General features: G+C 60.4%; 198 protein-coding genes, 5 tRNA genes and 21 pseudogenes (1 of these 224 cut by a window edge). 137 read left to right on the forward strand and 87 right to left on the reverse strand.

Translation table 11 applies throughout. The features are described from left to right. The 3 genes from IHE30_RS05450 to truB all read left to right on the forward strand — a co-directional run. On the forward strand, positions 1 to 203 hold a 203-nt coding region (locus IHE30_RS05450; RefSeq protein ID WP_337689409.1), incomplete at its 5' end, for a hypothetical protein. A 65-nt stretch (positions 204 to 268) separates the two neighbouring features. Then, on the forward strand, positions 269 to 637 hold the full coding sequence (gene rbfA / locus IHE30_RS05455; RefSeq protein ID WP_337689410.1) for a 30S ribosome-binding factor RbfA: 369 nt from the start codon (positions 269 to 271) through the stop codon (positions 635 to 637). A gap of 21 nt (positions 638 to 658) precedes the next feature. Then, a complete protein-coding gene (gene truB / locus IHE30_RS05460) occupies positions 659 to 1,603 on the forward strand; it encodes a tRNA pseudouridine(55) synthase TruB (RefSeq protein ID WP_337689411.1) in 945 nt (314 codons plus the stop codon). Here the strand turns inward: truB and IHE30_RS05465 are convergent. The 6 genes from IHE30_RS05465 to IHE30_RS05490 form a co-directional block, all read right to left on the reverse strand. Then, positions 1,506 to 2,813 carry a hypothetical protein gene (locus IHE30_RS05465; RefSeq protein ID WP_337689412.1) on the reverse strand — a complete coding sequence of 436 codons (1,308 nt, stop codon included), beginning with the start codon at positions 2,811 to 2,813 and terminating at the stop codon, positions 1,506 to 1,508. The genes truB and IHE30_RS05465 overlap by 98 nt on opposite strands. A 434-nt stretch (positions 2,814 to 3,247) precedes the next feature. Then, the gene (locus IHE30_RS05470; RefSeq protein ID WP_337689413.1) at positions 3,248 to 4,294 is read right to left on the reverse strand and encodes a hypothetical protein; all 1,047 of its coding nucleotides are present in this window, start codon (positions 4,292 to 4,294) and stop codon (positions 3,248 to 3,250) included. An 852-nt stretch (positions 4,295 to 5,146) separates the two neighbouring features. Next, entirely contained in the window at positions 5,147 to 6,706 is a 1,560-nt protein-coding gene (locus tag IHE30_RS05475) for a DHA2 family efflux MFS transporter permease subunit (protein WP_337689414.1), read from the reverse strand. 11 nt (positions 6,707 to 6,717) lie between these two features. Further along, positions 6,718 to 7,956, reverse strand: a complete 1,239-nt coding sequence (locus IHE30_RS05480; RefSeq protein ID WP_337689415.1) for an HlyD family secretion protein — start codon at positions 7,954 to 7,956, stop codon at positions 6,718 to 6,720. 60 nt (positions 7,957 to 8,016) lie between these two features. Continuing rightward, positions 8,017 to 9,495: an efflux transporter outer membrane subunit gene (locus IHE30_RS05485; protein WP_337689416.1), complete on the reverse strand. Its 1,479-nt coding sequence runs from the start codon at positions 9,493 to 9,495 to the stop codon at positions 8,017 to 8,019. 169 nt (positions 9,496 to 9,664) lie between these two features. Continuing rightward, on the reverse strand, positions 9,665 to 10,141 hold the full coding sequence (locus tag IHE30_RS05490; RefSeq protein WP_337689611.1) for a MarR family winged helix-turn-helix transcriptional regulator: 477 nt from the start codon (positions 10,139 to 10,141) through the stop codon (positions 9,665 to 9,667). 280 nt (positions 10,142 to 10,421) lie between these two features. Here IHE30_RS05490 and typA point away from each other — a divergent pair, with 280 nt between their 5' ends. The 5 genes from typA (at position 10,422) to zapE (ending at position 19,450) form a co-directional block, all read left to right on the forward strand. Further along, the gene (gene typA, locus IHE30_RS05495; protein ID WP_337689417.1) at positions 10,422 to 12,248 is read left to right on the forward strand and encodes a translational GTPase TypA; all 1,827 of its coding nucleotides are present in this window, start codon (positions 10,422 to 10,424) and stop codon (positions 12,246 to 12,248) included. Positions 12,249 to 12,501: 253 nt separating this feature from the next. Continuing rightward, positions 12,502 to 15,357, forward strand: a complete 2,856-nt coding sequence (locus IHE30_RS05500; protein WP_337689418.1) for a 2-oxoglutarate dehydrogenase E1 component — start codon at positions 12,502 to 12,504, stop codon at positions 15,355 to 15,357. 117 nt (positions 15,358 to 15,474) lie between these two features. Continuing rightward, complete coding sequence (odhB, locus tag IHE30_RS05505; RefSeq protein WP_337689419.1) at positions 15,475 to 16,779, forward strand: 2-oxoglutarate dehydrogenase complex dihydrolipoyllysine-residue succinyltransferase; 1,305 nt, start codon at positions 15,475 to 15,477, stop codon at positions 16,777 to 16,779. 15 nt (positions 16,780 to 16,794) lie between these two features. Continuing rightward, positions 16,795 to 18,225: a dihydrolipoyl dehydrogenase gene (gene lpdA / locus IHE30_RS05510; RefSeq protein WP_337689420.1), complete on the forward strand. Its 1,431-nt coding sequence runs from the start codon at positions 16,795 to 16,797 to the stop codon at positions 18,223 to 18,225. Positions 18,226 to 18,352: 127 nt separating this feature from the next. Next, the gene (gene zapE, locus IHE30_RS05515) at positions 18,353 to 19,450 is read left to right on the forward strand and encodes a cell division protein ZapE (protein WP_337689421.1); all 1,098 of its coding nucleotides are present in this window, start codon (positions 18,353 to 18,355) and stop codon (positions 19,448 to 19,450) included. A 138-nt stretch (positions 19,451 to 19,588) separates the two neighbouring features. On the opposite strand, the pseudogene IHE30_RS05520 reads toward zapE, so the two are convergent. Together IHE30_RS05520 and IHE30_RS05525 are read right to left on the reverse strand one after the other, a co-directional pair. Beyond that, positions 19,589 to 20,011, reverse strand: a pseudogene (locus tag IHE30_RS05520) (DUF2147 domain-containing protein). Between the two features lie 651 nt (positions 20,012 to 20,662). Further along, a complete protein-coding gene (locus IHE30_RS05525) occupies positions 20,663 to 21,595 on the reverse strand; it encodes a YwqJ-related putative deaminase (RefSeq protein WP_337689422.1) in 933 nt (310 codons plus the stop codon). A 197-nt stretch (positions 21,596 to 21,792) separates the two neighbouring features. Here IHE30_RS05525 and IHE30_RS05530 point away from each other — a divergent pair. Both IHE30_RS05530 and IHE30_RS05535 read left to right on the forward strand, forming a co-directional pair. Next, positions 21,793 to 22,255 (forward strand): annotated as a pseudogene (locus tag IHE30_RS05530) (transposase); the annotation flags it as partial. Positions 22,256 to 22,473: 218 nt separating this feature from the next. Continuing rightward, complete coding sequence (locus IHE30_RS05535) at positions 22,474 to 23,193, forward strand: DUF2968 domain-containing protein (RefSeq protein ID WP_337689423.1); 720 nt, start codon at positions 22,474 to 22,476, stop codon at positions 23,191 to 23,193. Positions 23,194 to 23,202: 9 nt separating this feature from the next. Here IHE30_RS05535 and IHE30_RS05540 read toward each other — a convergent pair whose 3' ends face one another. Next, a complete protein-coding gene (locus IHE30_RS05540; protein WP_337689424.1) occupies positions 23,203 to 24,366 on the reverse strand; it encodes an AI-2E family transporter in 1,164 nt (387 codons plus the stop codon). Between the two features lie 457 nt (positions 24,367 to 24,823). Here IHE30_RS05540 and IHE30_RS05545 point away from each other — a divergent pair, with 457 nt between their 5' ends. Both IHE30_RS05545 and IHE30_RS05550 read left to right on the forward strand, forming a co-directional pair. Continuing rightward, entirely contained in the window at positions 24,824 to 25,147 is a 324-nt protein-coding gene (locus IHE30_RS05545; protein WP_337689425.1) for a chemotaxis protein, read from the forward strand. A gap of 224 nt (positions 25,148 to 25,371) precedes the next feature. Next, positions 25,372 to 25,905, forward strand: a complete 534-nt coding sequence (locus tag IHE30_RS05550) for a DUF4142 domain-containing protein (protein WP_337689426.1) — start codon at positions 25,372 to 25,374, stop codon at positions 25,903 to 25,905. A gap of 159 nt (positions 25,906 to 26,064) precedes the next feature. On the opposite strand, the gene IHE30_RS05555 is transcribed toward IHE30_RS05550, so the two are convergent. Next, a complete protein-coding gene (locus IHE30_RS05555; RefSeq protein ID WP_337689427.1) occupies positions 26,065 to 27,012 on the reverse strand; it encodes a MipA/OmpV family protein in 948 nt (315 codons plus the stop codon). Between the two features lie 373 nt (positions 27,013 to 27,385). On the opposite strand from IHE30_RS05555, the gene IHE30_RS05560 reads away from it, so the two are divergent. The 5 genes from IHE30_RS05560 (at position 27,386) to rlmB (ending at position 34,224) form a co-directional block, all read left to right on the forward strand. Further along, positions 27,386 to 27,895, forward strand: coding sequence for a ferritin-like domain-containing protein (locus tag IHE30_RS05560; protein WP_337689428.1), 510 nt, complete (start codon positions 27,386 to 27,388; stop codon positions 27,893 to 27,895). A 958-nt stretch (positions 27,896 to 28,853) separates the two neighbouring features. Continuing rightward, positions 28,854 to 30,266 (forward strand): hypothetical protein, encoded by a 1,413-nt coding sequence (locus IHE30_RS05565; protein ID WP_337689429.1) that lies wholly within the window; start codon positions 28,854 to 28,856, stop codon positions 30,264 to 30,266. A 335-nt stretch (positions 30,267 to 30,601) separates the two neighbouring features. After that, a tRNA-Leu gene (locus IHE30_RS05570) sits at positions 30,602 to 30,686 on the forward strand. A 302-nt stretch (positions 30,687 to 30,988) separates the two neighbouring features. Further along, positions 30,989 to 33,439 (forward strand): ribonuclease R, encoded by a 2,451-nt coding sequence (rnr, locus tag IHE30_RS05575; protein WP_337689430.1) that lies wholly within the window; start codon positions 30,989 to 30,991, stop codon positions 33,437 to 33,439. Positions 33,440 to 33,474: 35 nt separating this feature from the next. Beyond that, complete coding sequence (rlmB, locus tag IHE30_RS05580) at positions 33,475 to 34,224, forward strand: 23S rRNA (guanosine(2251)-2'-O)-methyltransferase RlmB (protein WP_337689431.1); 750 nt, start codon at positions 33,475 to 33,477, stop codon at positions 34,222 to 34,224. A gap of 215 nt (positions 34,225 to 34,439) precedes the next feature. Here the strand turns inward: rlmB and IHE30_RS05585 are convergent. Beyond that, positions 34,440 to 34,529 (reverse strand): annotated as a pseudogene (locus IHE30_RS05585) (tyrosine-type recombinase/integrase); the annotation flags it as partial. Between the two features lie 299 nt (positions 34,530 to 34,828). On the opposite strand from IHE30_RS05585, the pseudogene IHE30_RS05590 reads away from it, so the two are divergent. From IHE30_RS05590 to IHE30_RS05600, 3 genes and pseudogenes are all read left to right on the forward strand, one after another. Next, positions 34,829 to 34,966: pseudogene (locus IHE30_RS05590) on the forward strand (integrase core domain-containing protein); the annotation flags it as partial. Between the two features lie 592 nt (positions 34,967 to 35,558). Then, on the forward strand, positions 35,559 to 36,041 hold the full coding sequence (locus tag IHE30_RS05595) for a glycoside hydrolase family 108 protein (protein ID WP_337689432.1): 483 nt from the start codon (positions 35,559 to 35,561) through the stop codon (positions 36,039 to 36,041). Between the two features lie 80 nt (positions 36,042 to 36,121). Further along, entirely contained in the window at positions 36,122 to 36,694 is a 573-nt protein-coding gene (locus IHE30_RS05600) for a hypothetical protein (RefSeq protein ID WP_337689433.1), read from the forward strand. 1,116 nt (positions 36,695 to 37,810) lie between these two features. Here IHE30_RS05600 and IHE30_RS05605 read toward each other — a convergent pair. Continuing rightward, positions 37,811 to 38,773: an Rpn family recombination-promoting nuclease/putative transposase gene (locus tag IHE30_RS05605; protein ID WP_337689434.1), complete on the reverse strand. Its 963-nt coding sequence runs from the start codon at positions 38,771 to 38,773 to the stop codon at positions 37,811 to 37,813. A gap of 385 nt (positions 38,774 to 39,158) precedes the next feature. On the opposite strand from IHE30_RS05605, the gene rpiA reads away from it, so the two are divergent. Next, positions 39,159 to 39,857, forward strand: a complete 699-nt coding sequence (gene rpiA, locus IHE30_RS05610) for a ribose-5-phosphate isomerase RpiA (protein ID WP_337689435.1) — start codon at positions 39,159 to 39,161, stop codon at positions 39,855 to 39,857. A 12-nt stretch (positions 39,858 to 39,869) separates the two neighbouring features. On the opposite strand, the gene IHE30_RS05615 is transcribed toward rpiA, so the two are convergent. Continuing rightward, positions 39,870 to 41,858, reverse strand: coding sequence for an ATP-binding cassette domain-containing protein (locus tag IHE30_RS05615; RefSeq protein WP_337689436.1), 1,989 nt, complete (start codon positions 41,856 to 41,858; stop codon positions 39,870 to 39,872). Between the two features lie 142 nt (positions 41,859 to 42,000). Between IHE30_RS05615 and IHE30_RS05620 the strand changes: the two genes are divergently transcribed. Beyond that, positions 42,001 to 42,480 (forward strand): glutathione peroxidase, encoded by a 480-nt coding sequence (locus IHE30_RS05620; protein WP_337689437.1) that lies wholly within the window; start codon positions 42,001 to 42,003, stop codon positions 42,478 to 42,480. 255 nt (positions 42,481 to 42,735) lie between these two features. On the opposite strand, the gene IHE30_RS05625 is transcribed toward IHE30_RS05620, so the two are convergent. From IHE30_RS05625 to dapC, 7 genes are all read right to left on the reverse strand, one after another. Then, positions 42,736 to 43,947 carry a porin gene (locus IHE30_RS05625; RefSeq protein ID WP_337689438.1) on the reverse strand — a complete coding sequence of 404 codons (1,212 nt, stop codon included), beginning with the start codon at positions 43,945 to 43,947 and terminating at the stop codon, positions 42,736 to 42,738. A gap of 1,167 nt (positions 43,948 to 45,114) precedes the next feature. Then, a complete protein-coding gene (cls, locus tag IHE30_RS05630; RefSeq protein WP_443193605.1) occupies positions 45,115 to 46,674 on the reverse strand; it encodes a cardiolipin synthase in 1,560 nt (519 codons plus the stop codon). Between the two features lie 75 nt (positions 46,675 to 46,749). After that, a complete protein-coding gene (gene prmB, locus IHE30_RS05635; protein WP_337689440.1) occupies positions 46,750 to 47,643 on the reverse strand; it encodes a 50S ribosomal protein L3 N(5)-glutamine methyltransferase in 894 nt (297 codons plus the stop codon). 152 nt (positions 47,644 to 47,795) lie between these two features. Continuing rightward, a complete protein-coding gene (dapE, locus tag IHE30_RS05640) occupies positions 47,796 to 48,935 on the reverse strand; it encodes a succinyl-diaminopimelate desuccinylase (RefSeq protein WP_337689441.1) in 1,140 nt (379 codons plus the stop codon). A gap of 12 nt (positions 48,936 to 48,947) precedes the next feature. Next, complete coding sequence (locus IHE30_RS05645; RefSeq protein WP_337689442.1) at positions 48,948 to 49,322, reverse strand: ArsC family reductase; 375 nt, start codon at positions 49,320 to 49,322, stop codon at positions 48,948 to 48,950. After that, positions 49,323 to 50,150 carry a 2,3,4,5-tetrahydropyridine-2,6-dicarboxylate N-succinyltransferase gene (gene dapD, locus IHE30_RS05650; RefSeq protein ID WP_337689443.1) on the reverse strand — a complete coding sequence of 276 codons (828 nt, stop codon included), beginning with the start codon at positions 50,148 to 50,150 and terminating at the stop codon, positions 49,323 to 49,325. 68 nt (positions 50,151 to 50,218) lie between these two features. Further along, entirely contained in the window at positions 50,219 to 51,433 is a 1,215-nt protein-coding gene (dapC, locus tag IHE30_RS05655; RefSeq protein WP_337689444.1) for a succinyldiaminopimelate transaminase, read from the reverse strand. A 299-nt stretch (positions 51,434 to 51,732) separates the two neighbouring features. Here dapC and smc point away from each other — a divergent pair, with 299 nt between their 5' ends. From smc to def, 4 genes are all read left to right on the forward strand, one after another. Next, on the forward strand, positions 51,733 to 55,251 hold the full coding sequence (smc, locus tag IHE30_RS05660; protein WP_337689445.1) for a chromosome segregation protein SMC: 3,519 nt from the start codon (positions 51,733 to 51,735) through the stop codon (positions 55,249 to 55,251). 39 nt (positions 55,252 to 55,290) lie between these two features. Next, the gene (locus tag IHE30_RS05665) at positions 55,291 to 56,514 is read left to right on the forward strand and encodes a cell division protein ZipA C-terminal FtsZ-binding domain-containing protein (RefSeq protein WP_337689446.1); all 1,224 of its coding nucleotides are present in this window, start codon (positions 55,291 to 55,293) and stop codon (positions 56,512 to 56,514) included. 201 nt (positions 56,515 to 56,715) lie between these two features. Further along, complete coding sequence (gene ligA, locus IHE30_RS05670) at positions 56,716 to 58,752, forward strand: NAD-dependent DNA ligase LigA (RefSeq protein ID WP_337689447.1); 2,037 nt, start codon at positions 56,716 to 56,718, stop codon at positions 58,750 to 58,752. Then, entirely contained in the window at positions 58,749 to 59,282 is a 534-nt protein-coding gene (gene def / locus IHE30_RS05675; protein WP_337689448.1) for a peptide deformylase, read from the forward strand. Before ligA ends, def begins: the two co-directional genes overlap by 4 nt. Before the next feature lie 34 nt (positions 59,283 to 59,316). Here the strand turns inward: def and IHE30_RS05680 are convergent, their stop codons facing one another. From IHE30_RS05680 to IHE30_RS05695, 4 genes are all read right to left on the reverse strand, one after another. Continuing rightward, entirely contained in the window at positions 59,317 to 60,525 is a 1,209-nt protein-coding gene (locus tag IHE30_RS05680; protein ID WP_337689449.1) for a pseudouridine synthase, read from the reverse strand. A 368-nt stretch (positions 60,526 to 60,893) separates the two neighbouring features. Continuing rightward, complete coding sequence (locus IHE30_RS05685; RefSeq protein WP_443193614.1) at positions 60,894 to 63,452, reverse strand: [protein-PII] uridylyltransferase; 2,559 nt, start codon at positions 63,450 to 63,452, stop codon at positions 60,894 to 60,896. Positions 63,453 to 63,605: 153 nt separating this feature from the next. Then, positions 63,606 to 64,412, reverse strand: a complete 807-nt coding sequence (map, locus tag IHE30_RS05690) for a type I methionyl aminopeptidase (RefSeq protein ID WP_337689451.1) — start codon at positions 64,410 to 64,412, stop codon at positions 63,606 to 63,608. 287 nt (positions 64,413 to 64,699) lie between these two features. Then, on the reverse strand, positions 64,700 to 64,894 hold the full coding sequence (locus IHE30_RS05695; RefSeq protein ID WP_337689452.1) for a hypothetical protein: 195 nt from the start codon (positions 64,892 to 64,894) through the stop codon (positions 64,700 to 64,702). 188 nt (positions 64,895 to 65,082) lie between these two features. Here IHE30_RS05695 and IHE30_RS05700 point away from each other — a divergent pair, with 188 nt between their 5' ends. The 17 genes from IHE30_RS05700 (at position 65,083) to IHE30_RS05780 (ending at position 82,193) form a co-directional block, all read left to right on the forward strand. Then, positions 65,083 to 66,102: a hypothetical protein gene (locus IHE30_RS05700; protein WP_337689453.1), complete on the forward strand. Its 1,020-nt coding sequence runs from the start codon at positions 65,083 to 65,085 to the stop codon at positions 66,100 to 66,102. 236 nt (positions 66,103 to 66,338) lie between these two features. Beyond that, on the forward strand, positions 66,339 to 67,085 hold the full coding sequence (gene rpsB / locus IHE30_RS05705) for a 30S ribosomal protein S2 (protein WP_041753484.1): 747 nt from the start codon (positions 66,339 to 66,341) through the stop codon (positions 67,083 to 67,085). A 198-nt stretch (positions 67,086 to 67,283) separates the two neighbouring features. Then, positions 67,284 to 68,165: a translation elongation factor Ts gene (gene tsf, locus IHE30_RS05710; protein WP_337689454.1), complete on the forward strand. Its 882-nt coding sequence runs from the start codon at positions 67,284 to 67,286 to the stop codon at positions 68,163 to 68,165. Positions 68,166 to 68,408: 243 nt separating this feature from the next. Next, complete coding sequence (gene pyrH / locus IHE30_RS05715) at positions 68,409 to 69,122, forward strand: UMP kinase (protein ID WP_337689455.1); 714 nt, start codon at positions 68,409 to 68,411, stop codon at positions 69,120 to 69,122. An 82-nt stretch (positions 69,123 to 69,204) separates the two neighbouring features. Continuing rightward, on the forward strand, positions 69,205 to 69,765 hold the full coding sequence (gene frr / locus IHE30_RS05720; protein ID WP_013435254.1) for a ribosome recycling factor: 561 nt from the start codon (positions 69,205 to 69,207) through the stop codon (positions 69,763 to 69,765). Positions 69,766 to 69,835: 70 nt separating this feature from the next. Next, complete coding sequence (locus IHE30_RS05725) at positions 69,836 to 70,618, forward strand: isoprenyl transferase (protein ID WP_337689456.1); 783 nt, start codon at positions 69,836 to 69,838, stop codon at positions 70,616 to 70,618. After that, entirely contained in the window at positions 70,612 to 71,427 is an 816-nt protein-coding gene (locus IHE30_RS05730) for a phosphatidate cytidylyltransferase (protein WP_337689457.1), read from the forward strand. The genes IHE30_RS05725 and IHE30_RS05730 overlap by 7 nt, the downstream gene beginning before the upstream one ends. A gap of 11 nt (positions 71,428 to 71,438) precedes the next feature. Beyond that, the gene (locus IHE30_RS05735; protein ID WP_337689612.1) at positions 71,439 to 72,635 is read left to right on the forward strand and encodes a 1-deoxy-D-xylulose-5-phosphate reductoisomerase; all 1,197 of its coding nucleotides are present in this window, start codon (positions 71,439 to 71,441) and stop codon (positions 72,633 to 72,635) included. Further along, a complete protein-coding gene (rseP, locus tag IHE30_RS05740; RefSeq protein ID WP_337689458.1) occupies positions 72,632 to 73,996 on the forward strand; it encodes an RIP metalloprotease RseP in 1,365 nt (454 codons plus the stop codon). Before IHE30_RS05735 ends, rseP begins: the two co-directional genes overlap by 4 nt. Positions 73,997 to 74,062: 66 nt before the next feature. Continuing rightward, on the forward strand, positions 74,063 to 76,366 hold the full coding sequence (bamA, locus tag IHE30_RS05745) for an outer membrane protein assembly factor BamA (protein ID WP_337689459.1): 2,304 nt from the start codon (positions 74,063 to 74,065) through the stop codon (positions 76,364 to 76,366). Between the two features lie 22 nt (positions 76,367 to 76,388). Further along, the gene (locus tag IHE30_RS05750) at positions 76,389 to 76,922 is read left to right on the forward strand and encodes an OmpH family outer membrane protein (RefSeq protein WP_337689460.1); all 534 of its coding nucleotides are present in this window, start codon (positions 76,389 to 76,391) and stop codon (positions 76,920 to 76,922) included. A gap of 17 nt (positions 76,923 to 76,939) precedes the next feature. Then, positions 76,940 to 78,055: a UDP-3-O-(3-hydroxymyristoyl)glucosamine N-acyltransferase gene (gene lpxD, locus IHE30_RS05755; RefSeq protein WP_337689461.1), complete on the forward strand. Its 1,116-nt coding sequence runs from the start codon at positions 76,940 to 76,942 to the stop codon at positions 78,053 to 78,055. 41 nt (positions 78,056 to 78,096) lie between these two features. Beyond that, complete coding sequence (gene fabZ / locus IHE30_RS05760) at positions 78,097 to 78,561, forward strand: 3-hydroxyacyl-ACP dehydratase FabZ (protein ID WP_337689462.1); 465 nt, start codon at positions 78,097 to 78,099, stop codon at positions 78,559 to 78,561. A 43-nt stretch (positions 78,562 to 78,604) separates the two neighbouring features. Further along, a complete protein-coding gene (gene lpxA, locus IHE30_RS05765) occupies positions 78,605 to 79,393 on the forward strand; it encodes an acyl-ACP--UDP-N-acetylglucosamine O-acyltransferase (RefSeq protein WP_337689463.1) in 789 nt (262 codons plus the stop codon). Positions 79,394 to 79,403: 10 nt separating this feature from the next. Continuing rightward, positions 79,404 to 80,582 (forward strand): lipid-A-disaccharide synthase, encoded by a 1,179-nt coding sequence (lpxB, locus tag IHE30_RS05770; protein WP_337689464.1) that lies wholly within the window; start codon positions 79,404 to 79,406, stop codon positions 80,580 to 80,582. After that, positions 80,579 to 81,382: a ribonuclease HII gene (gene rnhB / locus IHE30_RS05775; RefSeq protein WP_337689465.1), complete on the forward strand. Its 804-nt coding sequence runs from the start codon at positions 80,579 to 80,581 to the stop codon at positions 81,380 to 81,382. Before lpxB ends, rnhB begins: the two co-directional genes overlap by 4 nt. A 31-nt stretch (positions 81,383 to 81,413) precedes the next feature. Continuing rightward, positions 81,414 to 82,193 (forward strand): TrmH family RNA methyltransferase, encoded by a 780-nt coding sequence (locus IHE30_RS05780; RefSeq protein WP_337689466.1) that lies wholly within the window; start codon positions 81,414 to 81,416, stop codon positions 82,191 to 82,193. Positions 82,194 to 82,203: 10 nt separating this feature from the next. Here IHE30_RS05780 and ppsR read toward each other — a convergent pair whose 3' ends face one another. Then, a complete protein-coding gene (ppsR, locus tag IHE30_RS05785; protein WP_337689467.1) occupies positions 82,204 to 83,022 on the reverse strand; it encodes a posphoenolpyruvate synthetase regulatory kinase/phosphorylase PpsR in 819 nt (272 codons plus the stop codon). Between the two features lie 267 nt (positions 83,023 to 83,289). Here ppsR and ppsA point away from each other — a divergent pair, with 267 nt between their 5' ends. From ppsA to IHE30_RS05800, 3 genes are all read left to right on the forward strand, one after another. Next, a complete protein-coding gene (ppsA, locus tag IHE30_RS05790) occupies positions 83,290 to 85,695 on the forward strand; it encodes a phosphoenolpyruvate synthase (protein WP_337689468.1) in 2,406 nt (801 codons plus the stop codon). Positions 85,696 to 85,840: 145 nt separating this feature from the next. Beyond that, positions 85,841 to 86,290 (forward strand): NfeD family protein, encoded by a 450-nt coding sequence (locus tag IHE30_RS05795; protein WP_337689469.1) that lies wholly within the window; start codon positions 85,841 to 85,843, stop codon positions 86,288 to 86,290. A 14-nt stretch (positions 86,291 to 86,304) separates the two neighbouring features. Next, positions 86,305 to 87,225: an SPFH domain-containing protein gene (locus tag IHE30_RS05800; RefSeq protein ID WP_337689470.1), complete on the forward strand. Its 921-nt coding sequence runs from the start codon at positions 86,305 to 86,307 to the stop codon at positions 87,223 to 87,225. A 116-nt stretch (positions 87,226 to 87,341) separates the two neighbouring features. Here the strand turns inward: IHE30_RS05800 and IHE30_RS05805 are convergent. Then, positions 87,342 to 87,473 (reverse strand): annotated as a pseudogene (locus IHE30_RS05805) (IS3-like element ISBcen23 family transposase); the annotation flags it as partial. Positions 87,474 to 87,681: 208 nt separating this feature from the next. On the opposite strand from IHE30_RS05805, the gene IHE30_RS05810 reads away from it, so the two are divergent. Together IHE30_RS05810 and IHE30_RS05815 are read left to right on the forward strand one after the other, a co-directional pair. Further along, entirely contained in the window at positions 87,682 to 87,867 is a 186-nt protein-coding gene (locus IHE30_RS05810; protein ID WP_337689471.1) for a hypothetical protein, read from the forward strand. A 168-nt stretch (positions 87,868 to 88,035) separates the two neighbouring features. Further along, on the forward strand, positions 88,036 to 88,413 hold the full coding sequence (locus IHE30_RS05815; RefSeq protein WP_337689472.1) for a transposase: 378 nt from the start codon (positions 88,036 to 88,038) through the stop codon (positions 88,411 to 88,413). Positions 88,414 to 89,888: 1,475 nt separating this feature from the next. Here the strand turns inward: IHE30_RS05815 and IHE30_RS05820 are convergent. Both IHE30_RS05820 and IHE30_RS05825 read right to left on the reverse strand, forming a co-directional pair. Continuing rightward, positions 89,889 to 90,539 (reverse strand): hypothetical protein, encoded by a 651-nt coding sequence (locus IHE30_RS05820; protein WP_337689473.1) that lies wholly within the window; start codon positions 90,537 to 90,539, stop codon positions 89,889 to 89,891. Positions 90,540 to 90,541: 2 nt separating this feature from the next. Beyond that, complete coding sequence (locus IHE30_RS05825) at positions 90,542 to 91,024, reverse strand: glycoside hydrolase family 108 protein (protein WP_337689474.1); 483 nt, start codon at positions 91,022 to 91,024, stop codon at positions 90,542 to 90,544. A 1,917-nt stretch (positions 91,025 to 92,941) separates the two neighbouring features. Here IHE30_RS05825 and IHE30_RS05830 point away from each other — a divergent pair. The 13 genes and pseudogenes from IHE30_RS05830 (at position 92,942) to IHE30_RS05890 (ending at position 105,782) form a co-directional block, all read left to right on the forward strand. Then, entirely contained in the window at positions 92,942 to 93,088 is a 147-nt protein-coding gene (locus IHE30_RS05830) for a glycosyl hydrolase 108 family protein (RefSeq protein WP_337689475.1), read from the forward strand. Between the two features lie 190 nt (positions 93,089 to 93,278). Continuing rightward, a complete protein-coding gene (locus tag IHE30_RS05835; RefSeq protein ID WP_337689476.1) occupies positions 93,279 to 95,180 on the forward strand; it encodes a hypothetical protein in 1,902 nt (633 codons plus the stop codon). Between the two features lie 34 nt (positions 95,181 to 95,214). Continuing rightward, the gene (locus tag IHE30_RS05840; RefSeq protein ID WP_337689477.1) at positions 95,215 to 96,297 is read left to right on the forward strand and encodes a ferritin-like domain-containing protein; all 1,083 of its coding nucleotides are present in this window, start codon (positions 95,215 to 95,217) and stop codon (positions 96,295 to 96,297) included. Between the two features lie 507 nt (positions 96,298 to 96,804). Then, positions 96,805 to 98,064 carry a 3-dehydroquinate synthase gene (locus IHE30_RS05845; RefSeq protein WP_337689478.1) on the forward strand — a complete coding sequence of 420 codons (1,260 nt, stop codon included), beginning with the start codon at positions 96,805 to 96,807 and terminating at the stop codon, positions 98,062 to 98,064. Continuing rightward, a complete protein-coding gene (locus IHE30_RS05850) occupies positions 98,051 to 99,094 on the forward strand; it encodes a hypothetical protein (RefSeq protein WP_337689479.1) in 1,044 nt (347 codons plus the stop codon). Before IHE30_RS05845 ends, IHE30_RS05850 begins: the two co-directional genes overlap by 14 nt. Before the next feature lie 65 nt (positions 99,095 to 99,159). Then, positions 99,160 to 100,467, forward strand: coding sequence for a metabolite traffic protein EboE (gene eboE, locus IHE30_RS05855; protein ID WP_337689480.1), 1,308 nt, complete (start codon positions 99,160 to 99,162; stop codon positions 100,465 to 100,467). Continuing rightward, entirely contained in the window at positions 100,464 to 101,321 is an 858-nt protein-coding gene (locus IHE30_RS05860; RefSeq protein WP_337689481.1) for a UbiA family prenyltransferase, read from the forward strand. The genes eboE and IHE30_RS05860 overlap by 4 nt, the downstream gene beginning before the upstream one ends. Positions 101,322 to 101,387: 66 nt before the next feature. After that, the gene (locus IHE30_RS05865) at positions 101,388 to 102,101 is read left to right on the forward strand and encodes an EboA domain-containing protein (protein ID WP_337689482.1); all 714 of its coding nucleotides are present in this window, start codon (positions 101,388 to 101,390) and stop codon (positions 102,099 to 102,101) included. Then, positions 102,088 to 102,978 carry a TatD family hydrolase gene (locus IHE30_RS05870; RefSeq protein ID WP_337689483.1) on the forward strand — a complete coding sequence of 297 codons (891 nt, stop codon included), beginning with the start codon at positions 102,088 to 102,090 and terminating at the stop codon, positions 102,976 to 102,978. Before IHE30_RS05865 ends, IHE30_RS05870 begins: the two co-directional genes overlap by 14 nt. A 93-nt stretch (positions 102,979 to 103,071) precedes the next feature. Further along, entirely contained in the window at positions 103,072 to 104,445 is a 1,374-nt protein-coding gene (locus IHE30_RS05875) for an alkaline phosphatase family protein (protein ID WP_337689484.1), read from the forward strand. Positions 104,446 to 104,543: 98 nt separating this feature from the next. Next, a pseudogene (locus IHE30_RS05880) lies at positions 104,544 to 105,113 on the forward strand (TMEM165/GDT1 family protein); the annotation flags it as partial. A 147-nt stretch (positions 105,114 to 105,260) separates the two neighbouring features. Beyond that, positions 105,261 to 105,551, forward strand: a complete 291-nt coding sequence (locus IHE30_RS05885) for a hypothetical protein (protein ID WP_337689485.1) — start codon at positions 105,261 to 105,263, stop codon at positions 105,549 to 105,551. 48 nt (positions 105,552 to 105,599) lie between these two features. Next, positions 105,600 to 105,782 carry a hypothetical protein gene (locus IHE30_RS05890; RefSeq protein WP_337689486.1) on the forward strand — a complete coding sequence of 61 codons (183 nt, stop codon included), beginning with the start codon at positions 105,600 to 105,602 and terminating at the stop codon, positions 105,780 to 105,782. Between the two features lie 118 nt (positions 105,783 to 105,900). Here the strand turns inward: IHE30_RS05890 and IHE30_RS05895 are convergent. Both IHE30_RS05895 and IHE30_RS05900 read right to left on the reverse strand, forming a co-directional pair. After that, positions 105,901 to 106,134 (reverse strand): annotated as a pseudogene (locus tag IHE30_RS05895) (transposase); the annotation flags it as partial. A 44-nt stretch (positions 106,135 to 106,178) separates the two neighbouring features. Beyond that, positions 106,179 to 108,650: a mechanosensitive ion channel family protein gene (locus IHE30_RS05900; protein WP_337689487.1), complete on the reverse strand. Its 2,472-nt coding sequence runs from the start codon at positions 108,648 to 108,650 to the stop codon at positions 106,179 to 106,181. A gap of 259 nt (positions 108,651 to 108,909) precedes the next feature. Here IHE30_RS05900 and mscL point away from each other — a divergent pair, with 259 nt between their 5' ends. From mscL to IHE30_RS05930, 6 genes and pseudogenes are all read left to right on the forward strand, one after another. Then, a complete protein-coding gene (gene mscL / locus IHE30_RS05905) occupies positions 108,910 to 109,374 on the forward strand; it encodes a large conductance mechanosensitive channel protein MscL (RefSeq protein WP_337689488.1) in 465 nt (154 codons plus the stop codon). Positions 109,375 to 109,439: 65 nt separating this feature from the next. Continuing rightward, positions 109,440 to 109,571, forward strand: a pseudogene (locus tag IHE30_RS05910) (IS110 family transposase); the annotation flags it as partial. A 353-nt stretch (positions 109,572 to 109,924) separates the two neighbouring features. Continuing rightward, on the forward strand, positions 109,925 to 110,350 hold the full coding sequence (locus IHE30_RS05915; RefSeq protein WP_337689489.1) for a type II toxin-antitoxin system VapC family toxin: 426 nt from the start codon (positions 109,925 to 109,927) through the stop codon (positions 110,348 to 110,350). 192 nt (positions 110,351 to 110,542) lie between these two features. Beyond that, positions 110,543 to 110,710: a hypothetical protein gene (locus IHE30_RS05920; protein WP_337689490.1), complete on the forward strand. Its 168-nt coding sequence runs from the start codon at positions 110,543 to 110,545 to the stop codon at positions 110,708 to 110,710. Between the two features lie 45 nt (positions 110,711 to 110,755). After that, positions 110,756 to 110,981, forward strand: a pseudogene (locus IHE30_RS05925) (prevent-host-death protein). Further along, positions 110,978 to 111,217, forward strand: a complete 240-nt coding sequence (locus tag IHE30_RS05930; RefSeq protein ID WP_337689491.1) for a type II toxin-antitoxin system RelE/ParE family toxin — start codon at positions 110,978 to 110,980, stop codon at positions 111,215 to 111,217. The pseudogene IHE30_RS05925 and the gene IHE30_RS05930 overlap by 4 nt, the downstream one beginning before the upstream one ends. Positions 111,218 to 111,347: 130 nt before the next feature. Here the strand turns inward: IHE30_RS05930 and IHE30_RS05935 are convergent. Both IHE30_RS05935 and smpB read right to left on the reverse strand, forming a co-directional pair. Next, a pseudogene (locus tag IHE30_RS05935) lies at positions 111,348 to 111,776 on the reverse strand (transposase). 219 nt (positions 111,777 to 111,995) lie between these two features. Continuing rightward, a complete protein-coding gene (smpB, locus tag IHE30_RS05940) occupies positions 111,996 to 112,445 on the reverse strand; it encodes an SsrA-binding protein SmpB (RefSeq protein ID WP_013435278.1) in 450 nt (149 codons plus the stop codon). Positions 112,446 to 112,579: 134 nt separating this feature from the next. On the opposite strand from smpB, the gene IHE30_RS05945 reads away from it, so the two are divergent. Further along, complete coding sequence (locus IHE30_RS05945) at positions 112,580 to 113,017, forward strand: type II toxin-antitoxin system RatA family toxin (RefSeq protein WP_337689492.1); 438 nt, start codon at positions 112,580 to 112,582, stop codon at positions 113,015 to 113,017. 28 nt (positions 113,018 to 113,045) lie between these two features. Then, positions 113,046 to 113,369, forward strand: coding sequence for an RnfH family protein (locus IHE30_RS05950; RefSeq protein ID WP_337689613.1), 324 nt, complete (start codon positions 113,046 to 113,048; stop codon positions 113,367 to 113,369). 43 nt (positions 113,370 to 113,412) lie between these two features. Here IHE30_RS05950 and IHE30_RS05955 read toward each other — a convergent pair whose 3' ends face one another. Continuing rightward, positions 113,413 to 114,402 (reverse strand): DMT family transporter, encoded by a 990-nt coding sequence (locus IHE30_RS05955; RefSeq protein ID WP_337689493.1) that lies wholly within the window; start codon positions 114,400 to 114,402, stop codon positions 113,413 to 113,415. A 305-nt stretch (positions 114,403 to 114,707) separates the two neighbouring features. On the opposite strand from IHE30_RS05955, the gene guaB reads away from it, so the two are divergent. From guaB to guaA, 3 genes are all read left to right on the forward strand, one after another. Beyond that, entirely contained in the window at positions 114,708 to 116,171 is a 1,464-nt protein-coding gene (gene guaB / locus IHE30_RS05960) for an IMP dehydrogenase (protein ID WP_337689494.1), read from the forward strand. A gap of 8 nt (positions 116,172 to 116,179) precedes the next feature. After that, the gene (locus IHE30_RS05965) at positions 116,180 to 116,848 is read left to right on the forward strand and encodes a hypothetical protein (RefSeq protein WP_337689495.1); all 669 of its coding nucleotides are present in this window, start codon (positions 116,180 to 116,182) and stop codon (positions 116,846 to 116,848) included. A 119-nt stretch (positions 116,849 to 116,967) separates the two neighbouring features. Continuing rightward, a complete protein-coding gene (gene guaA / locus IHE30_RS05970; RefSeq protein ID WP_337689496.1) occupies positions 116,968 to 118,551 on the forward strand; it encodes a glutamine-hydrolyzing GMP synthase in 1,584 nt (527 codons plus the stop codon). 254 nt (positions 118,552 to 118,805) lie between these two features. Here guaA and IHE30_RS05975 read toward each other — a convergent pair whose 3' ends face one another. Beyond that, positions 118,806 to 119,084 carry a transposase gene (locus tag IHE30_RS05975; RefSeq protein WP_443193606.1) on the reverse strand — a complete coding sequence of 93 codons (279 nt, stop codon included), beginning with the start codon at positions 119,082 to 119,084 and terminating at the stop codon, positions 118,806 to 118,808. A gap of 218 nt (positions 119,085 to 119,302) precedes the next feature. On the opposite strand from IHE30_RS05975, the gene IHE30_RS05980 reads away from it, so the two are divergent. Genes IHE30_RS05980 through IHE30_RS05990 form a run of 3 tightly spaced genes read left to right on the forward strand, consistent with a single transcriptional unit; the run spans position 119,303 to position 120,838 of the window. Next, a complete protein-coding gene (locus IHE30_RS05980) occupies positions 119,303 to 119,587 on the forward strand; it encodes a type II toxin-antitoxin system Phd/YefM family antitoxin (RefSeq protein WP_337689497.1) in 285 nt (94 codons plus the stop codon). Continuing rightward, positions 119,584 to 119,859, forward strand: coding sequence for a PIN domain-containing protein (locus tag IHE30_RS05985; protein ID WP_337689498.1), 276 nt, complete (start codon positions 119,584 to 119,586; stop codon positions 119,857 to 119,859). Before IHE30_RS05980 ends, IHE30_RS05985 begins: the two co-directional genes overlap by 4 nt. Continuing rightward, the gene (locus tag IHE30_RS05990; RefSeq protein ID WP_337689614.1) at positions 119,750 to 120,838 is read left to right on the forward strand and encodes an NAD(P)-dependent alcohol dehydrogenase; all 1,089 of its coding nucleotides are present in this window, start codon (positions 119,750 to 119,752) and stop codon (positions 120,836 to 120,838) included. The genes IHE30_RS05985 and IHE30_RS05990 overlap by 110 nt, the downstream gene beginning before the upstream one ends. Before the next feature lie 413 nt (positions 120,839 to 121,251). Here IHE30_RS05990 and IHE30_RS05995 read toward each other — a convergent pair. Together IHE30_RS05995 and IHE30_RS06000 are read right to left on the reverse strand one after the other, a co-directional pair. After that, positions 121,252 to 121,342 (reverse strand) — tRNA-Ser (locus IHE30_RS05995). Between the two features lie 218 nt (positions 121,343 to 121,560). Beyond that, the gene (locus IHE30_RS06000; RefSeq protein ID WP_337689499.1) at positions 121,561 to 123,918 is read right to left on the reverse strand and encodes a heavy metal translocating P-type ATPase; all 2,358 of its coding nucleotides are present in this window, start codon (positions 123,916 to 123,918) and stop codon (positions 121,561 to 121,563) included. A gap of 80 nt (positions 123,919 to 123,998) precedes the next feature. On the opposite strand from IHE30_RS06000, the gene cadR reads away from it, so the two are divergent. The 16 genes and pseudogenes from cadR to IHE30_RS06080 all read left to right on the forward strand — a co-directional run bounded on the left by cadR (position 123,999) and on the right by IHE30_RS06080 (position 135,359). After that, complete coding sequence (cadR, locus tag IHE30_RS06005) at positions 123,999 to 124,430, forward strand: Cd(II)/Pb(II)-responsive transcriptional regulator (protein WP_337689500.1); 432 nt, start codon at positions 123,999 to 124,001, stop codon at positions 124,428 to 124,430. A gap of 328 nt (positions 124,431 to 124,758) precedes the next feature. Next, the gene (locus tag IHE30_RS06010; RefSeq protein ID WP_443193607.1) at positions 124,759 to 125,754 is read left to right on the forward strand and encodes a PRC-barrel domain-containing protein; all 996 of its coding nucleotides are present in this window, start codon (positions 124,759 to 124,761) and stop codon (positions 125,752 to 125,754) included. After that, a complete protein-coding gene (locus IHE30_RS06015) occupies positions 125,751 to 127,022 on the forward strand; it encodes an MFS transporter (protein ID WP_337689502.1) in 1,272 nt (423 codons plus the stop codon). The genes IHE30_RS06010 and IHE30_RS06015 overlap by 4 nt, the downstream gene beginning before the upstream one ends. 140 nt (positions 127,023 to 127,162) lie before the next feature. Beyond that, on the forward strand, positions 127,163 to 128,269 hold the full coding sequence (locus IHE30_RS06020) for an OpgC domain-containing protein (RefSeq protein ID WP_337689503.1): 1,107 nt from the start codon (positions 127,163 to 127,165) through the stop codon (positions 128,267 to 128,269). A gap of 621 nt (positions 128,270 to 128,890) precedes the next feature. Beyond that, a complete protein-coding gene (locus IHE30_RS06025; protein WP_337689504.1) occupies positions 128,891 to 129,094 on the forward strand; it encodes a cold-shock protein in 204 nt (67 codons plus the stop codon). Between the two features lie 210 nt (positions 129,095 to 129,304). Beyond that, positions 129,305 to 129,556, forward strand: coding sequence for a hypothetical protein (locus IHE30_RS06030; RefSeq protein ID WP_337689505.1), 252 nt, complete (start codon positions 129,305 to 129,307; stop codon positions 129,554 to 129,556). 122 nt (positions 129,557 to 129,678) lie between these two features. Further along, positions 129,679 to 129,834 (forward strand): annotated as a pseudogene (locus IHE30_RS06035) (IS3 family transposase); the annotation flags it as partial. Between the two features lie 39 nt (positions 129,835 to 129,873). Next, positions 129,874 to 130,119 (forward strand): phage baseplate protein, encoded by a 246-nt coding sequence (locus tag IHE30_RS06040; RefSeq protein WP_337689506.1) that lies wholly within the window; start codon positions 129,874 to 129,876, stop codon positions 130,117 to 130,119. Next, positions 130,119 to 130,466, forward strand: coding sequence for a phage baseplate protein (locus IHE30_RS06045; RefSeq protein ID WP_337689507.1), 348 nt, complete (start codon positions 130,119 to 130,121; stop codon positions 130,464 to 130,466). The genes IHE30_RS06040 and IHE30_RS06045 overlap by 1 nt, the downstream gene beginning before the upstream one ends. A gap of 112 nt (positions 130,467 to 130,578) precedes the next feature. Further along, positions 130,579 to 130,809, forward strand: a complete 231-nt coding sequence (locus IHE30_RS06050; RefSeq protein WP_443193608.1) for a phage baseplate plug family protein — start codon at positions 130,579 to 130,581, stop codon at positions 130,807 to 130,809. Positions 130,810 to 131,019: 210 nt separating this feature from the next. Beyond that, on the forward strand, positions 131,020 to 132,222 hold the full coding sequence (locus IHE30_RS06055) for an acyltransferase family protein (RefSeq protein WP_337689508.1): 1,203 nt from the start codon (positions 131,020 to 131,022) through the stop codon (positions 132,220 to 132,222). Between the two features lie 347 nt (positions 132,223 to 132,569). Continuing rightward, a pseudogene (locus IHE30_RS06060) lies at positions 132,570 to 132,851 on the forward strand (hypothetical protein); the annotation flags it as partial. A 23-nt stretch (positions 132,852 to 132,874) separates the two neighbouring features. Next, entirely contained in the window at positions 132,875 to 133,072 is a 198-nt protein-coding gene (locus IHE30_RS15095; RefSeq protein WP_443193616.1) for a hypothetical protein, read from the forward strand. Between the two features lie 69 nt (positions 133,073 to 133,141). Continuing rightward, complete coding sequence (bla, locus tag IHE30_RS06070) at positions 133,142 to 134,083, forward strand: class A beta-lactamase (RefSeq protein WP_337689509.1); 942 nt, start codon at positions 133,142 to 133,144, stop codon at positions 134,081 to 134,083. A 34-nt stretch (positions 134,084 to 134,117) separates the two neighbouring features. Next, entirely contained in the window at positions 134,118 to 134,726 is a 609-nt protein-coding gene (locus tag IHE30_RS06075) for a helix-turn-helix transcriptional regulator (protein ID WP_337689510.1), read from the forward strand. A 60-nt stretch (positions 134,727 to 134,786) separates the two neighbouring features. Beyond that, on the forward strand, positions 134,787 to 135,359 hold the full coding sequence (locus IHE30_RS06080) for an HD domain-containing protein (RefSeq protein ID WP_337689511.1): 573 nt from the start codon (positions 134,787 to 134,789) through the stop codon (positions 135,357 to 135,359). A gap of 103 nt (positions 135,360 to 135,462) precedes the next feature. Here IHE30_RS06080 and IHE30_RS06085 read toward each other — a convergent pair whose 3' ends face one another. From IHE30_RS06085 to IHE30_RS06095, 3 genes are all read right to left on the reverse strand, one after another. Beyond that, positions 135,463 to 135,729, reverse strand: a complete 267-nt coding sequence (locus IHE30_RS06085) for a hypothetical protein (RefSeq protein WP_337689512.1) — start codon at positions 135,727 to 135,729, stop codon at positions 135,463 to 135,465. A gap of 164 nt (positions 135,730 to 135,893) precedes the next feature. Further along, on the reverse strand, positions 135,894 to 136,313 hold the full coding sequence (locus IHE30_RS06090; RefSeq protein ID WP_337689513.1) for an Hsp20/alpha crystallin family protein: 420 nt from the start codon (positions 136,311 to 136,313) through the stop codon (positions 135,894 to 135,896). Between the two features lie 37 nt (positions 136,314 to 136,350). Further along, the gene (locus IHE30_RS06095) at positions 136,351 to 136,791 is read right to left on the reverse strand and encodes an Hsp20/alpha crystallin family protein (RefSeq protein WP_337689514.1); all 441 of its coding nucleotides are present in this window, start codon (positions 136,789 to 136,791) and stop codon (positions 136,351 to 136,353) included. Positions 136,792 to 137,092: 301 nt separating this feature from the next. Here IHE30_RS06095 and IHE30_RS06100 point away from each other — a divergent pair, with 301 nt between their 5' ends. Further along, positions 137,093 to 139,750, forward strand: a complete 2,658-nt coding sequence (locus IHE30_RS06100; RefSeq protein WP_443193609.1) for a penicillin-binding protein 1A — start codon at positions 137,093 to 137,095, stop codon at positions 139,748 to 139,750. Continuing rightward, a complete protein-coding gene (locus IHE30_RS06105) occupies positions 139,747 to 140,841 on the forward strand; it encodes an NAD(P)H-dependent flavin oxidoreductase (protein ID WP_337689515.1) in 1,095 nt (364 codons plus the stop codon). Before IHE30_RS06100 ends, IHE30_RS06105 begins: the two co-directional genes overlap by 4 nt. Positions 140,842 to 140,897: 56 nt before the next feature. Here the strand turns inward: IHE30_RS06105 and IHE30_RS06110 are convergent, their stop codons facing one another. Both IHE30_RS06110 and IHE30_RS06115 read right to left on the reverse strand, forming a co-directional pair. Then, positions 140,898 to 141,047 carry a hypothetical protein gene (locus tag IHE30_RS06110; protein WP_337689516.1) on the reverse strand — a complete coding sequence of 50 codons (150 nt, stop codon included), beginning with the start codon at positions 141,045 to 141,047 and terminating at the stop codon, positions 140,898 to 140,900. A gap of 3 nt (positions 141,048 to 141,050) precedes the next feature. Further along, entirely contained in the window at positions 141,051 to 141,236 is a 186-nt protein-coding gene (locus IHE30_RS06115; protein ID WP_337689517.1) for a hypothetical protein, read from the reverse strand. A 564-nt stretch (positions 141,237 to 141,800) separates the two neighbouring features. Between IHE30_RS06115 and IHE30_RS06120 the strand changes: the two genes are divergently transcribed. Further along, positions 141,801 to 142,970: a chitinase gene (locus IHE30_RS06120; protein ID WP_337689616.1), complete on the forward strand. Its 1,170-nt coding sequence runs from the start codon at positions 141,801 to 141,803 to the stop codon at positions 142,968 to 142,970. Between the two features lie 232 nt (positions 142,971 to 143,202). Continuing rightward, on the forward strand, positions 143,203 to 144,375 hold the full coding sequence (gene dinB, locus IHE30_RS06125) for a DNA polymerase IV (protein ID WP_337689518.1): 1,173 nt from the start codon (positions 143,203 to 143,205) through the stop codon (positions 144,373 to 144,375). A 171-nt stretch (positions 144,376 to 144,546) separates the two neighbouring features. Here dinB and IHE30_RS06130 read toward each other — a convergent pair whose 3' ends face one another. Further along, positions 144,547 to 145,197 carry a GntR family transcriptional regulator gene (locus tag IHE30_RS06130; RefSeq protein WP_337689519.1) on the reverse strand — a complete coding sequence of 217 codons (651 nt, stop codon included), beginning with the start codon at positions 145,195 to 145,197 and terminating at the stop codon, positions 144,547 to 144,549. Between the two features lie 217 nt (positions 145,198 to 145,414). Between IHE30_RS06130 and bioB the strand changes: the two genes are divergently transcribed. From bioB to IHE30_RS06145, 3 genes are all read left to right on the forward strand, one after another. Next, entirely contained in the window at positions 145,415 to 146,476 is a 1,062-nt protein-coding gene (bioB, locus tag IHE30_RS06135) for a biotin synthase BioB (RefSeq protein ID WP_337689520.1), read from the forward strand. A gap of 17 nt (positions 146,477 to 146,493) precedes the next feature. After that, positions 146,494 to 147,675, forward strand: coding sequence for an 8-amino-7-oxononanoate synthase (gene bioF / locus IHE30_RS06140; protein ID WP_337689521.1), 1,182 nt, complete (start codon positions 146,494 to 146,496; stop codon positions 147,673 to 147,675). Positions 147,676 to 147,818: 143 nt separating this feature from the next. Continuing rightward, positions 147,819 to 148,265: a hypothetical protein gene (locus IHE30_RS06145; protein WP_337689522.1), complete on the forward strand. Its 447-nt coding sequence runs from the start codon at positions 147,819 to 147,821 to the stop codon at positions 148,263 to 148,265. An 83-nt stretch (positions 148,266 to 148,348) separates the two neighbouring features. On the opposite strand, the gene map (IHE30_RS06150) is transcribed toward IHE30_RS06145, so the two are convergent. Together map (IHE30_RS06150) and IHE30_RS06155 are read right to left on the reverse strand one after the other, a co-directional pair. Further along, the gene (map, locus tag IHE30_RS06150; RefSeq protein WP_337689617.1) at positions 148,349 to 149,179 is read right to left on the reverse strand and encodes a type I methionyl aminopeptidase; all 831 of its coding nucleotides are present in this window, start codon (positions 149,177 to 149,179) and stop codon (positions 148,349 to 148,351) included. After that, positions 149,179 to 149,412, reverse strand: a complete 234-nt coding sequence (locus IHE30_RS06155; RefSeq protein WP_337689523.1) for a ParD-like family protein — start codon at positions 149,410 to 149,412, stop codon at positions 149,179 to 149,181. Before IHE30_RS06155 ends, map (IHE30_RS06150) begins: the two co-directional genes overlap by 1 nt. Positions 149,413 to 149,790: 378 nt before the next feature. Here IHE30_RS06155 and IHE30_RS06160 point away from each other — a divergent pair, with 378 nt between their 5' ends. The 8 genes from IHE30_RS06160 (at position 149,791) to IHE30_RS06195 (ending at position 157,062) form a co-directional block, all read left to right on the forward strand. Then, a complete protein-coding gene (locus tag IHE30_RS06160; protein WP_337689524.1) occupies positions 149,791 to 149,973 on the forward strand; it encodes a hypothetical protein in 183 nt (60 codons plus the stop codon). A 253-nt stretch (positions 149,974 to 150,226) separates the two neighbouring features. After that, positions 150,227 to 151,225: a LysR substrate-binding domain-containing protein gene (locus IHE30_RS06165; protein ID WP_337689525.1), complete on the forward strand. Its 999-nt coding sequence runs from the start codon at positions 150,227 to 150,229 to the stop codon at positions 151,223 to 151,225. Between the two features lie 223 nt (positions 151,226 to 151,448). Continuing rightward, a complete protein-coding gene (locus tag IHE30_RS06170) occupies positions 151,449 to 152,654 on the forward strand; it encodes an ABC transporter substrate-binding protein (protein ID WP_443193610.1) in 1,206 nt (401 codons plus the stop codon). A 12-nt stretch (positions 152,655 to 152,666) separates the two neighbouring features. Further along, the gene (locus IHE30_RS06175; protein WP_337689526.1) at positions 152,667 to 153,584 is read left to right on the forward strand and encodes a branched-chain amino acid ABC transporter permease; all 918 of its coding nucleotides are present in this window, start codon (positions 152,667 to 152,669) and stop codon (positions 153,582 to 153,584) included. A 14-nt stretch (positions 153,585 to 153,598) separates the two neighbouring features. Then, on the forward strand, positions 153,599 to 154,633 hold the full coding sequence (locus tag IHE30_RS06180) for a branched-chain amino acid ABC transporter permease (RefSeq protein WP_337689527.1): 1,035 nt from the start codon (positions 153,599 to 153,601) through the stop codon (positions 154,631 to 154,633). Next, positions 154,630 to 155,400, forward strand: a complete 771-nt coding sequence (locus IHE30_RS06185; RefSeq protein ID WP_337689528.1) for an ABC transporter ATP-binding protein — start codon at positions 154,630 to 154,632, stop codon at positions 155,398 to 155,400. The genes IHE30_RS06180 and IHE30_RS06185 overlap by 4 nt, the downstream gene beginning before the upstream one ends. Continuing rightward, complete coding sequence (locus IHE30_RS06190; RefSeq protein ID WP_337689529.1) at positions 155,397 to 156,113, forward strand: ABC transporter ATP-binding protein; 717 nt, start codon at positions 155,397 to 155,399, stop codon at positions 156,111 to 156,113. The genes IHE30_RS06185 and IHE30_RS06190 overlap by 4 nt, the downstream gene beginning before the upstream one ends. A gap of 85 nt (positions 156,114 to 156,198) precedes the next feature. Continuing rightward, positions 156,199 to 157,062 (forward strand): alpha/beta hydrolase, encoded by an 864-nt coding sequence (locus IHE30_RS06195; RefSeq protein WP_337689530.1) that lies wholly within the window; start codon positions 156,199 to 156,201, stop codon positions 157,060 to 157,062. Positions 157,063 to 157,291: 229 nt separating this feature from the next. Here IHE30_RS06195 and IHE30_RS06200 read toward each other — a convergent pair whose 3' ends face one another. Next, a complete protein-coding gene (locus IHE30_RS06200) occupies positions 157,292 to 157,936 on the reverse strand; it encodes a MarC family NAAT transporter (protein ID WP_337689531.1) in 645 nt (214 codons plus the stop codon). Between the two features lie 705 nt (positions 157,937 to 158,641). Here IHE30_RS06200 and IHE30_RS06205 point away from each other — a divergent pair. Both IHE30_RS06205 and IHE30_RS06210 read left to right on the forward strand, forming a co-directional pair. Further along, on the forward strand, positions 158,642 to 158,923 hold the full coding sequence (locus tag IHE30_RS06205; protein ID WP_337689532.1) for a YlcI/YnfO family protein: 282 nt from the start codon (positions 158,642 to 158,644) through the stop codon (positions 158,921 to 158,923). Beyond that, positions 158,920 to 159,219 (forward strand): type II toxin-antitoxin system RelE/ParE family toxin, encoded by a 300-nt coding sequence (locus IHE30_RS06210; RefSeq protein WP_337689533.1) that lies wholly within the window; start codon positions 158,920 to 158,922, stop codon positions 159,217 to 159,219. The genes IHE30_RS06205 and IHE30_RS06210 overlap by 4 nt, the downstream gene beginning before the upstream one ends. A 16-nt stretch (positions 159,220 to 159,235) precedes the next feature. On the opposite strand, the pseudogene IHE30_RS06215 reads toward IHE30_RS06210, so the two are convergent. Next, a pseudogene (locus IHE30_RS06215) lies at positions 159,236 to 159,565 on the reverse strand (ISNCY family transposase); the annotation flags it as partial. Positions 159,566 to 159,654: 89 nt separating this feature from the next. Here IHE30_RS06215 and IHE30_RS06220 point away from each other — a divergent pair. The 6 genes and pseudogenes from IHE30_RS06220 (at position 159,655) to IHE30_RS06245 (ending at position 163,346) form a co-directional block, all read left to right on the forward strand. Continuing rightward, positions 159,655 to 159,909 carry a type II toxin-antitoxin system Phd/YefM family antitoxin gene (locus IHE30_RS06220; RefSeq protein ID WP_337689534.1) on the forward strand — a complete coding sequence of 85 codons (255 nt, stop codon included), beginning with the start codon at positions 159,655 to 159,657 and terminating at the stop codon, positions 159,907 to 159,909. Positions 159,910 to 159,916: 7 nt separating this feature from the next. Then, a complete protein-coding gene (locus tag IHE30_RS06225; protein WP_337689619.1) occupies positions 159,917 to 160,321 on the forward strand; it encodes a type II toxin-antitoxin system VapC family toxin in 405 nt (134 codons plus the stop codon). A 557-nt stretch (positions 160,322 to 160,878) separates the two neighbouring features. After that, a complete protein-coding gene (locus tag IHE30_RS06230) occupies positions 160,879 to 162,267 on the forward strand; it encodes an NTP/NDP exchange transporter (RefSeq protein WP_337689535.1) in 1,389 nt (462 codons plus the stop codon). A gap of 13 nt (positions 162,268 to 162,280) precedes the next feature. Continuing rightward, positions 162,281 to 162,409 (forward strand): annotated as a pseudogene (locus IHE30_RS06235) (IS3 family transposase); the annotation flags it as partial. Positions 162,410 to 162,624: 215 nt separating this feature from the next. Next, a complete protein-coding gene (locus tag IHE30_RS06240) occupies positions 162,625 to 162,933 on the forward strand; it encodes a type II toxin-antitoxin system Phd/YefM family antitoxin (RefSeq protein ID WP_337689536.1) in 309 nt (102 codons plus the stop codon). Then, complete coding sequence (locus IHE30_RS06245; protein WP_337689537.1) at positions 162,933 to 163,346, forward strand: putative toxin-antitoxin system toxin component, PIN family; 414 nt, start codon at positions 162,933 to 162,935, stop codon at positions 163,344 to 163,346. Before IHE30_RS06240 ends, IHE30_RS06245 begins: the two co-directional genes overlap by 1 nt. A 183-nt stretch (positions 163,347 to 163,529) precedes the next feature. Here IHE30_RS06245 and IHE30_RS06250 read toward each other — a convergent pair. Further along, a pseudogene (locus IHE30_RS06250) lies at positions 163,530 to 163,890 on the reverse strand (ISNCY family transposase); the annotation flags it as partial. 153 nt (positions 163,891 to 164,043) lie between these two features. On the opposite strand from IHE30_RS06250, the gene IHE30_RS06255 reads away from it, so the two are divergent. Beyond that, on the forward strand, positions 164,044 to 164,919 hold the full coding sequence (locus IHE30_RS06255; RefSeq protein ID WP_337689538.1) for a hypothetical protein: 876 nt from the start codon (positions 164,044 to 164,046) through the stop codon (positions 164,917 to 164,919). A 109-nt stretch (positions 164,920 to 165,028) separates the two neighbouring features. Here the strand turns inward: IHE30_RS06255 and IHE30_RS06260 are convergent, their stop codons facing one another. The 7 genes and pseudogenes from IHE30_RS06260 to IHE30_RS06290 form a co-directional block, all read right to left on the reverse strand. Then, positions 165,029 to 166,570, reverse strand: a complete 1,542-nt coding sequence (locus IHE30_RS06260; RefSeq protein WP_337689539.1) for a SpoVR family protein — start codon at positions 166,568 to 166,570, stop codon at positions 165,029 to 165,031. A 77-nt stretch (positions 166,571 to 166,647) separates the two neighbouring features. Next, positions 166,648 to 167,916: a YeaH/YhbH family protein gene (locus IHE30_RS06265; protein WP_337689620.1), complete on the reverse strand. Its 1,269-nt coding sequence runs from the start codon at positions 167,914 to 167,916 to the stop codon at positions 166,648 to 166,650. A 145-nt stretch (positions 167,917 to 168,061) separates the two neighbouring features. Further along, positions 168,062 to 169,984: a PrkA family serine protein kinase gene (locus tag IHE30_RS06270; RefSeq protein ID WP_337689540.1), complete on the reverse strand. Its 1,923-nt coding sequence runs from the start codon at positions 169,982 to 169,984 to the stop codon at positions 168,062 to 168,064. Between the two features lie 661 nt (positions 169,985 to 170,645). After that, positions 170,646 to 170,870: pseudogene (locus tag IHE30_RS06275) on the reverse strand (PfkB family carbohydrate kinase); the annotation flags it as partial. After that, a complete protein-coding gene (locus tag IHE30_RS06280; RefSeq protein ID WP_337689541.1) occupies positions 170,867 to 171,868 on the reverse strand; it encodes a LacI family DNA-binding transcriptional regulator in 1,002 nt (333 codons plus the stop codon). The pseudogene IHE30_RS06275 and the gene IHE30_RS06280, both read right to left, overlap by 4 nt. A gap of 130 nt (positions 171,869 to 171,998) precedes the next feature. Next, a pseudogene (locus tag IHE30_RS06285) lies at positions 171,999 to 172,146 on the reverse strand (ABC transporter permease); the annotation flags it as partial. 19 nt (positions 172,147 to 172,165) lie between these two features. Continuing rightward, positions 172,166 to 172,636 carry a response regulator gene (locus IHE30_RS06290; RefSeq protein ID WP_337689542.1) on the reverse strand — a complete coding sequence of 157 codons (471 nt, stop codon included), beginning with the start codon at positions 172,634 to 172,636 and terminating at the stop codon, positions 172,166 to 172,168. Between the two features lie 576 nt (positions 172,637 to 173,212). Between IHE30_RS06290 and IHE30_RS06295 the strand changes: the two genes are divergently transcribed. From IHE30_RS06295 to IHE30_RS06305, 3 genes are all read left to right on the forward strand, one after another. After that, on the forward strand, positions 173,213 to 173,764 hold the full coding sequence (locus IHE30_RS06295) for a hypothetical protein (protein WP_337689543.1): 552 nt from the start codon (positions 173,213 to 173,215) through the stop codon (positions 173,762 to 173,764). A 120-nt stretch (positions 173,765 to 173,884) separates the two neighbouring features. Continuing rightward, positions 173,885 to 174,475 carry a BPSL1445 family SYLF domain-containing lipoprotein gene (locus tag IHE30_RS06300; protein WP_337689621.1) on the forward strand — a complete coding sequence of 197 codons (591 nt, stop codon included), beginning with the start codon at positions 173,885 to 173,887 and terminating at the stop codon, positions 174,473 to 174,475. Positions 174,476 to 174,488: 13 nt separating this feature from the next. After that, on the forward strand, positions 174,489 to 174,626 hold the full coding sequence (locus IHE30_RS06305) for a DUF3096 domain-containing protein (RefSeq protein WP_337689544.1): 138 nt from the start codon (positions 174,489 to 174,491) through the stop codon (positions 174,624 to 174,626). A 17-nt stretch (positions 174,627 to 174,643) separates the two neighbouring features. On the opposite strand, the gene IHE30_RS06310 is transcribed toward IHE30_RS06305, so the two are convergent. The 14 genes and pseudogenes from IHE30_RS06310 to IHE30_RS06375 all read right to left on the reverse strand — a co-directional run bounded on the left by IHE30_RS06310 (position 174,644) and on the right by IHE30_RS06375 (position 187,316). Further along, positions 174,644 to 175,747, reverse strand: coding sequence for a glycosyltransferase family 4 protein (locus tag IHE30_RS06310; protein WP_337689545.1), 1,104 nt, complete (start codon positions 175,745 to 175,747; stop codon positions 174,644 to 174,646). A 40-nt stretch (positions 175,748 to 175,787) separates the two neighbouring features. Further along, entirely contained in the window at positions 175,788 to 176,012 is a 225-nt protein-coding gene (locus IHE30_RS06315) for a hypothetical protein (RefSeq protein WP_337689546.1), read from the reverse strand. A 15-nt stretch (positions 176,013 to 176,027) separates the two neighbouring features. Beyond that, positions 176,028 to 177,428, reverse strand: coding sequence for an alpha,alpha-trehalose-phosphate synthase (UDP-forming) (gene otsA / locus IHE30_RS06320; RefSeq protein ID WP_337689547.1), 1,401 nt, complete (start codon positions 177,426 to 177,428; stop codon positions 176,028 to 176,030). 80 nt (positions 177,429 to 177,508) lie between these two features. Further along, positions 177,509 to 178,690: a mechanosensitive ion channel family protein gene (locus tag IHE30_RS06325; protein ID WP_337689548.1), complete on the reverse strand. Its 1,182-nt coding sequence runs from the start codon at positions 178,688 to 178,690 to the stop codon at positions 177,509 to 177,511. Between the two features lie 10 nt (positions 178,691 to 178,700). Further along, positions 178,701 to 179,066 (reverse strand): Rap1a/Tai family immunity protein, encoded by a 366-nt coding sequence (locus tag IHE30_RS06330; protein WP_337689549.1) that lies wholly within the window; start codon positions 179,064 to 179,066, stop codon positions 178,701 to 178,703. Positions 179,067 to 179,126: 60 nt separating this feature from the next. After that, positions 179,127 to 179,828, reverse strand: a complete 702-nt coding sequence (locus IHE30_RS06335) for an ankyrin repeat domain-containing protein (protein ID WP_337689622.1) — start codon at positions 179,826 to 179,828, stop codon at positions 179,127 to 179,129. Between the two features lie 171 nt (positions 179,829 to 179,999). After that, positions 180,000 to 180,782 carry a TatD family hydrolase gene (locus IHE30_RS06340; RefSeq protein WP_337689550.1) on the reverse strand — a complete coding sequence of 261 codons (783 nt, stop codon included), beginning with the start codon at positions 180,780 to 180,782 and terminating at the stop codon, positions 180,000 to 180,002. Positions 180,783 to 180,828: 46 nt separating this feature from the next. Beyond that, positions 180,829 to 181,142: pseudogene (locus IHE30_RS06345) on the reverse strand (GNAT family N-acetyltransferase). Continuing rightward, on the reverse strand, positions 181,139 to 182,212 hold the full coding sequence (locus IHE30_RS06350) for a DNA polymerase III subunit delta' (RefSeq protein WP_337689551.1): 1,074 nt from the start codon (positions 182,210 to 182,212) through the stop codon (positions 181,139 to 181,141). Before IHE30_RS06350 ends, IHE30_RS06345 begins: the two are co-directional and overlap by 4 nt. A gap of 10 nt (positions 182,213 to 182,222) precedes the next feature. Continuing rightward, positions 182,223 to 182,879, reverse strand: a complete 657-nt coding sequence (gene tmk, locus IHE30_RS06355) for a dTMP kinase (RefSeq protein ID WP_337689552.1) — start codon at positions 182,877 to 182,879, stop codon at positions 182,223 to 182,225. Between the two features lies 1 nt (position 182,880). Then, positions 182,881 to 183,969, reverse strand: a complete 1,089-nt coding sequence (gene mltG / locus IHE30_RS06360; RefSeq protein ID WP_337689553.1) for an endolytic transglycosylase MltG — start codon at positions 183,967 to 183,969, stop codon at positions 182,881 to 182,883. Between the two features lie 809 nt (positions 183,970 to 184,778). After that, positions 184,779 to 185,900: pseudogene (locus IHE30_RS06365) on the reverse strand (IS3 family transposase). Between the two features lie 24 nt (positions 185,901 to 185,924). Continuing rightward, complete coding sequence (locus tag IHE30_RS06370; RefSeq protein WP_337689554.1) at positions 185,925 to 186,803, reverse strand: hypothetical protein; 879 nt, start codon at positions 186,801 to 186,803, stop codon at positions 185,925 to 185,927. 54 nt (positions 186,804 to 186,857) lie between these two features. Then, positions 186,858 to 187,316: an F-box protein gene (locus IHE30_RS06375; RefSeq protein ID WP_337689555.1), complete on the reverse strand. Its 459-nt coding sequence runs from the start codon at positions 187,314 to 187,316 to the stop codon at positions 186,858 to 186,860. Positions 187,317 to 187,562: 246 nt separating this feature from the next. Between IHE30_RS06375 and IHE30_RS06380 the strand changes: the two are divergent. The 3 genes and pseudogenes from IHE30_RS06380 to IHE30_RS06395 form a co-directional block, all read left to right on the forward strand. Next, a pseudogene (locus tag IHE30_RS06380) lies at positions 187,563 to 188,035 on the forward strand (IS110 family transposase); the annotation flags it as partial. Between the two features lie 1,222 nt (positions 188,036 to 189,257). Continuing rightward, positions 189,258 to 190,307 carry a CAF17-like 4Fe-4S cluster assembly/insertion protein YgfZ gene (gene ygfZ, locus IHE30_RS06390; RefSeq protein WP_337689556.1) on the forward strand — a complete coding sequence of 350 codons (1,050 nt, stop codon included), beginning with the start codon at positions 189,258 to 189,260 and terminating at the stop codon, positions 190,305 to 190,307. 54 nt (positions 190,308 to 190,361) lie between these two features. Further along, entirely contained in the window at positions 190,362 to 190,721 is a 360-nt protein-coding gene (locus IHE30_RS06395; protein ID WP_443193611.1) for an NRDE family protein, read from the forward strand. A 105-nt stretch (positions 190,722 to 190,826) separates the two neighbouring features. Here the strand turns inward: IHE30_RS06395 and IHE30_RS06400 are convergent, their stop codons facing one another. From IHE30_RS06400 to IHE30_RS06410, 3 genes are read right to left on the reverse strand one after another with little or no spacing between them, the layout of a single operon-like run. Next, positions 190,827 to 191,840: an NADP-dependent oxidoreductase gene (locus IHE30_RS06400; RefSeq protein WP_337689557.1), complete on the reverse strand. Its 1,014-nt coding sequence runs from the start codon at positions 191,838 to 191,840 to the stop codon at positions 190,827 to 190,829. Positions 191,841 to 191,864: 24 nt separating this feature from the next. Further along, complete coding sequence (locus IHE30_RS06405) at positions 191,865 to 192,371, reverse strand: PaaI family thioesterase (protein ID WP_337689558.1); 507 nt, start codon at positions 192,369 to 192,371, stop codon at positions 191,865 to 191,867. 1 nt (position 192,372) lies between these two features. Continuing rightward, positions 192,373 to 192,675: a Dabb family protein gene (locus IHE30_RS06410; protein ID WP_337689559.1), complete on the reverse strand. Its 303-nt coding sequence runs from the start codon at positions 192,673 to 192,675 to the stop codon at positions 192,373 to 192,375. Positions 192,676 to 192,999: 324 nt separating this feature from the next. Between IHE30_RS06410 and IHE30_RS06415 the strand changes: the two genes are divergently transcribed. The 5 genes from IHE30_RS06415 (at position 193,000) to IHE30_RS06435 (ending at position 196,821) form a co-directional block, all read left to right on the forward strand. Beyond that, on the forward strand, positions 193,000 to 194,550 hold the full coding sequence (locus IHE30_RS06415) for a protein adenylyltransferase SelO (protein ID WP_337689560.1): 1,551 nt from the start codon (positions 193,000 to 193,002) through the stop codon (positions 194,548 to 194,550). A 261-nt stretch (positions 194,551 to 194,811) separates the two neighbouring features. Beyond that, positions 194,812 to 195,153 (forward strand): peptide-methionine (R)-S-oxide reductase MsrB, encoded by a 342-nt coding sequence (gene msrB, locus IHE30_RS06420; RefSeq protein WP_337689623.1) that lies wholly within the window; start codon positions 194,812 to 194,814, stop codon positions 195,151 to 195,153. Positions 195,154 to 195,182: 29 nt separating this feature from the next. Further along, positions 195,183 to 195,713, forward strand: a complete 531-nt coding sequence (locus IHE30_RS06425) for a septation protein A (protein WP_337689561.1) — start codon at positions 195,183 to 195,185, stop codon at positions 195,711 to 195,713. Positions 195,714 to 195,717: 4 nt separating this feature from the next. Then, a complete protein-coding gene (locus IHE30_RS06430) occupies positions 195,718 to 196,029 on the forward strand; it encodes a BolA family protein (RefSeq protein ID WP_337689562.1) in 312 nt (103 codons plus the stop codon). A gap of 9 nt (positions 196,030 to 196,038) precedes the next feature. Next, positions 196,039 to 196,821: a peptidylprolyl isomerase gene (locus IHE30_RS06435; protein ID WP_337689563.1), complete on the forward strand. Its 783-nt coding sequence runs from the start codon at positions 196,039 to 196,041 to the stop codon at positions 196,819 to 196,821. 160 nt (positions 196,822 to 196,981) lie between these two features. Here the strand turns inward: IHE30_RS06435 and purL are convergent, their stop codons facing one another. Beyond that, positions 196,982 to 201,037, reverse strand: a complete 4,056-nt coding sequence (purL, locus tag IHE30_RS06440) for a phosphoribosylformylglycinamidine synthase (RefSeq protein ID WP_337689564.1) — start codon at positions 201,035 to 201,037, stop codon at positions 196,982 to 196,984. Positions 201,038 to 201,277: 240 nt separating this feature from the next. Between purL and IHE30_RS06445 the strand changes: the two genes are divergently transcribed. The 4 genes from IHE30_RS06445 to IHE30_RS06460 all read left to right on the forward strand — a co-directional run bounded on the left by IHE30_RS06445 (position 201,278) and on the right by IHE30_RS06460 (position 206,738). Then, complete coding sequence (locus tag IHE30_RS06445) at positions 201,278 to 202,570, forward strand: FAD-dependent oxidoreductase (protein WP_337689565.1); 1,293 nt, start codon at positions 201,278 to 201,280, stop codon at positions 202,568 to 202,570. Between the two features lie 68 nt (positions 202,571 to 202,638). Beyond that, positions 202,639 to 204,231: an NAD(P)H-hydrate dehydratase gene (locus IHE30_RS06450; protein WP_337689566.1), complete on the forward strand. Its 1,593-nt coding sequence runs from the start codon at positions 202,639 to 202,641 to the stop codon at positions 204,229 to 204,231. A 147-nt stretch (positions 204,232 to 204,378) separates the two neighbouring features. Beyond that, positions 204,379 to 206,004, forward strand: coding sequence for a glucose-6-phosphate isomerase (gene pgi, locus IHE30_RS06455; protein ID WP_337689567.1), 1,626 nt, complete (start codon positions 204,379 to 204,381; stop codon positions 206,002 to 206,004). Positions 206,005 to 206,405: 401 nt separating this feature from the next. Further along, positions 206,406 to 206,738 (forward strand): hypothetical protein, encoded by a 333-nt coding sequence (locus IHE30_RS06460; protein ID WP_337689568.1) that lies wholly within the window; start codon positions 206,406 to 206,408, stop codon positions 206,736 to 206,738. A gap of 57 nt (positions 206,739 to 206,795) precedes the next feature. On the opposite strand, the gene IHE30_RS06465 is transcribed toward IHE30_RS06460, so the two are convergent. Together IHE30_RS06465 and IHE30_RS06470 are read right to left on the reverse strand one after the other, a co-directional pair. Then, positions 206,796 to 208,712: a SurA N-terminal domain-containing protein gene (locus IHE30_RS06465; RefSeq protein WP_337689569.1), complete on the reverse strand. Its 1,917-nt coding sequence runs from the start codon at positions 208,710 to 208,712 to the stop codon at positions 206,796 to 206,798. A gap of 802 nt (positions 208,713 to 209,514) precedes the next feature. Beyond that, positions 209,515 to 209,591: transfer RNA gene (locus IHE30_RS06470), tRNA-Asp, on the reverse strand. A gap of 275 nt (positions 209,592 to 209,866) precedes the next feature. Here IHE30_RS06470 and IHE30_RS06475 point away from each other — a divergent pair. Next, the gene (locus tag IHE30_RS06475) at positions 209,867 to 210,073 is read left to right on the forward strand and encodes a hypothetical protein (protein ID WP_337689570.1); all 207 of its coding nucleotides are present in this window, start codon (positions 209,867 to 209,869) and stop codon (positions 210,071 to 210,073) included. A gap of 215 nt (positions 210,074 to 210,288) precedes the next feature. Here the strand turns inward: IHE30_RS06475 and IHE30_RS06480 are convergent, their stop codons facing one another. The 7 genes from IHE30_RS06480 to tig all read right to left on the reverse strand — a co-directional run bounded on the left by IHE30_RS06480 (position 210,289) and on the right by tig (position 218,703). Continuing rightward, the gene (locus IHE30_RS06480; protein ID WP_337689624.1) at positions 210,289 to 211,494 is read right to left on the reverse strand and encodes an MFS transporter; all 1,206 of its coding nucleotides are present in this window, start codon (positions 211,492 to 211,494) and stop codon (positions 210,289 to 210,291) included. A 345-nt stretch (positions 211,495 to 211,839) separates the two neighbouring features. After that, positions 211,840 to 211,915: transfer RNA gene (locus tag IHE30_RS06485), tRNA-Val, on the reverse strand. 27 nt (positions 211,916 to 211,942) lie between these two features. Next, positions 211,943 to 212,215 carry an HU family DNA-binding protein gene (locus tag IHE30_RS06490; RefSeq protein ID WP_337689571.1) on the reverse strand — a complete coding sequence of 91 codons (273 nt, stop codon included), beginning with the start codon at positions 212,213 to 212,215 and terminating at the stop codon, positions 211,943 to 211,945. 292 nt (positions 212,216 to 212,507) lie between these two features. Further along, entirely contained in the window at positions 212,508 to 214,925 is a 2,418-nt protein-coding gene (gene lon, locus IHE30_RS06495; RefSeq protein WP_337689572.1) for an endopeptidase La, read from the reverse strand. 197 nt (positions 214,926 to 215,122) lie between these two features. Further along, the gene (gene clpX / locus IHE30_RS06500; RefSeq protein ID WP_337689573.1) at positions 215,123 to 216,394 is read right to left on the reverse strand and encodes an ATP-dependent Clp protease ATP-binding subunit ClpX; all 1,272 of its coding nucleotides are present in this window, start codon (positions 216,392 to 216,394) and stop codon (positions 215,123 to 215,125) included. A gap of 160 nt (positions 216,395 to 216,554) precedes the next feature. Beyond that, entirely contained in the window at positions 216,555 to 217,208 is a 654-nt protein-coding gene (gene clpP, locus IHE30_RS06505; RefSeq protein WP_041753575.1) for an ATP-dependent Clp endopeptidase proteolytic subunit ClpP, read from the reverse strand. 139 nt (positions 217,209 to 217,347) lie between these two features. Further along, positions 217,348 to 218,703: a trigger factor gene (gene tig, locus IHE30_RS06510; RefSeq protein WP_337689574.1), complete on the reverse strand. Its 1,356-nt coding sequence runs from the start codon at positions 218,701 to 218,703 to the stop codon at positions 217,348 to 217,350. 561 nt (positions 218,704 to 219,264) lie between these two features. On the opposite strand from tig, the pseudogene IHE30_RS06515 reads away from it, so the two are divergent. Both IHE30_RS06515 and IHE30_RS06520 read left to right on the forward strand, forming a co-directional pair. Beyond that, positions 219,265 to 219,684 (forward strand): annotated as a pseudogene (locus tag IHE30_RS06515) (glycerate kinase); the annotation flags it as partial. 19 nt (positions 219,685 to 219,703) lie between these two features. Beyond that, complete coding sequence (locus tag IHE30_RS06520; protein WP_337689575.1) at positions 219,704 to 220,213, forward strand: MarR family winged helix-turn-helix transcriptional regulator; 510 nt, start codon at positions 219,704 to 219,706, stop codon at positions 220,211 to 220,213. Here IHE30_RS06520 and IHE30_RS06525 read toward each other — a convergent pair. Both IHE30_RS06525 and IHE30_RS06530 read right to left on the reverse strand, forming a co-directional pair. Beyond that, complete coding sequence (locus IHE30_RS06525) at positions 220,210 to 220,461, reverse strand: hypothetical protein (RefSeq protein ID WP_337689576.1); 252 nt, start codon at positions 220,459 to 220,461, stop codon at positions 220,210 to 220,212. The two genes, IHE30_RS06520 and IHE30_RS06525, sit on opposite strands and share 4 nt — an antisense overlap. 151 nt (positions 220,462 to 220,612) lie before the next feature. Beyond that, positions 220,613 to 220,699 (reverse strand) — tRNA-Leu (locus IHE30_RS06530). 198 nt (positions 220,700 to 220,897) lie between these two features. Between IHE30_RS06530 and IHE30_RS06535 the strand changes: the two genes are divergently transcribed. After that, positions 220,898 to 221,719: a squalene/phytoene synthase family protein gene (locus tag IHE30_RS06535; protein WP_337689577.1), complete on the forward strand. Its 822-nt coding sequence runs from the start codon at positions 220,898 to 220,900 to the stop codon at positions 221,717 to 221,719. Between the two features lie 58 nt (positions 221,720 to 221,777). On the opposite strand, the gene IHE30_RS06540 is transcribed toward IHE30_RS06535, so the two are convergent. Then, positions 221,778 to 222,956, reverse strand: a complete 1,179-nt coding sequence (locus IHE30_RS06540) for a DUF1501 domain-containing protein (RefSeq protein WP_337689578.1) — start codon at positions 222,954 to 222,956, stop codon at positions 221,778 to 221,780. Positions 222,957 to 223,040: 84 nt separating this feature from the next. Next, positions 223,041 to 223,355, reverse strand: a complete 315-nt coding sequence (locus IHE30_RS06545) for a hypothetical protein (RefSeq protein ID WP_337689579.1) — start codon at positions 223,353 to 223,355, stop codon at positions 223,041 to 223,043. A gap of 184 nt (positions 223,356 to 223,539) precedes the next feature. On the opposite strand from IHE30_RS06545, the gene ompR reads away from it, so the two are divergent. Together ompR and IHE30_RS06555 are read left to right on the forward strand one after the other, a co-directional pair. Continuing rightward, positions 223,540 to 224,265 (forward strand): osmolarity response regulator transcription factor OmpR, encoded by a 726-nt coding sequence (gene ompR / locus IHE30_RS06550; protein WP_337689580.1) that lies wholly within the window; start codon positions 223,540 to 223,542, stop codon positions 224,263 to 224,265. 60 nt (positions 224,266 to 224,325) lie between these two features. Beyond that, positions 224,326 to 225,690: an ATP-binding protein gene (locus IHE30_RS06555; protein ID WP_337689581.1), complete on the forward strand. Its 1,365-nt coding sequence runs from the start codon at positions 224,326 to 224,328 to the stop codon at positions 225,688 to 225,690. A gap of 119 nt (positions 225,691 to 225,809) precedes the next feature. Here IHE30_RS06555 and ispF read toward each other — a convergent pair whose 3' ends face one another. Both ispF and ispD read right to left on the reverse strand, forming a co-directional pair. Next, on the reverse strand, positions 225,810 to 226,289 hold the full coding sequence (ispF, locus tag IHE30_RS06560; protein WP_337689582.1) for a 2-C-methyl-D-erythritol 2,4-cyclodiphosphate synthase: 480 nt from the start codon (positions 226,287 to 226,289) through the stop codon (positions 225,810 to 225,812). 77 nt (positions 226,290 to 226,366) lie between these two features. Then, on the reverse strand, positions 226,367 to 227,104 hold the full coding sequence (gene ispD / locus IHE30_RS06565; protein WP_337689583.1) for a 2-C-methyl-D-erythritol 4-phosphate cytidylyltransferase: 738 nt from the start codon (positions 227,102 to 227,104) through the stop codon (positions 226,367 to 226,369). Positions 227,105 to 227,195: 91 nt separating this feature from the next. Between ispD and mfd the strand changes: the two genes are divergently transcribed. Next, a protein-coding gene (gene mfd / locus IHE30_RS06570; protein WP_443193612.1) for a transcription-repair coupling factor crosses the window boundary here: on the forward strand, positions 227,196 to 230,686 show its 5' portion. The gene runs 7 nt beyond the window's last position; only the first 3,491 of its 3,498 coding nucleotides appear in the window; it begins with the start codon at positions 227,196 to 227,198; its stop codon lies beyond the right edge, outside the window.

Consider the following 230,686-nt stretch of genomic DNA (forward strand, 5'->3'; position numbering starts at 1 on the left):
AGCGCAGCGCATCCGTACGGGTGCTGCGCGACAACGTGGTGATCCATACCGGCGAGCTTGATTCGCTTAAGCGCTTCAAGGACGACGTGAAGGAAGTGAAGCAGGGCTTTGAGTGCGGCATGTCGCTGAAGAACTTCAACGACATCCAGGAAGGTGATCAACTCGAGGTGTTCGAAGTCACTGAGGTGGCGCGCACGCTGTAATCTAATGCACCGGCGCTAGGGGCGGGGCCGTCGGGCTCCGCCTTTTTTGTTGGTAGGAATGGACTATGCGGAAAAAACGCAGCAGTGGCGATCGCAATGTGCGGATCGCCGATCAAATCCAGCGGGATTTGTCGGAGTTGATTGCGCGCGAAGTCAAGGATCCGCGGATTGGCCTGGTGACGATCCAGGCGGTCGAGCTGACCCCAGATTACGCGCACGCGAAGGTCTTTTTCACGACGCTGACCGCAAACCCCCGGCAGACGCAAGAAGCACTCAACCACGCGGCTGGCCACTTGCACAACTTGTTGTTCAAGCGTTTGCACATTCATACGGTGCCAACGTTGCACTTTATGTTTGACGAGTCGATCGAGAAGGCCGTACAGATGTCGCGGTTGATCGATGAGGCGAACGCGACGCGTGCTAAGGATGACTGAGCGCTGGAGCGTGACATCAATATGACGCAACGACTTGATCCGGCGCGACCCCGCATCGCCCGGCGTTCCGTGGATGGCGTGTTGCTGCTGGACAAGCCGGTCGGGCTGTCCAGCAACGATGCGCTGATGCGCGCCAAGCGCTTGTTCAACGCGAAGAAGGCAGGGCACACCGGAACGCTGGATCCGCTGGCGTCCGGTTTGTTGCCGCTGTGTTTCGGCGAGGCGACCAAGTTTTCGCAGGATCTGCTCGATGCAGACAAGACCTATGACGCGACACTGAAGCTTGGCGTGCGCACAACGACCGGCGACGCCGAGGGTGAGGTGCTGCAAACGCGGCCGGTTACGTGCGACCGGGCGGCGGTTGACTCGGCGCTCATCGCGTTCCGGGGCCCAATCATGCAGGTGCCGCCCATGTACTCGGCGCTTAAGCGCGACGGCAAGCCCCTCTATGCCTACGCGCGGGCAGGCCATACGCTCGAGCGTGAAGCGCGTGCGGTGACGATCCATGCGTTGGAGTGCATCACGTGCGCGTTGGACGTTGCGGCGTCTGTGACGATCCGGGTCACGTGCAGCAAGGGTACCTATATTCGCGTGCTGGCTGAGGACATTGGTGAGGCACTGGGTTGCGGCGCGCATTTGACGATGCTGCGCCGCACCGGTGTTGGGTCATTGACATTAAACGACGCTGTGACGTTGGACGATCTGTCCAATGCGCACGAGCCGCAACGTTTGGCCTGTCTGCAACCGGTCGACGCGTTATTATCGACGTTTGCGCCAGTTGAGTTGGATGCCGAGATGGCCCGGCGCTTCACGCACGGCCAGCGGTTACGGTTGATGAGTGAGCCGAACGTGGGTGACGACGTCCGGGTCAGGGTCTATGACGCTGATGGGCGTCGGCTGCTTGGGCTCGGCCGATGGCAGCATGGTGTGTTATCTCCAGAGCGCCTGATTGCCCCCCATAGTTAACGCCGGCTCGTTGTGCAATTTCGTTGAATTGACTCTCGAGCCACGCCGCAATCCTTTGTCGCTGTTCGGCAGGCAGCATTTCCGATATCGATTCGAGCCGCGAAAGCGCGTCATGGAACTGCTCGGTCGTCATGTCGCCCGAGTGCCACAGCGTGTGGCTGAGTGCTAACACCCGGTTCCATCGATTCTGCTGCTCTGCTGCCGACGGTGGCGCGTCGGCATCGGCAACGTGATGCACCGCCGCGGTGGCGGCAATCAGTGGCTCGACCGCGTCCGCGTCGCCATGCTCAGTTGCAATCCATATCAAGGTATCCAAACGGTCTTGCTGTTCGGTGCTTTCCAGCCATTGTAGGCATGGCACGAGATCCGCTATCGGAGTGGGTGGGACAGCTATCGCGGCATGCACCAATGTGTCGAAACTGGCTGCGCGCTCGTCATTGGGCAAACGCTCCAACAGCGATACCATGATCTCAATGGCGTCCGCTTTGTCCGATCCAGGTAACTTGCCGATCGCGTCGAGCCCTACATTGAATGCCGCTCGCTGCGCAGAGTGCTCCAGCATGATTGCATCGCGGGGGCTGTCAAAACTGTGACACACGTGATTAAAGATCCTGGGTAGCATGTCGATCAATGCGCGGTATGGGGCGGCATTAACATGTGCCGGTTGCTTCGCGAGTTCGGACAGCGTCCACTGAATGGCGTCCAGATGTCCGTCCTGCATCCACTCGATTTGTTCGATCACGTATGCTTGAAGCTTCGCCTTGCCCATGGGCAACTGGCGAGCGGCGTCGAAGAGGTCTTTGAACTCCTGCAGCGGTGCTTGCTGGTTATCGCTGCCCAGATCCATCGCACGCGCGTGAACCTGCGCTGCGGGTATTTGCCGCTGCGAGGCGTGCCACGTTTGGCGTGATGCGGTCGCGAATGACCACAGGTGACGATAAGCGGTTGTTTGATTGACGTTCGTTGTGGGCTCAGCGACTCGACAGGCGATGATCTCCAGCACTTCTAGCGGTAGCTTCGTCAGCGTCCGCGTGCGCACTGGCGGTTTAATCGCGCGATTGCGCGTTGGCGGGACCGCCGAGGCCGCGCTGTGCAGTAGTGACGCCGACAAGTCTAAACGATAGTCGCGAAACTTTGCCGGCATCTGACTGGGCTCAGCCAATGCAGTCTCGCTGTCCGGGGCTTCAGAGACGCCACATGCGCCTGTCATGCAAGGTAAATCAGCAAACCAGTTTCTTGACATCATGTATTTTCATTTTAAGCCGTTTAACCCAGGGGCTGGCGGACAGGCGCTGCGTTGATCATGCCGCTCAGCATCGATCATGCCGCCCAATGCGATGGAGCTGTACCGCATTGGCCAATATTCCACGATCATGGCTAGCTGCCACGCGTTGCACAGCATAGTCATTACGTCAGCGCTGGGACGGGTAAGGAAGATGTAATCGGCAGGAAAACGAAATTTACTAGTGCTCGACGTAGCCTACGATGTGCTGGTGCCTTTAGGTAGGGCCAGCGGATAGTGTGGTACGGATGGATCCGTGCGCTAGCAATCTTTCCTACTCCGTGATGCTATGCGAAGGGGAGTGCAATGCGTGTCAGACGCGACTGGGTGAGATCCGTGCACCGCTTGCTCCATTGGTCTATTCAAGGTTGTGAGGATGGCAAAAAATTGGCGGGTCGGCCTCGGAGGCGAAATGGGTCTGCAAGCGCAGTTTGTGCGTCGCAACTATTTTGTGGCATGGTGCAATCTAGCACACGGGTTAGCATGTCAAAAACTTCGCGCTTTTTCTCATCTGGCGAACGGTGTATTTCCGTCACGAGGCAGGAGAGCAGCTCAACACGCGAACTCAATGCCGACAGGTCCAAAACCTGTCCTTGTGTTGGAAACTGGCTGACTTGACGAAGCAGCCATTCGTACATCGGCTGCTGCTCTGCCTGCGGGAGGGCACTTAGCTTGCCAGCAACAGCGGCTAGTACTGCGTTTGCATTCCGATCCCTGGATGGATTCAGCGATTGGTCTGCAAGGCGGCGAACCGCTGCGCACGCCGCGCCCGCCTCTTCGCCGGGAAGGTGGACTGCGGCATCCAGCAACGGCTTGATCATGCCTGCGATGCGGTGTTGTGTTGCCACTTGCAGCAGTGCGTGCCAGCGCGTGGGCTTATCATGATTGGAAAGGACATAGAGTTGAGCGGCAAGCGTTGGCGCCCACGCACCGTCATGCTCTTGTACAATGGACAATAAGTGATCGAACTTCGCAGTACGCTCTGGTGCTGAAAAGAATAAAAGTCGTGGCGCAAGCGTTTCCACTAGTTTCGGATTGGTGGTGCGCGCTATGTTTACCATTGCATCAAAACGCGGCGTCAGGTCTTGCGCAGTTAGCATGGGCAGCACGGCCGCTAGCATAGCCTCAGTCGCTCTCTTCTTGACGATTCTCTCTTCAACACTATTTGAATGCGGCGGGAGCAGGGGCGCGGCGTCGACCAGTTGGAGCAGCAATGTGTGCAGGTTGGCACGCGTGTCTGAGGAAGACCGCCAGTCGCCGATGATATGCGGTGTCGCTTTAACGATTCGCAGTGTTTCTCTAAATAACGCAATATACTGTGCGTGGCACTCGCGGGGATCAGACTGCTTGAGTTCGGCGGCGACGCGTTGTGCCGCACGATACGCGTCATATATCGGTAGGCAATGCATCTGGCAATGACATAGGCTTCCACCTGAGGGCACCGAGGTTGCAATGCTATTGCGCGCGTAAAAATTTCCTTGAACTTGTCAACTCGCTCCGGTTCGTTGAGCCGCTTTAGGTCGCTGGCCTGCTGCGCGAGCTTTGTGCCCTCAAGTTCAGGCCTTAGCCATTCGGCCAAACCGGGTATGACCAACGAAAGCTGTTGCAGATTGTTGGTGTAGGATGTATATGGACTTGTCCAATTCGGTTCGATGTCGACCATCTTGGCGATGGTCATGTGAATTTCGTTGGGCAATCTCAGCAAGGGCGGTGGCGAGGTTGTGACGTCCGCTTTGGACGTACTCGCGCCCGTGGCGTCCATTTTGTGCGCACTGGCGCGAAAAGCGCGCGCCGCGTTGCCCTTGCGCCATGGCAGTCGCTGGAGTGCCTTGAACGTTGTCAATGCGTTGGCTCGATTCGATGTGGAACCGGCTGATCGTGACGGGTGCTGCAGTTCGCCATCCATGACATCGGGTTTGACGCAGCCCGCCAAGTAACGAGAATAGTTTTTAAACCATGCGTTTGGCACGTTGCCCCCGTAGATCAAGTTTGAACGCAGAGGTTAAATCGTTCCCGTTAATTTATTATGCAAATTGTCGAACTAGACATTTGAATTACGAACGGCTTATGTGCGGCCAATATTAGGCCGACATGAAAGTGATGGAAGCGGGCATTTGCCGCAGGCTGCCTACAACAAGCGCGTTGCCGGAACCGCGGCTTGGCATGATCAGCCGGTGAAGTTGCCGATCGGCTGGAGCGGGGGCGGTGGGGGCGCGGCGGGCGGCTTGCAGGCGGGCCGACCGTCGCGCCGAACTCGGCGTTCAATGTGCGGCCGATGCCGCGGCCCCTGCATCGCTGCCGCTGCTGCGCTCAGGCTTGGTGATCCAGATCAACGCAATCAGTGCGATAAAGATTGCAGCGGATAGGTAGAACAGGTCGTTGACTCCCAATTGCGCGGCCTGTTGCGTCATGAGGTTGTTGACCATCCCATATGATTGGGCTTCACTCATGCCGAGCGCGCGCATTTGAGCGACCGATTGCCCGAATGCCGGGCTGAATTGACCGGTTTGCTCCGCTAATTGTGCGTGATGCAGGATTGTTCGATGGTCCCATGCAGTCTGGAAGACTGACGTGCCAATGCCGCCGCACATGATCCGCACGAAGTTCGACAGGCCCGAGGCCGCGGCGATCCGATGCGGCGGCAAGCCGGATAGCGTGATTGACACCAGTGGGATAAAGAACCCGGCCATGCCGATGCCCTGAATAAACGTGGGTACCATTAGCGCGAACGTATCGACGCCGGTCGTGTACCGCGAGCGCAGGTAGAAACACAATGCGAACACGGTGAACGCTGCAGTCGCGATGTAGCGTGGATCGGTCTTGGGCATGTATTTGCCGGTTAGCGGCGACAACAGAATCGCGAAGATGCCGACCGGCGCCATGACCAATCCCGCCTGCGTGGCGGTATAGCCGATATGCGTCTGTAGCCACAAGGGCAGCAGCACCAGATTACCGAAGTACAGTCCGTAGCCGACCGATAGCGCCACCGTGCCGCCGGTGAAATTGCGCCGCTGAAACAACGACAGATCGACGACCGGGTGCTTGTCGGTCAGCTCCCATACGACAAAGAACGCGAAGGTGACGATGGCGATCAGTGCCAGCACGATGATCGTTGTCGAGTTGAACCAATCAAGGTCCTTGCCCTTGTCGAGCATGATCTGTAGCGAGCCGACCCACAGCACGAGTAGCATCAGCCCGACACCATCGATTGGCGCACGCTTGACCTCGGAGTCGCGCTTGCGGAAGATCGCCCACGTCGCGATTGCGGCGACGATCCCGACCGGAATATTCACGTAGAAGATCCACGGCCACGAATAGTTGTCAGAGATCCACCCGCCCAGGATCGGGCCGAGCACGGGCGCGACAAGCGTGGTCATGCCCCATAGCGCGAGCGCCATCGAGGATTTGGAGCGCGGGTAGCTCGCCAGCAGCAGCGTTTGCGACAGCGGGATCATTGGACCGGCCACCGCGCCCTGGAGCACGCGCGATGCCAGTAGGAATGGCAGCGATGGTGCTAGCCCGCACAACCACGACGAGATGACGAACAGCACGATCGATGTGAGAAACAACCGAACCTGGCCGATCCGCTCGGTCAGCCAGCCGGTCAGCGGCACGGAGATCGCGTTGGCGACGGCGAACGAGGTGATGACCCATGTGCCCTGATCCGACGATACGCCAAGGTCACCCGAGATAGTCGGGATCGCGACATTGGCAATCGACGTGTCCAACACGTTCATGAACACGGCGAGCGAGACCGCGATGGTCCCGACCACCAGTTGCATGCCCGACAGCGGTGGGTGAGGCGCTTGTGCCTGGCTCATGACGTGTGGCCCTATCGTGCAGCGTGCCGGGCTGTGGCCGGGGCCGGCCTGGCCGTGTCCGCCGCGGCGGCGGCAGTGCCGCCGCTACCGTCGTTCTGGCTGATGATGCGTTCGATTTCCGCGTCGGCTTGCTTGCCGTACTCGTCGAACACGTCGGTCTGGTACACCGTGGTCGGTGCGTTGCCGAGCTCGCCGCCTTGCTTGTCCTTGATCGACACGCTGGCGGTCATTGACAGGCCGATGCGCAGCGGGTGTTGCCTCAACGCCTCGGGATCGAGCTGCACGCGCACCGGCAGGCGCTGCACGACCTTGATCCAGTTGCCGGTGGCGTTTTGCGCGGGCAACAGCGAAAAGGCCGAGCCGGTACCGGCTGAAAAGCCCTGGATCTTGCCGTGGTACACGACCGATGAACCGTAGACGTCGGAGACGACCTCGACCGGTTGGCCGATGCGCATGTGCTTGAGCTGAACTTCCTTGAAGTTCGCGTCGACCCAGACCTCATTCAGCGGCACGATCGCCATTAGCGGCGTGCCGGGCGAGACGCGCTGACCCACTTGCACGCTGCGCTTGGCGACATAGCCGGTCACCGGTGCAGGTAGGGTGTTGCGCGCGTAGTTCAGGTAGGCATCCCTGACCTTGGCCGCGGCCGCCAGCACGTTCGGATGCTGTGCAATCGCGACGTTGGCGGTCAACGCGCGGTTGGATGCCAGCTGTTGCTGCGCGATGTCGAGCGCGGCCTGTGCAGCCTTGACCGCGTTACGCGCATGCGAGATTTCCTCCTGTGATACCGCGCCGGTCTGGGCGATCGTCAAACGGCGGCGCAAGTCATCTTGCGCGCGCGATAGATCGGATTGGCGCTGCGCGACCGCGGCCTGGTACTGGTTGTTGTTCACGTACAGCGTACGAACCTGGCGCACAGTCTGCGCCAAATCAGCTTCAGCCTGTTGCAGCGCGACGCGTGAATCAGCCGGATCAAGCAGGACCAGCGGCTGACCCTTCTGCACGACCTGAGTGTCGTCCGCCTTCACCGCAATCACGGTGCCGGTGACCTGCGGCGTGATCTGTACTACATTGCCGTTGACGTATGCGTCGTCGGTTTCCTCGTAAAACCGCGCGATCAGTAGGTAATACGCGCCGTAGGCGATCGCGGCAATGACGATCACCATGGTTATCAGCGCCATTAGGCGCCGGCGTTTGCCGTTGCCTGCGCTTGCGTCGGGTGTGGCGCCTTGTTGCTGGGGGCTGCTCATCAATCGCTCCGTGTCCTCAAGTTTGATTCATTGGCATGGCCGGGCGTGCGGATTAGCTCATCATGGGAGCGGCTCGGTGGCGCCGAGCACGGTGCCATTCGCGTCGAAACCGCCGCCTAGCGCCTTGATCAGGGCCAGTTGCAGGTCGCGTCGACGCATGGTCAAATTGACCATAGTCTGCTGCTGCGCCAACTGCAGGCTATCGGCGGAGAGCACCTGTAATTGCGGCGCCAGGCCGGCCTGATAGCGGATTACCGCCAACTCGTACGCGCGTTGGCTCGCGTCGTAGGCGACTTGCGCGTCGACGCGTTGCTGGTCAACCGAGCGGATCGCCGCCACCTGGGTCGCGACATCGTTCAGTGCGCCGATCAGCGTCTGGTTGTAGTTCGCCACTGCGCTGTCGTAGTCGGCAAGTTTGCCTTTCAGGTTCGCGCGCAGCGTGCCGCCGTCGAAGATCGGCAAGTGGAGCGCCGGTCCGGCCTGGATCTGGCGGCTGCCGGCTTGCAGGAATCGGCCCCAACCGAAAGCATCGAAACCGAAACCGGCGCTCAGGTTGATGTCCGGGAAAAACTCGGCCTTGGCCACCTTGATGTCGTGCGTGGCGGCTTCTACCTGCCAACGTGCGGCGACGATGTCCGGGCGGCGCGACAGCAGGTCCGCCGGCAGGTTCGCTGGCAGCGCGACGCTGCCATCTCCGCCCAGCCGCGGCGTCGCGATACGCAGCCCACGGTCCGGGCCCTTGCCGAGCAGTGCGCCGAGTTGGTATCGCGTGGTGGTGATTTGTCCGTCTAGGTCAGTCAGCGAAGTCTGGCTTGTCGCAATGTGGCCCTCAGCGGTGCGGCGCTCAACTTCGGTATCCAAGCCTGCGGCAAGGCGCCCTCGCGTGAGGGTGCCTACCTCGGTGCGGTTCGCGATCTCGCGCTGCGCGACCTCACGCAGCGCGTACAGTTGCGCGAGCTGGTTGTAGGCGCGTGCCACCGACGTCGCCAGTGTTAGCCGCGCCTGCTGTGCCTCGGCCGCGGCGACTTTCTCCTGGGAGATCGCCGAGCGCAGCGCTTCTCGATTTTTGCCCCACAGATCCAGTTCGTATGTCGCGCTTGCCAGCACATTGTTCTCGCTATACCACGCGCCGCCATACGGCGGTGGGAAAAGCGCATTGCCCGAGTAAAGTTCGCGCGTCCAGGTGTATTTCGCGTCCGCCTTGGGCAGCGTGCTGGCGTTGGCGCCCTGCACATACGACGCGGCCTTGGCCAGCCGCGCCTGCGCCTGGGCAATGGTCGGACTGTCGGCTAGCGCCTCGTCAATCAGTTGCGGCAATTGTGGATCGCCGAACTGAGCAGCCCAATCCAGCGCAGGCCAGGTACCCCCTTCAGTGGGCAGGCTTTGCGCGCTGTCGAAGCTGTCGGCCCGCGCCGGCTGCTTGTCGCTGCGCAGCCCGATATAGTTGGCGCAGCCGCCGAGCACCAGGGCGGCCGCCACCAGCGCGGCGGTGCACCGAGCCAGCCGCGCCGACGGGGCGGAGCATGAAACGACTTTCATCAATCGGTCCTTCAAATGAGCCATATATTGGACATTGCAACCAATTTCTTACTATTAACTAACAAAAACTCCACTAAAAAGCTTGCCGATACAACTGATTGCTGAGGGCATGACCGGATTCGTCGGCGCGATCTGCTGGCCGCCGACTCGGGCAGCAGGTCCCTGGCGCTTAGCTGGGTGTTTCGTCGCAGTTCACCAGGATGCGGCGCAGCATACTTTTGAGGAAGCCGACTTCTTCGGGGGTGAAGCCAGTCAGCAGCTTGTCCAGTACCCGGTTGTATATCGCTGGCATTCGCGCGGCCAGCGCGGTCCCTTCGTGCGTCAACCTGAGCCGCACGACGCGACGGTCTTCTTCGCTGCGCACCCGGCAAAGCAGGCCGCGTTTCTCGAGCCGGTCGATGAGCCGCGTCACCGCGCTCGCGTCGATGCCATATTCGCGTGCAAGCTCGGCGGCGGCAAGGCATCGACCACTGCCGAGCATGAATAGAATGCTCGCCTGGGTGCTGGTGATGCCCAATTCAGCCATCGTTTGCTGCGACACCATGTTCCAAATGTTCGAGCGGACCCGCGCAAGCAGATAGCCGACGCTTTCGCCGAATGGGTAATTTGCGATTTCGGGCGGCAATCCGGCGTTCGGATTCGACATAACAAGTGTATCTGCAATGGTTGACATGGCATGTATTATAGGAACCGCCTGGCGACCTCGCAACAGGGTTTTCTGCAAAACTGCTTGAAATCGTAGGATGGTGCGCTGTACGCACCGCGCACGCATGTCGCGTACGCCGCGGCGTGGTAGAATCTTAGGTTTCCAATTTGGCGCCCGTGCCTGCATCGCCCGCCGCTGTGGCGCGCCCTTCGGGCTGCGTGCGGCCGCTTTGCCTTGCGTCGGCCCGCTTTGCCACGCACCGCGTTAGAACGACTCCTCTATGACACGCCCGCTCCGCAATATCGCCATCATCGCGCACGTCGACCATGGCAAGACCACGCTCGTGGACCAGCTGCTCCGGCAGTCCGGCACGTTCCGCGAAAACCAGCAAGTCGTCGAGCGCGTGATGGACTCGAACGACATCGAGAAGGAGCGTGGCATCACGATCCTCGCGAAGAACTGTGCCGTCGAATACGAAGGTACGCACATCAACATCGTTGACACGCCGGGGCACGCCGACTTCGGCGGCGAAGTCGAGCGCGTGCTGTCAATGGTGGACTCGGTGCTGCTGCTGGTTGACGCGGTCGAAGGGCCGATGCCGCAGACGCGCTTTGTCACGAAGAAGGCGCTGGCGCTCGGGCTCAAGCCGATCGTGGTCGTCAACAAGATCGACCGTCCGGGCGCGCGACCGGACTGGGTGATTAACCAGACGTTCGACCTGTTTGACAAGCTCGGCGCAAACGACGAGCAACTCGATTTTCCGGTGGTTTATGCATCGGCGTTGAACGGCTATGCCAGCCTGGACGCGCAGGTGCGCGAAGGCGACATGCGCCCGTTGTTCGAAGCGGTACTGCAATACGTGCCGGTGCGCGCGGCCGATCCGGACGCGCCGCTGCAGTTGCAGATCACGTCGCTAGACTATTCGACCTATGTTGGCCGCATCGGCGTGGGCCGCATCACGCGCGGGCGCATCAAGGCCGGCCAGCCGGTCGTGATGCGTTTCGGCCCGCAGGGCGAGCCGTTGAACCGCAAGATTAATCAGGTGCAGGTCTTCAAGGGGCTGGAGCGCGTGCAGGTGGACAGCGCCGAGGCCGGCGACATCGTGCTGATTAACGGCATCGACGATGTCGGCATCGGCGCGACGATCTGTGCGCCGGATGTGCCAGACGCGCTACCGATGATCACCGTCGATGAGCCGACGCTGACAATGAACTTCTGCGTGAACACGTCGCCGTTGGCAGGCAAGGAAGGCAAGTTCATCACCAGCCGCCAGGTCCGCGAGCGGCTGAATCGGGAACTCAATCATAACGTGGCGTTGCGGGTCAAGGATACCGGCGACGAGACGGTGTTCGAGGTGTCCGGCCGGGGCGAGCTGCATTTGACGATCTTGATCGAGAACATGCGTCGCGAGGGCTACGAACTTGCGGTGTCGCGTCCGCGTGTAGTCGTGCGCGAAATCGAGGGTGTCAAACATGAGCCGTACGAGTTGCTGACCGTGGATCTCGAGGACGGTCATCAGGGCGCAGTAATGGAGGAATTGGGTCGCCGCAAGGGCGAGCTGCTTGACATGGCGTCTGACGGCCGCGGGCGTACGCGGCTGGAATACCGAATTCCGGCGCGTGGGCTGATCGGTTTCCAGAGCGAATTTCTCACGCTGACGCGCGGCACCGGCTTGATGAGCCACATCTTCGATGCGTACCAGCCGATGCGGGACGGCACGATCGGTGAGCGGCGCAACGGCGTGCTGATCTCGCAAGACGACGGCGCCGCAGTCGCGTACGCGCTGTGGAAGCTGCAGGATCGTGGTCGCATGTTCGTGTCGCCGGGCGACGCGCTATACGAAGGGATGATCATCGGCATCCACAGCCGTGACAATGACCTGGTGGTCAATCCGATCCGCGGCAAGCAGCTGACGAACGTGCGCGCATCAGGGACCGACGAGGCGGTGCGCCTCGTGCCGCCGATCCAGTTGACGCTCGAGTATGCAGTCGAGTTCATCGACGACGACGAGCTTGTTGAGGTCACGCCGCAGTCGATCCGGCTGCGCAAGCGGCACTTGAAGGAGCATGAGCGCCGGCGTGCGAGCCGCGAGGCCGCGGCCGACTGACGTACGGTTTTTTTCGTATCGGCGGGGTGCAAGCGACCCGTCCTTGGTCCGCTCCGTTCAGGCTCGGCATCGGCCCGCTTGCAAACGAGGCAAATAGCCGCAATATGCTAAACGTGATAAGCTTCGCCGGTGCATGTTTTAGGTCCTTCCCAGCAGACTTGATTCGCGCAATCCGCTACACGGTCAGGCCGTCGCGCGGAAGGTTTCGTAACCCGCTATTTCTCGAGAAACTCGAAGAAAGGTGAGCGTCAAAATGATGAAGCAATTCCAGCTGAACTCGTATTTGTTCGGCGGCAATGCTCCGTACGTGGAAGAATTGTACGAAGCATATCTCGATAATCCGGCGTCCGTGCCTGAGAACTGGCGCAGCTACTTCGATGCGTTGCAAAATGTACCTGCGTCGGACGGCTCGAATGCGAATGACGTGGCCCACGCGCCGATCGTCGAGTCCTTCGCCCAACGGGCTAAAGCAAATGCATTCATTCCACGTGGCGGCAACCATGACCTGTCCACTGCGCGAAAGCAAGTCTACGTTCAATCGCTGATCGGCGCCTATCGCTTCCTCGGCTCGCAATGGGCCAACATCGATCCCCTGAAGCGCCGCGAACGTCCGCATATTCCCGAACTCGAACCCGCGTTTTACGATTTCACCGAAGCCGACATGGACCAGACGTTCCATGCGACGAACCTATACTTCGGCTTCGAGCAAGCATCGTTGCGCGACATCGTGAAGGCGCTGCGCGACACGTACTGCGGCACGATCGGCGCAGAATTCATGTACATCAGCGACCCTGAGCAAAAGCGCTGGTGGAAGGAGCGGCTCGAGTCCACCCGCTCGACGCCGAATTTCTCCGCCGACAAAAAGAAGCACATTCTCAAGCGGTTAACCGCGGCCGAAGGCCTGGAGCGCTACCTGCACACGAAATACGTCGGCCAGAAGCGCTTCTCGCTCGAAGGCAGCGAAAGCTTCATCGCGGCGATGGATGAGGTCGTGCACCACGCGGGCAGCAAGGGCGTGCAGGAGATCGTAATCGGCATGGCCCACCGCGGGCGTCTGAACGTGCTCGTCAACACGCTCGGCAAGATGCCGGCGGACCTGTTCGCCGAATTCGAAGGCAAGCACGTCGATGACCTGCCGGCTGGCGACGTGAAATATCACAAGGGCTTTTCGTCCGATGTCTCGACGGCTGGCGGCCCAGTGCACCTGTCGCTCGCGTTCAACCCGTCGCACTTGGAAATCGTCAACCCGGTGGTCGAAGGCTCCGCGAAGGCGCGCATGGACCGTCGTGGTGACCTGAATGGTCAGCAGGTGCTGCCGGTGCAGATCCATGGCGATGCAGCCTTTGCCGGCCAGGGTGTCGTGATGGAGACGCTGAATCTGGCGCAAACGCGCGGCTACGGCACGCACGGTACGCTGCACATCGTGATCAACAATCAGATCGGCTTTACCACCTCTGATCCGCGCGATGCGCGCTCGACGCTATATTGCACCGACGTCGTCAAGATGATCGAGGCGCCGGTATTGCACGTGAACGGTGATGACCCGGAAGCGGTCGTGTTCGCTACGCAACTGGCGATCGATTTCCGGATGCAGTTCCATAAGGATGTCGTGATCGACATCGTCTGCTTCCGCAAGCTCGGCCACAACGAGCAGGATACGCCGGCGGTCACGCAGCCGTTGATGTACAAGAAGATTGCGCAGCATGCCGGCACGCGCGCGCTGTATGCGGAGAAGCTGGTGACGCAGGGCGTAATTGGTGCCGACGACGCCGATCAGTATGTGAAGGCGTACCGCAAGGCGATGGACGAAGGGCACCACACGGTCGACCCGGTGCTGTCGAACTACAAGAGCAAGTACGCGGTCGATTGGGTACCGTTCCTGAACCGCAAGTGGACCGATGCAGCGGATACCGCTGTGCCGCTGGCCGAGCTTAAGCGCCTGGCCGAGCGGATCACGACGATCCCGGAGAACTTCAAGCTGCACCCGCTGGTGGAGCGCGTGGTCAACGACCGTCGCAAGATGGGCGCCGGTGAACAACCGCTCGACTGGGGCATGGGCGAGCACCTCGCGTTTGCCTCGCTGGTCGCCTCCGGCTACGCGGTGCGCCTGACCGGGCAGGACTCGGGCCGTGGCACGTTCACGCATCGTCACGCGGTGCTGCACGATCAGAATCGCGAGCGCTGGGACGATGGCACGTATATTCCGCTGCAAAACGTCGCGGACGGGCAGGCGAACTTCACCGTCATCGATTCGGTGCTGTCCGAGGAAGCGGTGCTCGGCTTCGAGTATGGCTATTCGACGGCCGAACCCAATACGCTGGTGGCCTGGGAGGCTCAGTTCGGCGACTTCGCCAATGGCGCGCAAGTCGTCGTCGACCAGTTCATCTCGTCCGGCGAGGTCAAGTGGGGCCGCGTGTCCGGGCTGACGATGCTGCTGCCGCACGGCTACGAAGGGCAGGGCCCGGAACACTCGTCGGCGCGCATCGAGCGGTACCTGCAATTGTGCGCGGAGCACAACATGCAGGTCGTGCAGCCGACGACGCCGGCACAAATGTTCCACCTGCTGCGCCGCCAGATGATCCGGCTGTTCCGCAAGCCGCTGATTGTGTTGACGCCGAAGTCATTGTTGCGTCACAAGGAAGCGGTGTCGGACTTGTCCGAGTTGGCGAGCGGCGCATTCCATCCGGTGCTCAGCGAGACCGATGCGTCGATCGACCCGAAAAAGGTCAAGCGCGTGCTCGTTTGCTCGGGCCGTGTCTACTACGATCTGATCGCGCATCGCCGCGAGGCAAAAAATGCCGACGTCGCGATCTTGCGTATCGAGCAGCTTTATCCGTTCGCGCACAAGCAGTTCGAAGCCGAACTCAAAAAGTACGACAACGCGACCGAGGTCGTCTGGGTGCAGGATGAACCACAGAACCAAGGGCCCTGGTTCTACATCGAGCATCACCTCGCCGAAGGGATGCGGGACGGCATGAAGCTCGCGTATAGCGGGCGTCCGGCGTCCGCGTCGCCGGCGGTCGGCTACTACGCGAAGCACTACGAGCAGCAGAAGGCGCTGGTCGAGGCCGCGTTCGGCCGGCTCAAAGGCGCGACGCTGATCAAGTAATCACGCAAGGATGACGCCGGGGGGGGGGGGCGAACACTCGTTCCCCCGGAGCCGTGCGCCGCGTCTTCAGGCGCCTGGTCGCACGATACGGCACGATACGTATTCAGGATAATGACAATGGCTATTGTTGAAGTTAAAGTTCCGCAGCTTTCGGAGTCGGTGTCCGAAGCGACGATGCTCCAGTGGAAGAAGCAACCGGGAGAAGCGGTTGCGCAAGATGACATTCTGATCGAGATCGAGACCGATAAGGTCGTGCTCGAGGTGCCGGCGCCGGCTGCGGGCGTGCTCGCTCAAGTGATCAAGCACGATGGCGACACGGTCGTTGCCGATGAGGTAATCGCCAAGATCGATACCGAAGCGAAGGCCGGCACCGCGGCGGGCGCGACGGCGACAGAAACAGCCGCTGCCGCCGCCGGCGCCGAAGTGAAGCCGGCGCCGCAAGCCTCACCGGCTCCCGCGGCGCAACCGGCTGCGGCTGGCGGTGCTAGCGGCGCAATCGCGTCGCCGGCCGCCTCGAAGCTGCTCGCGGAGAAGAACCTGAGCGCCGGTCAACTGAGCGGCACGGGCCGCGACGGTCGGGTGACGAAGGGTGACGTGCTGGCAGCTGGCGCATCGTCGGCCGCTAAGCCGGCCGCGCCGGCCAGCGTCGCTGCGAAGGCGGCGCCGTCGCGTGCCGCGTTGCCGCAGGTCGCCGCGCCGGGTGCAGACACCTGGTTGGCAGACCGCCCGGAACAGCGTGTGCCGATGTCACGGCTGCGCGCGCGGATCGCTGAGCGCCTGCTCGAGTCGCAACAGACCAACGCGATCCTGACCACGTTCAACGAAGTGAACATGGCGCCGGTCATGGATCTGCGCAGCAAGTACAAGGATCGCTTCGAGAAGGAGCACGGCGTGAAGCTCGGCTTCATGTCGTTCTTTGTGAAGGCGGCCGTGCATGCGCTGAAGAAATTCCCGCTCGTGAATGCGTCGATCGATGGCAACGACATCGTCTACCACGGCTACTTCGACATCGGCATCGCGGTCGGCTCGCCGCGCGGCCTGGTCGTGCCGATCCTGCGCAATGCAGATCAGATGAGTCTTGCGGACATCGAGAAGAAGATTGCCGAGTTCGGTGCGAAAGCTCGGGACGGCAAGCTGTCGATCGAGGAAATGACCGGTGGCACGTTCTCGATTTCGAACGGCGGCGTGTTCGGCTCGATGCTGTCGACGCCGATTATTAACCCACCGCAATCGGCGATCCTTGGCGTGCATGCGACAAAGGAGCGGCCGGTCGTCGAGAACGGCCAGATCGTGATCCGTCCGATCAATTATCTTGCACTGTCGTACGATCACCGGATCATCGACGGTCGTGAGGCGGTGCTGTCGCTTGTCGCGATGAAAGAAGCACTGGAAGATCCGGCACGCTTGCTGCTCGACCTTTAAGCGAGGACTGTCTTCATGGCAAAAGAATTTGATGTCGTCGTGATCGGCGCGGGCCCCGGTGGCTACATTGCGGCAATCCGCGCCGCGCAGCTCGGCAAGCGCGTGGCTTGCGTCGAGAAGTGGAAGGACCCGGCCGGCGAGCTTAAGCTCGGTGGCACCTGCCTGAATGTCGGCTGCATCCCGTCGAAGGCGCTGCTGGCATCGTCCGAGGCGTTCGAGCAGGCCTCGCATCACCTTGACGATCACGGCATTTCGGTATCGGACGTGAAAATCGATATCGCGAAAATGCATGCGCGCAAGGACGCGATCGTCAGCAAGATGACTAAGGGCATCGAGTTCCTGTTCCGGAAGAACAAGATCACGTGGCTCAAGGGACACGGCAAGTTCACCGGCAAGACAGACACTGGCTATCAAATCGACGTGGCCGGCGAAGGCGGCACGGAGTCGGTGATCGCGCACAGCGTAATCATTGCAACCGGCTCGAAGGCGCGCCACTTGCCGTTTGCGAAGGTGGACAACCGGATCGTCGCGGACAACGAAGGGGCGCTGGCATTCGATTCAGTGCCCAAGAAGCTGGCGGTAATCGGCGCGGGCGTTATCGGGCTCGAGTTGGGTTCGGTGTGGCGGCGCCTCGGTGCCGAGGTGACAGTGCTCGAGGCGCTGCCGTCATTCCTTGGTGCCGCCGACCAGGGGTTGGCGAAGGAAGCCGCAAAGCAGTTCGCGAAGCAGGGGTTGAAAATTCACCTGGGCGTGCAGATCAGCGAGGTGAGTGCGACCGACAGCGGTGTGACGATCGCATACGCGGACAAGAACGGTCAGGCGCAGAAGCTCGAAGCCGATCGCCTGATCGTGTCTGTGGGCCGCGTACCGAATACCGACGACCTTGGTCTCGACGCGATCGGGCTGACGGTCAACGAGCGTGGATTCATCGATGTCGACGACCATTGCCGTACTAAGCTACCTGGCGTCTATGCGATCGGCGACGTGGTGCGCGGTCCGATGCTTGCGCACAAGGCCGAGGACGAGGGTGTACTGGTCGCCGAGGTGATCGATGGGCAAAAGCCGCACATCGATTACAACTGCATCCCGTGGGTCATCTACACGGAGCCGGAGATTGCGTGGGTCGGCAAGACCGAAGAGCAATTAAAGGCGGAAGGCCGGCAGATCAAGACCGGACAATTCCCGTTCATGGCCAACGGACGTGCGTTGGGCATTAATCGCGCCGATGGTTTCGTGAAGATGATTGCCGACGCGAATACCGATGAACTGCTCGGCGTGCATATCATCGCGGCGAACGCGTCCGACCTGATCGCCGAGGCGGTCGTCGCGATGGAGTTCAAGGCTGCATCGGAGGACATCGGGCGGATTTGCCATCCCCATCCGTCGCTTTCCGAAGTGATGCGGGAGGCGGCGCTCGCCGTCGACAAGCGCGCGTTGAACATGTAATGCGAAGCCGGGTCCGCCTCGCGCTGAGGCGGATGCCGGGGCCACGGCTGCCGGCCGGGCTGCGTGAGCCCGCCATGCAACAGGCGGCGAAATGGGGCGGGCCATACCCGCCCATTTTCTTGCACCGATGAACGTCACTGAATACTACGAGAAGGAACTGGCTGAGCGCGGCTATCAAGCCGATGCGGCGCAACAGCGCGCGATTAGCCGGCTGCAGCGCTGCTACGACGACTGGGTGGCCTACAAGGCGCGGCGTTCCAATGCGCTCAAGAGGTGGATCATTCGACCGGACCCGCCACGCGGGGTTTATATGTGGGGTGGCGTCGGGCGTGGCAAGAGCTTCCTGATGGACAGTTTCTATGCTGTCGTGCCGGTGCAACGCAAGACGCGGCTGCATTTTCACGAATTCATGCGCGAGGTACACCGTGAACTCGAGGAACTCAAGGGCCGCGCCGATCCGCTGGACGAACTGGCACGACTGGTCGCGAAGCGTTATCGATTGATTTGTTTCGACGAGTTCCATGTCTCGGACATCGCCGATGCGATGATCCTTTATCGGTTGTTGTTAAAGTTGCTCGGCAACGGCGTGCAGTTCGTGATGACGTCCAATTACGAACCCAGTACGCTATACCCGGACGGGCTACACCGCGACCGAGTGCTGCCCGCGATCGCCTTGATTAACGAAAGGCTCGACGTGTTGAACGTGGATGCTGGCACTGACTATCGGCAGCGCACGCTGGCGCAGGTGCAGGCCTACCATACGCCGTTGGGCGCCCATGCCGACAGGGCATTGCGTGACGCGTTCGCGCGGTTGGCCGCGGTACCAGACGAGAGCCCGGTGCTGCATATCGAAAAACGCGAGATCAAGGCGCTGCGCCGTGCCGATGGTGTCGTCTGGTTCGATTTTGCGACGCTATGCGGTGGGCCACGGTCGCAAAACGACTACCTGGAGTTGGCGACACGCTTTCACACGATCATCTTGTCGGACGTGCCGCAGATGATGCCGCGCATGGCGTCCGAAGCGCGCCGCTACACGTGGTTGATCGACGTACTGTACGATCATAAGGTCAAGCTGTTGATGTCGGCCGCCGTGCCGGCCGAGCAGCTGTATGTTGAAGGGCCGATGGCCAATGAATTCGCGCGGACCGTGTCGCGCATTGTCGAGATGCAATCGAAGGCGTATCTCGAAGCGCCGCGGCGCATCGTCGATACGTCATTGACGTGACGATACGTGGCCCTGTGGCCTAGCCGTGCGTGACGCGTTGTCGGCGTGCTGTGGTTCAATGGGCGCGTACAATGCCATGACTGCTGGTTGACGGGGACATACAACGCGTGACTGCTAATTGACGGGGCGTGCAACGCGTTACTGCTGGCGGTTCCATGTCTGTGAGCGGCCGCTCAACGACACGCCGATATAACCACGCACGACCAGCTTCTGGCCACCGTCCTCGACGTGCATCTTGCACTTGTAGATCTTGCCGTTCTCCGGACCAAGAATATGTCCGCCCTCTCAGCTGTCTGCGTCCTGTTTCATGCCGTTGATGATTGCCATGCCGAGCATCAACTGGTCCTTGCGCGTCGGTGCATGCGGTGCAGTGGCGATCAGGTTGGTCGTTTGCGGCCAGTCCCTTGACGATTTTGCCTGACAGCGTGCCGTCGGCTTCTTGCGCAATCTGGGCCAACGCCTTCGGTTGTCCGGTGTGGTCGTCGATCGTTTGCCAAACGCCAAACGCCAAACGCCAAGCGGCGATGCGTTATCGACGGCGAAGGCGCTGGCACCGCACATGGGCAATGTAATCGCGACTAGCACGCCGCGGACCACGCGGAGATTGAACAACGCTCGCATCATGTCTTCCTCCTGAAACGAGCCGTTATCTTTACGGGCTATGGGGGACCCGGTGCGAGGGCGGTGTGCCGCGTCGAATGATGCAGGGCCGCGAACCGACCTATACTGGCTGATTGATGGTGGCGCATGAGCGCCCCAGCTGATCGAAATGCCCAACCGCTGCGTCAGGCGTGCACCCGTGGAGCCACTAAGTGCCAAGCCCACATACCACAGCACCGTCTGTGCTCGGGCTGTGCGACGCTGCTGACGCGCGCCGAATTGCGCAAGGCGCGGGGCGAATGTTCGCCGGCGACACATTGTGTTATCGCAACGAAAGCGCCGCACATGTATTTCCAGTGTGACGCGATGGCTGCTACAAGGCAGGCTATCAACGCGTCGTCGGTATCATCCGTGTATCCGGGAGCTTGTCACTGCGCATGTTGGGAGCGGGCAACGGGCGTTGAGGGAAGGAAAACTCCATGCCGATTATCCGAGTGATGCAATACTGGCTTGATCATCATTGTCACTCGCAGGTTCACCCAAAGTGGGGAAGAGCCACTTTCCACTTAAGCGCATCAATGCCTTTGCGCGTAGAGGTATTGATTTTATCGCTTAAAATTTCATACCAAAAGGTATGGACATTCTGCGTTGAGGTGAAGAGTGATCCTTTCCTGCACTATCGACCACTCCAGTTACAACAGATAAAGGGGATTTTAATATCCCAGAGCAGTTATGACAAGCAGGGAAATCTTCGCCTTTTTTACCTACCAACCGCTTAGTAAACAAATGTGTGTGGATCAAGTTTTTGAAATAAGGGGCTTCAAGGTGAATTTCCTTGTTGACATTGTCAGGCTCGATGGAATTAAGCATGCTATTTAGCGCCTGTACTTCTGCATGCAACCCTGGAATTCCTGCTTTTTGAGGTAAAATAAAATTGTTGCTTTTCAAATGATCGCGTATCCTTTTTTCTACAACAGGATGCAACTGCAAATTGTTTTTTTGGTAAGTATTTTTAATTGCATCAATAAATTTTTCTTCGTCGGTTATTTTGTAACTACCTACTTCTTCGCGAAACTCTTTGTGCTCCGTTAGTGGAACATAATTCTCAAATCCTTGCTTTATTTTTCTTTCCAAAATGCTTACTCCAGGAAACAAGTCTTTTTTCTTCAGGCTTCCCGGATAGTTTAAAAACCCTTCTTTATAAAAATTACTAATGCTGTTGAAAATGGCAGCATGTGCCGCATATTCTTCGAGCTTTTTCTTTGTGTATAGCGAATTTTTGGCAAGGTCATCGGCTTTTTTCCCTTTCTTTTTATTCTTCAATTCTGCAATTTCTTTATCTGTTTCTGCAGCTTTGTTTATGATGCCTTGGGTTGATTCATTAATCATCAAATTTTTCTCTTTAATAAAACTATTTTTTAATAAAGCAGAAAAAATTTTCTCCTGATTCGGAATCTCTAAATTTAACCCATCCAGACTGCTGTATGGTTCATATTTATCAATTTTTTTAGTTGAATTGTTTTTCGCCGTCTGATGTGCCTTCATTTTGCTCTCTCCAGAGATCACTTTTATCCAGGAAAACGGCCATCCGCTCGCCGACAGATCACCTCATTGTTTAACTGCCCGTTCACGGCATATCCAAGCATGATGTCCAACTATCGTACGCCGCTTCTTCGAATAAGGTAACTGTGACTATAGAGCGCCCGCGTAACAGGCACAAGCTTGTCATCTTTGCTTAAACCGACAACCCGCCGTGGGAATGGGTCTACCAGCAAACGCAGCGTTGGCTAAATGCGGGTGGCTTCGAAGCAATGGTCAACGATTGCGCTCGGTGCTGCGCGTGGCGCAACAGCGCCAAGGTCGGCCCAGTGCAGTTATCCTGGATGGACGCACGTTGCAGTCTACGTGCGAAAGCGGTCCGCGTGCGGGCTACGACGGTCATCAGCGCAAGCGAGGCAGCAAGGTTCATATGGCTGTTAACACGCTGGGCCTGCTGCTGGCGGTGCACATTACGCCGGCCAACGCGCAGGCGCGCACACAGCTAGCCGAGCTTGCCTGTCAGATTCAGCATGTCACCGCTCAGACGGTGAAACTTGCATTGGCTGATTAGGGCTATACGAGCAACACGCCTGCGCAGGCTTGCATTTCGTCGTCTTCGCTATGCTTATGCTCGTTCATGCTGTACCCATTATGAGAAGTGCCTAACACGCTCTAAGCGCACGTGCGATCGCTGGCATTTGCCCACCGCGCCCACCCGTGCCAGCGCGATAGCGCGCCCGAAGTGCTGGCCGATCGCAGTCAGGGGGATAGGGCGGGATGCTCGTAGAGTATTGCAGCGTTGGACGTGATCTTCGATGAGGAACCCGAGACCCACGAATTTAAGTAATATTGACCCCACGAAAAAGCGCACACTCGGAAAACAAATGAATCAATTACCACGAGCAAGGGGTAGGGTGCTGACGGCGGTTGCCGCGGCCATCGTCAGTCAAGCAGCGGCCGCGGGGGCCAGTGCGCCGCCCCAGGCGACGGCCAGTAGCGTCGCTATCACGCAGGAGCCAGCTGCCAACGTCGCGTTGCCTGACGCAGTGGCGCCCAGCGCGCCGACGGCTGACGAAGCGCGCCATTCAACCGGCGGCAATGTCGCGGAATTGCAACGGCTGATTCACGCTTCGGCGTTGACCGAATTCCGCACGTCGTATAACGGCAGCTACGGTGCGAGCTTGCTGTTCTATGACAAGGAGATGACCTATTACGTTGCGTTGTTCCAGCAAAAAAACTTTTGGCGTGTGATCAAGACGCAGGACCCGGTCCGGGCTGAAGCCATCTATGCGGGTTTGGTGCGGCAGACAGTGCAACTGTCCGATATCGAAATTCGCCGTGCACGGCTGGAGGCACAGAAGGCATTCACCCACCGCATGATCGCACTATCGCGTGATCGGGCCGTGCGGCTGCAAGCAGATCTGAACGTGGCGCGCGCGCAGGAGGCGGAAGTCACGACTCGCCAGAAGCAGACCGCCGCGCAGGCGCAGGCACTGGACGAGCAGAAGGCTGCTGCACAAACGCAGCTGCGCGAGTTGCAGCGACATATCCGTGACTTGCAACGGCAGACCGAAGCCGGCCTGCCGCGCTCGAAGCCCCGCTGAGCGGCGTACTTACGCATCGCTGGACAAGCCCCCGTGCCGCGCCGCCCGCGGTGTCCGCCGCCGCCGCCGCGCGCCATTGCGCGGCGGCGTCAACGCGCCATCGACAGGGGGGGACGGAGGGGTCTCGTCGCGTGCGATGAGCACTGAAATGTCCCAGCACGCGATGAACAGCGCGGCAATCAAGGGACCGATGACAAAGCCGTTGATGCCGAACGTGGCCATGCCGCCGACCGTGGAGATCAGCACGACCCAGTCAGGCAGCTTGGTGTCTTTGCCCACTAGGATCGGACGCAGGATGTTGTCGACGCCGCCGATGACCAGCGAGCAGAATAGTCCCAGCACAATCGCTTTCCACAGCGGACCGGCCAGCAGGAAATAGATTGCCGCCGGTCCCCAGACCAGCGCTGAGCCGATCGCCGGCAGCAGTGACAGCAATGCCATCAGCGTGCCCCACAGCAGCGAGCCGCTGATGCCGAGGATGAAGAAGATTAGGCCGCCGAGCAGTCCCTGCACCGCGGCCACCGCGATATTGCCCTTGACCGTCGCGCGTACCACGGTGGTGAACTTGCCGAGCAGCTTTTGCTTGTGCGAATCTGCAAGCGGCACCGCTTCACGGATACGCCGTGAAATGGCGCTGCCGTCACGCAGCAGGAAGAACACCATGTAGAGCATGATGCCGAAGCCGACGGCGAACTGCAGCGTATTCTGGCCGATCTCGACCGCCTGTGCGGCCACGAATTGGCTGATGCGGGCCGCCCCTTCGGTCAGTTTGGCCTGCAGGCTTTGCATGTCGGCCAGGCCGACGTCGTTGAGCCAGTGCTGCGCGAACGCGGGTAATGCGCCGACTACCTTCTGAAAATACAGTGTGACGTTCCACTGGCCGGTTTTGATTTGCTCGTAGGCGAACGAGACTTCCTGCACGAGCGTACCGATCATTAGGCTGACGGGCAAAATCACGACCAGCACGCACAGACTCAACGTCGCCAGGGCGGCGAGGTTGGCACGGTTGCCCCATCGCGCGGTGAGCGTGCGCTGCAACGGCTGAAATAGGATCGCGAGAATCGTGCCCCAAAAAATTGCGCCGAAGAACGGTAGCAGGATCCAGATGAGTGCGAGTGATACTGCGTACAGCAGGACTTGAAAGCCTCTTTGATTCCGTGTGTTTTTGTCCATGACTCCGGTCGGCACCGTCATGCGGTCCGCGCGTAGAAGGTGGGGGCGTTTGCCAGCGCCCGGGTAAGGCAATCTTGACATGGCGCGCCGTGCACGTCACGTCATGGCGTGACCGGTACTGTCCGGAAACCGCGTGTGCAGGCCAACAGGCCAGCGCCAGCAACGCGCACGGGCTAGGTTGTCCAGCGGATACCCGTGTCGCAGATCACGATGGTATCGGGCTGGGTGATGTTCGCCGCCGCGCTCGCCAGCATCGTCTCGGCATCGTACCTGAACAGGCTTGCTGAGCGCGTTACACCGGACAGGACGTCGGGCTGCTGCTCGGTGGCTTTCCGGAGGCCACCTCGGCATGCGCGCCATGTTACATGTCGGCTTAATCGAGACGGCGCCCGTGCACGGTATGGGCCAAGGCACGGCGTCTGCTACTGACGTATGCACACTTTGCATGGAGAGCATCATGAATAGCACATTGGATCCCGACAATGATTTGTCGCAACCTCACGTGCCCGGTCACGATACCGAAGCGCTCGGCCCTGGTGATTCGTCAGACACCGGCAGTGACATGGTCGGCGCGAAGCGGCACGACTTCGATCGCGACACGGCGCTGGACAACCACGCGCTTGAAACGGGCATGGCGGAACAAGGCAGCGACACCGATCGTGCCGGCACGGGCGAGCGCGCCGCCGCCGATGGCGACGAGACGATCGAACTCGATGCAGACGTGATGCCGGATCGGATTGAGCACATGCCTGCCCAGGATCGGGCTGATAGGGACGATTGAATCCGCAGATGCTGGCATACGCGATCGTTGACCTGGTGGCGGGCATGCCGAGGTTGGTCTGCTGTCACGCTTGCACGATACCCCATGGCAGTTGCCGGGCAAGGCACGTACCGCTGTGGCTGCAATAAAACGCCATTGCGGCACGATGCTTGCTAAGGTTATTCATGAGTCACGGCGGGGCTACGGCCGTGCTCGATCATGCCACTTTAATTGGAGAACCCATAATGAAGTTAACTACAGTCGTTTGCCTTGGTGCGCTGCTGCTTACTCCGGCTGTTCATGCTCAAACGCAGGCTGCGTCAACGACGGCCGCGAACCCGCTATCAAGCGCGGATCGTGACTTTATCCAAGCGGCCACGATGTCGTCATCGACCGAGATTGATGCAGGCAAACTTGCGCACAAAAATACGAGTAACGCAGATGTCAGATCGTTTGCGCGTCATATGATCGCCGACCATATGAAGCTGACCATGCAGTTGAAAGCGGTGGCCCCTCATGGCGTGGAGGTGCCCAAGGATAATTCCGATATTGCACTGCTTGAGTCACTCAAGCCCTTGACTGGCGAAAACTTCGATCACGCGTATGTGCGTAAGGTGGGCCTGGAGGCGCACCGGCAAGCTATCGCCGCATTCGAGAAAGAAGCGAAGGATGGAGAGCACCCGTCGTTGAAGGAGGCGGCGCTAAAGGCTTTGCCTACGCTTAGAGAGCATTACCAGATGTCGCAGCAGCTTGCGCAAAAGTTGGGAATTAACGAGTAAGCCGCGATACAGGTTGGTCTGCACCCGTGTCATAACGGGTGCAGGCTTGGCGGCAGACTACGTGCTAGCGACGGTTGTCGTAGTGTTTCCGTCAGGCGCGAAAGGGTCGATGCGTGCTTGCCATGACGCGCATCGGTTGAATGGCATGAGACCGCGTTGTCAGAACTGGTAGTTAATCGACACGTCACAGACGCCGTTAAGCCGCGAGCGGGTAATTGGGCTGTCCGCGGCGCTTCCAAGCATGCGCTTGAAGGCGCCGTCGGCACTGACGAACCAATGCTTGTTCACGAAGTAGACCATTGTGATGCCAAAACCCGCAGATTTCAGTCCGGCACGCGCGTCGTATCGACGGTAGCCGGACTGCGCGGCTTGGTCCGGATTAACGCCAAACCAACTGTTCATGTACTTTGCGTCCGCGAAGGTTACTGACGGACCGGCGAACCAGTAGAACGCCTCTGAACTGCCGGGTAGCGGCATATAAGTGCCTAAATCGAACGTCCAGCCGTTCGAGCCGCCGAAGCTGCGCGTGGCTACGCTGCGTAGCACTAACGGAAATTCTTTTGATACCCCATACTCTGCAGCGATTTTCATTTCCGGCGCCGGGTTAATGTTGCCTAGCCCATTGAGTCGCGAGGGATCATCGTGGCCGCGCCGGCCCAAGTCGTACGCCGCGGCGACACTGATGCGCCAGTTCGGTCCGCGCAACACATTGACACCGATGCCTTCGCCGGTCGATAAGAACGCAAGATCGCGATAACGCATATCTACGCTCGGGCCGACCAATGTGTGATATCGATTTTCACCCTCATAGCGCGGCTTGAAAGTTGTGCCGATGCCAATCCTCGTTTCCCATTCTGGGATGGATGACACGTACAGTTTTTGTAGTGGAACACCGGCCGAGTACTGCCATTCGCCTAGCGGCGACGGAGTCTGTGCTTGCGTCGGTGCGGTGTAAAGCGTTAAGGCTAGTGCGGCTGCGGCAAGCGGGGCGAGATCCCTTCGTTGGGAGTCGCGAACGCGACGGGTGGGGCAGGATGGTTGCCCCGCCGTGCAGATGTCGAGCGCCATTGGGCCTCCGATTGTCAAACGGACGAGGGAGGGTAGCACACACTATGCCAATTGGACGCGCTGCCGCCCAAACCCTGTATTGCCCTGCCATAACGCTGCCGTATCGCTGTCATACCGCTTGCGCGGCCTGGCGCGAAGGTGGGACGCGGCAACGACAACGCAGTGTCGTGAAAAATTTGCCGTCGCGGGTCGCTGTCTTGTTCAGGCATCAGGCCACTTGTCTAGTCCTTTATGCCGGAGACGGTCGTTCGCGTGCCGTGGCGCTGCAAGAACGCGTCGAATGGGTTGCGTTATCGATATCGCGTGCCATGCTGGCTCGCCGCGTGTTGTCGGGTATGGCGGTTGCGCAAACCGTTGCGCCGCGCATGTCGCGCGGCGTGCTATACGGTGCGGTACCGGCGAGGAAAACATGATGACGAGCCCACGCGAACATATGATTGATTGGCTGAAGGACGCCTATGCGATGGAGCAGCATGCCGAGTCGATGCTCAAGGCGCAAGCTTCGAGATTGGAGCATTATCCCAAGCTCAAGCAGCGCATCGAGCAGCACATTGATGAAACGATATCCCAGCAAAAGCTGCTCGAGCAGTGCTTGGACCGATTGAACAGCAGCCCATCGACGATCAAGAACCTTGCTGCCCGGGCTGCCGCATTTGGGCAAGCGCTCGGCGGGATGGCCGTGACTGATGAGGTGGTCAAGGGTGGCATGGCTGGCTATGTATTCGAGCATATCGAGATTGCCGCGTACACGGCATTGATCGCGGCCGCCCGTGCGGCCGGCGACGTCGAGACACAACGTTGCTGCGAGCAGATCTTGCTTCAGGAGGTCGAGATGGCACGTTGGCTGCATGACAACTTGCCAGAAGTCGTGACTGCCTTCCTGGCTCGTTCCGCAGGCGAGCGCGACGACGCGAAGCGTTGACGCCCACACGCAAGAGGAAGCCGGTCATGAACTGGCTCGGCTCTCGCCGGGCCGGCGTGGCTACATAGGGGTGCTTGTCTATGGCATATCTGCCGCCGCTACCGCCGGCGCGCTGGTGATAGCGGCGGGCGCCCACACGTCCGGCTTAGCGCCGCAATAAGATGCTGCACAGCCGGTGCAGGGCAGGTTTGCACTCGGCGATATCCCGTCGCAGGTCTTTGGAGCCTGTGGTCGCAGAACAGGTACGGAGGCGACTTTGGCAGTCTGTTGCATGGCGGCAACACGCACGGTAGGTGCGCTGTAGCAGGGCCAGCCTGTAGCAGAGCCAGTCAGCCAGCCGGCGGCGCACGTTTCTATCTGGGCTGCTGCGCTGCGCGCCACCGGTGGTTATCAATCGGTGGTCATCACATCGATTGTTTGATGGTCGTATCCTTCCAAAAAAATCAGGTTGCACCCGGATAGCTTAGCGGTTGACGCGTCGCGCTGATCAGAATCAAGCCACGCCCGGACAGCGCGCGCCACACGTGCGGCGTGTGGTTTGATTTCAGTCAAGGGCCCGGGCGCGGATTGAAGCGATCATTGATGCGTGGAGCGAATACGTGGGTTCGTATCGTGTGCCCGGGGGGCTGGCTACTGCGACGCTCATTGATTTGCGTCATGGCGTACCGGTAGGCGATATGCGACGCTGCACTTATCGATGCTGGGATTGTGTACGACGGGCTTGCGGCGAGCCGGCCTGCCAGGGGGCAAACCAGTTGACGAGGCGTATGCCAGGGAGGCAAATGGGTTACCTGACGTGGATGATCGGTGTGGGTGCGGCGTTATGTGCGGGATTTGCCAGCGCGATCTGGGTCGAGAGGAATCGAGGCTCGGCGCGCGCCACTTGTCCTGTGCGCACTACGCCGAGGGAAGATTCGAAAAGGAGAACAGGATCTTGAAGGCGGGCACGAGTGACGCCATGCCCAGCGATGTGGACCCGCATGCGCTGCGCCGTTACGTGTCCTATCCCGAGCGTGGGTGGTTCGTCGACGCGTTCGACGAGGCGGCGTTGGCGGCCTGCTACGCCAGCGCGTCGCCGATCAGCGGCGCCGGTTGGGGCGACGGGGCGGGTACGGGTACGGATCCGGCGCATATCGCACTGTCGGTTGTCATACCGGCGCTCGCCCCGGGCAATGCCGCCTATCTAGCGTTTGCGCGCCGCATCGACGACGACATCGCGTTTCACCGGCAATGGGACCCGGCGCGATCCGACGTTGCGGAGTTGCACTGGAGCGGCGCGCTCGGCTTACTTGGGGCAAGCGGCAGCGCGCGGCTCGTCGCATTGTTGCGGCAGCGGTTCGCGTTCGCGCGCGATGCCCGCTGGTCGGTTTCGCTCGATTGGCGTGCCGCGCATGACGAGACATTGCTCCACACGCTGGCATTGAGCGGCTTCGCGCATCTCGAACTGTGCGGCGGTGCAACGACGACCGCGCAGCCCGGCGGCATCGCCGGGGGCACGCGGTTATCGGCAGAACCCTCCGACGTGGGCGAGCAGGGGCCGACGCACGCCAAGCGGCGGCGTTTAGCCGAACTCGTCGCGCAGGCCCGCACGCATGGTTTTGCATCCGTGGGGGCGGTGCTCGAGTACGGTGCTGAGTCGCATGGCTCAGCACTGGGCGCGCAATCGCCGGGCACGCTGCACGCGCTCGATGCATTGATCGCCGAGGGTGCCACGCGGATCCGTCTGCAAACGCGCTGCACGTGCGCCGACGTACTCGCCGAGCGGGTGGCACTGGTCGAGCGGTTGCATGCGTGTGGCTACGTGCAATTGGGTATTGACGACTACGCGCGTCGCGACGATCCGTTGGTATCGGCGCAGCGATTCGGTCGTCTCGTGTGCAAGCCGTTCGGCTTGTCCTCGCGTGCGACGTGCGCTGTCGTGCCGCTCGGGCCGGGGGCAATCGGCGCCACCGCTGACGCCTATTTTCAGCATTTGGAGGCTGTGCCGTCCGGACCCGCGCGTTCTATCGCGGGACGCAAGGTGCGCGCGCCCGGCTTGCGCGGATGGCGCTTGTCGGCCGACGACGCGATCCGTCGCACGGTCATCCAGTCGCTGGCCACCAATTTCTTCATTGACCGGCAGGCGATCGAGTTGGCGCACAACATCGAGTTTTCCGATTACTTCGCCAACGAGATCCACGTGCTGCGCCGCTGTGCGAATGCCGGCCTGCTGTCGCTGGAGGGCAACTTCATCGAGACGACCGATGCGGGGCGTGTGCGTTTGGGCAATCTGTGTGGCATCTTTGATCGCTATCGTCACGTGCGTCATACGTGGCTGCGTTCATTGGCCGGCACGGCCCATGCGCTCGAGCCATTGCTTGCCGTGTGTTGAGCGCAGCGCCTAGTGCTGTGCATGCTCGTGCCGCGCCGCCGTTAGCCTAAGTGTACGCGGCGCGGGCTGACGGGTCACGAGACGACGTCCTCGAGAGGTCGGCGTGCCTTCTCGCCATCGCAACTGCCTCCCTTGAGGCGTGCCCGCTTGCTCGCGGCATGAACATCGGGTCCACGCGAATGGATCGGGCGTTAGCAAAATAAGCGCAATAGGCCGGCTCACCGACAAGTGCAATACGTTGACTTGCCGTGCCGCATCATTTTTTTGACGCGACTGTTGACACAATGGTGGCAGATCAGCATAATAGCGTTCTTCGCTGATTACGCAGCAAAGCCGCCCAGGTGGCGGAATTGGTAGACGCACTAGTTTCAGGTACTAGCGGGTAACTCCGTGGAGGTTCGAGTCCTCTCCTGGGCACCAACGGTTGCGCTGTTGTGATGCGACGAAGTGGTACGATAAACCCTGTAAGATAAAGGTCTTACAGGGTTTTTTGTCTTTTCAGCCAGCCGGCGGGTAAGCCGGTGGTTCATCCGTGTCAACGTGCGTGCTGTCCGCAACGCCGACGCACCAAGCGCATCGACCCTGCATCGGCCAAACCCGGTGTTAGAATCATTCACCAGTGAGTTGGCCGGTGCCACCGTGCGTCGGCCGGGCAGTGACGATCCGTGACACGCCAACCTGCGCGTTGCGCATATTCACGACAACCATTCATCGACAAGGCCTTGAGCAAATACCCCTATTCGATTCCTAGCCGCGAAGCAATTCTCGGCGTACTGCGCACGACCGAACAGCCGCTTGCCGGCAATGACATTGCCGAAGCACTCGCGATCAAGCGCCAGGAGCGCGAAGGGTTTTTCAAGCGCCTCGGCGCGATGGAGCGCGATGGCCAGATCCGGCTCGACAAGCGTGGCTATTACCAGCTTACGCCTTCGTCGAACTTTGTCGCCGGTCGGGTTCAGGGCCATCGCGACGGCTACGGCTTCCTGATTCGCGACGATGCCGGTGTCGACTTGTTCTTGTCCAATGCAGAGATGCAGAAGGTCATGCACAACGACCGGGTACTCGCGCGCGTGACAGGCCATGACCGACGCGGCCGTCCGGAGGCCCACATTGTCGAGGTTACCGAGCGGGCGAACAAGCGGATCATCGGCCGGCTGCTGAACGAGAACGGTGCATGGATCGTTGCGCCGGAGGACAAGCGGATCGGCCACGACATCCTCGTGACGCAGACGGGCAAGGTCAAGCCCCAGTCCGGCCAAGTCGTCTCGATCGAGTTAACGGACTTCCCGAGCCGTCATTCGCAGCCGGTTGGCAAGATCGTCGAAGTGCTGGGCGACATCGACGATCCCGGCATGGAAATCGAGATCGCCGTGCGTAAGTATGGCGTGCCGCACCGGTTCTCAGACGCGGCGCTGGCCCAGGCGGCCAAGCTGCCCGACGAAGTGCGGGCGGCCGATCTGCGCCAGCGCGTGGACCTGCGCGATGTGCCGCTCGTGACGATCGATGGCGAGGACGCCCGTGATTTCGATGACGCCGTGTATTGCGAGCCGATTCGCGTCGGCAGGCAAAACGGCTTTCGGCTGCTCGTGGCGATCGCTGACGTGTCGCACTACGTGGCCGACGGTGACGCGCTTGATCATGACGCGCTCGAGCGCAGCACATCGGTGTATTTCCCGCGCCGCGTGATTCCGATGCTGCCCGAGAAGCTGTCCAATGGGCTGTGCTCGCTGAATCCGCAGGTGGATCGCTGCACGCTCGTCTGCGACATGGTGATCAATGCGAGTGGGGACATCAAGGCATACCAGTTCTATCCGGCAGTGATGCACTCGGCGGCGCGGCTCACGTACACCGAGGTGGCCGCGGCCTTGTCGAACACGAAGGGTCCCGAGGCGGCGCGGCGCGGCGCGTTGCTGCCGCATCTGCAAAACCTGCATGCGGTATTTAAGGCGTTGTTGCTGGCACGTGAAAAACGTGGCGCGATCGATTTTGACACGACCGAGACATACATCGCGTGCAATGCGCAAGGCAAGATCGAGCAGATCCTGCCGCGCCAGCGCAACGACGCACACAAGCTGATCGAGGAGTGTATGCTCGCGGCGAACGTGTGCGCGGCCGACTTCCTAAAACGCAACAAGCATCCCGCGTTGTATCGGGTGCATGCGGGACCGAGCGACGAGAAACTGGCGAATCTGCGTGCGTTCTTGCGTGGTTTCGGGCTGACGCTGGGCGGTGGCGACAAGCCGCACGCGAACGATTATGCGGCGCTGATGAAGCAGGTGCGAGACCGGCCCGACGCGATGATGCTGCAGACGATGCTGCTGCGATCAATGCAGCAAGCTGTCTACAGTCCCGACAATATCGGACACTTCGGTCTCGCGTACGACGCGTATGCGCACTTCACCAGTCCAATCCGACGCTATCCGGACTTGCTCACGCACCGCGCGATCCGCGCGATCCTGGCGGGCAAGCAGTATCAGCCTCATGCCGCCGGCGACGTCGAACTCAATACGTCGCTGGCGTCTCATGCGCGTGCATTGCAGCGTGATGACGAACGCGCGCGCTCGCGCGACGCGATCTGGGAGGCGCTGGGCCTGCATTGCTCGGCCAATGAACGCCGTGCCGACGAGGCATCGCGCGACGTTGAGGCATGGCTGAAGTGTTACTTCATGCGCGACAAGCTCGGCGAAGAATACGGCGGCATGGTCAGCAGCGTGACACCGTTCGGTATTTTCGTGCAGCTTGACTCACTGTTTATCGAGGGGTTGGTCCACGTTACCGAACTGGGCGCCGACTATTTCCAGTACGACGAGATCAAGAACGAGTTGCGCGGCGAGCGTACCGGAATACGGTATCGCCTGTCTGAGCGCGTGCGCGTGCAAGTCAGTCGTGTCGACCTGGATGCGCGCAAGATCGATTTTCGCCTGGTGCGCGAAGTGTCGGCTAAGTTGCCGTTGCGCGCAGCCCCGCGCAACGTGGCCGCTGACGAGGCGAGCGGCTGTGCCCCGCGGGTGCAGTCACTTGCTTCAGTGGACAGTGGCCCGCGCGGTGAGACGGCGGCGTCTGCGCCGAGCGCGCCTATCAACGACGCACGCGGCACGGCTAAGGCTGCCGCGAAGAAACGTCTGCCGGCCGGCGCTGGCGCAAATGGACGGGTGCGCGGCAAGAAACGGTAGATTGGTCGCGCCACACTTTTTTGAAAGCGGTTCCTATGGCACGTTTAAAAGTTCTTTATGGATTCCACGCGGTCACCGCGCGGCTACGTCACGACTCGTCCAGCATCGAGGAGGTGCTGTACGACGCGACGCGACGCGATCGCCGCATGCAGGATTTTCTCCAAGTGGCGCAAACCTCCGGGGTCCGGCTGATTGCCGCCGACGATGCGCGGCTGCACGGGCTGGCCGGCACGCACCGGCACCAGGGTGTCGTTGCACGCGCGACGGATTTGCCGCTTGCGCAAAATCTAGCCGAGCTGCTCGACGCGCTGCCTGGACCCGCGCTGCTATTGGTGCTGGACGGAGTCACCGATCCGCACAACCTTGGCGCGTGCTTGCGCGTGGCCGACGCGGCCGGCGCGCACGCGGTGATTGCGCCGCGCGATCGTGCGGTTGGCCTCAATTCGACTGCCGCGAAGGTAGCCAGTGGGGCGGCCGAGACCGTGCCCTACATCACGGTCACCAATCTTGCTCGTACGCTGCGTGAATTAAAGGACGCCGGCGTCTGGGTGATCGGCACGGCTGGCGACGCTCAGCGCAGCCTGTACGATATCGCGCTCGATGGTCCGGTCGCGCTGGTCATGGGCGCCGAAGGGGAGGGCATGCGCAGGTTGACGCGCGAGACCTGTGACGACTTGATGCACATCCCGATGATGGGCAGTGTGGGCAGCCTAAATGTGTCGGTTGCCAGCGGCATCTGCCTGTTTGAGGCGGTTAGGCAGCGTACGGGCATTAAAAATCAGTGATTTTGAATGCATGTTGCAGAACGCATGTTGCCGCTTCTATGCAGCATTGCTGCCCGTGCAGTATCCCGCGATTGCCTTCAAAAAGGCAGCAAGCACCGAACCGAAATTGGGTCAGATAATTCTTGGGTACTGCGCCGCTGCGGTCACGTCTAAATTCCTTTTAAGTAAGGCACGCTGCTGTCAACAGCACGTTGAAATGGCTTTTCTCTACACTGATCGAAGCTGCCGTCGGCTTGGTGCGATCCAGTTGTGTGCCTAAGCCAGTGCGCTGACGCATGCTCCAATTCATCGGCACGGTCGGCGAAAGCTGACCGGAGCGCCAGTTCTCGCATAAATCGCTCCGGATCCGTCGTGTCGCCCCACTGCAGCATGTCATGCATCAGCGACACCAATTGCTCGTGCGTCGTGTACCCGCGATCAACAGCCTTGCCCGTTGCCCCCGCAGGGTCGCCAAATCGCGTTGCTGTCAAGTACGAAGTTTAATTAGACAGCATAGAACAAGGATGTAAACAATGAGCTTGCCATAGCGTCGGGCATTTCGTGAGGCGGCTCGTAACAACCGAACAGGATACGCCCAGATGAGACGACACAAATGGTCCGCTCGCTATCGCTGTATCACTGGGAAAACCTCGACCACGTGCAGCAGTTCACGACAGACTGGATGTGGTCTTACAATCACGACCGCCCGAACATGGCCTTGGGCGGATGGACGCCAAAACAGCGGCCGGCCATGGCCGCATAGCTTCTACTTTTGGGCTCCGTTAAAAACGGGAGGATTACCCCACCACGTTTGTGCTGTCCACCAGCCAAACCGGTGATGCACCGACTGGGCAAGTTGTTCAAGCGCCTGTAGTCGTTGCATTGGGATGATGTAAGCGGCTATGCCAATAGCATACTGGCGTGGTGAGACGAATCTCTCAATAACAAAAAATGCTTGAGGTTCTGCTGAGTTTGTGCGAGATTTCTCTCCAAAATGGATGGGCGTGCAGCAAAGCGACGGGTGACGATTCGCTGAGAACAGGTGCAGTATCGGGGTATTCGATCCATGCAAACAATGTTGGGAGCGCAACAATGAAAGAAAATATTGGCTTGACTCAAAGACAGTATGCGGTTCCCGCCCAGTTCCTTTCCCCTACTGCCAGGTTCACGAGCATGACGACAACACGGCGTGATAGTTGCCCAACACATCTCCCTTTTTCTGTTCGTTGCTCAAGCACTTGCGCAGTGTAGCGGGCTCGCGCCGACGTGGGTTGGCGTGATGCGGCGCTTTAAGCTTGCTGATGCAGGAATCGCTTCGCATGAGGCGAGGGTGTCTTTTTTCCTGGTAGAAAAGTATGAGCGTTTTTGATGACGCATTTGACCGACTCATCGGCAATGAAGGCGGCTATTCGTATAACCCCCAGGATCCGGGGGGTGAAACGATGTGGGGGGTGACCCAGCGCGTCGCGCGCGCATGGGGCTATACCGGTTCGATGCGGGATTTACCCCGTGAGACAGCGAAACAGATCGCCAAAACCCTATACTGGGATCCATTGCACTGCGGTTGCTACGACGCGCGCGTCGCATTTCAAATCTTCGATGCCAATTACAACGGCGGCCACGTTGTTACTTGGATGCAGCAGGCCAGTGGCGCATTCGCTGACGGAAAATTCGGACCCAAGACGATCGCAGCGGTGCAATCAGCCGATCCTGAACTTTTCATCATGCGCTTTATTGCCGCACGCTTGGCCTATTTAACTGCACTGCAAACTTGGCCAGACTTTGGCCGCGGCTGGGCACGTCGCATCGCGGCTAACTTAAGAGTGGCAGGGGCCTAATCATGTTACCGATTGTTCTCGCACTTGCGCAGTTTGCGCCGCAAATCGCGCATTGGATTGGTGGTAGCCAAGCCGAGCAAGTGGCCAAAAAAATCGTCGATATTGCTCAAACTGTCACGGGTACGAACACACCGGAACAAGCATTGGCTGCGATCCAGGGTAATCCCGACCTGGCTTACCGGTTTCAAGAGTCGATCGTTGAGAGCCAAGTTGAATTGCAGCGCATTGCCGCGGATGTCGAAAAGACGCGCCTTACGGCCAGCGTGGAAACCGCAAAGACAAACGCGGCTGATCGTGCTAATGCCCGGCAGATGGCGTTGACTGAACACGATCATACGCCGCGTAACTTGGCCTATCTGTACACAGTGGGCTTGTTTTTGGTAATTGGCGCGCACTTTTGGCTGTTGTTCTCCCGCATACCCGTCAATCCGCTTGCATTTGGCGTACTCGGCAACATTGAAGGGGTGCTGATCGCGATGGTGCTGGGTGCAAAAGAATTCTTTTTCGGCTCGTCATCGACGGCATCCAAGCAGGCAGCGGTGATTACTAGCTTCGCAACTGATCCGGATACGCATGTGACGACCAGCACGCTGAATGGAGCGTTAACATCTGCTCAAATAACACCGCCCACTATAGCGGATGACAAACCATGAATGTTGATCAAATGAGGCGCGAGCAAGTAGGGCAGTTTAGAAAAGGTAAAGACACTAAGATGATTTGTCTTGATGAAAGTGATTTATACATTCAATGCCAATCGATGGGGTAGTTTGGGGGCAGACTTATCCTAGCGATTGGTTTTTGTTTCATAAAAGCGCTGCTTGGATTAAATAAGAATGACGAAGTGCCCAACCGCAATAAAATGGTACCGGTGCAACACTCCTGTTTTATTCTATCTATCTAGTTATGTGCCACTTATACATAGGTTGCGATGAGGCGCTTCGGAAGATGATGGACAGGGGGAGGGTTTTAATATTAAAGGGGTTGGAAATTATTTGACGATAAAGTCTATAAAAAAACTTTCAAATAAATATAATATACAATCAATCCAAACAGAGGCCATTAATGTTAGATCTGCTGCAATTGCTAAAAATTTTTAGGAGCATAAATATAAAGTTACTACAAGGTTTTGATTACCCAATTTGACTGGCATCCGTCACCACAAGGCTACGTACGAAATTGCCGTCGAACTTGGTGCGCCGCAATGCTCGACGAAATCGATCTTTAGATCACCGGGCAGCGGATCGTTCCAGTCAATAAAGGTCCGGATTGGTACAGTACGGTGGATCGCATTGCTTACAGCGCCTGCGCGTCTGCGTTGGCCACTGAAGGCCTATTCGTGCACATCCCGCAACAGCCGATTGATGGTAGCGGCGCTGATCTGCTTGAGCCGCTGGTGTACCTGCTTCGATAGCGACAGATGACCATGCCGTATCATCGAGCCGACCAGCGTCGGAATGAACGCCTTTAACCGCTTGCTGCAAATTCGGTCACTGGCCTCCTATTGAGGATAAGCGCGGCCCGCACCTCATCGTCATAGCGCCGATGCGGGCCTGGCTTCACCCTCGGCGGCTGCGGCTCTCGGGGCGCATGCTTGCAGTGATAGCCCGTCAGCCACACTGCGCGCATACTGGGCCACGCAGCGCGCACGCACGACTATGCCGGGTTGGCCTGCCGCAGCGGCTTGAGGCGCACCGCGCGAAGGTATGCGCTTGCGTTTTAATTACGTGGCGCATGGCCCTATGCTGCTCAGCACTGAATTGCCCTTATTGTTAGTGGCAGATCCGCTTCATGTCGGCTTCGGACAAGCCCGTCATACGCTTGACCGTCTCGCGCTCCAAGCCGTTTTCTAGCAACGTGCGCGCGATCTTCAGCGCAGCTTCCTTGTGTCCTTCCTCACGGCCTTTTTCACGACCTTCTTCACGGCCTTCTTCACGGCCTTCTTCGCGTCCCAGCATCCGGCCGCGCTCCAGGCCTTTTTGCTCGAGCTTCTGTGCAATTGTCATCAAAACCTCCTCGTGTTGCGGTGAGCGGATCGCCAACTCTCGCATAAATCGCTCCGGATCCGCCGTGTCGCCCCACTGCAGCATGTAATGCATCAGCGACACCAACTGCTCGTGCGTAGTGTACCCCGTGCTCAACAGGCTGGCCAGTTGCTCCACCAGGGTCGCCAAATCGCGTTGCCGGATATGCTTTTGCAATAACTCCAGCATCGCCATGCGCCGATGCGTGATGATTTCATCATCCGGAATCACCGTGACATCCACCAAGGGAAAGCCTCCTGCATACAGCTGCGACGCCCACTCAGGCACCTCGAAGCTGTCCAGCCACCGCATCGAGTACGGATACGGACTGACCTGCCCGTGATAAAAGAGCATCGGAATCACCAGCGGCAGCCGGTCATGTCCGGCCTCTAGATGGCGCTGCATGGCGGCTACCGCGTAGCGCATTAGCCGAAACGCCATATGACGCTCCGGCCGGCTTTGATGCTCAATCAGCGCATACACGTACCCATCACCTTGCCGAGTCTGCAGCGACCACAGCACGTCCGAATAGTAGGCGCGTAAATCTTCTTCGACAAAGCTTGCCGACTCCAGGCGCAATGTGCCCAAGTCGCACTGCGCTAACCACGGCGTGGGCAAATGCAGGCTTAAGAAATCCCGTGCGGTGTCCGGATGCGTGAGGAACTGCTTGAACAGCGCATCATGCGGCGTCATCGTCGATGAACGTTTCATGGCGAGCGTGGATCATGGGGGGCGCTTACTTTACCAGCGCTCGCGCGCAGCGCCCCCGGCGGCTCTCCGCCGCGATGACAGTGAGTGACACTGATTTTTCGAACCGATCTTTAGCATACATTTTCTCTGTCCTTGTGTGTGCCGGATGGATTTGCCTGCGCGAGATCGAGGCACCGCGCCGCTGGTGCCGCCGTTTGCCCGCTGGGTAAAAACGGCGCGGTGCTCAGTATGAGCCGACAAACAAAAATCAGCATGATGCTCAACGAGCATCGCGAGAGGTTCCCGGTACGGCACCACCAGACACCGGTAACGCTCTGCATTGAGTGATGTGGCAGCAGGTCAGGTAAACTATCCCTATCTCGCATTTTCCCGCAGTACTTTCCAGATGACTCAAGAAGACCTCAAGCAACTCGTTGGCCACGCGGCGGCCGATTATGTGAACACTCACGTACCGGAAGGTGCAGTAATCGGTGTCGGGACCGGCTCAACCGCGAATTGCTTTATCGATGCGCTTGCTAGCAGCCGGGACCGGTATCGCGGGGCCGTATCGAGTTCCGTCGCGACAACGAACCGGCTGCTGTCGCATGGGTTTCGCGTATTCGAGTTGGGCGATGTCGAATCCTTGCCCGTCTACGTGGACGGTGCGGACGAGATCGATCCGCATGGCGCGATGATTAAGGGCGGTGGCGGGGCATTGACGCGCGAAAAGATCGTCGCGTCGGCCGCCGACGTATTCGTGTGTATCGCAGATGCCAGCAAGCTAGTGCCAACGCTTGGCACATTCCCGTTACCGGTCGAAGTCGTGCCAATGGCACGCGTGGCGCTCGCGCGCCGTATCGCCCAGTTGACCGCTGGCACGGCAGTGTTGCGGCTCACGCCCAACGGTACACCATTCATGACCGACAATGGCAATGAGATCCTCGATGTCAAAGGACTGGCCATCGACGATCCCGTTGCGCTGGAGCGCGATATGAATCAATGGCCGGGCGTGGTAACCGTTGGGCTGTTCGCCGCGCGTGGCGCCGACTTGTGTCTGATCGGCACCGAGCACGGCGTGCAGCGCATCGATTACGCGCGGCGCTGATCCATTTCGCCTTCAGCCAATTTGCTCGAGTGCCTCGCTCAGTTCCAGCCACTCGGCCTCAAGCTCGGCGAGCTTATTGCAGACCTCGGCCTGACGCCTCAGTGCGTCAGTTAGGTTCGCCTTGTGCGCCGGCTCATGGCTCGACGGCGCCGCGATGAACGCTTCGAGTGAGGCTTTTTCGGTGCTCAATGCATCCATCTGCTGCTCGATCTTACCGATTTGGTTCTGCAAAGGCTTGCGCAGCTGCGCGGTCTTTTGCCGGGCCTGTGCGTCGGCTCGGCGTTGTGCCTTGCGGTTGATTGCCGTGTCGGCACCAGTTATGTCCGAGGAGCCGTCGCGGTTTGCCGTGCCGGCACTCGGTGTTTGCGCGTTGGCCTGCGAGCCGGCCCGTCTTGCCGCGTCGCGCTGCTCGGCTGCATGCTGCAGTAGCCAGTCGCGGTAGTCGTCCAGGTCGCCGTCGAATGGCGCAACCTGGTGCTTCGCGACCAGCATGAACTGATCGGTCGTCGCACGCAGTAAGTGTCGGTCGTGAGACACGAGAATCAACGTTCCTTCGAACTGGGCCAGTGCCATCGTCAACGCATGGCGCGTTTCGAGATCGAGGTGATTGGTCGGCTCGTCGAGCAACAACAAATTGGGGCGTTGCCAGACAATCAACGCAAGGGCGAGGCGGGCTTTTTCGCCGCCCGAGAACGGGCGAATCGGCGTGGTGGCCATTTCGCCGCTGAAGTTGAAGCTACCCAGGAAGTCGCGCAATTCCTGCTCGCGTGTGTCCGGGGCAAGCCGTGCCAGATGCTGCAGGGGCGTGTCGTCCTCTCGCAACGTCTCGAGCTGGTGCTGCGCGAAATACCCGATCGTCAATCCTTTTGCGTTGCGCACGACACCCCCGATCGGCGCCAGGGTGCCAGCCAGCGTCTTGATCAATGTCGACTTGCCTTGGCCGTTGGCACCGAGCAAACCAATGCGCTGGCCACTCTGAATCGATACGTTGACGTCGTCGACGATCACAGCCGGCGCGCCGCCGCTGTCCGACGGATAACCGCAGCGAACCTGCTCCATCACAAGCATCGGGTTCGGTGCACACGTGGGTTCGCGAAACTCGAAGGTGAGCGGTGACGACGCGTGCGCCGGCGCGATGCGCTCCATTTTTTCGAGTGCCTTCATCCGGCTTTGTGCTTGTCGCGCTTTCGTGGCCTTGGCCTTGAATCGGTCGATGAAGCTGTGCAGGTGCGCGATCGTGCGCTGCTGCTTTTCGTATGCGCTTTGTTGTAGCGCGAGCTGTTGTGCCCGCTGGACCTCGAATTGGCTATAGTTGCCGCCGTAACGCTTGATCTGGCGTTGTTCTAGGTGCAGTGTGACATGACATACTGAGTCGAGAAATTCCCGGTCGTGCGAAATGACGATCAGCGTGCCCGCGTAGCGATGCAGCCAGTCTTCGAGCCACACGATGGCGTCCAAATCTAGGTGGTTCGTGGGCTCGTCTAGCAGGAGCAGGTCGGAGCGCGACATCAGCGCCTGCGCGAGGTTCAGCCGCATGCGCCAGCCGCCGGAGAAACTGGCGACCGGCGCCAGCGTCTGCTCGAGCGTGAAGCCCAGGCCGAGCAACAGCGCTTGCGCGCGAGCTGGAGCTGAATAGCCGTCGACATCCGCCAGTGCCGCATGCGCGAGCGCTTGCTCGGCGCCGTCGTCGGCGGCGCACGCCGCGGCGATACGTGCTTCGATGTCGCGCAATTCCGTGTCACCGTCCAACGTGTAGTCGAGCGCGCTGCACTCGACCGCGGGCGTTTCCTGCGCCACATGCGCGATGCGCCATGACGGCGGCAGCGCGAGTTCGCCGGCATCCGGCTGCAGTTGCCCCCGTAAAAGGGCAAACAGCGTCGACTTGCCAGCGCCATTCGCGCCAATCAGGCCGGCTTTTTCGCCCGGGTTCAGCGTGAAGGTGACGCTTTCGAAAAGCGACTTCGTGCCGCGCGACAGACTGAGTTGGTTGAAGCGGATCACGGCAGGACCATTATGGGGATGCGTGGAAAACCAGTATTGTAGATCGGCCCCGCATCGGACAGTCGTGCGTCCGGCCGATGCCGGGCAGTCCAAAGTTGCTCTACACTGCACGTATGACCTCATGCTCGTACAAGGAGTCCGGATGAGCCAACTCTATTCATTCTCTGCGCGCTCACTGCAGGGCGACGACATTTCGCTGGAGCACTACCGCGGCAAGGTCCTGCTAATCGTCAACACCGCTAGCGAATGCGGGTTCACGCCGCAATATGCGGGATTGCAGGCCTTGTATGAACGATATGCGGCGCGCGGCCTGGAGATACTGGGCTTTCCGTGCAACCAGTTTGGTAAGCAGGAGCCGGGCGACGCACAGCAGATCGGCGCATTTTGCGAGAAAAACTACCAGGTCACGTTCCCGATGTTTGACAAGATCGATGTCAACGGTGCCCATGCGCACCCGCTGTATCGCTATTTGACCGGGGAAGCGCCCGGCGTGCTCGGGACCGAGGCGATCAAGTGGAACTTCACCAAGTTTTTGATCGATCGCGAAGGCAGGTCGGTCAAGCGCTATGCGCCTGTCACCCAACCCGACGCAATCGAGCCGGATATCGAAAAGTTGCTTTGAAGCGGCTGAGCTTGTCGGCATACGTGCCGGTGCGTCTTCTTGTATTGGTTGGCCGACGCACGTGATAAGAGCGTGTCCTCGACGGAGGGCCTTTGCCCATCGACTAGCGGATGGCGAGACCATCGGTGGACCATAAACGCAGCTTCTTGTGCAGCTTCCTGTGTGGCTGCGTGTCCACGCGGACACGCAGCCATGTGTGCGTCGCTGCTACCATGAACGAGCAGCTGTTAGCGCTTCGATCAAAACCGCGACAACTTAGAACCGGTGCACGATCCCTGCAGCGGCGGCAAATTGACTCTGCGATGACGAGGGCGCACCGTTCATCACATCGCCGATCGACGCGGTGGCCTTGACCACGCTCGTGGTGCCGTCCGGTGCCGTCGTAAACGTATTGCCGCTTGCGCGCTGGTAAGCCTGCACCATGTAGATGCCGGTACGCTTTGACAGGCTATAGTACTGCGACAGATTGAACTGGTTATACCGTGCTGCGTGCTCGATTCCGTTGGCCTTGCTTGCGCGCGCATGGTTGTAGCCGGCAGCGAGGTCCCACACTGGGCTCGGTTTCCAGTGCAGCACGACACCCGCCGCATTGAATACGGCCTGATTACGAAAGCGCGACAGCATGCCTGGCACGTACTGTGTGTTCGTATAAGAGAGCGAAACATCAAGTTCGGGCGTGATTGTCCACCCGCCTGTCACGCCGACGCGTTGTTGTGCCTGCGCGGTTTGGTACCCATAGTTGATCGCCGACACAGGGGGCTTGCCGTTGGAGGTGGTCGCCGATTGCACATCCCATTCGCCGCCGCCAACGGCGGCGTTATTGATGCGCTGAAATCCCGCAGCGATACCCAGCGGTCCGTTGATATATTGCACGCCCGCACTCCACGTCGAACCGCGGTACGCACTGCCGGGCACGCCCGCGAATGCATACGATCCTCCGAACTTCAATCCATTGAGGTTGGGGGACATATAGACAATCGAACTGTTCGTGCGGTACGCCATATTTAGGGCGCTGACGTCGCCTGGGTGCGAGCCGTACGCCGTGAGCCACGTTGTCGGGCTATATGGCGCGAGCAATGTGTAATAGGCAGTATATTGGCGGCCCGCCGTCACGGTCCCAAACTCAGGATGCGCCATACCCACGAAGGCCTGCCGGCCAAACTGAGCGTTTTTTTCGAATAGGGCTTCACCATTTGCGCCGTTGAAACCGGCTTCCAGCGTGAATAGGGCCTTCATCCCGCCGCCAAGATCTTCGTCGCCCTTGAAGCCGATGCGGTTGCCTAACCAGACGCCGTGAGCCATCTTGATGGCCGAGCGTCCGCCATTGACCGAGCCCGGCGTTGTCTGGCTGGTTTGATAGCCAATTCCGTTGTCCACGGCCCCATATAACGTGACGTTGCTCTGTGCCCAAGCGGCATTCGCGGCAAGGCCACTGAAGGCCACAATGGTCATCGCTCGCTTTTTCATTGGTTCTCCTTTCCTGTGCAGCTGACGCTGGTTGCGCGCTGCGTGTGGCGGTTCGGTTTGGACGGATCAAAGCCGTCAAAACGCAAGCTCGACGGTAGCCTCTCCCGGATTTAATCCCCAGCAGGGCTGCACGCTACTTTGTGTCCGGTCATTCGACGGACCGGACGGTCTCAATGGTAAGTGGCAAAAAGTACGGCGTTGTGCGCGGATGGCTTATTGGAAGCAGAATCTGGCGGTCAAAGTACAGTTATTAGGAAAAGTTTGCGGTTTGGCAAACACTTTGCGGCGTGACACTAAAATTATCTGGGACCACGCCGTCAAAGGACGGTAATGTCGGCATTTCGCAGATCGATCCGATGAGTCGATTTGTACCAACATTGCAATCAAATGCGCAGGCATTGTCATGAATTTTCGAGTAAAGACATGATGAAGCTAGCATTGCCATTGTCATTAGCCGCCACGTTTCTACTGTTGATGTTAGACAGTGCCGTGTAGGGAGTGCCTCGTTGAACCAATCGATCGATGCATATGGCATGGTGCTGGATCGCGATGGGGCCAATAAACAAAAAATTTCGAACACTCGTTTCCTATGCCATGTCAAGGACCTAGTGCCGGAAGGGAGGGGTGCGTTGCAGTGCAGCAATGTCCCCAGGCATTGGGTCGGCGCTGGTTCGTGTTTGAAGCAGCGGACAAGCCGGCGACGGGCAATGGGCGACGTTGCTGCGCCCTTTGCCGGACGGCGATGCGCGCGATGATCATACGGTTCCCGGCCGCGCATGCGATGATGGGGCGGGGACACTGTAAAGGCCTGGAGGCGTTCAAGCTAGCATACTATGGTTCCGCCGCGGGCGACCGTGTCGTGGGTGGCGCTGATTGCGTACCGGCCATCCTGCCGGCAAATGCGGCTCAGACTATTGCAGCATAAAGCGCTGCGGCTGCCAAACAGGCTAAGGCGCGTACCCGACGCGCTTCCATCGTAAGTATCGTGCTGACGTTGTTCGTCCCGGACGGCTGTAATTGAGTCGTTCGCCGGCATGCCGATTCATCGTCCTGCGCCATTGTTGACGGCCCGCGTGGCGGTGGGGTTCTAATTGACAGTCTCAGCTTTGAGACGGTACAGCTTTAAAGATGTAGGCGGCACTCGATCATCGCATCGAGCCCGCGCCGCTATAGAATCGGCGCGAACAGCCGCGCGACGTGCATCGCCATGCGCCGCCACGCCGGCGTGCGCGCGTATTCGCTGACTTGGACCGGATCAGACAGCGCGAAATCGGCCTCGAGCATGGCTGCGACCTCTGCGGCAAACGTGGAATCGACAGTCAATAGCATGATCTCGAAGTTCAGGCGAAATGACCGATTATCGAGGTTCGCACTGCCGATTGCGGCGGCGACACAATCAATTAGCATGACCTTCTGGTGAAGGAAGCCGGGCCGATAGCGGAAGACTTGGACGCCCGCCTGCACCATGTCATGGGCGTACAGTCGGGAGGCTTCAAAAACGACGATATGATCGCGGCGTGACGGAATCAGCACGCGCACGTCGACGCCGCGCATCGCGGCGAGCCTGAGGGCGGCGAATACGGCCTCATCGGGTATCAAGTAAGGGCTGGTGATCCAGATGCGCTCGCGTGCCGCATGAATCGCTGCGACAAAGAACAATGAGCCGGTTTCCTGGCGGTCGGCCGGACCGCTAGCGATGACTTGGCAATGCATGTTGCCACCCCACGGGCGGATGGGCGGCGTGGTACGGGGCAGCCGCTGCGTGGCCCAGAACCAATCCTCGACGAACACGAATTCGATTTGTTTTACCACAGGCCCGCGCACTTCAATATGCGTATCACGCCACGGCGATAACGGGGGTTTGCCCCCCAGGTATTCGATACCGACGTTGTGGCCGCCGATGAATGCGCGTTCGCCATCGACGACGACGATTTTGCGGTGATTGCGGAAATTGAGCTGAAAACGGTTGACGAAGCGGCGGTTGGTGGCGAACGCATGTACCTGCACGCCGCCGGCACGCAATGCGCTGACGTAGGCTGCTGGCAGGTCGATACTGCCGATGCTGTCATACAGCAAATGCACCTGCACCCCTTGTGCCGCCTTGGCCAGCAGGGCATCGCGCAGCATGTCGCCGACTGTGTCGGCCCGAATGATGAAGAACTGGACGAGCACGTAGTGACGTGCCGCGTCAATTGCGTCGAAGATCGCCGCAAACGTCGCCTCGCCGTTCACCAGCGTGCGCACGTGGTTGCCCGCCAAAAACGGCATGCGCGCGAGCGACGACAGTGCGGCGATCGTCTGTGCGCCCAACTGGTTGACCGGCGCGCTGTCCAGCGCGTCGGATTGCGTGCCGATGTTGCCGACTAGGTCTAAACGCCGCTCCCAGATTGCCTCGTACTCGACGCGTCGCGCATCGACATACCCCTCGAAACGGCTACGCCCCAGGAAAAGGTACGGAACCAGCGTTAGGTAGGGCATTGCGACGAGCGAAACCGCCCACGCAATTGCCCCTTGCGACGTACGCGTGTGCAGAATCGCATGGCAGGCGGCGATGACGCCGAGCCCATGCGCACAAGCGACTAATGTACCGAGATGGAGCCAATCCAGTTGCATGCGGGAAAGCGGGCCAATGACGGCTCGCGCGGTGCGGCATGTCTTGCATCTTACCTGTCGTGGCCGTTTTTCGGCAGCGCCGATGTGGCGTGCATGCCGCAATGGCGTATGCATCGGACAATGTGGTGCCGCAGCGTGCGGTTATGCCTTCTGTCCAGCGGTGCTATACGCCGACAGGGCTGTCTTGCATCATGATTTGCCGCGTGGCAGGTCCGACGCGTGCAGCAGAAATACGCTGTCGTCGCCGGCGTGGGTCGGCAGCCACGTCAATGGCAGGCCACCGAACGCGGCCTCGACGTGAGGCCGTTCATTGCCGATTTCAATGACGAGAACCCCGTCATCGGTCAGCCAGTCGCGCGCGGCACCGATGATCCGGCGCACGATGTCCATACCGTCACAGCCACCCGCCAGCGCCATGGCCGGTTCGTGGCGATACTCGGCCGGCAATGCCTGCATTGACGCCTCGTTGACGTAAGGTGGGTTGGCCAGAATCAAATCGTACTGGCGCTGCGGCAGCGGCTCGAACAGGTCGCCTTCGAACAGCGTGATCCGCTCATTCAAGTCGTAGTCGTCGATGTTGCGCTGCGCCACCTGCAGCGCGTGTGCCGAGAGGTCGACCGCGTCGATCTCGGCGCTTGGGAACGCGTCGGCCGCCATGATCGCAAGGCAGCCGGAGCCGGTACACAACTCGAGCACCGCGCCCAGTTCATCGGGCGCGTCGATCCACGGCGACAGCCGCTCGAGCAGCAACTCGCCAATGAGTGAGCGCGGCACGATCACGCGCTCGTCGATATGGAAGCGATAGCCGTGCAGCCAAGCTTCGTGAGTCAGGTAAGCGGCCGGCAACCGCTGCGTGACACGCCGCTCGATGATGTCGAGTACCGCGCCGATCTCGTCGTCCAGCAGACGCGCATCGAGGAAGGGGTCCAGCGTGTCGAGCGGCAGGTGCAGCGTATGGAGTACCAGATACGCGGCTTCGTCATAAGCGTTTGCGCTGCCGTGGCCGAATGCCAATTGGGCTTGGTTGAAGCGGGTGACCGCATAGCGCAGCAAGTCGCGGACGGTCGAAAACGAATGGTTCATGGTAAGCGACGGCATGAGCGCCGGGTTGAGCGTTGGCGGATAGGAAGGGGCACGGCGGTATGAGGTGCCAGCGACGTATTGAGTTCGACGTCGCCGGCGGTCGGGTCGGGCTGCGTTTGGCATCGCCACGGCGGCGCCAACCGTTCCGTACGTCACACGACGAGACGCTCCAGTACGCCCCGATAAACGTTTTTCAATGGCTCAATGTGGGCCAACTCGATATGTTCATCGACCTTGTGGATCGACGCGTTACACGGGCCAAATTCGATGACCTGCTTGCAGATCCGCGCAATAAAGCGGCCATCGGAGGTGCCGCCGGTGGTCGAGAGCACGGGGCGCATGCCGGTCTCGGCCTCGATCGCTTGCTCGAGCGCGTTGGATAGCTCGCCGCGCGGTGTCAGGAACGGCATGCCGCTCAGATTCCACGTCAATGTGTAGTCCAGCCCGTGGGCGTCGAGGATTGCGTGCACGCGTGCTTTTAACTCGTCGGGCGTTGTCGCGGTCGAGAAGCGGAAGTTGAAGTCGACGCTTGCACTGCCTGGGATGATATTGGTCGCGCCAGTGCCGGCATGCAGGTTCGATACCTGCCACGTGGTCGGCGGGAAATACTCGTTGCCCTGGTCCCATGCCACACGCACGAGGTCAGCCAGCGCGGGCGCGAGCAGGTGCACCGGATTCTTCGCCAGGTGCGGGTACGCGATATGACCTTGTATGCCACGCACGGTCAACGTGCCGGATAGCGAACCGCGTCGCCCGTTCTTCACCGTGTCGCCGAAGCGCTCGCTGGAGGTTGGCTCGCCGACCACGCAGTAGTCCAGGCGCTCGCCGCGCGCTTCAAGCCGCTCGATCACCTTAACCGTGCCATAGCGCGCCGGCCCTTCCTCATCGCTGGTGATCAGCAGGCCGATCGAGCCGCGGTGTCGCGGATGGGCGGCAACGCATTCCTCGGTCGCGACGACAAAGGCGGCCAGCGACGCCTTCATGTCAGCCGCGCCGCGTCCGTACAGTCGGCCGTCGCGTTGCACTGGAACAAATGGATCGCTGCTCCATTGCTCGAGCGGCCCGGTCGGCACCACATCGGTGTGGCCGGCGAACGCCAGCAGCTTGCCCGCCGGGCCGTCAGCGCCGCGCTTGAGCGCCCACAGGTTGGTAACACCGCCCTCGGTGAGGGTTTCGCAGGTGAAGCCGAGCGCCACAAGGCGCTCGGCTATCAATGCCTGGCAGCCTGCGTCCTCGGGCGTGACGGATGCTCGGCCGATCAGGGCCTCGGTCAGGGCAAGGGTGCGGCTCATGGGTAGGAAAGGTCAGAACAGCGTTTGATACTGGTCGGCCGAGAAGCCAACCGCCTTGATGCCGCCGTCGGCCACGAGCACGGGACGTTTGATCACCGACGGCTTGTCGATCATCAATGCGATGGCGCCGTCGGTTGTGCCGGCCGCCGCCTTTTGCTCGTCGCTGAGCGCGCGCCATGTGGTGCCGCGTCGGTTCACGAGTGTGTCCAGCGGCACCTGGGCGAGCCAGTCGCGCAGCAATGCGTCGTTGACGCCGGCCTTCTTGACGTCGTGGAACGCGTACGCGACACCGTGCGCGTCGAGCCAGTTGCGCGCCTTCTTCACGGTGTCGCAGTTCGGGATCCCATAGACGGTTAGCGCGTTGCCGCGCGACTGGCTGGCGGCCATTTAATCGCCCCGCAGCAGTTCGTTGATGCCGACCTTCGAACGGGTCTTGGCATCGACTTTCTTGACGATCACCGCGCAGTACAGGCTGTATTTGCCGTCGGCCGACGGCAGGTTGCCAGCCACGACGACGGAGCCCGGCGGTACGCGGCCGTACATGACTTCGCCGGTTTCGCGATCATAGATCTTCGTGCTCTGGCCGAGATAGACGCCCATCGAGATCACCGAATTCTCTCCGATGATCACGCCTTCGACGACTTCGGAGCGCGCGCCGATGAAGCAGTTGTCCTCGATGATCACCGGATTGGCCTGCAGCGGCTCGAGCACGCCGCCAATGCCGACCCCGCCGGACAGGTGAACGTTTTTGCCGATCTGCGCGCACGAGCCAACGGTGGCCCACGTGTCGACCATCGTGCCTTCGTCAACGTAGGCACCGATGTTGGTGTACGACGGCATCAGCACGACGTTCTTCGCGATATACGAGCCGCGGCGCGCGATCGCCGGCGGCACGACACGAAAGCCGCCCGCAGCAAAGTCCTCGGGCGTGTAGCGCGCGAACTTGGAAGGCACCTTGTCGTAGAACTGCGAGTAGCCGCCGGCGGCCATCGGCACGTTGTCCTCAAGCCGGAACGAGAGCAACACTGCCTTTTTCAGCCATTGGTTGACGACCCAGTCGCCGTCCTTCTTTTCGGCTACGCGAAGTGTGCCGCGGTCCAGTTCGCCGATCACGTGCGCGACAGCCTCGCGGATGTCGGCGGGGGCGGACTTCGGTGATAGCTCGGCGCGGTTTTCCCACGCGGTGTCGATGATCTGCTGCAAGGGTTGCGACATGGCTTGATGACTCGAGTGTGGTTGATATCGATGCAATGCGTGCGCGCCGCGCGGCAGGCGACAGCGCGCTACAGGCTTTGACAGAATTGGACGATGCGTCGCGCGCCTTCGACGCATTCGGCGGTGTCCGCGACCAGCGCGATGCGCACGTAGTTGCGTCCCGGGTTGGCGCCGTGCGCGGTGCGCGCGAGATAGGAGCCCGGCAGGACGGTGACATTATAGTCGGCGTACAAGCGCCGCGCGAATGCGCAATCGTCCAACCCGGTGCGCGACACCTGCGCCCATAGGTAGAACCCCGCGTCGGGCATCGCGACATCCAGCACGTCGGCCAGCATCGGGGTGACGATGCCGAATTTCTCGACGTACTGTCGGCGGTTGTCACGCACGTGCTGCTCGTCGCCCCACGCGGCGATGCTCGCGGCCTGGTAGACGGGGCTCAACGCCGAACCGTGATAAGTGCGGAACAATAGGAAGCGTTTCAGGATCGATGCGTCGCCTGCCACGAATCCAGAGCGCATTCCCGGCACGTTCGAGCGCTTGGACAGGCTGGAGAACATCACGATGCGCTCGAAGCCGCGACCTAGTGCGTGGGCGGCCTGTAGCGCGCCAAGCGGCGGGTTGCGTTCGTCGAAATAGATTTCAGAGTAGCACTCGTCGGACGCGATGGTGAAGCCGAAGCGCTCGGCCAGGGCGAAAATCTCCCGCCAGTCGTCCAGGCCCAACACGGCCCCGGTCGGATTGCCCGGGGAGCACACATACAGCAGCTGCGTGCGTGCCCAGACATCGTGTGGCACCGTGCCGTAATCGCATGCGTAATGGCGGGCCGGATCGCTGTTCACGTAGTACGGCTGCGCACCGGCGAGCAGCGCCGCCCCTTCGTAGATCTGATAGAACGGATTCGGGCACAGCACGACCGGCGGCTGACCCGCATCGCTTGTGCGACTGGGGTCGATGACCGTTTGCGCGAACGCGAACAGCGCCTCACGTGAGCCGGCCACCGGCAGCACGTTGGTGGCTGGGTCCACCGCCGGCAATCCATAGCGGCGCTGCAGCCACGCCGCGATCGCGTGCCGCAACGGCGACGTGCCGGCGGTCGCGGGGTACGACGCCAAGCCATCGAGCGACGCGCGAACGGCCTCGCGAACCAGCGCTGGCGTCGGATGCTTCGGCTCACCGATGCCAAAGCTGATCGGTGCATAGGCCGGCGAAGGGGTCACGCCGTCGAACAGTGCGCGCAGCTTTTCAAATGGATACGGTTGCAGCAGGTCGAGACGCGGATTCACTAGCAAGCCTTGGTGGCGGCGTCGGGCACGGCGTTGGGCTGCCAGGTCGGCAGCCGGGACAGACGCCGCCGCGTCAATGTACGCGGCCGCCGAGTTGAACGCGGGTTATGATTCACAAAAATATAATTATAGCGTGCCTGCGCGCGCGGGCGTGCCGCCGGCACGACACGCTGCGTAACGAGCGGTCCGAGCCGGTTTGGGCTGCCAATCGACGATGGTATGATTGGCCCCGAACGTCCGGGCGCCGCATGGGTGCCGCGCGGACTCCATGCAATCTCTCTAGAACAGCGAATATCGCCGTGCGTCTGACCTCGATCAAGCTCGCTGGCTTCAAGTCCTTCGTCGATCTGACTCATTTCCAGGTGCCCGGCCAGCTCGTTGGCGTCGTCGGCCCCAATGGTTGCGGCAAGTCGAACATCATCGACGCGGTGCGCTGGGTGCTCGGCGAATCACGCGCGTCCGAGTTGCGCGGCGAATCGATGCAGGACGTGATCTTCAACGGCTCGACCGCGCGCAAGCCGGCCAGTCGCGCCAGCGTCGAGTTGGTGTTCGACAACGGCGACGGGCGGGCGGCGGGCCAATGGAGCCAATACGCGGAAATCGCGGTCAAGCGCGTACTCACGCGTGACGGCACGTCCAGCTACTACATCAACAACCTGCCGGCGCGCCGGCGCGACATCCAGGACATCTTTCTGGGCACAGGCCTGGGCCCGCGCGCGTACGCGATCATCGGCCAAGGGATGATCGCGCGGATCATCGAGGCCAAGCCCGAGGAGTTGCGCGTCTTCCTGGAGGAGGCGGCCGGTGTGTCCAAATATAAGGAGCGGCGCCGGGAGACGGCGAACCGTCTGAATGACACGCGCGACAATCTGACTCGCGTCGAGGATATCGTGCGCGAACTCAGCACGAACCTGGACAAGCTCGAAGGGCAGGCCACGATCGCGCAGCAGTTCAAGGCGTTGCAGGCCGAGGGCGAGGAAAAGCAGCGCCTGCTGTGGCTGCTGCGCAAGAACGAGGCGCAGGCCGAGCAGGAGCGCCAGCAGCGGGCGATCGGCGCCGCGCAGGTCGAGCTTGAGGCGCAGATGGCGAGGCTGCGCGAAGTCGAAGCGCAACTGGAGACGATGCGCGTCGCGCATTACGCGGCCAGCGATGCGATGCAGGGCGCGCAAGGGACGCTGTACGAGGCCAATGCCGAGGTCAGCCGGCTGGAAGCGGAGATCAAATTCATCGTCGAGTCGCGCAATCGTGCACAGAACCAGATCGCGGCGCTCACCGCGCAGCGGGATCAGTGGCAGAGGCAGTCCGAGAAGGCACGCGACGAGTTGGCCGACGCGCACGCGTTGCTGGCCGAGGCCGAGGAGCGGGTGGCGCGCGCGCAGGACGACGCGGCGGCGCAAAACGATGCGCTGCCGGCGTTGGAAGTGCGGTGGCGCGAGGCGCAGGCCAAGCTCAATGACGAGCGGGGCGCGATCGCGCAAGCGGAACAAGCGTTAAAGCTGGAGGCGGCGCATCAGCGTAACGCCGACCAGCAGTTGCAGCAGTTGCAGGTGCGGCTGGAGCGCCTGAGGAGCGAGCGGCAGGGGCTGGACGCGCCGGACGAGGCGCAACTCGAGGAACTGCGCATGCAGTTGGCCGAGCACGAGCAGATTCTGGACGATGCGCAGCAACGGCTCGCCGACGCGCAACAGCAGGCGCCGCAGCTAGAGGAGGCGCGCCGCGCTGCGCAGGAGCGTGTGCAGCAAGAAAACGCACGGATTCACCAGCTCGAGGCACGCTTGGCCGCGCTCAAGCAGTTGCAGCAAAACGTGCAGACGCAGGGCAAGCTCCAGCCGTGGCTGGACAAGCATGAACTGGCTACGCTACCGCGCCTGTGGAAGAAGCTGCACATCGAGCCCGGCTGGGAAATAGCACTGGAATCGGTCCTGCGCGAGCGACTGGCCGCGCTCGAAATCTCGAATCTGGACTGGGTCAACGCGTTCGCCACCGATGCGCCGCCGGCCAAACTCGCGTTCTATGCGCCTCCACCGGCCGGCAAGCCGCTGCAGACGCCGGCCGGACTGCGGCCGTTGCTGACGCTACTGCGCATCGATGACCCGGGACTGCGCGCGGTGCTCGGCGACTGGCTTGCCCATGCGTTCGTGGCCGACGAACTCGGCCAGGCACTGGCCGCGCGTGCTCAGCTGCCAGATGGCGGATGCTTCGTCGTCCAGGCCGGCCATCTGGTCACCCGCGTCGGCGTGCAACTGTATGCAGCCGATTCCGAGCAGGCCGGCATGCTTGCGCGGCAACAGGAAATCGACAATCTCGGGCGTGAGGTCCGTGCTCAGGTGCTATTAGCGGATGAAGCGCGCGGCGCCGCGGTGCGCGCCGAGGCCGCACATACGCAGGCGACGCAGGCGCTGGCCGATGCGCGGGCACAAGTCGAACGCGCGACGCAGCAGGTGCATGCATTGCAACTGGACGTGCTCAAGCTGACGCAGGCGCATGAGCGCTACACGCAACGTAGCGTGCAGATTGGCGAGGAGCTCGATGAGATCGCCGCGCAGATCGACGAGCAGCGAGTTCTGCGCAGCGAGTCCGAGAGCAATTTTGAGCGTTTCGACACCGAGCTGGCCGAGCTGCAGGCGCGCTTTGAAGACGAGCAATTGGCGTTCGAGGCGCTCGACGAAACCCTGGCAGACGCCCGCCAGAAGGCGCGGGAACTGGAGCGCGTGGCTCAAGATGCGGTCTATGCGCAGCGCGATGTCGCGGCCCGCATCGAGACCCTCACGCGCAGTATCCAGGTCGCGCTGGAGCAGGATGAGCGCGTCGCCGGCGCGCTGCAAGAGGCGCGTGCGGAACTGGAAACGATCAACGGGCAAACGGCCCATACCGGGCTGCAGCAAGCGCTGGCATGGCGCAGCGAGCGTGAGCACGCGCTGCAGGCCGCGCGTGCAGAACTCGATGCGCTGACTGGCCAATTGCGGCAGGCCGACGAGCAGCGCCTGGCCGCGGAACGCTCGCTGCAGCCGCTGCGCGACAAGATTACCGAGTTGCAGCTCAAGGAGCAGGCGGCACGGCTCAATCGCGAGCAGTTCGTTGAGCAACTGGAGGCAGCCGGCGTCGACGAGACGGCGCTGCAAGCCAAGCTCGGCGCGGACATGAAGCCATCGTACCTGCAGGGTGAGGTGACGCGGATCAATCACGCCATCACCGCGCTGGGCCCGGTGAACATGGCGGCGTTGGACGAATTGAGTGCGGCTCGCCAACGCAAGCAGTTCCTGGATGCGCAGTCGGCCGACCTGCAGCACGCGATCGAGACGCTCGAGGACGCTATCCGCAAGATCGACGAGGAGACGCGGGCGCTGTTGCAGGGCACCTTCGACGAGGTCAACCGGCATTTCGGCGAACTGTTCCCACGGTTATTCGGCGGTGGACAGGCCAAGCTGATCATGACGGGCGCGGAGATCCTCGATGCCGGCGTACAGGTGATGGCGCAGCCGCCGGGCAAAAAGAATTCGACTATTCACCTGCTGTCCGGGGGCGAGAAGGCGCTGACCGCGACGGCATTGGTGTTTGCGATGTTCCAGCTCAATCCGGCGCCATTTTGCTTGCTGGATGAGGTCGATGCGCCGCTGGATGACGCCAACACCGAACGCTTCGCGAACCTGGTGCGGGCGATGTCGGACAAGACGCAGTTCCTGTTCATCTCGCACAATAAGATTGCGATGGAAATGGCCCAGCAGTTGATCGGTGTGACGATGCAGGAACAAGGCGTGTCGCGAATCGTCGCGGTCGATATGGAAACGGCCGCGGGCTTCGCGCAGAACGCTGGGTAATGGACAGCAACACGAATAAGCTTTGCTGATGGAGTCTGCATGGATGAATTGACGCTCGGATTGATAGGGGCGGGCGCAGTGGTGGTGACCGGCGTGGTCGCGTACAACGCGTGGCAGGCAGCCAAGGTACGGCGCAGAATGCCCCGTCCGATGCCGGACGAGGCGGCGGCGGAGTGGGCGCGCGCACCCAACGCGAACGAGGAGCGGCCGTTCATCGAGCCCGCGGCCCCGGGTTCACGCCATGAGCCCGGTTTGGGTACGGATCAGGCCGGGGCACGCCGTGAACCGAGTTTCGGGCCGTCGGCGGCGCCCGATACGCCGGTCGATCTGCAGGCGGAAGGCGCCGGCGATGGGATTGGCGCCGCACAGGCCGAGCCGCGCGCTGCGGATGACGGGCTGCAGGAACCGATCATGCCGGCTGCGACGACGATCAACGCCGCACCGCCGGCGCTCGTGGATCGGCGTATCGACTGCGTCGTGCCGATCCGCATCGCAGCGCCGGTCGCCGCCGAGAAGGTGCTGCCGCTCGCGCAACGGTTGCGGCGTGCCGGTGGCAAGCCGGCGTTCATCGAGGGCAAGGCCGAAGGCCGCGAGCATTGGGAGTGGTTGCAGCCGGGCGGTCGGTACCACGAGTTGCGTGCGGCGGTGCAACTGGCCAACCGCAACGGGCCGCTGAACGAGTTGGAATTTTCGGAGTTTGTGTCCGGCGTGCAGGCTTTCGCCGATGCGCTGGATGGCGCGCCCGAGTTTCCGGACATGATGGAAACGGTGTCGATGGCGCGTGAACTGGATGGGTTCGCCGCGCAATGCGATGCCCAATTGTCTGTTAACGTGTTGTCCGACGGCGCGCCATGGTCGGCCAATTATGTCCAGGCCGTTGCATCACAGGACGGATTGTTGCTCTCGCGCGACGGCACGCGGTTCGTCAAGCTCGACGCCAAGCAAAATCCGGTGTTCATGCTGCAGTTCGGCGACACCAATTTCTTGCGTGACGACCTGACATACAAGGGTGGCACGATGATCACGCTGCTATTGGACGTGCCGGTGGCCGACGAAGACATCTTGCCGTTCCGGCTGATGTGCGACTATGCGAAGTCGCTCGCGCAGCGCATTGGCGCGCGGGTCGTCGACGACCAACGCCGGCCGCTGCCCGAGACGGCGCTGGCGGCGATCGATACGCAACTGATGACGCTGTACGCGAAGCTGGAGCAGGCAGGTATTCCCGCCGGCTCGCCGGCGACCCGACGGCTGTTTAGCAATTGACCGACCCGGCGCGCCGGTGGCCGTTGGCCGTTGGCGTTCGCCAGTCAATGATGGGGTGCCTGGCGTGGCACCTGCGCGAGCCCGGTGTCTGGCGCCGGGCTTTTTTGTGCTGCCCGTCCTGTCATAGCGCTTCCGGCGGATGCCGCCGCGTGTGGCTTCCTGCGATAATTTCACCATGAACAACCGATTTTCATCTCACGCATGATGTTTCCGCCGTCCGCCGACCGCCCGGCCGAGCGTGCCGCCTGGCTGCGCACGGAGCTTGATCGCGCCAATCACGCGTATTACGTGCTCGACCGACCGGAGATCCCGGATGCCGAGTATGACAAGCTATTCAAGGAACTCGAGCAGATCGAGGCGGACCATCCGGATCTGATCACGCCCGACTCGCCCACGCAGCGTGTCGGTGGCGCGGTCGCCGAAGGTTTTGCGCCCATCGTTCACGATGTGCCGATGTTGTCGCTGAACAATGGTTTCGAGGACAGCAACGTCGACGCGTTCGACAAGCGCGTCAGTGATGTGCTGCAGCACGGTGACGTCGAATATGCATGCGAGCTAAAGTTCGATGGCCTGGCAATCTCGCTGCGGTATGAGAACGGCCGTTTCGTGCAGGCTTCCACGCGCGGCGACGGCACGACTGGCGAGGACGTGACCGCGAACGTGCGGACCATTCGGTCACTGCCACTGACACTCAACGGCAACGCGGTGCCGAAAGTCATCGATGTGCGCGGCGAAGTGCTGATGTACAAGCGCGATTTTGAGCGACTTAACGCGCGGCAGCGCGAGGCGGGCCAGCGTGAGTTCGCGAACCCGCGCAACGCGGCGGCCGGCAGTCTTCGGCAGCTTGATTCGAGAATCACCGCGAAGCGTCCATTGTCGTTTTTCGCGTACGGCATCGGCGTGCTCGACGGCGTGCCGATGCCGGATACGCATTCGGCGCTGCTTGACTGGTACGCCAGCATGGGCTTGCCGGTGAACAAGGAACGGGCGGTGGTCCGCGGCGCGGCGGGCCTGCTTGCGTTCTTCCGCGACGTGGGCGCGCGCCGCGCGTCGCTGCCGTATGACATCGACGGCGTCGTCTACAAAGTCAACCGGCGTGACGAGCAGGACCGGCTTGGTTTCGTGTCCCGTGCGCCGCGCTTTGCGCTGGCGCACAAGTTTCCGGCCGAGGAAGCGCTGACCCGGCTGCTGGCGATCGAGGTGCAGGTCGGCCGTACCGGCGCGATCACGCCCGTTGCGCGGCTCGAGCCGGTCTTCGTCGGTGGCGCCACGGTGACCAATGCGACGCTGCACAATGAGGACGAAGTACGTCGCAAGGATATCCTGATCGGGGACACCGTCATCGTGCGCCGCGCCGGCGACGTGATTCCGGAGGTGGTCGGTGCCATTCAGGAGCGTCGGCCGGCCGATGCGCGGCCTTTCACGATGCCGACCCACTGCCCGGTCTGTAGCTCCGCAATCGAACGGCTGCTGGACGAGGCGATCGCGCGATGCACGGGTGGATTGGTCTGCGCCGCGCAGCGCAAGCAGGCATTGTGGCATTTCGCGCAGCGGCGCGCACTCGACATCGATGGGCTCGGCGAGAAGATCATTGATCAATTGGTCGAGCAGAACCTGATCCGTACGCCCGCAGACCTGTTCAACCTTGGCTTTGCGACAGTGGCGCAACTGGACCGCTTCGCGGACAAGTCCGCGCAGAACCTGATCGACTCGTTGGAGCGCGCGCGCCATACGACGTTGCCGCGGTTTATCTATGCGCTGGGCATTCGACACGTGGGCGAGGCGACCGCAAGGGACCTGGCCCGGCATTTCGGCTCGCTCGATGCGTTGATGGATGCCAGCGAGGAGGCGCTGCTCGAGGTCAACGACGTCGGCCCCGTGGTCGCGGAGGCAATCCGCCATTTCTTCTCGGAGCCGCATAACCGGATGGTGATCGAGCAACTGCGTGCAGCCGGCGTGCAGTGGCCCGAGGGGCCGCCGGCACCCCGGAAACCGGCCGGGCCGCTTGCCGGCATGACGGTGGTGCTGACTGGCACGTTGCCGACCCTGTCCCGCGAGGCAGCGAAGGAGAGGCTGGAGGCTGCTGGCGCGAAGGTCGCGGGATCGGTGTCGAAGAAGACGAATTACGTGGTGGCCGGAGCCGATGCGGGCAGCAAGCTAACGAAGGCTGAGGAGTTGGGCATTCCGATCGTCGACGAAGAAGAGATGCGTAGGCTTTTAGAGGGTGAACAGCAATGATTCACGAAATTCTCAAAATGGGCGACCCGCGTCTGTTGCGCATGGCGAAACCGGTGGACAAGTTCAATACGCCGGAATTGCATCAACTGATCCAAGACATGTTCGAGACGATGCGCGCGGCCAACGGCGCGGGATTGGCCGCGCCGCAGATCGGTGTGGATCTGCAGGTCGTGATCTTTGGCTTCGGGCAGAACGCGCGCTATCCGGATGCGCCAGCTGTACCGGAGAGCGTGCTGATCAACCCGATGATCACCCCCGTTTCGCTGGATATGGAAGAGGGGTGGGAAGGCTGCTTGTCGGTGCCGGGGCTGCGGTGCATTGTCAGCCGTCTGTCGATGATCCGGTATGAAGGTCTTGACCAGTACGGCCAGCCGATCGACCGTATCGCCGAGGGGTTTCATGCGCGGGTCGTGCAGCATGAGTGCGACCATCTGATTGGTAAGCTGTATCCAATGCGGATTACCGACTTTTCGAACTTTGGTTTTACCGAAGTGCTGTTCCCGGGCCTGGATCCTGTGTCCGACGATTGACACAGGCCCGCGTCGCCGACGGCCATCGGCTGCGTCAGAAATGCTCGTCCGCGCGCAAGTATCGCCATTTACCGGACGGCAGCGCGCCAAGCACCAGTTGGCCTATTCTGACGCGTTTCAGGCCGACGACCTCCAGACCGACTAATTCGCACATGCGACGGATCTGGCGTTTGCGACCCTCGCGCAACACGAAGCGTAGCTGCTCGCCGTTCTGCCAATCGACCTGTGCCGGCTTGAGCCGCACGCCATCCAGTGACAATCCTTCGCGCAGTTGCGCTAACTTATCGGTAGGGAAATAGCGATCCACTTGCTGTGTGTACGTGCCGTAGCGTACGCGCACCAAATATTCCTTTTCCACTTCGGATTGTTCGCCAATCAACTGCTTGGCGATACGGCCGTCCTGCGTCAGCACGAGTAAGCCGGTCGAATCGATGTCAAGCCGGCCAGCAGGCGCTAGTGAGCGCAGATGGGTGGCGGAAAAGCGCGTGGGCGCGGGATCGTCGCTCCAGCGATTGGCCGGCGTGACGAGCGCGACGGCGGGAGGGTAGTCGTCTTCCGGCTGGCCGGAGACGTAGCCGACCGGCTTATGCAGCACGATCGTGACTTGCCGGGCCTGGGCCGCTCGGGCGTGGGGTAGCACGTCGATGTGCTGCGTGGCGGTGATCTTCGCGCCGAGCGTGTCAACAATCTGCCCGTCGACGCGGACCCAGCCCTTCTCAATCCATTCGTCGGCTTCTCGGCGCGAGCACAAGCCGAGTTCGGACATCCGCTTTGACAACCGCATCTGGCCGGGCACATCGGCCTCGATCCCGCGGCGGATGTCGCGACGCGGTACCCCCGCGTCGGCGCGCGGACGCGAGGGACGCGTCCTGTCCGTTGACGCGCGCTCGGCCTGCCGTGTGCCGCCGCCCCGCTCGCGGGTACCGCGTGCGGCGCCTTGTTCGGCAGTGCCCCTTGCGTCAATGCGCTCGGCCAGTGCCTGCGCCGGCGATTGGCGCGGCTTGCGACCGGCATGGCCGGGCTTATCGCGGCGTGCCGGCGCTTGCGCCCGCGTACGCTCGCCGGCACTTGCGCCGCGCGCGCGACCGCCGCGATCCGTATCCTGGGACGGCTCACTGGCGGCCACCTCGTCTTGCCGCTTGGCGCGACGCGCTTGCGTCGGTGCGGTGGCGAGACGGCGGGCCGACGCGTGTCGTCGATCCGGCGGGGGCGAGGTCGATGATGACGACGTGGGGGGCGGCATGGGCGTCGATGCAGCGCCCGACAGGCGAGGCGCGCGCCTAGCGTCGCGCGCGTCAGCTCGGCCGCCCGAGTCCGCGCGGGCAGGTGCCCCGGCCGTCGTTCGGCGCGGCGCGGTGGCGTTGCCTGGCTTGTCGGCGCGCACGCTCCCGTGCCGCTTGCCGGCTGTCGTGGTGTTACCGCCGACGGGCGGGACCGGTTGAGGGGTGGGGCGACGCCCAGCCGGCGCACGCTGGTCGGCGTCGCGGCTTTCCCGCGGGGCCTGCGCGGCGGCGCGCCGGGTTGCGTCGCGCTTCGCCCCGGGCCGTACCGGTTGTCGCGACGGTGAGTCTGGTCGAGGATGTTTTGCGGTAAGCTTGACGCGCATAAGATTTAAACTGCGATTGCGCGCAGTAGTTCGGTTTCAAGTTGGATCTGCTTGCGGCTGTCAGCTAAGCCGTTGCCATCAAGCAGGAAAATGTCCTCGACCCGCTCGCCGAGCGTGTTGATTCGGGCGGCCCGCACGCCGACGCGATGGTCGGCCAGCACGCGCGCGATCCCATACAGCAGCCCAAGCCGGTCGTTGGCGGAAATCGATAACAAATAGTACTGGCCCCGTTCGTCGGCGCGCAGATCGACGCGCGGCGTGATCGGGAAGGTACGCGACAGGCGTGACAGGCGGCCCTTGGCCGGCTCGGGCAACAGGTCGGGCGAAGTGAACCGTGCGGCGAGTTGTTGCTCGACGAGGTTGGCGATGTCGCGGTAGTGCACGCCTTCGTCAGTGCTGACCACCAGGAAGTTGTCCAGCGCGTAGCCATGCCGCGTAGTGCTCACCCGCGCATCAAGCACGGACAGACCGCTGTGCTCGAAATACGCGCAAATGCCGGCGAACAGGTCGGGCCGGTCCTGCAAGTAGACGAGCACCTGTAATCCGTCGCCGATCGGCGATGGCCGCGCCCGCACGATCGGGGCAGCACAGTGGACGTGTCGATAAAGCACGCGGGTCTGCCATGCGATGTCAGCCGCGTCATGGCGCAGAAAGTAGCCGACGTCGAGTTGGTCCCACAGCGCTTGATGCGCGCCGTCCGGCACCGTTTGCAGCCGTAGCAGCGCGAGCGCTTCGTCCTTGCGCGCGCGTAGTTCGGCGTGCTGGTCCGGCCGGGCGCCCCCCAGCACGTTTAGCGTGACCCGGTACAGGTCTTCGAGCAGCTTGCCTTTCCACGCGTTCCAGACCTTCGGGCTGGTACCGCGGATATCCGCCACGGTCAGCAAGTACAGTGCGGTGAGCCGGCGCTCGTCATGCACGAGGGTGGCGAAACGGCCGATCACGGCCGGGTCGGACGTGTCTTGCTTCTGGGCGACCTGGCTCATCGTCAGATGATGCTCGACGAGCCAGACGACCAGCGCGGCATCCTGCGGGCTCACGCCGTGCTCGCGGCAAAAGCGTCGGGCGTCGGTCATGCCCAGCTTCGAATGATCGCCGCCGCGGCCTTTCGCGATGTCGTGGAACAGCGCAGCGATATACAGCACCCACGGTCGCTCGAAATTGGCGAACAGCTGGCTACAGAACGGGTACTCGTGCGCATGCTCTGCGATCGCGAAGCGCCGGATATTGCGCAGCACCATCAGGATGTGCTGGTCGACCGTGTACACGTGATACAGATCATGCTGCATTTGGCCGACGATGCGGCGGAAATTGAGCAGATAGCACCCGAGCACGCTCGTCTGGTTCATCAGCCGCAGTGCGTGCGTGATACCTTCCGGCTGCTGCAGGATCTCCATGAACAAGCGGCGGTTGTGCGGGTCGCGACGCCAGTTTCGGTCCATGATCTCCCGCGCGTTGTACAGCGCGCGCAGTGTCCGGGCGGACAGACCTTTGACCCCTCGCGCCTGCTCGTACAGTAGAAATGCCTCTAGGATCGCGTTGGGGGTGCGCTGGAACACGTCGTCATCGACGATTTCCAGCATGCCCTGTTTCTCGACGAAGTGCTCGGACAAGTGACGTGTGACACCGCTAGTCCGCGGGAAGAGTTGTGCCTCGACGTTCTGAATCAGAATGGTGGCCAGTTGCGTGACCGCCTTGGCGGCCCAGTAGTAGCGCCGCATCAATTGCTCGCTGGCGCGCTTGTCGCGCGTGCACCGGTAGCCCAATGCCTCGGCCAGTGCGGTCTGCAGGTCGAACGTGAGAACGTCCTGGCGTCGTCCGGCGAGCACGTGCAGCCGGGCGCGCAGCGTTTTCAGAAATTGCTCGTTGCGCCGCAGCTCGCGGCTTTCGCGCACGGTAATCAGTCCGCGCGCCTCGAGCGCCTGCCAGCTGTGGCCGAAGCCGGCGGCGCGCGTGATCCATAGGATCAACTGCAAGTCACGCAAGCCCCCGGGACTTTCCTTGCAGTTGGGCTCGAGGCTATATGGCGAATCTTGGAATTTCGCGTGCCGCTGGCGCATCTCGAGCATTTTTGCAGTAAAGAATGCGCGCGGATCGAGCGTTTCGTAAAAGCGCGCGAGGAACGCCTGCTGCAGCGTGATGTTGCCAACGACCCTGCGCGCTTCGAGCAGCGACGTTTGCACGGTGACGTCCTGACGCGCCTCGTCGATGCACTGCTCGACGGTGCGCACGCTACTGCCTAGTTCAAGCCCCAGGTCCCACGCCAGCCTAATAAAGCGCTCAATACTGGCCCGCAGGTTTTCGTCGGGCTCGTCGTCGAGCAGTACTAGAATGTCGATGTCGGAATGCGGCGCGAGCGCGTCGCGCCCGTAGCCGCCCACAGCAAGCAGCGTCAATGCTGGCGGCATTGCGCACGCCTGCCATGCATCGACGAGCGCGCCATCGACCCGCCGCGCGAGCGAGCGCATCAGCGTGTCGACGTTGCCGGCATGCGCGAACCGTTTAAGCAATTGGGCCTTGGCTGCCGTAAATTCGTTTTTCAGCGACGAGGGGGGCACGGTGGACATAACGCAGGCACTCATGGGCAAGCCTGTGTCATCGAATCGGGCGCGGCAGGTGGCGCTGCGCGGAGTCGGGATGCCGACTCCGTATGATGACGCGAGGCAGGCGGCGTGTGACGGCGCATCGGCGTGGCGGCCAGTGTGGGGCGGTACGCCGACTCACGCGGTGCCAGCAATCGTCGGTTTGGCTGGCGTGCCGGCCGACACGGTTAGCACTTCGTAGCCGGTTTGTGTAACCAGCACCGTGTGTTCCCATTGCGCGGACAAGCTGCGATCGCGCGTCTTGACGGTCCACTTGTCCGGCATCGTGCGGATGTCGCGGCGCCCCGCATTAATCATCGGCTCGACCGTAAAGATCATGCTCGGCTGGAGCTGCACGCCCGCGCCAGGGCGACCGTAGTGCAGGATCTGCGGGTCCTCATGGAACACAGTGCCAATGCCGTGGCCGCAATATTCGCGCACAACACTGTAGCCGTGTGCTTCGGCGTGCCGCTGGATTGCGTGCCCAATGTCGCCCAGATGCGCGCCGGGCCGCACCTGCTCAATGCCGAGCCACATGCATTCATACGTGACCTGCACGAGCCGCTTGGCTAAGATCGATCCTTCGCCGACAATGAACATGCGGCTCGTGTCGCCAAAGTAACCGTCCTTAATCACCGTGATGTCGATGTTCAGCGTGTCGCCGTTCTTTAATTGTTTGTCGCCGGGGATACCGTGGCAAATCACATCGTTGACGGAGATGCAGGTGGCTTTCGGATACGGCGGATAGCCGGGCGGCTGGTAGTTCAGCGGCGCGGGCACGGTGTGCTGCTCCTTGACCATGTATTCGTGGCAGAGCCGGTCGAGCTCGCCGGTGGTGATGCCGGGCTGGATGAAAGGCGTGATGTAATCAAGCACTTCGCTCGCAAGGCGGCAGGCGACGCGCATCTTTGCGATGTCGTGTTCGGTTTTAATCGTGACGGTCATAAGGGACCACGTTGGGTAAATGGCATGAAGTTGTGCCACATTATCGCATCTTCGCTGCGCGCCCACAGGGGCTCGCACGCACGGCGGAGCGTCACCATCAGTAAAATGGGGCAGGATGTCGAGAAATGCTGCAGCACTAAGACCGGTCAAGGGATGTGCTAGCGTATGCGTGATGTTTTGGCGATGACTATGGCGTGGGCCTGAAGCGCCTCGATATCCCTTTCCATGCTCGTCCTCGATGCATAACCGAATGAGCTTGCCAATGGATTACGATCCAAACTCCACGATTAACAACATTCAAGCCGCTTTATATGCAACGGAAAGCCAGCAAGCTGGTTATCCTGCTGCAGCCGCACCGCCTTATCCTCCTGGCCTGACGGTACCTGAGAGCGCAGGCGGGCAGCCAAGCGCGACGACAGATGCAGCGGCAGCGGCTGGCTCGGCAAGCCGTCCGATGATGCATTGGGGGACGAACCGGACAAGCCGTCCGACGACGTACCACGACTTGCCGCCCGAGATCATTCAGCAGTTGGCCGCCCACATACCTTTCAACGATATGGGCCACTTGTCGACTGTGGACAGGCGGACATACCACGGATTGCACGAAAGGCGGCTGAGTTGGCTTTGCTGTCGGCGGGCCTACTCTGCCCGTGAAATGGATCTGGCGTCGATGCAGCAATTGCTTGCTGAAATCGAGCGTATTCACATCGAGCCGACGTTGCGCACCGAGCCGCTTGACGCACTGTGGCCGCGCTTATCGGACCTGCCGGAAGCGCAGCAGTTAGCGGCGTTCCAACGGTTTTTCGAGGCCGCCGGCCGTGTGCCGCGGCAAGGCTTGCAAATACAAAAAGACATGATCCGGTCCATACTCAATTTTTCTGACCGGCTACAACGCCCTTTATATGAATTTGCGTATGCAGACGCCGAACAACGCAGCCATGAACGAGGTAGCACCTGGGCCGCTGTGGCATCGCTGCTTAGATGCTGGTCGATCGGTGCGGCGCGGTACGAAAGCGAATATCAAGCTTTTTTGAATCGGCTTCCCGCGTTGGATGCGGCTAGCCAGGCCGATCTGCTCGTGGAGTTGGCGGAACTCCTGCCTGGCCTCCACAGCGACGCGCATGCGGAGACGAAAACCATCGAGTATTACCGGATATTGCAGCAATGGGTGCAACGCCTACCCGCGTCATACCGAGGTGCAGTGATCGGCATGCTAGCTAACATGATATGGGCGTTGCCCGCCGAGCACAGAGCCGTGCACTATGCGGATCTGCGACACTTGACGCTATCGCTGCCCGATCACCAATTGGGCGAGGCACTACACTACCTGCCGTCCGCGCTCGCGGTATTGCCGATAGAACAACATGCGCATGAGTTATTGCTACTGGAGCCGGCCATTCAACGCGCGCTGCCCGAGCATCGCATTTGGGTGGCACTCGGGCTGCTCGCGAGCACGACGAAGTTGAACGACGCGCTGTCAAGCCAGTTATGGCAGCGTGGACTGCGTTTGCTTGACGGCGGTGATGAAGCGGACGTGCTGCTTGTGCTCGAGGAAATGGACGACCGATTTATCCCGTTCTTGCCTGCGCAGCAATGGGAAAGCGCAAAAAACGCGATCTTGGCATTCGTTGAACGCAATCCGCTCAGCGAGGATGCGCGCGCCGAATTGCTGGATTACCTGGAAGAATAACATCGGCACGCGCAGCGGACTACGGCAAAGCGCGCGCATGAATCGATCCGACTGCGCTGATGATACCGTGCTCGTGCAACCGGCGTGCTTGAAGGACGTCTTATACGCATGCTATTATACTAGGCTAGTCGATTTGCAGTCGGCTAAATCACAAACCGGTGCGTCCAAGGGTGTTCGCGCGATAGAGGCGCGGATGCGGCAACCGGTTTCAGACTCAACCCTTCGTGGAGAATTTCATGGCAGTGACGATGCGTCAAATGTTGGAAGCGGGTGTACACTTCGGTCACCAGACCCGCTTCTGGAACCCGAAGATGGCGCCATTCATCTTCGGTCACCGCAACAAGATCCACATCATCAACCTCGAAAAGACGCTGCCGATGTACAACGACGCGCTGAAGTACGTGCGTCAGTTGGCGGCAAATCGGGGCACGATCTTGTTCGTCGGCACGAAGCGCCAGTCGCGTGACACGATTGCAGAGGAAGCGGCACGCGCTGGCATGCCGTACGTGAACAACCGCTGGCTCGGCGGGATGTTGACGAACTTCAAGACGCTGAAGACGTCGATCAAGAAGCTCAAGGACATGGAAGCGGCGATCGAGTCCGGCGAAGTCGAGAAGATGAGCAAGAAAGAAGCGCTGATGTTCGAGCGCGAGATGGCCAAGCTGCAAAAGTCGATTGGCGGCGTGAAGGACATGGGCGGCATTCCGGATGCGATCTTCGTGATCGACGTCGGTTACCACAAGATTGCCGTCACTGAGGCGAAAAAGCTCGGCGTGCCGGTTATTGCGGTCGTCGACACGAACCACTCGCCAGATGGCGTCGACTATGTAATTCCGGGTAACGACGACGCGAGCAAGGCGGTCGTATTGTACGCGCAGGGCGTCGCCGATGCGATTCTCGAAGGCCGCGCGAATGCGCTGAACGATGTCGTGCAGTCGACCCGTGGCGACGACGAGTTCGTCGAGGTCAACGAGCAGGCGTAACCCTGCCTCAGCGACCAGCCAGACAAGGGGGCTTCACTGAGCCCCTTTTTTTTAGCTAGCGCGGTTCCCGACCCAGGTGCCGCCGTGGCGCGCAGCTTGCGCGCCACGGCGTAGTGGAATAACGGATCGTGGCCGCGCGCGGTGTCCACGCGGCATGTGGACAACCGGAATAGTCCGACAGATTGACAGGAGCGAACAATGGCGGCAATTACCGCAAGCATGGTTGCAGAACTGCGCGCGAAGACCGATGCACCGATGATGGAATGCAAGAAGGCGTTGATCGAGGCCGACGGCGACATGGCTCGCGCCGAAGAGCTGCTGCGTGTGAAACTTGGCAATAAGGCGAGCAAGGCGGCGGCGCGCGTGACCGCGGAAGGCGTGATCGTGTCGTTCATTGGCGATGGCGCCGGCGCGTTGGTCGAATTGAACTGCGAGACGGACTTCGTCGCAAAGAACGAGGATTTTATCGCTTTCTCAAACAAGGTCGCGGAATTAGTCGCCACGCAGAATCCGGCCGACGTCGCGGCGCTGTCCGCGCTGTCGCTGGACGGCTCGACGGTCGATGCAGTGCGGGTTGCGCTGGTTGGCAAAATCGGCGAAAACATGACGATCCGCCGTTTTTCGCGCTTTGAGACCGCGCATAAGCTGGCATCTTACCTACATGGCACGCGCATCGGTGTGCTGGTCGAATACGACGGCGCCGATGAGCAGGTCGGCAAGGACGTTGCGATGCACATCGCCGCGATGAAGCCGGTGTCGCTGTCGTCGGCTGACGTGCCAGCTGAGCTGATCGCGAAAGAGCGCAGCATCGCTGAACAGAAGGCGGCCGAGTCGGGCAAGCCAGCCGAGATCGTCGCGAAGATGGTTGAAGGCAGCGTGCAAAAGTACCTGAAGGAGGTGTCGCTGCTGAATCAGCCATTCGTGAAGAACGATAAGCAGACCGTCGAGCAGATGCTCAAGGCCGCGAATACGACGGTGCAGCGCTTTGCGCTGTTCGTCGTCGGCGAAGGCATCGAAAAGCGTCAAGATGACTTTGCAGCCGAAGTGGCCGCGCAGGTCGCCGCTGCGCAGAAGCAGTAAGTCGTTGCGGCAGCGGTAGCACGCCCATCCAGGTGTGGCGCCGCGCTCGCAGCGAGGCCGTGTTGCCAGGGCCCCGCCCACGCGGGGTGTCCTTCGGCCGGCGAGACGATCCGCTGCCGTGCCGGCGCCTCGCATGCGACCGGGTGAGCGTCGGACGGCGCGATGCGCTTTGCAGTGCTTGATCCGTAACGCATTTCCCTCATACAGTTCTGAAGTCCTTTTCGGCGCGAACGGATACCTTCCATGTCAACTGTCTACAAACGCCTGCTGCTCAAACTCTCCGGCGAAGCCCTGATGGGCGATGATGCGTTCGGCATTAATCGCATGACGATCGAGCGAATCGTCGCGGATATCGTTGACGTGGTGAACCTGGGTGCCCAACTCGCAGTCGTGATCGGCGGCGGCAATATCTTTCGGGGCGTAGCGGGTGGCGCGGCAGGCATGGATCGCGCGACGGCGGACTACATGGGAATGCTCGCGACGATGATGAATGCATTAGCGCTGCAGGATGCGATGCGCCATGCAGGCATCGAGGCGCGTGTGCAGTCCGCGTTGCGGATGGACCAAGTGGTCGAGCCCTATATTCGGCCACGCGCGATTCGGCAGTTGGAGGAAGGGCGCGTCGTCATTTTTGCGGCCGGCACGGGCAATCCGTTTTTCACCACGGACACCGCCGCCGCGCTGCGCGGCGCGGAGGTCGGCGCGGAAGTGGTGCTCAAGGCCACCAAGGTCGATGGCGTCTACTCCGCCGACCCGAAGAAGGACCCGACGGCCACGCGTTATGCGATGATCAGCTTCGATGAGGCGATCAGCCGCAATCTGCAGGTGATGGATGCGACGGCGTTCGCGCTGTGCCGCGACCAGAAGCTGCCGATCCGAGTATTCTCGATCAATAAGCCCGGCGCCCTGAAGCGCATCGTGCAAGGCGATGACGAGGGCACGCTGGTGCACGTGTAAACTTGCAGGGTGGGACGAATGCCCGGCGTGGCCATTCGCACACGGCCGGCCGGCATCCGACCACATCGTTTCGGAGGTTTGAATGACTGTCGCAGACATCAAGAAGGGCGCGGAGCAGAAGATGCAGCGCTCGTTAGAGGCGTTTAAGAGCGATCTGGCGAAGATCCGCACGGGGCGCGCCCATACAGGCTTGCTCGACCATATCCAGGTCGACTACTACGGCTCAAATGTACCGATCTCGCAGGTCGCCAACCTGACACTGGTCGATGCCCGTACGATTGGCGTGCAGCCGTGGGAGAAGAAGATGGTCGCGGTCGTCGAGAAGGCGATCCGTGAGTCGGATCTCGGCCTGAACCCGGCGACGCAAGGCGACTTGATCCGTGTGCCGATGCCGGCGCTGACCGAAGAGCGTCGCCGCGAGCTGACCAAGGTCGTGAAGTCGGAAGGCGAAAGCGCGAAGGTGGCAGTGCGTAACCTGCGCCGCGACGCGAACGATCAGTTGAAAAAGCTGCTGAAGGACAAGGACATCTCCGAGGATGATGAACGCCGAGCGCAAGACGAAGTTCAGAAGCTGACCGACAAATTCGTCGCCGAGATTGAGAAGTTGGTTCAGACCAAAGAAACGGAAATCATGACGGTGTGACGCGACGGCGGTGCCTTGGGCGCCGCCGCTTACTTTGCATCGTCGCTGGCCGAGGCGCAATGACGAGACAATGACCTATACCAGTTCCACTGTGTGCACCCCGACTGTCACGGACGTGCCGCGGCACATCGCGATCATCATGGATGGCAATGGCCGTTGGGCGCAGCGCAGACGGCTGCCGCGCGTTGCGGGCCATACCAAGGGGCTCGATGCGGTGCGCACAATCGTCGAGGCGTGCGCGGCGCGTGGCGTCGAATTCCTGACGCTATTTGCGTTCAGTTCCGAGAACTGGCGGCGGCCGGTCGACGAGGTATCGTTCCTGATGCGCCTGTTCATCAGCGCGCTCGAGCGTGAAATTGCTCGCCTGCATACGAATGGCATCCGGCTGCGCGTAGTCGGCGACTTGTCGATGTTCGAGCCTCGGATTCAGGAACTCGTGCGCCGCGCGCAAGCCAAGACGGCAGCCAATACCGGTTTGACACTGACCATCGCAGCGAATTATGGCGGCCGGTGGGACATCTTGCAGGCCACGCGCAAGATTGCGCAGCAATGCGTGGATGCGGGCGCGATGCAGAAGGTGGACGAGGCGAGCTTCGCGCAACACTTGGCGATGGCGTATGCGCCGGAGCCGGACTTATTCATTCGCACCGGCGGGGAGCAGCGCGTCAGCAATTTTTTGCTGTGGCAGCTAGCTTATACCGAATTGTATTTCACTGACGTGTTCTGGCCGGACTTTAATGATGCGGAATTGGGTAAGGCGATTGCCTCGTACCGCGAGCGCGAACGGCGCTTCGGGCGCACCAGCGCCCAACTCACCCGGCAGTCGCAAAACGTCGATTCGCTTTCATGCTAAAAACCCGTGTCGTGACGGCGATCGTCCTGCTGGCCGTTTTACTGCCCGTTACGCTATTTGCGCCGTTGGGCGGTTTCGGTGCGCTGATCGGCTTTGTGCTGGTGTTTGCCGCATGGGAATGGGCCAGGCTGTTAAAGTTGCCGGGCGTCTGGCCGTTCGCCTATGCGGCGCTGGCTGGTGTGGTGCTGGTTGCCTACGTATTCGCGGGCGCGCCGCGCGGTGACGCGATATCGCGGGCGGCCGCGGTGTTCTGGGTGGCCGCTGCGCCGTTCGCGCTGCTGCGCAAGCCGGCGCTGGCCGGTGGCACGTGGCGTGGTTTCCTGCTAGCAGCCGGCCTGGTGCTATTCGTCGCGTGCTGGCATGCGTTGGTGGTCGCGCGCGCGACCGGCGCCGTATTCGTATTGTCACTGCTGCTGATCGTCTGGCTTGCCGATATCGGCGCGTACTTTGCGGGTAGGCGCTTTGGCCGGCATAAGCTGGCGCCGACGATCAGTCCGGGTAAGACATGGGAAGGGGCGATCGGCGGATGGCTATCGGTTGTCGTGGTCGCGGCGCTTGCGCTTGCCGCGCATCTAGGCGTGCCAACCGTGTCCAGCGCACTGGTCGGGCGCCTCGGCATGGTGGGCGCGGCGCTCGCGCTGAGCGTGCTGGTCGCTTCCAGCATCGTCGGCGACTTGTTCGAGTCGCTGTTGAAGCGCCAGGCCGGCGTGAAGGACTCGAGCCAGTTACTGCCCGGCCATGGCGGTGTGCTGGACCGGATCGATGCGCTGCTGCCCGTGCTGCCGTTGGCGATGCTGCTTTTGAGCTGAAATCATTGATGATGCAACATTGTGTGACCCTGCTGGGCTCGACGGGCTCGATCGGCGATAGCACACTGGACGTGATCGCCCGGCATCCGGATCGATTTTCGCTCCATGCGTTGACCGCGCACCGCAACTGGGAAAAACTCGCTGAGCAATGCGTGCGCTTCGCGCCACGCATTGCGGTGGTTGGTGATGCGCAAACGGCCGCACAGTTGCAGGCGCGGCTGCGCGAGGCGGGCTGTGCGACGCGCGTTGACTACGGCCGCGACGCACTGGCCGCCGCCGCGTCGGACACCGCCTGCAATACGGTGGTCGCCGCCATTGTGGGCGCGGCTGGGCTGGAGCCGACGCTGGCGGCGGCGCGTGCCGGTAAGCGGATCTTGCTCGCGAACAAGGAGGCGCTGGTGATGTCCGGCGCATTGTTCATGGACGCGGTTTATGCCAGTGGCGCCGCGCTGCTGCCCGTTGACAGTGAGCACAACGCCATTTTCCAGTGCTTTCCGCGCGAGCCTGGGCAGCGCGGCGCCGTGACCCGAATCCAGCTGACCGCGTCCGGCGGTCCATTCCGGCTGCGTGAACCGGCTACGCTGGTTGACGTGACGCCGGAGCAGGCGTGCAAGCATCCGAACTGGGTCATGGGGCGCAAAATCTCGGTCGATTCGGCCACGATGATGAACAAGGGCCTCGAGGTGATCGAGGCGCGTTGGCTGTTCGATTTGCGGCCCGAGCAGATCGACGTGTTGATTCATCCGCAAAGTGTGATCCATTCGCTGGTGTCGTATGCGGATGGCTCGACACTCGCGCAACTAGGCCATCCCGATATGCGCACGCCGATCGCTCATGCACTGGCGTTTCCGACGCGAATCGTGTCGGGCGTCGAGCAACTGGATCTGGCGCAGGTGGCGACGCTGACCTTCGAGCCGCCCGACTACGAGCGTTTTCCGTGTCTGGCGCTCGCGCTGCAGGCATTGCGCGACGGCGGTTCGGCGAGCACGGTATTGAACGCGGCGAACGAAGTTGCGGTCGAAGCGTTTCTTGCGCGACACATCGGATTTACCGCGATCGCGGCAGTCGTCGGCGATGTGCTCGAGCAAGTCCAGGCCGATGTTGCAACGACGCTGGATGCGGTGCTCGACGTTGATGCGCGGGCTCGCCGTGCGGCGCAAGAGGCGCTGGCCCGTCACATGCGGCATATTGCAACGAGGGTCGCATGAGTTTGCTCATTCAACTGGTTTCGTTCATTGTCGCGATCGGCATCCTAGTCGTCGTGCATGAATTCGGCCATTATCTGATCGCACGCGCCGCCGGCGTCAAGGTGTTGCGCTTTTCCGTCGGCTTTGGCCGCCCGCTGCTGCGCCGGACCAGCCCGATTACCGGCACCGAGTGGACGCTCTGTGCGCTGCCGCTCGGCGGCTACGTGAAGATGCTAGACGAGCGCGATACCGATAGGCGCATCGCTGTGCAGGATCGGCCGCACGCATTCAACCGCAAGCCCGTCGGCTGGCGCTTGGCCATCGTCGCCGGCGGACCGCTCGCCAATTTCCTGCTGGCGATCGTGCTGCTGGCGGGCGTCTACGCGGGTGGCGTCGAGGAGCCGGTGGCCACGCTGGCGGCACCTGCCATTGATTCGGTCGCGCAGCGCGCCGGCTTCGTCGGCGGCGAGACCGTGGTGGCGGTGCGGGCGCCGGACGGGACCACCGAGTCGGTGCGCTCCTGGAGCGATTTGCGCTGGAAGCTGCTCGATGCGCAGTTCGATCAGCGCAACATCGTGCTGCTGGCCAAGATGGGTAACGATACGCTCGATTACCCAGTCGATTTGTCGCGGGCAGCACGCGCGGAGCAGGACGAGGATGTTATCGAGCGCCTGGGCTTCGAGCCGGGCGGCAAATTGCGGGTGGCCAGTGTGGAGCCGGACAGCGCGGCGCAGCGCGCGGGGCTGGCTGCGGGCGATGTGGTCATTGCGCTCGACGGCAAGGCGGTGCAGGGTGCACAGGCGTTCATTGCGGCGATCCAGGCGCACGCGCTCAAGCATTTAACGATCACAATCGAGCGCGACGGTGCGCGTCGCGACATCGATGTCGTGCCCGACGAACGGCTTAATGCGGTCGACGGCCAGGCGGTCGGCCGCATCGGTGCGGCGATGGCCACCCAGGTGCAGACCGTGAAGGTGGAATACGGCTTAACGGAAAGCCTGCAGCTAGGGGCGCGGCGCACGTGGGATATCTCAACTTATTCAGTGCGCATGTTCTGGCGGATGCTCAGCGGCCAGGCTTCGCTGAAGAACCTGTCCGGACCGGTCACGATCGCCGACTACGCGGGCAAGAGCGCGCAACTGGGCGTTGCGTCGTTTGCGTCGTTTCTGGCGCTGGTTAGTATCAGTCTCGGCGTGCTGAATCTGTTGCCGATTCCGGTATTGGACGGGGGGCATCTGTTATATTATCTGGTTGAAGCCGCGACGGGCAAGGCTGTTTCGGAACGCTGGCAACTGATTTTACAAAGGGCAGGTCTCGTGTGCATCGTTGCATTGTCCGCGATCGCGTTGTTCAACGACTTGTCACGTCTGATTCATTTCTAAGTCGATGCCATGTGCGCGCGAGTGACGCGCCATGCATCGCAACAGCAAAAACATTGGGGAAGCAAGTTGTTCAAACATCACCGCTTTGTTCCTAAGACGGTTGCGGCTGCGATGCTCGCGGCACACGGGATAGTTGCGTATGCTACGGTGCCGTTTGTCGTTAAGGACATCCGCCTCGAAGGACTGCAGCGGGTGGAGCCGGGCACTGTGTTTGCCTACCTGCCGATCAAGCAAGGCGATACGTTCACCGACGACAAGGGATCGGAGGCCATCCGTGCACTGTATGCGACCGGCTTCTTCAGTGACGTCAAGATCCTGGCGCAAAGCGACGTCGTAGTAGTCAACGTGCAAGAGCGTGCGGCCATCGGCGCGATCGACTTCGCCGGCATCCACGAGTTCGACAAGGAAAACCTGACCAAGGCGCTGCGCGCGGTCGGCCTGTCCAATGGACGCTATTACGACAAGGCGCTGGTCGACAAGGCCGAGCAGGAACTGAAGCGGCAATATCTGACGCGCGGCTACTATGCAGCGGAGGTGAAGACGACGGTCACGCCGATCGACCGCAATCGTGTGTCGATCCTGTTCTCGGTCGTCGAGGGACCCAGTGCGAAAATCCGCCAGATCAATTTCATTGGCAACAAGACGTTCTCGACCAGTACATTGCGCGACGAGATGCAGTTGTCCACGCCGAACTGGTTCTCGTGGTACACGAAGGCCGACCTGTATTCGAAGGAAAAGCTGACCGGCGACCTGGAGAATATCCGCTCGTACTACTTGAACCGCGGCTATCTCGAGTTCAATATCGACTCGACGCAGGTGTCGATCTCGCCGGACAAAAAAGATATGTACTTGACGGTCACGCTGCATGAGGGCGAGCCGTACAAGATATCGCGCATCCAGCTTGCCGGCAACTTGCTCGAAAAGGAGGCCGAACTCGCGAAGCTCGTGCAGCTGAAGCCGGGCGACCGGTTCTCCGCAGAGAAGCTGCAGGCGTCGACCAAGGCGATCGTCGATAAGCTGGGTGAGTATGGCTACGCGTTTGCCAGTGTGAACGCGCAGCCGGACATCGATCAGGAACACCATACGGTCAACCTGATTCTGCAGGTCGATCCGAGCCAGCGCGTCTACGTGCGCCGCGTGAACATCACGGGCAACAACAAGACGCGCGACGAGGTGATCCGCCGCGAGATGCGGCAATTCGAAAGCTCATGGTTCGACAGCCGCCGGCTCACGCTGTCGAAGGATCGGGTTAACCGGCTGGGCTACTTCACTGACGTGGACGTGACGACGACGCCGGTGGAGGGCACGAACGACCAGGTCGATGTCGACGTGAAGGTGACCGAGAAGCCAACCGGCGCGATCACGCTTGGCGCAGGCTTTTCGTCGACCGACAAGGTCGTGCTGTCGGCCGGCGTGTCGCAAGACAACGTGTTCGGCTCCGGCACGAGCTTGTCGGTGAACGTGAACACCGCTCGTACGTACCGCACGCTGGCCGTCACGCAGGTGGATCCGTACTTCACGATCGACGGCATCAAGCGGATCACCGACGTCTACTATCGCACGTACCAGCCGCTGTATTACTCGACCAATTCGAGCTTCCGGATCATCACCGCGGGCGGCGATCTAAAATTCGGTATTCCGTTCTCGGAAGCCGACACCGTGTATTTCGGTGCCGGCGTCGAGCAGAATCGTCTGGACATCGACTCGGCGACGCCGCAAAGCTACATCGATTACGTGAACCAGTTCGGCCGTGTGTCAAACAACGTGCCGGTCACCGTCGGTTGGTCGCGCGACGCGCGCGACAGCGCGCTGGTGCCCAGCCGCGGCTACTACACGCAGGCGAACGCCGAATACGGCACGCCGATCGGCAAGGCGCAGTACTACAAAGCCGATCTGCAGGCGCAATACTACTATTCGTTTGCCCGCGGCTTCGTGCTGGGCTTGAACCTGCAAGGCGGCTATGGCAACGGGCTCGGTGGCAAGCCGTACCCAATCTTCAAGAACTACTTTGCCGGCGGTATCGGGTCGGTGCGTGGCTACGAGCCGAGTTCGTTGGGTCCGCGCGATAAGGCGACAAACGATCCGATCGGCGGCTCGAAGATGATCGTGGGCAACATCGAGTTGACGTTCCCGCTGCCCGGGACGGGCTATGATCGAACCTTGCGCGTGTTCACGTTCCTCGACGGCGGTAACGTATGGGGGACCGAGGGCAACAGTATCGGCGCGAACGGCTTGCGCTATGGCTACGGCTTGGGCTTGGCGTGGATCTCGCCGATTGGGCCGTTGAAGCTGAGCCTGGGCTTCCCGCTGGTCAAGCATAATGGCGATCAATACCAGAAATTCCAGTTCCAGATCGGTACGGCATTCTGACGAACATTTATCGGCTCGAGAGGTGACTTTGCTGACTAAAAGATTTTCCCGCTATATCGCAATGGGCGTGCTCGCGATGTCCGCGGGTGGCGCCGCAGTGGCCGCCTATGCGCAAGAGGCACGCATCGCGGCGGTTGATTCGGACCGCATCCTGCGCGAGTCGGCGCCGGCCAAGTCCGCGCAGTCTAAGCTCGAGCAGGAGTTCTCCAAGCGCGACCGCGACTTGCAGGGGATGGCCCAAAAGCTCAAGGCGATGTCCGACAACCTAGATAAGAATGGTGCGTCGATGTCCACGTCCGAGCGGCAGCAGCGGCAGCGCGATCTCGCCCAGCTCGATACGGACTTCCAACGCAAGCAGCGCGAGTTTCGCGAGGACCTGAACCAGCGTCGCAATGAGGAACTGGCTGGCGTGCTGGATCGGGCCAACAAGGCGATCCGGCAGATCGCCGAGCAGCAGCACTATGATCTGGTGGTGCAGGAGGCGGTCTACGTGAGCCCGCGCATCAACATCACAGACCAGGTGCTGAAGGCGCTCGCCAACGGCACGTCGAATTGACTGGGGTATCGCCGCGCATGTCGATGACGCTAGCCCAGTTGACGCAACGCTACGGTGGCACAGTCGTGGGCGACGCGGGCCGCACGATCGCGGGTCTCGCGCCGCTGGACAGCGCGGGCCCCGGCCAGCTTGCTTTTGTCGCCAATCCAAAGTATTTGTCGCAGGCCGGCTCGACGCGCGCGGCGGCGGTATTGATCAGCCAGCCGAATCTGGACAAGCTGCTCGCCGAGTACGAGATGACCGGCGCCGCACCTGGGCCGGCCTTCGTCGTGACGCCGAACCCGTATGCGTATTTTGCGCGCGTGGCACAACAGTTCGCGGCGCAGGCGCTGCCGGCCGCGCTGGCCGGCATTCATCCGGGTGCGGTGGTGGACCCCGCCGCGAAGGTGGCGGCCAGCGCGACGATCGGCCCCCACGTGACGATCGAGGCGGGCGCGATAATCGGCGAGCGCGTGCGCATCGACGCGCATGCTTTCGTCGGCTATGGTGCGGTGATCGGCGACGATTCGCGCCTGTACCCGAATGTGACCGTGTACCATGGCTGTCAGCTCGGCGAGCGCGTGGTCGTGCATTCAGGTGCGGTGATCGGCGCGGATGGCTTCGGCTTTGCGCCGGACTTCGTCGGCGAAGATGACGAGCAGACCGGTGAATGGGTGAAGATACCGCAGGTCGGCGCGGTGACGGTGGGCCCGGACGTGGAGATCGGCGCGAACACCACCATTGATCGCGGCGCGATGGCCGATACGGTCATCGAGCAGGGCGTGAAAATCGACAACCTGGTGCAGATCGGGCACAACTGCCGGATCGGTGCTTACACGGTGATCGCCGGTTGCGCAGGTATCGCTGGCAGCACGACGATCGGTCGCCATTGCATGATCGGCGGCGCGGTTGGCATTGCCGGCCACGTTACGCTCGCCGATCGTGTGATTGTGACCGCGAAGTCTGGGGTCTCCAAATCGCTACTCAAGCCGGGCATCTATACGAGCGCGTTTCCCGCCGTGCCCCACGGTGACTGGAACAGGAGCGCAGCGCTGCTGCGCAACATTGACAAGCTGCGCGAGCGTATTAAGACGCTCGAAGCCGCGCTTGACGCGGGCCATGCGCTGCGCGGCGACGCCGGCGAGCGGCCGTAACACACTGCACGCAATGCGCGACCCAGTCGCGCCGAAACACCATGAGCACTGAAACAATAAACCTGGACATCCACAAGATTTTCACGCTGTTGCCGCATCGCTATCCGATTCTGCTCGTTGACCGCGTGCTGGAGCTTGAACCGCACAAGCGCATCAAGGCACTGAAGAACGTGACGATCAACGAGCCGTATTTCATCGGCCATTTCCCGACGCGGCCGGTGATGCCTGGCGTGCTGATCCTGGAGGCGCTCGCGCAGACCGCTGGATTGCTCACATTCGCCGAGGAGCCGCACGATTCGGACACGACCCTATATTACTTCGTCGGCATCGATAACGCGCGTTTCAAGCGTGTCGTTGAACCAGGCGATCAGCTGATCCTGAATATTTCGTTCGAGCGCTACATGCGGGGCATCTGGAAATTTAAGGGGCGCGCGGAAGTCGAAGGGACGCTGGCGGTCGAAGCTGACTTGATGTGCACGGTCAAGCAGACGGACTCCGTTGCCTGAGTGCGGGCGTTTTCGCAACGCAAAACGAAGCAAGGGCAAAGGTATGACTCGTATCCATCCCACCGCGGTCATCGAAGCGGGCGCGAGCCTGGACGACACCGTCCAGATCGGCCCGTACGCGGTTATTGGTGCGCATGTGCGCATCGGCGCGCGCACGACGGTTGGTTCGCACACGGTCATTGAAGGCCATACGACGATCGGTGAGGATAACCAGATCGGCCATTTTGCGGCGCTCGGCGGTGCGCCGCAGGACATGAAGTACGCCGGCGAGCCGACGCGGCTCGAGATCGGCGATCGCAACACGATTCGCGAATTCACGACGATTCACACCGGTACCGCGCAGGACAACGGCGTCACCCATATCGGCGACGACAACTGGGTCATGGCGTATGTGCACATTGCTCACGATTGCCGGGTCGGCAACCATACGGTATTTTCGAGCAATGCGCAGATTGCCGGACACGTCAACGTCGGCGACTGGGCGATCCTTGGCGGCATGTCCGGTGTACACCAGTTCGTGCGCATTGGCGAACACGCGTTTCTCGGTGGCGCGTCGGCGTTAGTGCAGGACTTGCCGCCGTATGTGATGGCGGCCGGTGAAAAGGCTCAGCCGCACGGCATCAACATCGAGGGGCTGCGCCGTCGCGGCTTCGCCGCCGATGCGATTTCTGCGTTGCGGGCCGCGTACCGGATTGTCTATAAAAACGGTTTATCGCTAGACGAGGCGAAAGCGCAGTTGCGTGAGTTGGCGGCGCAGGGCGGTGATGGCGATGAGCCGGTCACAACGTTCCTGCGGTTCATCGAGACCGCCAAGCGCGGTATCATTCGCTGATGCATCGACGATGACGCTACATTTGAGTCCTGTCAAGCTCGCGATGGTGGCGGGTGAGCCGTCCGGCGACCTATTAGCGGCGTCGTTGCTCGACGGGCTCGCCGCGCGCCTTCCGGCAGGCACGCAGTACTATGGCATCGGCGGTCCGCGGATGGCCGCGCACGGGTTTGACGCGCACTGGCCGATGGACAAGTTGTCGGTGCGCGGGTATGTCGAGGCACTGCGTCATATTCCGGAAATCCTGCGCATTCGTGGTGAATTGAAACGGCAGTTGTTGGCCGAGCCGCCAAGCGCGTTCATCGGCGTCGATGCGCCGGATTTCAACTTCTCGCTTGAGGAGGCGCTGCGGCACGCGGGTATCCCGACGATCCACTTCGTTTGCCCGTCGATCTGGGCGTGGCGGGGCGGGCGCATCAAGAAGATCGTCAAGGCGGTAGACCACATGCTGTGCGTGTTTCCGTTTGAAACGGCGATCCTGGACAAGGCCGGCGTGGCATCGACGTATGTCGGACATCCGCTGGCTGACGCGATTGCGCTGCAGCCGGATTGCCTGAGCGCGCGGCGCGCGAGTGGCTTGCCGGACGACGGGTCCGTCGTCGCGGTGCTGCCGGGTAGCCGCCGTTCCGAGATCGAGTTGATCGGCCCGACGTTCTTTGCGACGATGGACCTGATGCATCAGCGCGAGCCATCGTTGCGCTTTATTGTACCCGCGCCGAACGCGGCCATCCGCGCGCTGCTGCAGCCGCTCGCGGACCGCTACCCGGCATTGCCGCTGACGCTGACCGAGGGCAATGCCCAGTTGGCAATGACGGCGGCCGACGCGGTGCTAGTCAAGAGCGGCACCGTGACGCTGGAAGCCGCGTTGCTGAAAAAGCCGATGGTGATTGCTTACAAGGTGCCCTGGTTGACCGGGCAGATCATGCAGCGGCAAGGCTATTTGCCGTACGTTGGTTTGCCGAACATCCTGGCCGGCCGATTTGTCGTGCCCGAGATCCTGCAGCACTTTGCGACGCCACAGGCGCTTGCCGATGCGATGCTGCTGCAACTGAACGATGAGGCGAACCGGCGCACGCTGGTCGAGCTGTTCACCGAGATGCATGAACGTTTGCGCTGCAACACCGCTGAGCGTGCCGCGGAAGTGATTGTCGATGTCATCGACTCGGGCCCGTCAGGCAGGAGGCTTCGATGACCGGGCGCCGTATGCGTACGCCCGGCTGCGCTGGCGCGCCTGCCGTTGCACAGCGCGGGCTGGACTTCGACGATCCGGCTGACCTCGTTTGCGGCGTTGATGAGGCGGGGCGCGGGCCGCTGGCGGGTCCGGTGGTGGCTGCCGCGGTGATTCTCAATCCCGCCGCACCGCGCATTCGCGGGCTCGATGACTCCAAGGCGCTGAGTCCGGCGACGCGTGAAAAGCTGTTCGACCGGATTGTTGAGCGCGCGCTGGCCTATTGCATCGCGTCGGCGAGCGTTGACGAAATTGATACGCTCAATATCCTGCACGCGACGATGCTGGCGATGCAGCGCGCGGTGCAGGGCCTCGCGGTCACGCCTGCGCTGGTCAAGGTCGATGGCAACCGCTGCCCGGTGCTGTCAGTGCGATCCGAGGCGGTGATTGGTGGTGATGCGCTGGTGCCGTCGATTTCCGCTGCGTCGATTCTGGCGAAGGTCACGCGGGACCGGATGATGCATGCGCTGCATGGTGAGTTTCCGCATTATGGATTTGACGCACATGTGGGCTATGGCACGCCGCGGCACCTGGCTGCGCTGCGTATCCATGGGCCGTGCGTGCACCATCGGCGCTCGTTTGCGCCGGTGCGCCAGGCCTATTTGAGCCTCGGGCTGGGTGCGACGCCTGTGAGCGTGGTGGACGCGTCACCGGCGCGTGCCAGTGCCAGCGACGCCGCGGTGGACACGAGCGCGCAGTCCGCAGCGTGGGACAACGGGCGGCGCGACGACAGTCGCTTGGCCGATGACGCGCCGCCATGCTGAGCCGCGCGACAACTGCCCACCGGCTGAGCCGATGAAAACCATCACATCGCGGGATAATCCGCTATTCAAGCACCTAAAGGCGCTGACAGTGTCTGCACAGCAGAGCAAGCGTGGCCAGGCACTGCTCGAGGGCCTGCACTTGGCCGAAGCCTATCTCGATTCGGTCGGCCAGCCGGTGCATTGCGTGCTGACCGAGGCGGCGCTGGCGCAGGCGCAGACCGCGCAGATCGTCGCGCGGCTCGATCCATCCCGCATCGTGCGGTTCAGCGACGCGCTGTTCTCGCAGTTGTCGACGCTTGTCAACGGGATTGGCGTTGCATTCGTGGTGGACGTGCAGCCACGGCCGCTACCCGAACGCGTCGAGGCCACTTGCGTGGTGCTCGACGGCGTGCAGGACGCCGGCAATGTCGGCTCGATCTTGCGCAGTGCCGCTGCGGCCGGAATCGGCGATGTGTTCTGCTCGCCTGGCACGGCGCACGCGTGGTCGCCTAAAGTATTGCGTGCCGGCATGGGCGCGCAATTTCTGCTGCGCGTGCACGAGCAGGTGGAGGCCGCCGACTTGCTGGCACGGCTCGCGGTGCCGGTGTGCGTCACCGATTCGCATGGCGCACAGGCGCTGTACGATGTGGACCTGAGCGGGCCGCTTGCGTGGGTGCTCGGCAACGAGGGCGCCGGCGTGTCGGCTGAGTGGCGCGCCGCGGTGAACCGGCGCGTGACCATTCCGCAGCCCGGCGGCATGGAGTCGTTGAACGTCGCTGCCGCTGCCGCCGTGTGCTTTTTTGAGCAATGCCGGCAACGGCGTGTCGCGTAGCGGCGCGCGCTCAGTATGATTGCCGCTCGAGCTTAATTTCTTGCAGAATCGTCGTCGCGATCTCCTCGATTGATTTGTGCGTCGATGACAGCCATTTGATGCCCTCGCGGCGCATCAGCGCCTCGGCCTCGTTGACCTCGTAGCGGCAATTCTCCAGCGCAGCGTATTTGCTGCCTGGACGGCGTTCGTTGCGGATCTCGGCGAGCCGCTGTGGATCGATTGACAGCCCGAAGATCTTGTTGAGATGGGCATACAATGGCGTGGGCAGCTTGCCGCGCTCGAAGTCTTCCGGGATCAGCGGGTAATTGGCCGCCTTCACACCGTACTGCATCGCTAGATAAAGGCTAGTGGGCGTTTTGCCGCTGCGCGACACGCCGACCAGGATCACATCCGCATCCTGCAGGTTGCGGTTGCTCTGACCATCGTCATGTGCGAGCGAGAAATTGATCGCCTCGATCCGGTTCTTGTACTCCTCGGTATCGGCAGCCTGGTGGCCACGGCCGATCGCGTGGGTCGATTGGGTTTGCAATTCCTGCTCTAGCGGCTCAATGAAGGTCTGGAACATGTCCATGACCAGCGCATTCGAGTGTTTGACGATCTCGTTTGAATGGCTATCGACGAGCGTCGTGAAGACGACCGGGCGGCGTCCGTCCAGCGTGGCCGCCTCGTTGATTTTCTGGACCGTGGCGTAAGCCTTCTCCGACGAGTTGATGAATGGCACGCGCACGAGGCGGAATTTTTGGTCGAATTGGGACAGGATCGAATGCGCGAATGTTTCCGCAGTGATGCCGGTGCCATCGGAGACGATGAATACAGTCGGTGCAGGCATGATGCTTGTCTAGTAGAGCGCCGCGCGGGCAGGCTCGGATTTCCGTCGGTTAAAGGGACTGAGCGGGGATTCTGGAGTTTTTTTGCAGCGTAGCACGGTAGAATAGCGGCAACCTGTTTGACAAGCAATTGCAGGTAAGGCAACCCTCGCGGCGCCTGCGATGGCTTGTCAAACAGGTTGCGCGAGGTGCGTTGCGGCTTCCAATGGAGCCGCGCGCACGGGCCCCACTCGCGTATGCCGAAAATTTTCTACCACTTAGGGGCTTTCATGTCTAACGCAGCACATAACGGAGCATACGTCCTACCGTTCGAAGCACTACGAATGACAGACGTCGACTCGGTCGGCGGAAAAAATGCATCGCTGGGCGAGATGATCAGCCAACTGGCTGCGGCAGGCGTTCGCGTGCCGACCGGTTTCGCGACGACTGCGCACGCGTTCCGCGAATTCCTCGCGCATAATGACTTGACCGGACGAATCGCCAAGCGCCTTGAGACGCTCGATGTCGATGACGTAAAGGCGCTGGCCGAGGCCGGCAAGGACATCCGTCAGTGGATCGTTGACGCGCCGCTGCAACCGCGCCTGGAGGCGGAGATCCGCGAGCAGTTCAACAAGCTGCAGGCCTCCTCGCCCCAGGAGTTGTCGTTTGCGGTGCGCTCGTCGGCCACGGCCGAAGACTTGCCTGATGCGTCGTTTGCCGGCCAGCAGGAGTCGTATCTGAACGTCGTGGGCATCGACGACGTGCTAGATCGTATCAAGCACGTGTTCGCGTCGCTGTACAACGATCGCGCGATTTCGTATCGCGTGCACAAGGGCTTCACGCACGCCGAAGTGGCGTTGTCCGCCGGCGTGCAGCGGATGGTGCGCTCGGATGTCGGTGCGGCTGGCGTAATGTTCACGCTGGATACCGAATCGGGCTTTCGCGATGCCGTGTTCATCACCTCCAGCTACGGACTGGGCGAGACCGTGGTGCAGGGCGCGGTGAACCCGGACGAATTCTACGTGTTCAAGACGACGCTCGCGCAGGGACGGTATCCGATCATCCGCCGCTCGATTGGCTCCAAGCTGATTAAGATGGAGTTCACGCAGCCGGGCGAGTCGGGCCGCGTGAAGACGGTTGACGTGTCGGCGGAGCAGCGCAATCGCTATTCGATTACCGATGAGGATGTGATCCAGCTTGCCAAGTACGCGGTGATCATCGAGAACCACTACCAGCGTCCGATGGACATCGAGTGGGGCAAGGACGGCCGCGATGGCACGTTGTTCATCCTGCAGGCGCGCCCCGAGACGGTGAAGAGCCAGGCGGCCGGCAAGATTGAGCAGCGCTTCAAGCTGAAGGGCCAGTCGCAGGTGCTTGCGACCGGTCGGGCAATCGGTCAGAAGATTGGTGCCGGTCCGGTGCGCGTGATCCACGATCCTTCCGAGATGGAGCGTGTGCAGCCGGGTGATGTGCTGGTGGCGGACATGACCGATCCGAACTGGGAGCCGGTGATGAAGCGCGCGTCGGCGATCGTCACGAACCGGGGCGGCCGTACCTGCCACGCGGCGATCATCGCGCGCGAGCTTGGCGTGCCGGCCGTGGTCGGCTGCGGTGACGCGACCGACGTGCTGAAGGACGGTGCGCTGGTGACAGTATCGTGCGCGGAGGGCGACGAGGGCAAGATCTACGACGGGCTGCTTGAGACCGAGGTGACCGAGGTGCAGCGCGGCGCGTTGCCCAAAATTCCGGTCAAGATCATGATGAACGTGGGTAATCCGCAACTCGCATTCGACTTCGCGCAATTGCCGAACGCCGGTGTCGGGCTGGCGCGGCTCGAGTTCATCATCAACAACAATATCGGCGTGCATCCGAAGGCGATTCTCGACTATCCAAATATCGATCAGGATTTGAAGAAAGCCGTAGAGAGCGTGGCGCGCGGTCACGCATCACCGCGTGCGTTCTACGTCGACAAGCTGACCGAGGGGGTTGCGACGATTGCCGCGGCGTTCTATCCGAAGCCGGTGATTTTGCGGTTGTCGGACTTCAAGTCGAACGAGTACAAGAAGCTGATCGGCGGTTCGCGCTACGAGCCGGACGAGGAAAACCCGATGCTCGGCTTCCGGGGGGCATCGCGCTACATCGCCGACGAGTTCGCCGCCGCGTTCGAAATGGAGTGCCGTGCGCTCAAGCGCGTGCGTGACGAGATGGGCCTAACCAACGTCGAGATCATGGTGCCATTCGTGCGTACGCTGGGTCAGGCCAAGCGGGTGGTCGAGCTGCTCGCCCAATTTGGGCTCAAGCGCGGCGATAACGGCTTGCGACTGATCATGATGTGCGAGGTGCCGTCCAACGCGATCCTGGCCGAGCAGTTCCTGGCGTATTTCGACGGCTTCTCGATCGGCTCGAACGATTTGACGCAACTGACGCTAGGCCTGGACCGGGACTCGGGCATGGAATGGCTCGCCCAGGACTTCGACGAGCGCGATCCGGCAGTGTGCTTCATGCTGTCGCGCGCGATCGAGACTTGCCTGCGGTTGGGCAAGTATGTCGGCATTTGCGGCCAGGGCCCGTCGGACCATCCGGATTTTGCTGCGTGGCTGACGAAGGAAGGTATTGCTTCGATCTCGCTGAATCCGGATACGGTGATCGAGACTTGGCAGGCGCTCGCGCAGGCGGACGGCGCGAAGGCGGCATGACACCGCGTCCGCTGGCGGGCCGGACGATGCGCTGGCCGCCAGAAACCGGGCGCTGACGCGCGGCCGGCTCGCGGCGCGAGCGGGCTTCGTGCTATAAGACACCTCGGTGACGGCACCGGGGTGTTTTTTTATTGAGGGGATCGCGATGGCAGGTTCGGGACTCATTTGGTGGATCGCGACCGGTGCGCTGTTGGTAGTCGAGCTGACGACCGGCACGTTCTACCTATTGATGATTGCGCTGGGCTGTGCGGCGGGCGGTGTTGCGCACGAAATCGGCATGCCGGTGGCCGCACAGCTTGCGCTGGCTGCACTGGTGGCGCTGGCCGCCGTGACAGTGCTGCGGCGTTCTCGCTACGGTCATCGGCAGCGCCGCGACGTGCGGGACGCCGATGTGCTACTGGACATTGGCCAGACGGTGTGCGTCGAACGTTGGGAGAACGGCCGGGCACGCGTCAACTATCGCGGTGCGCAATGGGATGTCGAGCTTCAACCCGGCGAGAGCGAGCATGCGCACTGGTATCTGATTCGCCAGGTGCGCGACAACCGGCTCATCGTCGCCGCCCGACCGGCCGCTCGCCCTTCTTCCACAGCCTGATGGGATACTACGTCATGGAACTTTCGATTGTCGCACTGGTTTTGTTCGTCGTCGTGGTGGTGATCGCGACGCAATGCGTGAAGATCACGCCTCAGCAGCATGCCTGGGTGCTCGAGCGGCTCGGCCGCTATCACGCGACGCTGACGCCGGGCCTGAACATCGTGCTGCCGTTCGTCGATCGCGTCGCGTACAAGCATTCGCTCAAGGAGATTCCGCTCGACGTGCCGTCGCAGGTCTGCATCACACGCGACAACACGCAACTGCAGGTCGATGGCGTACTGTACTTTCAGGTCACCGATCCGATGAAGGCCTCGTACGGCTCGGCGAACTACGTGATGGCGATCACGCAGCTTGCGCAGACGACGTTACGCTCGGTCATTGGCAAGATGGAGCTGGACAAGACGTTCGAGGAGCGCGACCTGATCAACCATAGCATCGTGTCGGCGCTCGATGATGCGGCAGCGAACTGGGGCGTGAAGGTGCTGCGCTATGAAATCAAGGATCTGACGCCGCCCAATGAAATCTTGCGTGCGATGCAGGCGCAGATTACAGCCGAGCGGGAGAAGCGGGCACTGATCGCTGCGTCCGAGGGCCGCAAGCAGGAGCAGATCAACCTGGCGTCCGGCGCGCGCGAGGCGGCGATCCAGCAATCCGAAGGGGAGAAGCAGGCCGCGATCAACCAGGCCCAGGGGCAGGCTGCCGCCATCCTCGCTGTGGCCGACGCGAATGCGCAAGCGATCCAGAAAATCGCCGATGCCATTCAGTCGCGTGGCGGCATGGATGCGGTGAATCTGAAGGTTGCCGAACAATATGTCAGTGCTTTTGGCAACCTGGCCAAGCAAGGCAATACACTGATTGTCCCGGCCAATTTGGCCGACATGAGCACGATGATCGCCTCCGCGCTGAGTATCGTGCACGCCAAGCGTGACGTGTAGCCGAAACAGCGTGTTGGCCAGGCCGCCAGGCGCACGCGTCGGTTCGTAGTGGTCAGCGACATGTGCCCCAGATTGTCGCGTACCGTTCATGACTTGCGGCGGAAACTTGTGACCAATCAGGCAGTGAGCCTCGCGTCCATACTATCGGAATCCAGCAGGGCTCGACGGACCATGGCTGGAGGTTGGTAGCGATGCGCGCTACGGGGCCGGCACTCATTGTAAAACTGACGCCAACGTTTGATGAGTACGTGAACAATCTTGGCGATGCCATTGAACGCACACTGAGCCGCTGCCAGCGGCCTATCCGCGAAGTTGCACGCTCACTCGATCACGAGGACGCTTCTCTCACATTGCCCGCGATCAAATCGAATTTGCCCGGTGTGGCAGCAAACATCGCGCGCAAAGGAGCAACAAGCGTAGCGGCGCGAAGCGCGGCTCGCACGCTATGGGACGATCATGCGCCACCATCAAAGTGGGATGGCAATACGCGCGATTGCGCGTATCACGGCATTGGATCGGCGTACGGTGCGGCATGAGATCAATGCCGGTGGGTTCCCTGGGTGGGCGCAACGGCTGCTAACCGCCAGCAAGTTGGATCCCTATCGGGCGTATCTTGCCCAGCGCTGGCGTGAAGGCTGCTAGAACGCGGCGAGGTTGTATGGGGAAATCGTGGGCCAAGGGTTCAACGGCGGTTGCGGCATCGTACGCCAAGCCCTTCAGCCTTGGCGACAAGGCTGTGCAATCACGCAGCAGCTGCGTACTGCTGTGTCACGAGCAGTGCCCTCCACTCGCCGCGTAGGCTGCTGGTTAATGGGTCGGGGCACGGCGTCGCTCACCGACGACAACAAGCGGCACATCGAGCACTTTGTTCAACGACTCGGCGAGCAAAATCCACAGATTGTGGCGATCCGGCGGCTGTCGCTCGAGTTCACCGACATAGTCAAGCGCCGCGCACATCAAGCGTTGGCAAGCTGGCTGCGCCAAGCGCAGGCCAGCGGTGTACCAGAAATGCAGCGGTTTGCAACAGGCATTGGCCACGACTACGATGCCGTACATGCTGCACTACTCACACCCTACAGCAACGGTATCGTCGAGGGCCATGTCAATCGGCTCAAGTTCCTCAAGCGCCAAATGTATGGCCGCGCCGGCTTCCAACTGCTTCGTATTCGCGTGCTGAATCGGTGCTGACTTGTGACGTGAAACTTCACACAAAGTGCGGAAGAGCCACTTCTAAGTTGCTGTTGACAGTATCAAATTTGGTAGAAATTAGGTTGCCCACTTTACACCCTCATGAACAGACGGGAGTGGGGCAACGCTTACGGCTGATCGACAAGCTATAAGCTGATGTATTTAGGCTACGAGCCCGGTGTGCGCGGGCCGGCCAGAACGGGCTTGGCTCACAATGGCCCCGGTAGGCATAGCGGAGATCAAGTTGAGCGCGTGAATGGCGGTAGGCTGCCTGCACAGCGTGATTGTATGCGGCAAGCGCATCGGGGTTGCCGGCCATACATTCTCGGATGGCGTGGGCCGCCGCGAGAGCTGAGCCAAAAGCCTGGTTCAGCCCTTGGCCGCACAATGGGTCGAAGGCCGTTGCCGCGTCGCCGACTGCCAGCCAGCTATCTGCCGCGCAGCAGTCCAGCCGCGCGCTAGACGCGTCCATGACAGATATTTTCGACGTGGCCGTGGAAGCCAGTCCAGGGTACAGATATTTGAGAAGCCGCCGCAAGGTACGCTCCAGCGCATCCGGCCGGCCTACACTATCAAGCGGGTCGGCCACCATCGCCACACGTGTGTCATCGGCTGGGCCGTCAGTACAATACCACCACCCATGAGGGGTCACAGTCATGCGCAGGTATGGGTCACGCTGGGGCGCATGACGTTTCAGGCCGTGCTGTGGCCGCAATGAGCTTGTCGTCGACGATGCGGTGGGCGACAGCACGTAGCTAGAGGTGTTGCGTGTCCCACTTGCCAGAACGGCTCCATCTAGCCAATGGCAGCCATTGATCAGCGCCAGGCGTTTGAGCGCTGCCACCAATCGCGGCGAATCTATTGCCCAGCCGCAGACATCGCGCAGGCCGTGGTCTGCGCGATCGAAACCCACCGAGGGCCAGTGCGCGATCACGCCGTCGCACTGCGCTGCAATCCCTGCTGATGTTGCAAATAGAGAGGTCAGATCAAGCGCATTCAGTACCTGGTTCGCTTCGGGTCCCATTACCTCGCCGGCCTTTCGGCTGTCATGACCGGCGATCACGGTGACGGCGAAGCCCCAGCCGGCTAGGATCCGCGCAACTGTGGCGCCCGCCGGCCCGCCGCCGGCGAGATGGCCACGTCACACGTTTGCGTGCTGTTGCCGCTCATATCTTGCCGCGGTGGTAACTTCGGCGGGGTGGCCGATTTTGCTCCGGTTGAGTCAGGCCTATTGCCTTGACGGCTGACGGAGTCGGCGAGGCAAGCCGCTCGATCGCGGCGCAAAATTTCCATTCTCCAGTGGATCGTTAAACTGCGGTTGACCAGCATGGTGATTTGATAAATTTCACGTGACTTTCAAAAAATTTTTTAAAAACAAACTTTTATTGAGGGCTTGTGAAAACAAGGGTGTTCAACGTAACTAAAACTACCTCTGAGTGATCCTATCGAAGACTTGTATTTATTAAGAATAATTTTTATGGTTTGTCCTTAGCTAATGACGGCAATGCACTCTCGGTACGATCCACCATAGGATTTAGCGCTTGAGTTGTCGCATAAGTGTCCGGATCGGTAGCGAAGCTAGTAATCACTGCGGCCTGCTTTTTCGCCGTGGAGGACGAACCGAGAAAGAACTCCTTGGCACCCAAGACCATTGCAATGAGCACGCCCTCGATATTGCCGAGCACGCCAAAAGCAAGCGGCTCAACCGGTATGCGGGAAAACAACAGCCAGAAGTGCGCGCCAATCACCAAAAACAAGGCGCCTGTATACAAATAAGCGAGGTTATACGGGGTGCGGTCTTGCGCAGTTAGTGCCATCTGTCGAGCATTGGCGCGGTCGGCTGCGTTTGCCTTTGCCGTTTCAATGTTGGCGGTGATGTGGGCCTTCTCCAACTCAACGGCGATACGCTGCAACTCGACTTGGCTCTCAACGATCGATTCCTGAAACCGGTAGGCAAGTTCAGGATTGGCTTGGATGGCAGCCAACGCCTGTTCTGGCGTGCTGGTGCCGGTGACTGTTTGAGCAATGGTGACCACTTTCTGCGCAACCTGTTCGGCTCGACTACCGCCGATCAACTGTGCGATTTGCGGCGCAAACTGCGCAAGAGCAAGAACAATTGGTAACATGATTAAGCTCCGGCTACCCTCAAATTAGTGGCGATTCGCCGTGCCCAGCCACGCCCAAAGCTGGGCCACGTTTGCAACGCGGTTAAATAGGCTAGACGCGCGGCCACAAAACGCAGAATAAATAGCTCCGGGTCAACCGTTTGCACTGCGGTGATCGTCTTGGGTCCGAGTTTGCCGTCGGCAAGCGCGCCGCTGGCTTGCTGCATCCAAATGACAACAGGGCCACCGTTGTAATTGGCATCTAAGATTTGAAACGCAACATGCGCGTTATAGCTGTCGCAGTGCAGCGGATCCCAGTAAAGCGCCTTGGCAATGTGCTTGGCTGTCTCACGCGGCAAATCTTGCATGGGGCCGGTATAGCCTCCCGCGAGTGCCACCCGTTGGATGATGCCCCACATGGTTTCACCGCCAGGATCTTGAGGGTGATTGGAATAACCCCCTTCATTGCCAATGAGCTGCTCAAAGGCGTCATCAAAAGTACTCATACTGGTCCACAAAAGTAACATTCATTCATCTGACACAAGAAGCGATTCAAACAGCATAATAAAATCACGTCCGTCAATTTTATAAATCTGTTTGCAACCTTGTGAACTTGCCTAGTTGTTCAGGTTTATGGCACTACACAACGCGCAATTTGTCCGAAATTGTGATGCTAAACATTAACTACTGAAATTATAATATGCAAATTTGATAAAGCAATGATACGTAATGGTGCTAGCGCGAAGTCTGTCTGCATCAGCTGATACCTTCCAAAAAATGAAGCCTTGACTTCAATCTATACCACTCGATTTGGATGTCAAGTGCTAATGTTAGTTTTGTGAAGTAAAGCTAGCTAGAAAATTATGATGTTGAAGAAATGAAAAATTTTCATAGCGCAATGTTTTGTGAAAATTATACCGAATAAGACGATCTTTATAAAGCGAGGAGCCATACTCCACTATAATTAGGATTTCATGCGCGAGCAATGCAGGTTGCCGAATCCGGCTCTAAATAGAATAATCCACTACTCGGCTATCTCGAGGTTGATTTTGTCAAGCATTGCGATGGCAGCAAGATCGACAGCGACTTCGTGCATAGCACGGCGAATCACATTGCTCACTGCGCCAGCGCGTCGGCGTTGACCCGCGAACACCTGTTCCCGCACGTCACGCAGCAGCTGGTCAATGGCAGCGCTGCTGATCTGGTTTAGTCGTCGGCAAACCTGCTTCGATAGCCTCAGGTGAACTTGCTGTATCATTGAATTGCTCGGCGTTGGAATGAGCCCCTTCAGTCGTTTGTCGCAGATCCGATCGGCAGACTCTCTCACAGCGTGATCCGCGCGGCTCGCACCTGATTGTGATAGCGTGCGCTGCGCATCGGTCTTCGTGCTTGAAGACACAGCACACGGATAGCGTGCTTACGCTGATAAGCTCTCTTCTGAACAAACTCCTCTAGTACTTCGCGCTTCTCGTATCGCTCAGATCAGCGGTACCGCTTACCGGCTGCCTCAATCAATTCCGGTCATGTTCGCCTCATCATAAGTCGTCCCTACCAGCATTCTGACGGGTAACAAATTACATGAGGCAACAGGCTCCGCTTGGTAGCAAAAATCTTGATTCAATGCGCCTTCTGCTTGTCAAGGGTGCATCATGCCGGATTTTTTTAATTTTGAATGGCTCAATTTTTTAGGATAGCCTCATTGCACAGTTTGCAATGCTATATATTTCATATATGAAATATTTAGTCGTTTTCCTGGATAAATTTGGCGGTTTAGAAGACGAAAAATTACTTGGACTACTGGAAATTTAGTTCTATATTGGTTTTACCTTATAGATAGACTGTGTATCTGACAATGGGAGTTGATCCCAAGTGGGTATGGACCAGAAAAAACGAGGTGATTCGTCGGCAGCGGTAGCCGCCGTTTCATGAAAGCGATGTCTGGAGTGAACGCAATGACGAAGTTCCTTGACTTAGATGCAAGCCGCGTTGCCCTGATGCAGTGTACCTGCTTTCCTGTGCTTCTTTGCCTAAAATTTGTTACCTGTTCCGCAGGCTGTGACGCAATTGTGTCTTAAGTGCGTTGTCTATTTAGGCAGTGGCATGCATGACCGTCGGTATTGGTAGATTGCTGTTATTGTAGTCGTTTGTTTGAAATAGTGCATTCCTCTGTTGATGGTTGGCACCTTATCGAGTTGAGATGACGCGATAAGGGGATAAGCAATAAGACGATTTTGCAACGGAATTGACGGTCAGTAAAACAGCTATTGTCAATGACAAGGTACTTCTGCTGTGTTTGATCGATGTCAGCCTTAATGAGAGTAGGACAATGAAGAAAAAAGGTAGATTTGCTTCAAACGAGATTTTTCAATACACAAGCCTCTGCCTTCTACAATGCGGCGCGTTGCTTATCCAGGTGAATCAGTATGAATACATTTGACCGGCTTATTGGTAACGAGGGTGGTTATTCAGATCGCCGTCAGGATCCCGGCGGTGAAACGAGGTGGGGCGTGACCCGGCGCGCCGCGCTCGCGTGGGGCTATGCCGGCCCAATGTGGAATGTACCGCCTTAGGCAGCAAAGCAAATTGCCAAGGTATTTACTAGGATCCGCTGCGCTGCGACAGTTCTATGACGCGTGTATCGCTATTCCAAATGTTAGCGTCGATGTTTGCGCATATGTGGAAGTTAACCTGGTTAGTTTGGTCAAGCCATTTTGAAAAACTTCGAGCAATGTTTCTTTATTTTCCTACGACAAAAATACCATGAGCTACCTCAACCCATTGCGATTGCACTTTGCTGGCCAGTTTCAAGCCAACGTATCCACCGTCAACAATGATGCTGGACACTTCAATAATGCAACGTTTCTGCCGAGTTATCAAGAAATGCAAAGTCAAACAGCAGCCAATGGGTGGTGGAATCCGTCCGGCGATGCTGCGTGGCGGCTGCTCGGATGCAAGGTTACATCGGCCTGGTTGCCATCCGGATCCGTTGATTCCGATGACCCGGTCCGGAAATACCTGATTGCGGACTCAAACAGCAGAGTCAGCGCGAGACTGGTGGATTTGGACCCCTATCAGCAGTTGGTCTCTGAGATCTGGGGCTTGCAAATGCGTATCACTGACGTGAACGGCAATACGCTAATGTGCGGGAATTTTTCTCCTGCACCGTTCCTCGATATTTGGGACAGAGCTACCAACGAATCGCAAGGCGACCAGATTGCCGGCGCCATGTACCAATCTGTGCTGACCAACCTGGAATGGGGCGACGTATCGAACTCGAACTTCCTGACGGCTCTGAAGAATGCGAGTTCCACTCAACTGTCGATCAAATTTAACGTTGACGGCTTTAACATGGATTTTAAGTCAGCCGAATTCGCGTGCGGGCGTATCGTCGGCACAATTGGACCTTCGGAAAAGTCCGAACCGAGGAGCATAGTGATAGGTCGACAGTTCATGGCAGATGAGTCTTCGGAGAAAAGCCAATTTTTTAAACCTAAAGGCGGCATCAATTTTTTTCCGGCTCAGATTGTTAAAAAGAGCAATGACGCCGGCGCTATCTTTCTCGATCTGGGCAACGCGCTGAGCACATCCAAACCGGGCGGTGGGATAAACGACCTGGGCGATTTGACGCTCAGTGTATTAAAACCAGATGGCAACCCAGAGGTACTAGGTAGTGTCCTTTCAAAAGGTTCCAAGGGCTATACTGATGAAAACTGGTACCCCCTCACCGCCGGTGTGGTCGAGCTTCCCCTAACGCAAGCACAGATGTTAGCGGTGTCAGCGGCACCGTTGACTCTGAGCAGCAAAGACAAAAAATTCTCCATTAGTGAATGGAAGAGTGGGGTGTTTGTGCGTGCCGACCGCTTCGTCTATCGCATCAGTCCGGGCGCTCGGACGCAAATTCCCGTCTACGCTATTCAATGGGGGCGACCGCTTGCTGGCGTTAAGCTGAGCTTCGCGCCGGATTCGAGTGAACTGCAGCCAGACAACTCTATTGATCCATCGGACATACCGCCCGTTGCAACGCCGCTGACCGCGCTGCAGTTCGTCGATAGCGAAACGGGTGAGACAACACCGTTGTCAAAAGACTTCGTGGGGAACATCGTCACTAACAGCGAGGGAGTAGCGATACTGACACTGGACGCGAGCGATCCCGGTATGCCGCGCTGTTTTAAATCGGGCTGTAGTATTGACGGCCAAGTGTATGGCATCCGGCCTGCATTTGCGGATACACAGTACAACGGCCCATCGAATCAGTGGAACTTCATCAGCATTCTGCTATGGAGCGACTTTAAGCCAGCTCAACCGGTGACCTGGACCGATCTCCAACCCATTTTCCAACAGTACGCTAACTTGTACCCGATCATGAGCCGCTTTCTGAACATGGCTAACTATGATGAAGTGGTCAAAAACGCTTCTTTGCTCAAACTGGTATTCGGTCTGGACCCAACCGATCCGAACTACATGCCGGTAACGCGGGATTTATCCCCAGCCAAACGCGCCGCAATTCTGACATGGCTGGATAATCCTACGTTCGGGAGTGTCGCGCCCGCGCTCCCTTCTGCACAGGTGCTGAGCGCTGGCACGCAACCCGCCAATCCAATACAAGCTGGCGCCGAAGGCGGCAAAGCCGCTGCCAGCGCCCGTCGTTTGTCCTTACGCTGATCCGCCCAGTCCTACCACATTGAGAGGCTACGCAATGATTCTCCTTGAACAGCGCTCTATCCTGAAAGACCTGCAAACCGCTCAACCTGTGTCAGCGATATGCTCCGTCTTGCAGCGAGCAATTGAACTGGAACATGCGACAATTCCCCCTTACCTCTATGCGCTGTATTCGCTGGACGCATCAAAGAACAAGGAGATTGCCGATATTCTGCTGTCAGTGGTCATGGAAGAAATGTTACATATGACGCTGGCGTCGAATGTTCTCAACGCACTAGGTGGTAACCCAGATATCGGGCACCCCAATTTTATTCCCAAGTATCCCGGGCCATTACCGGGCGGCGTGCAAGGGGGGCTGGAAGTCCATCTTGCGCCGTTTTCACTGAAGCAACTCGACACTTTTTTAACTATTGAAGAACCGGAAACCCCCCTCGATTATCCAAGTTTAATGGCGCTTTTTGCTAAGCTTGGCAAGCCGGAGTTTTTCGCTGAACCCAGTCAACCAATAACGATTGGTCAATTCTATGAAATTATTAAAATTTTTATTGAGTTAATGGGTGATAGCGTGTTCGTTAAGCCGCCGCGTAATCAGGTTGGGCCGGACCTGATGAAAGGGTCAATTGTCGTCACGAATGTCAAGACGGCGAAGCTGGCGATTGAAACCATTATTCAGCAGGGCGAGGGTACTCGTAATTCACCTGACGAGCCCGGGGAAAATGGTTACGCGCATTATTACCGATTTATGCAAATCAAGAAGGGCAGGCAACTACTAAAAAATTCGTCTCCTCCCCCCCCTTATTCCTACTCGGGTAATCTAATACAGTTCGATCCTCAGGGTGTCTATAATGTTCCGACTGACCCGAAAGCTGCTAATTATCCACCGGGTTCAGCGCAGCAACTGGCTTGCAATAACTTCAATTATGCTTATACCAATCTATTAACGGCCCTGAACAAACTGGTTAACGGTCATGCCACACCCGAGCAATTCAATATTGCGATCGGTTTAATGATGTCGCTGAAAGGCCAAGCTAAAAACATGATGGCCGGTATTCCCAACCCTGAAGTGGTGACCGGCCCGAGCTTCGAATATCAGTTGGTGGATCCCGGCAATGGGATCTAACCGATCACCTCGAAGTCAAGTGAGCGGGTGTGGTGGCAAGACGGTGTGATCATCATTGCTCAAAACGCCTGCCCTTTCTGTCCATTGCTTAATGGTAGGCAAGTGGGAATAATTCGTGTGGATGGAGGTGTGACCAAATTTTTTGTAAGGGGGGTGCACCGCTTCACGGTAAGGCGCGTTTCTTTTCCAGGTTACCAGTATGAGAACTTTCAAAGACATGTTTGAACAACTTATTGGTAATGAGGGTGGTTATTTGGAATGGCGACAGCCAGCCAGAGCAGGTAGTTCAGAAAGTAGTCAATATTGCTCGAACCGTCATGGGGGTGCTCACATGCTTGGCATTGAGCTGAAAAACTAAATGGCTTGAAACGGTAGTCAAGATTTCAAATTTATAGTGGCAAACGTAATTTGTCACTGCGGCCTGCTGAGTTGAGAAAAAACTGCTTTGGATTTTAGCGTTTTGTCCCTTGCCAAAGAGGAATCGCCATGCAATGTCTGTCGGAATCCATGAAAGAAGACGGACCAGTTGACGAGAATTCGTCTGTCCATGCCGTCGATACCGATAGCGTGATGCAACGTTTCAATGTACCGTTTGAATATCCCGTGTATTTCACCCGCGGTGTATTTAGTGACCCACACAATCTGACGTTGCAACGAGCAATCTGCCGGCTGGAACCGCACCGGCGCCACCGCTTCGTTGCCGTGGTCGATGCCGGCCTGGCTAATGCCAATCCCGCTATCGTCCAGGCTTTACAGGCATATGCGTTGCGTCATGCAGACACGCTTGAATTGGTTGACGCGCCGCGTGTGTTGGCTGGCGGGGAGCAACTCAAGCACGAGCCAGACGCGGTGCGCGCGTTACAACAATGGTTGCACGATCAGCACATCGACCGTCATGCTTGTGTGGTAACGGTCGGTGGCGGCGCGGTGCTGGACGCGGTCGGATACGCGGCAGCCACGACGCATCGCGGCGTGCGGCTGATCCGGTTGCCCACGACAGTTTTAGCTCAGAATGACGCGGGCATCGGTGTTAAAACGGCTATTAACGCTTTTGGAGTAAAAAACTTCTTGGGCACCTTCACCCCACCGTTTGCGGTAATCAATGACTTTGACTTTATCGCGACGCTGCCTGCACGGCATTGCATCGCGGGCATGGCCGAAGCGGTTAAAGTCGCTGCAATCCGTGATCGGACCTTCTTCGATTGGCTGACGGCCCATGCCAGTGCGCTTGCGAATTTCGAGCCGAACGCGATGCAATGGATGATTCGCCGTTGCGCCGAGCTACACTTGCAGCATATCAGTCAAGGCGGTGACCCATTCGAATCGGGCAGTGCACGCCCGCTTGATTTTGGGCACTGGGCAGCGCACAAATTGGAGACCCTAAGCGCCCATACGCTCGTGCACGGTGAAGCCGTCGCGATTGGCCTCGCACTCGATACCCGTTATGCAGTGGCCATAGGTTTGTTAGAAAAGCCTGTATTGGCTGCAATGTACACGTTGCTGGGCCATCTGGGGTTCCGTTTGTGGCACGACGCGCTCGATGCACGCGATCAATCTGGGCGGCGACAGGTGCTGGAAGGGCTCACTGAGTTCCGTGAACATTTGGGCGGCGAGTTGACCGTCACATTAATTAAAAAAATCGGGCAAAGCGTGGAAGTTCACACCATTGACGAGTGCGAAGCCAATGCAGCCATCGACTGGTTACAAGAGCAAGATAGACATCGTTTGCACATTGAGAGAAAGGAGGTTTATCATGAAATGGTATAAGCTTAAAACTCATAGCGCAAAACTACACGAGCTATGGTCTCAATCGGCTTTGGTGTTGCTGCTAACTTTAGCATGCATGGCCTCAGCGTCAGGTACAGGCAAACCTTATAATCAGGTCTTCCTCAATCCGACGGGTGACGTTTGCGAGAGTCGGAAAGATAAAGAAATCTGCGAACGGCATATTTATCCCACAAACGGAGTGCATAACGAAAAAGGTTGCAATACGCCCGGTTCAGAATGTGATTACAGTCATCAAACTGGGCGACCTCAACCAGAGCCGGAATTCCCTGAGTATTGGACTAGCGATTGGACCATGTATCGGGTGTTCAAAAACTATGACACATTTTCACCGCCATACGACGATCCTCCAAGAAATCTAAAGCCCATCGAAGACTATGAAATTTCAAGCGGCTGGACAGTCTACGATTCGACTTACATACCGACAGACAAGGATGGGCAAGGCGCGATGATGGAGCATTATGACAAGCGATGCTTGCCGATTTTTCCGCATGATAATAAATACACCTGTTCTTTTGTATCGCTAGGTAATAAAGCCTATTTTCTTACTTACGTTGAGGACCGACCTCAGGGCATGCTGGAAATTTGTCAGTTTTCGCTAGACAATCATCCGCCGAGGCGCGATTTTATTAAGCATTTGCCTTACGATCCTAAGCAAAGTCAGCATCTTGAAGGCAAGATTCAAGCTTACTCAATAATCGTGCCTAGCGATATTTTGTTTGGCTATGCTTTCTGGGGGGACAAATTCGTTACGGATTATAAAAAATATAAAGTGCCGCAATCTTTCTTTTTCTCGGGAGACCGGAGTGTCCCATACCCTAACGCCCCCATTGTCAGTCAAAACTTCAAAAATTTCAAAGTTGAAAAACCAGGAGAAGAAGTTTGGCAAAAAGTCAAAGCGAAGCTAAGAGATAATCCTCATCCGCCATGGTGCTGTCTTTTTGCAACCGACTGTACGGACGGCAAGAAAAGCGAACCGCAAATGCCGGCTAAGTCAGCGAAGACACGTTGAAAGACTGAACCAACCCACCCTGGCGCGGTTTCGTTAATCGCGAGACCGCGCAACCGGATGACCCTATGGATCGGACCGATATCGGAAAACCTCATGCGTTGTGTTTGGATGCCATGCCACCCTCCCAACGGGCCCATTTGACTTATTGCACCAATGTTCATCCTGCACAAAGCTGGTCTGAAGTGCGTGCCACATTGGGCCACTATCTGCCCCAGATCAAGGCGCGCGTCTCGCCCCACGCACCGTTTGGTGTTGGATTGTGGCTGTCCGAGCGGGCGGCTCGCGAACTGGACGACTCTATCGCGCTTGCACAATTTAAAGCTTTCTTGCAAACGCATGATTTATATGTGTTCACGCTCAACGGATTTCCCTTTGGTCATTTTCACCAGCAATCTGTTAAAGATGCGGTCTATCTGCCGGATTGGCGCGATCCGCGGCGGCTTGAATACAGCAATCGACTGGCTCGCCTGCTGGCTCAACTCTTACCCGCCGATCAAGATATCGAAGGCAGTATCAGCACCGTTGCCGGGGGATTCAAACCGCATCTCGCTGACGATCCTCAGTGCCGGTCCGTGATGGCTAAGCAACTGCTTGAGCATGCAGTGATGCTGCATCGGCTACATCAGGAAACAGGGCGATGTATCACGCTGGCGCTAGAGCCTGAGCCGTGTTGTCTGTTGGAAACCACAACCGAAACCATTACGTTTTTTGAGGAATATCTGCTCAGCGCCACCGCGACTGAGCACATTGCAGCCTCATGCGCACTAGACGACGCTGCGGCGCTCGCGTTGATCCGACGTCATCTAGGCGTGTGCATTGACACGTGCCACGCCGCTGTCGAGTTCGAAGATCCAAACGATATGATAAGCCGCTTCAGGCACGCGGGGATCCGCATCGCCAAGTTACAACTCAGTGCCGGGCTGCGCGTCCCTCGCCCGTGTGCATCGCATGCACGCGCGCTGCAGCCATTCGCCGAACAGGTGTATTTACATCAAGTGATTGAGCGCCGTACAGCCGAAACCAACACTGAGCTACAGCGCATGATTGATTTGCCTGATGCACTTAGTGTCCTCAATACTGTTTCCTCGGTTTATGAAAACACCGATATCGAATGCGAATGGCGCATTCATTTTCATGTGCCTGTATGGGCCGACACCGTAGGACCATTCGAGAGCACGCAACCCTTCTTAAAAACTATGCTGGCAATGCAACGTGACAAGCAAATTTCGACACACCTGGAAGTGGAAACTTATACGTGGCATGCGTTACCGGCTGTCTATCAGCCGCATCATACCGAACGTACTCAGTCGAATGGCAGCCTTATCGAAGCGATCTCGCATGAGTTGCAATGGGTCCAGGAGCAGCTGAAATGATCACATGGCATGTCGCTTTACGTCTGGGGCGCGTTTCCAACCTGCCCACTGTCTGGAGCAATGTCATTGCTGGTGCGGTACTTACTGGCCAGTCCATCCACCCTCTCACTTTGCTATGCTTGTTATTAGCGATGTCGCTGATTTACACCGCTGGTATGTTTCTCAATGACGTATGCGATCGAGCGATCGACGTGATTGAGCGACCAGAGCGACCGATTCCTGCGGGTCAAATCAGTGTTTCGACGGTATCGGTCAGTAGCTTGGCGATGCTCGGTGCGGGCGTACTATTGCTCGCCTCACAAGGAAATGGTGCTTTTGCCAGCGGTATCATTTTGGCGCATTTGGTTGTGCTTTATAACTTGTATCATAAAGCTAACCCATTGAGCCCGTTGATTATGGGCCTGTGCCGAATGCTGGTTTATATTACCAGTGCATTAGCTTTCACAAACGGCACCTTGTCCCAACCCGCATGGCAAAGCTCGGTTATTTTATTTGCTTACACAGCGGGCCTAACCTACGCTGCCAAGCAGCAGTTCACCAGCCCAATGATTCGTTTTGTGCCCGTGATTGGACTCGCGGCGCCGCTGGTGTATGCATTAATGAGTTTGCCGATCGATCGATGGGCATGGGGCTATCTAGGGGCGTTTGCGGTTTGGACAATATGGCATCTTCAGCGTGCGGCCTTTCGCGCTAAGACGTGCGATTTGCGCAGCGCGACAGGCGAACTGATCGCTGGCATGGCATTAATTGACGCATTACTGATTGCGATTCATGGCGCGCCAAGCTGGGCAGCGGCAAGCACGGTCGCTTTTTTGCTGACAGTTTTATGGCAGCGGCGTATTGCAGGCAACTAAGTTCCAATCAATCTATGCTCAGTTAGCCTTATCGCCAACCTAATATTAAATTTGGTTATGACAATCGTGAATACGCTTTATGCGGGTTTACTCCAAGTCACCGAAGCCTGCTCTGCGGAGGATAAGGCAGATCGTGCAAAAAATTGGCTGGCTCGCTGTCAACAGATCATCACAAGGCCTGCCTCATGCAGTGATGATCTCGAGCACAGTGTCGAGCATCATTTCGCAATAGCACAGCGCCGACTTGCGGGTCTGCCGTCGTTACCCGCTAAGACGCTTGATACATTGCGCGGAGCCGGCGTCATTGCGCCGCAGCAATGGAGTATAGGTGATTTTGGCCGAGCGCTGATCCTCTTACATACCTTGTCGTTGCGGCCCAGTGCTGAATATCCCAGATTTGTCACGCGTCTCTATCGACGTGGCGATAATACTGAACAGCAGGCAATACTGCGCAGTTTAATCTTATTGCCCGAACCGCAGCGATGGGTATCGATTGCCGCGGAGGGTTGCCGTAGCAATGTAGCGATTGTCTTTGAAGCGATCGCTTGCGACAATGCGTATCCCGAACGTTTCCTCTGCGATTTGAATTTTAATCAACTTGTCTTGAAGGCTCTCTTTACCGGCACGTCAATTCGCCGCATTGCTGGACTCAATAAAAGACTCACTCCCACACTAAAACGCATGGTTGCCGATTACGCCAGTGAACGGCGCGCAGCAAAACGTCAGATTTCTGACGACCTTAACTTTCTTCTGCGAGGTATTGAACATGAAAATGTTTGACCCCCATATCCATATGACCTCACGCACCACGGACGATTACCAGGCGATGAGCAACGCAGGAATTACGGTCGTGGTAGAGCCGGCTTTCTGGATGGGGCAGCCGCGCACGCATGTCGGCACGTTTGAAGACTATTTCTTATCTTTATTGGGCTGGGAACGTTTTCGGGCCGGCCAGTTTGGAATCCGCCACTTTTGCACGCTGGGTTTGAACCCTAAAGAAACCAATAATCCGGATATTGCCGATGGCGTAATCGCGTTGCTTGAGCGCTATCTTGATAAAGATGGCGTGGTGGCAGTGGGCGAAGTCGGATTCGACGATGAAACACCGGCCGAAGCCCATTATTTTGCTCGTCAAATTGAGTTGGCAATCGAACATGACCTGCCTGTGCTGGTGCATACGCCTCATCGAAATAAAAGAGCTGGCACCATTCGCACTCTCGCGCTCATTCGCGAAAGCGGCATTGCCCAAGAGCGGGTATTGATTGATCACAACACGGAAGAAACACTACCGCTGGTGCTCGACTCAGGTTGCTGGGCCGGACATTCAATTTACCCGCACACCAAGATGGATGAGGCGCGTATGGTCGCGCTGGTTAAGCAGTATGGCAGTGAGCGCATCATCATGAATAGCGCAGCGGACTGGGGCGTTAGCGATCCGTTGAAAGTGCCTAAAACTGCATCGGCCATGCGTGATGCGGGCATCGCCGAGCATGAAATCGAAACGATCGTTTGGCACAATCCGCTTGCTTTTTTCGCACAAAGCGCACGGCTTGATATCGCGGAGGCTGAAGCGCCGCTGCTGATCGATCAGCGCCACAACTGGGAGGGCAATTCAGTGCTACGCGGACAAACTCCGCACGTCACCACCATTGAGTAACCGATGTCGAGAATCGGTGCAGTCGGGCGATCTCGTGATCGTCGTCAGCAAGTCACCCAGCCATTGATACGCTAACTTAAGCAAGGTGCTGCTATGCAACGCGTGATCGTCCTGAATGTGGTGGGGCTAAGCAGCCAGCTACTAAACCATGCGCCTCACTTATCCGCTTTGGCCAAGCGCGGCGCAATGCGCCCTTTAATCACTGTGACACCGGCCTTGACCTGCCCGGTCCAAGCCACACTACTGACCGGACGCTTGCCGCAACAGCATGGCTGCGTCGCTAACGGTTGGTATTCACGGGAATTGGCCGAACCGCTGTTCTGGAAGCAAAACAATGGACTCATCGAAGGAGACAAGGTTTGGCACGAAGCCAAAGCGCGCAATCCAGACTTCAGTTGTGCGCAGCTATTTTGGTGGTTCAATATGTATGCGGATGTGGATTGGAGCGTCACGCCACGGCCGATTTATAAGGCAGATGGCCGCAAGATCCCCGACTTCTATACGCAACCGGCCGCCTTGCATTCGGAATTGCTATGGCAATTGGGCGAATTCCCGCTATTCCAATTTTGGGGGCCAGCGGCTGGCCTTGCGTCAAGCCGGTGGATCACGGACTGCGCGCTGTACGTGTGTGACACCCGGCAGCCCACATTGACGCTGGTGTACCTGCCACATTTGGACTACTGCTTGCAAAAGCTTGGGCCAACTCATCCGGCTATTGCTCGAGAAGTCGCTGCGGTGGATGCGCTGTGCGGTGAGCTCATCGCGTACGCGGACAACCACGGCATGCACGTCATCGCTTTGTCGGAATACGGAATCACGCCGGTATCGGGCGATATTCCAATTAATCGTGCATTGCGTCAGGCCGGCTGGCTGGCGGTACGTGATGAACAAGGGGAAGAGAAGCTCGATTGCGGCGCGTCTGCGGCGTTTGCGCTGGCTGATCATCAAGTCGCCCATGTCTATATCCGGCATAACGCGCTAATCGATGAAGTCAAGGCGCTGTTGCAGCGCTTGGACGGCGTCGGAACGGTATTGGACAGGGCAGGCCAGCATCGCATAGGACTGGATCATCCACGTGCTGGTGAACTGGTGGCCATCAGCCAGGCTGATCGTTGGTTCAGCTACTATTATTGGCTCGATGACGCGCGTGCGCCTGATTTTGCGCGCACAGTGGATATTCATCGCAAACCGGGCTATGACCCACTAGAGTTATTCATCGACCCCGAGCGGGTCCTTCCTCGCTTGCAAATTGGTTGGAAACTTTTTAAACGGCAATTGGGCATGCGTAGCCTGCTTGATGTGATTCCATTGAACCCGCTGCTGGTAAAGGGCTCTCACGGGCGCCCAACCGACGATATTGAACAAGGCCCAGTTCTCATCAGTTCACATGCCGATAAGTTGCCCGCCGAGCCCGTGAAGGCCGAATCAGTACGCAGTATTATTTTGCATCACATCTTCGACAAGTAGTCAAACGCATCAATTCCGTCACAATAACTAATTGGCTAACATACCGGGCAGCACGTGGCTCACCGCTCGCGCATCGACAATTTAGGATAACATTGTTCATGATCGAAGCTTTGCTCGTTTGCGCTAGCAGCGTTGCCCTTGCCGAAATCGGTGATAAAACGCAACTGCTGTCTTTCGCGCTCGCCGCACGCTATCGCCAACCTTGGCCAATTGTGTTTGGCATGCTGGCTGCCACCCTGGTGAACCATACTGGAGCGAGCGCGCTCGGCCAATGGCTGCTATCAGTGCTCACTCCGTCGGCAATGCGCTGGGCACTCGCACTGTCATTCATCGCGATGGGCGTATGGGTACTGGTTCCTGGCAAGCTGCGCACGCAACAGGTGCAGCCTACGCATACGAAGCTTGGAATCTTCGGCACTACATTGCTGACGTTTTTTTTCGCAGAAATGGGCGATAAGACTCAAATCGCAACTGTGGCATTGGCCGCCCGGTTCCACGATCTGCCTAGCGTCATTATCGGCACCACGCTAGGTATGATGTGTGCGAACATGCCAGTTATTTTTCTTGGTAAATGTCTTGCACATCGGCTGCCGGTAACCGCTGTGCGTACGACCGCCGCAGTCATGTTCATCGTGTTGGGGGGACTTGCGGCCTGTGGTGTCGGTGTCATTCAGACCTGCACGTTAACACCGATCATCGCTGCGGTAAGCCAGGGCCTGGATACGTCGATTGGCGAGCGAAGTAACAAATTGTCGGGTGGTGAACGACAACGTGTGAGGCTGGTTCGCGCCTTATTGCGCAATAGCCCCTGACTGTTGCTGGACGAACCGACTGCCGCACTCGATGCGCGCACCGAGGCCGATATCTTCAAGCATCTCTATGAGCGTTATCGCCACACCACACGGCTCGTGATTGCCCGCCGGCTCGCCGCGATTCAGCATGCGGACCTCATCTTGGTTATGCAGGGGGGGGCGGTCGTGGAAACTGGCACGCATCGTAGTTTGCTGCCGCAGCAGGGTGTTTATGCCAATCTTTGGTATAAACAAACCCATGTGTCCGCACACAGATCTGACTCTGTCAACTTGGCAGAAACCAGCGATCCGTAGAGGTGATAGAAAGGTTCGGGGAGCATGCAACAGCCAACTGATTTCCCGATGAACAAACACCTGATGTTGCTTAATGGCGGCAAGTTTGACATCGAGCGAAACTGTAACGGCGAAGCGGCCACCACCAACGGCTTTCTGCTTCGTCGGTGCCGGATCTATCCAACGACACCGGGCGGTTACATCGTCGCGCCGGGCTGCTGCAACAGAACTTGCTTCGGTGGCCATGGATAGGAGCCCGTTGCCCGGGACCTCGGGTCGCAGCATACTGATTATGCAGTTAATAATCATTTGCCTATCAATACACGCTCTTTGCCGGGTCCATATGCGGTAGCACCCAGCGGCGAACCTATTCGAGTAGCGCAGCGTCAGACCATGCTGACTTTGACACAAAGTGATGCAGCGATTGGTGTCGCGCACCGACGCGATCCGGCTCCGGGTGCGCCGCCAGCGGCTCGACGCTCTTGCGCCTGAGCGACGGCTCTAATCCCTTGCAATAGCCAGTCAGCCCAACGCGGCGATCACTGTGCCCCAGCGCGGTGCATAGATGCTCCAGGTGCTCGTCAAACAATGTTTCCCAAGCCATCGCTTTCTCATACAAAGGATGAAGGTGGTTCTATTTCGTAAAGGTTAATTTCCTAGCCCAGGTCGCGCTTGAGAAAGCGCGTGATGCGTGGCGCTGTGCGTAGGCTGCAGCGTGACATCGCACGTCGGAGCAGCGTACTGCGCGCCTTGCTGGCTATCACGCTCGCGTGTATCGCTTATGAAGCTGCGTTGCGGATTGGCCAACTCGATGCCGTGCTCGGTGAAGCGCTCGAGGATGCGTCGGTTGAACTCGCGCTGGACCGGCCAGCGGTGCGTATCGCGGCACGTGATCTGGCCGATCAGCGTGACGCTTGCGCCGTTGATCTGATCGACGCCCCAGAAGCTAAAGTCGGACAGGATGCCATCTTTGAACTTGTCGTCGCGGCGCAACTCGGCCCCAATGTCGATTAACGTCTGGATGGCATATTGCACGTCGGCGCCAGCAGCGATCACCGCCTTTATTGCCGCGTTACCGATGCCGCGGCTGCTGTTGTTGATTGTGGTGATAGAGCTGAATGGCACAGTGTACAACGACCCGTCGCTACCGCGCAGGCGCACCGTGCGTATCGACAGGTGCTCGACCGAGCCTGATACGCCAGCAACCGTGACCCAGTCGCCTACCTGCATCGCGTTTTCTGTTAGCTGCACAAAAATTCCGGTGATAAAGTCCTGCACGAGCTTTTGCGAGCCGAATCCAAGCGTGACGCCAAAAATGCTGGCACCGGCCAGTAGCGGACCAATGTCCACACCGAGTTGGCTAAGCGCGGTGAGCCCGACGATCATCAGGATTGCAGTGAATAACGTGGTGCGCAAGATTGGTAGCAGCGTACGCAATCGCGCGACGCGGACCTTGTCTCCCGCGGCGGTCCATTGTTTAAGCCAGCGTTCGACGCCGACCTTCGACGTCCCCCAGGTTAGCACCGCGACCAGCGCCGCGACTACGATCGTCGCCAATGCCGAGCCGAGTCGGTGTCCGATCGGGTGGTCAACGAAAAACGTGCCGAGGTGCACGCCCCAGATCGACAGCAGCGTGAACAACGTGGCGCCACCGATCACTAGTGATACCAGCTTGCACAACAGTGGATAATAGCGGTATGCGCGTTGATAGCCGATGCTGGCAGAGGCGTCGTTCAGGCCATTGTTGAACGCACGGCCGAGCGCGCCGAATAAGACGATCGCGACAATGCGTGCAACAAGCAGTACCCCGAGCGACAGCCCGCCCAAGTGCAGCACCATCTCATAGCCTTGGTACACGTCCATCGCCCAGATCAGCCATAGCGCCATGATCACAAATGCAGTGGAGCCGGCCCAGATGTCGGCCAGCCAATGACCGAAGTACATCAGCGTCGACCACTTCGTGAAATAGTCACGAATCGCGCGTGAGATCGGTACACGGCATTGCAGGACCGCGATCGCAGCCATTGAATGCGCGACCAGTGCCACTAGCTTGATTAGTGCCAAATGTGCGTCCTCGGTCATACCCAACTGCGCACATGCGCTCGCCAGGGCGCCTGCGCCGCCGGCAATGATTGCGATGCAGGCTATCCAGCGCTGCGCGAATAACACCCACCGGTCCCGCAGCGGCAGCAGCCGCAAGCGTGGCACATCGGGTGAGGAGAAGAACGCGCAAGCGAGCAACGTCACCCGAACGATCACGTAGGCATCGGCAATCACGCCGACTGCATGTGCCACGGGGGCCTCTGTATCTCCAAACGTTGACAGCAATGCGGACGCGCATAGCGCGAATGCCAGCAATGGCACCATGGCAAGCAGCGAATGGATCAGTGCGCAGGGCAGTGCCTGCAACCGACTCCAATGATGTGCGGCATGCAACGCCGACGTGCATGCAGCACTCCTACCGCTTGATCTGCCGTGAGGCGCCGCGTCACTGGCCAGCTCGGCTGACTGATCGCAGCGGACTGCCAGCGCGCCGCGAACCCGCCGCAGCGCTCGCCGCGTTAGCCATTCCACTAGAAGGGATGGCAACAATGAGACAACTAGCAGCTGTAGCAGCACGAGCAGCGAATGTCGGCCTTCCTGCGTCGACAGACGCCATGTCCACCACTGTCGCACAGACGGAAAGTCGAGCAGTGCTGATATCGAGTACCGTACGCGTTGCATAAAGGTGGCGGTGGAACGCGCGATATGCCGTGATAACTGTGTGGCCAGCCCGTTCGCTTCCAGCGCCCGAGTTTGCACGTCTAGCGGGCTGCTGGCCACCGCCGGCACGCTCGGGGGCGCGCCAGAAGGGGATGCAAGCGCGCCTGCTGCCGCAATCGCGCGCAGCGTGTCCTCGAACTGCGCACGGCGCCTCGGATCGTTCAGTGCCTGCAATGCAATACATGCCTGCTCCGGCGTGAGCGCGACCGCGCTGCTCGTCTCAACTGTTGCCGATGCACCGAATGCCGTCGTCGCCGCGGCGCAAGCGGCAACAGGCAATACCACAATCATTATGGTGGGCAGGAAGTTCAATGGACGGACAGGGCGGCTCAATGCCGCGTGGGTGAGTAGGCGCATGACACTGGATCAAGGTGACATGAATGGAATGCGACAGCGTTTGGGCGGTGAAGCTTACGGGTGGCTAAAACGCGGCACGCGGTTCAACGTACTGGTGCCTAATAATGAGCTGATGCGTCGCAAAGCGCAATAGGGCTACCGCCAACGTGCTTTATCCGCGGCTATGGCAAACCTCATCCATTTTACGTAGCGCAGAGCCCTGCTAGACGTCAGGCATGAGAATCGCTTAGGGTCTTCAAAAGTCACTTTGGAGCGCAAAATGACCCACATCATTCAAGAATTTAAACAGTTTGCGATTAGGGGCAATGTCATGGACTTGGCAGTCGGCGTGATCATCGGGAGTGCGTTTTCGAGGATCGTGAATTCGATAGTCAAGGATTTGATCATGCCCGTCATCGGTGTGGTGACGGACGGACTCGATTTTTCGAACAAATTTATCCGTATCGGACATATTCCGGCGACGTTCAAGGACAATCCCGATTCGTACAAGGATTTACAAGAGGCCGGCGTAGCAGTGTTCGGCTATGGAGCGTTCATTACGGTCGTGCTGAATTTTTTAATCCTGGCAGTGATCGTATTTCTGCTGGTGAAGATGGTGAATGAATTACGTCGGCTAGATACGCACATGGCCGATGAAACATCAACCCCGGCCCCGCCGCCGGAGAATATCCTGCTGCTTCGAGAAATCCGCGACGAACTGAGGCAGGGGAGGCAGCATCCTTAGCATGTCGATCGCCTATGCGCAAACAGCTGCGCGATATTGGTGACCCGATGGGTCAGCAATTGGACCAGGGCGCCGAAGCGAATCGCCGCGCGCGGCGCATTGCGCTTGTCGCGCTTGCCAGGCGGCTAGTGATTGCATTATGGCGCTACCTAGAAGATGGCGTGATTTTAGAAAGCGCTCGGTTGAAAGGGGCATAAGTGGACATGGTTCATCGCTGTAAGATCAACGTCTATTGGAGGGGCTGAACTGAGGTATGCCCGTAGAGCCGACGGGTTGTTGAACGTAACCGATCATTAGAGGGAGCCTATCCATCGGACCAGAATGTCCGATGTAGCGCGCATACAGGATGAGGCCAGAGGTAGGGCGGTCTCAAGAGTCAAGTGCAACGTTTAGCTAATCCGGCTTTTCCAGTCCTTTGGCCATGGCCTCCCCGGGAGCGTCCTAGTCAAGGGTTGACGGGCCTCGTCAGAATTTACAGGTTTCACGCCTCGGTATGCCTGCTTCTTGCAAATCACACAACACCGTTTGACGTTGAGTGGGATGCGGCCCGGTGATCGTCCTCGATACGCACGCGCTGGTCTGGTGGGTAAACGGTGACGACGCCCTGAGTAAGAAGGCCAAGGCGGCTATAGAGCGGGAGCGGGAGCTGGATGGCGGGCAGATCATTGTGTCTGCGATCTCCGCTTGGGAAATTGCGATGCTCGTTGAGCGCGAAAAGCTGGTGCTGTCGATGGACGTCGCCAGTTGGCTCACGACCGTCTCCGCGATCGACGCCGTTCGCTTTGTGCCTGTAGATGTTGAGAGTGGCTTGAAGTCGATAGATCTGCCGGGCGAGTTTCATAAGGACCCGGCCGATCGCATGATCGTAGCGACTGCGCGAAAGCTGGCTGTACCGTTGGTGACTCGGGATGAGAAGATGGTTGATGAATCTGTCCTGCGTCGGAACGCGCGCGGCGAGCGGTATGTAGTGGTCTAATGAACCCGGATACTGATTTAGGCGAGAATATTCGCCATGAAGCGGTGTCTGATGACCAAGCGACCTCGTTTGTTCTCCCCGCAGTTCACTCAGGCCCGCGCGCACAGCTACGATGCGGCGCTACTGAAAACACGTTTGATTGCGTCATGCAGGGCTGAGCGCGACAGGCAGCGGCGCGGGCCTCGGAAGGGCATGACCAGCGGCGTGGCTTTGGCTGGCGACCTCGGCAATGCGCAGGCTTTGCAGGTAGAAAAGCGTTGTCTGCCAGCGGCAGCGCGCGTAGTACGCTTGCTGCGCTGCCGTTTTCTAGGGCAGCTGCCCAACGAACTGTATGAAGGACCGAATTTGATCTATATTTAGTCTTGTCGCCAGTCAGTAAGCTACCTTAAACGCCACGCAGCCGACATCATTAAGAATATTTTTGAGTCCCGGGAGCCAATGCTGATCACTCAAAATGGGGAGGCCCGGGGAAGCCAAGCTTGTGGTCATGGACGTTCGCTCTTACGAGCAGCAGGAAGATACCCTTGCCCTTCTCAAAATTCTTGTCATGGGTAACCAGGAAATTTCTCAAGGCCGCTTCCGCGATGCGGATGACGTCTTTGCCGACCTAGACAAGGAAGACCGCGGGTGAAAGTTGTTTTTCTTGAAGGCGTCAAAGAGGACTTAAAGGAGCCTCGTCGCTACATCATTAAAAACTTTGGCCGATCAACTGGGCAAGAGACTGATCAACCAATCAAGTATTCTGTTCGAGACATTTTAATTTTCCCCCAAAGCGGCGTTATCCCTGAAGAGCTTGTTGACTGTAGTGACATTCGCCGCGACATGAGAACACTTCTTTCCCGCCGGCTGCTACGCGTGATCAAATAGTGGCGCCGTTAAGAATCAGGCGGCAATGCCAAAATCGGCTCCAGGGTAACTGCGCGCCCGTGTACCGGCTGCTCCACAGCGCGAGCTTCCATAAGGGACGACGGCGCACTGAACCTGCGCCTAGAGCGTGTTAGGCCCTTAATGGGACAGCATGAACGAGCATGAGCCTAGCGGAGACGACGAAATGCAGGCCGGCTAGGGTTTCGGGCAAGCGCTCGTAGTTACGAGCTAGTCGCCTGAACCGGTTGAGGTAGCCGAAGCTGCGCTCGAGCACCCAGCGGCGGGACAGCACTGAGCGCAAATCATGGATCATAGCTTTGAAGCAACCCGCTTTCAGCCAACGCTGCGTTTGCTGCTAGACCCGTTCCCAAGGCGGGAAGTGGGTTAGAAGCATACGCCACGAGGCACCCGTTCGCGCCATCCAGCGCAGCACGTTGAACATTTCGCGCAGCTCATATCGACGCTGCGGTGCAGCTTCATTCATTAAAGTCAGGTAGGGAGCGGCAAAGCTCCATGCCTCGTTCGATACATCCGTCGGGTAAGGCTTGCGTTCTGTCATCCCGACAGAGTAACAACGCAGGCCAAAAATGCCTAACATACTCTAGGCTTGACACGTCAGAAGGGCCAACGCTTACGAGCGAGATTGGGGCGGGCTAAAGGCTGTTCTGAATGTGTGACAGCCACCACTCCGACGGTCCGGCACTCCGCTACGTGCTCACGATCGTGACACTGCTGGCGAGACCAGAAGTAGAAGGGGGCGGCGTCGCGCCGCACGCCGCTAGCGCGTGGTGTTTTTCAGCAGCTGCGCCTTCTCGCGTTGCCAGTCGCGCTTCTTTTCGGTCTCGCGCTTATCGTGCAGCTTCTTGCCCCGGGCTAGGCCGATTTCGCACTTCACCCGTCCATTCTTGTAGTGGAAGTTCAGCGGCACCAACGTATAGCCGCGCTGCTCGACCTTGCCGATCAGCTTGCGGATCTCATCGGCGTTGAGCAGCAACTTGCGGGTGCGAACAGGATCCGCGTGCACGTGCGTCGAGGCGGTCTGCAATGGGCTGATGTGTGTGCCGATCAGGAACAGTTCGCCGTTGCGGATCACCACGTAGCCTTCCTTGATCTGGCCGCGCCCGGCGCGCAGTGCCTTGACCTCCCAGCCCTCAAGCACGAGCCCCGCCTCGTAGCGTTCCTCGATGAAGTAATCGAAGAATGCTTTCTTGTTGTCGATGATGCTCATGAATGGGTTTTGACCAACTCGGATAAAATTACGATTTTAGCAAAGCGACCCGGCGCCGAAGGCCGCGTCGCGTCCGCGCGTGCTCCGGCTCGCCGCGACGCGCGTGGCGCCAAGCGCCTCCTCGATGCCCTTTTATGGCAGACGTCCAAAAAACCGTCCTGATTCGCTATTCCGCCGAACGCATGTTCGACCTTGTGACTGATGTCGCCGACTACCCCAACTTTCTGCCTTGGTGCGGTGGCGTCGAGATCCGGCACCAGGACGAGACAAGCATGGAAGCACGGATCGACATCCGCTTCAAGGGGATTCATCAGCATTTCGCCACACATAACAAGCAACGGCGCCCGGAACGGATCGATATGGAGTTCACTGAAGGGCCTTTCAAGCGGTTCACCGGCTATTGGAACTTCATCCCGCTGCGGGACGATGCGTGCAAGGTCGAGTTTGCGTTGCACTATGAGTTTTCCAGCATCATTTTGGAGAAACTGATCGGACCGGTGTTCAATCACATCGCGAACACGTTCGTCGAATCGTTCGTCAAGCGGGCAGGGGAGCGCTATGGCAAGCGTTGATCCAGCGGCGCTGGGCGGCGCCAGGGCCATGATCGAGGTGCAAGTGTGCTATGCGCTGCCCGACACCCAAACGCTCGTTGACTTGCGACTGCCGAGCGGCGCGACGCTGCGTGAGGCCATCGAGGCCAGCGGGATCGTCGCGATGCATCCGCAAATCGACCTGGCGCAGCAGCGCGTCGGCGTGTTCGGACGCATCCGCGCGCTGGACTCGGTGCTCGAAAATGGTGACCGCGTCGAAATTTATCGTCCGTTGACCGTCGATCCGAAGCTCGCGCGCCAGCGCCGGGTCGACAAAGCTCGTAACAGCGGCTCGCTTGAAGGACGCAAATGGCGCGCGAAAGACGCCCGCTGAAGTGGACCGCGTATGATGCGCCCCTTCAGCGGCGGTCGGCACGTCAGTGCGTCGAGATGTGCGCGTCCTCTTCAATCGCGTGCCGCGACCGGCCCGGGCGCGACGGCTGGCTCGCGTGCTGGCGCACTGACCAGCTCACGCCCGCAACGAGCAGCACGATCGCGCCCCATTCGAGCGCGCGCGGCCAGCGCTGCGCGTAGATGAACCCGTACACGAGCGCGAACAGTGTCTCAAACACGATCAACTGGCCCGATAGCGTCAATGGCACGCGTTTCGCCGCAGCGTTCCACAACGCATTGCCCCACCACGAACAGCCGATGGCGATGGCTAAGTTGAGCGCCCAGAACAGTTGCCAGCGTCCGGCATCGAGCGCTGGCCACCCGACTGCGCTGCTCGGCATCAGCAGCAGCCCGGCCCATAGCAGCGCGCCGAGCACGCCGGTGACAATGCCCGATGCAATCGACCATTCGTTGCTGTCGAAATGTCCTGACTTGCGCAGATAGCGCGCATTGGCGACGGCGAACCCGGTCCACGCCGCCAGGGCACCCGCTGCGCACAGCACACCGGCGATTCGGCTTGCGATCGTGCCGTGCGTGGCGGCCGCTGCCGTGAAGACGTCGATGTTGATGCAGGCGATGCCGGCGGCAATCATCAGCAGTGCAAGCGCAAGCCGCCGCAGTGGAACCGCGTCATGATCGGCGCGTCCGGCCAGCGTGACGGTCAGCGGCAGCACGCCGACGATCAGCGACGAGGGCGCGACGCCGACCCACTGTACCGCTGCGGCGACCAGGATGTAATAGACGAGGTTGCCTGCGAGTGCGAGCCAGATGAGTACCACGAGATCCGCGCGCGTGAGCTTGGATAGCAGCCGGCGCGCGTTGGGCAGCGCGACGGTGACCGACACTAGGCCGTACAACAGATAGCGTCCGGCGGCCAGCAACAACGGCGAGAAGTCCGGCAGCAGGCGCGGGCCGAGAAAGACAAAGCCCCACACCGCACCCGCTAGCAGGCCGTACATCACCCCACGTCGCATTGCCGACTCCCTGTCATCATTGGCTGTGCTGCGCCCGGTTGCGCACGTTTGCCGCGCCGCAATCCGGCGGCACGTGCGAGGCGTCGGGCATGAGGCGATGGGCGCGAGGCGACGGACGCGGCGGCAATCCAAGGCGCGCAGCATAGCACGGGGTCGATTTGTCGTGCTTGTCGAATCCGGCAATCGGCGCAATGCTCACATCGGCCCGGACCATAAAACGGGGACATAGGTGTAACTGGCTGTTCAGACAGTGAAAATCCGGGAAACTATCGGTATAATCCGATTTTGCGCCTATAGGATTTGCCATGCGTCTGATCCAAAAAGCACTCACATTCGATGACGTGCTCCTCGTGCCGGCGTACTCGAACGTACTGCCGCGTGACACCAGTCTCAAAACCCGCCTGACTCGCCATATCTCGCTGAACATGCCGCTGATTTCGGCGGCGATGGACACGGTTACCGAAGGACGGCTTGCGATTGCGATGGCGCAGCAGGGTGGAATCGGCATCGTGCACAAGAACCTGACGCCGGCCGAACAGGCGCGTGAAGTCGCGAAGGTCAAGCGGTTCGAATCCGGTGTGTTGCGCGATCCGATTACCGTGCCGCCCGATATGAAGGTGCACGACGTGATTGCGCTGTCGCGCCAGCATGGCATTTCCGGCTTCCCGGTCGTCGATGGCGCAAAACTCATCGGCATCGTGACGAACCGCGACCTGCGCTTCGAGGAGCGGCTGGATGAGCCGGTGCGCGCGATCATGACGCCGCGTGAGCGGCTGGTCACGGTCAGCGAGGGGACGTCGCTCGCGCAAGCCAAGGCGCTAATGCACCGCCACCGCCTGGAGCGTGTGCTGGTCGTCAACGAGGCGTTCGAGCTGCGCGGATTGATGACGGTTAAGGACATCACGAAGGCGACCGAGCACCCAGATGCCTGCAAAGACGAGCACGGCAAGTTGCGGGTCGGTGCTGCCGTCGGCGTCGGTCCGGAGAACGTGGCGCGCGTCGAGGCGCTAGCGGCGGCGGGTGTCGACGTGATCGTCGTTGACACCGCGCACGGGCACAGCCAAGGCGTGCTGGAACGGGTGCGCTGGGTCAAGCAGCATTTTCCGCATATCGATGTGATTGGCGGCAATATTGCGACGGCCGAAGCGGCCAAGGCGCTGGTCGAGCATGGCGCTGACGGCGTGAAGGTTGGCATCGGCCCGGGTTCGATCTGCACCACGCGGATCGTCGCGGGTGTCGGCGTGCCGCAGATCACCGCGATCGCGAACGTGGCTGACGCGCTGCGGGGCAGCGGCGTGCCGGTGGTCGCCGACGGTGGTGTGCGCTACTCCGGGGATGTATCGAAGGCGTTGGCCGCGGGCGCCGACGCGGTGATGATGGGCAGCATGCTGGCCGGCACCGAGGAATCACCCGGCGACGTGTTTCTGTTCCAGGGACGCCAATATAAATCGTATCGCGGCATGGGTTCAGTTGGCGCTATGAAAGATGGCGCGGCGGACCGCTACTTTCAGGAAGACAATTCGGCCAACGTCGACAAGCTGGTGCCGGAAGGGATTGAAGGCCGCGTCGCGTATAAGGGTGGCGTCAACGCGATCCTGTTCCAATTGATCGGCGGGGTGCGCGCGAGCATGGGCTACTGTGGTTGCCGCACGATCGAGGAGTTGCACGAGAAAGCCGCATTTGTTGAAATCACGGCGGCCGGCGTCCGCGAGTCGCACGTGCATGACGTGCAGATCACGAAGGAAGCGCCGAACTACCACGTCGAGTGAGCGCACGCATGAAAGCCCTGTTGCGCGCAGTACTGATCGTCGATGCGCTGGTGACGGCGGCGTTCGGTCTGTTGATGATCGCAACCCCATGGCGGTCGCTGTACGACACGCTGCAGTTGGTACAAGTGTCGCCGGCGATGGTGGGACAGTTATTCGGCATCGTGCTGTTAGCACTGGCTGGATTGCAATTGCGCGCGGCGATTCATGGCGCGCTGACTGCGCCAGTTGCTGGCGCCAGTGGCCATGCGCTGTGGGCCTGCGGCGTGCTGATGCTCGTCTGGCTGGTCGCCGTGCGCTCGCCGTCGCTGGTCGGCCTTGGCCTTTGGATCGGACCGCTGGTGGGTGTCGCGTTGCTGCTGTATGGGCTGATCAACGTCCGGTTGGCCGCCGCGGTACGGCGGCGTGACCGGGCGGCTGCGCAAGGTGCGGCCTCCGCGGCGCGTGCGCGCGAACGTGCCACTGCGACGGCGACGATGACACTGGCTCAGGCCGTAGACATGCCGACCAGTCCGGCGCAATCAGCCGGCCAGGCACCGGCGGTGCCGGCAACGACGCGGCCCAGTGCATCGGCACCCAACACATCGCCATCCAACGCGTCGATACCCGAGGGCGGCCCTGGGGCTGACGAACGTCGCGAGCCGTTCGTGCGCGGCGACAATGACACGGATCGGGGTTGAACGGCGCCTCGATACCTGCCTGGAACACGCCTCCTGCCGTATTGCGCGCCGTGCTGTCGTCGGCTCCGCGCACAGCGCGGCTCGTCCCGTTTTCATTCTATTAAGATTGACTCATTGCCATGCATGACAAGATCCTGATTCTCGACTTTGGCTCCCAGGTCACGCAGTTGATCGCGCGCCGTGTGCGCGAGGCGCATGTCTACTCTGAGGTGCATCCATACGATGTCGATGACGCATTCGTGCGCGAATTCAAGCCGAAGGGCGTGATTTTGTCCGGCGGTCCAAACTCGGTCACCGACACGAATACGCCTCGCGTGCCGCAGGCCGTGTTTGATCTAGGCGTGCCGGTACTGGGCATTTGTTACGGCATGCAGGCGATGGCGCTGCAACTCGGCGGCAAGGTCGAACTCGGCCACGTGCGCGAGTTCGGCTACGCCGAGGTACGTGCGCGCAACCATACGAAGCTGCTGGAGGCGATCGAGGATTTCACGACGCCGGAAGGCCATGGCATGCTGAAGGTCTGGATGAGCCACGGTGACAAGGTGGTTGAGATGCCGCCCGGCTTCAAGCTCATGGCGTCGACCGAGTCATGCCCGATTGCGGCGATGGCCGATGAGGATCGCCGGTTCTACGGGTTGCAGTGGCATCCGGAGGTCACGCATACGATCAAGGGCCGTGACATGCTGAACCGGTTCGTGCTCGAGTTGTGCGGGGCGACGCCGGATTGGGAAATGGGGCACTATATCGCCGAGGCGGTAGAGCAGATCCGTGCGCAGGTCGGTAACGAGCGGGTGATCCTTGGATTGTCTGGCGGCGTTGATTCGTCGGTTGCGGCGGCACTGCTGCACCGTGCGATCGGTGATCAATTGACTTGCGTGTTTGTCGACCACGGCTTGCTGCGGCTCAACGAAGCGGAGCAGGTCATGGAGACGTTCGGACGGCATCTCGGAGTCAAGGTGATCCACGTCGACGCCAGCGACGCATTCATGAGCAAGCTGGCCGGCGTGACGGATCCGGAGCACAAGCGCAAGATCATCGGGGCGGAATTCGTCGAGGTGTTCCAGAACGAGGCCCGCAAGCTGACCGACGCGAAATGGCTCGCGCAAGGCACGATCTATCCGGATGTGATCGAGTCGGCTGGCAAAGGCAAGAAGGGTACGCATACGATCAAGAGTCACCACAACGTGGGCGGATTACCGGAAACGCTGAATTTGAAACTGCTCGAGCCGCTGCGCGAGTTGTTCAAGGATGAGGTGCGCGAGCTTGGCGTCAAGCTCGGCTTGCCGTCGTCGATGGTGTATCGACACCCATTCCCCGGGCCAGGGCTGGGTGTGCGGATCCTGGGCGAGGTCAAGCGCGAATTCGCCGATCTGCTGCGCAAAGCCGATGCGATCTTCATCGAAACGTTGCGCACGACGATTGATCCGGATAGCGGCAAGTCGTGGTATGAGTTGACCAGCCAAGCGTTTGCGGTCTTTCTGCCGGTGCGCAGCGTCGGTGTAATGGGCGATGGCCGCACGTATGACTATGTCGTCGCGTTACGCGCGGTGCAGACGCACGATTTCATGACCGCGCATTGGGCACATTTGCCGTATGAATTGCTTGGGCGCGTGTCGAATCGCATCATTAATGAGGTGCGGGGTATCAATCGCGTTGTGTACGATATTTCGGGCAAGCCGCCGGCGACGATTGAGTGGGAGTGACGTGTTGCCTCATGGGAGGATGTTACCCCCGGCTAATTGTCACCGACGAATCGTTTTGCGGTAAAGGCTGACCCTGCATAGCAAAGTCAGCCTTTACCGCGTCGGCGCCACCACGTATCCGGGTCATTATTCCAGATAACCGGGCCGCGGATCGTTCCAGTCAGTAAAGGTCTTGACCGGCACAGTACGGCGGATTGCTGCGCGCAAAGTAAAAATGGCTCTTCCCCACTTTGTGTGAAGTTTCACGTCACAAGTCAGCACCGATTCAACACGCGAGTACGAAGCAGCTGAAAGCCGGCGCGTCCATACATTTGGCGCTTGGGGAGCTTGAGCCGATTGATATGGCTTTCGACGATGCTGTTGCTGTAGGGCGTGAGTAGTGCAGCGTGTACGGCATCGTAATCGTGGCCAATGCCTGCTGCAAACCGCTGCATTTCTGGTACACCGCTGGCCTGCGCTTGACGCAGCCAGCTTGCCAACGCTTCATGTGCGCGGCGCTTTTGATCGTCATTGTCACCTGCAGATTCACCCAAAGTGGGGAAGCGCCATGTTTAACGTGCTGTTGACACCCAAGGCAAGTCCAACAAGGGTTTCCGGGCCACTGGCGTACGATATTTTGCGAATCCCGGAGGTACCCCCTCATCCACCTATTGCTACGGTCTTGTGGGTGCTTGTACGCAGGCTGCTATCTATTAAAATGTGTACACATTGATTCACATTTTGCGTTCGACGAGCGCGTAAGAGCATGACCATGGAAGCGATCACAGTCGGAATCCGCGAGTTTCGTGCCGACTTGGCGGAATACATCGCGGCGAATATGCCCGTTGCGGTGACACGGCACGGCCAGACGGTAGGGTACTTTATTCCGGCACATGGTCAAGCCGAAGCGCATCTTGCCGCTATGAAAAAGGCGAGTGAAATCTTGGATGATCTGCTGACTGGCCGTGGCGTGGATGTCGAAGAGGTGGTGTCTGAGTTTAAGGCAGTTCGCCGGGCATCGACCGGCAAGGGTAAGGGCGGTGCCAAATCCGCATGAGCACTAGGGCAATCGTACTCGACGCGAATATCTTGATTCGGGCAGTTCTCGGCACGCGCGTGCGCGAGTTGGTCATGGCGCATGCTCACGCAGTTCAGTTTTTCGCTCCCGACGTGGCATACCATGAATGCGTTGACAGGATTGCACGATATCACGGTGGCAGTGGCACGCGCTGCGCAACAGCCTTTCACCATCGAGCCGGCGCGTATTCGGGGACCACAGGGGGACGAAGTTCTGGTGCGCGTGGTCGCCACTGGCCTGTGCCACACTGACCTAATCGTGCGTGACCAGTACTATCCCGTACCGCTGCCGGCGGTACTCGGCCATGAAGGCGCGGGGGTCGTTGAGCAGATTGGCCCGAACGTCAAAGACTTGAAAGCCGGCGACCATGTGGTGCTGACCTACGGTGCCTGCGGTCATTGCCACCCTTGCGCCAGCGGCCATAAAGCCTACTGCAAGGATTTCTATCCGCTTAACTTCGGCGGCAGCGATGCCCACGGCCATACCGCGCTGCAGACACCCGAGGGCGAACCACTACACGATCATTTCTTCGCCCAGTCCTCTTTTGCCACCTATGCGCTCGCTCGCGAGCACAATGCCATCAAAGTGCCTACCGATGCTCCGCTGGAGTTGCTTGGTCCTCTGGGATGCGGCATCCAGACCGGCGCAGGCGCGGTGATCCATTCGATGAAGGTGCGCCCGGGCAGCAGCTTTGCCGCTTATGGCGCCGGTGCGGTGGGATTGAGTGCGGTGATGGCCGCGCGCGTGGCAGGTGCGACCACCATCATTGCCATTGATGTGGTGCCTTCGCGGCTAGCACTGGCGAAGAAACTGGGGGCCACGCACGCGGTGAACAGCCGAGAGGCCAATATCGTCGAGGCAGTACGCGAGATAACCGGCAGCGGCGCCGATTTCGCACTCGAATCCACTGGAAGGCCAGAAGTGCTCGAAGCCGGCATCGAGGCGCTGGGTAGCCTAGGTACCCTCGGTATCGTCGGCGCGCCAAAGCTTGGCACCCGGGCTAGCTTCGGCGTCAACAACCTGCTGCTGGGCGGGCGCAGCATCCGTGGTATCGTCGAGGGCGACAGCGTACCTCAGGTGTTTATTCCGCAGTTGATCAGGCTCTATCAGCAGGGTCGGTTCCCATTCGATCGTCTGGCCAAATTCTATCCTCTGGAACAGATCAATCAGGCCGCTGAAGACAGTACCAAGGGGGGCGTCGTGAAGCCCATCCTGCGCATGGCCGCTTAGCCGCACTCAAAATTTTTCTAGAAGCCCACCGGCCCTAATGAAGGAGCAGGTCAGGATGTATCGAAGACACAGCATCTGCGGCAACTCGCGCAAGAGAACCACCGGCTCAAGTCGTGCTCGTTAAATGACATCAGCTTAGCCGATGTGTCCGGTAGAGCAGGGGAAGGCCAATGATAGTTGCCTTACAAACTCAATGACTTCGGCACGCGCAACCACCGGATCCTTAGTGTTCAAGGACACGCGCCGCTCCTTGCGGCGACCGTGCTCGGTGTAGTAGTGCATGCGGAAGTCGTAGACGCGGTGCTGTGATCTTGCGACGTGAGCAGGCATGCTCATGGTGCGGATATCTCAACTGAGGGGCACCATGGCGAGAGCCGATTGAAAACGCCCTTAATCAATCGGTTATGTATCGGTGGCGGAGAGAGGGGGATTCGAACCCCCGATAGGCTATTAACCTATACACGCTTTCCAGGCGTGCGACTTAAACCACTCATCCATCTCTCCGAGAACAGAGGATTTTACCAGCATCGGAAATGCTAGACAAGGAGACGGTGTTGAATTGGTCAGCGTAACGTGAGAAGGTCCGGTTCGTGCCAAGTAAACTGTAGGCGCGGCTGATCGCCGTCAGTGGCCGGCCACACTATGCACCCGGTCAAGCAACGCGAGGGCGGCAGCGGGATTGCATCGCAGCCCCGCGTCAATAAAGTTGCATTGCAGTACGCCTAGCGACGCAACAACCTGAGCCCATTGCCCACGACCAACAGGCTTGCACCGACATCGGCGAATACGGCCATCCACATCGTACCGTAGCCGGCCAACGTGAGCGCCAGAAATGCGCCCTTAAGTCCCAACGCGACGACAATGTTTTGCGTCAGGATGCGACGCGTGGCCTTCGATAGCCGGACGAATACGGCAATCTTGCGCAGGTCATCGTCCATTAATGCGACGTCGGCGGTCTCGATCGCGGCGCCAGCGCCCAATGCACCCATGGCAAAGCCGATATCGGCGCGTGCGAGCGCTGGCGCGTCGTTGATACCATCACCCACCATGCCTACCGCATGCCGCGGTCCGGTCAGTGACTCGATCGCGCGACGCTTGTCGTCTGGCAACTGGTTGCCGCGAACTTCGTCGATGCCGGCCTGGGCCGCGATGGTCTGCGCGGTATGCGGATTATCGCCACTCAGAATGAGCGTGCGCACGCCAAGCCGATGTAATTGCGCCACGGCCTCGCGACTGGTGGACTTCAGGGTATCGGCGAGCGCGAACAAGGCGAGCACGTGGTGTTCGTCCATTAGCATCACGCTCGTTTTACCTTGCCGCTCCAGGCTGTCCAGCTTCGCATCAAGCTTTGCATCGCGGCATCCGAGCGTTTCAGCCAGGCGGCGGTTGCCGAGCCAGTAGCGCACCCCGTCGATCGTGCCGTGCACGCCACGCCCGGGTAACGCGCCGAAGTCCTCGACGACCAAGTGTTGCGAGCCGGCGGCACCGGCGGCGACAATCGCGGCGGAGACAGGATGGTCCGAGCGGGCGGCAAGGCTCGTCGCCAATTGATGACAGCGCGCGGCATCGACTGTCGCACACGGCTCAAAATCGGTTTGCTGCGGACGCCCCACGGTCAGGGTGCCAGTTTTATCCAGTGCAAGCCATGCCAGGCGGTGCCCTTGCTCCAGATAGCGGCCGCCTTTGACCAGGATGCCGTGGCGGGCGGCGACTGCCAGCGCGCTGACAATCGTGACAGGGGTGGAGATGACCAGCGCGCATGGGCAGGCGATCACCAGCAGCACCAGTGCCTTGTAGACCGACGCTGTCCACGCGGCTTGGCCAAGCAGCGGCGGCGCGGCCGCGACCAGCAGCGCCAATGCCAGCACGATTGGCGTGTACACGCGTGCAAAGCGGTCGACAAAACGCTGGGTCGGTGCCTTGGCTGCCTGCGCCTGCTCAACCGCTTGTACAATGCGGGCCAGCGTGCTTTGCGTGGCGGGGAAGGTGACGCGATAGTCAAAAGAACCCGATGCATTGAGGGTCCCAGCATACACCGCGTCGCCGACCTGCTTGTCCACGGGCAGGCTCTCGCCGGTGATCGACGCTTGATCGACCGCTGAGCGGCCGGACACGATACAGCCATCAAGCGCGATCCGCTCGCCTGGCTTCACGCGCACCCGCGCACCGGTTGGCACGGTGCGCGCGTCCACGACGCGCCAACTGCCATCGGCTTGCTGCACGGTCGCCTTGTCGGGTGCGAGCGCAACCAGACGCTCGATCGCGCGCCGCGCGCGCTCCAGCGAGCCAGCCTCGATGCGTTCGGCGATCGTAAACAGCACCATCACCATGGCGGCTTCCGGCCATTGGCCTAGCGCGAAGGCGCCGGTCACCGCGACGCTCATCAACGCGTTGATGTTCAAATTGCCGTGGCGGATCGCGATCCAGCCTTTGTGGTAGGTGCGCAGGCCGGCGCCGAGCACGGCGAGTGCTGCGAGCGCCGCCGTGATCCAGCCGGGTGCACCGAGCCAGGTTACCGCTTCGGCCGCCAGCGCGGCAGTGCCGGCCGCCACGAGCGGCCAGCGCCGTGCTGTATGCGTTGGCTCTGATGGCGGCACGGTGCGTGTGTCATCGTGAGGTTGTACCTCGGGGGTGAAGCCGAGTGAGGCGAGTGCGGCGACGATGTCGTCCAGCGCGTCGCACGGGTGCTCGACGGTCAATACACGTTGCAACAGGTTGAACTCGAGTCGTTCGGCGGGAACGATTTTGTGCAGCTTCGAGCGGATCAATGTTTCCTCGGTCGGGCAATCCATTTGTCGGATATGGATCCGCGTACGTACCGTGTCGGTAGCAGCCATCTCGCCGTCGTCGCGTGCATGCGCCGCCGAAGACGACGCTGCGCCTGGGCTGTATGCTGCCTGCACAAGGGCATCGGTATGGCGACTATCGGCGTGGGGCAGGTTGCCGCCGTGCGAGCCGGCACAGCATGTGTCGTGCTCCCGGGTGACGGCATGGACGTGGCACGGCGTTTGCGAACGGCGCTCTTGTTCGAGATCGACTGACGTCGCTGGTGTACCTCTAGCGGAATAGCGGTCGGCCATGCTGGTTTCCTCAGGTGATTTATGCTGTAGTACACACCTTAAAGCCACTTCAAGGTCAAGCTGACCAACACGGGACAACGATGAAAATTGGCGAATTGGCCAAGCGGGCCGGGTGCACGCCCGAAACGGTCCGCTTCTATGAGAAAGAAGGGTTGCTGCCGGTGCCGGCACGTACAGGCGCCAATTATCGCGCATATGGCGAAGCGCATTTGGATCGGTTGCGCTTCGTGCGCAACTGCCGGGCACTGGACATGACGCATGACGAGATTCGCGTGTTGTTGCAGGCCGCAGACGCCCCGGCACGCGATTGTGGTGCGATCGATGCGCTGGTCGATGCGCATTTGCAACACGTCAGCATGCGAATCGACGAACTGCAGCAGTTGCGCGCACAATTGAGCGCGCTGCGCGAGCGGTGTCGCGGCGCGCGGTCCGTCCAGGATTGCGGCATCATGCGCGGCTTGGCGGCCATGGACAGCCCCGCCCATGTAGCCAAGCAGACTCATCTAAGCTGAGCGCGCGCGAGGCGCGAGTGGCAACTCGGTGCGAGCGACCGCACATTGACTGCGCCTCGTGCGCACAAGTTTTCCACGAGCCGAATCAGTCCGTATTCTGCGGGGGGAGGCCGATGGAAAGAGGGTGGCGAGCATGTCCCTAATACTGTCGCCGACCGCGATCGACGTCTCGATGGGCACGCCCAGCCGTTTAGCCACGGCATGAACAATTCAGACACGGCAATAAACAAGTCGGGATCCGGCTTGGCATAGCGCACGTCGTCGCGCGTCCTGGGGCGCCCCTGGTGTTACACTTCGGCCATCTGCGAGCCAATCTGTCCCATCCCTGATGAGCGGTTTTCTCCGACGCGCTTGCCGCCCGAAACATCCCGTTCCGGTTCTACGTTGTCTGTGCCTGCTGTTCATGCTGATGGCGCTTGCCGCTTGCAGCACATTCGATCAACAGAGCCCGGCACCGGTGGTCGAAGGTACGGTGCAGGCGGTGCCCGTGCCTGAAACAGTGCCGGAACCGGTCGCGCCGCCGGCGCAACCCGAGCCCGAGCTGCATGAGACGAAGGCCGATAGTGACCGTGCGGCGCCCAAAAAGCCGCACCGACCGCCGCAGCGCGCCACGGCGACCGCGCCTTCGCTGCCGCCAGCGCAGCTGGCGCCGGCGCCGCTGATCGCATCGCGGCTGCTGTTTCCGGGCCAGGTTAAGGGCCTGCTCGATACCGAGGTACAACGGCCGGATGGCAAGGCCATCGGTCATGCCGTGGACTTGGTGATCGACGCCAACGGGAAGCCGCGCGAGATTGTTGTCAACCTGGCAGGGTTCATGGGGGTCGGCGATCGCAAGGTCGATTTTCCGCTTGACGCGCTGCGGGTCAAGCCGGTGGGGCCGCGTGTGACCGGGACATTGGAGCTTGTGCCATCGCGCACGCCGCCGATTGATCCGGCCAAGTCGGCGCAAGCTGGTAGCACGCCATCGGACACTGTGCCGCTGATGGATGCCACCGTGCAGCGCACCAACGGCTCGAAGGTGGGGCGTGTCGTTGACGTGCTGATCGATGCGGGGCTGCGGCCGCAGGCTGCGGTGCTCGAGTTGGGTAACTTGATGAGTCCGGACCGGCGGCGGATCGCTGCCGATTGGTCCGCGCTGCGCTTCGTGACCCGAGATAAGGCCATCCAGTTGCTGTTGGACCTATCGGATCTGCAGCTTGATGCATCGCCGTCGTATGCGGCCGACCAGCCGATCCGTGCAGTGTCGCCCGCACCCACCGCCGCGCGCGGCACGTCGGCCGCGGCGCGACAGCCGGCGGCTCCGGCAGGGCGGGCGTGCCGATGAGCAAGACTGTCATGCCGGATGCACGGAGCCTGCGTGCGCTAGATGGCCTGAACTTCTTCCTTGCAAACGTTCAGACTGGGTTCGGACCGTTCATCGCCGCGTACCTGGCTACGCACAAATGGACCCAGGGAGAAATCGGCATCGCGCTGTCAGTTGGCACGATCACGGCAATGGTCAGCCAGGTGCCGGCCGGTGCGTTAATCGACGCGACGCAGAACAAGCGTGCCGCGGCGATGGCTGCGATCGTTGCGATCGCGATCTGTGCGCTGCTGCTGGCTGGCAGCCCGACGACGATTCCCGTGCTCGCTGCGGAGGTATTCCACGGCTTTGCCAGTTGCATGTTGACGCCGGCCCTCGCGGCGTTGTCGCTTGCGCTGGTCGGCCGCCACGCGTTGGGCGACCGGCTGGGCCGTAACGCGCGGTTTGCCTCGATCGGCAGCGCGGTGGCGGCGGGGTTGATGGGATTATTCGGCGAATATGTGTCAGTGCGCTCGGTGTTTTGGTTGACGGCTGCATTGACGCTGCCAGCCATTGTCGCGTTATACATGATCGATCCGCTTCATCTGGATCCGGCGCGCGCCGCGCGCGACCTACCACGACAGCGGCCTCTGTCGGCGCAAGCGGCAACGGCGCCGCCGCGCGAGAGCATCGGCGAGCTGTTGCGGGATCGGCGCATGCTGACATTCGCCGCGTGCATCGTGTTGTTTCACTTGTCCAATGCGGCCATGTTGAATCTGGCGGCCGGCGAAGTCACCGCGCATATGGGCGACAACGTGCAACTGGTGATTGCCGCGTGCATTATCGTGCCGCAGATTATCGTGGCACTGCTCTCGCCGTGGGTCGGGCGCTCGGCGCAGCGATGGGGGCGCCGGCCGATCCTGTTGCTGGGCTTTACCGCGCTACCGGTGCGGGCGCTACTGTTCGCTGGTGTCACCACGCCGACCCTGCTGGTGCCGGTGCAAGTCTTCGACGGGCTGAGCGCCGCGGTGTTCGGCGTGATGCTACCGTTGATCGCGGCCGATGTGGCCGGTGGCAAGGGGCGCTACAACCTGTGCATCGGCGTATTCGGCCTAGCCGCTGGCATTGGCGCGACGCTGAGCACCGCGCTCGCCGGGTTGGTGGCGGACCATTTCGGTAACGGCGTGAGCTTCATCGGCTTGGCGGCAGTCGGCACGCTGGCCGTGCTGCTAGTCTGGCTGGCGATGCCCGAAACGCGCGAGGCCGACGCAACGGACGCCGACACGACGCCGCTCGCGCGTGACGTGTGAAAAGCATTGACGAGTAAAGAGGCGGGGTTCAATGGCATAATATGGGGCTGTACCGATTGCGCAGCGCTTTGTCTTAATGACGGGCGGTGCGCGGTGGGCTCCCGGCCTGCCTTGCCTTTTCATCCATCCCCTTCGTACTGATGCAGCCATCGACTGCTCGCTTGGCCGAGCTCGACTTTTTTCGTGGCCTCGTATTACTGATCATCGTCGTCGATCACATCGGCGGCAGCATGTTGTCACGCGTGACGCTGCACACCTACGCGCTGTGCGATGCAGCCGAAGTATTTGTGTTTCTAGGCGGCTACGCCACCGCCATCGGGTGGACCACGCTCGCCGCGCGCTGCGATGAGGCCGCTGCGCGCCGGCGTTTCATCCGCCGCGCATGGGAAATTTACCGTGCTTTCCTCGTCACCGCCGGCTTGATGTTACTCGTCAGCGCGATTTTGCGCGCGTTCAGCATCGACGCGCCAAACATGGCGTTGTCTGACCTGAACGGGCTGATTGAGTCGCCTGCGGTGGTGCTGCGCGACATCTTGTTGTTTCGACGGCAGCCCTATTTGGCGTCCGTGTTGCCGATGTATGCGTTTTTTGCGCTGGCGGTACCGGTGATCATCCCGCTCGCGCGCAGCCGGCCTTGGTTGCTGGTGGCGTGCTCGCTCGCGCTGTGGCGCCTGGCCGGCGACGCGTATTGGCTGCTACCGGCCGCACCGGAGAACCGGTGGAACTTCAATCCGTTCGCCTGGCAAGCAATGTTTACGCTCGGCGCGCTGGCGCGCTGCCAGCCGATCTACGCAGGCCTGCGTCGTTCGCGCGTAGGCTGGGCCGTCAGCGTCGTCGCGCTGTTCACGGTGCTCGTCTGTGCGTACTGGAAACTGACCGTCGATGGAGCATCGTACAGTGTGATGAAGCGCGACTTGCAATGGCCTCGCGTAGTCAATTTCATCGCGCTCGCCTGGCTGGTGGCGAACATGGTGCAATATGGCTGGATGCGTCGGCTGGCCGGATCGATGCCGTGGATCAGCGCCGTTGGACGCAAGGGCCTGCTGTGCTTCGTGGCGGGTACGGTGATTTCGCTCAGTATCGATTCGGTACTCTACTGGTGGACAGACGGGTGGCTCGATGTGCCGCTTGGGCTTGTCGCCGACGCGGTGGCGATCGCCTCGTTGCTACTCGTGGCTGGCTGCGCGGATCCGCTCACGCGGTGGTTCGGCGCAACCAGCGCACGCCGCACGGCCGGCGCGGCTTGAGCGCGTACGATCGCCAGTACCGTGCTAATTTCGCGTTGGTCACAGGTATGCGTGCACCGTTGATCAACTGTACGCAATTTCGCACGTTGAACAACGTACGCAATCGTCACATGTGATAGTCGCCGGCGTGATCCCTTCGCGTTGCAGTGTCGGCGCCAGGCCGATTGCGCCTTGTGCGTGCGTCCCAATGAACTTATGAATGGCATGCGATCAGCATGCCTGATGCGTTGGCTGCGCGATGGCACGCGGGGCAGATTCACACGCCACTGCGCGGCGCTCCACGGCGACGGCAGGCCGGTGGACGACGCGCCGTGGATCCGCGGGCCAAGATTCGCGCAGCACGAGATAGCTGAGTGAATCGAATCCCAATTACGCAAGCCTGCGCCCCGCGACTGAGGCCGTCAGGATTTTTATGGCTTTAAGCATGGCCACGCGCGAAAATGTTTGACTGTACGCATCATCTCGCGTATCATTGCTGACTGAAGTTTTCAAGATGTCCGATTGCTGTTCATCATCTGTCCGCGACCCACGCGGTACGCTCGTTGTCCTCTCCCTCTTGATCGCTTCCGTACTGCCGCACTAAGCGGAAAACATTTATTTTTTCTTTTGAGGGATTCGTCCATGGATACCGGTATCGTTAAGTGGTTCAACGACAGCAAGGGTTTTGGTTTCATCACGCCGGACGCGGGTGGTGAAGACCTGTTCGCGCATTTCTCCGAAATTACCGGAGAGGGGTTCAAGACGCTGGTGGAGAACCAGCGTGTCAGCTATCAAGTCAAGCGTGGCCCGAAGGGCCTGCAGGCCGCGAGCATCAAGCCGTTGTAAGCGCTATACGTCCGGATGTGTCCGGACGACAGACTGCCTCGCGTCCGTGGGGCAGTAGTATTGCCCGCCAGTCTCCCGCGCCGTGCCGTCTTCCGACCGCGCGGCCGCCGATCCAGCGCTTTGCGCTCCCATCTGAATACGCGTGCCCGTCCTGGGTGTCGCCCATTCGTGGCCACTGGCCGGCTATGTCACATCATAAAGATAAAGACAATGCATAATCAAATTATTCAAATGTACCGCGGTTATGCGGTGCAGCCTTCTGCACATCGGTTACCCGATGGCTGTTTTTCTTCTAACGTGACGCTGGAACGGGCAAATTCGCCGTTGTCGTCGCCGTTGACTGCAGCGGCGACCGCCGCGACGTTATATTCTTTTTATTCGCTCGATTATTTTAGTTCTGAACAAGAGGCGGTTCGCTATTCGAATCGCTGGGCCCAGCATTGGATCGATATGCGCGGCTGAGCACCGTCGCTCACGGCCGCCCCAATACGGCGCATCGGCTGAACGAGGAGCGGCGAGTTTCAAGCGTCCAGCAGAGCCATGATATGGCCGGCTTCCCGGTCCGATTCGAAAGGGCCCATGCTTACGTGGTTTTCATGCCAAAACCGGATGCGGCGACGGCCGTGCTCAATCTTGCCGTTGCGTTCGAGCATTACAACGAGAAGCATTCCCATAGCGCGCTGAAATATCGCTCACCACGCGAGTTTCGACGCACCGTGGATTCATCAACCGTAGTGTGAAGCCGTGTCCGGGACTACGCGGTCAACTTCAGTCACGTCATGATCGGCCCCGATATGGTGTTGCTGTCGAGCAAAAAACTGGGCGACATCTCCATCTCGGCGACGATCGAAGAGGTGTACAGCGATGAGCTTGTCATTACCGAGCATTCAGTTGAAAAGGATGCGCTGGTCAACGACCACCCGTACCAAAAGCCGCGTGAGGTAGTGATCCAGTGCGGCTGGTCCAACGCAGACGGTGCCGCATTGGTTGGGGCTGCGCAAGTTTCGTTCGACGACAGGGGCTGATGTCAATGGCGTCTAATACGTACATTGATGCGATTTACAGCCAGCTTTTGCAACTGCAAAACAAGCGAAAGCCGTTCGACATCGTCACGTCGCGCCGAAAGTACTCGAATATGCTGATTCAAAGCCTTTCGGTCGTGAATGACGTCAGAACGTGCGGCGCGTTAATGGTTACGGTGACCTGCAAACAGGTGATTATCGTCGAGACGACGGCGACGAAACTGCCGCCGCGCGAGGACCAGAAATATCCGTCTGGCACGGCCGAGACGCAGGAGATGGGCACTAAAGCAGCGGTGCCCGGTACGCCTGCGCCGGGTGGCGCTGTTGCGCTTGGCGTAGGGCAGCAATGAACGTTTACGAAATTCCTTTGTCTGCGCAGCCGCAGACTTTTGCCATCACGCTTGGCGGCATCGGCATCGGCATCGGCATCGGCATCGGCATCGGCATCGGCATCGGCTATCGGTGCAGTACCGTGAGGCGTCCGGCGCGGGCTGGATCCTGGACATCGCGGACGCGAGCGACAGTCCTCTCGTGAACGGCATCCCGCTTGTGATGGGTGTTGATCTGCTCGAACAACATCGTCACCTTGGCTTCACAGGCAGCTTGTGGGTGCAGGGCGCTGAACATCCAGACGACGTGCCGACATTCGAGGATCTCGGGCTGGGAACGCATGTGTTCTGGGTGACAGATTGACCTTCTAGAATTGTTTGATAGTAATCGGTCTTTTATAGTTGCGCCGATACCCAAATTTATGCACACTTGATCGAAGAAACGCAAATGGCCACAGCTACTGCCGCGGCGGATGCGCTCATTGGCCGAATGAGGACGGTGATTTGATCGGTCACTCATCTTTTCTGCGGAAGTTTTAGAGTCGCGCAGTTTGAGTAAAGGAGTGTAAGAATAATGAGAGACGGTCATCAGAGGGCACTGGACGGACTGCGCGGAGTTGCCGCTTTTATGGTCGTCATCTTCCACATGGACGCATTTTTCGGCTCGCTCTTTTCTCCGTCAGACAAATACATAATCCATTCGCCGATGTGGCAACTCTACCGCCGCTTCATCAATGGTAATTTCTTAGTCACAGTATTTTTTGCGCTTAGCGGTTACGTGCTACTGCTCGGTTTCGAGCGCAAGCGCAGCCCGTCGTATTTAGCGGCTGCGGCGGTCAAGCGATATTTCCGGTTGACGCCCGTCGTACTCGCGTCGACCATGCTGGCGTGGCTCGCGTCGGTTACAATTGGTTTGCACAACATATCGGCGGCCGATGCAATTGGCGGTCACGAAGGGCTGTTAGTTATCTACCGTAAGCCGCTGACCTTCCTCGGCTCAATCTGGAACGGCGTCGCTGGCGCATATCGGGGCGACGACAGCTACAACTTCCCGCTCTGGACCCTATCCCTTGAGCTGTTCGGCTCGCTAATGCTGTTCGGCATTGCTGCGTTATTCTACAGGTCGCAACGGTTCTGGCTCATCGCACTTGCGGTTACGGTCGGGTGGATTACCGTCTTCGGCACTCAAGGAGTCTATTATTCCCTGTTCCTCGCGGGCGCGCTGCTGTTACGCTATCCAGCGCTGCGACTGCGTTGGTATTTCTTCCTTCCTGCGGCTTATCTTGGTGCTGAAAACATCCGGCTTCCTGAAATAACATTCCTTCAGTCGATGATCCCGAAAGCCTGGAACTTTGACGTGACCGTGTTCGTACACGCGATCGGTGCGATGATGATGCTCGCGAGCGTACTTGGGTCAAAAAGGCTGAAAGCCGCGTTTGGATGCCGGCCGCTCGTATGGTTAGGCCGCGTGTCGTTCAGCCTCTACGTCTGCCATGCGATCGTGATTTCGAGCGTGGGATGCTGGATACTTGAAACGTTCGCGCAGCGTGGAGCACTGCATATTGGCGGTGTGTTGGCAATAGCGGCAACGATTGCTGTCTCGCTTACGCTTGCGCAGATCATGACAACACTTGTCGACAGCCCGGCGCAGCGACTGGCGAACTGGATTGCAAAAATCGTCCTGCAACCATCGAAATCTGTGATCAACGGTGAATCAGTTCGAGAACTCGAAGATCTCGACAATACCGTTTCAGTCCGGCGCACTGGAAACTGCTAATTGACTAGCGGTTGCTTTTGGGCCCCTCAGCGCAAGCTGGCTAGGTAGCCATTCGCCTTCGGTATCCCGAAGGCTTTTTGTTGTGATGCGCGAATGACTCAGCAATATTTAAGTAAAGTATCCTTGAACATTGGACACGATAAGGGGATGCAATTAATCTTTCGGACCTGCGGTACACGTTTCTCGTGAACCGTGGTGACTATCAAACGCCAAACTAGGCGAGAATCCGTGTGTACAACGTTGCCCCAGACACAGCGTAGAAGACCCAACTAAAGGCGTTCGCCGTGGTCAGCACGACGCTTGCGTCGGGCGCGACGCAAATAGACATCGTCGAGGCTTGCCTCAAGGCAATGGGCAGCAACGGCGGATCGATAGGTGAGATGCAGATGCCATTGCCGGATAATACGCTGCCGATGATGACCGGGCAGGGACCATTTGGTGCGCTCGAAATGGGCGGGATGTTCACCGTCGTCAAGGTTCGCGAGGGCCTGGGCCGCGACGACTACCGGGATCCGGGCTGGTACCGGCACCCCAAGGGAACAGTCGCGTACGAATACGCCCAGGAGCCGGCCGCCGTGCGCGGGACAGGCGTCGGATACGGTTTGGTCCCTTCGAACCGTAAAAGATGACGAGATGGACGAAGCTTTAAAAAATGGGCGGCCTACGTGAGGTCGAACGCCTGGGCCGCGCGCGTAAAGCTCAGATGGCGCGCGGCGCATTCAAACGCGTGCAAGGCATTCAATGGCAAGTGCATACGCATGGCATTTCTGTCCGCCGCCAGGCGTTAATTTTTCTTTATTTAGTATCCTTGCGATTATCATTGCCTGTCGTCCACGAGGAAAAGGACTAATAGTTCTCTCGATTGGACAATACTGTTGGGCAACAACATTTTCTGTATCAACTAACAAAAGGAAAGCCAATGCGTTACTGTCGCTCCCGTCGTGCGCTGCTGCGCGCCTGTGCAATGCTCCCGTGGATGCCGACGCTGGCAGCATGTGCGGCGCAAGGACCGAGTGCTTCGGCGTCAGGGTCATCCGCGTTGCGAGGGCCTGCCACATTGCAAGAGCCGGCCGCGTTACCACTCGAGGCGCTTGCGGCACTGGAGACGCGCATGCGCGGGCGCCTCGGAGTTTGCGCGATCGACACGGGTAGCGGCGTGCAGCTCGTGCACCGTGCAGCGGAGCGTTTCCCGCTTTGCAGTACGTTCAAGGCGGTGCTTGCAGCAGCCGTACTGGCCCGCAGCGGAGATACGCCCGATTGGTTGTCGCAGCGCGTTCGGTATGGTCCGGCTGACGTGGTCAGCTATTCGCCGATCAGCGGGCAACATGCCGGCGATGGCATGCGCATCGATGAAATGTGCGCAGCGACGCTGCAGTACAGTGATAATACGGCAGCGAACCAGTTGATGAAGGTGCTTGGCGGACCGGGTGCGGTGACGGCATTCGCCCGTTCGGTAGGCGATGCCATCTTCCGGCTTGATCGTTGGGAGCCGGATTTGAACACGGCGATACCTGGAGACGTGCGCGACACATCGACGCCGGCGGCGATAGCGGACACGCTACGTGCGGTGATGCTGGGCGATGGGTTGCGTCCGTGGCAGCGGCAGCAGTTGCAGCAATGGATGTTGGGCAATCGCACGGGCGACAAGCGAATCCGTGCCGGTGTGCCCGCGCAGTGGCGCGTTGCCGATAAGACGGGTACCGGAGAGTACGGGACCACTAACGACATCGGGGTCCTTTGGCCCCCCGGGCGGGCGCCGATTGTGCTGTCCGTCTATTTCACCCAGCCGCAGCAGGATGTGCCGGCGCGCGACGAAGCGATCGAGCAAGCCACGCGTATCGTGGTTGACGCGCTGAGTTGAATGCGTGCCCGGCGAGTCGCCATTCGGATCGGTCATGAACGAGCCTTTGTTGGATATGCCGTCAGGCGTCCAATTGGGTCGTCAACTCAGGCGTTGGCGGGCACTGCATCGCATTAAGCAGGCGCATGCAGCTGAGTTGTTCGGTGTCAGCCAGTCGACGATTTCCCGCTGGGAAGCGGGCTTACAACAAATGGAGTGGGCCGAGCAACGGCGTGTGGTGCATGCATTGTCGGCGCGGCTCGATTCGGCGGCCGATCATGCACTTGCGCGACTGGTCCGCGGCAACCCGTTGCCAGTACACTTGATTTGCGATTTGACGCACCGGCTGTTGGCGTGCTCCCCGGCGCGCGCCGCCCAGTTTTCCGTGCCCGTCAGTGAGTTGCTCGGGCGTTCGTTGTGGCGTTACTCAACGCAGCAGATCTCGCACCAGGAGGCCCAGCTGGACACGCTGGGCTGGCGCGATGCAGCGGCGCCGCCGTCGCTGGCGTTCGCCACGGGCGCCAATGATTCGGCAACGGTGCCGATTCGGCCCAGCGTGTGCCGCTGGACGCGGCTTACGCTGTCCGACGGCACCGCTGCGCGCCTGGTGGAGACGCTCGCCGCGGAGCCCGATCCGCGTCGACATGACGCTACGCATATTTAATGCGTGGACACCCGCGGGGCATCACGTTAGTCTTGGCGTGCCGTATCCGGAAGACTACCGATGGACCCGACGATCCTGCATTCGAGACTAGCATTTCTGCGCGACGCCGAGCGGCTCAAGAGCGTGCTGCGCAGCGGCCATACCTCATGCGGCCGTGCTGAGAGCACGGCCGAACACAGTTGGCGCTTGAGCCTGATGGCCATTGCGTTCGAGGATGAGCTGCGCGGACTTGATCTATTCAAGGTGCTTAAGCTGTGCGTGCTGCATGATCTAGGCGAGGCGATCCATGGCGATATTCCGGCGACTAAGCAGCATGCGCATCCGGACAAGGCGGCGCGTGAACGGCAAGATCTGTTGCAACTGACTGACACCCTTGATGCGCCACTGCGCGCTTCGATAGTCGGGTTGTGCGACGAATACGAGCGCGCGCAGTCGGCGGAGGCGTTGGCGGTGAAGGCGCTGGACAAGCTCGAGACGATCCTGCAGCACAACCAGGGACGCAATCCACCGGATTTCGACTATCGGTTCAATTTGGAGTATGGACGCCGGTACACGAGTACCCATCCGTTCTTCGCCGAGGTACGGCAAGTGCTGGATAGCGAGACGCTCGCACGGATCGCGCAACGGCAGTGAGCCGGCGTTGTGCGTCGGAGTTGGTCTGTGCATGACGCATCCTGACTCAGTCGGAGCGTGACGCCCGGCCGCCTTGTCGCGCAAGCTAGGGCAGGCTAGTAGCCTAGCAATTGACACCATGTGCCGGGCCAGTGGGGCCAAGGTGATCGCGTGCCGGCGCAATACCACGAGCGGCCTCCAGCCGGCTCGCTGCGGCTAGCAGCGACTGGCCGGTCGGCGTGAGCATCGGACGGCGATATCCTTCGGCGCGCTCTTCCAACTCGACAAGTTGCCGCTCGAGCAGCGTGTCTAGCTCGGCACGGTTCATGTCGATCTGCTCCGGTGCGCTGCGGATCAGCATCAACGTGGCGAATTCGTGTGGGCTCAGCATCTTCGTCTCCCAATCCTTCATAAAGCTGCGATCCTGTCGCCTGGGATCGCAAGATAAAGCGGCGAGATGACAGGCCGATAACAGCGGCCCCCCAGCGCTCCGACGCGATCGCGTCGGGCGTGAGCCGTCGAGCGGACGCCAGTCCGCTCGACCCCTAACGGCGTTCAGCCGATGCTGACGTCGATCCGGCGGGGCTTAGCCTCGTCGCGGCGTGGGATGGTCAGCTTCAGCACGCCGTCGCGCAACTGCGCGTCGATGCGTGACGCATCCAGATCCGCGCCCAGCGCGAACGTGCGGGCGAAATGCGGATCGCGCAATTCGGCGTGCTGGACCCGCAGCTCGGCGGGCGTCGGCACGACGGCCTCGGCCTCGATCGACAGCGTGCTATCTTGCACGCTCACGTGCAGCTTGTCGCGTGGCACGCCGGGTAGGTCAACCAGCAGCGTAACGCCGTTGCGATCTTCGCAGATGTCCACGGCGGGCGCTACTGTCGCGCGGCGCGGTTGCGGCGCCGTTGCGCCTTGTGCGGCGACGCTGGCGTCCTGCTGGGTGGGACGTTCGACCAGTTCAGTGGTGTTGCTCATGGTTTCCTCCTGGTTTGCGTCAATGCGGGTCAACAGGTCATTGCACCGTAATCGCTCGTGGCTTGGATGCCTCAAGCTTGCCGATGGTTACGCTCAGGCAGCCGTTCACATAGCGCGCCTGGACCTTGTCCGGATCGGCCTGGTGCGGCAATTCGATGATGCGGCGGAACGTGCCGCTAAAACGCTCCTGCAGATAGGTCCGCGTGTCGTCGGTGCGCGCCGGTTGCACGCGTTTGCGCTCGCCGCTGAGGATCAGCAAGCCGTTGTCGATCGACACATCGATCTGCGCCGGATCGAGTCCGGGGGCAAATGCGACGATCTCGATCGACTCGTCCGTGCTGCCAATGTTGACCGCGGGAAAGGTCCCGACGCGCGATGCGCGCAGGCTGGTCGGCATGTTGGCGAACAAGTCCGCAACCTGCCGTTGCAGACGGTCGATGTCGTTGAAGATGTCCGTGCTGAAAAATAAATCACTCATGGTTTGCTCCTTCGATCCTTTGTCGAAGGGACGAACCGGGCTACGCGCTCCAGTCCGCCCGTCAACGCTGGATCCGTCGACAAACAAATCGAAACACGCAGCGCGTCATACACGCGGCTGCCCAAGCGATTCATAACATAGTCCCGATGCGCGAAATTTCAAGGGGCGGTCGACGCAGGCGCGAGCCGGCGGTAATGGGTGATAGGCCGGCGGTAAGTTGGTGGTAGGCCGGCATCCGAGCCGACATAAGGACGACGCCGATTTTGGTACGATTCAGCCTTTCACCGAACGGTAGCCGACTGTGAGACGCACGGACATTGCCCCGCTGCGCGCGTGGTGCGCCGCCCTGCTGGCCCGCGTGGGGCCGCCCGTCGCGAGGCTCTGGTGGCGCGCGCGGCATCCAGGCCGGCGCGAGTTGGCCTGGGGAGCCGCGGCGGTGCCTGCCGCGATGGCGCTGTACGTCCTAATCCTCGTGCCGTTCACGCCCGGCATCGGCGATATCCGCAAGGCGAAGGTCGAGCAACCGGCGCAGGTGTTGTCCGCGGACGGCAAGTTGCTGGCCCAGTTCAAACCGTCCAATCGTGAATGGGTCGCTTTGTCCGACATCTCGCCGCACGTGCTCAATGCGTTGATCGCGACGGAGGACCATCGGTTCTATCAACATCACGGTCTGGACTGGCGACGCACGGCAGCGGCGGCCGCGCATACGTTTTCCGGCGACCGGCAAGGCGGCTCGACTATCACGCAGCAGCTGGCCCGCAACCTGTACCCGGATGAGATCGGACGGGCGCCTACGCTCACGCGCAAAATCAAGGAGGCCGTTACCGCCTTAAAAATCGAGGCCGTGTACACAAAAGCCGAGATCCTGGAAACCTATCTGAACACCGTCCCGTTCTTGTACAACGCGTATGGGATCGAGATGGCGGCCCGCACCTATTTCGACAAGCCAGCCAGTAAATTGGACATGTTGCAAAGTGCGACGCTGGTCGGCATGCTCAAGGGCAACAGCTACTACAACCCAGTCATCAACCCGGAGCGCGCGTTGCAGCGGCGCAACACGGTGCTCGCGCAGATGGTCAAGTACGGCAAGTTGACGCCGCAGGCGTATGCATTGCTTGCGCGCCGGCCGTTACGACTGGATTTCGAGCGGCAGGTCGAACCGCCTGGTCCCGCGCCCCATTTCGCGCAGCAATTGCGCAAATGGTTGATCGCGTGGGCGGATCGCCACGACTACAATATCTATTCCGACGGCTTGGTCGTGCGCACGACCATCGATGCGCGGCTGCAAGCGATGGCCACGCAATCCGTCGTGCTGCACGGCAATCAATTGCAGGCCATTGCCCATGCCGCTTGGTCGACCGCTTCGGCGTGCGTGGGCAGTCACGATTTCGTGCAGACCTTCGTGCGCGACACACCGGACTACCGGGCGGCGCTCGACGCGGGGTTGACGAGCCAGCAGGCGCTGAAGCAGCTGCTGGCCAATCGCGGTTTCATGCAGGCGCTGTGTGACGAGAAAACACGTGTACAGGCGGACTTCGTCGCCATTGATCCGCGCGATGGCGCAATTAAGGCGTGGGTGGGCAGCCGCGATTTCAACAAGGATCCATTCGACCACGTGCAGCAGGCGCGACGGCAACCCGGTTCAACGTTTAAGCCATTCGTCTATGCCGCCGCGTTCGAGCAGGGCGCCCATCCCGACGATACGATTATCGACCAGCCGGTGTCGATTGCCCTGCAGGGGGGAGAAATCTGGCGCCCCGCCGACGACGTCCCGCCCAGTGGGCAGCCCATGACGCTGCGTGACGCTCTGGCGCACTCGCGCAACCGCATCACCGCCCAATTGATGCAATCGGTCGGGCCCGCGAAGGTGGCCAAGCTTGCACAAGCGATGGGCGTGCGCGACAGCATGCTGAACCCCGTGCCCTCGCTGGCGCTCGGCACAAGCCCCGTCACGCTCAAGGAGATGGTGTCCGCATACAGTACCATCGCCGATGGCGGCCGCTATGTGCGGCCGATGATGGTCACACGTATCGAGGACCGGGACGGCAACGTATTGGCGCAATTCGCGCCGGATGCAGGCAAGCAGGTGCTGCGTGCTGACGTTGCATGGACGTTGCTCGACGTGATGCGGGGCGTGATCGATCGGGGCACCGGTGCCCCGATCCGCACTCGCTTCGGCATTCGCGCGGACGTAGCCGGCAAGACGGGCACGACGCAGGACAACGCGGATGGCTGGTTCATCTTGATGCATCCGCAACTGGTCGCCGGCGCATGGGTTGGCTTCAATGACAGCCGCGTGACGCTGCGCAGCGATTATTGGGGGCAGGGCGCGCACAGCGCGCTGCCGATCGTTGGTGACTTTTACCAGCGTGCGCTGCGCGCGCAGCTCGTCGATCCGCGCCTGCGGTTCGCGAGCGAGCCGCCGCCCGGTATCCTGCAGCGCGTGCGCGCGCAGGTTCGTGCCTGGCTCGCGCAAGTGTTTCCGGCGACGCGCCAAGCCGAGCGCCCAGCGCCGCCGCGCCGGGCGCCGCGACGGCTCGAGTCGTCCACGAGTGAGCTTGCCGCGCCACCGCCAGCGAGCGGCGTCGCCGTGGGCGGCGCGAGCATGGAGCTACCGACGGGCGCGTCGGTCGCACCTGCCGCGTCGGCGGCATCGGCCTCGTTAGCCTCGCCGGCTAGCGTGCCGCCGACATCAACGCCGGGTGCGATGCCCGGGATGCCCATCATGCCTGCTGCGTCGCCGGCGGCGGTATCTGGGGCGCCGGGTGCCGCGGTGCAGTTCGAGCCGGGCAATGAAGTCGGCAGGCCGGCCTCATCGCCTGGTCCGTCGTCGCCGGAACCGGCTGCCTCGCGCGCCATGCCCGCGCTCGGCAATGAGGTGCCGTGGGAGCCGACGCCGAGCCCTGACGTACCGATCCGGCCAAGCATTGGCATGATCCGCCACCAGGAGACACCATGAACCATTCGCATTCTTTACCGAACACCGGCGATGCTCGAAACCGTGCGGCTGCGTTTTGCAGCCAATTCGGGCTGTCGGCGCCGATCTTGCTGGCGCCGATGGCCGGCGCGTGCCCGCCAGCATTGTCGATTGCCGTGGCCAATGCAGGCGGCATGGGCGCCATGGGGGCCCTGCTGACGCCCCCGGAAGGTATCGTGCAATGGGCCGACGCGTTTCGCCGCGGTAGCACCGGGCGCTTCCAATTGAATCTATGGATACCTGATCCGCCGCCTGAACGCGACCGGGACAACGAGCAGCGCGTGCGTGCATTCCTGGCGCAGTGGGGGCCTGTCGTGCCCGAGTCGGCAGGCGATGCGGTCCCACCGGATTTCGTGGCGCAATGCGACGCCCTGATCGACGCGCGGCCGGATGTCGTCACCTCGATCATGGGGGTATTTCCGCCCGCGTACGTGAAACGCCTAAAGGACCACGACATTGCTTGGTTTGCGACAGTCACGACGCTGGACGAAGCCCGTGAGGCGCAGGCAGCGGGAGCCGATGCGATCATTGCGCAAGGCTTCGAGGCGGGCGGTCACCGTGGCGCGTTCGATGCGGCGCGGGCGGAGCGGCAGGCCATTGGTCTATTTGCGCTGCTGCCTCGCCTGGCCGACCACATTCATGTACCGTTGATCGCCGCCGGCGGTATTAGCGATGGTCGCACGCTGGCGGCTGCGCTGATCCTTGGCGCGAGCGCGGTGCAACTCGGTACCGCCTTTCTGCGTTGCCCGGAGGCGGCGCTGAACCCCGCATGGTCGGATGTGCTGGACGGATTGGAGCCAGAGGACACCGTACCAACGCGCGCGTTCACCGGCCGCCTCGGCCGTTCGGTGGCGACCGAGTACGTGCTTGCAGCAGCGGCGCCGGACGCCCCGCATCCGGCGCCGTATCCGGTACAGCGCGCGCTTACCGTATCGATGAAAGAAGCAGGCGCAGCGGCGCGCGACTATCACCGAATGCAGGTATGGGCCGGGCAGGCTGCCGCAATGGCGCGGGCGGTCCCCGCGGCCGATGTGGTGCGCGACGCGTGGGCCAGCGCACAGCGCTATTTGTAAAAAGTGCGTTCATCACCGGCGGCTCGGTAAGCGCCGGGCGGTAGTCGTCTGTAAGGCTAGTGCCGGGCGTTCAGGTCGATATGCTCGAAATGGATGCGCTGCACTTTGTTTAGCCACAGCAAGTTCTCTCGTATGCGGCGCACCGAGGCTTGACTCGAGCCGCGAATCTTCACCTTCTGGCTCGACTGCGAGCCGGTACGCACCACCTTCTATGCCTGTACGGAAGGCTCGAGTTCACGGATACACCGTAATACTTCACCCACGATGTCCAACTCGAGCGACGACATGATGTCGAGCACGTATTCCAACTGGCTACTGGGTAGCGGAAAGTCCCGGTTGACCGCTTCAGTTGCGGGTGACGGCGCGACAGCGCGGGTATCAGAGGCCTGCTGCATGAATGCGCCGGATAAGAGATCACGAATTGGTGCGAGTCATGCCGCTCTCGCTTCGTTGCCGCCCATCGCCTTGAGACAACCACCTTGCCCGGAAAAGATAGGTTGGCGTTTGTACCGTCCAGTATTAACGCTGGATACATGGCGAACGCTAGCAGAAACCGGGGCAGGGGGAAAGCAGCGTCCAAGCGTGCGCCTGGTCGGCGCAGTGTGTTCGTCCTCGTGCCTTCGCCAGGCGCGATGCCGGCTCGCGCCTGCGACGCACAAATGTCCGCTTTCGCTCATGATCCGGCAATGTTCGTGGACGGCACGACGCAACGGTTTGCTTCGGCTCGCCGCAGTGGCGCAATAACGTGTCGACTTCCGAACCCAATCTTCAGCTTTGCTCTAAACGCCACGAGAATCAACTCGGACGTTGTCCATAGCGACTATCACGAACAGATAGACCGGTATTGTCAAGTGTTAATAGAGCGATGCGGCCAGCGCGCCTGTGATGATCACCGTTCTCTTCATCGATCAGGAGAAGCAATGAAAAAGCATTTGTTGAAAGCGATAGCCCTGTCAGCCATGAGCGTCGGTCTTTGCGGGCATGCGTTCGGCGAAGGCGTGTATGCGCCTTATGTCGACATGACGGCATGGCCCACGCCATCGCTGGACGAGATCGGCGTGCAGCAAGGGATCCAACAGTTCACGATGGCGTTCGTGTTGTCTGGCGGCAACCAATGCGTACCGTCATGGGGTGGCGTGCAGCCGATCGGACGCGGCCAGACGTCGGATTTGCTAACTTCTATCGCCAAGTCGATCAACAATTATCGAGCCAAGGGCGGTGAGGTGTCGATTTCGTTCGGTGGCCAAGCTGGCATGCCGTTGATGCAGGCATGCAGCAGCGCGTCGGCGTTGGCCGCGGCGTATCAGACGGTGATCGATACGTATTCGTTGACCCATATCGATTTCGATATCGAAGGCGCGGCGCAAACGGACAGCGCGGCGTTGGCGCGCAATTTCCAGGCTGTACGGCAACTGCAGCACACGGCGCGCGCCAATGGCAAGCCACTGCATGTGACGTTGACCCTCCCGGTGATGCCATCGGGGCTTACCGCCGATGGCTTGCGCGTACTCCGCGCAGCGCTGGACAATGGTGTGACGCTGGACACGGTCAACATCATGGCGATGGATTATGGCAATGGCACAACTGACATGGGCGCGGCGGCGAAGCAGGCTGCCACGTCGGTCTACGCGCAGTTGGATGCAGCGTACAAGGCGGCGGGCAGCCCGAAGACCGACGCCCAGTTATGGCAAATGATCGGCGTGACGCCGATGATCGGTAAGAACGACGTGCAAGGTGAGACGTTCTCGCTGGCAGACGCGAAGGGGTTGCTCGACAAGGCTCGCTCGGATGGTATCGGGCTGCTCAGCCACTGGTCAATTGGTCGGGACAAGGCTTGCGCGAGCAGTGGTGGCAGCGCATCGCCCAGTTGTTCCGGCGTTTCGCAGCAACCGTATGCATTCACGCAGGTGTTCCGGCAACTGGGGGGCCATTGGGGCACTGGCGTGACGCGGGATCCGTCATATGGTGGCGGCTCGCACGGTGGCAAGCCGACGCCGGGCGCGCAATGGTCCAGCTCGCAGATCTATACAGCCGGGATGACCGTCAAGTATCACGGCGTGACGTATCGTGCAAAATGGTGGACGCAAGGCGACGTGCCGGGCCAGTCGGAGGTGTGGGCGAAGGTCTGAGCATACCGCTGTTACGGCTCGCGCCACCGAGCCATCGTACACGCTTGATCTCGGGGGGCACGGCGTGAGACAGCGATGGGCGGGTGCGCAACGCGGGGCCAGTGGGGCTAGTGGGCCCGTGATTACCGGTTTGACGAAACGTACGCGTTCCCGCTGCGATCCTGTACAAATATACAGGTATACTATCGCCGTTTAGCCTCCTTAGCCTCCTACAGTCGCCATTCCGATTGCCATGGTTCCGACGCGCCGGATCGCCCATCTCGACATGGATGCCTTTTACGCATCCGTTGAGTTGTTGCGCTATCCCGAGTTGCGCGGCAAGGCGGTAGTGATCGGCGGTGGCCGGAAGGCAGCCCCGCAAACGCTGCCGGACGGCACGCGCCGGTTCGCCCGCTTGCGCGATTATGCCGGACGCGGCGTGGTCACCACGTCCACGTATGAGGCGCGCACGCTCGGCGTATTTTCCGCGATGGGCATGATGAAGGCCGCGCAGCTCGCGCCCGACGCCATCTTGCTACCCACCGACTTCGACTCGTACCGCCACTATTCACGGCTGTTCAAGGCCGCGGTGGCGACATTCACTGATCAGATCCAAGACCGCGGGATTGATGAGATCTACATCGACTTGACCGCGTTGCCCGACGACACGCGAGCGCTGGCGATGCGCATCAAGCAGGCGGTGCGCGACGCGACCGGTCTTACGTGCTCGATCTGCGTTGCGCCGAACAAGCTGCTCGCAAAAATCGGCTCGGAGTTGGACAAGCCGGACGGCATGACGCTTCTATCCATCGCGGACCTGCCGACGCGGATCTGGCCACTGCCAGTGCGCAAGGTTAACGGTATCGGCCCGAAGGCGGGCGAAAAGCTTGTGTCACTGGGCATCGCCACGGTCGGCGATCTGGCCAAGGCCGACCGTGGACTGCTGCAGGAGCATTTCGGCCACAGTTATGCCGCGTGGCTGGCCGATGCCGCCCATGGCATCGATGAGCGGCCGGTGCAAGTCACGTCGGAGCCGAAATCGATGAGCCGCGAAACCACGTTCGAGCGTGATATGCACGTGCGCCACGACCGCGCCGCGCTCTCGGCGATCTTCACGGACTTGTGCGTGCGTGTAGCGCAAGATTTGACGCGCAAGGGCTATGTCGGACGCACGGTCGGGCTGAAGCTGCGCTATGCGGATTTCCGCACCGTCACGCGCGATGTCAGCTTGCCGGAGCCTACCGCGGATGCGGTGGTGATCCGGCGCGCCGCCACCGAATGTCTGAAGCGCGTGCCGCTGGACAAGCGGCTCAGGCTGCTCGGCGTGCGGGTCAGCGCGCTGCGACCGGCGCACGCACAGCGCTTGACGCGCGTGCCGGTGCAACACGAGCTGCCATTTGCCGAAGCAGGGACCCAGGTGCGGTGAACTGCGCACCCCGTGATGCGGCGGATGATGCCCGCGTATCCCCGTCAATGCATACCTGTTATACGGTCAGTCAGCGTCAGGGCCCGGCTTGATTTCGCGACTCCTGTGCGCGACGAAAACCGTCGATGATCAGCAGCAGCGCGGCTTGGTGGCACGACGGGTATCACCGCGCTAGCTGACCGGGAATCCGACGCGCTCCATGGTGCCGATGTGGCGTGACAGCAATTGAGCAGCGCGCTCGAGATCATGGCTTTTCAACGCGTCGATGATGAGTTGATGGTCGTGGTTCGAGCGCGATTGCCAGCCGCGCGCCCGGCCGACGGCGAGCACGAAACGCGAACTGGTCAATTGCAGTACGTCCAGCGTCGCCAGCAGGCGGGGCATCGCGCAATGACGCACCAGCGCGTGGTGGAACGCACGGTTGGCCGCATCCCACGACGCAAGCGAATTAGCGGCGTCGCACGCGGCGTGGGCGCTTTCGAGCGCCTCGAAATGTTCGGCGCGCAGGTGTGGCATGGCGTGGCGCAGCGCGAGCGGCTCGAGCACCGCCCGCATGTCAGCCGCTTCCTTGATGGCGGCACGGTCCAATACGGTGACGCGCACGCCGCGCCTGTGCAAGATTGTCACCAGTCCGATTGCCTGCAGACGCTGGAACGCTTCGCGCACGGGCACATGGCTCGCCCCAAATTCCTTGGCGACGTGGTCCTGCCGAAGGGCTGTACCGCCGGCCAACTCCCCGCTGACAATACGCTCGCGCAACCGGTCGACAATATGCTCAACCAAGCTTGGCGTGTGGATATCACTTAGGCGCACAGTGTCCATTTCATAGATTATCTATTTTTGGGAGGAGGTAAATTAACGCCAATTCCGTTATAACATCCAGAACGCAATCGGCGTGAGCGCTGGAATTAGATAGATTATCTATGAAATAGGCCGGGTGGTCGATACTACCTCGGTCACGGCGCGTGAGCGACGCGTGTCGCGCCTACTTGTGGCCACCGGGCCGCTTGGACCCCCACTCGCACAGGAGTATCTGCATATGTCAATTAGGACAACAGAATCATCTGCCCATTCCACCAATCTGTCCGGCGGCGACGCAACGCTGATTGGCGACGACGCAGCGCCAATCCGGCACGACTGGACGCACGAGCAAATTGCGGCTTTATTCGATTTGCCATTCGATGATCTGCTCTATCGCGCGCATACCGTGCAGCGACGCTATCATGCCGGCCGTGGCCTGCAAATTTCGCAATTGTTGTCCATCAAGACGGGCGGATGCCCGGAGGACTGTGGCTACTGCAGCCAATCGGTCCATGCCGAGACCGACCTGAAGGCGAGCGCATTAATGAGCGTGGACGCGGTGCTGCAGGCCGCTGCGCAGGCAAAGGCTGCCGGCGTGCAGCGCTTTTGCATGGGAGCCGCATGGCGCAGTCCGCGCGAGCGCGACCTGGAGCGAGTCTGCGCGATGGTTGAGGGCGTGAAGGCGCTGGGACTGGAGACCTGCGTGACACTCGGCATGCTGACCGACGCACAAGCGCAGCGCCTGGCCGAATCCGGCCTGGACTACTACAACCACAACATCGACACGAGCCCCGAATACTATCCGTCGGTGATCACCACGCGTACGTTGCAGGAGCGGCTTGACACACTCGAGCACGTGCGCAACGCGGGCCTGAAGGTTTGCTGTGGCGGCATCATTGGCATGGGGGAGTCGCGCGAGGATCGAGTCGGCATGTTGCAGACATTGGCCAATTTGCCGGCACACCCGGAGTCAGTGCCGGTCAACTCCCTAATGCGAATCGAAGGCACGCGGCTCGCGCACGAGCGCGACGTCGATGGGTTGGAGTTCGTGCGCACGATCGCGGTGGCCCGCATCGTGATGCCCACGTCCGTGATACGGCTCTCGGCTGGGCGTGAGCACATGAGCGACGAACTTCAAGCACTGTGCCTATTCGCTGGCGCCGGCTCGGTGTTCATCGGCGAGAAACTGTTGACTACGCCTAATCCGGCTCCCAGTCAGGACCGCGAGCTGATCAACCGGCTTGGCGCGACGAGCCAGGAGTCGGCTCCGATCCAATGGATCGCCAAATCACGGCAATGATCTCCGGGAAAACTCGCATGAAGTTGATCGAATCGCTCGGGCGCGGCTTGTCGGCGCTCGATGCAGAGCACTTGCGTCGGCATCGGCGCATTGCCGACAGCGCATGCAGCGTGCGGATGAGCGTGGACGGGCGACACATCGTGGGTTTTGCGAGTAACGACTACCTGGGACTTGCCGCGCATCCAGCGTTGATCCAAGCGCTGAGCGACGGCGCGCGACGCTATGGCGCCGGCAGCGGGGGATCCCACCTATTGGGCGGTCATTCGCGTGCGCATGCGCAGGCCGAGCAAGACCTGGCCGCGTTCTGTGGCGGCTTTGTCGACGATGCCCGTGCTTTATATTTTTGCACCGGCTACATGGCGAACCTGGCCGTACTGACCGCGCTGGCCGGTCGCGATGCAGCGGTCTTTTCCGATGCACTGAACCATGCTTCGCTGATCGACGGCACGCGGCTATCCCGCGCGTGCGTGCAGATCTATCCGCATTGCGATACCGTGACCCTGGACGCGATGTTGGGCGCAAGCGACGCGGCGACCAAAGTGATCGTCAGCGACGCGGTGTTCAGCATGGACGGCGATGTCGCACCGCTCGCGCAATTGGCTGCGCTGGCTGAGCGGCACAACGCGTGGCTGGTGCTGGACGATGCCCACGGTTTTGGCGTGCTAGGCCGCGACGGCCGGGGCTCACTCGACGCGAGCGGCGTGCACAGCGAGCATATCATCTACGTCGGCACGCTGGGCAAGGCGGCTGGGGTCGGCGGCGCGTTCGTGGTGGCCCATCCGGACGTGATCGAATGGTTCGTGCAGCGCGCGAGAACGTACATCTTCACGACGGCTGCGCCCCCAGCGATTGCGCATGCGGTGTCGGCCAGCGTGCAATTGATTGCCGGCGATGAAGGGGGCGCGCGCCGAGCGCAGCTATCGCGGCTTATATTGCGCACGCGCAGCCTACTTGCGGCGACGCCATACCGTTCGCTGGACTCGCATACCGCCGTTCAGCCACTGGTGATCGGCTCGAACGAGGCGACCTTGGCGCTCGCGGCGACGTTGGACGACGTAGGTCTTTGGGTGCCGGCCATCCGGCCGCCGACGGTTCCACCTGGCACATCCCGGCTGCGGATCTCGCTGTCGGCCGCGCACACGGATGACGATCTGGACCGGCTGGAGACTGTGCTGGCCGGTGTGGCGATGACATCTTGATTGATACTGGCGCCGACGAGCAAGCCACTCTGCCGTATCGGGAAGGCCACGCACAGATCCACCAGAAGGCTGGAGGACGCACGGACGGGCGCAGGCATCGGAAATGCTTAACACAACGTCGGATTGCGACAACGGAGGGCATCATGGGATATCAACGCTATTCGGATCGCGTGACACGCACCCGTCGGCATGCACAATGGACACAGCGGCAGGTATCCAGGGCTTCACGGCCGTTATGGCCACGCCTCGGCCTAGCCGCATTGGGGTTGGTTTGCTGCGTCGTCGCCGCTGTGCCGCGGGCGGCGCTCGCGGGTACGACGGATCGCCCGGTTGACCATCGCTCAACTGGCATGGGACCAGCCGGTACGACGGCACAAGCGAAGCTGGTGTCAGCGGCACCGGACCCAGTGGCGACGCAGGCGAAGCGGGTCACGCCGCCGATGCAACAGTCCGGCGGCACTGCCGACGGCGCGCGTCACCATGGCGGTGCGGGGAACCATCCGCCCAGTGATCGAAAGAACGGGCTGGGTTTCGACACCGACAAGAGCGGGCTCACTGAGCAGCCACAGCCTTCCAAGCTTAGGCGGTAGCGGCGCGCTTCGCATTGCGGTCGTCGGCGGGGCGCGGAATGTGCCGCTGGCGTAACGTTGACGCAGCCAGGGCAGGGCCAGCGTCAAGCGGGGCGGGGCGCGGCATCGAGCAGGCCGAACGGCTGTGGCATGGCGTCATGCCGCGCCTCAGGCCACGGCGTGAGGATCTGCGCGCCCGTTTCTGTCACCACGACCATATGCTCCCACTGCGCGGACCGTGAGCCATCCTGTGTCACGACTGTCCAGCCGTCCGCCAGTTGCCGCGTGCCAGCCGATCCGGCGTTGAGCATTGGCTCGATCGTAAAAATCATGCCCGGCTTCAATTCGAGGCCGGTTCCCGGGCATCCATAGTGGAGTACCTGCGGCTCATCGTGATACACGCGTCCGATCCCGTGGCCGCAATACTCGCGCACGATGCCGAAGCCTTCGCGTTGCCCGACGCGCTCGATCGCATGGCCGACATCGCCGAGCGTGGCGCCCGGACGCACGACGGCAATGCCCGCCATCATCGCTTCGTACGCAGTGCATACCAATCGCCGTGCCGCATCGTCCGGCTCGCCGACAAAGTACATACGGCTTGTATCGCCATACCAGCCGTCCTTGATCACAGCAACGTCAATATTCAGAATGTCGCCGTCCCGCAACGGGCGCGATGACGGAATGCCGTGGCACACCACGTGGTTCACCGACGCGCAGATCGTCTTTGGATAGCCACGATAGCCAACGTTGGCCGGTGTCGCACGTTGCACGTTGACGATATAGTCGTGGCACAGTCGGTCAAGCTCGTCGGTGCTCACGCCGGACTTCACGTAAGGGCCGATCATCTGCAGTACGTCCGCGGCCAGCATGCCAGCACGACGGGCCATCGCAATCTCGGCGCGCGAACGGAGCGGGACTCGGATAGCGCGCCGCATCATGCTACCTTGCTAACGTCGCTGTCCAAGCCGGCAGCATGCCAAGGCGCGCCCGCTACCTCGGCCTGCATCAACAACCGACAGAGTTCAGTGTAGTCGAGCGTCGGGTTCAATTCCGCAAGCATTCCGATGCGCAGCCAGTGTTCGGCCTGCGCGTTGATCGAGCGGCTCAGCGCGCCGCTTGCGTAGCGCAGCGACTCGTGCATCTGTTCGGAGATTTTGACGATACCCATTAGTAACCCATTAGTAACCCATTAGTAACCCATTAGTAACCCATTCTAATATATGTTTCGTATATAGTTAGTATAATGACATTACACGAGCGAAGCAAATTAAATCCACCCGTAGCGGTAGCGGCGAGGGCCCCGAATCGATCATAGGTGCGTTCGCACTAAGATTTGAGCTTAGCTGAGTCCTGGCCGTATCGAACGCACCCGTGAGATAGGCCTTGTCCCCTCTGACGGACGACAGGATGTCGCACGGCAAGGGCGGTCGACACGATCAGCGATCGGCTTCACAGACACCGCACGCCGCGTGCGCCAGCCTGCAGTCCCTGCCGGCTGGTCACCCAGTCTGCCGGCGTATTCAGGACGCCGTTGCCCAAATAGATCTTGACCGTCGACTGCCTGGCCCGCAAGGTTGTCGGTAGCTTGAGCATAGGCGGCAAACCGCTCCTCGGTGTCGAGCATCATTGCGGTGACCCGGTTAGCCGTCTCCAGATCTGTCGGTCCGACGATGCGTCGCAGGCACGCGATCGACTGATCAAGCTGCCCACCGGCACCCATGCAGACTGATGGATGTGTCGGAAAAGGCCTGCCCAATCTAGGGGCTGGTACACAAAAAATAATGAAAATTCCAGGCCGTTATAGCCCAAAAGGTAATATCAGCTGATGGATCGGATCAACGACAGGCACAGCGGGGAGGCTCACGCTGTACGCGGATGATTGGGACCGCGCATTTCTGCGTTACGCTATGGGATCCGGACAAGGGATCGTGCTGCCGCGCCCTCGCTTGGGCCGATATATGGAGGATCGACGAGACTTCACGATGAACGAAAACGTATGCCAACCCGCGCCACACACCCATAAGCTCACGCACGTTTCGCTGTCGCGCAAGCTCAAGTTGCAGCAACTGGTTCTCATCGCCAAGGTTATCGACAGTGGTTCACTGCTACGCGCTGCCAATGAGTTGAGCATGACGCAGCCGGCGTTGACCAAGTCCATCCACGAGTTGGAGGCGTTCTTCGGCGAGGCATTGTTCGAGCGCACGAACCGCGGCGTCGTGCCAACAGAACTGGGCCGGCTGCTGGGCCGTCGCGCTAAATCGATGATCACCGAACTGCGTTACCTGACCGACGAGGTCAATGCGCTGCAAAGCGGCACGGCCGGGCACGTGATCGTCGGCACCTTAATATCGGCGTCGGCCCGGCTGCTGCCAGTGGCGATCCGCAAATTGAAGGAGCAGGCGCCCGACATGCTGATCACGGTGCGTGAGGGGGGGACTGCGCAGTTGTTCCCGGCGCTGGCGACCGGCGACCTGGATATCGTGGTCGGCCGCCTGCCCGAACGCGAGTTGCCGCTTGCCAATGCGTTCCCACTGCAGCACGAGGTCCTATTCCAGGAATCGATGTGCGTGGTGGTCGGTGCCAGGCATGCGGCAGGCCTGCCCGCGCAACCAGGCCTTGCCGACTTGACGCACTTGCCGTGGATCGTGCCACTTGGCGATTCTCCAGTCCGCTTGCGGGCTGAACGGCTGTTTTATGACGCCGGCTTGCCGATGCCGGCCGATCGTGTCGAGTCGCTGTCCATGCTGACTAATCTCGGCTTGCTGCTCGAGCGACCCTGCGCGGCGCTGATGCCGCGCGCCGCCGCGCGTCAGTTCATCGATGCGGGTTTGTTAGCGGTTGTCGAGATCACCGGTGCGGCAGACTTTGGCACCGTGGGGTTTTCGGTCCGGGCCAACAAGAAAATCAGTCCTGCGTGCCTGCGCTTCATCGCCTGCCTTCGGGAAAGCGCGGCTCTGATTCACGGCGCGCTCGACGGCTGACAGATCGCTATAACAATAGGGAATAACGCATCCTGAAAAGGTTATTATTGTTTATGGTCAGCGCCGCTTAGACTGACTGCACTGATCTGATTCGTAGATCTGACGCGCGACTTGGGCAGGTCGCCGCGGCGATGCGGCGACATACTGGGGCCGGGCCGCCGGGCCGCCGGGCCGCCGGGCAGTCTGCTGAATCGATATAACAGCCTCGTCAGGAGACCCACGCATGACCAATCGAGTCGATCACTCCACACCTTGGTGCCGCGGCGCCCGCATGCTGATTGCGCTGACCGCTGCCGTGCTGTACCAAATGCCGGCGCAAGCCGCCGAGCCGGGGCCGCTGAAAATCGGCTTCCTGGGGACATTGTCAGGCCCAGGCGGCGCGCTCGGCCAGGACCAATATGATGCATTCATGCTGGCTGTCGAGCAAAAAGGCGGCAAGCTGGGCGGCGTACCGGTCCAGGTGCTGCGCAAGGACGACCAGCTCAAACCGGATGTCGCGCTCCAGGAAGCCCAGCAGCTGATCAATCGCGATGGGGTAAAAATTATCACCGGCGTGACGTTTTCCAACGTGATGATGGCGATCCACAAACCGGTGACCCGCGCCGGTGTGTTCCTGATCGGTTCCAATGCCGGCCCCACGCAACTTGCCGGATCGGGGTGTTCGCCGCTGTTTTTCTCGACCTCATGGAACAACGACGAACTGCATGAGGCAGGGGGCCAATTGGTGCAGGACTTGGGCTATAAGCACGTCTATGTGATGGCCCCGAACTACCAGGCGGGACGTGACGCGATCACGGGCTTTAAACGCGATTACCACGGCACAATCGTCAATGAGGTGTACACGCAGGTCAACCAGCCTGATTACTCGGCCGAATTGGCTCAGTTGCAGGCTATGCGCCCGGACGCCGTCTATGTGTTCTATCCCGGAGGTATGGGCGTGAACTTCGTCAAGCAGTATCGGCAGGCTGGTTTGCTGGGCAAAATTCCGTTGATTTCGGCCTCGACGATCGATGGCACGACATTGCCGGCGCTCAAAGAGCTGGCGGTCGGCGCGATTACCGTCGCACCCTATGCGCCTGATCTGAAAAACGCCCAGAACGTGCAATTCGCGTCGTCGTTCGAGTCCAAGTACGGGCGCAAGCCATCGATGTACGCGGCGCAGTCCTATGATGCGGCGAACCTGCTTGATGCAGCGCTGTCAGCCGTCAAGGGTAACGTGGCGGATCGCGATGCGCTACGTGCTGCGCTGCGCACCGCGCGTTTTCAATCGGTGCGGGGCGCCTTCAGCCTGGAATCCAACCAATTCCCCCGTGCCGGCTTCTATCGCGTCGACGTCGTGCGCACCACCGCCGGTGCTGCGTTTGAGAGCAAGAATCCAATCGTGCCGCAGTCCCGCACGCCGGTCTTGCAGCAGTGCAAAATGAACTGAGCGGATGCCACGATGAACCTGACGTTGGCGATCATGCAGTGCCTCAATGGCCTGCAGCTCGGCATCCTATTGTTCCTGATGGCAGCCGGCCTCACGCTTGTGTTCGGTATTGCAAACTTCGTCAACCTGGCGCACGGCTCACTTTACATGATGGGCGCTTTTGTCGGCGCGCTGGTGTACAACCTGACAAGCTCATTCATGTTGGCGACGCTGGCCGTCGTTCCCGCCATGATGGTAGTGGGCATCGCGCTGGAAGCGGGAATATTCCGCCGCCTTTACGCACGGAGCCACCTCGATCAGGTGCTGGCCACATTCGGGCTGATCTTGTTCTTCAACGAACTGGCTCGCACGTTGTGGGGTCCTTCTCCCTACTATATGGAAGTGCCACCCTCGCTGGCCGGCGCCATCGACGTATTCGGCATCCACTACCCTGCCTATCGGCTGCTCATCGTGGCCGCCGGTATTGGCATTGCCTTGATCTGCTACGTCGTCATTCATCGCACCCGCGTAGGCATGCTAATTCGCGCGGGCGCGACACATCGTGACATCGTCGCCGCACTGGGTGCCAACATGGGATTGCTCAATGCGTTGTTGTTTGGCATCGCCGCTGTGCTGGCGGGCGTTGCAGGGTTGCTTGCCGGTCCAATCTTGTCCGTGCAGCCTGGCATGGGCGAGCCCGTCCTGATCCTGACGATGGTAGTCATCGTCATCGGCGGAATCGGATCGATCCGCGGCGCCTTCTATGCGGCACTGATCGTCGGCGTGGTCGATACGCTCGGCCGTACGCTGCTGCCAGTGGCACTGCGCGAGCTGCTGGAGCGCAGCGCCGCCGACAGCGCCGGGCCCGCGCTCGCATCGATGCTGATCTATATCTTGATGGCAGCCGTGCTCGCATGGCGTCCGCAAGGGCTTTTTCCGGTCAAACACTGAACAGGCGCATGATCATGTCGATCCCTTTAGCCGCGCGCACGGCGCGCCCAACCTTGAGCAGCCACGAGCCAGGCGCGCGCGCGACGCTCGCCGGCAGAATGTCATGGCTGATCATGGCCGCGTTGATCGCGGTGCCGCTTTACGCACAGGCGACCCATCAGCCGTTCTTACTGACGCTGGTCACGCGCATCGCGATTTTCGCCATCGCCGCTATGTCGCTAGATCTGATATTGGGCGTCGGCGGTCTCGTGAGCTTTGGACATGCACTGTTCTTTGGGCTGGGCGCTTATGCCACCGGGATGCTCGCGCAACACGGCGTGACCAGCGGGTGGCTGCATTTGCTTTGCGCGGTCGCGGTCAGCGCGCTGGTGGCTGCGGTGACTGGAACCATTGCGCTGCGCACCCGCGGCATCGCATTCATCATGATTACGCTGGCGTTCGCGCAGATGTTTTACTTTTTTGCGGTCGGTCTTCGCGAGTATGGGGGCGACGATGGCTTCGCGCTGGCTGCCGGCAGCCAGTTCGGCGCCGTGCAGTTGACTGACCCACTCACGCTATACGTCGTATCCGCATGCCTGCTGATGGTACTGCTCGCGTTCGGTAGACGCTTTTTGCACACCGCAATGGGCCTGACGCTGGGCGGCATTCGGATCAATGAGCGCCGGATGCAGGCGCTTGGCATACCCACTATGCCATGCAAACGGGCCGTCTATGTCGTTGCCGCGGCGTTGTCGAGCATCGCAGGCATGCTGTTCGCGAACCTGACCCAATTCGTAGCTCCGTCGTATCTGTCCTGGACGGTGTCCGGCGACCTGATCGTGATGGTGGTGATCGGCGGCGCCGGCACGTTCATCGGCGCAGTGCTCGGCACGTTTGCGATCGTGTTGGCAGAGGAGGGGCTCAAGGCCATGACGGAGCACTGGATGCTCGTCATGGGGCCGTTGATCGTGGTGGCGGTGCTCGTCAATCGCCACGGGCTCGCCGGGCTGCTCGAGTCGTTCGGTGCACGCATGAGCCGCGGCCCCCGTGCGGCGGGAGAGCAGGCATGAGTTTGTTGCAGGTAACGGGATTGGTCAAGCGCTATGGCGGTTTTGTCGCGACCGATCATTTCAGCATGACGATTGAGCCGGGCGAGATCCATGCGGTCATTGGGCCGAACGGGGCAGGCAAGAGCACACTGATCGCGCAACTGGCCGGCGAGTTGCGCCCGGATGCAGGCACGATCCTGTTTGACGGCCGTGACGTCACATCGACAAGCATCAGTCAACGGGCGCAGCGCGGCTTGACACGCTCATACCAGATCACGTCTGTGCTCCCGGACTATACCGCACTGCAGAATGTCATGCTCGCGGTCAATGCGCTTGGGCCACGGCGCTTCGGCTGCTGGCGTGCACTCGCGCGCCAGAGCCACGTGCGCGAGTCCGCACTGGCGTTGCTCGAGCGTGTCGGGTTGGCGCAGCGCGCGCACGTGAGCGCGGCGCGGATGGCGCATGGCGAGCACCGTCAATTGGAACTGGCGATGGCGCTCGCCGGTCGGCCCAAACTGTTGTTGCTCGATGAGCCGATGGCAGGCATGAGCCAGGCCGAGTCAGAGCACATGACGGCACAGTTGCATGACCTCAAAGGCCGTCATGCGATGTTGCTGGTGGAGCACGATATGGACGCGGTCTTTGCACTGGCTGACAGGATCACTGTATTAGTCTACGGCAAGCCAATCGCGACAGGGCATGCCGACGAGATCCGCACGGATCCCCGCGTACGCGAAGCCTACCTCGGTGATGACACGGCACCGCATGGCAAGGGGGGACACGCATGACGGATCGATTGCTCGAAGTCGAATCGCTGGTAGCGTTTTATGGCCGCAGCCAAGCGTTGTTCGGTGTTGATCTGATGGTTGACGACGGCCAGTTCGTGACACTGCTGGGTCGTAACGGGATGGGCAAGTCCACGACAGTCAAGTCAATTACCGGCTTGCTGCACAGTTGCACCGGCGTCGTTCGGCTCGGTGGCAAGCCGGTGCATGCAAGCGCCTCCTATCAAATCGCGCGGGCCGGCATCGGCCTTGTGCCCGAGGGCCGACACGTCTTCCCGACCTTGACGGCGCGCGAGAACCTTGTCGCGACGGCGCGCGCCGGCCATCCGCGGCAAGGGGGGCCATGGACGCTGGAGCGCATCTACCAGCTGTTTCCAAGGCTCAAGGAACGCGAGCGTAATCTTGCTTCGAGCCTGTCCGGCGGGGAGCAGCAGATGCTTGCCATCGGCCGCGCGTTGCTGACCAATCCGCGTCTGCTGATCCTGGACGAAGCGACAGAAGGATTGGCGCCCTTGATTCGCGCAGAAATCTGGCGATGTCTTGCTGAACTGAAGCGGACCGGATTGGCGATCCTTTGCATCGACAAGAACCTCGCATCGCAACTAGCCATTGCGGATCATCACTACCTGATGTCCAAGGGGCGCGTGGTTTGGCACGGCGACTCGGCACAGCTACGGGCGCAGGCGGACAAGTTGAGCGCGCACCTAAGCATCTAGCAACGCGGCAGCTGGTACAGCGTATCATGCCGCCGCGACAGTTGCTGCGATGTATCATGCATTTCGACCTGACAGCGGAATCATCATGCCGTTTGACTTGACGTTTTCCGACCTCGCCGAGCGAGCGGTTCAGTACAACGCTCGCGCATTCGTGGCCGACTTCGATGAGCAAATGCGCCTATACGCGCAGCTAGCCGAGCGGTCTCGGCAAGCCTGCCCGGCGATACTCGATCAACGCTATGGCATGGGACAGGCCGAGCGTATCGATATCTTTCCGGCTGTCGCGGCCGGCCAGCCCGCGCCGCTCTTCGTCTACATCCACGGTGGGTACTGGCGTTCGCAGCGCAAGGAAGACGCGTGCTCGATGGCGCAAGCGCTGACGAGCCACGGCGTGGCAGTGGCGCTGGTTGAATACACGCTGTTGCCCGAGGCGACGCTTGCCGAAGTCGTTCGCGAGGTGCGCAGCGCGGTCGCATGGTTGTATCGCCATGGCGGAACATATGGCTTCGATGTCCAGCGGATCATTGTCTGCGGCAGTTCGGCGGGAGCGCATCTGGCCGGCATGCTGTATGGCGACGACTGGCAACGTGCGTTCGAGGTTCCGTTCGACGTCATCAAGGGGATCGTCGGCCTGAGCGGACTCTACGATATCCGGCCGTTATGCGACATCAACGTCAACGAATGGCTACGGCTCCATCCGGAGCAAGCGGCATTGCTCAGCCCGGCGTTGCGGCTGCCGCACGACGGACCGCCGGTAGTATTGGCGGTCGGGGGCCTGGAGACAGCCGGCTTCAAGCACCAGACCTATCATTTCCATGAACTGCTAGTCGCAAAAGGATTGCCGGTCCGACTGGTGCAGCAGCCAGATTGCCATCATTTCAATCTGGTCAACGAACTCGCCGATCCATCCAGCGAACTGCTGCGCGCCGCGCTGGCGCTGCTGCAGTAGAGCGGGGCAGTTGCGGCCAGTGATGCGTCATGCTGTGCTGGCAGGACGCGATATGGGGTGCTCTCTGACCACGCTCGCTATGGCATCATGACAGCAACGATTCAACACGCGAGTACGAAGCAGTTGGAAGCCGGCGCGGCTATACATTTCAATGCTGTAAGGCGCGCAAGCGCCGCTGCGCTTGTTGCTCTTTGCACGCGATGTGGTTGCCACGCCGGGCGCATTCGATTTAATCGCTGGCAATGAAGGCCCCGTGTAGCCCATTTAACCCAAACTGGACTCCCATGCAGACCAACATAAAACCCATTACTCGGGAAATGGCATCGGTGCCAGACCTTCCTAGCAAATGAAGTACCCGCGATGCGCTGCGCAAAGTCAACCACAGGATCAATGTAAGCGCAATATCGACGGTTAGCACGACGAGATGATCGATTAGACGATAGCCTCCCGTTCGGTGGATTGCTGAAGCATCGCTAACAATCATCGCGATCGCGCCTGGACCAACGGTCACGGGCAAGGTGAGTGGAATAAAAGCCACATTTGCTGGAGGCGTTGACGCTATTTTCTTCTGTGTTTCAGTCTCGTGATATTTTGGGAAGAGCATTCCAAAACCAATATAGGTGACAATCATTCCTCCTGCGACACGCATTCCCGGAACCGAAATACCGAACACGTTCATAATGGCACTGCCTGCGTAAAAACAGACCAATAACGCTATCAATACATAAAGGGCAGTCAAGTTGATCTGTTGCTTGCGCTGCGCGGGGCTCATATGAGCACTCAATCCAAAAAATACGCTAGCGCTAGTAATCGGATTGATGATTGGCAAGAGTGTTATCAGGCCAATCCCAACATAACTCAGATAGTCATTCATAATATTGTGCTCCTTTCCTGGGCATAGACCATGCCATTTGTTCCAGATTGTGGACCGCTTGTCAGTTTCTCTGCAGATTCCGCGCCTGCTCTCCTGAGCATCGGCTGTGCCAACTGCAGTACAACGATAGGCGGGACTATCCGGATGTTTCGTGCAGCTTGTATTTTCGCACATCTAGGCTGGAGCAAATTTTGTCCCTCCCCGGATGTGGCGGTGACGTGCGAGTTAATCCGCTGTCCAGTTTTAGGAGGGCTACTGCCTATTGATTTTTTATGCATGCGAGTCAGTATGACTTTCGTGGTGCAAAGGCTGGCCTGCCGTGGTGAATCAATATTGGCACTGCATTTCATGACACGTCCGCTCACCGCGTGTGCCTCGGACTGCTGTCGCTCTCGCGAACGTGCGCGGGCCTTACTATTACCACTGCCCGGAGGTCACGACTCTGAAGCTTGACGGCCTGGCTCGTGCGTTCGAGGATCAAGCGGCGTTGAGCGCCAACGTCAGCCTGTCGTTTGAAGAGCGCTTGGGCATGGCCGATCTTCAATTCCTCGAACAGGCGGGCAAGCAGGGTCTCGATCAGGCCGCCCGAAAATGAGTATGGCATCCGCTCCACGCTCATTACCAGCCAACTACAGCTAAACAAAACGTTGCCGGTCAAGCCAGATAGCGCTAAAATGTATTGCAATTGTAATACAGGAAGACGCCATGACGAAGACAGCGACACTCCCAGCACTGCGTGTCGAGCCCATGCTACGACACGCGGTGGAAGACGTGCTGAACGAAAACGAGACACTATCGGCGTTTATGGAGTCGGCGCTACGGGCCGGTGTCGCGCATCGACGGCTGCAGCGAGCCTTCATCGCACGTGGCCTTGCGGCCCGAGAGGAGGCACAGCGCACTGGCGAATATGTGCAGGCCGATGCAGTATTGACTGAGCTTGAGGGTATGCTCGACGCGGCGCGTTCCGCCCGCGGGACGCACGGTTGACTTACCGCGTTCGCTATACGCGTGCCGCGCGAGCGGATCTGGTGCGGCTGTACCGATTTCTGCTTGAGCAAGACTTGGATGCGGCTGCCCGCGCGCTCGACGCGATCCAACGGGGTGTCGACATACTGCGTACCTTTCCGTTTACGTGCCGCAAGGCTGTAGGGGAAAATCCGTTCCTGCGCGAATTGATTGTATCGTTTGGCTCATCGGGTTATGTAGTGCTGTTCGAGATTGAGGAAGAACGCACGGTCACAATCCTCGCGGTACGTTCGCAACGGGAAGAGGACTACTATTGATGTGTCAAAGCCATTTTTGAATGGCTTGTGCAACTTGCAGCACGTAACTGAGGCGCTTGTGCTCGACAACTGCGCCCTGACCGATTTCGGCCAGCCGGTCATACTGCCTGCTGGGCAACACATGGCCGTCGGCTCGAAGCTCAATGCAGCCATCTGGGTACTCCCACACGTCGATATAGCGCTCGATCTACTTCCGATTCTCTGGCGTGTTATCCAGCAGTTACATCACTCGGTCGTATTGCACCGTCAGCGCCTTGGTCACCTTGCGCGGCTCGCGCCAGGTGAGCGTCAATTCAAGGCTCTCGTCGTCTCGCAGCGGCCGGTGCGCGTCGAAGTTGCCGACCGGTGCGATCAGATCAGCGCCAATGATGAACCCTTGCATTGCGGTGATGGCACGTATAGACTAGTTATATGTCTAGTCATTATGGATGCGCCATGCATACTTGGCCTGTACAAGACGCGAAAGCCCGTTTCAGCGAGCTACTTGATGCCTGTGTCAGTGAGGGGCCACAGGTGGTGACTCGTCGCGGCGCAGAAACAGCCGTGCTGGTGCCTATCATGGAGTGGAAGCGGCTCAACGACGCCGCACGTCCCTCGCTGAAAGCCTTGCTGTTGGCCGATTTCAGTCGTGGTGACCTTGACTTACCACAACGTGGACGGGCGCAGCGTCGCACAACTCTTGCTTTATAAAACCACCGTGTTCCTTCTGGATACGAATATTGTTTCTGAGCTTCGCAAGCTTCGCCCGCATGGGGCAGTCGTGTCATGGCTCGAAAGCGTTGCCGACCACGAGCTTTACCTGTCCGCCGTGACACTCGGTGAAATTCAAGCAGGCATCGAAATCACGCGCGAGCAAGACGCCGACAAGGCATCGGCGATAGAAGCGTGGGTTGATCAAGTCAGCGCGACCTACAATGTCTTGCCCATGGATGCTGCGACCTTCCGGCTCTGGGCGAAGCTGATGCATCGCCAGTCGAACACAGTCTATGAAGACGCCATGATCGCGGCCAGCGCGCTGATGCACAAGCTTATCGTCGCCACGAGAAACGTTCGCGACTTTGAACGCTTTGACGTACCGGTGTTCAACCCATTCGGGAAATGAGTCTACCTACACCTTGATTTCGCGCAGAACGCATCGATGTTTTGACTCGTACATCGCGCGGCCAAACGGCGTTACACGACTGCCCGTTTTACCCAGCATCCGGACCAGTTGCTGGCGCATTTGATGTAGCGCCAACATCGCCTGTTAGTCCGCCGATTTGACGGCAATAAAGCGCATGGCTTGTCGCCGCAGGCCGAAGCGACGGCACTGGCCGCCGAGACGCCGCCATCGCGCAGAAGCTGCATCTGCCCAAGAGCACGCTGTACAGCTGCCTGCGGCATCAATCCTTGTCAAAGCCATTCTCAAATGTCCGAACTGCAGCTAAATAAAAGTGTCGTATGCATACGTTATCTAATATGATAAAGGTTTTAGTTACGCACGAATAGTGTCAACTATGCTGTTCAAACTGCCCATATCGCCGCACGCCAAATTGTTTATAGAAACGGCTGCTACGCGATGCAAATGGCGAACTAGCCACCATGATGAATGCTGTGCCGCAGCTACAAGGTGCTAAGTTAGCGTAGAGCAGTACATGCGTAGAGTTGACAAGGGCAGCAGTGCAACGTAATTATTTTAAATTACTGAGCATGATAAACGCCAGCCGTGAGCAATGGCGCATGCGGTTCAAGCTGCGTCCCGGTGAAGTCCGACCGTTGCTTTGGAGTGCGCTAGGTCTTTTCTGGTTATCGTTAACGTATTACCTAATCCGGCCTATCCGTGACACGATGGGTGCCGTGAGCGGCGTGCAAAAACTGACGTGGTTATTTAGCGCTACATTGTTGTGTATGTTGCTTATTTCATTTTTATTTTCAAAATTATTAAACCGAATTTCTTTGCAGCGTGCAGTTTCGATCAGTTATCGAGTTTGCATCGCGATCCTTATGATGTTTGCGATCCTAATGCGATCCAACGTGCCAGAACAAGCGTTTTGGATAGGAGATGTGTTTTTTGTTTGGGTTTCTGCCTATAGCGTTTTTGCGATGACCATGTATTGGATGATGACCATCGACAAGTTCAGCAAAGAGCAAGGCGAGCGACTTTTTGGGATGGTGTCAGCCGGTGCGAATTTGGGTGCGCTGGCAGGTTCAGGTGTGAGTACTGCCCTGTCAGGTCTGCTTGGTCCAGGGTGGACACTGGCAATTGCAGCAATTTTTCTTGAATTAGCGGCTCGCAGTACATTGCATCTTACATCAACGTCAACGGAACTAGATAAGGGGCGTGGGAGAATAGCTTATCAGGGTAAAAGGAAGCATGCCGGCAGCATGACGAGTGGAGCCCGACAGAAAGGTAATATAAATTTAAACAGCCTTGCAAAATTATTTCATATTGCTCCAGCTCTACGAGCTTCTCATGTCGCGAGCCTGTGCATCTATGTTGTTCTCTTGTCACTAACGTCAACAGCATTGTATTTTCATCAAGCTATACTGATACAAGGCCTAGATATTGACAATAAAGAGCGCATTAGACTATTTTCATCAATTGACCTTGTTGTCAACGCTGTCACAATCATAATCCAATTATTTTTAACTAGTCGCGTAATCCGTTCTCTTGGGGTTCCAATTGCTCTTGCGATGGCCCCAATAACAAGCGCCATAGGTTTTGGCATGCTCGCATGGAAGCAGACAGTCGCAATCCTCATTGCATTTAGAGTAATCTCTCGAATCGTCAATTTTTCAATTACCAAGCCCGTTCAGGAAACGCTATTTGCAGCCATAGACGAAAAAATAAGATATAAAATCAAGAGTTTTATCGATACAGTAGCTTATCGCTCAGGTGACCAATTGGGCGCTTGGACCTATGCCGGCATGGGGATGCTAGGCTTATCCATCAGCGCAATTTCTTTTGCGATGGTACCATTATCCATATTTTGGCTGCTTAATGGAGTCTGGTTAGGGCATCAATATACAAGAGTTACAACTCACGCGGAGTCGAAGAGCGGGTCCTGAATGGGCAGGGTGCAAGCAGGTTACCTACGCGAAGGCGCGGGGGTTATCGGAGCGACGCGCGTGCGCGCTGATGTCGGTGGCAAGATCGGCGCTGCATGATGAATCGAAGCTGGCCGGGCGGGATGCTCCGGTGCTTGCGGCATGAGCATCCTGTTCCTCGGGGCGACGCGCATTGCAACTCCGCATACTCGGGCAGCGAAGGGCTTTCTGGCTTCTCCATCAGGTGCACCGGCTCGGCAGACTGAGCGACATAATAGCCGCGCACGACTCCTTGCCGATCATGCCAGCCCGCTTCGATGCGCTCGGTCGGTGACACTAGACGTTCGGAGCTAGACACCATGCCTATTTCTAACCATAATGAACATTATGATCAATATGGCAATGGAGAATGCGATGATTACTGAAGTCAATGCCGTGAACTTCCGACAAAACCTGGGCGAAATGCTCAATCAGGTACAGTATCGCAACGACAGTATCGTTATTAATAAAGATGGCAAGCCGGTCGCAGCGCTCGTTGACGCCGAATTATTCGCCCGCATCCGGCGTATGCAGGACCGCTTCGATGCGCTTAGCAGCCGCATCGCCGAAGCCTATGCCGGCGTGCCGGTTAAGGAAGGTGAGGCGGAGATCGATGCCGCGGTGGCGGCTGAGCGGAAGCGGTGCTGATGGCTGGCTTACGTGTCGTGCTTGATACCAACGTGTTGATATCGGGCTTGGCTTACCCGAGCAGCGTGCCTGGGCGCGTCGTTGCGGCTTGGCGCCAAGGCGGGTTGGAGGTGGCACTGTCGCACTACATCTTAGACGAGATGGTCCGGGTTCTACCGCAGTTGCCTAGAGTAGGCATGACACCGGCGCAAATTCGCGATCTAGCCGACAGTTTTATGTTATTGGCCGATGTAGTCGAGCCAGAAGGGGCGCAGGACGCAAGTTTGCACGATTCCGCTGATCAGCCCGTATTACTTACGCTGCTGGCAGCGAAAGCGCAGTATCTCATTACGGGGGATAAAGATTTGTTGGCGCTGGCGGATCGATATCCCATCGTCACGCCGGCGGATTTTTGGAGGCGCCATGGGCCCTAGTTGAAATCGGCATGGTGATGCGAGTAACAGGTTACAAATCACGCAGTGTCGAAGAATGGGTCCTGAACGGGCAGGGCGCTCATGCCTGCTCCACTGTCCCTGGTAGACCGACGGACAGGTTTGCAAGGTTAAGAATGTGCCTTTGTGCATCGTGCTAAATCCACGACCGGTTGCGGCTCATTGCCGCGGCTGGTAAAGTTTGGGTGGACGCTGCCGTCGCGGCACCCACAAGCCGGCTTCTGTCATCAGCCGGCGAACCGTCTCCTTGGTCAGTCCAATGCCGTGGCATTTCCACAGCTTCTCGCAGGCCAGCGTCGGCCCAAAATCGGCATAGCGCTCGCGGATGATCGAGAGTGTGCGCTCGGCTGTTGCGGCATCCAGTCGGTTGTTGTAGTCGTTCGACCAGACGACGGATCTGTCGGCTCGTCAACTCGAGTCGTTGCGCCGCGCGCCACGGCTTGAGTTTGCCGTCCACCACATCCTGAATGACCCTAAATCGGTCTAGCTCGCGCATCGTCATGGTTATCCGCTCTGTCGTTGCCATCAAAGCCTCCGGCACTGGATTTCCAGCCGCCGGTTAGCTTACGATGAACCGAAAAGCGGACATTTGAACTTAGCCAAAAGCGGACATTACAACTTAGCCGCTACACGCTGTAAATGCGATAATTCACGTTATGTAAAATTAAAGACGTTTACGATGGCTCCTCTGTTTAGTATCATGAAGCGGCTGAGTCAGCAAAGCTATTCGGGAGCCTATCCCACACTTCGCTTTCAGGCACTCGATCATAAAAATTGTGCGTATTGTCAATGTCATACACGCCTGCTCTTGCGAGGGAAAATGCGTATCAATGACATGCTGAACCCGACAAGCGTCCCACCGCGCGCTCACGAGGAAAAACAGAAAGAAGCCCACGTGCAGCCTAGCAACGCACAGCTCAATGTCCGGTTAGACACCTTCAGAGATCACGACGGCCGTGCTACCAAAAGAAAGAAAAGTGCTGACTCCAACCGAGCCATCATTAAGCAGATGTCGGGCCAATTTGCGTTGAAATCGTCGAACGCGGGCGTCGACACGGATGCAAGAACCGTCACTACTGACCCAGCCGAACCAACCCCTAAACGGGCGGCCGATAAGAACCGCATCGAGAGTTCAACCACGTGGCTGGCCAAAAAAATTGCAGTTGCAAAAGCTGCTCCGGGTGACCCGGCTTTCTCGGTACTCAACTTCAAGCCGGAGCGGCCCCTTACAAGAGCTGAAGAATTAATTAATACATATCTTCAGCACAAACCTAGCCCTAGAGCAGCTGCGTATGTAACGCAGTTACGACATTTTAACGCATGGGCTTTGAATAACGGTCAAAGCCGAGAACCGCTTGATGATGTATTAAACTTGGAATTGACGCCAAAAGATCAGCCTGCTATCAACGCTTGGCGGAACACTACACCCAATCCTTACGCCCGTGAGGGTTATGCCGCATTTAACGACTTCCGGGCAGCGTACGGTAAAACGGTCGACCCACGCAAAAAGCCACCTTTACGCTACGACAAAATGGTGAACCTAGATGATGCTTAAAGAAAGGCCAGCCTTCCCGCCGGGGACTTGCGGGCCGTTGAAACTGCTGTAGCCGCGCGCTGGTTCGTGCGGCGAAGCGGCTCGACCTGAGTAGACTTGCACACGCCGCCTAGACCCGCACCGCTGGCGCGACGTAAGGACATTCGTAGCGTCGCCGCACGGTGCCGTTCTCATCGACGCTTTCCAAATACACATCGAATTGCCACAACCGGGCCATGTGCTTGAGTACCTCTTCTGTGTCGCTACCCAAATGCCGATTGTCGGTCATGAAGTGACGCAGGGTGAGGCTGCGGTCACCTCGCGTGTTCACTGACCATACTTGGATATTCGGCTCACGGTGATGGATATCATATTGGCGCGATAGCACCTGCCGGACGTATTGGTAACCATTTTCGTCATGGATCGCGGAGATTTCCAACGCCTCTTTTGCATCGTCGTCCAAGATCGAGAACAACCGCATGTCCCGAATCAATGACGGCGACAAATATTGGGCAATGAAGCTCTCATCCTTAAAGTTGCGCATCGCATAGTCGAGCGCCTCAAGCCATGGGTGGCCCGCCAAGTCGGGAAACCAGCGCCGATCCTCGTCGGTCGGCTGTTCACAGATGCGGCGAATGTCCATCATCATCGAAAACCCCAGCGCATACGGGTTGATCCCGCTGTAATACGGTTTGGTCACCGGTGGCTGGAAGATGACATTGCTGTGCGAATGCAGGAACTCGAGCATGAAGCCGTCAGCCAGCTTGCCTTCGTTGTACAGCGTATTGAGCAGTGTGTAGTGCCAGAAGCAGGCCCAGCCCTCATTCATCACCTGGGTTTGCCGCTGCGGATAGAAGTACTGTCCGATTTTGCGCACGATTCGTATGACTTCACGCTCCCACGGCTCCAATAGCGGCGCATTCTTTTCAGCAAAATATAATAAGTTTTCCTGCGGCTCGGGAGGGTAGCGGGTGTCATCCGCGTCGTCCACGGTTTCGGGCTTTGAGCGCACTGGCAGTGTACGCCATAATTCGTTGACCTGCGTTTGCAAATATGCCTCGCGCTCGCGTTGCCGTTCTAGTTCCCGCTGTAAGGACAGCTTTTGGGGACGCTTATAGCGGTCTACGCCGTAGTGCATCAGCGCATGGCATGAATCGAGCAGCTCCTCGACGCGGTCCAGGCCGTAGCGCTCCTCGCATTCGGCAATATAGTGCTTGGCATAGACTAAGTAATCGATGATCGCGTGAGCGTCGGTCCACAATCGGAATAGATAATTGCCCTTAAAGAAGGAATTGTGGCCGTAGGCCGCATGCGCGATCACAAGTGCCTGCATCGTCATCGTGTTTTCTTCCATCAGATAGGCGATGCAGGGATTCGAATTGATGACGATTTCGTATGCCAGCCCCATCTGGCCGCGCCGATAGCTTTTCTCGGTCGCAAGAAAGTGTTTGCCGAAAGACCAGTGCCGATAATTGACCGGCATGCCGACCGACGCATACGCGTCCATCATCTGCTCGGCGCTGATCAATTCCAACTGGATCGGATAGGTGTCGAGCTTGTAGTGCTCTGCCACGCGCGCAATTTCAGCGTCATAGCGCTCAATTAGCTCAAAAGTCCAATCCGACGGGTGCGGCAATGGACGGTGACGCTTGCCATGGTCGCTCGGTCGCATGCAGGCACTCCTGTTAGGATCGTCCCCGACCCTCGCGACACGTTCCTCGCCCGGCTCGCAAGATTTTGAATGGGAGTTCATGCGGCCACCTGTTTTTCAAACAATTCACGGAATACTGGATAGATGCCCGCCGCGTCATCGACCTTTTTCATCGTGAAATGAGGCGCTATGGCGGGCAACTGGCCGTATTCGACCCACAAATTTTGCTCTTCCGGGGCCACCTGAATATACGCAAAGTACCGCGCTTTCGGCAGGATGTCGTTTTCCAGCAGCTTGCGGCACTTTGGCGAATCGTCCGTCCAATTATCGCCATCGGATGCCTGTGCGCCATAAATATTCCATTCCTGCGGTGAGTAGCGCTCATTGATGATCTTTTTCATCAACTCCAACGCGCTGGAGACCACCGTGCCACCGCTTTCAGTCGAGTGAAAAAAAGTCTCCTCGTCGACCTCTTCCGCACGCGTGTGGTGCCGAATGAACACCACCTCGATCTTTTCATAGTTACGCGTCAGAAACAGATAGAGCAGAATAAAGAAGCGCTTGGCCAGGTCCTTGCGCTGCTCGTCCATCGAACCGGAAACGTCCATCAAGCAAAACATGACCGCCTGGCTGGACGGAGTGGGTTGCTTGACGCGATTCACGTAGCGCAGGTCGAATGGATCAATGAACGGAATCCGCCAGATGCGCCCCTTCAGGTGATGAATTTCGTCCTCGAGCCGTTTGATCTCGGCCCGGCGATCACTCGGGTCGTCTTTCAACGCGTCCAGTTGCGCCTCAAGTTCGCGCAATTGGTTGACCAACGGCGCGCCGAGCGCGATGCGCCGACTCAGCGCACTGCGCAATGAGCGCACAACGTCGATGTTGTTCGGCGTGCCTTCGGTCGCCCAGCCGGCACGCTGGTTCTTCCAACTTGGCACCGCCATCAGGTGCGTCTTAACCAATCGCGGCAGTTCCAGGTCGTCGAAGAAATACTGCATGAATTCCTCGCGAGACAACTCGAACACGAAGTCATCCTGCCCCTCGCCTTCATTGCTCGCCTGCCCCCCGCCCCCACTTCCCCCGCCGCCGGGCGGGCGCGGAATCTTATCGCCTTTCACGTAGTCCGCATTGCCCGGATGGACGATTTCGCGTCGCCCGCCCGGTGCGTGGCGGAACATCGGCTCACCGATATCCTTCTTCGGAATCGTAATGCGCTTCGTACTCTGGATGTCCTTGATGCTGCGGTCGCGCACGGCCTCGGACACCGCTTCGCGGATATAGTGCTTGACCCGCCGCAAGAAGCGTTCGCGATTCGCAATGCTCTTATTCTTGCCGGCGAGTCTGCGGTCGATGATCTGATGAAGCACGTTGCCGTCCCCCGCTCTCTTGAAAGGCGCCGCCCGCGCACGTGGCACGGCAAGACGCGCGGTGATATTCACCGCTGCGCCGTCACCACCCCAGTACGCAAGACGCCGCGTTGCTCATGGCGCCCGTACGCTACGCACGCTGCCGTCAGGAAGCCTTGCGCACGCGCAAATACCAGTCGCATAGCAGGCGGACCTGCTTGGGCGTGTAACCCTTGGCGACCATCCGGTTGACGAAGTCCTCATGCTTGCGTTGCTCTTCGGCGGAGCCCTTCGCGTTAAACGAGATAACCGGCAGAAGTTCCTCCGTGTTGGAGAACATTTTCTTCTCGATCACGACTCGCAACTTTTCGTAGCTGATCCACGCCGGATTCTTGCCACCATTGGCCGCGCGTGCGCGCAGGACGAAGTTGACGATCTCGTTGCGGAAATCCTTTGGATTGCTGATTCCCGCTGGCTTTTCGATTTTTTCCAATTCCGCGTTCAACGCCGCACGATCGAAGCTCTCGCCGGTATCGTGATCCCGGAACTCCTGATCCTGAATCCAAAAGTCCGCATAGGTCACATAGCGGTCGAAAATATTTTGCCCGTATTCGGAATACGATTCCAGGTAAGCAGTCTGAATCTCCTTGCCAATGAACTCTGCGTAGCGCGATGCCAGAAGTTCCTTGACGAACGATAGGTACTTTTGTTCGACTTCCGGTGGAAATTGCTCGCGTTCAATCTGCTGCTCGAGCACGTACATCAGGTGCACCGGGTTGGCGGCAACCTCGGTCGTGTCGAAGTTGAACACCCGTGACAGGATCTTGAATGCAAAGCGTGTTGAAATGCCTGTCATGCCTTCGTCAACGCCAGCGTAGTCGCGATACTCTTGATACGACTTTGCCTTCGGGTCGGTGTCCTTCAGGTTTTCGCCGTCATAGACCAGCATCTTCGAAAACAGGCTGGAGTTCTCCGGCTCGTGCAAGCGCGTCAGCACGGCAAACTGCGCCATCATCTTCAGCGTACCCGGTGCGCAGACGGCGGAAGCGAGCGACGAGTTCCGGACCAGCTTGTCATAAATCTTGATCTCTTCCGAGTAGCGCAGGCAGTATGGCACCTTGATCACGAAGATCCGGTCAAGCAGCGCCTCGTTATTCTTGTTGTTCCGGAATGCTTTCCATTCCGATTCATTCGAGTGTGCAAGGATAATGCCGTCGAACGGAATTGCGCCGAAGCCCTCCGTGCCCTTGAAATTGCCTTCCTGCGTGGCGGTCAACAACGGGTGCAGCACCTTGATCGGCGCCTTGAACATTTCGACGAACTCGAGCAGGCCCTGATTCGCCAGGCACAATCCCCCCGAGTAGCTGTACGCGTCGGCATCGTCCTGCGCATACTGCTCCAACTTGCGGATGTCGACCTTGCCCACCAGCGACGAGATATCTTGATTATTCTCGTCACCTGGCTCGGTCTTGGCAATCCCAATCTGACGTAGCACCGATGGGTAGCGCTTGACCACGCGGAACCGGCGGATGTCGCCGTTGTACTCGTGCAGGCGCTTGACAGCCCACGGGGACAGGATGCTCTTCAAATAGCGGCGAGGTATTCCATACTGCTCTTCAAGGATTGGGCCATCTTCGTCGTAGTCAAACAGGCCGAGCGGTGATTCGTTGACCGGCGAGCCTTTGATCGAGTAGAACGGCACCCGCTCCATCAATTGCTTCAGACGCTCCGCGATCGACGATTTGCCGCCGCCGACCGGCCCGAGCAGGTATAAGATCTGTTTCTTTTCCTCGAGCCCCTGTGCAGAATGGCGGAAATAGGCGACGACCTGCTCGATTACCTCTTCCATGCCATAGAACTCGCGAAATGCCGGATAGATCTTGATGACCTTGTTGGCAAAAATACGCGACAGCCTCGGATCATTGCGGGTGTCGACGTGCTCCGGGTCCCCGATCGCCATCAACATGCGTTCGCCAGCCGTGGCGTACGCGGCAGGATTGTTCTTGCACAGTTCGAGATACTCTTCCAACGAGAACTCTTCCTCTCTCGTCTTTTCGAAGCGGGTCGCGAAACTGTTGTAAATATCCATACCACCTCCTCGCCGATATTCAACGAGCGCTGCCGGTCAGCCGCCACGGTGCACGCATCGTGTTACGCGCTTGGGCGAGTCGATCGGCATGCCCTTAGACTCATGCTAATCCTATTTCGGGAGAATTTCACTAACCGTACGTAGAGGCTTATTAAAACAATTTAACCTCTGGCGCGCCCTACATCGAAACCCTACAATATTGGTCCCGCACCGTCCGCTGTGCCACGTCGTCATGACAGGGTGTTGGCTGGCTTTTAGCCCCGGCTTGCGCCTCTTTTCCGGTGGCTTACGCCTCCTTCTGCTGTAGCGAACATGCCCCGGGCTCGTTGGCGCGCCCCGCTGTGCCCCATCCGTGCGCCCGGTCCGAACATGCGGGTCAATGCAGTTTCCTGTGTGACCGTGGTGGTGCAATTAGCGGTCCCGCCCCATAACGCCGATGCGCCATCGGTCGTCCAGCGTGCTGCGCTCAAAACGTTTCCCGGCCATCAGATGGCGGATGGCGGCATGCAAAGGATCGCCAAGTCGGCTCGACTCTGGACGCGGCCGACACGGGCGCCTGTGATGCAGGCGCCGCCGGTCGCGTCGCGCCCCCTCATCAGTCCCAGTACGGCGATGACCACCTCGACTAGTACGGCGATGACCATCTCGAGCAGATCCAGTCCAGCGTCCGACCGTTGGGACCATCGCCGACGCGGCCAATCATCGACACCTGCGCTCCAGGCCGAGCGGCGGCGGCAGCCCGGTTAGCGCCCTTGCCACCCGAAATCCAGGCGAAATTGTGCCCGGTCAACGTCTCGCCAGGAAGGTGCGCCACCCGGTCCAGGTTCAGGCTGCCGACCACGGTGACGCGGCCGGTGCATAGATATGGCCGTTGTACGGGCGTCATAGGGCCGCCCCAGTGGACTCCCGCACCGCCAACTGTGGCGTGACGACGCGCCGTTGTGGCCCCCCTTGCGCATTGCCGTTGATACGCTTGAACAGCGTCTGCGCCGCCGCCTCGCCAAGCTGCAAGATCGACTGGCCGACGGTGGACAGCGCCGGGTAGACATAGCGGGACAATTCGATATCGTCGAATCCGATAATTGATAACTTCTCCGGCACCCGGATCTTGCGCTCGGCCGCCGCCCGCAATGCACCCATGCCCATCATGTCGTTGCCGGCAAAGATGGCGCTGGGCTTCACGCCGTCGAGCAGCCGGCTTGCAGCCACATAGCCGCCTGGAATGGTGAAATCGCTCTCGACGATGCCGTTCTTGACAATCTCAATGCCGCGCTCGGCCATCGCGCGCAGAAAGCCCTGGACGCGCATCGCGCTAACCGCCATCTGCGCCGGCCCGGCGATGCAACCGATGCGTACGTGGCCGAGTTCCAGCAGGTGGCAGGTGGCTAGATACGCGCCGCGCTCATGGTCGATCTGCACCAGATCGGCGCTCAGGCCCTCGATCTCCTGGTCCACCACTACGATCGGCACGCCAGCAGATGCCAGCGGGCGGGCCAGCACGCTGTGCGCGCCCGTTGACGCGACAATCAGCCCATCGATGCGCTTTTCCTGTAGCACACGCAGATAATTGCATTGCTTGGTCGGATTGTCGTCCGAATTGCACAAAAAGACGCAGTATCCGGTTCTTTCGCAACAATCTTCAATGCCGCGCGCCAACTCGGCAAAGTACGGGTTCGTGCCGCTCGGGATGACCAGCCCTATCGTCGTCGTCGAGCGCGCCTTCAGTGAACGGGCGACCGCCGACGGTACATAATCCAGTTGCTTGATCGCATGCTCGACCTTTGCCCGCACACCGGCACTGACCGGACGGGAATTGTTCACAACATGCGAAACAGTGGTAAACGACACGCCCGCAAGTGCCGCCACGTCCTTGATCGTCGCCATTGCCAGTTACGCTTGAGGTTTGGAAATGCCAATGCCTATCATACGGAGATCGGAGCAACGGCCCGCCAGTACGTCTTGGCGACGCGCAGCGCCCAATGCCTTAGCGGCAACTGGTATGCGTGAGCTGCACCACTACCATGACCGCTAGTGCGATGAAGAACGCCGGCGAAACGACTGCCAGGTCAATGCCCGCGATGATCAATCAGCACAAACGTTATGCCCACCGACAGCACCACAAAGTCCGGGTTCTGGTTCGCGATGGTGCTAAACGTATCGTACATTCGGTTCCGTCGCCGTTCATTGACAACCGGAGCGCTGTGGCACATAAGTAGTAAAGTGGTGGTCGATCAGCGACAGCAGCGTATCAACGTCCACCGGCTTGACCTGATGGTGGTCAAAACCGGCAGCGCGGCTGCGAGCGATGTCGTCGAACTCGCTCAACCCCGTCAATGCGATGATCAGCGCGTCCCGTGTCGACGGATGCCCGCGCAGCCGGCGCGCAACGTCGTAGCCGCTCATGCGCGGCATCGCCAAGTCGAGCAGCACAATATGTGGGGCGAAATGCGTGGCGCATTCCACTGCAGTGGGACCATCGAGCGTCGCCTCGACCTGGAACCCCTCGATTTGCAGCAGCAATGCCAGCCCCTCGCAAGCGTCTTCGGCGTCGTCGACTACGAGCACGCGCAAACCACGTCGGGCAAGGGCTCCACCGGCCGCGGCCGTGGCGGATGACACGGAACTGGAGGGCTGGACAGGCTGCGATGCCATTGCGAAATCGGACGTTGGACAAGTGAACAGTAGGGACGCTGCACCGCAGAGTGCCGTGCAGCACGGCGGTCGTTAAGTAAGCAAACATTGTTCCAACATGAAGGCACGCACCGCAATCTGCGTGGGGGTATTCGCCTGCCATCGCGCCGCGTGTGCCAACGACGCCCTGCGCGCCGCGCCAGCATGCCGCCGTAGCCGTCGGCCGGGCCGCCCGATAGGGCACCTTTACACCAGCTTTGCAGAACTTACCGGTCAGACTTTTGCAATATTGACTGGCACAGACTGGTACGGCGCGTCATTGGCGCGCATCAGCATGTCATGCACCGTCAACTCGCTGCCATGCAAGGCCTTCACGAAAGGTTGCCTGAGCGTCAAGCTGGCAGGCTAACGCACGCCGCATCAGGCTCGCATCGCGGCCGATGCGGCCCGCTCATGGTGCGGTGCACCGTGTGCAGCGCCGTCGAATTCTCTATGATCGGGATATGGTGGCCTGTTTAAGCCGAATAGCCGGCTAATCGCTGCAGGCCGCCACCGTTGTTTCATGACCGCACAACCCAATGCGGACGGAGGCGCGTGATGGCATGGAGAACGAACCGCTGGATCAGGCGCTGGCTGATTGCCACGTTTGCATGGGCAGTGCCCGTCGCGCTGATCGCGATTCACGAGATCCAGGTTGAGATGGCCTATAACCGCACCGCTCTGCAACGCGCACTCGACGATTGGAAACTTAGCGCGCCCGAGCGTGCCGTGGACGCGGCCGGCCGTTGCGTCGGGACCGCGGAGCAGGCCCGGGCAGCCGGATGCCCGGCCGCGATTGTGTCGGCGCATGCGCCGGCGTTGCAGGCAGCGCAGGATGACTATGCGAGACGCCGACGCACGCTGCTGTCGTATCTGAGCCAAGCCATTTTCGGCTACTGGGTCGTACCCTCGTCGTTTGTCTTCGCTGTTGGCCTGGTTGTCGTATTCGTGCGCTTGGCGTTGCGACGCCCGTCGCCCAAGCAGCCGAGGCGCACATCGACTGCCTCGTCCGCGTCGCCTGGCCCGCCGGCGCCCGCCCACCCTACCCTGCCAGACCCGGCCCCCACCCCAGGCCCGGCGGAATCGACAGTTAAGGCGCAAGCGCGTTGAGGGCCCTGCATCGCGCGACTGGGCAGCCCGTTCGGGTTGTTTTGGGGAACCATTACGCAGTTGGCCCGCTCCATGCTTCAGTGTCATGGCAGTCCCCCAAAAGCAACCCAGGAGAATGAGATGGAAAGAAGAAAGTTCATAGTGACGACCTCCGCCCTGCTCGCATCAGGCGGCCTCGCGCTCACCGGTTGCACGACGACCACCCAGACCTCTGCGTCGAGGGCAGCCGGCAACGCAGGCAAGCGTCAGAGCATCAATGCTTCAGTTAATGAAACGTTGGCGCGCCTCTATACCACCGCCAACGGTTCGCGGGAGTTGGTCGCGAAGGCCCGTGGCGTGCTAGTGTTCCCGTCCGTCGTGTCCGCAGCCTTCATCGTCGGGGGGCAATATGGCGAAGGTGCGCTGCGTATCGGGGGCGAGACGGCTGGCTATTACAGTACCGCAGCAGGCTCGTTCGGCTTACAGGCTGGTGCGCAATCCAAAGCGCTGATTTTCTTATTCATGACGCAGGACTCGCTGGACAAGTTCCGCAACAGCGAAGGCTGGGCCGTAGGCGCCGATGCGACTGTGGCGGTGCTAAAAGTCGGCGTGAATGGCAAAATCGATACCACCACGGCCACCGCGCCGGTGCAGGCGTTCGTGCTGACGAACGCGGGCCTGATGGCCGGCGTGTCGTTGGCAGGCACGAAGGTGACGAAACTGAAGCTTTGAGCCGCACGCGCTTATGCGCTTGACCGTGACAGCAGGCCCGGTGGCGACGCTAAGCGCTGGCATTCTGATCCTGTTGATACCGCGACTGTTGAATGCCATTGTCGCGCTGTGTCCGATCATCATCGGCCTGCTCGGCGATACGTCTTGCTAAGCGGCGTCGCTGCGTTGTTAGCTTGCCGCGTCCGTTGTGCGGTATTGTTCGGGCAGCGCGGCGCCGCGATCGATGACTTTGAAGCGCGCGCGCCGCTGCGCGCGCGCGACCGCATGGTAAGCCTCTACGTACTGCTGCGCCATGCGGCGCGACGTGAAGCGTCGCTCGAAGCACGCTCGCACGCGTTCACGCGACAACGTGCCAAGGCGGTTGACCGCCGCGATCGCACTGATTTCGTCTTCTACGATGAAACCAGACTGCGCCTCGTCAATCACCTCGGATACCGAACCCCGGTTGAACGCGATGACCGGCGTGCCGCAAGCCATCGCCTCGATCATCACCAGACCGAACGGCTCGGGCCAGTCGATCGGAAACAGTAGCGCGTGTGCGCCGGACAGGAAGTGCGCTTTTTGCTCGTCAGCGATCTCGCCAATAAACTCGACGTGCGGCAGCGCCAGCAATGGCCGTATGTCGCGCTCGAAATACTGCTGATCGGCGGCGTCGACTTTGGCGGCGATACGAATCTTCATGCCGCAAAGCCCGGCAATCCGAATCGCGATATCGACACGTTTTTCCGGCGATATCCGGCCAAGGAACGCCAGGTACTGTGGCTGCACGGGCTGCGGCGTGTACAGCCTTTCGGGCAGACCATGGTAGACGGTCGCCAGCCACTTTGCCTGCGGCAGCGGCTCGCGCTGTGCGTCCGAAATCGAGACGACCGCCGCGCTCGAGAAGGTGTCAAAGATCGGCTGTTGCTCTGGCAGGTCCAGTCGCCCGTGCAGCGTAGTGATAAAGGGCGTGTCCTGGCGGCCGAAAAGCGAGAACGAGTAGTAGTCCATGTGAAAATGCAGCACATCGAATTCTCTCGCTTGCTGCCGCACTCGTTCCATCAACAGCATATGTGGAGCGATCCGGTCACGAATGGCAGGATCGAGCCGCAGCGCCCGCGGCCAGACCGGTACGAGCTTGGCCCGGGTATTCGAGTCTGCGCTGGCGAACAGCGTCACATCGTGGCCGAGATCGACCAGCGCTTCGGTGATATACGAGACGACGCGCTCCGTGCCGCCATACAGCTTGGGCGGCACGGACTCGGTAAGTGGCGCGATTTGGGCAATCCTCATGCTTGTCTCCAACCTGGCAATCCCTGCGGTGATGCGGTCATTAGGCCTGCAACCGGGCGCGCCAGTATGACACACGCAGGCACACCTTTGACTGCACGCGCACCTTGGCGCGATGCTTCACCACGTAGCCATCGCAGTACGAGCGCCTGCCATGATCAGCCCGGTGTCGATGACGATCGACCGTGACGCCCGCCCACGCCGCCGGATATTGCAATTCCAGCGTTGGATATTGAAACTCCGGATCGCCGCTACACGCGCGAAACATCCGCGCGGTGGTCGGTTAATGCTGCCCCGGCACCGCGCGTGCGTGTCCGCGCAAATCGGCGATGAAGGTGTCACGCCAGACGCCCAGGTCATTATCACGCAGGTTCTGCATGTTAGTCTGGTAGCGCTCCTGTCGCTCCACCAGTGGCATCGCCAACGCGTGCTCAAGGGCCTCGGACATGCCGACGATATCATACGGATTGATGATCAGCGCGCCGGGCAACTCTCGCGCTGCGCCGGCAAAGCGCGATAGGACCAGCACGCCAGGATCGTCCGGATTTTGGGCGGCAACATACTCCTTGGCCACCAGGTTCATTCCGTCACGCAGTGGCGTGACCAAGCCGATTTGTGACTCGCGAAATAGCGACATCAGCTTCCAACGGTCATAGCGCTGGTTCAAATATCGGATCGGCGTGTAGTCCAGGCCGGAAAACCGGCCGTTGATCCGGCCGGCCTCGTATTCGAGATTCTGCCTAATTTCTTGATACGACTGGACGTCCGAGCGCGTGGGCGGAGCCACTTGAACGAGTGTGACGCTGCCGCGCCAGTGCGGCGCACGCTCCAGCAATTGCTCGAATGCCCGAAAGCGCTCGACGAGCCCCTTTGAGTAATCGAGCCGGTCCACGCTCATGATCAGCTTGCGCCCTTCCAAGCTCTGCTTCAGTTCCAGCACGTGTTGCCGGCTCTCGTGGCGACGCGCTTGCTCGGCGATGTCATCGGGGAAAACACCAATCGGGTAGGCAGCGCCGTGCAATACGCGCCCGTATGCCTCGATTCGACCGTTGTCCCACACTTTGCCATGCGCGTGCCGCTCAACATAATCGGCGAAGGCGCGCAGATCGACCGCAGTTTGGAAACCCACCACGTCATAGCTGCACAACGCGCGCCCCAGTTCGTCATGCGGCGGGACGTTCAGCATAATTTGCGGCGATGGAAACGGGATATGCAGAAAAAAACCAATCCGGTTCTGCACACCCAGCTGGCGCAGCGCGTCACCGAATGGGATCAAGTGATAATCGTGGACCCAGATGACATCGTCAGGCCGCAGCAAAGGCGCTAGCTTCTGCGCAAGCCACCGGTTCACGCGCAGGTAGCCTGCATAGTCTGTGCGGTCGTAGACGGCCAGGTCATTGCGATAGTGGAAAACAGGCCACAGCGTCGCATTCGAAAAACCGCGATAGTACTGGTCATAGTCCTTGCGCGTCAGCCCGACGGTCGCGAACGTGACCTTGCCCTCCTCCACGAGCGTGGGCATGGCATGGGCCCCCGTTTCGCCGACTATGTCGCCACTCCAGCCGAACCAGACCCCTCCCGCATCCTTTAGCGCGCCGAACACGCCAACTGCGAGTCCACCAGCGGATCCCTTGCTCTCAGTGGGGGTGGCGACGCGATTCGACACTACGACCAGCCGGCTCATTCGCTTGTTCTCCGTCAGGTTCTGAATGGGACATGTCGGTTATGACCCACGACGCGCCGCTGTGGTTCACTGAATGCGCGTCAACCGTCGCGGCGCATTGCCACCGGGTCAGCCTCCGTATGGGCGACGGTCTTGGACGCCTCCGGTGGGGTGGCCTCGCGCATCGGCTGCGGCTCGGCCTGCAGCGCACGTTCACGCTCAGTGGACAGGTCCGCCCGCATCTTCGGCAGGCATTCCGGATAGTAGCGCTGGATGAACGCAATCAATCCTTCTCGCACGCGACAACGCAAATCCCAATTTAAGCCCGAATCACTCGAGCTGACCAGTACCCGCAATTGCATCGCGTGATCAGTTGCGTCGGTGACTTGCAAGACTTGGACGCGCCCATCCCATTCTGGCGCATTGCTGACGATACGTGACAGTTCCTCGCGCAGCGGCGGCAATGGCATCTTATAGTCGACAAACAGGAAGACCGTGCCGATGATTTGCGAACTGCTGCGAGTCCAGTTTGTGAACGGATTTTCGATCAACCACTGCAGCGGCACGATCAGCCGCCGCTGATCCCAGATTCGAACGGCAACGTAGGTGCCGGTGATCTCCTCGATCCGCCCCCACTCGCCCTGGATTACTACCACGTCGTCGAGCCGAATCGGCTGGGACAGCGCAATCTGCAATCCAGCGATCATATTGGCCAGCACCGGGCGCGCCGCGATACCGGCAACCAGACCGGCGACGCCCGCCGACGCGAGCAGGCTCGTGCCGACCTGCCGGACATTGGGAAACATCATCAGCATCGACGCGATGCCGAGCATCACAATCAACGTCATCACCGACCGGGCGAGCACGCGCGTCTGCGTGTGGATGCGTCGCGCATGCAGGTTGTCGGTCGTGTCCAGCGGGTTCGCGGCGACGATTGCATCACCCACGCCGGCAACCGAGCGTACGGCCAACAGCGTCAGCATGCCGATCAGCATCAGGCCACCGACGTCGCGCGCGACGCGGATCACCGCCAGCTCGTCCGGCGCCTCATGCAGCACCAGTTCGATAGCCAGCATTGCCAGCGCGTAAAGCGATGGCCACTCGATTGCCCCTGTCACGACAGCCAGGATCGGATAGGGGCGCGTCACGCGGCGCACGATCCGCGCGCCGACCCAGTGCGCCGCGCGCACGCACGCCACCGCGATCACGGCAATGACAATCAGGCCGGTCCACGAATGCAGCGGCGCAGCAGCAATGTTGCTGATCGGTTCAAGCCAGTTCACCAATGCTCCATCACTTGTCTGTCGAGCAAGGATAGCTCTTGCCTAGCCCCAGTGCGACAACCGTACTGGCGTTATAGTTTTTTGCGTTTGGCGTATTCGCCAAATACTTGCGTACCGCGTCGGTCAATTCCGCCGCTTTCACGTTGTCGGGCAAGCAAAAATACTGCCCCACACGCGGCCCTGTCATGCCGCCTATGGCTTCGATCGTGTTGAACACGCCATCCGCCGCCCCCTCGATGTAGGCTTCGCACGACACGCGCGATTTCACATCGGTGCGCTGGCACAGACGGTCCAGGTCCGCGCCGGTGAACGCGTGAGCGCTCATCGGCACACTAATCGCAAACATCGCGGTGACGCGGAACAATGTCCGTAACATGGTGCTCCTTATGTTGTGGTCGATAAGATCCGTTCCGACGCACCGCCGCGCCGGACCGGGTTATTCTGTACTGCCCGTACCCCTTGCGCTACCTGCGCTATCGCCAGCCGTGGCAGGCGGGCGTGAATCCTTGTGCCTGGGTTGCGCCTGTATCTTCTCCAATCGCGCGGCTAGGCCGTCCGCGATGTCTTTCTGGTTGTATTGTTTCGCGAAATCAATTACGGTCAATCCCAACTGGTTCTTCAGCGTCAGGTCGGCGCCCTCGTCGAGCAGCAGCTTCACGGTCGTGATATGGCCACCGCGTGCGGCCATCATCAGCGGCGTGGTGCCGTTTGGCGACGCGGCATCGATATACGCGGCGTGATCGATCAGCAGCTTGACCACCTTATCCTGGCCAGTCGTCGCCGCATAATGCAGCGGTGTCCAACCGGACTTATTGACTCCGGCCCCCTTCTCGATCAGCTGCTTAACCAGCCCGATCTCGCCGTTAAGCGCGGCCAGCATCATCGCGTTCTCCCCGGCACGATCCAGTTTCTCCAGGTCGGTCTTCGGTTGATCTGCCAACAGCGCGGCGACCTTTTCAGACTTTTCCCGCGCGGCGAGCACTAGCATCGGCATGCCGCTGGCATCGATTAGGTTAGGATCGATACCGGCGGCGAGCAGCTTACGCACCGCGTCGACATCGTCAAACTTCACCGCCTTAATCATCGTGTCAGCCGGGCCTGCTTGCGCCGTTGACGGGATCGTAGCCCCTATCGTCATCGTCAACACGCACGCGAGCCATACCCCGGTTAGCCGGCGCGCTGAACGATGACGCGATACCCGGGTGGTAGTGGTGAACGACAAACGGATGACATCAAAAAACCCAGCAAAATTATTCATATACGGCATGAGTTTAATTGTCTAACCTATTAATTATAGAAAAATTGGACCTCAATATTTTGCATCGCGGAACAGGCGAAAGAAGTTAGCCGACGTCGCAGCGCCAAGCAGCTCCGCGTCGATACCGCGGAGCTGCGCGATGAAACGTCCGACATGGCTGACGTACGCAGGTTCATTGGGCTTGCCTCGGTACGGCACAGGTGCCAGGTAAGGCGAGTCCGTTTCAATCAACAAGCGCTCGAGCGGCACTTTGCGAGCGACTTCTTGGATTTGCGTTGCGTTTTTGAATGTCACAATGCCCGACAGCGAAATGAAAAAATTCTGCTCGAGCGCCGCCTGCGCGATATCCCACGTTTCGGTGAAACAATGCATCACGCCGCCGACAGCGGCGGCGCCCTCTTCCTGCATGATCTGCAGCGTATCCTGTGCGGCGGCGCGCGTGTGGACGATCAATGGCTTGCCGGCAGCGCGCGCGGCCTGGATGTGCGTGCGAAACCGTTGCCGCTGCCATGCCATGTCGTCCAGCGTTCGGCCTTCGAGCCGGTAGTAATCCAACCCCGTTTCGCCCATCGCGACAACCTTCGGGTCTTGCGCGAGCGAAACTAATTCGGCAACGTCCGGCTCACGCGCGTGCTCGTGATCCGGATGCACACCCACTGACGCAAAGATATGCGGATGCGCATGGGCGATCGCCAGCACGGATGGGAACGTCTCGAGATCGACACTGACACACAGCGCATGGGTCACCGCATTGACGCGCATCTGCTCGAGCACGTCCGGTAGGCGCTGGGCCATTCCGTCGAAGTTGATGTGGCAATGTGAATCGATAAACATTGGTATCCCGCGGTGGCGCCACGCGGCGCGCTTTTGAAAACTGACTTTACGCGCCAGCGGTGGGCCGGCGCCCGACGATAACCACGTCGCGCCCGATGCCATCCAGCGTCGCGATCTGCGGCAACCGGCCCCAGTCATCGAAGCCGTAACGGCGGAACAAGCGCAGGCTGGGTTCATTGTGGCCGAAAATGAAGCCTAGCACCGTATGCACGCCCAGCGAGAACGCATACTCGAGCGCCGCAGCCAGCAATTGTGATCTAGGTCAGCAGTAACCTGTCTAGATGAAATCGTCAAATTATAAATCGCGACGATCGCCGGCAGATCGGCGCGTGTAGCGGCGCGATAGCGCGCTTGCGTCATGGGTTGCTCCCGAACAGGCTCCGATAATGGATAAACAGCTCCTCGAAAACCAGTCGGCCATTCAACGGATGCTGCTCCACGGCCCGCTGTTGCGTGATTCGCCTCAAGCACTGAGCGACCTGCAAAGGCGTGGCACCTCGTGCCACATGCTCGAGCGCGTGGCGGTGCGCTGGGAAGTAGCGTGGCTCACCGCTCGTCTGCATGGCCAGCACGTCATAGAGCCAGCGCTGCAGCCAGCCAAGCACCGACGGCACCGGTGCCTTCTGCAGGGCTTCGCCGCAGGCGAATGCGTCGCAAGCCGGGCCGGCCGCAAGTTGCTCGAGCGTGAAGCGCTTGAGCGGCGTATGCTCGTCGCGGGCAACGGCCAGCGCGGCCAATGGCGCGCCGCCGGCTTCCGCGAGCGCCCCCACCGGATCGTCAATGGCCTGGCCACGGAGCCAGTCCGAGGCACTCGCCGCGTCGGGCATCGCCAGCGGCCATTGCCTGCAGCGACTCACGATGGTCGGCAGCAAACGCTCCACGTTCGCGCTCACGAGCAGGAACACCACGCCGGACGGCGGCTCCTCCAGCGTCTTGAGCAGTGCGTTGGCTGCCGCCACGTTCAGTGCCTCGGCCGGGAACAGCACCACCACACGCCGGCCGCCACGGTGCGAGCCAATGCTGCAGAAATCGAGTAGCGCCCTGACCTGCTCGATTCTAATCTCCTTGCTTGGCGCCTTGGATTTCTTGCCGCCCACGCTTGCGCCACCGTCGTCGCCCGTACGCTCACCACTGGCATGCTTGCCGGTATCGCTGTCCGCTTGCAGCGGCGTGGCCTCAGCGGCGAGAGCCTCGGGGCAGACGAGCCTGAAATCCGGGTGGTTGCGTTGCAGGAACCAGTTGCATGCGGCGCACTGCCCGCACGCGCGTGCGTCATCACGAGGCTGCTCGCACAACAGGCTCTGCGCGAGTTCGCGAGCGAAATCCACCTTGCCGATGCCGGCCTGCCCGTACAGCAACAGCGCGTGAGGCCAATGTTCGCGCAGGGCCTGGATACGCGTCCAGTCGTCGTATTGCCATGGATACGGCATGTTTTATCGATTAAAGGGTGAGAAGAATGGCTTCGAGCTGTTCGCGCACTTCGGCGATCGAGCATGTTGCATCAACGATTGCAAACCGCGCCGGGGCCTGCGCAGTGCGGCGTAGATATTCGGCACGGGTGCGCGCGAAGAACGCGTCCGATTCGCTCTCGAACTTATCGGGTGCGCGAGCCCCGCCACGCCTTGCACTGGCAGTCTCGGTCGGCACATCGAACAGCACGGTGCGATCCGGTTGCAGCCCTGCCTGCACCCATTGCTCGAGTACCTGCAACTTGTCGATCGATAAGCCGCGCCCGCCGCCCTGGTAGGCGAATGTCGCATCCGTGAAGCGATCAGACAGCACCCAGTCGCCACGGGCAAGCGTCGGCTCGATCACCGCGGCGATATGCTCGCGACGCGCCGCGAACATCAGCAGTGCCTCCGTTTCCAGATGCATCGGCTGGCGCAGCAGGATTTCCCGCAGCGCCTCGCCCAGCGGCGTGCCACCCGGCTCGCGCGTGACGATGACACTTGCGCCCTGCCGTGCAGCACGCTCGGACAGCCGGTCGCAAAACCACGTCAGGTGAGTTGTCTTGCCAGCGCCGTCGATCCCTTCAAACGTGATGAACTTGCCGCGCGGCCGGGGCTCGTCGTGGCGGCTAGTCGCGATATCCGTCATGTCACTGCCCCCTGATGTACTTGTCGACGGCCTTATTGTGATCGCCGAGATTGTCGGAAAAATGACTGCTGCCGTCGCCGCGCGCGACGAAGTACAACGCGCTGCTGGCAGCCGGGTGCAGCGCGGCTTCCAGCGACGCGTTGCCAGGCAGCGCGATTGGCGTGGGCGGAAGCCCGCCGCGCCTATAGGTATTGTACGGCGTGTCGGTCTGCAAGTCCTGCTTGCGCAACCGACCAGCGTACGATGTGCCAAGCCCGTAGATCACGGTCGGATCGGTTTGCAATGGCATCGACAGACGCAACCGGTTGACGAATACCGCAGCCACCAGCGGCCGGTCTTGCGCGAAGCCCGTCTCCTTTTCGACGATCGAGGCCATTTTCAGCGCATCGTAGGGCGTCGCATAGGGCAGCCCCAGCGCGCGGCCCTCCCATGCCTGCTGCACCCGCAAATGCATCAACCGGTATGCGCGGCGGTAAATGTCCAGGTCGCTGGTGTTCTTATCGAACAGGTACGTATCTGGGAAGAACAGTCCCTCGGGCTCTTGTGCAGGCGCACCTTGCAGCGTCGGCATGCGGCGCACGGGCGGCGATGCCGGCGACGTGCCTGCCACATGTGGGTCGGTGGGTGCGACGTCGGCCAGGATTGCGCGCATCAATTGCGCGTCGCTGAGCGCGGCGGAATCATGACGCAACGCCGGGTGCGCGTTAATCTCGTCGCGCATGCGGCGAAACGTCCAGCCCTCGATGATCGTGACGACGTACTGGTTCACGTCGCCGCGTGCCACCTTCTGCAACACGCCGTATGGTGTGACCCCGGCCGAAAACGTGTAATTGCCGGATTTCAATTGCGAGGACAGGCCGAGCACGCGGGCCATCAACACGAACAAGCGCGGCTCGATGGGCACGCCGTCGCGGCGTAATTGGACAGCGACGCTGCGCAGGCTGCTGCGCGGCTTGATCGTGACATCGAGCGGCGAAGGCGTGATCTGAAGGGGCGTGCGAGCCCAATACCAAACGGCGCCACACGCCGCGACGACGGCGACTGTCGCAGCGGCCGCCGTGGCGAACAACACTTTCTTGAACAGGGACATGTGAAACAGGACTGAACAAGACTCAATATAACACAATGGAGCTATTGAGCCGTATCCTGCGACGGTAGGCGGATTCAGCGGCTATGTTTGTGTTTGTACCTTTGGCGCGCCTACAATGAACATGTAAAACATGGATTGGTACACGGTAGTCCCTCACCTATGGCACAGGGTTTCAACGACATACCAGTCGTTTCTTCCACTTCATCGATTTTACCGCCTCACGTCCAGTACGAATTACCAAGATCGATTTAGTGCCTTATCATAGGAAAGCACCCAATCTATACCATGCATTTTGCATTAATTCCATAATCTGCGAATCCCTAGCGCAACAATCTGCAGATCTGCTAGACATACAAGCATTGGCCAGGCGGCATGAGGCGAAAACTCACAGGTCAGCGCTCAGTGTATGCACTGTTCATAGTGGTTCATAGTGGCTTTACGGTCTGCAATTTTGTCCCGGCAAGTCGATTGAACCCAATGTTTCGCCGCATCAAAATCACTAAATATAAAATACTTGTTCCGACAGTTTCAGCGAAAAGCGCTGGTCTCGTCGTCCTCGACCAAGTACAACAAAATTTTTAACTGTTTATCTTTTGGGGCTTTGGACGCAGAATCAACATTTACCAGCACGGCAATAAATTTCAGCACTTCACTGTAATCTTGCTCAGTGTGAATCGGACGAATTTCTATCTTGTTACTCCCATTCCATCATTGCGACAAAAAATGCGACGCGCTGACGACCATAGACCGTCATGCATGATCGCAGCGCGCGAAACGCTACATCGCTTCGTGCTGACCTGCCCCCGGTTTTAGTACGAAGCGCAGGTAGAGTCCGTGGTTAAAAACTCTTTCTGCTCATGCCCCTGCGCAAATTGTGCCGGGGTCAGGTAGGCGAGCGAGCTGTGAGGCCGCTCGGTGTTGTACTCGATACGCCATGCCTCAATCAGCTGCCTGGCGTGGCACATCGAGACGAACCAATGCTCGTTCAGGCATTCATCGCGGAACCGCCCGTTGAAGCTCTCGATGTAGGCATTCTCCACTGGCTTGCCAGGCCGAATGAACGATAGCGTGACACCCGCTTCGTAGGCCCATGCATCCAGCACCTTACCAGCGAACTGCGGACCGTTGTCCACCGTGATGGACGCGGGCAAGCCTCGCATCTGCCTCAGCCGTTCAAGCACTTGCTTCACGCGCAAACCCGGCAACGAGGTGTCAACCTCAATGGCCAGACATTCGCGCGTGTAATCGTCGAGCACGTTCAAACATCGAAACCGCCGACTATAGGCTAGCCCCTCGGAAACCAAATCTATCGACCAACTTTGGTTCGGGCCCATTGGCGCCGGCAGTGGCTCGCGTTCGATAGCCGCAATGCGCTTGCCTTGCCGCTTGCGCACGCTCAGTCCCGCCTTGCTGTACAGCCGCCAGATGCGCTTATGGTTGACCAGCCAACCCTCCTGTTGCAGCAGCACGTGAAGCCGGCGATCGCCGTAGCGACGCTTCTGCGCGGCGATGGCCATCATCCGAGCAGTCAGCGCTTGGTCATCAACTCGGCGGCGTGATTCATATTGAAACAGCGAGCGCGAAATCCCTACCAGCCCGCAGGCCCGGGTGACACCCATGGCGCGTTCGGTCATCAATATATCCGGGCCGCTTCGCGCTTGGCCTGCGGGCTTGCTACTCTCGAGACAGCAGGTCCTTTAGCGCGGCGTTGTCGAGCATCGATTCGGCCAGCAGGCGCTTGGACTTGTTGTTCTCCTGCTCCAACTCCTTCAGGCGCTGCACTTCGCAGACCGTCATCCCACCAAACTTCGCCTTCCAGTTGTAGTAGGTCGCTTCCGAGATACCGTGCTTGCGGCATAGCTCTGCCGGCTTCAAGCCTGCCTCGGCTTCAACACGCCAATAATCTGTTCTTCGCTGAATCGCTTCTTCACGACCGCTCCTCTTCGAAACGGACTCTACATCGCCAGCGTACCAATCGCGGGGAGCAGGTCACTAGCTACTTGTTCGTTGCGTATTCGCGATAAATGCTCGAGTACCGTTGCACGTGTCTGCCCAGTGAAATGGTTACGGTCCATAAAAGCTGTAATTTCGTTGACTGCATCTTGCCCTTTTGAAGTCCTCAACACATAGCTTACCTCGCTAAATACCCTCAGCAGTTCCGCTGTGCTGCTGCCGTCAAGCAGGCTCAACGTGCGCTGCCACACTTGCTTTGAGAGCGCATCATCCAGCCTATGGGTACGCCCCAGCAGGCTAATTGCGACCTGCACGCGCTGTGCCGGCAGCACGCGCAGCAACGCCAGCTCCAGTAACTGAAGCTCGTGCGCGTGTTGCTCGCGCGGTAGCTCAGCCAACCCGACTGGAAGATAGCGCAGTGCGACTCCCAACTGCTCGTCCGAAAGCGATAGTGCCAGCTGTCGCATTTCTGTGTACCGCACTGCACGCGCTGCTTCAGGCAGCTCCTGTATAGCGGCGGCTAGCGCGCCGACCGATGCGCCTTGTTGTGAGGGGGGCAAAGATAGGGTCTGTTGCTGTAGTACTGCATAGGTTGAGAGAGCCTTGCTCCCGTCAGGGTCAACCCGATGGTCGGATCGCAGTCGTTTAGCCCATACAGGAATTAGCTCGGCTTTTTGAGAAATATTCAAGTATGGGAGCCGGCAGAGCAACATTTCATATTTTTCAAAGTACCGTGAAGGCGTCCATATAAAGACAAGTGCGTTGGCCAATTCAGGCCAAAAATTTTCTTGATCGGGTTGACGCCGTGCAGCTATTGCATACGCAAAATTAAATACTTTGGACCGCTCGCTAGCCATGATGTAAATCAATGAGGCAAGCATCCTTTTTTGTAGAATAAGGCCCTGTTTTGGAAGGCGGTCGGCCGCCGAAAACAGTTATTTAAACGCCTCGGCTTTTTGCACTCTGCATAGCCCCATTGATTGCGATCGTTGCCAAAGTGCTGCGAGAGGCTCGGCCCGTAGATCCGGTTCAGATTGAATACGCTCGACGTCATCGATTAACTGCTGTAGCGACGCGAGATCGGAGACGTGAGCTGCTTGCTGGTAGCAGCGCCAAGCCCATCGTCGCTCTTCCATTAAATAATAAGTGCGCTTGTCCACTAGTGAAAAGGCGGGGATATCGTCGAGCGATAAGTGGTCAGCAATCTGTAAAACGACTTCGGTCGGCAGCGCGGAGTAAGCTCTAAGCCTTTCTGCCGGTGTGTCAGATGCGGGGCTTACCGATTGTTTAATGCCTATAGGTGGCGCATCTGGAGCCTGCTGGTTGGCGCGCTTGTCCACCGCATAAATGACAGCTTGAGTGTTGTTTAAAGTGGCGTTTAAATCAAAGTCCATCGGCAAGCTCGGTAAGGAGTGAAGCGCACACAACGCGAAGCGATGCTGTACAGCAGGTTAGCCAAAAGCAAGAAAATTAGCATAGCGATAAGCAGCGATCGCTATTTTTGGCGCATGACGCAATGCCGACGAGCGAGGGCCGCTGCATCGTATGCTGGCAATATTTAGATAGATCCTATGTAACGTGAGACCAGCCCAAGCTTAAGTCGTAAGCTTAAGTGAATCAAGGCGAACGCAACGCAGGCTATCACGCGTACAGATCACTTAGCCGGAGTCGATGCTGAGAACGTAATACTGGCAACGTCACTCGAACTGGCGGGGCCCAATGGAAAATTGCGCTGCATGATGGATGCAGACAGAGTCCAGCGGTGCACACGGTAAGGGGAGCGCAAGCGGTCATGCGAGTGCAAGCCCTATTGGAGGTGATTGAGCGGTACAAGCAGAAATGGTCGCTGCCCCAAGAGGTGCGTGTGGTGGTCAGTTATGAGGCTGGGCAGGATGGATTTTGGATCTATAGAGCGCTGCGCTTGCGTGGCATGGAGTGCTATGTGATCGATGCGGCCAGTATCCCAGTGGAGCGGCACAGGCGCCGCGCCAAGACGGATCGGCTTGATGCGATCAAGCTGGTCACGAACCTGCGGGCATGGCTGCATGGCGAACGCGAGCGCATGCGCGTAGTGCGAGTGCCCTCGCTGCAAGATGAAGCTTCGCGCCAAATGTCTCACGTGCGCACAATCGGCTCGACCCCACTCTCACGAGCGTTGATATCGCTTGGCTAACATTCTAGGTATCTGCTTATGGATTTTTCCCTTGCACAAAACTCTTGACAACTTTCTGCTCATAGAAGTCCGCCCTGAACAATCCGGAGACGCCGATGCAGTAAGGCTCGGAGACCAGAATGGTGTTGTGTGATTTGCAAGAGGCAGGCATATTGGCGTGAATTTCCTGCAAATTTCGACGAGGGCTGAATGGGTCCGAAGACGTCGATGCTAGAGGGGGATTGGTTCCGCCAACCGCTGCGCGAGCAAATCGACTTGAAGCATCCATTGGTTCGCCTTGCCGAACTGATCGACGGTCTCTCATATGCGCTGGCGCACAGCCGGGTACGAAAACGTTCACACGTCTATAATGTGACGTGCTATTGGCAAGTACAGTGGGATACTTCCGTGGGGAAAGGCCATGGGCGTTCCAATTTGAGGCAATAAACGAAGAAACCCGGCATAAGGCCGGGTCCGGAAAACCTTGGGACTGACTCAATCGCAAAAGCGCCAACAGCATATCAATCCGTCCGTGCTTATCCCGCCGAGCGATGGTACGACGAGTCGTAGCGGCTGAAGCCCATGGCGGGACCTGTCCAGTCATGGTGGCTGCAGTGTGGTCGTGGCCTGGATCGTTGACGTAGTGTGATGGTTGTCCTGTCCATCAGTCTATGCCGAGTGAACGTGATTACCCTCCGCGCTTGCCGACTTAGGCAACGTGCCCCTCACATCGCTGAAACCAACGCACGTCTATCAATACCTCAATAATCGGACAGCAAAAGTCGCTGCCCGGCGCGAAGTCGCAGTGCTATCGCACGCGTACACGAAAGCCGTTGAGTAGCGCTACCTTGATCAGCACCCTTTCCCAAAGAGCGATTCACTGAACATGACCTGCGCGCGAAGTGCGCCAGCGATGCGCAGACATTCGAGCACGCCCGCCGGCTTGTTAGCGCATGCTGACGGCAAGGTTACAGCGCGGATTTATCGCCGCAAACCTAAGCGCGTCAGACCGCTGCGATAACCAATCTATGGCACATGGCCCGCTCTATGGCATAAGGCATCTCATTCGAAATGGCTGAAAGCCTTGCTGGACGGGCCATTCGCAAGCATCGCCAATATAGCCAGAAAGCATATAATACCTGCTTGCCTAAGCCAAAGTCAGAATTGACAACGCAGCTTGAACATGAACACATCCTCTAAGGCTACCGGGCCAGGTGATGGCGATGCCGGTCGTGACGCCGACGCGCTGGCGCGCGTGGACACTGACGCGTTCACCGCGCTTCACGCTGAACGAGGCGCTTATATGGTGCTCGACCAGTTCAGCGTGATAGACGTGCACGGTGACGACGCAGCCAGCTTCCTGCACGGCCAACTGACCAACGATATTCAAACGCTGGAAGCAGGCAGTGTGCGGCTAGCCGGCTTCTGCTCACCCAAGGGGCGGCTGCTCGCCACGCTGCTGGTCTGGCGTGCTGGCGACGCGGTGCGCATGCTGGTTTCCGCGGACCTGGCCGCGCCGCTTCAGAAGCGATTGTCGATGTTCGTGCTGCGCGCCAAGGCGCGGCTGACCAACACCACCGACGACCTTGCCGTGGTCGGCTTTGCCGGCGACGTGCGTGCCGCGCTATCGCAGTGCTTCGAGGCATTGCCCGACGGTGTACACGTAAAGATTGACACGGCCTGCGGGGAATTGATCCGCGTGCCGGATGCGAACGGCGTGCCACGTTTCCTGTGGGTCGGGCCGAGGGCTGCAGTCGAAGCGAAGCTTGCCGCACTGGATACGACGCATCGCGCGCGACGGGCCGACTCCGCACTGTGGGACTGGCTTGACATCCGCGCGGGCGAGCCGCGTGTGAATGCCGCGACGAGCGAGCAGTTCGTGCCGCAAATGATTAATTTCGAACTCGTCGGTGGCGTCAACTTTCGCAAGGGCTGCTATCCTGGGCAGGAAGTGGTCGCCCGCTCTCAGTATCGCGGCACGATCAAGCGCCGCACGGTGCTGGCGCACGCCACACAGGCGCACGCCGGCGTCGAGGTATTTCATTCGGAGGACCCTGGCCAACCGTGCGGGATGGTCGTCAATGCCGCCGCGGCCCCCGAGGGCGGTGTCGATTGCCTGGTCCAGCTCAAGCTTGGCGCACTCGATATCGGTTCGGTCCACGTCGGGTCCCCGCACGGCCCGACGCTGGCGTTCCTCCCCCTGCCGTACCCGTTGCCAGCGCAAATGCCTTGAGCGGCCTGTCGCAGCGGCAAACGGACTGCGGTCCATGTCAGGCGCCGTCGCGATGTGTCTGACCGTATTCCGATGTTCTTGATCGGTGCGGCGTGCGCGCCGTCTGACTACGTCAAGCAGGTTGCCGACTGCGCGGCGACCTATCATGGATTCAATCTGCTGATAGGCGACTGGACGCGCCGCGAGCTAATCTGGCTCAGCAATCGCGATCCCGGTCCGCCACGGCGGCTGGGTCCTGGATTGTACGGGCTGTCCAATGCACTACTGGATAGTCGGTGGCCCAAAGTCGAGCGCAAGAAAACCAACTTGCGTCGCTACCTGGACACGATCGCGCTGGTCGGCTTAGAGCACACGCCGGATTCAACGGGGGACCTCGTCGGGCGGGCGGCCGCGGACTCAATGCCACGCCGCTGATCGAGATAGTGCGCGACACGCGGTTGGCCACAGACAGCGAGTTGCCATCGACCGGCTTGTCGCTCGAACGGGAACGGGCACTGTCTGCCGCATTCATTGGCGTGCTTAGACCAGCTTGACCAGTTGCTTGCCGAAATTGCGGCCTTTGAGTAAGCCGATGAAGGCATCCACCGCGCTGTCCAGCCCTTCTGCGATGCTTTCGCGATAATGCAGGCGTTGGGCAGCCACCCATTCGCCAAGTTCGCGCAGTGCCTGCGGCCATACGTCGAGGTGCTCCGAGACGATGAAACCCTGCACGCACAGCCGCTGTGTGAGGATCAGCGCCGGATGTTTGAGCGGTGCGGGCTCGCCGTTGTAGCCCGCGATCATCCCGCATAGCGCGATGCGGCCGAATGGATTCATCCGCGCAAGCGTTGCGTCGAGCACTGCGCCGCCGACGTTTTCGAAGCAACCATCGACGCCATCCGGCGTCGCGCGTTGCAAGTCTTGGTACCAGTCAGCTGCCTTATAGTCGATGCAGGCATCAAAGCCTAATGTTTCGACGACGTAGCGGCACTTGTCCGCGCCTCCCGCGATGCCGACCGCACGTACGCCGCTCAGCTTGGCCAACTGGCCGACGACACTGCCGACCGCGCCGCTGGCCGCGCTAACCACTACTGTGTTGCCCGGCTGGGGCGCAATGATCCGGTTCAGCCCGTACCAGGCGGTGACGCCCGGCATGCCGACCGGGCCGAGATAGGCGGACAATGGCACGCGCGTGTCGTCGATCTTTTCCATGCCAGTGCCATCTGACGTGCCATATTCCTGCCACCCGAACTTTGCCAGCACCTTGTCACCGACGTGCCATTGCGGATGAGTCGATTCCACGACCTCGCCGACCGTGCCGCCGAGCATGACTTGGTCCAACGGCTGCGGCGGCGCGTACGATTTCGCGTCGCTCATGCGGCCGCGCATGTACGGATCGAGGGACAGGTAGTGATTGCACACGCGAACTTGGCCAGGTGCGAGAGGCTCCAGCGGGGTTTGCACGAGCCGGAAATTGTCGTGCGAAGGCTCTGCGGCCGGACGCGACACCAACCAAATCTGGCGATTCACCGCTGCTGGATTCGATGCATTCATGATCTCCGTCCTGGATGGTAAAAGTCAGTCGTGCGCCGGCGCCGGGTCGGCGTCCGACACAGTCGGTTGCGGTACCACCCGTTGGTGAGTGATCTCGCGACCCACGGCCAATGCGCTCAAGTACTTGAACGTGCCCAGCGCCTTGGCGACGAAGCGTCCGTCGCTATCGTGCACCTCGCCCTCACAATAAGCCATCGTCGCGGAGCGGTGCAGCACCCGCGCCCGGGCCCGAAGCTCGCCGCGTCCAGGTTGCATGAAGTTGGTCTTCATCTCGACGGTGACCACGCCCGCGCCGCTGCTCAACGAGCGCGCGGCCAGTGCCAGCCCCACGTCGAGCAGCGTCATTGTCACGCCGCCGTGCGCGACGTCCCATGTATTCAGGTGCAACGCCGTGAGCGGCAGTACCACCTCGCTGCGCCCGTGCGCCGCATGGACGAGCCGCACGCCCAGATGGTCGGCGAATGGACTGCTCAGCGCTTGCACCGCGGGCGGTGATGTGTCGTTTGCCACGGGCACGGCATCAGTCTTCATATCAGGCCTCATAGTCAATGCACTGCCGCGCGTCGCGCACACTCGCCACAAACGCCTTGATTTTCTCGTGCTCGGGATGGACCGCATAGGCCTCGAGCGCGGACTTGTCATCGAACTCGGACACGAGCACCACGTCATAGGTCGCCTCGAGCCCCGGCGTCGCGACGCCGACCTCGAAGCGGCGAATGCCGGGCACGATGTTCCGACAGCCCTCAAGCATCGCTTTCAGCCGGACTGCGTTTGTTGCGCGATCCGCACCTTCGGCTCGCTCCTTCAATTTCCACATGACAATATGTTTCAGCACCGCTACCTCCTTGACCGCTGATCCGACAATTAAGCTCACATCGCATCGTGACGCGGGGATCATCAAGACGCGGAGATGGGTCAGCAAGCCCGCCATTTTGCCTTTGATTGGCGATTCTGTCGCATATCGCCGTGCGACGGCCACGTGGTCTCCATCGTGCATTGGCGACCCGTCAATGCACTGGGACACGATCTTGACCTCGCCGAAATGCCGCGCGGCATGCGCGATCAACAACGAGACCCACAACGAACTATCCGCCGCCAGGGATCGGCAAGCCGGCGAGGGACGATTTACAATAGAGGCTGATACGACACCGGAGCGCTCATGGCGGTTTCCCAAAGCGACACCGTTGGTCACGAACAGCCGGCATTCGCGGGCGCAATCGATCCGAATCGGCCCGGCGCGTTCTCTCAGCTCGGCACGCAGTTCCTCACGCGGCAAAGCGCCGCGCCGTTGCCCGATCCGTATGTGGTCGCTGTTTCCACGGAACTCGCGCACGAACTCGGCTTGGGTGCCGCGGCACTGACCGATCCCGCGTTCGCTGACTACTTCTGCGGTAATCTGACGCGATACTTGGAGCACGCGGCGTTGCCCTTCGCCAGCGTGTATTCCGGCCACCAGTTCGGCGTCTGGGCTGGCCAACTCGGCGACGGACGCGCGTTAACGCTCGGCGAGACCGAGCATCGCGGACAGCGCCAGGAAATACAGATCAAGGGCGGTGGCCGGACCCCCTACTCACGCATGGGCGATGGTCGGGCGGTGCTGCGCTCGTCGATCCGCGAATTCCTGTGCTCGGAGGCGATGCACTGTCTCGGCATTCCGACCACGCGCGCGCTGTGCGTGATCGGCTCGGACGCACCAGTCTATCGCGAGACGGTGGAAACGGCGGCGGTCACGACGCGTGTCGCGCCGACATTCATTCGGTTTGGCCATTTCGAGCACTTCTATTCGACTGGACAAGCGGAGGCATTGCATCGGCTCGCAGACCATGTGATCGAGCGTGAATTCCCATCCTGCCGCGACGCGCAGGATCCGTATCTCGCTTTGTTGGCGGCCGTCTGCGAGCGCACGGCCGCGTTGATAGTGCATTGGCAGGCGGTGGGTTTCTGTCATGGCGTGATGAATACGGACAACATGTCGATCATTGGACTGACAATCGACTATGGGCCGTTCGGCTTCATCGACGGCTTCGACGCGAACCATATTTGCAACCATTCCGACACATCCGGACGATATGCGTACCAGCAACAGCCGCCCGTGGGCCACTGGAATCTGATTTGTCTGGCGCAGGCGCTCGTGCCGCTGATCGGCGCGCACCGGGGCACGGCCGGGGATGAGCGTGCGATCGCGGATGCACGCGATGCGCTGCAGGGGTACCAGGCTCACTTCGGCCCGGCACTGGAGGCACGTTTCCGTGCCAAGCTTGGACTGGCCACGGCCGAGCCGGACGATGTCGCGTTGATTAACCGTCTGTTGGCACTCATGCACGCGAACCACGCGGACTTCACGTTGACCTTCCGGCGCATGGCCGGTGTGTGCCGGCACGATGCTTCCGGAGATGCGCCCGTGCGAGACTTGTTCGTCGATCGCGCTGCGTTCGATGCGTGGGTGGCCGCTTATCGACAGCGGCTAAACAACGAGCCCGCAGACGACGCAACGCGTCGCGCGGCGATGAACCGCGTCAATCCCAAATACGTGCTACGCAACCATTTGGCTGAACAGGCGGTCCGCGCAGCGAACGAAAAGGACTTCACCGAAATTGCGCGGCTATTGCAAGTCTTGTCGCGTCCGTTTGACGAGCAACCCGAGTATGAGGCATACGCGGCGCTGCCGCCGGATTGGGCCGCCTCGCTTTCAGTGAGCTGTTCATCCTGAATGGCTGCCGCGTGATGCGTGTAACCGCCGCTGCGGCAGCCGCACCGGTGACGGCGGCGGCACGATCCGCGTGGTCGCCGCTGGCAAGCGTGTCCACGCTCCTTCATTAGCAGGAGGCATTCCATCATGGCTGATATCCCCCACCCTTCCCGCCCGGCACACCCGGCCGCGTCCGGCACGGCAGGCGAGCCGCTCGCCGCGGCGGCGCCACAGCATACAGTGCATAAGTCCGAGGCCGAGTGGCGCGAGCAACTCGCGCCGATGGCTTACGAAGTCACCCGCCGCGCGGCGACCGAGCGTGCGTTCACCGGCGAGTACTGGGATCACTGGGAACGCGGCGTCTATCATTGCATTTGCTGCGGCACGCCGCTGTTCGAATCGTCAACGAAATTCGATGCAGGCTGCGGGTGGCCCAGCTACTTCAAGCCGATCCATGGCAAAGTCATGACCGAGAAGACAGACCGCTCGCATGGCATGCTGCGCGTCGAGGTGCGCTGCAAGGTATGCGACGCGCACCTCGGGCACGTGTTCAACGATGGCCCCGCGCCCACCGGGCTGCGCTATTGCATCAACTCGGCTGCGTTACAATTCGAACCCAGTTAAACCGATGCCCATTTGCTACACCCGCCACCATGAAACTCTTGTTTGACCTGCTGCCGATCGCGCTTTTCTTTGTTGCCTTCAAAGTGTGGAACATCTATGTCGCGACCGGCGTAGCGATTGCCGCCGTGCTGGTGCAGGTCGCGTGGTCGGCGTTTCGCCATCGGCGCGTCGACCCGATGCTGTGGGTGAGCCTGGCCATCGTCGTCGTATTTGGTGGCGCGACTCTGGTGCTGCATAACGACACGTTCATCAAGTGGAAGCCGACCGTGCTGTACTGGGCATTCTCGCTGGCGATGCTCTTTTCGCAATTCGTGTTGCGCAAGAACCTGATCCAGAAGGCAATGAGCGCGCAAATCAAGCTGCCCTCACCGGTCTGGGACCAGCTCAACGTTGCCTGGGCGCTATTCTTCGCGGCACTGGGCATCGCCAACCTGTTCGTCGCGTACCGGTTCTCGACCGATACCTGGGTCGACTTTAAGCTATTCGGCACGACTGGCGCGATGCTTGTGTTCATCGTCGCGCAGAGTCTATGGCTCGCCCGGCACATGAAGGAAGAATAAACCGATGACCGATGATGCATTCCTGACCACCTCAGCCGAGCAGCGCATCGCGCTGATTCGCGAGCGCCTGGGCGCCGCCCTGTCGCCGCTTACGCTAAAGGTCCGCGACGACAGCGCACAGCATGCCGGACATGCCGGTGCGGCCGCTGGCGGCCACTATACGGTGACAATCGTTTCGGCCGCGTTCGACGGCCGTACCCGGGTAGCCCGGCACCGGCTGGTGTATGATGCGCTCTCTGATGCGATGCAGCGCGGCATCCATGCGCTGTCGATCCATGCATACACACCAGAAGAATTTCATTCGTCTCCCCGCTAGGATGTTCTGATGATCTTGAGAAAAGCCTGCTTATGGGCCGCGCTCGCAGGTTGCGTGGCGGCGCCCGCCTTTGCCCAAAACATTGCTGTGGTGAATGGCACACCGATACCCAAGGCGCACGCCGACGCGCTGGTCAAAGAGCTGACGCGCCAAGGGCAGCAGGATTCGCCGCAGTTGCAGGTGATGGTCCGCGAGGAACTGGTCAATCGCGAGTTGCTGATGGAGGAAGCGCTGCGGCGTGGCATCGCAAACCGGCCCGACGTGAAGGCGCAGATTGCGCTAGCCGACCAGAGCGTTGTGATCCGCGCGTTGATCGACGATTTCCTAAAGGACAACAAGCCGAGCGACGACGAAATCAAGGCGCGCTATGAGCAGTTGATCAAGCAGGCCGGTGGCGGTAGCGAGCTGCACTTACATCACATCCTGGTGCCGGACGAGCAGCAGGCGAAGGAGCTAATCGCCAAGATCAAGGCGGGTGCAAGTTTCGAGGACCTGGCGAAGCGATATTCGAAGGATCCTGGCTCAGCCAAGAACGGCGGAGACCTGGACTGGGCGAACCCGCAAAGCTATGTTCCCGAGTTTGCGGACGCAACGGGCAAACTGAAAAAGGGCGAAGTGACGTCAACGCCCGTTCATACACAGTTCGGCTGGCATATCATCCGGCTTGACGACTCACGTGCAATCCAGCCGCCGCCGCTGGAGCAAGTCAAGGCGCAGGTTGCGCAGCAGCTAACGCAGGAAAAGCTGCAGCAATTCAACGCCGGATTGCACAAGAACGCGAAGATCCAGTAATACGCGGATACGCGAACGCGCTCCGGTAATATGTAAAGGGCGCGCCGCTATGCCGCGCGGCGACGCGTCCTAACTTGCCAATGGCCGCCTGCTGGGCGGCCATTAGTCTATCCAAAGCCGCGACAAGCGGCCGACGCAACGCGTGCGCGGCCGCGCGCGATCAACCCACCCAGCGCCGCGCGTTGCGGTACAGCCGCAGCCACGGACTTGCCTCGCCCCACTCTTGCGGGTGCCAGCTCATTTGCACGGTCCGATGCACGCGCTCGGTGTGCGGCATCAGGACGGTGAAGCGGCCATCCGGCGTGGTCACCGACGTAATGCCCTGCGGCGAGCCGTTCGGATTGAATGGGTAGCGCTCGGTTGCCACGCCGCGATGGTCGATATAGCGCATCGCAACCTGCACGCTCGACAAATCTCCTTGTTGCGAAAAATCCGCATAGCCTTCGCCATGCGCCACAGCGACAGGCAGTCGGGAACCCTCGAGCCCGGCAAAGAAAATCGACGGCGATTTTTCGATCTGCACAAACGAAAAGCGTGCCTCGAACTTCTCGGAGCGGTTACGCACGAAGCGTGGCCATGCTTGCGCGCCGGGAATCATTGACGCGAGGCTGCTCATCATCTGGCAGCCATTGCAGATGCCGAGCGCAAACGTATCGGGGCGCGCAAAGAACGTGGCAAACATGTCCGTCAAGCGTGCATTGAAGCGAATCGTCTTCGCCCAGCCCTCGCCGGCGCCCAGCACGTCGCCGTACGAGAACCCGCCGCACGCTACCGCACCGGCAAATTGCGTGAGATCGGCGCGCCCCTCGATTAGGTCGCTCATATGCACGTCGTGCGCATCGAAGCCGGCACGGTCGAACGCGTAAGCGGTTTCCAGATGCGAGTTCACCCCTTGTTCGCGCAGGATGGCCACGCGTGGCCGCTTGCCGCTCGAGATGAACGGCGCCGCTACGTCCTCCTGCGGGTCGAACGTCAGGTGCGGCACGATGCCCGGATCTGACGCATCGCTCAACGCGTCATACTCGGCGTCCGCGCACGCGGGATTGTCGCGCAGCCGCGAAATGCGCCAGCTGACTTCGCTCCAGACCCGGTGCAACTCGGTGCGGGGCGCTTCGTAGATCTTCTTGGCGTCGCGATAAATCTCGATCACATCGCGCTCGTTCAGCTTGCCAATCACGTGGCTCGCGCCCGACAGGCCGAATTCGCGCAGCGTCGCCAGCACGCGATCGCGCTCGACGGCACGCACCTGCAGCACCGCGCCGAGCTCTTCGCAGAACAACGCGCGCAGCGTCAGGTCGTCGCGGCGTCCGGCTGTCTGGCGCGCCCAGTCCTTCGCGTCACCATAGTCGAACTCGTGCCCCTGCTCGAGCGTGAGCATATCCACGTTCAGCGACACGCCAACGTGGCCGGCAAAAGCCATCTCCGCCACCGTCGCAAACAGGCCACCATCGGAGCGGTCATGATACGCAAGCAGCTGGCCGTCTCGGTTGAGCGACTGAATCGCGTCGAAGAAACGCTTCAGGTCTTGTGCATCGTCCACGTCCGGCACACTGTCACCGACTTGCTGCGTGACCTGGGCGAGGATGCTGCCGCCGAGACGGTTGCGGCCGCGCCCCAGATCCACCAGGATCAGCACCGAGTCACCGACGTCGGCCACGCTACGCAACTGCGGCGTCAGGTGGCCGCGCACGTCCTCCACGGGCGCGAATGCGGAAACAATCAGCGATACCGGCGCGACGACCTCCTTGTGGACGCCGTCCTCGCGCCACTGCGTGCGCATCGACAATGAGTCTTTGCCGACCGGAATGTCAATGCCCAGCGCTGGACACAACTCCATACCAATCGCCTTAACGGTGTCGAACAATGCGGCGTCCTCGCCGGCACTGCCACATGCGGCCATCCAGTTCGCCGACAGCTTCAGGCGCTCCAGCGACGCGATTGGCGCGGCAGCGATGTTCGTGATCGCTTCACCGACAGCCATCCGTCCCGAGGCCGGCGCATCGATCACCGCGAGCGGCGCGCGTTCGGCCATCGTCATCGCTTCGCCACGGAAACCGGCATAGTCCATCGCGGTAATCGCGCAGTCGGCCACCGGCACCTGCCAAGGGCCGACCATCTGGTCACGCACGGACAGGCCGCCGACCGTGCGGTCGCCGATCGTGATGAGGAAGGACTTGCTTGCGACGCTCGGGTGCCTCAGTATCTGCGCGGCCACTTCTGACAAGTTCAGGCCGGTGACCTCCACCGGCGCGAACGAGCAATGTTCGCGCGTGACGTCGCGATGCATCCGCGGTGCCTTGCCGAGCAGCACGTCCATTGGCATGTTGACCGGCATGCGTGCTGGATCGGCGGTGTCGGCCACGGCATCGTCGATCAACTGCAACTGGCGTTCGTCGGTTGCAACGCCGACCACCGCCATCGGGCAGCGTTCACGCCGGCAGATCACCTCGAACGCGGGCAGATCATCGGCCGCGATCGCGAGCACGTACCGTTCCTGTGCCTCGTTCGACCAGATCTCGCGCGGCGACAACCCGCTCTCCTCGAGCGGCACGCGTCGCAATTCAAAGCGTGCTCCCTTGCCGGCGCCGTCGACGATCTCCGGAAACGCGTTGGACAAGCCGCCCGCGCCGACGTCGTGGATCGACAGGATCGGATTATCGTCCCCGCGTTGCCAGCACGCGTTGATGACTTCCTGCGCGCGGCGCTGGATCTCCGGGTTGCCGCGCTGCACCGAATCGAAATCGAGCTCGGCGGTGTTGGCGCCAGTGGCCATCGAGCTGGCTGCGCCGCCGCCCATGCCAATGCGCATGCCGGGACCGCCGATTTGCACCAGCAGCGCGCCGGCCGGCACATCGTGCTTGTGTGTATGCGCGTGTGAAATATTGCCAATGCCGCCGGCAATCATGATCGGCTTGTGGTAGCCGCGCACACGCCCGCCGACGTTCTGCTCGTAGACGCGGAAATAGCCGCCCAGATTGGGCCGGCCAAACTCATTGTTGAACGCGGCAGCGCCGATCGGCCCGTCGATCATGATCTGCAGCGGCGACGCAATGCGCTCGGGCCGGCCATAGCGGCCGACGACGTCATCGGGGCAGCGCTCGGCGAGCGGCTGTGCGGCGTCGCGCGCGTTTTCCCACGCCTCGATTGCCTCTGGCAACTCCAAATTGGACACCGAGAAGCCGCTCAGCCCGGCCTTGGGCCGGGCGCCGCGTCCGGTTGCGCCCTCATCGCGGATCTCGCCGCCGGCACCCGTCGCCGCTCCCGGGAACGGCGAAATCGCCGTCGGGTGATTATGTGTCTCCACCTTCATCAGCGTGTGTGTCAGCGCCTGCACTGGCGCATAGCGCTGCGTGTCACCGCTGGCGAACCAGCGCTGCGCGAGGCCGCCCTCCATCACTGCGGCGTTGTCCGAATATGCGACGATCGTGCGTTGGCCGCTGAGCCGGTGCGTGTTCTTGATCATCTGGAACAACGACATGTCTTGGGGCTGGCCGTCGATCGTCCACTGCGCGTTGAAAATCTTGTGCCGGCAATGCTCGCTGTTGGCTTGCGCGAACATCATCAACTCCACGTCCGTCGGGTTACGCGCGAGCTTCGTGAACGCCTCGACCAGATAGTCGATCTCGTCGTCGGCGAGCGCGAGTCCGAGTTCAGCGTTTGCCGCCACCAGCGCAGCTCGTCCCTGCCCGATTACATCCACCGACTGCAGCGGCTTGCCGGGCAGCGTATCGAATAGCTGGCGCGCCTCGTCATGAGTGGCCACCACGGTTTCGGTCATCCGGTCGTGCAACACTGCGGCGAGCTGAGCCCGAACCTCGCCGCTCAACGTCTTTTTCGTGCCGAGTAGCCCGGATAGGCCGCTTTTGAGCGTTACCGCGTACTCAATGCCGCGCTCAATGCGGTGCACGTTGTCCAGCCCGCAGTGCCGGGCGATCTCGGTGGCCTTCGACGCCCAGGGCGAAATCGTGCCGAGCCGCGGAATCACCAGGAAGGTTTCGCCGCCGTCATCGGCCGGCGCCGGCTCACCGTACTCGAGCAACGCGGTGAGCCGCGCCGTGTCGGCATCGCCGAGCCCAGCATGCGCATGAACGAAATGGACGTAGCGCGCACGCACGCCGGCCACGGCCGGTTCGATGGCCTGCAGTGTTTGCAAGAGGCGGTTCTGACGGAAATCGGACAGTGCCGAAGCGCCGGGGAAGCACGAGAAGTGAGCCATGGGGCGTTGCATCGAAGGTTGCTGATCGTCTTGTCGACCAAGGCACGTGCGCGGTATGCCGGGCGGCATGGCGCCACGCGCCGGGGAAACCGTAATTATACCGCGCCGCGCCCACCGGCCACGACAGCGATCGCGGCCGGCGGCGCCAATGCTATGATTGCGCCCCTTTTGCGTGCGGTGCGCCGGCTTTGCCGACCTGGCGGCGCAGATACAGAGTTGCGGGGTTAGGACGAAACAGAAATGAATGTGATCGTGATCGGCGGCGGTATCGCGGGCGTCGCAACTGCCTATCAGCTACATGCGCGCGGACACCGCGTCTGCGTGATCGAGCAGCACACGGGTGTCGCGCAGCAAGCCAGCTTCGGCGCTGGTGCACTGATGCTGCCCACGCCGCTCGATGTTTGGACTGGTCCGCAATGGATGCGCTCACGCGATCCGGCCAGCAGCGGCGTGCTGACCAAGACGAGCTGGTCTGCCCAACTGCGCCGCTTTCGCCGATACGTCAAGGTCGGCCGCGACCCAGTGCAGTTTGGCCAGCGTATGCAGGTGATGCACGCATTAAGCGAAGCCGCCCGCACCGTGTTGGCCGCGCTAAAGAAGGATCACGACGCCGATTTTGGCCAGCGCAGCGGCGTGTTGCACGTGTTCGGCAGCGCACGCGAGTTCGCCCATGCCGACGCCGCCCTGGCGGTGCTTGCCGAACACGATATCGCGCACGAAGTGCTAGACGCAGCGCAGTGCACGGCACGCGAGCCCGCGATACCGGAGTGTGCCGTCGAACGGGGCATATGGTTGCCACACGAGCGCAGCGGCAACTGTCCACTGCACGTCAAGCAACTCAAACAGGTACTCGACCCGTCTGTGCAATTCGAGTTCGGCCGGCGGGCCACCGGCATTCGCGTCGAGTCGGGGCGCGTCAGCGTCGAGCTGTGCCCTCGCGAGCCGGACGCCGCGAACCGCGGCGAGCGCGATACGATGAGCGCCGATGCGGTCGTCGTCGCCGCCGGTACCGGCAGCGCCGCGTTGCTGGAACAGCTCGCCCTCACGATGCCGGTACAGCCGGCGCGGATCCATGCGCTGACTGCGCCGATCGCCTACCCAGAACATGCTCCCCATGTTTCGGTCATCGACTCGACGCGCCGGATCACGATCACGCGACTCGGCGAGCGCCTGAGAATTGCCGGCGCGCCGCTGCTGCGCAGCGGGCGCCGCGCAGACGCCATGCCGCCGGCGGCCCTCACGGAACAAGCGATCTCGCTGCTCGGCCAGGCCGCGCAGCGGTGGATCCCGGGCGCCATGCGCATTTCCGCAGCGCTGAGTTGGAGCGACATGGTGCTGCTGTCGCCCGACGGGCTGCCGCTAGTCGGCGCGACGGCCCACCCGCAGGTGTTCGTCAATTGCGCGCACGGCCCTGCCGCCTGGGCGCTGTCGCATGGCTCTGCTACAGTGATAGCAGACCTCGTGTCGGGAAAACCGCCGGCTTTGCCGGCTGCGTCGCTAGCGGCGCTCTCGCCTGGGCGATTCGCCAGTTAGCGGCGCTGACGGCCAGTTCGGGCGCTCGCGCGGTGACGGCTGCCCCCGTTGCTCATTGAAGGCCTTGCATGACTGATCCTATTCTGTCCGCCGCCGGATGCAGTGCGCGCACTGCACCGCCAATCGATGCGCGCGATCGCGCCGTGCCACTGTATGACGTGGCTTCGCTGCGCCAGATCGAGGCGCAGACCACTCGCTCCCTGCCCGCCCACACGTTGATGGCACGTGCCGGCCGTGCGGCTGCAGCCGTGCTGCTCGACGATGAAGTGCCAGTGCGTGCCGCGTGGATCGCAGTGGGGCCTGGTAACAACGGCGGCGATGCATTGGTCGCCGCGTATGAGTTGCATCGCGCCGGCGTGCGCGTGCATGCGTGCATGCCGCGCGAGGTGGTCCCGGACGACGCACGCTGGGCGTTGCAACTCGCGCGCGAAGCCGGTGTGCCGATCGGCACGACGATTCCGGATACGCTGCAGGGGTTTGACTGGGCGCTCGACGGGTTATTCGGCATTGGCCTGGGCCGGCCGCTGGACGGCGATTTCGCGCGCATCGCCGCGCTGTTATCCGAGCATGCGTATCAGGGCGCGCGCGTGCTGGCGCTCGATGTGCCGAGCGGACTGGACAGCGATACTGGCAACGTGGCCCATGATGGTGCCGCGGTGCACGCCACCGATACCATCACATTCATTGGCGCGAAACCAGGGTTGTACACGGCGCATGGGCCGGACCTGGCGGGACGCGTGCGTATTGCACCACTCGAGCTGACCGCCGCGCTCACAACGCCTGCTGACACGCCACCATTCGACGTGCCAAGGCTGAACGCACCGGCGCTGTTCGCGTCGCGGCTGCCCGAGCGCGCGTTGGCCTCGCATAAGGGCACGTTCGGCACGCTGGCCGTGATCGGCGGCGCGGCAGGCATGTGCGGCGCGCCCCTCCTGGCCGCGCGGGCTGCGCTGTACTGCGGTGCCGGCAAGATCCACGTCGGCTTGCTCGGCGACGGCGCGCCGCCTTATGATCCCGTCCATCCGGAACTGATGCTCAGTCCGATCCACACGCTGGCCCTGGGCGCGACGAATGCACTGGCCATCGGGCCAGGGATGGGGCGGAACGAGCGCGCGGCACGCGTGCTCGCTGACGTCCTGTCGTTGAACGTGCCGATCGTCGTGGACGCCGACGCGCTGAATCTGCTTGCCCACGACGCGAGCCTGGCGGCCCGGCTCGCGCGTCGGCAGGCGGCGACGATCATCACACCGCATCCGCTGGAGGCAGCACGACTGCTTGGTGTGGACGCGGCGAGCGTACAGCGTGACCGGCTTGGCGCCGCCCGGCACCTGGCCGAGCGGCTAAACGCGGTGGTGGTCCTTAAGGGGAACGGTTCCGTCATCGCCGAGGCGCGCGGTCCGGACCATCGGCCGCTGACGATCAACCCGACCGGCAATGCTGCCTTAGCGACCGGAGGTACCGGCGACGTACTGTGCGGGATGATCGGCGCGTTTGCCGCGCAGCGCATGCCGCCGTACGAAGCCGCCCTCACCGCAGTTTACTTGCACGGCGCGGCGGCCGAATCGCTGTGCGCGGACGGCGACGGGCCGGCCGGATGCACCGCCGGCGAGCTTGCGCCGCGGGTACGACGGCTGCTTAATACCCGCTTCTACACGCATTGATCGCGGCCGAACGGACGACTCGAAGATGCCGCCGTGCATCGCTATACTGGATGCCAACGCGTCACCATTCGCAATCGCCCGCGCCGGCACGCGTAAAGACGCAGACCGGCGGCGGCTTTTCTTTCGTCACAGAGCCAAGCAACGTCTATGAGTTTGAATTCGCTTCCCGCCTGGTCCACCCTTGCCGCCCATTATGAATCCATTCGCGATGCTCATATGCGCGACTGGTTCGCCCCCGAGAACGATCCGGCGCCCACGCGGGCGGAGCGCTTTACCGTCAGCGGCGGCGGGTTGACGTTAGATTTTTCGAAGAACCGTGTGACCGACGAGACGATCGCGTTGTTCGTGCAGCTCGCTCGCGAAACCGGCGTGCAGGCGCGACGCGACGCGATGTTCGCTGGTGAGAACGTGAATCCAACCGAGCACCGCGCCGCATTACACACGGCTTTGCGGGCCTCGGACGCGAATGCGCCGTACGCCGCGCAAGTCAACGCAGAGCGCACGAAGATGGCAGCCTTTGCTGAACGGGTGCGCAGCGGTCAATGGTTGGGCCACACAGGCAAGCCGATCCGGCACGTTGTCAATATTGGCATCGGAGGCTCGGATCTGGGGCCGAAGATGGTTGCGCACGCATTGCATCACCTCACGACACCAAAGATCCGCACACACTATGTGTCCAATGTCGACGGTGCTGACCTGCAGCGCGTGCTGGAGCAGATCGATCCCGAACAGACATTGGCGATTGTTGTATCGAAAACGTTCACGACATTGGAGACGATGACCAACGCGCGCTCGCTGCGCGACTGGTTCCTGCGCAGCGGCTGTGCGCCGGACCAGTTGGCCCGGCATTTTGTCGGCGTGTCGGCGAATCCTCAGGAAGTGGTGCGCTTTGGCATTGCACCCGACAACGTGTTCGAAATGTGGGACTGGGTCGGCGGACGCTATTCGCTGTGGTCGGCGGTCGGGTTGTCGGTGATGATCGCGATCGGTCCCGAACACTTCGATCGATTACTCGCGGGCGCCCATCTGATGGATGAGCATTTTCGCCACGCGCCATTGGAGCGCAACCTGCCGGTGCTGCTCGGGCTGCTCGGCGTCTGGTACCGCAATTTTTTCGGCTCACAAAGCTATGTTGTTGCCCCCTATTCGGAAGCGCTGCACTTCCTGCCAGCGTACTTGCAGCAACTGGAGATGGAAAGCAACGGCAAGTCCGTCACGCTGGACGGGCACTTCGTCGATTATTCGACTTCGGCAGTAACCTGGGGCGAGCCCGGCACGAACGGCCAGCACGCGTTCTTCCAAATGCTGCACCAGGGGCCAACGATCGTGCCCATCGACTTCATTGTGTCGCTCACGCCCGAGCATCCCCTGCCCGGTCATCACGAAAAACTGCTGGCAAATTGTTTTGCGCAAGGCGAAGCGCTGATGCTAGGACGCACGCAGGCGGAGGCGGAGCGCATCGCCGGGCCTGAGCAGAGGGCACTCGTGCCGCACATCGTTTTCCCGGGTAATCGGCCGACGAACACGATCCTGCTCGACGAGTTGAATCCCCAATCGCTCGGGGCCCTGATCGCGCTATACGAGCACAAGACACTCGTGCAAGCCACCGTGTGGAACATCAATCCGTTCGACCAATGGGGCGTCGAACTGGGCAAGATGCTCGGCAAGGTCGTCGAGGCAGACCTAGTCTCAACGTCGTCGGTGGATCCGCGCAAGCACGACTCGTCCACCAGCGCGTTGATTGCCCGTGCGCGCGCGAAGCTCCGATCCTGAAAAAGCGTCATTCATTGTATGCTGGTGCAGAATCTAGGCGTTTCGACCCAAAGCCTTAACCAGCGTAGCTGGCCGGATGATCTGACTATCGTCCATCCACCCCATAACTTTGTTTAGGAACAAATCGCGCCGGCTTGATCAGCCGGACGCACTCGCGGCCAATCGAGTCACGCGCGCGGCGCATCAACGCGTCAACACTGCCGGCAGTCCATCACTATTGCGCTAACAGGTGGACGATTAGCCAGTGCGGGCATGCGGATTGCAAAAGCACCGCGGGGCGGTGACTCCATGCCGGCTGGGAAGTGCGGCTCATCGATCGGACGGGATGACTGCTCAGCCGTTCAATCCGATGCCGCCGCCCTTGAATGGTCCGACGCTGAGCGCTTTTATAAGGAGTAAACATGAAACACTTGCCGATTCTCGCCGTGTCGGTCGCCGTTGCTGCTTGTGCGGCTCAACCACCGGCGGGCGTGCAGCCGGTTGGCAAGAGTGCACGCTCGCCTCAACAAGTCGCGCAATGCGTGTCGCAGAAATGGGCTGACAAGTCGCAGCAGCCCGTTACGCTACAGAACAGGCTCGCGCACGATCAGGCGTTCGACGTGCTGCTGCCGGGGGAACGCCCCGGGGGTGCCGCGGTGGTCATCCAACCCGATCCGTCCGGCAAGGGGTCGTGGGTCGGCATCCGTGGCAGCGGCTATCAGAACGCGACGGCTGACGTAAATAGCTGCCTGTAGCGGCGCGGCGCGCCGCGCAGCCGCCGCCGCTGGTGCAGCGGCCGCCGCTGCGCGGTATCACGGGTTCGCCGCGGCCGGCGTACCGTACAGCTTTACCCGCGAGCGGGCGCGCAGCGCATCGACATAGCTGGCCCATTCAGCGTCGCCGAGCACTTGGCCGATTTGCAGTTGCGCGCCGCTCAAGCGTTGCGCGTCGATGCTCGACGGCATATCCACCGCATTCACGCGGTAGATTGCATAGCCGGCATCACCTAGATCAACGCCGACATAAGCAGGTAGCTTTTGCGGATCAACTTTGAATATCGCGGCAACCGCTTGCGGTGGCACCCCCTGCGTATCGGCCCGCGTCATTTTGCTGACGGTCGAAAATCCGGCCGTGGACGCCGATTTCCGGACTTCGGCCAGTTTCACTTCGCCTTGCTGACGAGCCTTGTCCGCCGATAGCTGCGCGACGACCTTTTGCCGCACTTGCGCAGCGACCGCGTCGTACGGCTGAACGGAGGCCGGCTTATAGTCCACCACGCGCGCCGACACGAGCGTATTGTTGCCGACATCGATCGCCGGTGTATTGTGTTTGGCCTTAACGGAGTCGTCAGCGAACACAGCGGCGAGCAGCTTCGGATTGTTCAGTGGACTTGTCGGTGGCAATGCCGGATTGCCTTCCCGCATCAATGTCGCGGTCCGGATCGTCAACTTGAACTTGTCCGCAGCCGGCGTCAAGCTATCGGCCTGCTCGTAGACCGTGTTCGTGAATGCCTCGGCTTGTTCCGCATAGGCCTTGGTCGCCTGCTCGACCTTTAGCTCGGTCGCGATCGTCGCCTTGACCTCGTCAAACGGCTTGGTCTGTTCCGGCTTGATGTCCGTCACTTTAATGATGTGATAGCCGAAATCGCTTTGCACGATGCTGCTAACCTGGTTTTTTTTCAGCTTGAAGGCAGCGTCGGAGAACGGCTTGACCATCATGCCCGGCCCAAAGAAGCCGAGGTCGCCGCCCTTATTCTTGGAACCGGGGTCGTCCGAATTCTGTTGCGCCAGCTTGGCAAACTGCTCCGGATGCGTGGTGACCTGAGCGAGAATCGACTCGGCCTTCTGCCGCGCCTTGTCGCGTTCCGCCTGGCTCGCGCTGGCGGCGACCGCGATCAAGATGTGGCTGGCGCGCACTTCGCCGGGCGTCTTGAACTTTGCCGCGTTGTCGTCATAGTATTGCTTCAGTTCCGCCTCGCTCGGCTGCGCGCGCTGCGCGAGCGCATCGGCCGACAGCGTCAGGTACTCAACAGTCGCGCGCTCCGGCAGCGCAAACGCATCATGGTGCGCATCGTAATATTGCTTGAGCTGTACATCGCTCGGTTGCACCTTGTCCGCATAGTCGGCCGCATGCAGTACCAGGCCCTGCACCTCACGGCGCTGTTCCGACAGGCTTGCCAGCTGCTGAGCGAGGGCTTTGGGCGCGAATGCGCTTGACTGGATGCCGTCCGGCAACTGGCGGCTCGCCAATTGGTAGCGTACACGCTCGTCGAACGATTCCGGCGTCATGCCTTGCATCGCCAACAATTGCTTGTACTGGTCCACGTCATATGTGCCGTCGGGCTTGCGCAACGAGGCGATCGCCGGGATGCTCTGCTCCGCGCGCAGCACGGCTTGGTCAGACGCGCTCAAATGCAGGTCCTCGGTCGCCTTGGCCAGCACACGTTGCTGCACCAGGCTGTCAAGAATCGCACGGCGCATTTCCGGCGTATCGATTGCCTTTGCATCGAAGTTTGCGCCCAATACCTGGCGCGCGCGATCGAGCTGCTCGCGCATTGCGCCCTCGTATTCGGCCCGGGTGATCTTGCGGCCGGCGACACTCGCGACGTCCGCGCTGTCATCAAAGAAGTTGCGAAAGCCCTGAACGCCGACGAAGCCCAGCCCTGGTGCGATGAGAATCACCAGCAGGAACATCATTAGGCGCTTGTGGTTACGAAAGAAGTCGAGCATGAGATCGGTTGGGTACGTTACGCAGCCGGCAAGGCCGACAATCAACAAACGTTCGATATTACCTTACCGCGGCAAGCAGGCAAAACGCGTGGGCGGCAAAGCGCCTGACTGCGTCCGCTGGAACGGGCGCGGCAGTACGGCGCAGGCTGTGCCTATGCAGTGGCGGCCATGGAGCCGGTTTGGTACGTTGAGGTCCGCTGTCACGGGGGCTGTCGCCCATGCGGCGTCACCGCGATCTCCGGACAGCTGGCCGCCGCGCCGGTCGCGCTGCTTGGTGGTGCGGTGCAGCGTATCGCGATTTCACCTGGGTGACGGGTGGATGCGCCACTCTGGCCATCCCGTTCAGTTGTTCACGCAGGCGGAGGCCACCAAGATCCGCTTCATGAATTTGTCCCAAGGCGGTTGAGTTGCCCTCTACCCAGTGAACGAATGCAATCCCGGGGGGAATATTATCGATAACGCCAGTGCGTGGGCAGATTGAGTTTGTCGCGCAGGCGTCCCGCCAGTACGCGGTTGTATTAATGCAACCCATGCAGGGGCGATGTTTAATGGCAGTAACGGCGTGTAAACTGGAGGGAAACCACGTGAGCCGTCACGCCTTGCATCAGATCAATCCGCTACCGTGCTGGCGGATACAACACCCGCAGCAATAGCGACACAGCACCACGATCCAACAGGTCGTCTAGGAGCGTGGCAGCGCAATCACCGACAAACCAGCTGGGAACGCCGCGGCGGGAGCGCCGGTCGGCACGTCATCGGGCCGGGAGGCGACAGCGCTTTAATCAACAGTTTGTCGATCGGTTGGCGGAGTGGACGGGGCTCGAACCCGCGACCCCCGGCGTGACAGGCCGGTATTCTGACCAACTGAACTACCACTCCGTATGCCAACGGCGACTTTACCGGCGCTAGCTAGACAACCCACCTCTGCGTCGCGACCCGTCCAACGTCGCAGCGATATTGCGTGAGCCTAGCATTGTACTCGGCCCGATCGCGCTCGCGCAAGCGTGCCGAGTAACGACTGGCGTCAGCGCGGGCATAGTCGCAGCGATTGGCTCGCTCATGCTGTCTCTGATCGCGAGCGGTAAGCCCGGCTTTGATGTCGTCGTCAGCATATTCGCACCCAAGGCTCCGATAACCGCTCACTAGGCCACTACTTGCTCGACGCGACCTTCATCGGCAAGGCCGTGATGATGCTCGCCCTCCTTATCGCGATGCTCAGGGCAACTGACGCGTGGGCGTCGGCAGGCTTTGCACCGATCGCCATCGGCCAGCAGTGGTCATTCTGGGGTGCACCGCTGCTCGGCGCCGTGATCGCCAGGCTCTTCTATCCGGGCAGGGATACCGCGGCAAGCGAACGATAGAGCAGCGCCAGCGGCCACCATTGGCCCGGCCCAGCATGCGCGAGGCGGTGCCAATGCGCGGCGTAAGACTGCCTGCAAGCGCCGCCCAGGCTTGGTCAGCGAGTGAGATAGCAGAGTAACTCGACATCAAACTGCCGGAGCGCAGCAATCAAGCCGTGACGCTGACCTCGACATAGGCACGCGGACCCTTGTCCGGCTGAGAGCCGCGGTGTCACTCAAACCGGCGTGCTGCGCCTATTCGCCGCCGCAAAACCAGCCAGCGCAAGCACTGCCAGTGCGAGTGGAACAAACGACAGCCAGAGTACCGTGTTCCATCCGTATGCCGTCAGCAGGCCGCCTGACAGGAAGGAGCCAAAGGCCATCGTTCCGAACACGATAAAGTCATTAAGCGACTGCACCCGCACCTTCTCTTCTGGCCGATGGCATTCGAGCACGAGAGCTGACGCCCCCACAAAGCCGAAGTTCCACCCGACGCCGAGCAGAATCAGCGTGAGCCAGAAATGCGCCACATCAACGCCGAGCAAGCCTGTCGCGGCTGAAAGCGCGATGAGCACCAGCCCCGCCGTGATGACCCGTTGTGCACCGAACCGCGCAATCAGGGTACCCGTGAAGAAGCCCGGCGCGTACATTGCGATCACATGCCATTGAACACCAAGATTGGACGACGCCTGTGATAAGCCGCACATTTGCATCGCCAAAGGAGCGGCTGTCATGAGAAAGTTCATCAACAAATAGGAGACGACCGCGCAGATCACCGCGGTAACGAACCGGGGCTGGCGGACGATGAGGGTGAGCGGACGGCCGCCGGCAACCTCTGTCATGGTCGGCTTTGGAAGACGGACTCCTTGCAGGAGGAAGGCAGACAACACACCCACTACCGCTTGCGCCAGAAAGGTCGCCGCGAATGGATACGGTGCCCACAGGCTCATGGTCCCGGTAACGAGCTGGGGACCGATGACCCCGGCGAAGACCCCGCCTGCCATGACAAGCGATAGCGCACGCGAGCGCCGATCATGCGGCACGCAATCTGCCGCGGCGAAGCGAAAGGAAAGTACCACGGCCGCATAAGCGCCGCCAAAAAACGTCGCGACGCAAAATAGCCAAAATGAGCCCAGCATAACAGCCCAAGCCGCAAGCAGGCCCGCAAGTACGCCGCATCCAGCACCAATCATGAAGGCGGCACGGCGGCCCCAGCGTTGGGCGATCGCCCCGGCTGGCAACGATGATGCGGCCATCCCGACGACAAAGACCGAGATTGGCAGGGTCGCCAGAGCATGACTAGGCGCGAGCGTGTTTCCGACGATCGCCCCTGTTGCATATATGACGGTCGAGTTCGCGCCAGCGAGTGCCTGCGCGATGGTGAGTCTGGCGACATTGCCCTTTGCGTGCGCGTAAAAAGCCGACGAGGACGCGTCAATCATGGTACTGGCACTGACTTCTGACATAGGATTCAACCTGATAATCGCGGCCTTGCCGCAGTCAAGAACAGCCTTGCCGATCTGGGTCATTCGAGAAACCGCGCCCCCGGTCCGGTAAAGCAACAATCACGCACCGACAAACGAGATAACTCGTGAGGTCGCGCGCCGACAACATGGCCACTACTGGTGATATCAAACGGGCACCAAGTGGCAGCCAAACTTCATTGCTTGCGATGCTTTTTTCTTCGCCAACGTGAAACAAAAAACCCGCATTGCCAACAGCCATGCGGGTTTCCGGTACGACAGCAGTCTTCTTCAGACCGCGTGGGACAGCTTCGCGAAACGGAATGGTGGGTGCTGAGGGGTTCGAACCCCCGACCTACGCCTTGTAAGGGCGCCGCTCTACCAACTGAGCTAAGCACCCGTTCGCCGTCGCGTCCAACAGAGCGAGCTAGTTTACCGCATCTTTCAGCGCTTTACCAGCCCGAAACTTCGGCACTTTGGCCGCCTCGATCTTGATTGCCGCGCCGGTGCGGGGATTGCGCCCGGTGCGTGCGGTGCGCGTACCCAGTGCAAACGTGCCGAAGCCAACGAGTGTCACGCTGCCACCCTTCTTTAACGTCTCCTTGACGCCACTCATTAGGGCGTCCAGTGCGCGTCCCGCAGCGGCCTTCGAAATATCCGCTTGTTCTGCAATGTGATCAATCAACTCCGTCTTGTTCATTCTCCACCCCTCGCATTAGTTGGGTATGGGTTGGGGCACATTCGTTACGCGTCCGAGGTGATGCGCCGGCCGCGCGGAGCCATAAAAGCAACGGAAACCGTCGTGGCGAAGCGATTCGCAGGCGTATCCTGAAGATCTCCCTGAGCCCAAAAGAAAACACCCCGCAGCTCACACATGCAGGGTGTTTGAGCGCATGATCAGGCCGCGGCAACCGGGTCGTCGCCGCCCCTTCACGCCACATCACAGCACAACGCGTCCAGCGCACACGCAGCGTGGATGCGCCACGCGAATCTCAGTGCTTGACGACTTCGCTGCCCGCCTCCTTCGTCTGGCCATCCGCGACCGGCGCAGGCTTGGCGTCGTCTTCCGGCAGCGCATCCGGCATCCGCTCGAGCGCCAGTTCCAACACCTTGTCGATCCAGCGCACCGGCACAATCTCGATGCTATTCTTTACCGCGTCCGGAATTTCGGCGAGATCCTTTACGTTCTCTTCCGGAATCAGCACGAGCTTGATGCCGCCACGGTGCGCAGCCAGCAACTTTTCCTTCAACCCACCGATCGGCAGTACTTCGCCACGCAACGTGATTTCGCCGGTCATCGCGACGTCGGAGCGCACCGGGATGCCGGTCAGCCCCGACACCAGCGCGGTCGTCATCGCAATACCCGCGGACGGACCGTCCTTCGGCGTCGCACCTTCCGGCACGTGGATGTGAATGTCCTTCTTCTCGAACGCCTCATCCGTGATGCCCAGACGACGCGAGCGCGAACGCACGACCGAACGAGCGGCCTCGACGGACTCCTTCATCACGTCGCCGAGCGAGCCGGTACGAATCACGTTGCCCTTGCCGGGCATCAGCGCTGCCTCGATCGTTAGCAAGTCGCCACCGACCTCCGTCCATGCCAGCCCCGTGACCTGGCCAATCTGGTTTTCTTTTGCCGCCAACCCAAAGTCGAACTTGCGCACGCCCAGGAACGTATCCAGGTTGCCGCCATCGACCGTGATCGCGCCGTCCGCCTTCTTCAGCAGCAACATCTTCACGACCTTGCGGCAGATCTTCGACACTTCGCGCTCGAGCGAGCGTACACCCGCCTCGCGCGTGTAGTAACGGATAATGTCGCGAATCGCCGTTTCGGTCACGTCGATCTCGCCTTCCTTCAGCCCATTGTTGCGCTTTTGCTTAGGCAGCAGATAGCGCTGTGCGATGTTGACCTTTTCGTCTTCGGTGTAGCCGGACAGCCGGATCACCTCCATCCGATCCAGCAACGGCGCCGGAATATTCAGCGAATTCGACGTCGCCACGAACATCACGTCCGACAAATCGAAATCGACCTCGACGTAGTGATCCGCGAACGTGTGGTTCTGCTCCGGATCCAACACCTCGAGCAACGCGGACGACGGGTCGCCGCGGTAGTCCATCCCCATCTTGTCGACTTCATCGAGCAGGAACAGCGGATTGCGTACGCCCACCTTCGTCAGGCTCTGCAGAATCTTGCCTGGCATCGATCCGATGTAAGTGCGACGGTGGCCGCGGATCTCACTCTCATCATGCACGCCGCCAAGCGCCATGCGCACGAACTTGCGATTCGTTGCGCGCGCAATTGACTGCCCAAGCGAGGTCTTGCCCACGCCGGGAGGTCCGACCAAGCACAGGATCGGCGCCTTCACCTTGTCCACGCGTTGCTGGACTGCCAGATACTCAAGGATGCGCTCCTTCACCTTTTCGAGACCGAAATGGTCCTCGTCCAGCACGCGCTCGGCATTCGCCAGATCATTGCTGACTTTGCTCTTTTTGCGCCATGGCAGGCCGATCAACGTCTCGATGTAGTTGCGCACAACCGTGGCTTCGGCAGACATCGGCGACATTAGCTTCAACTTCTTGAGTTCGGCATCCGCTTTTTTCTTCGCCTCCTTCGGCATACGCGCAGCCGTGATCCGCTTCTCAAGCTCCTCGATGTCGGCACCATCCTCGCCCTCGCCAAGCTCCTTCTGGATCGCCTTGACCTGCTCGTTCAGGTAATACTCGCGCTGGCTTTTTTCCATCTGGCGCTTCACGCGTCCACGGATGCGCTTCTCGACCTGCAGGATGTCGATTTCGGCCTCGAGTTGCGCAAGCAAATGCTCCAGGCGCTCAACGACAGGAAACATCTCTAGGATGTTTTGCTTCTGATCCAGCTTCAGCGGCAGATGCGCGGCAATCGTATCGGCCAGACGCCCTGCCTCATCGATCCCAGACAGTGACGTCAGGATCTCGGGGGGGATCTTCTTGTTAAGCTTCACATACTGGTCGAATTGCGACACGATGGCGCGCCGCAGCGCCTCGGTCTCCGCGCTGTCGGCGCGGTCCGGCTCCAGCGGCATCAACTCGCACGAGAACATCGTCTCCTGCTCTTCGATCGACAACGTCTTCGCGCGCTGTAGTCCTTCGACCAGCACCTTCACCGTGCCGTCCGGCAGCTTCAGCATTTGCAGGATATTGGCGATACATCCGACCTCGTAAAGGTCCTTTTCGGTCGGTTCGTCCTTCGCAGCCGTCTTTTGCGCGACAAGCATAATGTGCTTGCCGCCTTCCATTGCCGCTTCGAGGGCCTTAATCGATTTCGGGCGGCCAACAAACAGCGGTATCACCATGTGCGGGAACACGACCACATCTCGCAGCGGAAGCAGCGGTAAAGTGGTGCGTTCAGTCGGGAGAAGTTGGCTTCCTGACATTTCTATCCCCAGTGTGGAATCAATTCGTTCGAAAATTGAGGCAATAACGCCGTATTGCAAGCCTCGGGGCGCGGACAGATGCAGAAACTTTCAATCCGAGTCGCAGGATGCGCAAAAGTTTTGGATCGCTCCACTTTAAACGAAAAAAGCCGTCCACGTCGCCATGAACGGCCCTCGCCACGCAGGCGCGTCACCGATCAATTGCTTCCAGCTACTTTTGGCGTGTCTTCATAAATCAGCAATGGCTTGCCGTCACCCTCGATGACGTTCTCATCGATAATAATCTTGCTGATCCCTTTAAGGGTCGGCAACTCGTACATCACGTCCAGCAATGCCTGTTCCAGGATCGAGCGCAAGCCGCGTGCACCGGTCTTGCGGCGAATCGCTTTTTTCGCGACCGCCTGCAACGCCGCAGGCCGAATCTCAAGCTCCACCCGCTCCATGTTGAACAGCTTATGGTACTGCTTGATCAACGCGTTCTTCGGTTCAACCAGGATTTTGATCAGTGCGGCCTCGTCGAGCTTGCCCAGCGTCGCGACAACCGGCAAGCGGCCGATGAGTTCGGGAATCAAGCCGAATTTGATCAAGTCTTCCGGCTCGACATCCCGCAGCACCTCACCTGCGTCGCGGTCCTGCTTGCTCTTCACACTGGCCCCAAAACCAATGCCGCTCTTCTCGGTACGGTCCGTGATCACTTTTTCGAGGCCATCGAACGCTCCCCCGCAAATGAACAGGATATTGGTCGTATCGACTTGAATGAAGTCCTGGTTCGGATGCTTGCGGCCACCTTGCGGCGGCACCGACGCCATCGTGCCCTCAATCAGCTTGAGCAGCGCCTGCTGCACTCCTTCGCCCGATACGTCACGGGTGATCGACGGATTGTCTGATTTACGGCTGATCTTGTCGATCTCGTCAATGTAGACAATGCCGCGCTGCGCTTTCTCGACCTCGTAATTACAATTTTGCAGCAGCTTCTGAATAATGTTCTCGACATCCTCGCCAACGTAGCCGGCCTCCGTCAGCGTGGTCGCGTCCGCAATCACGAACGGCACGTTGAGCAGTCTTGCCAGCGTTTGCGCGAGCAGCGTCTTGCCTGACCCAGTCGGCCCGATCAACAGAATGTTGCTCTTGGACAACTCGACGTCGTCCTTCTTGTCGAGATGCTTCAGACGCTTGTAGTGGTTGTACACCGCCACCGCAAGGATCTTCTTCGCGCGCTCCTGCCCGATCACGTACTGATCGAGAATCTCTCGTATTTCCAGCGGGCTGGGCAGGTCCGACCGGGTGATACCCACGTCGCCGGACGCGCCGGCTGCCTCGTCACGGATGATTTCGTTGCACAGGTCAATGCATTCGTCGCAAATGAAGACCGACGGTCCCGCAATCAGCTTCTTGACCTCGTGCTGACTCTTTCCGCAAAACGAGCAGTACAGCAGCTTCTCGCTATTCGAACCTTTCTTGTCCGCCATAAATATATTAAGCCTCCGGACACTTCTTTCACATCATACGCCGATTGACCACCCCCGGCAGTGCAGGACCGGTCATCAGTCCATTGTCGGCGGTTTGCTGGCGGCACCTATCGGTGAAATCCCGCCCCGTACAATAGCGGGCCCCTTTACGCGTGCCACATCACGGACGCTTATGCAGCACCTGGTCGATCAATCCATAGGCCTGCGCATCCTCGGCTGACATGAAATTGTCGCGATCGGTATCCCGCTGGATCTGCTCAACCGGTTGCCCCGTATGCTGCGCGAGCAGGTTGTTCAGGCGCTCCTTCAGAAACAAGATTTCGCGCGCCTGGATTTCGATATCGGACGCCTGGCCACGCGCGCCGCCCAGCGGCTGGTGAATCATCACGCGCGCATTGGGTAGCGCAATGCGCTTGCCTTTCGCGCCGGCGGCGAGCAGGAACGCGCCCATGCTGGCCGCCAGGCCCATGCACAACGTGGTCACGTCCGGCTTGATGAACTGCATCGTATCGTAGATTGCCATGCCGGCCGACACCGAGCCGCCCGGGCTGTTAATGTAAAGACTGATGTCCTTGTCCGGATTTTCGCTTTCGAGAAACAGCAATTGAGCGACGACCAAATTCGCGGCCTGGTCGTTCACTTCGCCCACCAGAAAGACTAGCCGCTCCTTGAGTAGGCGCGAGTAGATATCGTAGGCACGCTCACCCCGGCCGCTCGTCTCGACGACCATCGGCACCAGGCCCAGTGCCTGGGCCTCAAAATCCCGGGGCGCGTGCGTGGCGAGTTGATTCAGCAAATCTGCGCGGAACGTCATGCGTCTGTCCTTCTGTCTGGAGTTGTTCGATGCTTCGGTGATACAACGATAACCGGAATGCAAAAACTGCGCACAAATGATAAGCGGCGTTCGAAACCGTCTATCCGACCGTTTCGCCCGCCGCCCTGTTGCGCCGCCGTTACGCCTGAGCCGCCTGCGAGGCGTTCGCCAGTTCCTCGAAGCCGACTTCCTTATCGGTCACCTTCGCCTTGCCCAGCACGAAGTCGACGACGTTGCTCTCGACCACGTACGCTTCCATCTCAGCAAGGCGCTGCTGGTTCGAATAATACCAGCGCACGACTTCCTTTGGGTCCTCGTAGCTCTTCGCGAATTCGTCCACCTCGGCCCGGATCTGCTCGGGTTTCGCCTCCAGCTTATGCTCCTTGACCAATTCGGCCAGGATCAACCCGAGCTTCACGCGGCGCTCGGCCTGGTCCTTGAACATCTCGGCTGGGATCGGGGCTTTCGCCGCATCGGGCACGCCGCGTTGCGCCAGATCCTGACGCGCCATGTCAACCAAGCGCTGCTGGTCCTGCTCGATCAGCGCAGTCGGCGCATCCAACTCGGCGAGCTTTAACAGCGCATCCATCACCTGATTCTTCAGCAGGGCTTGCGTGCGGCGCTTCGCCTCACGTTCCAGATTATCTTTGATCTCCGCCCGCATCTTCGCCAAGTCGCCATCCGCGATACCGAGCGACTTCGCAAATTCCGCGTCGATTTCGGGTTGATGCGGCCATTCGACCTTCTTGACCGTGATCGTGAAACGCGCGGTCTTGCCGGCCACTTCCTTGCCATGATAATCGTCGGGGAACTTCAAGTCGAATTCTCGCGACTCGCCCGCCTTCAGCCCCAGCGCCGCCTGCTCGAACTCTGGCAGCATGCGGCCTTCGCCGAGCACGAACGCGAAGTCCTCCGCGCTGCCGCCGGCAAATGCCTCGCCGTCGATCTTGCCCACGAAGTCGACTGTCACGCGATCGCCGTCCTGCGCGCTGACATCGTCGCCGCCCGTGCCGTGCTCGCCCGCCTCGCCACGGGAATGGAAATGCACCCGCTGCTTGCGCAAAATGTCGAGGGTACGGTCGATCTCCGCATCGCCGATCGTCGTCGTTTTACGCTCAATTTCCGCGCTCGAGATGTCGCCAAGCTTCACTTCCGGATAGACTTCGAACGTCGCATCGAACGCATACGCGTCGCCCTGCGCCGACTCCTGCTTGGCCGCGAAGCTCGGTTGCCCTGCCACGCGCAGGTTCTCCGTGCGGCTGATGTCGAAGAACTCCTTGCCAATCTTGTCGCTGAGCACTTCCGCCTCAACCTGGCCGGCGTACTGCTGCGTGACCATCTTCAGCGGCACCTTGCCGGGACGGAAACCAGGCATGCGGACATTCTTTGCCAGCTTGCGGATGCGCGCGTCGATTTCCTTTTGAACGACATCCTTCGGCAGCGAAATCGTCACGCGCCGTTCGAGTTTGCCGAGGTTTTCTACAACGTTAGCCATGAATTCAATCCGTCCTAAAGTGGTCGAGCGTCTGGTTCTCCGTGCGCCAGGCGACCGGCGGCCCGATACCGGGGAACGCGCGCGGTGGCACAGCCAGTCGGGTCTGGAAAGCCAGATAGTTTAACAAACTATTGACTCGTGACATCGGAAATCGCGGTTTTATCCCAGCTGGTTCACGGTTTTACCCCGTCTGGCGCACGTTTTTGCCGTGTGCCGCGCGCTATTGCGCCTGCCCCAGGGTGGTAGCGCGTGCCGCGTTTGATAAGCTTCCGGTTCACGCCGTTGTCAGCCGGCTCACCCCAAGACGCTAGGAGACTGGTTGTTCCGATGCCCGCATCCTCTCCCCTCTCATCGCACCGACGCCCGCCTGCAGGCCGCCGCGGCTGTGCAGCCATCCCATGCTGGGGGCCGCACCCAGCACGGCGCGCCGGTGATCGTCGTGGCACCAGATTCGTTCAAGGGCTCGCTGGGTGGCGAGCCGGCCGCGCGGCCGGCCGGCGCCGGCATCGTGCGCGCGTTGCCCGATGCGCAACTGCATTTGCGGCCGATGGCGGCGGCGTCTTCATTGCGATGTGTGATGTCGATAACACCCCTCACTGGATTGCACGGCGCCAGCGCCGTACTCGGTCCGCAAAAAGGCATCCGGACCAGCGACATCGAGCTATTCAACGCCGTGCCGGACCGCTATGCCACACTGCTACTGGTTGATCACCGACGAAAGCCGCTGCAACGTCCAGACGCTGCATGACAAAGCGCCGTTCATCGCTTGCCGGCGCGCCGCACGCGCGGTCGTGCCAGCCACGTCGTTGTCCGGTGCGCTCGATCCCGACGCGCTGCCGCGGCTGAGCGAGCATTTCGGCCAGCTGCTTTTCGCCGGTGCCGGGTCCCATGTCGCTGGATGCGGCCATTCGCAACGCACCGACGCTGCTCAGCGAGGCTGCGGAGCAGCTTACGCGCAGCAAATTCCCCTCTCTACGCTAAACTTTTTAACAGGAGCAACATGACTTCTGCCGATCAATCCGGCCTGACCCAATTCCTCACCTACCGCATACACCTGCTCAACAAGCTGTCCGAGCGCGGCATCAGCGAGCTTTACCAGCGCAAAATCGGCATATCGATCGCCGAGGCGCGCGTGATCGCCGCCGTCGGCGCATTCGGGCCGTTCTCGGTCATCGAGCTAGCCCGGCACACCAATCTCGACAAGAGCCAGGCAAGCCGCGCCGCGGAAGCGTTGATGCGACGTGCGCTACTGCAACGCCAGGCAAGCCGCGACGATGGCCGTATCGTCGTCGTGTCACTGACCCCGGCCGGGCGCGCGCTGTATCGCAAAATCATGCCGATCGCGCGGCGCTGGAACGACAACATGTTCGCCGTGCTTGGCGAGCGCGAGCGTGCCCAACTGAGCCGGCTACTCGACAAGGTGATTGCCGCAGCACGCAACGCGGAAGCATTGGCAGCACAGAAAACGACCAAGCCGCGCGCCAAACGCACAAGCGCGTCGACACGCTAGCCTCGCTCGCGGCTAGCGCCGCGTGCATCGGGCGCAAGCCGGGCGGCCGCCTTGACGCCGGCATCGAGCGCATACTCGGCGGCGGCATTCTGGTTATCGAATACCGCGTCGATCGCCTGCCGCACGACCCACCCCTCGCGCAGCTTCGCGTCAAGCCGGGAAATGAAGTAAGTGGACGTCCATTCGCCCGGCCGCGTCGAACTCTGCATAGTGCGAACGATGAAATTGCCGACGATCCTTTCGGCCATCTGATTATCCTGCAAAGGGGTAGCGAGGTGCCAACGATGGCGGCACAGCTGGCACGCGGGCGCAGTGCGGCCCGGTACGCGGCCCGCTGCTTACGCACGGCCCTCGCTGGCGCCCTAATGGCGGCCGCCAGGTACGTCGACGGTGGATCTGTGGTGCGAGGAAGGGGACTCGAACCCCTACACCCTTGCGGGCGTCAGGACCTAAACCTGGTGCGTCTACCAATTTCGCCATCCTCGCATCCAGGGGCGCATTGCACGCCGCCCGGTTGTCGTGTTCTGCCGCGCCGAACGGTCGGTCAACCCGACTTGGACGCTGCAAGCGCAAGATTCTAACCGATTCGCCGCGCGTTGTCTGCACCGCGTGTACGGTCAATGCTAAACTTTGGTGCTTTGCGCGCGGTACAGGCCGCGCGCGCTTTTGCATGTTTCGCTTCGCGTGAATATCGACGACTATTGCCAGCAAAAGGCGGCCCCGGCCGGATCCAGCACGTACTATGCGCTGCGGCGGGCACCGTTGACCGCGCAGCCGTTGTTGACCGCGCTATACGCATTGCATCGGGAACTGGCCGAAAGCGTCAGCGAAGTCAGCGATCCAGCCGTCGGGCGCGCCAAGCTCGCCTGGTGGCAAAGCGAGTTCGGCGCCCTCGCACAGGGCGCGCCAACCCATCCGGTGACGCAGGCGGTCGCTCGCCATTACGCCAGCACGGCGCCGATCGAAGCGTTCATGACGTGGCTATCCGGTTACCAGATGGACTTGGACCAGGCACGCTATCTCGATTTCGCGGGGCTGTGCCGTTACGTGGAGCAGGTGGGCGCCGCATTGGCGAATACCGTGGCCGGAGTGACCGCGCGTGAGCCGGCCAGCCTGGCGTCATGGGCCCCGGCGCTCGGGCGGGCGTTGCTGCTTGCCGATATCGTCGAGCGCACCGGCGAGGACGCGCGACGTGGCCGCATCTACATCCCAATCGACGAAATGCAGCGATTCGGCGTGACAGCCGCCGACATCCTGCATCGTCGCTACGGCGAAGGCTTCACGCAATTAATGTCATTCCAGGTCGAGCGGGCGCGTCGCGCGCTCACCGATGCGCTCGGCGCGATACCGGCCGCCGAGCGCCGGACGCAGCGCGTGCTCCGCGCGCAAGCCGCCATGTCGCTGGCACTGCTGCGCGAACTCGAGGCGGAAGGCTATCGCGTGCTGCATCAGCGCATCGCGCTGACGCCGCTGCGCAAGCTGTGGATTGCCTGGCGCACGCGCTGACGCACTTGCGCCCGCAACGGCACCCCTGCCTGGGTGCCCGTCATTGCTGGGCGCTTGCTCAGCGCAACAAGCCCGGCAACGTATCGAACCGTGCACCTAGCACGGGGCCCACCTCGATACCCCACCCCTGCTGCAATACCGTCGCATAGAGCGAGCGGAAATCGATACCGAGGGGCAGATGGCCGTCACCATCGAGTTGGTTCAGTTGCGGCGCGACGCCATAGAATCCGCCCCGCACGCGTGCGCCGGCAACAAAGTGCGCAGCGACAGTACCGTGCTCGGTGCCGCCATCGGCGTTTTCGTCGGCACGGCGGCCGAATTCCGCATACGTCATGATCAGCGCTGACTCCCAACGGCCCAACTCAGTCAGCGCGCCGCGCAGCGCGACCATGCCGTCGGCCAATTGCGTGAGCAACACGGCATGTCTTGCCAGCTGGTTATGGTGGGTGTCGAAGCCGTTCAACGTGAGCCGGATCACAGGTGGGACGTGCGTCGAATCGTGGCGCGCGAGGGCAAGCTGCTGCATGGCGCGACTGATCGCCACACCAAATGCGTTGCGGGCAAAGCGGGTTGCAAACCGATAGTCGCGGGCCCCATGGTCGGACGATAGATCCTGCGTGGATAGTCGTTGGCCCTGCCCCCGAGCGCGTCCCAGCCCTGGCGGTCTCTCTCGTGGCCCTGGCGGCCTCTCCCCTGGCCCTGGCAATCTTTCTCCTAGCAGCGACAGCTGCGCTGGCAATGGCGACCGCACTGGCGACGGCGGTTGCACCGTTGATGGCGCGAAGGCCCGAGCCAGCCAGTCGTCACGTCGGTATTCGTGCGCTGCCGATGCGGTTTCCCAGATTTCCCGTGAACGGTAGTGGGACAGGTTCGGCCGCGGGTAGCCCACGCCTTGCACAATGGCGAGCGACGCATCGTCCCACCACGACTTCAGCACAGCCAGCGACGGATGCAGGCCGGTGCGCCCGTTGAGTGGTATCACTTGCTCGCGCGCGATCCCGATCGTCGGCCTCAGCTGCCGATAACGCAGATCCTCATACGGAATGACCGTGTTCAACGCATCGTTGCCACCATTAAGCTCGATCAGGATCAATGTCATCCGATGGACCGGCGCTTCGCGGCCACGCGCGGCAACCGTCGCATATGGCGCCCGCGCCGCAAGCAGGCCCGGCGAGCCGGGCGCGCCCAGCGCGCATAGCGCAGCGCCACCAGCAGTAAGAAATTGTCTCCGATGCACGATCTGGCAAGGTCGGCTAGCGTTTAAAACACTTGATGGGAATCCGTCAACGCCGCGGCGTCCATGATCGCGTGAGGGCCAAGCTTATCGCTTGTACAGTTCACGCACGGCATCTTCGATATGCTGGCGTAGCAACTGACGCTCTTCCGGTGTCATGCGCCCATCGCGTCTGCGCTGCTGGTCAAACTCGGCAGGCACAGTAGAGCGATTCGCCGCCTCGCTGGCGGGCAGCTGAGCCGGCTTGGGCGGCGTGTACCAGTGTAGCCCCTTGGGGGAGGACGGCCGCTCACGGTTATCTTGCGCAAACGCCGGGCTCGTGTGGACGATCGGGCCGGTAACGGCGCCGCCTAGGGCAAACCCGAGCGCGCCTGCCCTCACGTATCGCACCCACCCCGTCATATCGTTCCTTTCGCTGCTTGCGCCAATATCTTGCTCTTCGTTGCGACCATAAGACCTTTGCTTATATCGAAGTCTACGCGTGGCCGGTTCACCACATGCGCCGGCATGGGTGAATTCTGTAACCTTGTGTAACCCTATAATTAAGCCCAACTCGTGTCCGGTCCTAACGCGTTAAGATTCCGCCATGGAAACCAAAAGCCCATCCAAAATCCTCGTGGTCGATGACGATCCCCGTTTGCGCGACCTGTTGCGTCGCTATCTAGGCGAACAGGGTTTCAACGTATATGTGGCGGAAAACGCGCCTTCGATGAACAAGCTGTGGGTGCGTGAGCGCTTCGACCTGCTCGTGCTCGACCTCATGCTGCCTGGCGAGGACGGCCTATCGATCTGCCGCCGCTTGCGCGGCAGCAACGACCGCACGCCAATCATCATGCTCACAGCAAAGGGAGAGGATGTGGATCGCATCGTTGGCCTCGAAATGGGTGCAGACGATTATCTCCCGAAACCGTTCAACCCTCGCGAGCTTGTTGCGCGCATTCATGCGGTATTGCGTCGCCAAGCGCCATCGGAGTTGCCCGGCGCGCCATCGGAGACGGCAGAGGTGTTCGAATTCGGCGAGTTCGCGCTGAACCTGGCCACCCGCACGCTGACCAAGAGCGGCCAGGAGATCCCGCTAACCACCGGCGAGTTTTCGGTGCTGAAGGTGTTTGCGCGCCAGCCGCGCCAGCCGCTGTCGCGAGAAAAGCTGATGGAGCTGGCGCGCGGGCGCGAATACGAGGTGTTCGACCGAAGCCTGGACGTACAGATCTCTCGGCTGCGTAAGCTGATCGAGCCCGATCCGAGCAGCCCGCGCTTCATCCAGACCGTGTGGGGCCTGGGCTACGTGTTTATTCCCGATGGCGCTGCCTGAGCACGCACCGCGCGAGGCACGCGCCGGCTTGATGGATCGTTTCACTGACGCCCTCCTACGATGCGCATCGACCGCCGGTTATTGACGCTCGCGTTCGGCGGCTTATTCTGGCGCACTTTCCTGCTGATTGCCCTGTTAATCGCAGTGAGCCTGGCCGCATGGTTCCAGAGCTTCCGGGTAATCGAGCGCGAACCGCGCGCCGAGCGCGTCGCGATGCAACTGGTGGCGATCGTTAAGCTCACGCGCACTGCGTTGCTGTACTCCGATCCGGATCTGCGGCGCGCGCTGCTGCAGGACCTGGAAAGCAACGAGGGCGTCCGGGTCTACCCGCGTGAGGCCACCGACAAGTACACGCGGCAGCCGGACGAATCATTGACGCGGCTGATCGAGAAGAATATTCGCGCACGGCTCGGCGAGGGCACCATCATCGCCCAGTCGGTCAATGACATACCGGGCGTGTGGATCAGTTTCAAGATCGATGACGACGACTACTGGGTCGCGCTGGATCGGGAACAGCTCGACAGCGTCACCGGCCTACAATGGTTCGGCTGGGGCACGTTTGCGCTGGCGCTATCGCTGTTCGGGGCGGCATTCATCACGAGCTTGGTGAACCGGCCGTTCTCGCGCCTGGCGATGGCGGCGAGCCGGGTCGGCCAGGGGCAGACGCCGGAGCCGCTGCCCGAGCGTGGGCTCGGCGTCGCAGCAGAAACAAACCGCAGCTTTAATCAGATGGTTCGCGATTTGCAGCAACTCGAGGCGGACCGCGCGCTAATGCTTGCCGGCATCTCGCACGATTTGCGCACGCCGCTGGCCCGCCTGCGGCTCGAAACCGAAATGAGTCCGTCAGACGATGCGACAAAGGCCGCGATGATCGATGATATCGAGCAGATGGACAGGATCATCGGTCGTTTCCTCGACTATGCGCGTCCGGTGCAGCGGGCGCCAGAGCGTGTCGATCTGTCTGTGATCGCCAGCGAAGCGGTCGCGCGCATGGCGTCGGAAGACGGCGTGCGCATCACCACGCGGCTATCGCAAGGCGCAATGGTCGATGCGGATGCGACGGATCTGCGCCGCGTGGTCGGCAACTTGATCGAAAACGCACGCAAGTACGGGCGCAGTGCGAATGATGACATCCCGCACATCACGATAGAGACGCGGCTCGTGCATGCCCGCGTCGAGTTGTCGGTGCTGGATGAAGGCCCGGGTATCCCGGATGACCAGCTCAGCCTGGTGACTCGCCCGTTCTACCGTGTCGACGCGGCCCGTAGTCAAGCGGATGGCACCGGGCTGGGCATGGCGATCGTGCAGCGGCTCGTTAGCCGCCATCACGGCTCGCTGCGGCTGCGCAACCGCGTGCCCGGTTCGGGGCTGGAGGTCACGATCGATTTTCCGCTCAGCCGCAATGGCCGTCCGGAGCTGCGCTGATACACGCATCCGCGCATGAGCCCCTTCGGCGCGACGCCAAGGCACCGCTCCATTGCACTGCAGACGGAGGCCAGCGGGCGGCAGTGCTGGACGCCACGCCACGCCCCTGCCGCAGCGCCTCAGTGGCGGGCGAGCAACACCACGGCCTGCGCCTCAATGGCCTCGCCGCGGCCGAGATAACCCAGCTTTTCGTTGGTCTTCGCTTTGACGTTGACCGCGTTGCTGTCCAAGCCAAGATCCGCCGCAATGTTCTCGCACATCGCCGGAATGTGTTTGCCCAGCTTGGGTTGCTGCGCGATCACCGTGCTGTCCACGTTGACGATGCAATAGCCTGCCTGCGCCACTCGCCGCGCCGCCTCGCGCAGCAGCACGCGGCTGTCGGCGCCGGCAAAGTGCGCATCGGTATCGGGAAAGTGACGGCCGATATCGCCCAGCGCCGCCGCGCCGAGCAGCGCATCGGTAATCGCGTGCAGCAGCACATCGGCGTCCGAATGGCCAAGCAGCCCGCGTTCGTAGGGGACCGTCACGCCACCGAGCACCAGCGGCCGCCCCGGCACGAGCGCATGCACGTCGTAGCCCTGGCCAATTCGCAAATTCATTCGTTGTTCTCCTGCTGGGTTAAGTGGACTGAGCGCTGCGGCAAGCGAAGCGCGGGGTGCGACGGGCGCGGCGGTGCTCAGCGCGCCGCATCCTGCGTGAGGAACGCTTCGGCCAGCGCAAAATCGTCCGGATATGTCACCTTGAAGTTGCGCAGGCTGCCCTGCACGACCCGGGGCGCGTAGCCGAGCGATTCGAGTGCGGAAGCCTCGTCGGTCACCGCATGGCCACGCGCCTGTGCCTGCACGAGCGCCTCGCGCAGCGCGCCGATGCGGAACATTTGCGGCGTCTGCGCCTGCCACAGGTTGTCGCGCGGCTCGGTCGCGCCGATACGTGGCGTGGTCGGGCCGTCGCTGCCCGCAGGACACTGCGACGGATTGACCCGCTTGAGCGTGTCAGCCACCGGCATTGCCATGATGCCGCCTACCGGGTCGTCCCGCACGGCGGCCACCAGCGCGCGGATCAACTCCGGCGTGATGCCCGGTCGCGCTGCGTCGTGGACCAGGACCCAGTCATCGTCGCGCGCGCCGAATTCGGCCAGCGCAAGCAGCCCGTTGTACACCGATGCGTGTCGGGTTTCGCCGCCGCAGCGCCTGACCGCGTAGCGCAACGCGCCGAAGCGCCGCGGATCAAAATACCCGTCGTCGGGCGCGAGCACCACCAGGGTTTGGGTCAACTCCGAGCATGCATCGAATGCCGCCAGCGAATAGTACAACAGATTGCGTCCGGCAACCGTCCGGTACTGCTTCGGGATGGGCGAGCCCGCGCGCGAGCCGGTGCCGGCGCAGGGAATCAGGGCAAACAGGCGGGAAGTCACGAAAGTCGCACAATCCGAGCAGAGTCAAAATGTAAGACGGATTTTATAATAGACGGTTCAAGTTGCCGCCCGCAGCCCTCATTGCCTGCTCATGCCAGATTATTCCACTACCCTGCCCGATTCACCGCCCGCCCCGTTCGCCTGCCCCGTTCCCTTCATCAAGGAGGGCCAGCGCTATGCATTCGATGGCGCATCGGGGTCTGCCGATGCGCTGGCGATTGCGCGCTACCATTTAGCGTATCGCGACCGCATGCCGATGCTCGCGCTAATTTGCGCGAGCGCGGTCGATGCGCAGCGCCTGCAGCAGGAAATCGGCTGCTTCGCGCCCGGCGTGCGCGTGCGGCTTCTCCCCGACTGGGAAACCCTGCCATACGATACCTTCTCGCCGCACCAGGATCTGGTTTCGGAGCGTCTCGCCACGCTGCACGACCTGGGCGAAGGACGCTGCGACATCCTGATCGTGCCGGCTACGACCGCGTTGTATCGGATGCCGCCGGCCACGTTCATGGCCGCGTACACCTTCGAATTCAAACAAGGCCAGCGGCTGGACGAAGCCAAGCTCAAGTCGCGGCTCACGCTGGCCGGCTACGAGCACGTGAGCCAGGTCGTGCGTCCGGGCGAATACTGCGTGCGCGGCTCGCTGATCGATTTGTTCCCAATGGGCTCGTCGCTGCCGTACCGGATCGACCTGTTCGATGACCAGGTTGATTCGATTCGCGCATTCGATCCCGATACGCAACGCAGTCTTTACCCGGTGCAAGACGTACGCCTGCTGCCGGGACGCGAGTTCCCGTTCGACGAGGCCGCGCGCACGGCATTTCGCAGTCGATGGCGCGCCGAATTCGAAGGCGATCCGTCACGCGCGCCGGTCTACAAGGACATCGGCAATGGCGTGCCATCGGCGGGTATCGAATACTACCTGCCACTGTTCTTCGAGGACACTGCGACGCTGTTTCACTACCTGCCCGAGCACACGCATTTGGTACTGATCGGCGATATCGAGGCGTCAATTCGGCAGTTCAGCACCGAGACAAAGCAGCGGCACGCGTTTCTGTCGCATGACCGCGAGCGTCCAATCTTAGCGCCTGCACGACTGTTCCTATCCGAGCAGGACTTCTTCACGTTGGCCAAGCCGTTTGCGCGGCTCTTGCTCGGCGCGAAACCCTCGGACGGCGCCCAGCGCTGGTCGATGCCGCTGCCCTCGCTAGCCATCGACCGGCACGCGCAGGATCCAGTCGATGCACTGCGCCGCTATCTCGGCACGGCGGATCATCGGGTTCTGCTCGTCGCGGAGTCAGCCGGACGCCGCGAGACCATCTCTCAACTACTCGCCGATCACCATCTGCGGGCGTCGCTGTTCGATTCGTTCGATGCGTTCGTACAAGGCGACGCCCCGTTTGGGCTGGCCGTCGCGCCCGTTGCATCCGGCTTCGTGCTACCGGCCGAGCATATTGCGCTGGTCACCGAAACCGAGCTATACGGGCCGCTTGCGCGCCGCGCCAGCCGTCAGCGCCAGGAACAGGCCAGCGACGTCGATTCGATGGTGCGCGATCTGTCTGAGCTGAAGGTCGGCGACCCTGTCGTTCACAGCCAGCACGGCGTCGGGCGATACATGGGCCTGGTGACGATGGACTTAGGCGAAGGCGACACCGAGTTCCTGCACTTAGCGTATCAGGGCGACAGCAAACTATACGTGCCGGTGTCGCAGTTGCACGTGATCTCTCGCTACGGCGGCGCCGATCCAGATAGCGCACCGCTGCACGCGCTCGGCTCGGGCCAATGGGAAAAAGCCAAGCGGCGCGCCGCCCAGCAGATCCGCGATACCGCAGCGGAGCTGTTGAACCTGTATGCGCGCCGCGCAGCACGCCAGGGCCACGCGTTCGCGCTAGAGCCGCGCGACTATGTGCGCTTTGCAGAAAGCTTCGGTTTCGACGAGACGCCGGACCAGGCCGCCGCCATCGCCGCGGTGATCGGCGATATGACCAGTGGCAAGCCAATGGACCGGCTGGTATGCGGCGACGTTGGGTTCGGCAAGACCGAAGTGGCGCTGCGCGCGGCCTTCATCGCGGTGCTCGGCGGCAAGCAGGTGGCGTTGTTGTCGCCGACGACGCTGCTGGCCGAGCAGCACGTGCAGACCTTCACCGACCGTTTTGCCGACTGGCCGGTGCGCATCGCCGAATTATCGCGCTTTAAGTCTACCAAGGAGGTCAGTGCCGCGATCCAGGCGATCAACGACGGCAACGTCGACATTGTGATCGGCACCCACAAGCTGCTGTCCGCTGATGTGCGCTTCAAGCGCCTGGGGCTCGTGATTATCGACGAAGAGCACCGCTTTGGCGTGCGGCAAAAGGAGGCGCTCAAGGCGCTGCGCGCGGAAGTCGACGTGCTGACATTGACCGCTACGCCGATCCCTCGCACGCTGGGCATGGCGCTGGAAGGGTTGCGGGACTTCTCGGTGATCGCCACTGCGCCGCAAAAGCGCCTGGCGATCAAGACCTTTGTGCGGCGCGAGGAGGACAGCGTGATCCGCGAGGCAATGTTGCGCGAGCTCAAGCGCGGTGGCCAGGTCTACTTTCTGCATAACGAAGTTGAGTCGATCGACAGCCGCCGCGCGGCGCTCGAGGCGCTGGTGCCCGAAGCCCGCATCGCGGTGGCGCACGGCCAGATGCATGAGCGCGAGCTTGAGCGCGTGATGCGCGACTTCGTGGCGCAACGGGCCAATGTGCTGCTGTGCACGACGATCATCGAAACCGGGATCGACGTGCCGAGCGCAAACACGATCCTGATTCATCGCGCCGATAAATTCGGCCTAGCCCAGCTGCACCAGTTGCGGGGCCGTGTCGGTCGCTCCCATCACCAAGCGTACGCTTACCTGCTGGTCAACGACCCGCAGTCGCTGACCCGGCAGGCGCAGCGCCGCCTTGAGGCGATCCAGCAAATGGAGGAGCTGGGGGCCGGCTTCTATCTCGCGATGCATGATCTGGAGATCCGCGGCACCGGCGAGGTGCTGGGCGAAAAGCAGTCCGGCGACATCCAGGAAATTGGCTTCCAACTCTATACCGATATGCTCAACGACGCCGTGCGCGCGTTGAAAGATGGCCGCGAGCCGGACTTGAACGCACCGCTGGCCGCCACCACCGAGATCAACTTGCATGTGCCGGCCATCCTGCCGGCCGATTATTGCAGCGACGTGCAGGAGCGCCTGTCGCTGTACAAGCGCCTGGCCAATTGCGAGGCAGGTGAGGCCATCGACGGCATCCATGAAGAGTTGATCGACCGCTTCGGCAAGCTGCCGGCGCAGGCGCAGGCGCTGATTGAAACGCATCGACTGCGGCTGGCCGCCGAGCCGCTGGGCATCATCAAGATCGACGCGGCGGAAAGCGCGATCGGGCTGCAATTCGTGCCGAATCCGCCGATCGACGCGATGCGCATCATCGAAATGGTGCAGCAACACCGGCACATCAAGCTGGCGGGGCAGGACAAGTTGCGGATCGAGCTGCACAGTCCTGACCTGGCGAGCCGGGTCGCGACGGTTAAGGAAACGCTGCGGGCGTTGGGCGCGCCAGGCAAGCAGCGAGCCAA

The organism is Mycetohabitans sp. B46 (assembly GCF_037389205.1).
Taxonomy (GTDB): domain Bacteria; phylum Pseudomonadota; class Gammaproteobacteria; order Burkholderiales; family Burkholderiaceae; genus Mycetohabitans.

Excerpts from the sequence above, each read along its gene's own strand:
- IHE30_RS05890 (WP_337689486.1), top strand. The coding sequence starts at position 105,600 with ATGAACAAACACCTGATGTTGCTTAATGGCGGCAAGTTTGACATCGAG.
- tmk (WP_337689552.1), bottom strand. The coding sequence starts at position 182,879 with ATGACGGATATCGCGACTAGCCGCCACGACGAGCCCCGGCCGCGCGGC.
- truB (WP_337689411.1), top strand. The coding sequence starts at position 659 with ATGACGCAACGACTTGATCCGGCGCGACCCCGCATCGCCCGGCGTTCC.
- bioB (WP_337689520.1), top strand. The coding sequence starts at position 145,415 with ATGTCAATTAGGACAACAGAATCATCTGCCCATTCCACCAATCTGTCC.
- IHE30_RS05470 (WP_337689413.1), bottom strand. The coding sequence starts at position 4,294 with ATGCATTGCCTACCGATATATGACGCGTATCGTGCGGCACAACGCGTC.
- tig (WP_337689574.1), bottom strand. The coding sequence starts at position 218,703 with ATGGCTAACGTTGTAGAAAACCTCGGCAAACTCGAACGGCGCGTGACG.
- IHE30_RS06170 (WP_443193610.1), top strand. The coding sequence starts at position 151,449 with ATGACCAATCGAGTCGATCACTCCACACCTTGGTGCCGCGGCGCCCGC.
- smpB (WP_013435278.1), bottom strand. The coding sequence starts at position 112,445 with ATGAGCATCATCGACAACAAGAAAGCATTCTTCGATTACTTCATCGAG.
- IHE30_RS05465 (WP_337689412.1), bottom strand. The coding sequence starts at position 2,813 with ATGACAGGCGCATGTGGCGTCTCTGAAGCCCCGGACAGCGAGACTGCA.
- IHE30_RS05485 (WP_337689416.1), bottom strand. The coding sequence starts at position 9,495 with ATGAAAGTCGTTTCATGCTCCGCCCCGTCGGCGCGGCTGGCTCGGTGC.
- IHE30_RS06350 (WP_337689551.1), bottom strand. The coding sequence starts at position 182,212 with ATGCCGTATCCATGGCAATACGACGACTGGACGCGTATCCAGGCCCTG.
- cadR (WP_337689500.1), top strand. The coding sequence starts at position 123,999 with ATGAAAATTGGCGAATTGGCCAAGCGGGCCGGGTGCACGCCCGAAACG.
- IHE30_RS05625 (WP_337689438.1), bottom strand. The coding sequence starts at position 43,947 with ATGAAAAAGCGAGCGATGACCATTGTGGCCTTCAGTGGCCTTGCCGCG.
- IHE30_RS06460 (WP_337689568.1), top strand. The coding sequence starts at position 206,406 with ATGAAACACTTGCCGATTCTCGCCGTGTCGGTCGCCGTTGCTGCTTGT.
- IHE30_RS06090 (WP_337689513.1), bottom strand. The coding sequence starts at position 136,313 with ATGAGCAACACCACTGAACTGGTCGAACGTCCCACCCAGCAGGACGCC.
- IHE30_RS06260 (WP_337689539.1), bottom strand. The coding sequence starts at position 166,570 with ATGCGACCGAGCGACCATGGCAAGCGTCACCGTCCATTGCCGCACCCG.
- IHE30_RS06115 (WP_337689517.1), bottom strand. The coding sequence starts at position 141,236 with ATGCAGCAGGCCTCTGATACCCGCGCTGTCGCGCCGTCACCCGCAACT.
- IHE30_RS06425 (WP_337689561.1), top strand. The coding sequence starts at position 195,183 with ATGAAACTCTTGTTTGACCTGCTGCCGATCGCGCTTTTCTTTGTTGCC.
- IHE30_RS06340 (WP_337689550.1), bottom strand. The coding sequence starts at position 180,782 with ATGTTTATCGATTCACATTGCCACATCAACTTCGACGGAATGGCCCAG.
- mltG (WP_337689553.1), bottom strand. The coding sequence starts at position 183,969 with ATGTCCCTGTTCAAGAAAGTGTTGTTCGCCACGGCGGCCGCTGCGACA.
- odhB (WP_337689419.1), top strand. The coding sequence starts at position 15,475 with ATGGCTATTGTTGAAGTTAAAGTTCCGCAGCTTTCGGAGTCGGTGTCC.
- dapE (WP_337689441.1), bottom strand. The coding sequence starts at position 48,935 with ATGAGCCGCACCCTTGCCCTGACCGAGGCCCTGATCGGCCGAGCATCC.
- IHE30_RS06270 (WP_337689540.1), bottom strand. The coding sequence starts at position 169,984 with ATGGATATTTACAACAGTTTCGCGACCCGCTTCGAAAAGACGAGAGAG.
- prmB (WP_337689440.1), bottom strand. The coding sequence starts at position 47,643 with ATGAACCATTCGTTTTCGACCGTCCGCGACTTGCTGCGCTATGCGGTC.
- frr (WP_013435254.1), top strand. The coding sequence starts at position 69,205 with ATGACTGTCGCAGACATCAAGAAGGGCGCGGAGCAGAAGATGCAGCGC.
- IHE30_RS05850 (WP_337689479.1), top strand. The coding sequence starts at position 98,051 with ATGAAATGGTATAAGCTTAAAACTCATAGCGCAAAACTACACGAGCTA.
- IHE30_RS05725 (WP_337689456.1), top strand. The coding sequence starts at position 69,836 with ATGACCTATACCAGTTCCACTGTGTGCACCCCGACTGTCACGGACGTG.
- fabZ (WP_337689462.1), top strand. The coding sequence starts at position 78,097 with ATGAGCACTGAAACAATAAACCTGGACATCCACAAGATTTTCACGCTG.
- ygfZ (WP_337689556.1), top strand. The coding sequence starts at position 189,258 with ATGAACACATCCTCTAAGGCTACCGGGCCAGGTGATGGCGATGCCGGT.
- IHE30_RS06095 (WP_337689514.1), bottom strand. The coding sequence starts at position 136,791 with ATGAGTGATTTATTTTTCAGCACGGACATCTTCAACGACATCGACCGT.
- IHE30_RS06525 (WP_337689576.1), bottom strand. The coding sequence starts at position 220,461 with ATGGCCGAAAGGATCGTCGGCAATTTCATCGTTCGCACTATGCAGAGT.
- IHE30_RS06310 (WP_337689545.1), bottom strand. The coding sequence starts at position 175,747 with ATGAGGATTGCCCAAATCGCGCCACTTACCGAGTCCGTGCCGCCCAAG.
- IHE30_RS05560 (WP_337689428.1), top strand. The coding sequence starts at position 27,386 with ATGACGAGCCCACGCGAACATATGATTGATTGGCTGAAGGACGCCTAT.
- ligA (WP_337689447.1), top strand. The coding sequence starts at position 56,716 with ATGATGTTTCCGCCGTCCGCCGACCGCCCGGCCGAGCGTGCCGCCTGG.
- IHE30_RS06025 (WP_337689504.1), top strand. The coding sequence starts at position 128,891 with ATGGATACCGGTATCGTTAAGTGGTTCAACGACAGCAAGGGTTTTGGT.
- IHE30_RS06165 (WP_337689525.1), top strand. The coding sequence starts at position 150,227 with ATGAACGAAAACGTATGCCAACCCGCGCCACACACCCATAAGCTCACG.
- IHE30_RS05870 (WP_337689483.1), top strand. The coding sequence starts at position 102,088 with ATGAAAATGTTTGACCCCCATATCCATATGACCTCACGCACCACGGAC.
- IHE30_RS05595 (WP_337689432.1), top strand. The coding sequence starts at position 35,559 with ATGAGCGTTTTTGATGACGCATTTGACCGACTCATCGGCAATGAAGGC.
- rpsB (WP_041753484.1), top strand. The coding sequence starts at position 66,339 with ATGGCAGTGACGATGCGTCAAATGTTGGAAGCGGGTGTACACTTCGGT.
- IHE30_RS06435 (WP_337689563.1), top strand. The coding sequence starts at position 196,039 with ATGATCTTGAGAAAAGCCTGCTTATGGGCCGCGCTCGCAGGTTGCGTG.
- guaA (WP_337689496.1), top strand. The coding sequence starts at position 116,968 with ATGCATGACAAGATCCTGATTCTCGACTTTGGCTCCCAGGTCACGCAG.
- IHE30_RS05605 (WP_337689434.1), bottom strand. The coding sequence starts at position 38,773 with ATGAAACGTTCATCGACGATGACGCCGCATGATGCGCTGTTCAAGCAG.
- map (WP_337689617.1), bottom strand. The coding sequence starts at position 149,179 with ATGCGGCGCGCTATCCGAGTCCCGCTCCGTTCGCGCGCCGAGATTGCG.
- IHE30_RS05820 (WP_337689473.1), bottom strand. The coding sequence starts at position 90,539 with ATGTTACCAATTGTTCTTGCTCTTGCGCAGTTTGCGCCGCAAATCGCA.
- rpiA (WP_337689435.1), top strand. The coding sequence starts at position 39,159 with ATGACTCAAGAAGACCTCAAGCAACTCGTTGGCCACGCGGCGGCCGAT.
- lpxB (WP_337689464.1), top strand. The coding sequence starts at position 79,404 with ATGACGCTACATTTGAGTCCTGTCAAGCTCGCGATGGTGGCGGGTGAG.
- IHE30_RS05985 (WP_337689498.1), top strand. The coding sequence starts at position 119,584 with ATGAGCACTAGGGCAATCGTACTCGACGCGAATATCTTGATTCGGGCA.
- IHE30_RS06415 (WP_337689560.1), top strand. The coding sequence starts at position 193,000 with ATGGCGGTTTCCCAAAGCGACACCGTTGGTCACGAACAGCCGGCATTC.
- lpdA (WP_337689420.1), top strand. The coding sequence starts at position 16,795 with ATGGCAAAAGAATTTGATGTCGTCGTGATCGGCGCGGGCCCCGGTGGC.
- IHE30_RS06180 (WP_337689527.1), top strand. The coding sequence starts at position 153,599 with ATGTCGATCCCTTTAGCCGCGCGCACGGCGCGCCCAACCTTGAGCAGC.
- IHE30_RS06315 (WP_337689546.1), bottom strand. The coding sequence starts at position 176,012 with ATGTTTCGCGCGTGTAGCGGCGATCCGGAGTTTCAATATCCAACGCTG.
- clpP (WP_041753575.1), bottom strand. The coding sequence starts at position 217,208 with ATGACGTTCCGCGCAGATTTGCTGAATCAACTCGCCACGCACGCGCCC.
- IHE30_RS06045 (WP_337689507.1), top strand. The coding sequence starts at position 130,119 with ATGTCAATGGCGTCTAATACGTACATTGATGCGATTTACAGCCAGCTT.
- IHE30_RS06130 (WP_337689519.1), bottom strand. The coding sequence starts at position 145,197 with ATGGACACTGTGCGCCTAAGTGATATCCACACGCCAAGCTTGGTTGAG.
- IHE30_RS06205 (WP_337689532.1), top strand. The coding sequence starts at position 158,642 with ATGACGAAGACAGCGACACTCCCAGCACTGCGTGTCGAGCCCATGCTA.
- IHE30_RS05500 (WP_337689418.1), top strand. The coding sequence starts at position 12,502 with ATGATGAAGCAATTCCAGCTGAACTCGTATTTGTTCGGCGGCAATGCT.
- IHE30_RS05810 (WP_337689471.1), top strand. The coding sequence starts at position 87,682 with ATGCGCCACCATCAAAGTGGGATGGCAATACGCGCGATTGCGCGTATC.
- IHE30_RS05490 (WP_337689611.1), bottom strand. The coding sequence starts at position 10,141 with ATGTCGAATCCGAACGCCGGATTGCCGCCCGAAATCGCAAATTACCCA.
- IHE30_RS06465 (WP_337689569.1), bottom strand. The coding sequence starts at position 208,712 with ATGCTCGACTTCTTTCGTAACCACAAGCGCCTAATGATGTTCCTGCTG.
- IHE30_RS06445 (WP_337689565.1), top strand. The coding sequence starts at position 201,278 with ATGAATGTGATCGTGATCGGCGGCGGTATCGCGGGCGTCGCAACTGCC.
- guaB (WP_337689494.1), top strand. The coding sequence starts at position 114,708 with ATGCGTCTGATCCAAAAAGCACTCACATTCGATGACGTGCTCCTCGTG.
- IHE30_RS06255 (WP_337689538.1), top strand. The coding sequence starts at position 164,044 with ATGGCTCCTCTGTTTAGTATCATGAAGCGGCTGAGTCAGCAAAGCTAT.
- IHE30_RS05620 (WP_337689437.1), top strand. The coding sequence starts at position 42,001 with ATGAGCCAACTCTATTCATTCTCTGCGCGCTCACTGCAGGGCGACGAC.
- IHE30_RS06295 (WP_337689543.1), top strand. The coding sequence starts at position 173,213 with ATGGCATGGAGAACGAACCGCTGGATCAGGCGCTGGCTGATTGCCACG.
- IHE30_RS05475 (WP_337689414.1), bottom strand. The coding sequence starts at position 6,706 with ATGAGCCAGGCACAAGCGCCTCACCCACCGCTGTCGGGCATGCAACTG.
- IHE30_RS05815 (WP_337689472.1), top strand. The coding sequence starts at position 88,036 with ATGGGTCGGGGCACGGCGTCGCTCACCGACGACAACAAGCGGCACATC.
- IHE30_RS06520 (WP_337689575.1), top strand. The coding sequence starts at position 219,704 with ATGACTTCTGCCGATCAATCCGGCCTGACCCAATTCCTCACCTACCGC.
- ispF (WP_337689582.1), bottom strand. The coding sequence starts at position 226,289 with ATGAATTTGCGAATTGGCCAGGGCTACGACGTGCATGCGCTCGTGCCG.
- IHE30_RS05685 (WP_443193614.1), bottom strand. The coding sequence starts at position 63,452 with ATGTCCACCGTGCCCCCCTCGTCGCTGAAAAACGAATTTACGGCAGCC.
- IHE30_RS05545 (WP_337689425.1), top strand. The coding sequence starts at position 24,824 with ATGAATAGCACATTGGATCCCGACAATGATTTGTCGCAACCTCACGTG.
- typA (WP_337689417.1), top strand. The coding sequence starts at position 10,422 with ATGACACGCCCGCTCCGCAATATCGCCATCATCGCGCACGTCGACCAT.
- IHE30_RS05800 (WP_337689470.1), top strand. The coding sequence starts at position 86,305 with ATGGAACTTTCGATTGTCGCACTGGTTTTGTTCGTCGTCGTGGTGGTG.
- bla (WP_337689509.1), top strand. The coding sequence starts at position 133,142 with ATGCGTTACTGTCGCTCCCGTCGTGCGCTGCTGCGCGCCTGTGCAATG.
- IHE30_RS06015 (WP_337689502.1), top strand. The coding sequence starts at position 125,751 with ATGAGCAAGACTGTCATGCCGGATGCACGGAGCCTGCGTGCGCTAGAT.
- IHE30_RS06075 (WP_337689510.1), top strand. The coding sequence starts at position 134,118 with ATGAACGAGCCTTTGTTGGATATGCCGTCAGGCGTCCAATTGGGTCGT.
- IHE30_RS06245 (WP_337689537.1), top strand. The coding sequence starts at position 162,933 with ATGGCTGGCTTACGTGTCGTGCTTGATACCAACGTGTTGATATCGGGC.
- IHE30_RS05795 (WP_337689469.1), top strand. The coding sequence starts at position 85,841 with ATGGCAGGTTCGGGACTCATTTGGTGGATCGCGACCGGTGCGCTGTTG.
- IHE30_RS06120 (WP_337689616.1), top strand. The coding sequence starts at position 141,801 with ATGAGCGTCGGTCTTTGCGGGCATGCGTTCGGCGAAGGCGTGTATGCG.
- clpX (WP_337689573.1), bottom strand. The coding sequence starts at position 216,394 with ATGGCGGACAAGAAAGGTTCGAATAGCGAGAAGCTGCTGTACTGCTCG.
- IHE30_RS06155 (WP_337689523.1), bottom strand. The coding sequence starts at position 149,412 with ATGGGTATCGTCAAAATCTCCGAACAGATGCACGAGTCGCTGCGCTAC.
- IHE30_RS05665 (WP_337689446.1), top strand. The coding sequence starts at position 55,291 with ATGGATGAATTGACGCTCGGATTGATAGGGGCGGGCGCAGTGGTGGTG.
- IHE30_RS06240 (WP_337689536.1), top strand. The coding sequence starts at position 162,625 with ATGAACATTATGATCAATATGGCAATGGAGAATGCGATGATTACTGAA.
- dapD (WP_337689443.1), bottom strand. The coding sequence starts at position 50,150 with ATGTCGCAACCCTTGCAGCAGATCATCGACACCGCGTGGGAAAACCGC.
- tsf (WP_337689454.1), top strand. The coding sequence starts at position 67,284 with ATGGCGGCAATTACCGCAAGCATGGTTGCAGAACTGCGCGCGAAGACC.
- zapE (WP_337689421.1), top strand. The coding sequence starts at position 18,353 with ATGAACGTCACTGAATACTACGAGAAGGAACTGGCTGAGCGCGGCTAT.
- IHE30_RS15095 (WP_443193616.1), top strand. The coding sequence starts at position 132,875 with ATGGGCGGCCTACGTGAGGTCGAACGCCTGGGCCGCGCGCGTAAAGCT.
- IHE30_RS06010 (WP_443193607.1), top strand. The coding sequence starts at position 124,759 with ATGAGCGGTTTTCTCCGACGCGCTTGCCGCCCGAAACATCCCGTTCCG.
- IHE30_RS06175 (WP_337689526.1), top strand. The coding sequence starts at position 152,667 with ATGAACCTGACGTTGGCGATCATGCAGTGCCTCAATGGCCTGCAGCTC.
- IHE30_RS06000 (WP_337689499.1), bottom strand. The coding sequence starts at position 123,918 with ATGGCCGACCGCTATTCCGCTAGAGGTACACCAGCGACGTCAGTCGAT.
- IHE30_RS05835 (WP_337689476.1), top strand. The coding sequence starts at position 93,279 with ATGAGCTACCTCAACCCATTGCGATTGCACTTTGCTGGCCAGTTTCAA.
- IHE30_RS06040 (WP_337689506.1), top strand. The coding sequence starts at position 129,874 with ATGATCGGCCCCGATATGGTGTTGCTGTCGAGCAAAAAACTGGGCGAC.
- IHE30_RS06220 (WP_337689534.1), top strand. The coding sequence starts at position 159,655 with ATGCATACTTGGCCTGTACAAGACGCGAAAGCCCGTTTCAGCGAGCTA.
- IHE30_RS06145 (WP_337689522.1), top strand. The coding sequence starts at position 147,819 with ATGGGATATCAACGCTATTCGGATCGCGTGACACGCACCCGTCGGCAT.
- IHE30_RS06480 (WP_337689624.1), bottom strand. The coding sequence starts at position 211,494 with ATGATTGACGCGTCCTCGTCGGCTTTTTACGCGCACGCAAAGGGCAAT.
- IHE30_RS06335 (WP_337689622.1), bottom strand. The coding sequence starts at position 179,828 with ATGACGATAGGGGCTACGATCCCGTCAACGGCGCAAGCAGGCCCGGCT.
- IHE30_RS05900 (WP_337689487.1), bottom strand. The coding sequence starts at position 108,650 with ATGCGCCTACTCACCCACGCGGCATTGAGCCGCCCTGTCCGTCCATTG.
- IHE30_RS06200 (WP_337689531.1), bottom strand. The coding sequence starts at position 157,936 with ATGAATGACTATCTGAGTTATGTTGGGATTGGCCTGATAACACTCTTG.
- IHE30_RS05955 (WP_337689493.1), bottom strand. The coding sequence starts at position 114,402 with ATGCGACGTGGGGTGATGTACGGCCTGCTAGCGGGTGCGGTGTGGGGC.
- lpxA (WP_337689463.1), top strand. The coding sequence starts at position 78,605 with ATGACTCGTATCCATCCCACCGCGGTCATCGAAGCGGGCGCGAGCCTG.
- eboE (WP_337689480.1), top strand. The coding sequence starts at position 99,160 with ATGGATCGGACCGATATCGGAAAACCTCATGCGTTGTGTTTGGATGCC.
- IHE30_RS06305 (WP_337689544.1), top strand. The coding sequence starts at position 174,489 with ATGCGCTTGACCGTGACAGCAGGCCCGGTGGCGACGCTAAGCGCTGGC.
- IHE30_RS06185 (WP_337689528.1), top strand. The coding sequence starts at position 154,630 with ATGAGTTTGTTGCAGGTAACGGGATTGGTCAAGCGCTATGGCGGTTTT.
- IHE30_RS06370 (WP_337689554.1), bottom strand. The coding sequence starts at position 186,803 with ATGCTTGCCTCATTGATTTACATCATGGCTAGCGAGCGGTCCAAAGTA.
- IHE30_RS06190 (WP_337689529.1), top strand. The coding sequence starts at position 155,397 with ATGACGGATCGATTGCTCGAAGTCGAATCGCTGGTAGCGTTTTATGGC.
- pgi (WP_337689567.1), top strand. The coding sequence starts at position 204,379 with ATGAGTTTGAATTCGCTTCCCGCCTGGTCCACCCTTGCCGCCCATTAT.
- ppsR (WP_337689467.1), bottom strand. The coding sequence starts at position 83,022 with ATGCCTGCACCGACTGTATTCATCGTCTCCGATGGCACCGGCATCACT.
- IHE30_RS05830 (WP_337689475.1), top strand. The coding sequence starts at position 92,942 with ATGAATACATTTGACCGGCTTATTGGTAACGAGGGTGGTTATTCAGAT.
- IHE30_RS06080 (WP_337689511.1), top strand. The coding sequence starts at position 134,787 with ATGGACCCGACGATCCTGCATTCGAGACTAGCATTTCTGCGCGACGCC.
- otsA (WP_337689547.1), bottom strand. The coding sequence starts at position 177,428 with ATGAGCCGGCTGGTCGTAGTGTCGAATCGCGTCGCCACCCCCACTGAG.
- IHE30_RS06490 (WP_337689571.1), bottom strand. The coding sequence starts at position 212,215 with ATGAACAAGACGGAGTTGATTGATCACATTGCAGAACAAGCGGATATT.
- ppsA (WP_337689468.1), top strand. The coding sequence starts at position 83,290 with ATGTCTAACGCAGCACATAACGGAGCATACGTCCTACCGTTCGAAGCA.
- ompR (WP_337689580.1), top strand. The coding sequence starts at position 223,540 with ATGGAAACCAAAAGCCCATCCAAAATCCTCGTGGTCGATGACGATCCC.
- IHE30_RS05700 (WP_337689453.1), top strand. The coding sequence starts at position 65,083 with ATGCAGCAATTGCTTGCTGAAATCGAGCGTATTCACATCGAGCCGACG.
- IHE30_RS05980 (WP_337689497.1), top strand. The coding sequence starts at position 119,303 with ATGGAAGCGATCACAGTCGGAATCCGCGAGTTTCGTGCCGACTTGGCG.
- rbfA (WP_337689410.1), top strand. The coding sequence starts at position 269 with ATGCGGAAAAAACGCAGCAGTGGCGATCGCAATGTGCGGATCGCCGAT.
- IHE30_RS06085 (WP_337689512.1), bottom strand. The coding sequence starts at position 135,729 with ATGCTGAGCCCACACGAATTCGCCACGTTGATGCTGATCCGCAGCGCA.
- IHE30_RS05920 (WP_337689490.1), top strand. The coding sequence starts at position 110,543 with ATGACCAGCGGCGTGGCTTTGGCTGGCGACCTCGGCAATGCGCAGGCT.
- IHE30_RS06195 (WP_337689530.1), top strand. The coding sequence starts at position 156,199 with ATGCCGTTTGACTTGACGTTTTCCGACCTCGCCGAGCGAGCGGTTCAG.
- map (WP_337689451.1), bottom strand. The coding sequence starts at position 64,412 with ATGACCGTCACGATTAAAACCGAACACGACATCGCAAAGATGCGCGTC.
- IHE30_RS05565 (WP_337689429.1), top strand. The coding sequence starts at position 28,854 with ATGCCCAGCGATGTGGACCCGCATGCGCTGCGCCGTTACGTGTCCTAT.
- msrB (WP_337689623.1), top strand. The coding sequence starts at position 194,812 with ATGGCTTACGAAGTCACCCGCCGCGCGGCGACCGAGCGTGCGTTCACC.
- IHE30_RS05840 (WP_337689477.1), top strand. The coding sequence starts at position 95,215 with ATGATTCTCCTTGAACAGCGCTCTATCCTGAAAGACCTGCAAACCGCT.
- IHE30_RS05825 (WP_337689474.1), bottom strand. The coding sequence starts at position 91,024 with ATGAGTACTTTTGATGACGCCTTTGAGCAGCTCATTGGCAATGAAGGG.
- IHE30_RS05780 (WP_337689466.1), top strand. The coding sequence starts at position 81,414 with ATGAAAACCATCACATCGCGGGATAATCCGCTATTCAAGCACCTAAAG.
- IHE30_RS05860 (WP_337689481.1), top strand. The coding sequence starts at position 100,464 with ATGATCACATGGCATGTCGCTTTACGTCTGGGGCGCGTTTCCAACCTG.
- IHE30_RS05680 (WP_337689449.1), bottom strand. The coding sequence starts at position 60,525 with ATGCCGCCCCCCACGTCGTCATCATCGACCTCGCCCCCGCCGGATCGA.
- rseP (WP_337689458.1), top strand. The coding sequence starts at position 72,632 with ATGAGTTTGCTCATTCAACTGGTTTCGTTCATTGTCGCGATCGGCATC.
- IHE30_RS06330 (WP_337689549.1), bottom strand. The coding sequence starts at position 179,066 with ATGTTACGGACATTGTTCCGCGTCACCGCGATGTTTGCGATTAGTGTG.
- IHE30_RS06545 (WP_337689579.1), bottom strand. The coding sequence starts at position 223,355 with ATGACGGGGTGGGTGCGATACGTGAGGGCAGGCGCGCTCGGGTTTGCC.
- IHE30_RS06020 (WP_337689503.1), top strand. The coding sequence starts at position 127,163 with ATGCAGCCATCGACTGCTCGCTTGGCCGAGCTCGACTTTTTTCGTGGC.
- IHE30_RS06290 (WP_337689542.1), bottom strand. The coding sequence starts at position 172,636 with ATGGCATCGCAGCCTGTCCAGCCCTCCAGTTCCGTGTCATCCGCCACG.
- IHE30_RS06300 (WP_337689621.1), top strand. The coding sequence starts at position 173,885 with ATGGAAAGAAGAAAGTTCATAGTGACGACCTCCGCCCTGCTCGCATCA.
- pyrH (WP_337689455.1), top strand. The coding sequence starts at position 68,409 with ATGTCAACTGTCTACAAACGCCTGCTGCTCAAACTCTCCGGCGAAGCC.
- IHE30_RS05535 (WP_337689423.1), top strand. The coding sequence starts at position 22,474 with ATGAATCAATTACCACGAGCAAGGGGTAGGGTGCTGACGGCGGTTGCC.
- IHE30_RS06405 (WP_337689558.1), bottom strand. The coding sequence starts at position 192,371 with ATGAAGACTGATGCCGTGCCCGTGGCAAACGACACATCACCGCCCGCG.
- IHE30_RS06450 (WP_337689566.1), top strand. The coding sequence starts at position 202,639 with ATGACTGATCCTATTCTGTCCGCCGCCGGATGCAGTGCGCGCACTGCA.
- IHE30_RS05480 (WP_337689415.1), bottom strand. The coding sequence starts at position 7,956 with ATGAGCAGCCCCCAGCAACAAGGCGCCACACCCGACGCAAGCGCAGGC.
- IHE30_RS06555 (WP_337689581.1), top strand. The coding sequence starts at position 224,326 with ATGCGCATCGACCGCCGGTTATTGACGCTCGCGTTCGGCGGCTTATTC.
- rlmB (WP_337689431.1), top strand. The coding sequence starts at position 33,475 with ATGGCACGTTTAAAAGTTCTTTATGGATTCCACGCGGTCACCGCGCGG.
- IHE30_RS06280 (WP_337689541.1), bottom strand. The coding sequence starts at position 171,868 with ATGGCGACGATCAAGGACGTGGCGGCACTTGCGGGCGTGTCGTTTACC.
- IHE30_RS05845 (WP_337689478.1), top strand. The coding sequence starts at position 96,805 with ATGAAAGAAGACGGACCAGTTGACGAGAATTCGTCTGTCCATGCCGTC.
- mscL (WP_337689488.1), top strand. The coding sequence starts at position 108,910 with ATGACCCACATCATTCAAGAATTTAAACAGTTTGCGATTAGGGGCAAT.
- IHE30_RS06375 (WP_337689555.1), bottom strand. The coding sequence starts at position 187,316 with ATGGACTTTGATTTAAACGCCACTTTAAACAACACTCAAGCTGTCATT.
- IHE30_RS05525 (WP_337689422.1), bottom strand. The coding sequence starts at position 21,595 with ATGAAGGCACATCAGACGGCGAAAAACAATTCAACTAAAAAAATTGAT.
- IHE30_RS05730 (WP_337689457.1), top strand. The coding sequence starts at position 70,612 with ATGCTAAAAACCCGTGTCGTGACGGCGATCGTCCTGCTGGCCGTTTTA.
- IHE30_RS06030 (WP_337689505.1), top strand. The coding sequence starts at position 129,305 with ATGCATAATCAAATTATTCAAATGTACCGCGGTTATGCGGTGCAGCCT.
- IHE30_RS06105 (WP_337689515.1), top strand. The coding sequence starts at position 139,747 with ATGAACCATTCGCATTCTTTACCGAACACCGGCGATGCTCGAAACCGT.
- IHE30_RS06400 (WP_337689557.1), bottom strand. The coding sequence starts at position 191,840 with ATGAATGCATCGAATCCAGCAGCGGTGAATCGCCAGATTTGGTTGGTG.
- bioF (WP_337689521.1), top strand. The coding sequence starts at position 146,494 with ATGAAGTTGATCGAATCGCTCGGGCGCGGCTTGTCGGCGCTCGATGCA.
- IHE30_RS05550 (WP_337689426.1), top strand. The coding sequence starts at position 25,372 with ATGAAGTTAACTACAGTCGTTTGCCTTGGTGCGCTGCTGCTTACTCCG.
- IHE30_RS06430 (WP_337689562.1), top strand. The coding sequence starts at position 195,718 with ATGACCGATGATGCATTCCTGACCACCTCAGCCGAGCAGCGCATCGCG.
- IHE30_RS05540 (WP_337689424.1), bottom strand. The coding sequence starts at position 24,366 with ATGGACAAAAACACACGGAATCAAAGAGGCTTTCAAGTCCTGCTGTAC.
- dinB (WP_337689518.1), top strand. The coding sequence starts at position 143,203 with ATGGTTCCGACGCGCCGGATCGCCCATCTCGACATGGATGCCTTTTAC.
- lon (WP_337689572.1), bottom strand. The coding sequence starts at position 214,925 with ATGTCAGGAAGCCAACTTCTCCCGACTGAACGCACCACTTTACCGCTG.
- def (WP_337689448.1), top strand. The coding sequence starts at position 58,749 with ATGATTCACGAAATTCTCAAAATGGGCGACCCGCGTCTGTTGCGCATG.
- IHE30_RS05645 (WP_337689442.1), bottom strand. The coding sequence starts at position 49,322 with ATGGCCGCCAGCCAGTCGCGCGGCAACGCGCTAACCGTCTATGGGATC.
- cls (WP_443193605.1), bottom strand. The coding sequence starts at position 46,674 with ATGCATACGCCATTGCGGCATGCACGCCACATCGGCGCTGCCGAAAAA.
- IHE30_RS05735 (WP_337689612.1), top strand. The coding sequence starts at position 71,439 with ATGCAACATTGTGTGACCCTGCTGGGCTCGACGGGCTCGATCGGCGAT.
- IHE30_RS05950 (WP_337689613.1), top strand. The coding sequence starts at position 113,046 with ATGATCGAGGTGCAAGTGTGCTATGCGCTGCCCGACACCCAAACGCTC.
- rnhB (WP_337689465.1), top strand. The coding sequence starts at position 80,579 with ATGACCGGGCGCCGTATGCGTACGCCCGGCTGCGCTGGCGCGCCTGCC.
- IHE30_RS06055 (WP_337689508.1), top strand. The coding sequence starts at position 131,020 with ATGAGAGACGGTCATCAGAGGGCACTGGACGGACTGCGCGGAGTTGCC.
- IHE30_RS05875 (WP_337689484.1), top strand. The coding sequence starts at position 103,072 with ATGCAACGCGTGATCGTCCTGAATGTGGTGGGGCTAAGCAGCCAGCTA.
- purL (WP_337689564.1), bottom strand. The coding sequence starts at position 201,037 with ATGGCTCACTTCTCGTGCTTCCCCGGCGCTTCGGCACTGTCCGATTTC.
- IHE30_RS05965 (WP_337689495.1), top strand. The coding sequence starts at position 116,180 with ATGAAAGCCCTGTTGCGCGCAGTACTGATCGTCGATGCGCTGGTGACG.
- lpxD (WP_337689461.1), top strand. The coding sequence starts at position 76,940 with ATGTCGATGACGCTAGCCCAGTTGACGCAACGCTACGGTGGCACAGTC.
- IHE30_RS05945 (WP_337689492.1), top strand. The coding sequence starts at position 112,580 with ATGGCAGACGTCCAAAAAACCGTCCTGATTCGCTATTCCGCCGAACGC.